224 protein-coding genes, 2 tRNA genes and 2 pseudogenes (1 of these 228 cut by a window edge) are annotated in these 230,686 nt (G+C 44.6%); 161 read left to right on the top strand and 67 right to left on the bottom strand.

What is annotated here, in order from left to right:
* The 6 genes from ONT19_RS01135 to ONT19_RS01110 all read right to left on the bottom strand — a co-directional run.
* Positions 1-1,505: the 5' portion of a hybrid sensor histidine kinase/response regulator transcription factor gene (locus ONT19_RS01135; protein ID WP_264952484.1), read on the bottom strand. 2,632 nt of this gene lie to the left of the window's left edge; only the first 1,505 of its 4,137 coding nucleotides appear in the window; its start codon is at positions 1,503-1,505; its stop codon lies off the left edge, out of view.
* A gap of 55 nt (positions 1,506-1,560) precedes the next feature.
* The gene (locus ONT19_RS01130; protein WP_264952485.1) at positions 1,561-2,583 is read right to left on the bottom strand and encodes a LacI family DNA-binding transcriptional regulator; all 1,023 of its coding nucleotides are present in this window, start codon (positions 2,581-2,583) and stop codon (positions 1,561-1,563) included.
* Positions 2,584-2,954: 371 nt separating this feature from the next.
* Entirely contained in the window at positions 2,955-3,368 is a 414-nt protein-coding gene (locus tag ONT19_RS01125) for a GtrA family protein (protein ID WP_117694486.1), read from the bottom strand.
* Complete coding sequence (locus ONT19_RS01120) at positions 3,341-4,177, bottom strand: phosphatase PAP2 family protein (RefSeq protein WP_118416355.1); 837 nt, start codon at positions 4,175-4,177, stop codon at positions 3,341-3,343. Before ONT19_RS01120 ends, ONT19_RS01125 begins: the two co-directional genes overlap by 28 nt.
* Positions 4,178-4,213: 36 nt before the next feature.
* A complete protein-coding gene (locus ONT19_RS01115; protein ID WP_118086133.1) occupies positions 4,214-4,882 on the bottom strand; it encodes a CDP-alcohol phosphatidyltransferase family protein in 669 nt (222 codons plus the stop codon).
* 72 nt (positions 4,883-4,954) lie between these two features.
* Positions 4,955-5,497 carry a phosphatidylglycerophosphatase A family protein gene (locus ONT19_RS01110; RefSeq protein ID WP_117694481.1) on the bottom strand — a complete coding sequence of 181 codons (543 nt, stop codon included), beginning with the start codon at positions 5,495-5,497 and terminating at the stop codon, positions 4,955-4,957.
* A gap of 363 nt (positions 5,498-5,860) precedes the next feature.
* On the opposite strand from ONT19_RS01110, the gene ONT19_RS01105 reads away from it, so the two are divergent.
* The 6 genes from ONT19_RS01105 (at position 5,861) to ONT19_RS01080 (ending at position 15,096) form a co-directional block, all read left to right on the top strand.
* On the top strand, positions 5,861-8,464 hold the full coding sequence (locus ONT19_RS01105; protein WP_228113377.1) for a DUF5686 and carboxypeptidase-like regulatory domain-containing protein: 2,604 nt from the start codon (positions 5,861-5,863) through the stop codon (positions 8,462-8,464).
* An 86-nt stretch (positions 8,465-8,550) separates the two neighbouring features.
* Entirely contained in the window at positions 8,551-9,189 is a 639-nt protein-coding gene (locus tag ONT19_RS01100) for a helix-turn-helix transcriptional regulator (protein WP_006847727.1), read from the top strand.
* Between the two features lie 819 nt (positions 9,190-10,008).
* Positions 10,009-11,241: a phage integrase SAM-like domain-containing protein gene (locus ONT19_RS01095; RefSeq protein ID WP_264964872.1), complete on the top strand. Its 1,233-nt coding sequence runs from the start codon at positions 10,009-10,011 to the stop codon at positions 11,239-11,241.
* Between the two features lie 63 nt (positions 11,242-11,304).
* On the top strand, positions 11,305-12,501 hold the full coding sequence (locus ONT19_RS01090; protein WP_264964871.1) for a site-specific integrase: 1,197 nt from the start codon (positions 11,305-11,307) through the stop codon (positions 12,499-12,501).
* 229 nt (positions 12,502-12,730) lie between these two features.
* The gene (locus ONT19_RS01085; RefSeq protein ID WP_203069454.1) at positions 12,731-13,783 is read left to right on the top strand and encodes a transposase; all 1,053 of its coding nucleotides are present in this window, start codon (positions 12,731-12,733) and stop codon (positions 13,781-13,783) included.
* A 266-nt stretch (positions 13,784-14,049) separates the two neighbouring features.
* Positions 14,050-15,096 carry an IS110 family transposase gene (locus ONT19_RS01080; protein ID WP_007896893.1) on the top strand — a complete coding sequence of 349 codons (1,047 nt, stop codon included), beginning with the start codon at positions 14,050-14,052 and terminating at the stop codon, positions 15,094-15,096.
* 396 nt (positions 15,097-15,492) lie between these two features.
* Here the strand turns inward: ONT19_RS01080 and ONT19_RS01075 are convergent, their stop codons facing one another.
* Positions 15,493-15,801 (bottom strand): helix-turn-helix domain-containing protein, encoded by a 309-nt coding sequence (locus tag ONT19_RS01075; protein WP_025066990.1) that lies wholly within the window; start codon positions 15,799-15,801, stop codon positions 15,493-15,495.
* An 82-nt stretch (positions 15,802-15,883) separates the two neighbouring features.
* The gene (locus ONT19_RS01070; protein WP_008656559.1) at positions 15,884-16,195 is read right to left on the bottom strand and encodes a helix-turn-helix domain-containing protein; all 312 of its coding nucleotides are present in this window, start codon (positions 16,193-16,195) and stop codon (positions 15,884-15,886) included.
* Positions 16,196-16,592: 397 nt separating this feature from the next.
* Between ONT19_RS01070 and ONT19_RS01065 the strand changes: the two genes are divergently transcribed.
* From ONT19_RS01065 to ONT19_RS01030, 8 genes are all read left to right on the top strand, one after another.
* The gene (locus tag ONT19_RS01065) at positions 16,593-17,072 is read left to right on the top strand and encodes a DUF3408 domain-containing protein (RefSeq protein WP_264952489.1); all 480 of its coding nucleotides are present in this window, start codon (positions 16,593-16,595) and stop codon (positions 17,070-17,072) included.
* A 184-nt stretch (positions 17,073-17,256) separates the two neighbouring features.
* A complete protein-coding gene (locus ONT19_RS01060) occupies positions 17,257-17,670 on the top strand; it encodes a plasmid mobilization protein (protein WP_106812871.1) in 414 nt (137 codons plus the stop codon).
* Positions 17,667-18,617, top strand: coding sequence for a relaxase/mobilization nuclease domain-containing protein (locus ONT19_RS01055; RefSeq protein WP_264964870.1), 951 nt, complete (start codon positions 17,667-17,669; stop codon positions 18,615-18,617). The genes ONT19_RS01060 and ONT19_RS01055 overlap by 4 nt, the downstream gene beginning before the upstream one ends.
* 32 nt (positions 18,618-18,649) lie before the next feature.
* Entirely contained in the window at positions 18,650-19,393 is a 744-nt protein-coding gene (locus ONT19_RS01050) for a hypothetical protein (RefSeq protein ID WP_264953411.1), read from the top strand.
* A gap of 480 nt (positions 19,394-19,873) precedes the next feature.
* Positions 19,874-21,199 (top strand): radical SAM/SPASM domain-containing protein, encoded by a 1,326-nt coding sequence (locus tag ONT19_RS01045; RefSeq protein ID WP_118201559.1) that lies wholly within the window; start codon positions 19,874-19,876, stop codon positions 21,197-21,199.
* A 6-nt stretch (positions 21,200-21,205) separates the two neighbouring features.
* Positions 21,206-23,527 (top strand): outer membrane beta-barrel family protein, encoded by a 2,322-nt coding sequence (locus ONT19_RS01040; RefSeq protein ID WP_264953410.1) that lies wholly within the window; start codon positions 21,206-21,208, stop codon positions 23,525-23,527.
* A 20-nt stretch (positions 23,528-23,547) separates the two neighbouring features.
* Positions 23,548-25,752: a peptidase domain-containing ABC transporter gene (locus tag ONT19_RS01035; protein ID WP_264953409.1), complete on the top strand. Its 2,205-nt coding sequence runs from the start codon at positions 23,548-23,550 to the stop codon at positions 25,750-25,752.
* Positions 25,753-25,764: 12 nt separating this feature from the next.
* Positions 25,765-26,241: a hypothetical protein gene (locus tag ONT19_RS01030; protein ID WP_264953408.1), complete on the top strand. Its 477-nt coding sequence runs from the start codon at positions 25,765-25,767 to the stop codon at positions 26,239-26,241.
* A 341-nt stretch (positions 26,242-26,582) separates the two neighbouring features.
* On the opposite strand, the gene ONT19_RS01025 is transcribed toward ONT19_RS01030, so the two are convergent.
* Entirely contained in the window at positions 26,583-27,734 is a 1,152-nt protein-coding gene (locus tag ONT19_RS01025; protein ID WP_264898732.1) for an N-acetyltransferase, read from the bottom strand.
* Positions 27,735-27,907: 173 nt separating this feature from the next.
* Here ONT19_RS01025 and ONT19_RS01020 point away from each other — a divergent pair, with 173 nt between their 5' ends.
* The 16 genes from ONT19_RS01020 (at position 27,908) to ONT19_RS16275 (ending at position 50,875) form a co-directional block, all read left to right on the top strand.
* Complete coding sequence (locus ONT19_RS01020) at positions 27,908-29,275, top strand: MATE family efflux transporter (protein WP_264953407.1); 1,368 nt, start codon at positions 27,908-27,910, stop codon at positions 29,273-29,275.
* Positions 29,276-29,324: 49 nt separating this feature from the next.
* Positions 29,325-33,788: an acyl-CoA dehydratase activase-related protein gene (locus tag ONT19_RS01015; RefSeq protein WP_264953406.1), complete on the top strand. Its 4,464-nt coding sequence runs from the start codon at positions 29,325-29,327 to the stop codon at positions 33,786-33,788.
* A gap of 162 nt (positions 33,789-33,950) precedes the next feature.
* Positions 33,951-34,892: a serine O-acetyltransferase gene (locus ONT19_RS01010; RefSeq protein WP_117694464.1), complete on the top strand. Its 942-nt coding sequence runs from the start codon at positions 33,951-33,953 to the stop codon at positions 34,890-34,892.
* Positions 34,876-36,456 carry a THUMP domain-containing protein gene (locus ONT19_RS01005; protein ID WP_153089037.1) on the top strand — a complete coding sequence of 527 codons (1,581 nt, stop codon included), beginning with the start codon at positions 34,876-34,878 and terminating at the stop codon, positions 36,454-36,456. Before ONT19_RS01010 ends, ONT19_RS01005 begins: the two co-directional genes overlap by 17 nt.
* A gap of 125 nt (positions 36,457-36,581) precedes the next feature.
* Entirely contained in the window at positions 36,582-38,825 is a 2,244-nt protein-coding gene (locus ONT19_RS01000; protein WP_264953430.1) for a S9 family peptidase, read from the top strand.
* Between the two features lie 75 nt (positions 38,826-38,900).
* Complete coding sequence (purD, locus tag ONT19_RS00995) at positions 38,901-40,169, top strand: phosphoribosylamine--glycine ligase (RefSeq protein ID WP_117587961.1); 1,269 nt, start codon at positions 38,901-38,903, stop codon at positions 40,167-40,169.
* 125 nt (positions 40,170-40,294) lie between these two features.
* Positions 40,295-41,242 (top strand): hypothetical protein, encoded by a 948-nt coding sequence (locus ONT19_RS00990; RefSeq protein ID WP_147330138.1) that lies wholly within the window; start codon positions 40,295-40,297, stop codon positions 41,240-41,242.
* Positions 41,239-41,691: a YqaA family protein gene (locus ONT19_RS00985; protein ID WP_264953405.1), complete on the top strand. Its 453-nt coding sequence runs from the start codon at positions 41,239-41,241 to the stop codon at positions 41,689-41,691. The genes ONT19_RS00990 and ONT19_RS00985 overlap by 4 nt, the downstream gene beginning before the upstream one ends.
* 53 nt (positions 41,692-41,744) lie before the next feature.
* Complete coding sequence (locus ONT19_RS00980; RefSeq protein ID WP_264953404.1) at positions 41,745-42,650, top strand: metal ABC transporter solute-binding protein, Zn/Mn family; 906 nt, start codon at positions 41,745-41,747, stop codon at positions 42,648-42,650.
* Between the two features lie 26 nt (positions 42,651-42,676).
* Positions 42,677-43,393 (top strand): metal ABC transporter ATP-binding protein, encoded by a 717-nt coding sequence (locus ONT19_RS00975; RefSeq protein ID WP_144152841.1) that lies wholly within the window; start codon positions 42,677-42,679, stop codon positions 43,391-43,393.
* A 167-nt stretch (positions 43,394-43,560) separates the two neighbouring features.
* Positions 43,561-46,995, top strand: a complete 3,435-nt coding sequence (locus ONT19_RS00970) for a glycosyltransferase family 117 protein (RefSeq protein ID WP_264953403.1) — start codon at positions 43,561-43,563, stop codon at positions 46,993-46,995.
* Positions 46,996-47,069: 74 nt separating this feature from the next.
* A complete protein-coding gene (locus ONT19_RS00965; protein ID WP_006847742.1) occupies positions 47,070-47,681 on the top strand; it encodes a polysaccharide deacetylase family protein in 612 nt (203 codons plus the stop codon).
* Between the two features lie 48 nt (positions 47,682-47,729).
* Positions 47,730-48,473, top strand: coding sequence for a hypothetical protein (locus ONT19_RS00960; protein WP_022120806.1), 744 nt, complete (start codon positions 47,730-47,732; stop codon positions 48,471-48,473).
* A gap of 476 nt (positions 48,474-48,949) precedes the next feature.
* Positions 48,950-49,234, top strand: a complete 285-nt coding sequence (locus ONT19_RS00955) for a hypothetical protein (RefSeq protein ID WP_118153728.1) — start codon at positions 48,950-48,952, stop codon at positions 49,232-49,234.
* Between the two features lie 628 nt (positions 49,235-49,862).
* On the top strand, positions 49,863-50,618 hold the full coding sequence (locus ONT19_RS00950) for an Abi family protein (RefSeq protein ID WP_264953429.1): 756 nt from the start codon (positions 49,863-49,865) through the stop codon (positions 50,616-50,618).
* Positions 50,619-50,707: 89 nt separating this feature from the next.
* The gene (locus tag ONT19_RS16275) at positions 50,708-50,875 is read left to right on the top strand and encodes a topoisomerase DNA-binding C4 zinc finger domain-containing protein (RefSeq protein ID WP_118153756.1); all 168 of its coding nucleotides are present in this window, start codon (positions 50,708-50,710) and stop codon (positions 50,873-50,875) included.
* 516 nt (positions 50,876-51,391) lie between these two features.
* Here ONT19_RS16275 and ONT19_RS00940 read toward each other — a convergent pair.
* From ONT19_RS00940 to ONT19_RS00890, 11 genes are all read right to left on the bottom strand, one after another.
* Positions 51,392-56,251, bottom strand: coding sequence for a hypothetical protein (locus ONT19_RS00940; RefSeq protein WP_264953402.1), 4,860 nt, complete (start codon positions 56,249-56,251; stop codon positions 51,392-51,394).
* A 51-nt stretch (positions 56,252-56,302) separates the two neighbouring features.
* On the bottom strand, positions 56,303-57,769 hold the full coding sequence (locus ONT19_RS00935) for a hypothetical protein (RefSeq protein ID WP_264953401.1): 1,467 nt from the start codon (positions 57,767-57,769) through the stop codon (positions 56,303-56,305).
* Positions 57,770-57,803: 34 nt separating this feature from the next.
* Positions 57,804-59,048, bottom strand: coding sequence for a hypothetical protein (locus tag ONT19_RS00930; RefSeq protein WP_264953400.1), 1,245 nt, complete (start codon positions 59,046-59,048; stop codon positions 57,804-57,806).
* Positions 59,049-59,287: 239 nt separating this feature from the next.
* On the bottom strand, positions 59,288-60,634 hold the full coding sequence (locus ONT19_RS00925; RefSeq protein WP_264953399.1) for a hypothetical protein: 1,347 nt from the start codon (positions 60,632-60,634) through the stop codon (positions 59,288-59,290).
* Between the two features lie 48 nt (positions 60,635-60,682).
* Complete coding sequence (locus ONT19_RS00920) at positions 60,683-61,588, bottom strand: hypothetical protein (RefSeq protein ID WP_264953398.1); 906 nt, start codon at positions 61,586-61,588, stop codon at positions 60,683-60,685.
* Positions 61,589-61,598: 10 nt separating this feature from the next.
* Positions 61,599-62,966 (bottom strand): hypothetical protein, encoded by a 1,368-nt coding sequence (locus ONT19_RS00915; RefSeq protein ID WP_264964869.1) that lies wholly within the window; start codon positions 62,964-62,966, stop codon positions 61,599-61,601.
* Between the two features lie 45 nt (positions 62,967-63,011).
* Complete coding sequence (locus ONT19_RS00910; RefSeq protein ID WP_254971182.1) at positions 63,012-63,545, bottom strand: DUF3575 domain-containing protein; 534 nt, start codon at positions 63,543-63,545, stop codon at positions 63,012-63,014.
* Positions 63,546-63,983: 438 nt separating this feature from the next.
* On the bottom strand, positions 63,984-64,469 hold the full coding sequence (locus ONT19_RS00905) for a hypothetical protein (protein WP_118153704.1): 486 nt from the start codon (positions 64,467-64,469) through the stop codon (positions 63,984-63,986).
* 1,100 nt (positions 64,470-65,569) lie between these two features.
* On the bottom strand, positions 65,570-65,764 hold the full coding sequence (gene xseB, locus ONT19_RS00900) for an exodeoxyribonuclease VII small subunit (RefSeq protein WP_006847759.1): 195 nt from the start codon (positions 65,762-65,764) through the stop codon (positions 65,570-65,572).
* Positions 65,765-65,794: 30 nt separating this feature from the next.
* Complete coding sequence (gene xseA / locus ONT19_RS00895) at positions 65,795-67,096, bottom strand: exodeoxyribonuclease VII large subunit (RefSeq protein WP_264953396.1); 1,302 nt, start codon at positions 67,094-67,096, stop codon at positions 65,795-65,797.
* Between the two features lie 93 nt (positions 67,097-67,189).
* Entirely contained in the window at positions 67,190-68,644 is a 1,455-nt protein-coding gene (locus ONT19_RS00890) for a S8 family peptidase (RefSeq protein WP_437183488.1), read from the bottom strand.
* 270 nt (positions 68,645-68,914) lie between these two features.
* On the opposite strand from ONT19_RS00890, the gene ONT19_RS00885 reads away from it, so the two are divergent.
* From ONT19_RS00885 to ONT19_RS00865, 5 genes are all read left to right on the top strand, one after another.
* Positions 68,915-70,288, top strand: a complete 1,374-nt coding sequence (locus ONT19_RS00885; protein ID WP_264953395.1) for an MATE family efflux transporter — start codon at positions 68,915-68,917, stop codon at positions 70,286-70,288.
* Positions 70,289-70,347: 59 nt separating this feature from the next.
* On the top strand, positions 70,348-70,971 hold the full coding sequence (locus ONT19_RS00880; RefSeq protein ID WP_118081260.1) for an AAA family ATPase: 624 nt from the start codon (positions 70,348-70,350) through the stop codon (positions 70,969-70,971).
* 68 nt (positions 70,972-71,039) lie between these two features.
* Positions 71,040-72,221 (top strand): formate-dependent phosphoribosylglycinamide formyltransferase, encoded by a 1,182-nt coding sequence (purT, locus tag ONT19_RS00875; RefSeq protein ID WP_006847765.1) that lies wholly within the window; start codon positions 71,040-71,042, stop codon positions 72,219-72,221.
* 3 nt (positions 72,222-72,224) lie between these two features.
* On the top strand, positions 72,225-72,635 hold the full coding sequence (locus ONT19_RS00870) for a sugar 3,4-ketoisomerase (RefSeq protein ID WP_118190040.1): 411 nt from the start codon (positions 72,225-72,227) through the stop codon (positions 72,633-72,635).
* Positions 72,598-73,566: a GNAT family N-acetyltransferase gene (locus ONT19_RS00865; protein ID WP_234564011.1), complete on the top strand. Its 969-nt coding sequence runs from the start codon at positions 72,598-72,600 to the stop codon at positions 73,564-73,566. Before ONT19_RS00870 ends, ONT19_RS00865 begins: the two co-directional genes overlap by 38 nt.
* Before the next feature lie 49 nt (positions 73,567-73,615).
* Here ONT19_RS00865 and ONT19_RS00860 read toward each other — a convergent pair whose 3' ends face one another.
* From ONT19_RS00860 to ONT19_RS00850, 3 genes are read right to left on the bottom strand one after another with little or no spacing between them, the layout of a single operon-like run.
* Complete coding sequence (locus ONT19_RS00860) at positions 73,616-74,194, bottom strand: LutC/YkgG family protein (RefSeq protein WP_118153621.1); 579 nt, start codon at positions 74,192-74,194, stop codon at positions 73,616-73,618.
* 40 nt (positions 74,195-74,234) lie between these two features.
* On the bottom strand, positions 74,235-75,608 hold the full coding sequence (locus tag ONT19_RS00855) for a lactate utilization protein B (RefSeq protein WP_118063586.1): 1,374 nt from the start codon (positions 75,606-75,608) through the stop codon (positions 74,235-74,237).
* Entirely contained in the window at positions 75,605-76,342 is a 738-nt protein-coding gene (locus tag ONT19_RS00850) for a (Fe-S)-binding protein (protein ID WP_118153616.1), read from the bottom strand. The genes ONT19_RS00855 and ONT19_RS00850 overlap by 4 nt, the downstream gene beginning before the upstream one ends.
* A 294-nt stretch (positions 76,343-76,636) precedes the next feature.
* Between ONT19_RS00850 and carB the strand changes: the two genes are divergently transcribed.
* From carB to ONT19_RS00835, 3 genes are all read left to right on the top strand, one after another.
* Positions 76,637-79,867 carry a carbamoyl-phosphate synthase (glutamine-hydrolyzing) large subunit gene (gene carB, locus ONT19_RS00845; RefSeq protein ID WP_264953427.1) on the top strand — a complete coding sequence of 1,077 codons (3,231 nt, stop codon included), beginning with the start codon at positions 76,637-76,639 and terminating at the stop codon, positions 79,865-79,867.
* 144 nt (positions 79,868-80,011) lie between these two features.
* Positions 80,012-82,171, top strand: coding sequence for a DNA topoisomerase 3 (locus tag ONT19_RS00840; protein WP_264953394.1), 2,160 nt, complete (start codon positions 80,012-80,014; stop codon positions 82,169-82,171).
* A gap of 6 nt (positions 82,172-82,177) precedes the next feature.
* Positions 82,178-84,160 (top strand): OmpA family protein, encoded by a 1,983-nt coding sequence (locus tag ONT19_RS00835; RefSeq protein WP_264953393.1) that lies wholly within the window; start codon positions 82,178-82,180, stop codon positions 84,158-84,160.
* A 286-nt stretch (positions 84,161-84,446) separates the two neighbouring features.
* Here the strand turns inward: ONT19_RS00835 and ONT19_RS00830 are convergent, their stop codons facing one another.
* From ONT19_RS00830 to ONT19_RS00820, 3 genes are all read right to left on the bottom strand, one after another.
* Positions 84,447-84,899: a DUF5056 domain-containing protein gene (locus tag ONT19_RS00830; protein ID WP_264953392.1), complete on the bottom strand. Its 453-nt coding sequence runs from the start codon at positions 84,897-84,899 to the stop codon at positions 84,447-84,449.
* Entirely contained in the window at positions 84,889-85,428 is a 540-nt protein-coding gene (locus ONT19_RS00825) for an RNA polymerase sigma factor (RefSeq protein WP_264953391.1), read from the bottom strand. Before ONT19_RS00825 ends, ONT19_RS00830 begins: the two co-directional genes overlap by 11 nt.
* A gap of 86 nt (positions 85,429-85,514) precedes the next feature.
* Positions 85,515-86,249 (bottom strand): DUF6249 domain-containing protein, encoded by a 735-nt coding sequence (locus ONT19_RS00820; protein ID WP_264953390.1) that lies wholly within the window; start codon positions 86,247-86,249, stop codon positions 85,515-85,517.
* A 134-nt stretch (positions 86,250-86,383) separates the two neighbouring features.
* Here ONT19_RS00820 and ONT19_RS00815 point away from each other — a divergent pair, with 134 nt between their 5' ends.
* Both ONT19_RS00815 and ONT19_RS00810 read left to right on the top strand, forming a co-directional pair.
* Complete coding sequence (locus ONT19_RS00815) at positions 86,384-87,799, top strand: RsmB/NOP family class I SAM-dependent RNA methyltransferase (protein ID WP_264953389.1); 1,416 nt, start codon at positions 86,384-86,386, stop codon at positions 87,797-87,799.
* Positions 87,800-87,866: 67 nt separating this feature from the next.
* Entirely contained in the window at positions 87,867-88,406 is a 540-nt protein-coding gene (locus ONT19_RS00810; RefSeq protein WP_264953388.1) for a dihydrofolate reductase, read from the top strand.
* 37 nt (positions 88,407-88,443) lie between these two features.
* Here the strand turns inward: ONT19_RS00810 and ONT19_RS00805 are convergent, their stop codons facing one another.
* From ONT19_RS00805 to ONT19_RS00785, 5 genes are all read right to left on the bottom strand, one after another.
* Positions 88,444-88,962, bottom strand: a complete 519-nt coding sequence (locus ONT19_RS00805; RefSeq protein ID WP_006847783.1) for an Lrp/AsnC family transcriptional regulator — start codon at positions 88,960-88,962, stop codon at positions 88,444-88,446.
* 81 nt (positions 88,963-89,043) lie between these two features.
* Positions 89,044-89,508: an ExbD/TolR family protein gene (locus tag ONT19_RS00800; protein ID WP_006847784.1), complete on the bottom strand. Its 465-nt coding sequence runs from the start codon at positions 89,506-89,508 to the stop codon at positions 89,044-89,046.
* The gene (locus tag ONT19_RS00795; protein WP_264953387.1) at positions 89,505-90,122 is read right to left on the bottom strand and encodes an ExbD/TolR family protein; all 618 of its coding nucleotides are present in this window, start codon (positions 90,120-90,122) and stop codon (positions 89,505-89,507) included. The genes ONT19_RS00800 and ONT19_RS00795 overlap by 4 nt, the downstream gene beginning before the upstream one ends.
* 43 nt (positions 90,123-90,165) lie before the next feature.
* The gene (locus ONT19_RS00790; RefSeq protein WP_264953386.1) at positions 90,166-90,678 is read right to left on the bottom strand and encodes a hypothetical protein; all 513 of its coding nucleotides are present in this window, start codon (positions 90,676-90,678) and stop codon (positions 90,166-90,168) included.
* Positions 90,679-90,690: 12 nt separating this feature from the next.
* On the bottom strand, positions 90,691-91,353 hold the full coding sequence (locus ONT19_RS00785) for a MotA/TolQ/ExbB proton channel family protein (protein WP_264953426.1): 663 nt from the start codon (positions 91,351-91,353) through the stop codon (positions 90,691-90,693).
* 382 nt (positions 91,354-91,735) lie between these two features.
* Between ONT19_RS00785 and ONT19_RS16270 the strand changes: the two genes are divergently transcribed.
* Positions 91,736-91,930, top strand: coding sequence for a helix-turn-helix domain-containing protein (locus tag ONT19_RS16270; protein ID WP_153080302.1), 195 nt, complete (start codon positions 91,736-91,738; stop codon positions 91,928-91,930).
* Positions 91,931-92,179: 249 nt separating this feature from the next.
* Here ONT19_RS16270 and ONT19_RS00780 read toward each other — a convergent pair whose 3' ends face one another.
* Positions 92,180-92,557: a helix-turn-helix domain-containing protein gene (locus ONT19_RS00780; protein WP_153119583.1), complete on the bottom strand. Its 378-nt coding sequence runs from the start codon at positions 92,555-92,557 to the stop codon at positions 92,180-92,182.
* Positions 92,558-92,662: 105 nt separating this feature from the next.
* Between ONT19_RS00780 and ONT19_RS00775 the strand changes: the two genes are divergently transcribed.
* The 47 genes from ONT19_RS00775 (at position 92,663) to ONT19_RS00545 (ending at position 122,907) form a co-directional block, all read left to right on the top strand.
* A complete protein-coding gene (locus ONT19_RS00775) occupies positions 92,663-92,917 on the top strand; it encodes a helix-turn-helix domain-containing protein (protein WP_264953385.1) in 255 nt (84 codons plus the stop codon).
* A complete protein-coding gene (locus ONT19_RS00770; RefSeq protein WP_264953384.1) occupies positions 92,905-93,468 on the top strand; it encodes a helix-turn-helix transcriptional regulator in 564 nt (187 codons plus the stop codon). The genes ONT19_RS00775 and ONT19_RS00770 overlap by 13 nt, the downstream gene beginning before the upstream one ends.
* Before the next feature lie 10 nt (positions 93,469-93,478).
* Positions 93,479-94,429, top strand: a complete 951-nt coding sequence (locus tag ONT19_RS00765) for an ATP-binding protein (protein ID WP_264953383.1) — start codon at positions 93,479-93,481, stop codon at positions 94,427-94,429.
* Positions 94,426-95,163 carry a hypothetical protein gene (locus ONT19_RS00760; RefSeq protein WP_264953382.1) on the top strand — a complete coding sequence of 246 codons (738 nt, stop codon included), beginning with the start codon at positions 94,426-94,428 and terminating at the stop codon, positions 95,161-95,163. Before ONT19_RS00765 ends, ONT19_RS00760 begins: the two co-directional genes overlap by 4 nt.
* Entirely contained in the window at positions 95,156-95,569 is a 414-nt protein-coding gene (locus ONT19_RS00755) for a DUF3127 domain-containing protein (RefSeq protein ID WP_153080297.1), read from the top strand. The genes ONT19_RS00760 and ONT19_RS00755 overlap by 8 nt, the downstream gene beginning before the upstream one ends.
* Before the next feature lie 2 nt (positions 95,570-95,571).
* Positions 95,572-96,027: a recombination protein NinB gene (locus ONT19_RS00750; RefSeq protein WP_153080296.1), complete on the top strand. Its 456-nt coding sequence runs from the start codon at positions 95,572-95,574 to the stop codon at positions 96,025-96,027.
* A 2-nt stretch (positions 96,028-96,029) separates the two neighbouring features.
* A complete protein-coding gene (locus ONT19_RS00745; RefSeq protein ID WP_264953381.1) occupies positions 96,030-96,713 on the top strand; it encodes a hypothetical protein in 684 nt (227 codons plus the stop codon).
* Positions 96,713-97,888 (top strand): DEAD/DEAH box helicase, encoded by a 1,176-nt coding sequence (locus tag ONT19_RS00740; protein ID WP_218458612.1) that lies wholly within the window; start codon positions 96,713-96,715, stop codon positions 97,886-97,888. The genes ONT19_RS00745 and ONT19_RS00740 overlap by 1 nt, the downstream gene beginning before the upstream one ends.
* A gap of 192 nt (positions 97,889-98,080) precedes the next feature.
* Complete coding sequence (locus ONT19_RS00735) at positions 98,081-98,548, top strand: recombination protein NinG (RefSeq protein WP_153119589.1); 468 nt, start codon at positions 98,081-98,083, stop codon at positions 98,546-98,548.
* Positions 98,549-98,914: 366 nt separating this feature from the next.
* Positions 98,915-99,178, top strand: a complete 264-nt coding sequence (locus ONT19_RS00730) for a hypothetical protein (protein ID WP_264953380.1) — start codon at positions 98,915-98,917, stop codon at positions 99,176-99,178.
* A 4-nt stretch (positions 99,179-99,182) separates the two neighbouring features.
* Positions 99,183-100,187: a Lin1244/Lin1753 domain-containing protein gene (locus ONT19_RS00725; RefSeq protein WP_264953379.1), complete on the top strand. Its 1,005-nt coding sequence runs from the start codon at positions 99,183-99,185 to the stop codon at positions 100,185-100,187.
* Positions 100,096-100,758, top strand: a complete 663-nt coding sequence (locus ONT19_RS00720; protein WP_264953378.1) for a DnaA ATPase domain-containing protein — start codon at positions 100,096-100,098, stop codon at positions 100,756-100,758. The genes ONT19_RS00725 and ONT19_RS00720 overlap by 92 nt, the downstream gene beginning before the upstream one ends.
* Positions 100,755-102,158, top strand: a complete 1,404-nt coding sequence (locus ONT19_RS00715; RefSeq protein ID WP_264953377.1) for a replicative DNA helicase — start codon at positions 100,755-100,757, stop codon at positions 102,156-102,158. Before ONT19_RS00720 ends, ONT19_RS00715 begins: the two co-directional genes overlap by 4 nt.
* Before the next feature lie 169 nt (positions 102,159-102,327).
* Entirely contained in the window at positions 102,328-102,759 is a 432-nt protein-coding gene (locus tag ONT19_RS00710) for a hypothetical protein (RefSeq protein ID WP_264953376.1), read from the top strand.
* Between the two features lie 254 nt (positions 102,760-103,013).
* Positions 103,014-103,319, top strand: a complete 306-nt coding sequence (locus tag ONT19_RS00705; RefSeq protein WP_264953375.1) for a hypothetical protein — start codon at positions 103,014-103,016, stop codon at positions 103,317-103,319.
* A gap of 20 nt (positions 103,320-103,339) precedes the next feature.
* Positions 103,340-103,765 carry a DUF7659 family protein gene (locus ONT19_RS00700; RefSeq protein WP_264953374.1) on the top strand — a complete coding sequence of 142 codons (426 nt, stop codon included), beginning with the start codon at positions 103,340-103,342 and terminating at the stop codon, positions 103,763-103,765.
* 1 nt (position 103,766) lies between these two features.
* A complete protein-coding gene (locus ONT19_RS00695; protein WP_264953373.1) occupies positions 103,767-104,414 on the top strand; it encodes a hypothetical protein in 648 nt (215 codons plus the stop codon).
* A 2-nt stretch (positions 104,415-104,416) separates the two neighbouring features.
* The gene (locus ONT19_RS00690) at positions 104,417-104,725 is read left to right on the top strand and encodes a hypothetical protein (protein ID WP_153091818.1); all 309 of its coding nucleotides are present in this window, start codon (positions 104,417-104,419) and stop codon (positions 104,723-104,725) included.
* A gap of 2 nt (positions 104,726-104,727) precedes the next feature.
* Entirely contained in the window at positions 104,728-105,066 is a 339-nt protein-coding gene (locus ONT19_RS00685) for a hypothetical protein (RefSeq protein ID WP_264953372.1), read from the top strand.
* A 103-nt stretch (positions 105,067-105,169) separates the two neighbouring features.
* Positions 105,170-105,571 (top strand): hypothetical protein, encoded by a 402-nt coding sequence (locus ONT19_RS00680; protein WP_153091814.1) that lies wholly within the window; start codon positions 105,170-105,172, stop codon positions 105,569-105,571.
* A gap of 506 nt (positions 105,572-106,077) precedes the next feature.
* The gene (locus ONT19_RS00675; protein ID WP_264953371.1) at positions 106,078-106,290 is read left to right on the top strand and encodes a hypothetical protein; all 213 of its coding nucleotides are present in this window, start codon (positions 106,078-106,080) and stop codon (positions 106,288-106,290) included.
* A gap of 1 nt (position 106,291) precedes the next feature.
* Positions 106,292-106,486, top strand: a complete 195-nt coding sequence (locus tag ONT19_RS00670) for a DpnD/PcfM family protein (RefSeq protein ID WP_264953370.1) — start codon at positions 106,292-106,294, stop codon at positions 106,484-106,486.
* On the top strand, positions 106,461-106,649 hold the full coding sequence (locus tag ONT19_RS00665; RefSeq protein WP_264953431.1) for a hypothetical protein: 189 nt from the start codon (positions 106,461-106,463) through the stop codon (positions 106,647-106,649). The genes ONT19_RS00670 and ONT19_RS00665 overlap by 26 nt, the downstream gene beginning before the upstream one ends.
* Before the next feature lie 161 nt (positions 106,650-106,810).
* Positions 106,811-107,245 (top strand): PcfK-like family protein, encoded by a 435-nt coding sequence (locus ONT19_RS00660; protein WP_153131672.1) that lies wholly within the window; start codon positions 106,811-106,813, stop codon positions 107,243-107,245.
* Positions 107,246-107,255: 10 nt separating this feature from the next.
* Positions 107,256-108,527: a PcfJ domain-containing protein gene (locus ONT19_RS00655; RefSeq protein ID WP_264953369.1), complete on the top strand. Its 1,272-nt coding sequence runs from the start codon at positions 107,256-107,258 to the stop codon at positions 108,525-108,527.
* 200 nt (positions 108,528-108,727) lie between these two features.
* On the top strand, positions 108,728-109,573 hold the full coding sequence (locus ONT19_RS00650; protein WP_153079934.1) for a hypothetical protein: 846 nt from the start codon (positions 108,728-108,730) through the stop codon (positions 109,571-109,573).
* Positions 109,554-110,096 (top strand): class I SAM-dependent methyltransferase, encoded by a 543-nt coding sequence (locus ONT19_RS00645; protein WP_254963285.1) that lies wholly within the window; start codon positions 109,554-109,556, stop codon positions 110,094-110,096. Before ONT19_RS00650 ends, ONT19_RS00645 begins: the two co-directional genes overlap by 20 nt.
* Complete coding sequence (locus tag ONT19_RS00640) at positions 110,093-110,752, top strand: hypothetical protein (protein ID WP_153091800.1); 660 nt, start codon at positions 110,093-110,095, stop codon at positions 110,750-110,752. Before ONT19_RS00645 ends, ONT19_RS00640 begins: the two co-directional genes overlap by 4 nt.
* Positions 110,753-110,760: 8 nt before the next feature.
* Positions 110,761-111,495 carry a hypothetical protein gene (locus ONT19_RS00635; protein WP_254963287.1) on the top strand — a complete coding sequence of 245 codons (735 nt, stop codon included), beginning with the start codon at positions 110,761-110,763 and terminating at the stop codon, positions 111,493-111,495.
* Entirely contained in the window at positions 111,476-111,931 is a 456-nt protein-coding gene (locus tag ONT19_RS00630) for a ParB/RepB/Spo0J family partition protein (RefSeq protein ID WP_153079938.1), read from the top strand. Before ONT19_RS00635 ends, ONT19_RS00630 begins: the two co-directional genes overlap by 20 nt.
* A complete protein-coding gene (locus tag ONT19_RS00625) occupies positions 111,928-113,121 on the top strand; it encodes a phosphoadenosine phosphosulfate reductase domain-containing protein (protein ID WP_264953367.1) in 1,194 nt (397 codons plus the stop codon). Before ONT19_RS00630 ends, ONT19_RS00625 begins: the two co-directional genes overlap by 4 nt.
* The gene (locus ONT19_RS00620; protein WP_264953366.1) at positions 113,087-113,746 is read left to right on the top strand and encodes an IbrB-like domain-containing protein; all 660 of its coding nucleotides are present in this window, start codon (positions 113,087-113,089) and stop codon (positions 113,744-113,746) included. Before ONT19_RS00625 ends, ONT19_RS00620 begins: the two co-directional genes overlap by 35 nt.
* Complete coding sequence (locus ONT19_RS00615; protein WP_264953365.1) at positions 113,743-114,375, top strand: ParB N-terminal domain-containing protein; 633 nt, start codon at positions 113,743-113,745, stop codon at positions 114,373-114,375. The genes ONT19_RS00620 and ONT19_RS00615 overlap by 4 nt, the downstream gene beginning before the upstream one ends.
* Before the next feature lie 5 nt (positions 114,376-114,380).
* Positions 114,381-114,998, top strand: a complete 618-nt coding sequence (locus ONT19_RS00610) for a ParB N-terminal domain-containing protein (protein WP_153079942.1) — start codon at positions 114,381-114,383, stop codon at positions 114,996-114,998.
* Positions 114,995-115,531, top strand: coding sequence for a terminase small subunit (locus ONT19_RS00605; RefSeq protein WP_153079943.1), 537 nt, complete (start codon positions 114,995-114,997; stop codon positions 115,529-115,531). The genes ONT19_RS00610 and ONT19_RS00605 overlap by 4 nt, the downstream gene beginning before the upstream one ends.
* The gene (terL, locus tag ONT19_RS00600; RefSeq protein ID WP_264953364.1) at positions 115,521-116,999 is read left to right on the top strand and encodes a phage terminase large subunit; all 1,479 of its coding nucleotides are present in this window, start codon (positions 115,521-115,523) and stop codon (positions 116,997-116,999) included. Before ONT19_RS00605 ends, terL begins: the two co-directional genes overlap by 11 nt.
* 223 nt (positions 117,000-117,222) lie before the next feature.
* The gene (locus ONT19_RS00595) at positions 117,223-117,474 is read left to right on the top strand and encodes a hypothetical protein (RefSeq protein WP_254963325.1); all 252 of its coding nucleotides are present in this window, start codon (positions 117,223-117,225) and stop codon (positions 117,472-117,474) included.
* A 19-nt stretch (positions 117,475-117,493) separates the two neighbouring features.
* Positions 117,494-117,655 carry a hypothetical protein gene (locus ONT19_RS00590; RefSeq protein WP_218458628.1) on the top strand — a complete coding sequence of 54 codons (162 nt, stop codon included), beginning with the start codon at positions 117,494-117,496 and terminating at the stop codon, positions 117,653-117,655.
* On the top strand, positions 117,640-117,912 hold the full coding sequence (locus ONT19_RS00585; RefSeq protein ID WP_228115041.1) for a DUF3846 domain-containing protein: 273 nt from the start codon (positions 117,640-117,642) through the stop codon (positions 117,910-117,912). The genes ONT19_RS00590 and ONT19_RS00585 overlap by 16 nt, the downstream gene beginning before the upstream one ends.
* Position 117,913: 1 nt before the next feature.
* Positions 117,914-118,096: a hypothetical protein gene (locus ONT19_RS00580; RefSeq protein WP_264953363.1), complete on the top strand. Its 183-nt coding sequence runs from the start codon at positions 117,914-117,916 to the stop codon at positions 118,094-118,096.
* A 2-nt stretch (positions 118,097-118,098) separates the two neighbouring features.
* A complete protein-coding gene (locus ONT19_RS00575) occupies positions 118,099-118,317 on the top strand; it encodes a hypothetical protein (RefSeq protein WP_254963334.1) in 219 nt (72 codons plus the stop codon).
* Complete coding sequence (locus ONT19_RS00570) at positions 118,314-119,108, top strand: ATP-dependent DNA ligase (RefSeq protein WP_264953362.1); 795 nt, start codon at positions 118,314-118,316, stop codon at positions 119,106-119,108. Before ONT19_RS00575 ends, ONT19_RS00570 begins: the two co-directional genes overlap by 4 nt.
* The gene (locus tag ONT19_RS00565; protein WP_153079949.1) at positions 119,108-119,263 is read left to right on the top strand and encodes a hypothetical protein; all 156 of its coding nucleotides are present in this window, start codon (positions 119,108-119,110) and stop codon (positions 119,261-119,263) included. The genes ONT19_RS00570 and ONT19_RS00565 overlap by 1 nt, the downstream gene beginning before the upstream one ends.
* Before the next feature lie 2 nt (positions 119,264-119,265).
* Positions 119,266-119,832, top strand: a complete 567-nt coding sequence (locus tag ONT19_RS00560; protein ID WP_264953361.1) for a hypothetical protein — start codon at positions 119,266-119,268, stop codon at positions 119,830-119,832.
* Between the two features lie 101 nt (positions 119,833-119,933).
* Positions 119,934-120,230 (top strand): hypothetical protein, encoded by a 297-nt coding sequence (locus ONT19_RS00555; protein WP_264953360.1) that lies wholly within the window; start codon positions 119,934-119,936, stop codon positions 120,228-120,230.
* Positions 120,231-120,242: 12 nt separating this feature from the next.
* Positions 120,243-121,991 carry a DUF262 domain-containing protein gene (locus ONT19_RS00550; protein WP_264953359.1) on the top strand — a complete coding sequence of 583 codons (1,749 nt, stop codon included), beginning with the start codon at positions 120,243-120,245 and terminating at the stop codon, positions 121,989-121,991.
* Positions 121,992-122,202: 211 nt separating this feature from the next.
* Positions 122,203-122,907, top strand: a complete 705-nt coding sequence (locus tag ONT19_RS00545; RefSeq protein WP_264953358.1) for a phage antirepressor KilAC domain-containing protein — start codon at positions 122,203-122,205, stop codon at positions 122,905-122,907.
* A gap of 151 nt (positions 122,908-123,058) precedes the next feature.
* Here ONT19_RS00545 and ONT19_RS00540 read toward each other — a convergent pair whose 3' ends face one another.
* Genes ONT19_RS00540 through ONT19_RS00530 form a run of 3 tightly spaced genes read right to left on the bottom strand, consistent with a single transcriptional unit; the run spans position 123,059 to position 126,031 of the window.
* Positions 123,059-124,441 (bottom strand): hypothetical protein, encoded by a 1,383-nt coding sequence (locus tag ONT19_RS00540; protein ID WP_264953357.1) that lies wholly within the window; start codon positions 124,439-124,441, stop codon positions 123,059-123,061.
* The gene (locus tag ONT19_RS00535) at positions 124,419-124,613 is read right to left on the bottom strand and encodes a hypothetical protein (RefSeq protein ID WP_218458637.1); all 195 of its coding nucleotides are present in this window, start codon (positions 124,611-124,613) and stop codon (positions 124,419-124,421) included. Before ONT19_RS00535 ends, ONT19_RS00540 begins: the two co-directional genes overlap by 23 nt.
* 2 nt (positions 124,614-124,615) lie before the next feature.
* Positions 124,616-126,031: a phage portal protein gene (locus tag ONT19_RS00530; protein WP_264953356.1), complete on the bottom strand. Its 1,416-nt coding sequence runs from the start codon at positions 126,029-126,031 to the stop codon at positions 124,616-124,618.
* 199 nt (positions 126,032-126,230) lie between these two features.
* Here ONT19_RS00530 and ONT19_RS00525 point away from each other — a divergent pair, with 199 nt between their 5' ends.
* The 62 genes from ONT19_RS00525 to ONT19_RS00220 all read left to right on the top strand — a co-directional run bounded on the left by ONT19_RS00525 (position 126,231) and on the right by ONT19_RS00220 (position 167,988).
* On the top strand, positions 126,231-126,647 hold the full coding sequence (locus ONT19_RS00525) for a hypothetical protein (RefSeq protein WP_264953355.1): 417 nt from the start codon (positions 126,231-126,233) through the stop codon (positions 126,645-126,647).
* A 17-nt stretch (positions 126,648-126,664) separates the two neighbouring features.
* Complete coding sequence (locus ONT19_RS00520; protein WP_264953354.1) at positions 126,665-127,045, top strand: hypothetical protein; 381 nt, start codon at positions 126,665-126,667, stop codon at positions 127,043-127,045.
* A 132-nt stretch (positions 127,046-127,177) separates the two neighbouring features.
* The gene (locus ONT19_RS00515) at positions 127,178-127,618 is read left to right on the top strand and encodes a hypothetical protein (protein ID WP_264953353.1); all 441 of its coding nucleotides are present in this window, start codon (positions 127,178-127,180) and stop codon (positions 127,616-127,618) included.
* A gap of 4 nt (positions 127,619-127,622) precedes the next feature.
* Entirely contained in the window at positions 127,623-127,877 is a 255-nt protein-coding gene (locus ONT19_RS00510) for a hypothetical protein (protein ID WP_264953352.1), read from the top strand.
* Positions 127,864-128,064: a hypothetical protein gene (locus tag ONT19_RS00505; RefSeq protein ID WP_218414176.1), complete on the top strand. Its 201-nt coding sequence runs from the start codon at positions 127,864-127,866 to the stop codon at positions 128,062-128,064. The genes ONT19_RS00510 and ONT19_RS00505 overlap by 14 nt, the downstream gene beginning before the upstream one ends.
* A gap of 12 nt (positions 128,065-128,076) precedes the next feature.
* Positions 128,077-128,232, top strand: a complete 156-nt coding sequence (locus tag ONT19_RS00500; RefSeq protein ID WP_254963363.1) for a hypothetical protein — start codon at positions 128,077-128,079, stop codon at positions 128,230-128,232.
* Positions 128,233-128,257: 25 nt separating this feature from the next.
* A complete protein-coding gene (locus ONT19_RS00495) occupies positions 128,258-128,509 on the top strand; it encodes a hypothetical protein (RefSeq protein WP_254963365.1) in 252 nt (83 codons plus the stop codon).
* Positions 128,510-128,515: 6 nt separating this feature from the next.
* Complete coding sequence (locus ONT19_RS00490; RefSeq protein WP_264953351.1) at positions 128,516-129,040, top strand: 3'-5' exoribonuclease; 525 nt, start codon at positions 128,516-128,518, stop codon at positions 129,038-129,040.
* Positions 129,041-129,042: 2 nt separating this feature from the next.
* Positions 129,043-129,534 (top strand): hypothetical protein, encoded by a 492-nt coding sequence (locus tag ONT19_RS00485; RefSeq protein WP_264953350.1) that lies wholly within the window; start codon positions 129,043-129,045, stop codon positions 129,532-129,534.
* Positions 129,535-129,573: 39 nt separating this feature from the next.
* Positions 129,574-130,029, top strand: a complete 456-nt coding sequence (locus ONT19_RS00480; RefSeq protein ID WP_264953349.1) for a hypothetical protein — start codon at positions 129,574-129,576, stop codon at positions 130,027-130,029.
* A gap of 2 nt (positions 130,030-130,031) precedes the next feature.
* Positions 130,032-130,355 carry a beta barrel domain-containing protein gene (locus ONT19_RS00475; RefSeq protein WP_264953348.1) on the top strand — a complete coding sequence of 108 codons (324 nt, stop codon included), beginning with the start codon at positions 130,032-130,034 and terminating at the stop codon, positions 130,353-130,355.
* A gap of 359 nt (positions 130,356-130,714) precedes the next feature.
* Entirely contained in the window at positions 130,715-131,212 is a 498-nt protein-coding gene (locus ONT19_RS00470) for a hypothetical protein (protein WP_264953347.1), read from the top strand.
* 28 nt (positions 131,213-131,240) lie between these two features.
* On the top strand, positions 131,241-131,396 hold the full coding sequence (locus tag ONT19_RS00465; RefSeq protein ID WP_264953346.1) for a hypothetical protein: 156 nt from the start codon (positions 131,241-131,243) through the stop codon (positions 131,394-131,396).
* 27 nt (positions 131,397-131,423) lie between these two features.
* Positions 131,424-131,600, top strand: a complete 177-nt coding sequence (locus ONT19_RS00460) for a hypothetical protein (RefSeq protein WP_264953345.1) — start codon at positions 131,424-131,426, stop codon at positions 131,598-131,600.
* A gap of 25 nt (positions 131,601-131,625) precedes the next feature.
* Positions 131,626-131,931, top strand: coding sequence for a hypothetical protein (locus ONT19_RS00455; RefSeq protein ID WP_264953344.1), 306 nt, complete (start codon positions 131,626-131,628; stop codon positions 131,929-131,931).
* 32 nt (positions 131,932-131,963) lie between these two features.
* Positions 131,964-132,179 carry a hypothetical protein gene (locus tag ONT19_RS00450; protein ID WP_264953343.1) on the top strand — a complete coding sequence of 72 codons (216 nt, stop codon included), beginning with the start codon at positions 131,964-131,966 and terminating at the stop codon, positions 132,177-132,179.
* Between the two features lie 37 nt (positions 132,180-132,216).
* Positions 132,217-132,705 (top strand): hypothetical protein, encoded by a 489-nt coding sequence (locus ONT19_RS00445; protein WP_264953342.1) that lies wholly within the window; start codon positions 132,217-132,219, stop codon positions 132,703-132,705.
* 45 nt (positions 132,706-132,750) lie between these two features.
* Positions 132,751-132,882: a hypothetical protein gene (locus tag ONT19_RS00440; RefSeq protein WP_264953341.1), complete on the top strand. Its 132-nt coding sequence runs from the start codon at positions 132,751-132,753 to the stop codon at positions 132,880-132,882.
* A 48-nt stretch (positions 132,883-132,930) separates the two neighbouring features.
* Positions 132,931-133,362, top strand: a complete 432-nt coding sequence (locus ONT19_RS00435; RefSeq protein ID WP_264953340.1) for a hypothetical protein — start codon at positions 132,931-132,933, stop codon at positions 133,360-133,362.
* 272 nt (positions 133,363-133,634) lie between these two features.
* Positions 133,635-134,036: a hypothetical protein gene (locus tag ONT19_RS00430; protein ID WP_264953339.1), complete on the top strand. Its 402-nt coding sequence runs from the start codon at positions 133,635-133,637 to the stop codon at positions 134,034-134,036.
* Between the two features lie 191 nt (positions 134,037-134,227).
* A complete protein-coding gene (locus ONT19_RS00425) occupies positions 134,228-134,506 on the top strand; it encodes a hypothetical protein (RefSeq protein ID WP_264953338.1) in 279 nt (92 codons plus the stop codon).
* Between the two features lie 107 nt (positions 134,507-134,613).
* Positions 134,614-134,973, top strand: coding sequence for a YopX family protein (locus ONT19_RS00420; RefSeq protein ID WP_264953337.1), 360 nt, complete (start codon positions 134,614-134,616; stop codon positions 134,971-134,973).
* A 3-nt stretch (positions 134,974-134,976) separates the two neighbouring features.
* A complete protein-coding gene (locus tag ONT19_RS00415) occupies positions 134,977-135,210 on the top strand; it encodes a hypothetical protein (RefSeq protein ID WP_264953336.1) in 234 nt (77 codons plus the stop codon).
* A gap of 3 nt (positions 135,211-135,213) precedes the next feature.
* Positions 135,214-135,609 carry a hypothetical protein gene (locus ONT19_RS00410; protein WP_147379967.1) on the top strand — a complete coding sequence of 132 codons (396 nt, stop codon included), beginning with the start codon at positions 135,214-135,216 and terminating at the stop codon, positions 135,607-135,609.
* A 4-nt stretch (positions 135,610-135,613) separates the two neighbouring features.
* Positions 135,614-135,835 carry a hypothetical protein gene (locus tag ONT19_RS00405; protein ID WP_264953335.1) on the top strand — a complete coding sequence of 74 codons (222 nt, stop codon included), beginning with the start codon at positions 135,614-135,616 and terminating at the stop codon, positions 135,833-135,835.
* A gap of 8 nt (positions 135,836-135,843) precedes the next feature.
* Positions 135,844-136,284, top strand: a complete 441-nt coding sequence (locus ONT19_RS00400) for a hypothetical protein (protein WP_153119635.1) — start codon at positions 135,844-135,846, stop codon at positions 136,282-136,284.
* Positions 136,285-136,514: 230 nt separating this feature from the next.
* Positions 136,515-136,700, top strand: coding sequence for a hypothetical protein (locus ONT19_RS00395; RefSeq protein ID WP_264953334.1), 186 nt, complete (start codon positions 136,515-136,517; stop codon positions 136,698-136,700).
* Positions 136,700-136,999 carry a hypothetical protein gene (locus ONT19_RS00390; protein ID WP_153079980.1) on the top strand — a complete coding sequence of 100 codons (300 nt, stop codon included), beginning with the start codon at positions 136,700-136,702 and terminating at the stop codon, positions 136,997-136,999. Before ONT19_RS00395 ends, ONT19_RS00390 begins: the two co-directional genes overlap by 1 nt.
* Positions 136,996-137,655 carry a 5'-methylthioadenosine/S-adenosylhomocysteine nucleosidase gene (gene mtnN, locus ONT19_RS00385; protein WP_264953333.1) on the top strand — a complete coding sequence of 220 codons (660 nt, stop codon included), beginning with the start codon at positions 136,996-136,998 and terminating at the stop codon, positions 137,653-137,655. The genes ONT19_RS00390 and mtnN overlap by 4 nt, the downstream gene beginning before the upstream one ends.
* The gene (locus ONT19_RS00380; protein WP_264953332.1) at positions 137,639-138,103 is read left to right on the top strand and encodes an S-ribosylhomocysteine lyase; all 465 of its coding nucleotides are present in this window, start codon (positions 137,639-137,641) and stop codon (positions 138,101-138,103) included. The genes mtnN and ONT19_RS00380 overlap by 17 nt, the downstream gene beginning before the upstream one ends.
* 161 nt (positions 138,104-138,264) lie before the next feature.
* Positions 138,265-138,960 carry a hypothetical protein gene (locus tag ONT19_RS00375; RefSeq protein ID WP_254989243.1) on the top strand — a complete coding sequence of 232 codons (696 nt, stop codon included), beginning with the start codon at positions 138,265-138,267 and terminating at the stop codon, positions 138,958-138,960.
* A gap of 19 nt (positions 138,961-138,979) precedes the next feature.
* The gene (locus ONT19_RS00370; RefSeq protein ID WP_264953331.1) at positions 138,980-139,372 is read left to right on the top strand and encodes a hypothetical protein; all 393 of its coding nucleotides are present in this window, start codon (positions 138,980-138,982) and stop codon (positions 139,370-139,372) included.
* Between the two features lie 11 nt (positions 139,373-139,383).
* Positions 139,384-140,691 (top strand): major capsid protein, encoded by a 1,308-nt coding sequence (locus tag ONT19_RS00365; protein ID WP_264953330.1) that lies wholly within the window; start codon positions 139,384-139,386, stop codon positions 140,689-140,691.
* A gap of 2 nt (positions 140,692-140,693) precedes the next feature.
* A complete protein-coding gene (locus ONT19_RS00360) occupies positions 140,694-141,023 on the top strand; it encodes a hypothetical protein (RefSeq protein ID WP_153079986.1) in 330 nt (109 codons plus the stop codon).
* Positions 141,023-141,352 (top strand): hypothetical protein, encoded by a 330-nt coding sequence (locus tag ONT19_RS00355; RefSeq protein WP_264953329.1) that lies wholly within the window; start codon positions 141,023-141,025, stop codon positions 141,350-141,352. The genes ONT19_RS00360 and ONT19_RS00355 overlap by 1 nt, the downstream gene beginning before the upstream one ends.
* A complete protein-coding gene (locus ONT19_RS00350) occupies positions 141,343-141,825 on the top strand; it encodes a hypothetical protein (protein ID WP_254963420.1) in 483 nt (160 codons plus the stop codon). Before ONT19_RS00355 ends, ONT19_RS00350 begins: the two co-directional genes overlap by 10 nt.
* A complete protein-coding gene (locus ONT19_RS00345) occupies positions 141,822-142,214 on the top strand; it encodes a hypothetical protein (protein ID WP_264953327.1) in 393 nt (130 codons plus the stop codon). The genes ONT19_RS00350 and ONT19_RS00345 overlap by 4 nt, the downstream gene beginning before the upstream one ends.
* Positions 142,215-142,217: 3 nt before the next feature.
* Positions 142,218-142,799: a hypothetical protein gene (locus ONT19_RS00340; RefSeq protein WP_264953326.1), complete on the top strand. Its 582-nt coding sequence runs from the start codon at positions 142,218-142,220 to the stop codon at positions 142,797-142,799.
* Positions 142,800-142,849: 50 nt separating this feature from the next.
* Positions 142,850-142,958, top strand: a tRNA-OTHER gene (locus ONT19_RS00335).
* Complete coding sequence (locus tag ONT19_RS00330) at positions 142,922-143,689, top strand: hypothetical protein (RefSeq protein WP_264953325.1); 768 nt, start codon at positions 142,922-142,924, stop codon at positions 143,687-143,689. The genes ONT19_RS00335 and ONT19_RS00330 overlap by 37 nt, the downstream gene beginning before the upstream one ends.
* Before the next feature lie 111 nt (positions 143,690-143,800).
* On the top strand, positions 143,801-148,549 hold the full coding sequence (locus ONT19_RS00325; RefSeq protein WP_264953324.1) for a tape measure protein: 4,749 nt from the start codon (positions 143,801-143,803) through the stop codon (positions 148,547-148,549).
* Positions 148,550-148,650: 101 nt separating this feature from the next.
* Positions 148,651-149,112, top strand: a complete 462-nt coding sequence (locus ONT19_RS00320) for a hypothetical protein (RefSeq protein ID WP_264953323.1) — start codon at positions 148,651-148,653, stop codon at positions 149,110-149,112.
* Positions 149,090-156,547: a hypothetical protein gene (locus ONT19_RS00315; RefSeq protein WP_264953322.1), complete on the top strand. Its 7,458-nt coding sequence runs from the start codon at positions 149,090-149,092 to the stop codon at positions 156,545-156,547. Before ONT19_RS00320 ends, ONT19_RS00315 begins: the two co-directional genes overlap by 23 nt.
* Positions 156,548-156,555: 8 nt before the next feature.
* Positions 156,556-156,861 carry a hypothetical protein gene (locus ONT19_RS00310; RefSeq protein ID WP_264953321.1) on the top strand — a complete coding sequence of 102 codons (306 nt, stop codon included), beginning with the start codon at positions 156,556-156,558 and terminating at the stop codon, positions 156,859-156,861.
* A gap of 185 nt (positions 156,862-157,046) precedes the next feature.
* A complete protein-coding gene (locus ONT19_RS00305) occupies positions 157,047-158,480 on the top strand; it encodes a hypothetical protein (protein WP_264953320.1) in 1,434 nt (477 codons plus the stop codon).
* Between the two features lie 66 nt (positions 158,481-158,546).
* The gene (locus ONT19_RS00300) at positions 158,547-159,011 is read left to right on the top strand and encodes a hypothetical protein (RefSeq protein WP_264953319.1); all 465 of its coding nucleotides are present in this window, start codon (positions 158,547-158,549) and stop codon (positions 159,009-159,011) included.
* A 181-nt stretch (positions 159,012-159,192) separates the two neighbouring features.
* Positions 159,193-159,744 carry a hypothetical protein gene (locus ONT19_RS00295; protein WP_118063060.1) on the top strand — a complete coding sequence of 184 codons (552 nt, stop codon included), beginning with the start codon at positions 159,193-159,195 and terminating at the stop codon, positions 159,742-159,744.
* A 3-nt stretch (positions 159,745-159,747) separates the two neighbouring features.
* Entirely contained in the window at positions 159,748-160,089 is a 342-nt protein-coding gene (locus ONT19_RS00290; RefSeq protein ID WP_264953318.1) for a helix-turn-helix domain-containing protein, read from the top strand.
* Positions 160,090-160,637: 548 nt separating this feature from the next.
* The gene (locus tag ONT19_RS00285) at positions 160,638-161,108 is read left to right on the top strand and encodes a hypothetical protein (RefSeq protein ID WP_118201356.1); all 471 of its coding nucleotides are present in this window, start codon (positions 160,638-160,640) and stop codon (positions 161,106-161,108) included.
* Between the two features lie 97 nt (positions 161,109-161,205).
* Positions 161,206-161,742, top strand: a complete 537-nt coding sequence (locus ONT19_RS00280) for a glycoside hydrolase family 108 protein (protein WP_264953317.1) — start codon at positions 161,206-161,208, stop codon at positions 161,740-161,742.
* Positions 161,739-162,338 carry a hypothetical protein gene (locus ONT19_RS00275; RefSeq protein WP_153079306.1) on the top strand — a complete coding sequence of 200 codons (600 nt, stop codon included), beginning with the start codon at positions 161,739-161,741 and terminating at the stop codon, positions 162,336-162,338. Before ONT19_RS00280 ends, ONT19_RS00275 begins: the two co-directional genes overlap by 4 nt.
* 275 nt (positions 162,339-162,613) lie before the next feature.
* Entirely contained in the window at positions 162,614-163,597 is a 984-nt protein-coding gene (locus tag ONT19_RS00270) for a hypothetical protein (RefSeq protein WP_153079307.1), read from the top strand.
* 14 nt (positions 163,598-163,611) lie between these two features.
* Positions 163,612-164,058, top strand: coding sequence for a hypothetical protein (locus tag ONT19_RS00265; RefSeq protein WP_153079308.1), 447 nt, complete (start codon positions 163,612-163,614; stop codon positions 164,056-164,058).
* Positions 164,059-164,114: 56 nt separating this feature from the next.
* On the top strand, positions 164,115-164,636 hold the full coding sequence (locus ONT19_RS00260; protein WP_264953315.1) for a hypothetical protein: 522 nt from the start codon (positions 164,115-164,117) through the stop codon (positions 164,634-164,636).
* A 5-nt stretch (positions 164,637-164,641) separates the two neighbouring features.
* Positions 164,642-164,881: a hypothetical protein gene (locus ONT19_RS00255; RefSeq protein WP_118201362.1), complete on the top strand. Its 240-nt coding sequence runs from the start codon at positions 164,642-164,644 to the stop codon at positions 164,879-164,881.
* Between the two features lie 53 nt (positions 164,882-164,934).
* Complete coding sequence (locus ONT19_RS00250; RefSeq protein ID WP_218483458.1) at positions 164,935-165,363, top strand: DUF7841 family protein; 429 nt, start codon at positions 164,935-164,937, stop codon at positions 165,361-165,363.
* Between the two features lie 155 nt (positions 165,364-165,518).
* Positions 165,519-165,740, top strand: a complete 222-nt coding sequence (locus tag ONT19_RS00245; RefSeq protein ID WP_153119658.1) for a hypothetical protein — start codon at positions 165,519-165,521, stop codon at positions 165,738-165,740.
* An 11-nt stretch (positions 165,741-165,751) separates the two neighbouring features.
* The gene (locus ONT19_RS00240) at positions 165,752-165,958 is read left to right on the top strand and encodes a hypothetical protein (RefSeq protein ID WP_215651857.1); all 207 of its coding nucleotides are present in this window, start codon (positions 165,752-165,754) and stop codon (positions 165,956-165,958) included.
* Between the two features lie 156 nt (positions 165,959-166,114).
* Positions 166,115-166,342, top strand: a complete 228-nt coding sequence (locus tag ONT19_RS00235) for a hypothetical protein (protein ID WP_153079313.1) — start codon at positions 166,115-166,117, stop codon at positions 166,340-166,342.
* 117 nt (positions 166,343-166,459) lie between these two features.
* Positions 166,460-166,774: a hypothetical protein gene (locus ONT19_RS00230; RefSeq protein WP_264953314.1), complete on the top strand. Its 315-nt coding sequence runs from the start codon at positions 166,460-166,462 to the stop codon at positions 166,772-166,774.
* On the top strand, positions 166,764-167,012 hold the full coding sequence (locus ONT19_RS00225) for a hypothetical protein (protein WP_264953313.1): 249 nt from the start codon (positions 166,764-166,766) through the stop codon (positions 167,010-167,012). Before ONT19_RS00230 ends, ONT19_RS00225 begins: the two co-directional genes overlap by 11 nt.
* Before the next feature lie 28 nt (positions 167,013-167,040).
* Positions 167,041-167,988, top strand: a complete 948-nt coding sequence (locus ONT19_RS00220) for a DUF932 domain-containing protein (protein WP_228115042.1) — start codon at positions 167,041-167,043, stop codon at positions 167,986-167,988.
* Positions 167,989-168,013: 25 nt separating this feature from the next.
* Here the strand turns inward: ONT19_RS00220 and ONT19_RS00215 are convergent, their stop codons facing one another.
* From ONT19_RS00215 to ONT19_RS00195, 5 genes are all read right to left on the bottom strand, one after another.
* Positions 168,014-169,273: a site-specific integrase gene (locus ONT19_RS00215; protein WP_264953312.1), complete on the bottom strand. Its 1,260-nt coding sequence runs from the start codon at positions 169,271-169,273 to the stop codon at positions 168,014-168,016.
* A gap of 122 nt (positions 169,274-169,395) precedes the next feature.
* Positions 169,396-169,483: transfer RNA gene (locus ONT19_RS00210), tRNA-Ser, on the bottom strand.
* Positions 169,484-169,623: 140 nt separating this feature from the next.
* Positions 169,624-170,463, bottom strand: coding sequence for a TatD family hydrolase (locus ONT19_RS00205; protein ID WP_264953311.1), 840 nt, complete (start codon positions 170,461-170,463; stop codon positions 169,624-169,626).
* A 39-nt stretch (positions 170,464-170,502) separates the two neighbouring features.
* Positions 170,503-171,477, bottom strand: coding sequence for a polyprenyl synthetase family protein (locus tag ONT19_RS00200; protein ID WP_118416478.1), 975 nt, complete (start codon positions 171,475-171,477; stop codon positions 170,503-170,505).
* Between the two features lie 41 nt (positions 171,478-171,518).
* Complete coding sequence (locus ONT19_RS00195; protein ID WP_264953310.1) at positions 171,519-172,244, bottom strand: energy transducer TonB; 726 nt, start codon at positions 172,242-172,244, stop codon at positions 171,519-171,521.
* A 102-nt stretch (positions 172,245-172,346) separates the two neighbouring features.
* Between ONT19_RS00195 and porQ the strand changes: the two genes are divergently transcribed.
* Both porQ and cmk read left to right on the top strand, forming a co-directional pair.
* Positions 172,347-173,294: a type IX secretion system protein PorQ gene (porQ, locus tag ONT19_RS00190; protein ID WP_264953309.1), complete on the top strand. Its 948-nt coding sequence runs from the start codon at positions 172,347-172,349 to the stop codon at positions 173,292-173,294.
* 69 nt (positions 173,295-173,363) lie between these two features.
* A complete protein-coding gene (gene cmk, locus ONT19_RS00185; RefSeq protein WP_117727261.1) occupies positions 173,364-174,056 on the top strand; it encodes a (d)CMP kinase in 693 nt (230 codons plus the stop codon).
* Between the two features lie 409 nt (positions 174,057-174,465).
* Here cmk and ONT19_RS00180 read toward each other — a convergent pair whose 3' ends face one another.
* From ONT19_RS00180 to ONT19_RS00170, 3 genes are read right to left on the bottom strand one after another with little or no spacing between them, the layout of a single operon-like run.
* Positions 174,466-175,356: a 4-hydroxy-3-methylbut-2-enyl diphosphate reductase gene (locus ONT19_RS00180; protein WP_117727328.1), complete on the bottom strand. Its 891-nt coding sequence runs from the start codon at positions 175,354-175,356 to the stop codon at positions 174,466-174,468.
* 13 nt (positions 175,357-175,369) lie between these two features.
* Entirely contained in the window at positions 175,370-176,434 is a 1,065-nt protein-coding gene (locus ONT19_RS00175) for a DUF1573 domain-containing protein (RefSeq protein ID WP_118153581.1), read from the bottom strand.
* A gap of 41 nt (positions 176,435-176,475) precedes the next feature.
* A complete protein-coding gene (locus ONT19_RS00170; protein WP_264953308.1) occupies positions 176,476-181,956 on the bottom strand; it encodes an alpha-2-macroglobulin family protein in 5,481 nt (1,826 codons plus the stop codon).
* 159 nt (positions 181,957-182,115) lie between these two features.
* Here ONT19_RS00170 and ONT19_RS00165 point away from each other — a divergent pair, with 159 nt between their 5' ends.
* Complete coding sequence (locus ONT19_RS00165; RefSeq protein ID WP_264953307.1) at positions 182,116-184,611, top strand: GH36-type glycosyl hydrolase domain-containing protein; 2,496 nt, start codon at positions 182,116-182,118, stop codon at positions 184,609-184,611.
* A 441-nt stretch (positions 184,612-185,052) separates the two neighbouring features.
* Positions 185,053-186,021: pseudogene (locus ONT19_RS00160) on the top strand (IS4 family transposase); the annotation flags it as partial.
* A gap of 32 nt (positions 186,022-186,053) precedes the next feature.
* Here the strand turns inward: ONT19_RS00160 and ONT19_RS00155 are convergent.
* The 3 genes from ONT19_RS00155 to ONT19_RS00145 are packed head-to-tail and all read right to left on the bottom strand — an operon-like array spanning position 186,054 to position 189,274.
* A complete protein-coding gene (locus tag ONT19_RS00155) occupies positions 186,054-187,085 on the bottom strand; it encodes a site-specific integrase (RefSeq protein ID WP_264952112.1) in 1,032 nt (343 codons plus the stop codon).
* A complete protein-coding gene (locus tag ONT19_RS00150) occupies positions 187,069-188,073 on the bottom strand; it encodes a tyrosine-type recombinase/integrase (protein ID WP_264952113.1) in 1,005 nt (334 codons plus the stop codon). The genes ONT19_RS00155 and ONT19_RS00150 overlap by 17 nt, the downstream gene beginning before the upstream one ends.
* Positions 188,066-189,274: a site-specific integrase gene (locus ONT19_RS00145; RefSeq protein ID WP_264952114.1), complete on the bottom strand. Its 1,209-nt coding sequence runs from the start codon at positions 189,272-189,274 to the stop codon at positions 188,066-188,068. The genes ONT19_RS00150 and ONT19_RS00145 overlap by 8 nt, the downstream gene beginning before the upstream one ends.
* A 209-nt stretch (positions 189,275-189,483) precedes the next feature.
* On the opposite strand from ONT19_RS00145, the pseudogene ONT19_RS16380 reads away from it, so the two are divergent.
* From ONT19_RS16380 to ONT19_RS00130, 3 genes and pseudogenes are all read left to right on the top strand, one after another.
* A pseudogene (locus tag ONT19_RS16380) lies at positions 189,484-189,577 on the top strand (IS4 family transposase); the annotation flags it as partial.
* A 569-nt stretch (positions 189,578-190,146) separates the two neighbouring features.
* Entirely contained in the window at positions 190,147-191,310 is a 1,164-nt protein-coding gene (locus ONT19_RS00135) for an IS4 family transposase (protein ID WP_203042184.1), read from the top strand.
* A gap of 346 nt (positions 191,311-191,656) precedes the next feature.
* The gene (locus ONT19_RS00130) at positions 191,657-192,076 is read left to right on the top strand and encodes a hypothetical protein (protein ID WP_200757158.1); all 420 of its coding nucleotides are present in this window, start codon (positions 191,657-191,659) and stop codon (positions 192,074-192,076) included.
* Here the strand turns inward: ONT19_RS00130 and ONT19_RS00125 are convergent.
* The 10 genes from ONT19_RS00125 to ONT19_RS00080 form a co-directional block, all read right to left on the bottom strand.
* Positions 192,060-193,490 (bottom strand): AAA family ATPase, encoded by a 1,431-nt coding sequence (locus ONT19_RS00125; protein WP_264953306.1) that lies wholly within the window; start codon positions 193,488-193,490, stop codon positions 192,060-192,062. The genes ONT19_RS00130 and ONT19_RS00125 overlap by 17 nt on opposite strands.
* A 284-nt stretch (positions 193,491-193,774) precedes the next feature.
* Positions 193,775-195,046, bottom strand: a complete 1,272-nt coding sequence (gene uxuA, locus ONT19_RS00120; protein WP_022121373.1) for a mannonate dehydratase — start codon at positions 195,044-195,046, stop codon at positions 193,775-193,777.
* Between the two features lie 33 nt (positions 195,047-195,079).
* Positions 195,080-196,669 (bottom strand): mannitol dehydrogenase family protein, encoded by a 1,590-nt coding sequence (locus ONT19_RS00115; protein WP_264953305.1) that lies wholly within the window; start codon positions 196,667-196,669, stop codon positions 195,080-195,082.
* Between the two features lie 168 nt (positions 196,670-196,837).
* Positions 196,838-198,154, bottom strand: a complete 1,317-nt coding sequence (locus tag ONT19_RS00110; protein WP_264953304.1) for a DNA recombination protein RmuC — start codon at positions 198,152-198,154, stop codon at positions 196,838-196,840.
* Between the two features lie 192 nt (positions 198,155-198,346).
* The gene (locus ONT19_RS00105) at positions 198,347-200,665 is read right to left on the bottom strand and encodes a glycoside hydrolase family 3 N-terminal domain-containing protein (protein WP_264953303.1); all 2,319 of its coding nucleotides are present in this window, start codon (positions 200,663-200,665) and stop codon (positions 198,347-198,349) included.
* A gap of 52 nt (positions 200,666-200,717) precedes the next feature.
* A complete protein-coding gene (locus ONT19_RS00100) occupies positions 200,718-201,719 on the bottom strand; it encodes a COG1470 family protein (protein ID WP_264953302.1) in 1,002 nt (333 codons plus the stop codon).
* A gap of 74 nt (positions 201,720-201,793) precedes the next feature.
* Positions 201,794-203,572, bottom strand: a complete 1,779-nt coding sequence (locus ONT19_RS00095) for a SusD/RagB family nutrient-binding outer membrane lipoprotein (RefSeq protein WP_264953301.1) — start codon at positions 203,570-203,572, stop codon at positions 201,794-201,796.
* Positions 203,573-203,630: 58 nt separating this feature from the next.
* Entirely contained in the window at positions 203,631-206,807 is a 3,177-nt protein-coding gene (locus ONT19_RS00090) for a SusC/RagA family TonB-linked outer membrane protein (RefSeq protein ID WP_119238243.1), read from the bottom strand.
* Between the two features lie 27 nt (positions 206,808-206,834).
* Entirely contained in the window at positions 206,835-208,055 is a 1,221-nt protein-coding gene (locus ONT19_RS00085; RefSeq protein WP_153085827.1) for a glycoside hydrolase family 5 protein, read from the bottom strand.
* A gap of 179 nt (positions 208,056-208,234) precedes the next feature.
* Positions 208,235-212,368, bottom strand: a complete 4,134-nt coding sequence (locus tag ONT19_RS00080; RefSeq protein WP_264953300.1) for a hybrid sensor histidine kinase/response regulator transcription factor — start codon at positions 212,366-212,368, stop codon at positions 208,235-208,237.
* Between the two features lie 124 nt (positions 212,369-212,492).
* On the opposite strand from ONT19_RS00080, the gene ONT19_RS00075 reads away from it, so the two are divergent.
* Positions 212,493-213,779: a M18 family aminopeptidase gene (locus tag ONT19_RS00075; protein ID WP_264953299.1), complete on the top strand. Its 1,287-nt coding sequence runs from the start codon at positions 212,493-212,495 to the stop codon at positions 213,777-213,779.
* 227 nt (positions 213,780-214,006) lie between these two features.
* Positions 214,007-215,581, top strand: a complete 1,575-nt coding sequence (locus ONT19_RS00070; RefSeq protein ID WP_264953298.1) for an ATP-binding protein — start codon at positions 214,007-214,009, stop codon at positions 215,579-215,581.
* A gap of 160 nt (positions 215,582-215,741) precedes the next feature.
* Here the strand turns inward: ONT19_RS00070 and ONT19_RS00065 are convergent, their stop codons facing one another.
* The 10 genes from ONT19_RS00065 to ONT19_RS00020 all read right to left on the bottom strand — a co-directional run bounded on the left by ONT19_RS00065 (position 215,742) and on the right by ONT19_RS00020 (position 225,859).
* Positions 215,742-216,239, bottom strand: a complete 498-nt coding sequence (locus ONT19_RS00065; RefSeq protein WP_022121359.1) for a DUF6169 family protein — start codon at positions 216,237-216,239, stop codon at positions 215,742-215,744.
* Positions 216,226-216,369 (bottom strand): hypothetical protein, encoded by a 144-nt coding sequence (locus tag ONT19_RS00060; protein WP_022121358.1) that lies wholly within the window; start codon positions 216,367-216,369, stop codon positions 216,226-216,228. Before ONT19_RS00060 ends, ONT19_RS00065 begins: the two co-directional genes overlap by 14 nt.
* A 405-nt stretch (positions 216,370-216,774) precedes the next feature.
* On the bottom strand, positions 216,775-217,023 hold the full coding sequence (locus ONT19_RS00055) for a DUF2442 domain-containing protein (protein WP_153136888.1): 249 nt from the start codon (positions 217,021-217,023) through the stop codon (positions 216,775-216,777).
* Complete coding sequence (locus ONT19_RS00050) at positions 217,020-217,322, bottom strand: DUF4160 domain-containing protein (RefSeq protein ID WP_119238464.1); 303 nt, start codon at positions 217,320-217,322, stop codon at positions 217,020-217,022. The genes ONT19_RS00055 and ONT19_RS00050 overlap by 4 nt, the downstream gene beginning before the upstream one ends.
* 232 nt (positions 217,323-217,554) lie before the next feature.
* Positions 217,555-217,716 carry a hypothetical protein gene (locus ONT19_RS00045; protein WP_233338630.1) on the bottom strand — a complete coding sequence of 54 codons (162 nt, stop codon included), beginning with the start codon at positions 217,714-217,716 and terminating at the stop codon, positions 217,555-217,557.
* Between the two features lie 24 nt (positions 217,717-217,740).
* Positions 217,741-220,449, bottom strand: a complete 2,709-nt coding sequence (locus ONT19_RS00040) for a BspA family leucine-rich repeat surface protein (RefSeq protein WP_264953297.1) — start codon at positions 220,447-220,449, stop codon at positions 217,741-217,743.
* 36 nt (positions 220,450-220,485) lie between these two features.
* Positions 220,486-220,746: a hypothetical protein gene (locus ONT19_RS00035; protein WP_264953296.1), complete on the bottom strand. Its 261-nt coding sequence runs from the start codon at positions 220,744-220,746 to the stop codon at positions 220,486-220,488.
* A gap of 116 nt (positions 220,747-220,862) precedes the next feature.
* On the bottom strand, positions 220,863-222,014 hold the full coding sequence (locus ONT19_RS00030) for an AraC family transcriptional regulator (RefSeq protein WP_264953295.1): 1,152 nt from the start codon (positions 222,012-222,014) through the stop codon (positions 220,863-220,865).
* A gap of 569 nt (positions 222,015-222,583) precedes the next feature.
* Positions 222,584-224,041, bottom strand: a complete 1,458-nt coding sequence (locus tag ONT19_RS00025) for an IS1182 family transposase (protein ID WP_264952067.1) — start codon at positions 224,039-224,041, stop codon at positions 222,584-222,586.
* Between the two features lie 495 nt (positions 224,042-224,536).
* Positions 224,537-225,859 (bottom strand): RagB/SusD family nutrient uptake outer membrane protein, encoded by a 1,323-nt coding sequence (locus ONT19_RS00020; RefSeq protein ID WP_264953293.1) that lies wholly within the window; start codon positions 225,857-225,859, stop codon positions 224,537-224,539.
* A gap of 306 nt (positions 225,860-226,165) precedes the next feature.
* Between ONT19_RS00020 and ONT19_RS00015 the strand changes: the two genes are divergently transcribed.
* Positions 226,166-228,526, top strand: coding sequence for a TonB-dependent receptor (locus ONT19_RS00015; protein WP_264953292.1), 2,361 nt, complete (start codon positions 226,166-226,168; stop codon positions 228,524-228,526).
* 12 nt (positions 228,527-228,538) lie between these two features.
* Positions 228,539-229,132 (top strand): nicotinamide riboside transporter PnuC, encoded by a 594-nt coding sequence (gene pnuC / locus ONT19_RS00010; RefSeq protein WP_217744267.1) that lies wholly within the window; start codon positions 228,539-228,541, stop codon positions 229,130-229,132.
* Positions 229,133-229,270: 138 nt separating this feature from the next.
* On the opposite strand, the gene dnaA is transcribed toward pnuC, so the two are convergent.
* Positions 229,271-230,686, bottom strand: a complete 1,416-nt coding sequence (dnaA, locus tag ONT19_RS00005; RefSeq protein ID WP_264953291.1) for a chromosomal replication initiator protein DnaA — start codon at positions 230,684-230,686, stop codon at positions 229,271-229,273.

The raw sequence follows: 230,686 nt of genomic DNA, 5'->3' as shown, positions 1-230,686 counted from the left end.
CTGGTAATACCCGAATTCTGAACATTGTAGGTTGTGAATTTACCACTTTCAGGATTATAAATCTGGAAGCCTGAGCCCAAGGTTCCGATAATCAGGCGATGATACGGATCTTCGGCAAGACACCAGACGCTGTTATTGGCAAGTCCGCCAGGAGCTGCCTGAAAGCTCTTCCATCTGCCATTTTTATATTGGGCAAGTCCACCATTGAAGGTTCCGAAATACATCGTACCATCAGCCATGGTTACGCTGCTGACCACAATATCCGAAGTCAGACCGGTTTCAGCCTGTGAGAATCGCCAGCTCTGTCCGGTAAGTGGACTGTAGCAAACAATACCGCTATCATTGGTTCCACACCAGAGATTACCATTCAGATCCTGCGTGATTGTACACACATCACCAAGCGGAATAGTTGTGAATTTCTGAGCGGCAGGCGAATAATAGGCCACGCCGTTCTTGTAACTACCTACCCAGATAGCTCCCTCATCATCCACATAAACCTTCTGCAGGGAATTGTCAACGATACTTCCCTTTGCTTCGGAATGAACATACTGACGGCAGATTTTGCGTTTGAAATCAACGAAGAAGAGACCGTTATGGTCGGAAGCCACCCAGAGATTGCCAGCCTTATCGCGGGCAATATCACGCATCAGAATACGGGTTGGGCAAGGAATAGCAATGCCCATGTTTGTAAGATAAGAACGGGCATCGGTCCATTTCCCGGTCTTTGACTGATACACATAATTGGCATTGCTTACTGAAACCCAGAAACCTCCTATACCATCATAGAAAGTATAGGCACCATTATCACCGGCTACTCTATGGGTGGCAAGGAAGGAATTGTACCAGAGAACCTTCTGTTTCTGTCCGTTGACACGGCAGATTGTACCATCAGCATAGGTAATGAGCGCATCGCCGTCAACCTCGGTTATTTTACTGATATTTCCCTCTTTCAGACAGCCCGGCTGAGCCTTTTTGGTAAATTTAAAAAGGTAGGTATTTCTGGTTTTGGCATTATGATAGTAGAGTCCCTGTCCGTAGACAGCTATCCACATGTTCTTATCCTTATCTATCAGGAGTTTGTAAGGAGGTCCCTGCACGTGGATGTTTTTGAGCCATTCTTCCGGTTTGCGGTCAAACTGCTCTTCATCATATTTGTAGATGCTGTAACCCACAGAGGTATGCACCCAGATATTTCCATCATAGTCTTGCTGAAGTTCATCTACCGAATTGTTAGGCAGCGACTTATCATCAGTGTTGCTATAATAGAAAGTTTTCATACGGAAGCCGTCAAAGCGGCACAGTCCCGACTGGGTACCGAACCAGATGTAGCCTCTGGTGTCCTTGAGGATGGCACCCACCTGACTGTTCGTAAGTCCATCATGATTGGTGAGGCTGCTGAATTCTACGTTTTCATAGGCAGCCCATGCCCTCTCCGGCTGCATGAGCAGCAAGAGCAGAAACAGCACGATGGCATGTTTCAAGTAGTTTTGTTTTTTTATCATCATAATCGTAGGTTTATATATATTTATCTGAAAAGATTTTTTATTTCTATAATAGGTTTTATTTCACGTCGTTTTTTTCAGAACTTTCGCGTATTTTCAGAATCATCGGTACCACTTTCTTGTAGATTTTTTCATCACCATTGATACTTCTCATGAGTAGATCACAGGCTGTGGTTCCCTGTTCGTGCGCCTTGTCCATGATAGCCGAGAGTTTAGGCGTAACGAAGGCAGCAGTATCACCATCGGTAAAACCGATGATAGCAACATCCTCTGGTATGCGGAGCCCTTTTTCCTTGATAGCATCGAAGGCGGCATAAGTGATAATATCGTTAAAGGCGAGGATGGCATCAGGTCTGTCCTCCTTTTCGAGGAGACGGAGGGTAGCGTTTCGTGCCACATCGAAATCGATTTTGTCGCAAACCACGAGGTCACGGTCGATAGGGATGCGGTTCTCTCTCAGAGCCTCCAGATAACCGTGTTTTCTGCGGCGCACCATATCAAGATGGTTTGGACCGCCGATAAAGGCGATGCGGCGCGAACCGGTATCTATCATATGCTGGGTAGCCTCTTGGGCGGCAACATCACCATTGCCTACTACCTGGGAGAACTTATCTTCTAAGCAACAACGGGCAAAGAACACCAGTGGAACGCCCATCTTATGCAACTGCTCGAAGTGAGAATAGTCGACCGTATCCTGTGCCAGACAGGCGATGATGCCTTCCACATGCATATTCAGGAAGTTTTCTACCGCTCTCTTCTCGTGTTCTGTATTCTCGTGGCTATTGGCGCTGATCACCGAATAACCATTCTTTACGGCATAATCTTCTATACCATCCAGCACGGCAGCATAATAATGAGTCACCAGGTTTGGCACAATTACACCAATCACCCTAGGTGCTTCTTTTCTGAGGCTCTGTGCAAAGGGGTTTGGTCGATAATTGAGCTCCTTGGCAAGGCTTTTCACCTTTTGAGTCATCTCCTCACCCACTTCATGGCTGTTTCGCAGGGCTCTAGATACAGTTGCTATGCTGACGCCAAGTTGATCGGCGAGGTCTTTCAAAGATGTTCTTCGTTGTTTCATTTGTTAGTTTACGCTTATTATTGACATACATTTTTGTATCCACAAATTCTGCATATTTTGTCTTTCCGACTGCAAAATTAGTGAATTCTTTGCAAAGATAACAATTTCTTCCGAAAACGCAAACGTTTACGTTATTATTTTTTTGAAAAAATATATTTTATAAGAAAAAACTCGTAATTTTGCAACCTGAAAAGTAATGAATAGTTGATAATAAGTTAGTTAGAAACAAGCGTGGGTTTGGAATGTCGGGAGACAATCCAAACTCTTTTTTTATGTCCCGATGTCAACAGATTACCTGATAGGATACAAAAAACAGGATACAAAAAAAGATGAGGGCACATACTGAATACTGCCCCCATCTGATATGGTTATTACTGCTTAAAAACAAATTTCTTCTGTCCGGGATAGTTAACGAATATCGCTACCAGCAGAGACACAATACTCTTCGGAATCATATAATGCAGCTGAATATGTTCGTGCGCATTCAGAAATTCGGTCAGGGCGATAGTGCCGCCCGAATTGAGCAACCAACTGATGCCCCAGATGATAAAATAGCGCCAGGCTACACTCTTTTTCTTGCTCTTGGAATCACCGAACACATAACGGTAATTCAGTATGCAGTTGGTAATGCCGCCACTTATCACTCCCAGTGCATTGGCAAGTCCGTAATAAATGCCGATGATATCTGAGAGGAAGAATGCCAGTCCGAAGTCTATCACAGAGGCGCAGGAGGCAGTCAGTTCCGCCTTGCCGAAGGTTACGAGTTCTTCTTTAATCTTGCCCATAATCTCTTGGATTCCATAAGCAGTACGCCTACTATCGTAGTAAGAATACCCAACATGACATCAATGATATAATGATGACCGGAATAAACTGCCGTCCACCAGATGCCCAGACAGATGCAGGCGAAGAGCACCACCGTATACCAGCGTTTACGGCTCATCACAGCATAAATCGTGGTGAGGAACATATAGGCAGCATGCAGACTAGGCACGGCAGCAAAGACATTGGCATTCTTGCCGTAGAGTCCGTGGAACACGTGAAGTCCGGTCATTGCGTCCCATCTGCCCAGACCAGCCACATTGCCCGGTGTATTGAGCACAGCCTTGAAGCCATAGTTCATCGCATACCAGGGCGGAGCAGCCGGATAGATGTAGTAGCCGATGAAGCCGATGACATTCACCAGCAGGAAAGCCCAGGAGAAACGCTTGAACCAGTTAAGCTGTTTCGTAAGATACAGATAAAGGGCAAAGGCGATAGGCACCGGAACCCAGCAGAGATAGAAGATGCCTGCCCAGAAATCGGCAAAACCGCAATGGTGAACCTTGAAGTATTCGCCCGGAATCATCAGCTGGCTATGGTCGGCTACAGCCTGCAGTTCTGCGCTGGATGAAGCAGCAATGCCGAAGAGCGACTTTTCTGCATGATAGAGATTCGCCACATCAATATCGTTCACCATATAGTTAGGATAAAGGCGCATCGAATCGTAGATGATTCCAAAGAGGAACCAAGGCAGAAAATAGAAGGCAAAACGGCGTGTCTTCTTCCAGGCTGCGAGTACCGCCAGAAGGATAATCAGATAGATACTAAACACTTTTTTCTACTTTTTTACTGATAGAACTTGAGTTTATTATTTATGAGCGTTCATCACAACATAACAATGCCAGATGCGCCAGAAAGCGGTGATGTTTGCCAGAACGGCAATCAGAATCATGCCGCCAGCCAGCCACCAGATATTGCCCGTAAAGCCGGTAATCATCGCAGTAACGGCGGTAACCACAACGCGCTCAGGACGCTGCATGAAACCTACCTTGCACTCTATATCCAAACCCTCGGCACGGGCACGGACATAACTTACCATCACTGAACCGATCATCGCTGCAAAGGTGACTACGCCCATCCAGAACCAGGTCATATCACCCTGCATACGTACGAAGATGAGGCAGATGCCAAAGAGACTTACCAGTTCGCTGTAGCGGTCGAGTGTAGAATCCCAGAGTGCACCGAAGAGACTGCTCTTGCCGCTCATACGTGCCAATCGGCCATCCATCATATCGAAGAGACCGGCTGCGAGGATGATGAATCCACCCCATCCTACAGTAACCATGCAAGATGCATAGTCAGCCTGCTCTGTTCCGAGCATCCATGCAGCATCGAGGAAGAAACCGGCTGCCACGATATTGCCCAGGAATCCTACGAAGGTGACAATGTTAGGAGTAATACCTACTGCTATCATCCCCTTGATAAGTGGATTGATGATGGCATAGATAACTTTTTGTAAGAAATCTCTATAATTCATATTTTTATCTATTTTTTATTGTCTGTTCAAGAAATGTCTGTTTAAGAATTTGTTTCTTTAAGAAATGCCAGACTAGATGATTCCTGCCGAAACCAGTATGATCTTGATGATGATTAAAGAAACGGCTGCATAGAGGCCGCCCAGCAGATCATCAGCCATCACATAGAAGGCACCCTGCCTGTTATCCAGTTTCTTGATGCCCAGCGGTTTCACCATATCAAAGAAGCGGAAGAGAACAAGTGCCACCAATGCCCACCACCAGGCATCTTTCACTTCGCCCTGAGCGGTAAGCGGAGTCAGCAACGACAGGGGAATCCATACGCCAGCCATCTCGTCGATGACCACACGGCTGGGATCCTCGCCCCAGTAAGGCTGCAACTGCGCTGTTGCCCAAGTGCCCAGAATGGTGGAAACAATGACGAGAAAGAAGGTGATGCTCTGCAAGCTCTCACCCGTAATACCGAGCCCGTAAGCCAGGGCTGCCCAGATGAGGGTTGCCAATACAGAGCCCGCCGTTCCCGGTCCCCAAGGCCAGAAGCCACTGCCGAAACCGGTGCCTATGATGACGGGCAGCAAAGGGGGCCGCTCGTCGGTAAGATTTCCCTTGTTATTCATTCTCTTAATGTTTAATAAGCCCGCAGAAGGGCGTTTCTTCTTTAAATTTCAGTGTGCAAAATTACGCTAAAAAATTAAATTAACCAAATAGTTTTCTGTTATTTTTCTGAATTTCATCATATATTGACAGATAAACAGGTGAAATAGAGCAATATGAAGGGGTTTTATACCACTCAGACTCGCACGGCGAAGAGCAAGAACAGGCAGCAGAAGGAACTGCATGGAAGCCTTTTTCTGAAAATCTCATAAAAAACTGAAATAATGAATAGGTTTTTGCGTCTATTTACGAATAATGTTATAACTTTGCATCCTGAAAGATTAAATCATGGGCGGAGAGCCCCTATATATAATAAGGTATAAAAAATGAAAGGTATTAAAAAGTTGTATTTTACAGTCATCCTTCTGATGATTTCTACACTTCAGATGATGGCTCAGCAGAAGATAACAGGCCGTGTCATCGATGACGACGGTTTTGCCGTTCCGTATGCAAGCGTGCAATACAAAGGACATAAAATCGCGGTTTCAAGCAACGGAGAAGGTAAGTTTACCATTGATAAGAAGCCGGGACTCATGCTCACCGTAAGCGCACTGAGCTACAAGAGCACATCGGTGAAGGTTGACGAAAAGACCAACTTCCTGGAAATCAAACTGAAAGACGATACGCACAAACTTACCGAAGTGGTGGTGAAATCGAAAAAAGGCCGCTACAAACGTAAGGATAATCCTGCCGTAGAACTGATGCGGCGCGTGATTGCTGCCAAGAAAAAGAGCGATCTGAGCAACCACGACTATGTGCAATATGATAAGTATCAGAAGATTACGCTCGCGCTCAACGACCTGAAGAAAGAACAGCTCGAAAGCAAGTTCTTCCAGCGCCGCCAGTATCTCCTCGACCAGGTAGAGACCTCTCCATACAACGGAAAGCTCACCCTGCCTGTCAGCATCGACGAGACGGTTTCACAGCATATTTACCGCAAAGATCCGAAGACCGAAAAGGACATCATCAAGGGTCAGCAGAGCAATGGAATCGGACAGGTAATCCAGACCGGAGAGATTCTCAACACCGCCCTGAAAGAGGTGTTCACCGATGTGGACATCTACGATGATTACGTGCGCCTGCTGCAGTATCCCTTCCCATCTCCTATCGGCAGAACTGCCATCAGCTTCTACCATTATTACATCGAAGATACGGTGTATGTGGAAAGAGACCTGTGCTACCATCTGCAGTTTATCCCAGCCAACAGCCAGGATTTCGGATTCCGAGGCGAACTCTATGTGCTTGCCGACAGCAGCCTGCACGTGAAGAAATGTAACCTCTACATGCCTCACAACAGCGATGTAAACTGGGTTACTGACATGAAGATTGAACAGGAGTACACCAAGCTTGACAACGGCGAGTGGGTGCTCTCTAAAGATGATATGATAGCCGAACTGCACGTCAACAAGCTCCTTCAGGACCTGCTGGTGGTGCGAAACACGCGAATCACCGATTATGCCTTCGATGCCTTGCCGAAGCAGCTCTTCAAGGGCAAGGCGAAGATCAGGCACGATATGGATGCGATGAACCGCGATGAGGCTTACTGGAACAAATACCGACAGGTGGACCTCACGAAGAGTGAATCGTCGATGGACAGTTTTATCCACCGCATGGAGAACTCCAAGGGATTCAAATACATCATCTTCGGTGTGAGAGCCCTGATGGAGAACTATGTGGAAGTGGCTCATACCAAGGGCAAGAAGGTAACGGTGAAAGACAGTCTGGGTGTTGAAAGAGACAGCATCATCAACGACCGCCGCAGCCTCTTCGACCTGGGACCTATCAACACGTTCCTCTCCAACAACTACGTAGACGGCGTGCGCCTGCGTCTGGCGGGCAGAACGATGGCAGCCCTCAACCCTCACTTCTTCTGGGATGGTTACGGCGCCTATGGTCTGAAGAGCAACAAGTGGTATTACGGCCATGTGCTCACCTATTCGTTCAACAAGAAGAAGAACAGTCCGTTCGAATTCCCGATGCGCAAGCTTACCTTCGAGCTGGGGCATGATATTACATCTCCATCCGATGATAACCTGCTGCACAACAAGGACAACTTCTTCATGACCCTCCGTGCCACCACGCAGGACCAGATGTATCAGTATCACCGCCAGAAGGTGACCTTCACCTACGAAACCGACTGGGGTTTCCGCTTCGACACCAGCCTCCGCTGGCAGAGCAACCGCACCGTGGGCAATCTCCACTACTACAGAGTGAGCGACGGCGAGGAAATACGCAAGATACGCACTACAGAGGCGAGTGTAGGCTTAGATTACAACCCGGGTGTCACCTATGTCAACACCAAGCAGCAGCGCCTGCCTATCAACCTCGACAGTCCTGAAATCTCGCTTCGCCACACCATGGGCTTAGACGGATTCATGGGCGGCCAGTATCAGAGCAACCTCACCACGCTGGGCATTTACAAGCGCCAGTGGCTGGGAAGCTTCGGCTATATGGATTTCAACATCGTGGGCAAGGCGCAGTGGAGCAAAGTGCCTTTCACCATGCTCATCCAGCCACCGGTCAACCTCTCTCTCTTCGAGCAGGAGGCAACCATCAGCATGATGAAGGACTGGGAGTTCCTGAGCGACCGCCAGCTGTTCTGGTCAGTAGCCTGGGATATGAACGGCAAGCTGCTCAACCGCATTCCGCTCATCAAGAAGCTGAAGTGGCGTGAATATGTAGCCATCAAGGGTGTTTGGGGCGATTTGACCAGCAAGAACGACCCGAGCAAGAACATCAATGATGAGAAGCTCTTCAAGTTCCCTACCAACTCCTATACCTTTGGCAAGACGCCATACTGGGAGTTTGTAGCCGGCGTGCACAACATCTTCAAGTTCTTCGGAATCGATTATGTTCGCCGCCTCAACTATTATGACCATGCAAACATTTCAAAATGGGGCATCCGTATGGGTTTCCTCATGTCATTCTAATAAGAAAAAAGATGCCTTGATGCAGTTTTTTACTGCATCAAGGCATCTGCGTACATATATAAACAACATATAAGAGAGTAAACACAATGAAGATTCTATTAGCAGACAAACAGGACATCACAAGAGCCGGATTGAGCTATGTGATCAGTAAGATAGAGGGTTTGGAAACCCGGACCATCGAAGACAAGGCAGACCTGATGCTTGCCTTAAAGGAGAATGAGGATACGGTTGTAATACTCGATTACACCCTTTTCGACATCAATGATGCTGCCGAGTTACTTATTTTAAACCAGCGTTTCCCATACACGCGCTGGCTACTGTTCAGTGAGGATCTGAGTGCCGATTTCGTGAAGATTCTCATCGCCAGCAGTACGCAGTTCAGCGTGTTGCTGAAGGAGTGTTCGCTAATGGAAATCAAGGAGGCGATACGTTTTTGTGTGGCAAGCAACCGTTTTGTCTGCCAGCGCATGATGGAGGTACTTCTGGCTCCGAAACAGGAGGAGCAGGAGAAGATTAACCTCACCAAGACCGAGACAGAGATTCTGAAGGACATTGCGCTGGGAATGACGACGAAAGAAATAGCCGAGAAGCGCTTTTCCAGCTTCCATACGGTCAATACCCACCGCAAGAACATCTTCCGCAAGTTGGGCGTAAACAACGTTCACGAGGCTACGAAATATGCGCTGAGAGCCGGTTTGGTAGATTCGGCAGAATACTATATTTAACTATCAACTTTTCATTGGGGGGTTAACAGGGTTAACAGTTAACAGCTGTTTTTTGCATGGTCCCCCTCGCGTACCTTATTATATAATAATATATATATACTTATTTTTATATAAGAGTGTGGATGGAAGTATGCATTTTTGGGGTGTTAACTGTTAACCTGTTAACCCCCATCTTAATTTTCTCTTTCCAGAGCGCATCTTTTTTTCTTGGCAAGCGTCTTATATTAAGACGGAGAAGAGGCTTATATTAAGACGGATAAGAGGCTTATATTAAGACGGATAAGAGGCTTAAATGATGACCAGCGTGAGGCTTCAATGACGCCTCACGAGGGGGCAATTAATGCGTCGCGACGGAAGAATTGGTGCGTCGCGACGGAAAGAATTGTGCATCGCGATGGAAAAAACAGCCATTTTACAGCCATTTTTCATCCTATCGCGATGCATTCTTAATTATCTCTACCGAAAAGCTATGAGTTGAGAACCGGAAAGCTATGAGTTGAGAACCACAAAACTATGAGTTAGTTTTTTTAACATAAAACTCTAAAGCAGCCAAAGGAGAATAAGAGAGGTTGGAACGTAAACCGTTGGGAATGAGTAGATTTGCACAAAGTTGCCAAATCGACATAAAGCAAGCGAGTGAGGAATATTGAAGTAGTTCAGTTACTAAATCGTGAGCCACAGTTACCTATGCAAAGCAGGTAACAATACGGAAAGGCAACTTTGTGCATCAACGGATTTTATTGCGCTGATTCTCAATGTTTTGCGTATCAAGGGACGCTTACAAAATGATTATATTTGCACACTCAAAATGTAAGCGTTATGAAAATCGAAAAATTCAAGGTGTTGCTCTACCTAAAAAAGAGCGGATTGGACAAGAATGGAAAAGCTCCCATCATGGGACGCATCACGGTGAACAGGACTATGGCGCAGTTCTCCTGCAAGTTGTCTTGCACTCCATCGCTTTGGAATCCTCGTGCCAGCCGATTGGAGGGCAAGAGCAAGGAAGCCGTGGAGACCAACAAGGACATCGAGCAGTTGTTGCTTTCCATCCAAAAGGCATTCGATGTGCTTGTGGAAAAGAGAACGGACTTCGAGGCTAAGGATGTCAAGGAGGCTCTGCAGGGCAGCGTCAAGACACAGACCACCCTTCTCTCCTTCGTGGACGAGCATATCAGTGAACTCAGCACCCATGAGGGCATCGATATGTCGAAGAGCAGTGTCTGGACTTACAGAAAGATTCGCAAGAATCTCGCTGAGTTCATCGGGGAGAAGTATAGGTTGACTGATTTGGCTTTCGGACAGCTGACCGAGCCTTTCATCAGTGACTTTCACCATTACTTGCTTGACGAGAAAGGCTTTTCATCAGGAACCATCACCATCTATGTGTCGCTCTTCAAGAAGATGTGCCGCATCGCCTTTGAGCGAGGCTTGTGCAAGAACCTGCTGTTCGCCCATTATCGGGTTGGCACTCCAAGGGTTACGACACCCAAGTCTCTCAGCATGTCTGATTTCATAAAAATCCGTGATGCGGAACTGCCCGAAGACAAGCCGAGACTATCCGTTAGCCGTGACCTGTTTCTTTTCGCCTGCTATGCAGGAACAGCCTTCATAGACACCGTTTCCATCACGAAAGCCAATGTCAAGGTGTTGGAGGATGGTGACAAATGGCTCGTCTATAACCGCAAGAAGACCGGAACACTTGCCAGGGTGAAACTCCTGCCCGAGGCGTTGGAGCTGATGGCGAAATACGAGGACGGGGCAAGAGATACCCTTTTCCCATTGCTGAGCACGAATCGTGTTCGTATCGATCTCATCACCATCTGCAAGTTGGCGGAAACGAGCAAGACCTATTCCTACCATTCGGGACGACACTCGTTCGCCAGCCTCATTACGCTGGAGGCTGGTGTGCCGATGGAGACCATCTGCAAGATGCTCGGTCACAAGGATGTGAAGATGACGCAGCGGTATGCGAGAGTAACCCAAAAGAAGCTGTTTGAGGACATGGACAAGTTCATCGCTGCAACCGAGAAGGACTTTATTCTCGCATTATGAACAGGGCTTTCAACTTTTCTTTTTACAGTTCAACTACATTATTATATTATAAGGACAACAACTATGAGCAGAAGTACATTTTCAATTTTGCCTTACATCAACAGACAGAAGGTGAAGGCAGACGGAACAGCCAACATACTTTGCCGCATCACCGTTGACGGCAAAAGTGCAGCCATTTCCACAGGCATATCCTGTACCCCACAGGAGTGGAACGCCAAGAAGGGAGAGGTACGGAATGCAAGGGACAACGGACGATTGGCAAGTTTCCTTGCTGAGGTCAAGGATAAATACAACTCACTTCTTACCGCCAATGGCATCATCACCGTGGAAATGCTGAAGGCTGTGTTGAAGGACAAGGACACGACAGGAAGGTTCTTGCTGAACTTTGGTGATACCATCGTGGAATGGTATCGAACCTCAAAAGCCAGACAGACCTTTCTGCACAAGCGGACATGGCAGAAGAACCTGAGAGCCTTTGTCCATTCGTTGGAGAAGGACGACATCGCCTTTGAGGACATAGACGAGAATTTCGGGGAGGAATACAAGCTATTCCTGAAACGAGACCAGGGACGTATCGACAGCTACGTGAACCATTGCCTTCTCTGGCTGAACATGTTGATGTACAAGGCAGTGGACAGGAGCATTATCCGCTTCAATCCCATAGCCAAGATAGGGTATGAGAAGAAGGCAGCCCCGAAGATGACCCATATCAGCAAGGCAGACTTCATCAAGATGCTCTCTACCCCGATGGCTGACGAGCGAACGGAGCTTGCACGCAGATGTTTCATTTTTGCCTCGCTCACCTCCTTATCCTATATAGATGTAAAGAAACTGTACCCTCGCCATATCAGTGAGAACTCCGAGGGTAGGAAGTTCATCCGCAAGGAAAGAGAGAAGACAGGCGTGGAGTTCTTCGTGCCAATCCATCCGATAGCCGAGAAGATTCTTTCGCTCTACAATACCACGGACGACAGCAAGCCTGTTTTTCCACTGGGTGAGAAGAAAGACATCTATCTTGATGTGCATACCCTTGGAATGGTGCTTGGCATAAGCAATAAGTTGGGATTCCACGCCAGCCGCCATACATTCGGAGTCTTGATGCTCAACGAGGACATTCCCATCGGCAGCATAGCCAAGATGATGGGACACGCAGACATTACAAGCACACAGGTCTATGCGCAGGTGACGGAGCAGAAGATTTCAAATGACATGGATAAGCTTATTGCCAAGCGAGAAAGGAACAAAAATCCAATGGCATAGACCTGCCATAAAGCAACGTTCCTTGGAGGCTTTGCGCCTCCAGCCACTTGGGCGAGCCACCGCAGTGTTTTAGCTTTTACCTTTGCACCCAGGAATCAAGTTAGGATATTTGGTTAATGGGTGTTAAGGTGAACTATCTTTCTTTCAAGGTATGCCCTTTCTCATGTCATAGTCCTTATATAATCCAGCCAACTTTCTTGATTCCATTTAACTATTAAATGTCAAAATTATGGATAAAGAACTTTACATAGGCGTGGATGTCTCAAAGCAGACTCTCGACCTTGCTTATTATGACGGAGAAAGCATTGATTGGAAGAAAGCCCATATAAAGGTGAGCAACAACAATGCAGGTTTCAAGAAAATTGGTTCATGGGTGGCAAAGGTAAGCAAGGGGTTTGATATAGTCTTGTTCTGTATGGAATATACAGGACTTTACACCCAAAACTTTAGACTGTGGTTGGAAGAGAAACATTATATTTATAGGATGGTGGAACCTCGCAAGATGCATCGCTTTGAGCCAGACTTGGATGATGGACTGCGTTCGCTCGACCGCATCAAGACTGACGAGCTTGATTCTTTCCGCATAGCCATTTACTGTGAGCAGAACCACAGAAAGATTCTTCGCAACCCATCAAAACTTCCTCCTCCTGTATATTTTAAGTTGAAGAGGCTTTTGGCGGAACGCAAGCAGACAGTCAAGCAGTCAGTCCTTTACAAGCAGCAGCTTCATGATATATGTGCGTATGACACAGATTTGTCTGTGGAACGTAAGAATGGGCAACTTAAAACGCTCAATGATGCACTTAAAGGCATAGACAATGAAATTGACATGTACATAAAAGAAGATGCGGACATCAGCAAGAACTTTTCCCTGCTGACATCAATACCTGGTATTGGGCGTGTTGTCGCACTTGAAACCATTGTCTTGACCGAAAACTTCATGGCAATAGATAACCCACGTAAATACGCTTGCTATATTGGTGTCGCTCCTTTCAAGAAAGAATCTGGTACATCTGTGAGAAAAGGCTCGTCAGTCTCTAAGAAAGGTTTTAAACAGGCAAAGGCAGATTTGTCCATTGCCTGTTTGGTTTGCATGCAGCACATTCCGAACATCAGAGATTACTGGGAACGCAAGAGAAAGGAGAAATGCAGTGGAATAGTGTTTAATGCAATCAAGTTTAAGATGATACTCCGTATGTTTGCCGTTATAAAACGAGGTACTCCGTATGTGGAGACGGACAATTATCGAAATGGGAAAAACAAGCAACCAGGAGTGAACTAACAGTGTTTTAAGACCATCACTATACCATGATAGAGTCTCTTGGTTGCTTTTGGCACTACCTTTGCGAGGAATCCTCAAAAGGAAGGAACTCCAGACAGAGGTAGTGAACTTTTTAATCTTAGGCAAAGCCCTTTCCCTTGATATAGTCTCCTCTGCCCGAAATGTCAGACTCAGTGCCTTTTAGGGAATTAGCTGTCCGTCCCAGCTTTTAAAAGATTTGGCTTATCCTGACATAGAGAGTTCCTTTCGTAAAGCGGTGCAAAGATATGAAAAATAAATCATTTGTAGGCATTGACATCTCTAAAAATGTCATAGATGTATCTATATTTCGTGAGGATACCAACATCAAAATGTTCCCTCATGAGGTGTTCAACAACACTCGCAAGGGATTTGGCGATATGTGCTCATGGCTCAAAAAGAGCCGTGTGGTACTTTCCCAAGCCCTGTTTGGCATGGAATTTACAGGTTGCTACTCCTTGGACTTGGAAAAATTCCTCACGTCCAAGAATTACTCTTTCTGTATGCTTAGTACACGTATAGTAAAACATCATCCTATGGGGACAATAGATAAGCGAGACAAGAATGACTCTGCAAAGATAGCTGACTTCCTCTATCGTTATGATGGCACGGAATGTGCCAAGCCATACAAGTTGCCAAGCAAGGCTATGCAACAATTGAAGCAACTTGTCAATGAGCGTAAGTTCCTTGTGGAGCAACGGACAAACTTTATGAACCGAATGCAGATGTTTGAAACGAAAGAGGATTCTGCCATGTATGAGAGCTACATTAAAAAACTCAATCATGACATTGAGAAGATAGATCAGGAAGAGTGTGAATTAATGTCCAAGGAGGAAGATGTCTTTGACACTTTTCAGAATCTGTTGACGATACCAGGAATTGGTTTTGTCAATGCAACAAACATAATTGCCATCACACGAAACTTTACCGCTTTTGACACAGCTCGGCAATATGCGAGATATGTTGGCGTAGCTCCATGCAGTCACACTTCTGGTACCAGTGTGAAATGGCGTGCCCGACCTTCCGCACACTGTAACGGTCAAGTGAAAGCTGACCTGTCTATGGCGGCATTGAGAGCTGTTGAGTACGATGTGGAAATGCAAATGTTTTATAATCGAAAGTTAGGAGGCAGAAAAGATTCTGATACTAAGCGTAAGGCATTGAATGCCGTCAAGTTTAAGCTCATTTGCAGAATGTTTGCCATAGGCAAGCAAAAGAGAAAATGGGAAGTGTTGAACACCTCTGACGACAGAAAGAACTTACATATTGAAAAGTCCAAAGCAAGTGAACTATGACAATGTACCATTGTCTCTTATAGTCTTGTGAGGACAGATACGGATAACTAATTAGGAATCGAGCAAAAAGCTATTAAAAGAAAGAGTTCCGTATCGTTTTTTTTTTGTAACAGAAAAGTCAAAAAATGTCTTCTTCTGCTACAGGGGTAGGTATGACTATATGCTTTCTGGGGGCTATTTTGCTTATTTTAACACAAAAAAGCTCTCAAAAATTTGGTGATGTCTTAGGAATCATGGTATTAGATTTTATACAGACCATACGGAGAACACCCGGCAAACACGACCAACTCGGTATAGCCAATAAAACGAAGCGACAACCTATAACATCCACGCTCGGTAAGTTATACGTTGTCGCCTTGTTCATTTCACCCCACTCATCAAGGACATGTATTTCTCCTACAAGCCCTTCATTCTGTACGCCTCACGATAGTTAGCCATCAGAATCTTCTGAATGTCGGACTCGCGGTAGAGTATCTTTCCGCCAAGCTGGATATACGGGATGACACCGTTGTTTCGGTAGTCCTGCAGGGTTCTTCGGCTCAGTTGCAGCCTGGCACAAAGCTCCTTGTCCGTCATGAAGCGCTCACCATCAAGCATGGGACGGTAGTTCATCACGGCACGTTCAAAATTGTCAACCATTCGGTTGAGGTGGTTCACGATGTGGTTCATCCACTCGCTGTTTCTTGTCATTACTTCATTGCTCATAGTTGTCTCGTTTTATTGTTGATACTTACGTTACTCGTTTTACTTGCTGCATTGGATTAAGTGGCTGTTGTATATTGACAGCCTAACCTGTGCGCTTGCGAAAGCGCATGTCCTTTTTCTTGTCCTCCACTACTGCTACGATAGCCATCACGTCCTCCGGCTTGTAGTAGGTCTTGTGGCTGATTTGCGTATAAGCCAAAGTTCCGTTGTCCCGAAGCGTCTGCACTGTCCGTGGGCAGATGTTGAGCGTCTGACACACGTCCTGCGTGTCGAGCCACTTGTTCATGGTCTTGTCCTCACTGCGCTCACGGATTCTGTCCATGCGCTTCACGAAGTTCTCCAACTGGGCATCAAGATAGTTGAATGCCTCTTCCTCGAATACGATGAATCCCATACTTTTCTTTTTTCTAAGTTAATACTATGTTATATGTCGCAAAGCTCCACGCATATGCTGTGCTCCACGTTTGTGAGTGCAAAGATAAGGCACGGCAATCTAAAAACAAGCGTTTTCAATTTCTGTGGCAGTATGTTGCCGGGGTTTGCCGACTTCAACGCCAAAAACAACAAGAAAAACTTGCACGACTGCAACGAATACATGAACAATGATGAGTTGAGAAATACGTTGAAGTTCTCACAACTATCTCGGTATGCAAATAAGCAAGCCACAACTAAATTGCCACGTTACACCCAATCAGTTGCATGGCTGCACTCAGTACACTTACTTTGCACCCGACAATCGGTCAATGGTGCAAACTGTGACCACTATACTAACAAATAAAACAGCATAAGCTATGGCAAGAACAAAAGAAACGAAAATGTCTCCTGAACAGCAGGAGAAAATGACACAGGAGGTGGTGGCTTCGCTTCAATCATCCACTTATGGTAAAGACTATGCCCAAGAACATAGCTCTTTCTTTGAAGAGGTGGAGAACTCCGATTTAGAAGTTGTGACAGAGAATGTGGCTGCAACAACCTCCTGTATGGAGGACGAGCTAACGAACGAAGCTCTATCGCCATCGAATCCGCAGAAGCGCATCAGTGGCAAGCAGCGCAAGGCGACATTAGAGGAGTATCAGCAGACCTTCCTCCAAGTTCCAAGGATTGACGACCGCAAGCCAGTCTTCGTCAGTTCCGATGTACGAGACCGTCTTGATCGTGTCGTCCGCATCCTCGGAGGAAGGCGCATGAGCGTATCGGGCATCATCGAGAACATCGTGCGCCACCACCTAAGCCTTTATGAAGAGGACTTCGAGGCTTGGCGCAAATTGTGAAAATTAAGGTCTGCGACCTTGGACGTGGATAGCTGAAAGGCAGTAGTTCCAACTAACGTGTTCTGAGAGGGAGCGAGGTTATGTTTTGGGAACCCCAAAACGCCTCGCTCCACCATGAGGGCGGAGGAATTTTGCTCCCGACGGTCGCAGAAAGTAAGTGTACCAACTGTAAACAGTATATCGAATGACAAGCATACATGAACAGGACAAGAAAAAGGGCGGAAGACCGCCCACAGGCAGGGTTCGCAAGTTGTCGAAGTCTGTCACGGTGAAGTTCTCGAAGCCAAGCTACGAGGCATTGAGACTGAGGGCGAGAAAAGCCAACCGCAAGTTGGCGGAGTACATCCGTGAGTCCGCCTTGAACGGCGAGGTGGTCAGCGGACACAACGCAGAGACGATAGCCATCGCTAAGAATCTCATAGGCATGGCGAACAACCTCAACCAACTTACCAAACTGTCGCATCAGAGAGGTTTCCACGAAACCCATGTGTATGTGGTGGACTTGTTGAGAAGATTGAAAGCCATCCTTGGCGAGTATCGCCAAGCAAGTTATAAACCGAAGCCAAGCAGTATGGGCAGAAAGGAGGATGCCACATGATAGGCAAGCTAAAGAAGGGCAGCTCATTTGCTGGTTGCATCCGCTATGTTACAGGCAAGGACGAGGCGAAAATCCTTGCATCCGATGGAGTGTTACTCGGCACGAATGCCGAGATAGTACAAAGTTTTGAGCTGCAAAGACAGCTAAATCCAAGGATTAAGAAGCCTGTGGGACACATTGCACTAAGTTTCAAACCCGAGGACAAGCCACGTTTGACGGATGAATTCATGGCTAAGATAGCCCTTGAATACATGCAGATGATGGGCATCACCAAAACCCAGTTCATCATCGTAAGGCATCACAACACGGACAATCCACATTGTCATATCGTGTATAACCGCATCAACAATGAGAGCAAACTCTTATCAGACAGGAATGATTACAGGCGTAATGAGCAGGTGACCAAGGCTCTTAAATCCAAATATGGACTTACTTACGGAACGGACAAGAGCAATACTAATACTCGCAAGTTACGCAATGCTGAGCGTGCCAAATACGAGATTCACAATGCCGTCAAGGATGCCTTGAAAGGCGCTGATAGTTGGCAGAAGTTCAAGAATGAACTTGCAAAGCGAGGTGTTTATCTGGAGCTTGTCTATAAGGACAAGGAGAGAACCAAGGTACAAGGCATCCGTTCCTGCAAGGATGGATATAGCTTCAAGGGTACGCAGATTAGCCGAGAATACAGCTTTGTCAAGTTGGATGCAAGACTTGGCACAGAGTATAATCGTGTATCGCCAAGAGCCGAATCTATGCAGGGAGGACAACCAAGTTGTCACCAAGTAGGACAGACTCAACCAACGGCAGAACATACCCAAGACCCTTGGAGTGGTATTTCTTCCATCGGCTTGTTCGCTCCGTCTAATGCCCAAACTTATGAGCCATTCCCAGAGGATGAATCCGCCAAGAAGAAAAAGAGGAAACGCAGAAAGGGCTTCAGCCTTTGATGCAAGTTACAAACTTAAAATTAGAATCGAACATGAAAGAAGAACTATTGGAAGCCATCTACGGCACAGTTGAGAGATTGGAGCAGAAAGTCGATGAACTTTCTGTCTCCACAAAGAACGCAGGAGCGGAAACCGTTCCTGCAAGTAATGACATAACCAAGTTGGATAAGTCAATCAATGCGATGTTTATCAAAGAAGAGGAAATCAGAGGTAAAATATCCAAATTAAGAGATGCCATTATCGTTTTTGCTGACCTTATTAAGGTTGAACTTGGCAAAAATGAGCAGCGAAGCAAGTTCTTGGTTGATGCAGTCAAGCAGATGAGACAAGGGAATGAAGTTTCCTCGAAGGCATTGCAGGACAAACTTGAAGTGTTGAACAATTCACCTCAAAAGAAGGTTGTAACCCATCGCTTCGAGCCAACCTCAAAGAAAGTTCTTCTTTTCATTGGTAGCTTGGCTCTGTCTCTTGTCCTCTCCATTTGGGGCAATCTCACGCAATGGCGAGAGCATCAAGATTGGGAGGAGGCAGACTTGAAGTATAGGGCATTGAAGATGGTTCTGTCAGTAGATGACCCGAACATTCGCTACATCGAAAAATATTTCAATGTGCAACGAGATGAAAATATTATAGACAACGTAAGAAATCGTGTTATTGCTTATGAGGATTCTGTCCGCCACCATTATGAAATGATAGAAATGGCAGCATACAAAGATAGTCTTGCAAAACAATTGAACAAAGAAGCTAATGATATAAAAGAAAGGCTTAAAAAGTAAGAGAGAACCTATACCAGTTGTCACATTTTTACAATGTAACGAATTCTTAATATTGATGTAATGAAGCTGCAATTAAAAAGCAGTACTTTTGCAGTCGTCAATTTGAATGACTAGTCTTATTCAGCAAAAAGAATAATAAAGTCGACATTATTATATATAGACCAAACTATAACAAGGAGCGAAAGCCGATGCGCTAAAATGTAGGCAACAAAATATCAAAATTATGGACATAAAAGTTATCAAAAACAAAGATGTTATGACCACAGAAGACTTGGTTAACATCAAAGGTGGCTTGAACGAATCACTTGATTCCATTGCTACAACGTGTACATGCGATTGTTGGATCAGCAATAGTAATACAACACCAGCTAAGCCATCCACATCTGTAAAAAAATAATTAGTGAAGTTGTGCATAACAACTAAGAAAAAAGTGCGCATCTGTAGTCGCGAATATAGGTGCGCACATTAAAACTATGAAATATGAAGAATTTATATGTTTCAAGATATTGTTACTTTTTTCGTAGTACGACAGGGGTACCATTAGCATATTCGTCAAAGGCAAATTCTTTTATAGAATTGTCTGACTACGTATTTGAATTGTTGAAGGTACACCAAACAGAAGAAAAACCGATTAACGAGATTGTACCAAGTGAAGTTTTAGAAACTCTTTGCAAAGAGGGCTTTGTTGGATTTAAGGAATCTGATGATAATTTTGTCTTGGAAAGCCAATTCGTCACTCAAACAGTTCAACATGATACAACAAAATTAAATCTCGTCTTAGTTCCAACTTTGAATTGTAACTTTGATTGCCCTTACTGTTTTGAAAATGGGAAAAGAGGTGGCATTATGAGTGAAGATACTATCAAGGATTTGTTAGAGTTCATAAAAGGGAATAAAGGCAAGGACAACATGAGTTTGACGTGGTACGGAGGCGAGCCACTTTTGGGATTGAAGGTAATAGACAAAATTTTAAAAGGATTAGACAAGATAGGATGTACTTTAAAGCACCATTCAATTATAAGCAATGGCTATTACTTTGATGAGAAAGCCATGGAAATTTTTGAATCACATCCGTTAGATAGTATTCAAATAACTTTAGATGGACAAGAAGACAGGCATAATAAGCTGAGAGCTATGAAAAGTACAAAAGCTCCTTCTTTTAATACAATCCTACAGCATATAAAATTAATTGCTGAAAATATGCCACAGACAGAGTTGCATGTTAGAGTCAATATCGACAAAAACAATGTTGAAGATTATTTTTCTCTTCGAGAAGACATTAACAACATGGTCAACTCAAATAATGTTATTGTGTACCCAGGCATTATAAGATTAGAAAATAAAGAAATGACTAATACTGTAGAGCCTGCATTTGGACGTTGGGAAACTGCAAATTTTCTTTATGATATATATTCAAAGGGAATATTAAAGGGAGAAGTTTACCCTTCATTAGGCATATCCAAGACCTGTTGCGCTTCTTGTATCAATTCTTTCATAATAGGTCCACAAGGAGAAATTTATAAATGTTGGAATGATGTTTCAGACAAGACTAAAGTTGTTGGATATATCAATAGAAAAGGTATAGTTAACAAGGAACTTTACTACAGATACCACATTGGCTGCGAATGGTATAATGACACTGAATGTAGGAAGTGTTTTTTCTTACCTATCTGCAATGGTAAGTGTGCTTGGTACAATGAACGCAATATATACCATAATGGCAATTTTAACTTATGCCAATGTATGCAGAAAGCTCCAGGGCTATTAGATAAATGTCTTGAAAATTATTACAATTCTTTAAAGTAGCATACAATGAAATGTTTTAGAATAATAGTATTTATGTTCATTCAGTTCTTGCCCCTCTATGTTTTTTGCCAGAACGTAGAGGGACAAGTTATTGATTCTTTGGGACTTCCATTAGAGTTTGTCAATGTGGTGTTTTTATCAAGAAAAGACACGACCTTTATCAATGGTGCAGGAACTGATTCCGATGGAAAATTTTCAATTGACTCAAAGGGAAAGCAAGGTTTTCTCCGTTTCTCACGAATTGGCTATTCTACATTAGTAATGAATGTTGATGGACAACAGGTGATAAAAGCGGTACTTAACGAAGATAGGAATACTTTAAGTGAAGTGGTGATTAAAAGTAATTTACCTAAGACTATATTGAAAGACGAAGGAATGTTAACCAATATTGCTGGAAGTTTTCTGGAAAAGGCAGGAACTTTAGAGCATGTGTTGAGCTATATTCCAAACATTATAATTATTGAAGGAAAAGTGCAAGTCTTAGGCAGAGGCGTTCCCGATTTTTACCTTAATGGTCATAAAGTTATTGACCGAATGGAACTCAAAAACTTGCGAGGTGACAATATAAAAAACATAGAGGTTATCAACAATCCTGGAGCACGTTATGGCGCAGCCACAAAAAGTGTAATTCGTATTACAACCAAGACTCGCAAGGAAGACAGTTGGGGTGTTGATATGAGTTCATCTTATGGTATAAATGAAGAAAAACGTTTTAGTACCACAAATGTTGCCACATTAAATTTCCATTATAAAAAGATGGACATTTCTAGTTCTTTGTATTGTGATTATTCCAATACGGAAGATGACAAACTGGTCCAACAGTTTACATATTTAGATAACGTTTGGGAGAAAAATAACAACATCATTCAAGAATATACGAATGTCAACCCATATGCCAAGTTGGCTATTAGTTATCAGCTTAATGACAGTACTTCGTTAGGAGTAAGAGCAAGCTATGATAGGTTTGCTAAAAATTACGGTTCTGGAACCATGGATGCAGTAGTTACAAAAGATTCTAACATATCAGAATCTTCTCATAGCTATTATGAGTCTCCTGCAAATTCTACAGCAGTAACTACAAATGCGTACTATGTAGGAAAGGTTGGCAAATTGACAGTTGACTTCAATATTGACTATTATTGGTACAATAAAAAGGAGCACATGTATAATAATGAGTGGATAGATGCGAACATGGACGCTACTTCTGAAAAAGTTGAAACGTCACGCAACTCTTTTAGTTACCAACTTGCGTCAAAAATCAATTTGACGATACCGCTTTTTGGTGGGCATTTCTCTTGGGGAGGAGAGTTTTCTGACAACAAACGAAAAAGCAAATATGATGTACTTCCCATAAATCTCCTCAACAATGAAAGAAGCACTGTTGAGGAAAAGGCATACTCTTCTTTTTGTGATTATAATAGACGTATTGGAAACGCTGTTATTCTTATGGGGGTACGTTATGAGAACACGAATTTTAAGTATTATAGTCATGAAGAATATGTCCCATCTCAAAGTAAAAGATTTAGTGACCTATTTCCATCATTGTCTATTTCGTTTCCTATAGGAGATTCACAAATACAAGTTAATTATGCTTCCGATATAAATCGCCCATCATACTATCAATTAAGAAATGGTATTCAATATGACAATCGCTATACTTATGAGTCTGGAAATCCTTATCTGCTTCCTTCGAAAAGTCGTAACTTAGGATTTTACTTCACTTGGAGTAGCATTGCTTTTTCCGCTATCTATTCCCATATTTCTGATGAAATTTGTAGTATTGTAAAACCTTATGGTGAAAATATGCAAATATCAATAATGCGACCAGAAAATATGGAAAGTTATAACAAAATTCAAACGAATTTAAGCCTTAGCCCTTCGATTGGTTTTTGGCATCCACAACTTAAGGCAGCTATATCCAAACAATGGTTTTACATGTCAAACCCAAATTCGAAATCATTGAGTAATCCCATTGGAACATTTCATATCAATAATACTTTTGATACCAAATGGTTTATGGCTTCACTTTTAATGACAGTTCAAACTGAAGGAAATATGGGCAATTGCTTTACATATAGTTACTGGAATACAGACATTTCGTTATATAAAACATTACTTAAAGATAGATTAACTATACAGCTTTATGCCAATGATATCTTTGGTACTGCCAATTTGCGACGTGTCATATATTCTGGTAAACAGAGTTGTTCAAATATCAAATCTTATTCGTCAAGTTCTGTTATGTTGACTGTTCGATATGCTTTAAATGCAAAAAAAGACAAATACAAAGGAACAGGTGCGGGAATACAACAAAGAAAACGCTTGTAAAAAAACGATTAATATTCAAGATGAAAAATAATTTTACATTCACCCACCAACATGATTCTATGCAATGTGGGGTAGCATGCTTGCAAATGATATGTAAATGTTTCGGCAGAGAGTACACAATGGATTCACTGTCGAAACTTTGCTTTGCAACAACGGAAGGGGTGTCCATGCTAGGCATCAATGAGGGAGCTAATATCCTAGGATTACACACAATAAGTACAAAAACTACCATTTCTATGTTAGGTGAAGCCTCTCTACCTTGTATTCTTCATTGGAATCAGAATCACTTTGTTGTCTTGTATAAGGTAAAGAAAGGCAAGAAATTCTATGTCGCTGACCCAGGGAAGGGATTGGTTACTTATGGCTTAGAAGAATTTAAGCAGCATTGGATAAGCACAAAATCCAATGATGAGGACAAGGGCATTGCCATGTTCTTGGAAACCACTCCAGCCTTCTATACTTACAAGATGGAGGGCGAAGAACACATCAAAGAGAAGAGGTCTTTCCGCTTTCTCCTTGGATATGTGAGGAAATATCGCAAGTATTTCGGACAAATTATCTTGGGTTTGGTAGTCGGAAGCCTCTTGCAGCTTGTCTTGCCATTCCTTACCCAGTCCATTGTAGATGTCGGCATCAAGAACCAAGACATCGGCTTTGTTTGGCTTATCCTGTTGGGACAGTTGATGCTCACTATCAGCCGAACGGCAATCGACTTTATCCGCAGATGGCTATTGCTTCATATATCCTTGCGCATCAATATTTCATTGGTGAGCGACTTCTTCATCAAGCTCTTGAAGTTGCCGATGTCTTTCTTTGACACGAAGCTCATGGGCGACTTGATGCAGAGAATGAACGACCATAGCCGTGTGAACAACTTCCTCACTCAGCAAACGCTCAATATTACCTTTGCCATGCTCACCTTCGTGGTCTTCTCGGTGGTGTTGTTCTTCTATAACAAGTTTGTGTTTGCCATCTTCTTGTTGGGAAGCATCCTCTATGGCGCATGGATGACCTTGTTCTTGAAACGGAGAAAGGTGCTCGACTATGAATTGTTTGAGCAGCAAGCTATTAACAACAATAAGACCTACGAGTTTATCACCTCCATGCAGGAAATCAAGTTGCAGGATTGTGAGCAACGCAGAAGATGGGAATGGGAGGACACGCAAGCAGACTTGTTCGGGGTGCAGATGAAATCACTCAAACTCCAACAGACACAGGAGGCTGGAAGTATCTTCATCAACGAGGTGAAGAACATCATCATCACGGTAGTTGCAGCCACCGCCGTAATCCATGGTCAAATGACACTCGGTATGATGCTTGCCGTGCAATACATCATCGGACAGCTCAACTCGCCTGTGGAGCAACTGATGAACTTCTTCTATTCTCTGCAAGATGTGAAGATTAGCTTGGAACGAATCAACGAGATTCACCAGATGGATGATGAGAACGGAAAGGAAGGCTTGCTAACTTCTATTGAGGACAAGGACGAGGGCATCGACATCAAGAACATCATGTTCAAATATGATCCACATGCTTTGCGCAAGACCATAGACAATGTGAACATTCACATTCCGCAAGGTAAGGTAACAGCCATCGTTGGCGCATCTGGCAGTGGAAAGACCACCCTCATCCGTTTGATGCTTGGTTATTATCCCGTCTTGGAGGGACAAATCAACATAGGCAATACTGACATCAACAAGCTCAACAAGAAATGGTGGCGCAGACAATGTGGCGTTGTGATGCAGGAAGGTGTCATCTTCTCGGAGAGTATCGCACGAAACATTGCTGTTGATGATGGTGACATAGACAAGGAACGGTTGCTAAAAGCAGCCGAGATAGCTTGTATCAAGGATTATGTGATGGCTTTGCCTCTGAAGTTCAACACCAAGATTGGACGTGATGGCGTGGGACTGAGCCAGGGACAGAAACAACGCATCTTGATAGCAAGGGCGGTGTATAAGAATCCAGACTATATCTTCCTTGACGAGGCAACCAACTCGCTAGATGCTAACAACGAGAGAAGCATCGTGGAGAACTTGGATAAGTTCTACAAGGGCAAGACTGTTGTGATTGTGGCTCATCGACTGAGTACGGTGAAGAATGCCGACCAAATCGTAGTCATAGACCATGGTAAGGTCGTTGAGGTTGGCAACCATGAGTCTTTGACCGCCAAGCGAGGGGCATACTATAATCTTGTGAAGAATCAATTGGAATTGGGAAACTAAAATGTTTTTGACATGGAACAGAAAGAAAGAGAATCAGATAATATCGAGTTGAGAAGTGAGAAGGTGAGGAACGTGATAGGCAAGGTTCCTCCTCGCCTCGTCAGCTTGGGGACTATAATCATTACCATCATAGTCCTCGCCCTCGCAGTCGCTTTCTATAAGATACCTTATCCTATATCCATAGAGGCTAATGGTGAGGTTCTCAATCAAAGAACAGTGCAAGTGTTTGTACCATATAAGTATTTGCATCTTTTCGATGAGCCAAGGACAGCTCATGTTTCTTTCGAGGGCAACGACAATGCATCTTATAACTGCAACATCATAAGCCATAATGCCAAACTCATACATAGAGAAGATGGCAACTATTTTATGGCTATAGCCACAGTGAGCACACAGGGACAAAATACTCCTATACTGCAAAAGTATATGAAAGCTGATGTCAGAATCATTGTCAGCAATAAAACGTTATGGCAGCAGGTGTTCGGATAGTCTATGTCCGAACACCTGCTGTTTATTTTAGGATGTATATTGTGTTGCTAAGCATCAGATTTTATGCAAAAGTTCTAATTTCCATAAAATTCCTCTTGTAAATCATTGGATATTTAGAAAAATATCGTATCTTTGTCCCCGAATTAAGGCGTTCTTTGCATATTGCAAAATACAGAAACGAGCAGAAGTCCGCTCGTTTCCATATTGTTACCTATATAATATAGGCAAACGACCAACTTCTTGATTTTCAATCAAAGTCCAATTTAGAGCGAGTTACATTTATTAACTTTTTAGCCCATTTTCTATCTTTTTTACCGCTAAACGGCTCAAAACAGAGACTTTTAAATCTTCTTCTTATAGCAGCGATGACGGCGATGCTGTTCGCTCTCCAGATACTGCCACTGGCTCTGAACACCGGTATTGGTCTCCATCTGCGGCATTGCTTCAGCCCATTTAAAGCCATAACGGCGATACTGCTCTATCAGATCGGCAAAAATAAGCGCGTTGGCTCCCTTCTTGCGATATTCCGGAAGAACACCAATCAAGAGCAAATCTACCGTATCCGTCTTGTGCCACTTCAGAACCTTCAGCACCTTCAGCCAACCCGTAGGGAAAAGCTTGCCATCGCCTATCTCACGCAGCGCATCGGTAAACGAAGGGAAGGAAACACCGAAGGCTACCAGCTTGTTGCCAACGTTGCCATCTACCACACCCGTTACCAGGTTCAAGTCAGCCTTCTTGATATAAGTATTTACATATTCATCTATCTGCTTCTCCGTAAGCTGCTGGAAATCATAGAGATTCTTATAAGTTTCGTTCACTATTTCGAACACCTTCCTACCCATTCCTCCCGAGGTCAGTTCCCGGCGGGTGAACTTATGAACATGCAGATTATATCGGCTCTCTATCATCTGGGCTGTCTTGGCAAACTTAGCCGGCGTCACTTCCGGAATTCTGATGCGGTACTCCAGCCAGTCGTTATCCTTCTCATAGAGCGGATAACTCTCCAGATGCGTCTTATAATAAGGATAATTGTAATTGATATACATCGTAGACTTCCGGTCGAAACCCTCGATGAGCAAGCCTTCACGGTCCATATCCGTAAATCCGAGCGGACCTACGCATTCGTTCATTCCCCTGCTCTTGCCCCAGCTTTCTACTGCGCGCAACAAGGCACAGGAAACCGCAACATTATCCACGAAATCAAACCAGCCGAAGCGAACCTGCTTCTTGTTCCACTGTTCGTTGGCACGATGGTTGATAATGGCAGCAATTCTACCTACGATACGAGCCTCGCTGTCAACCGCCAGAAAGTATTGTGCCTCGCAGAATTCGAAGGCAGGATTCTTCTTTGGGTCCAGCGTATTCATCTCGTCGAAACGCAAAAAGGGAATGGCAAACTTATGGTCTCTGTAGAGATCATAATGAAACTGAATGAAGGTTTTCAGCCCTTTTTTAGTCGTTATCGGTATGATTCTTATCTCATCATTCATTAGTATATTGTTTTATGTATATATATTCAATTGCGGCACAAAAATACAATAAATTTATGAATAATGCAACTCTTTTCTTATAAATTTATAAAAGTTGGTTCATAATTGTCCAACTTTGTGGATATTTATGTACCTTTGCAGGTCGAAATGCCCCAAAAGAGCATCATAAAGTTATGAAGAAAGAGAAAAGAGACAACTATACGTTCCTCACTCATGCCCCTGTGCATCATGTGATTTTTACGATGGCCATACCAACGATTATCAGTATGCTGTCGACGAGCATGTACAACCTCGCCGACACCTATTTCGTGGGCAGCATCAACACGCAGAGTGTGGCAGCGGTAGGCGTTGCCTTTGCAGCAATGGCTGTGATTCAGGCGATTGGTTTTTTCTTCGGTCACGGAGCAGGCAATTATGTTTCGCGACAGTTGGGCGCCAAGCATACGGAAGAGGCACAGAAGATGGCAACAACGGGCTTTGTGCTGAGTTTTCTTACCGGTCTCCTCATCGCCATTCTAGGTCATCTTTTCCTCACTCCGCTCTGCCTTCTGATGGGTTCTACGCCCACCATTCTTCCTTATACAGAGCGTTATCTGGGCATTATCCTGCTGGGTGCTCCCTTTATGACCACCTCGCTTACGCTGAATAACCTGATGCGCTTCCAGGGCAATGCGATGTATGCGATGAAGGGCATCATGTCGGGGGTGCTGCTCAATCTGATTCTGGCTCCTCTGCTCATTCTCTACTTCCAGCTGGGCATTACCGGAGCCGCCGTAGCCACCCTCATCAGCCAGTGTTTCGGCTGCGCCATGCTCTTCTGGATGACGCATAAAGGCGAGAACATCCGCATCCGTCTCAGCAATTTCACCCCTACCCGCGCCTTTGCCAAGGAGATTATCTTCGGCGGAACCCCTTCGCTGTCAAGACAGGGACTGGGAAGTATTGCTACGCTGATGCTCAATGTGGCAGCAGGTGCGTTTGGCGATGCAGCCATTGCGGGCATGAGCATCGTTACCCGCATCTCCTTCTTCACCTATGCGATGGTCATCGGTCTGGGTCAGGGATTCCAGCCGCTCTGCGGATTCTGCTACGGAGCCAAACTCTATGGGCGCGTAAAGGAAGCCTTCTTTTTCTGCATCAAATGCGGCACGGTTTTCCTCAGCGTCTGTGCCCTTCTCGGCTTCATCTTCTCAACATCCATCATCAGCATCTTCCGCGATGATGCAGCGGTTGTAGCCGTAGGTTCGGTGGCTTTGCGATGGCAGGTGCTCAGTTTTCCGCTCGTAGCCAGTATCGTGCTCACCAACATGCTGATGCAGACCATCCGTAAACCGGTGAGAGCCAACATCGTAGCGGCAGCACGCAGCGGACTTTTCTTCATTCCGCTCATCTTCATCCTCCCCTATTTCTTCGGACTGCTGGGCGTTGAGATGTGTCAGATGTGGGCAGATTGCTGCTCGTTTGCCGTTGCGGTTCCGATAGCCTGGAGCGCTTTCAGGGATATGAGAAGAGAGCAGATGGAACTTGGGAAAAGCCACTAGAAGATAAGAAGATACTAGAAGATAAAAGAAAACACTTGAGATAAGAGAAATGGAGAAGACTTATTACATAGGACTGGACGTTGGCTCTACGACAGCCAAAATAGCCGTTATCGACAGCGATAATCGGGTAATTTACTCAAAATACGAACGCCACAACGCTCGTGTCAACGAACTTGTGTCACAATATTTCGATGAGATTTTAGCCCTCACGGGCGATGCAGAGGCAAGAATCTGCGTAACGGGAAGCGTAGGAATGGCTACTGCCGAACAGCTCCAGGCGGAGTTTGTACAGGAGGTGGTGGCTGCATCGGTCTATGCCCGTACGGCTCATCCTGAGGCGAAGGCGCTCATCGATATTGGTGGCGAGGACGCGAAGGTTATCTTCTTCAAGGAAAACGGAAATATGGAACTGCGCATGAACGGCAACTGCGCCGGCGGAACGGGCGCTTTCATCGACCAGATGAGTGTGCTGATGGGCGTAGAGAACCAGAAGATGAGCGAGTTGGCGATGAAGGCAGAGCACGTTTATCCGATGGCTGCCCGCTGCGGCGTGTTTGCCAAGACCGACATCCAGAACCTGATGGCGCGCAATCTGCCCGAAGCCGATATTGCAGCCAGCATCTTCCATTCCATCGCCGTACAGACGGTGGTTACGCTTTCTCACGGCATCAGTTTCGAGGCTCCTATCCTGCTCTGCGGCGGTCCGCTTACCTTTCTTCCGGCTCTCCGCAAGGCTTTCTGCGATTATCTCCATCTCTCTCCAAACGACTTCATCGTATCAGGAAACAGCAATCTCATTCCGGCTCTGGGCTGTGCTTATCGGGCTAAATCGGCAGATTCTGCTGCCTCAGTATCTGTTCTCAGAAGCCGGATGAAAAAAGAAATACAAACGGAATGGACCAGCAGTCTGCTGCCTCTGTTCAAGAATGAGAAAGAGCACCAGGAATGGCTCAAATCTAAGGCGAAATTCGCTACGGAAACCAAACCGCTGAATAAAGGAAAACAGCAGGTTGTGATTGGTATTGACTCGGGCTCTACTACGACGAAGATTGTTGCGGTAAGGGTGAATGCGGAGACGCCTACGGGAGATATTGTCTTTACCAATTACCGCCTGAATCTGGGAAATCCGATCAAGGCTGTAGCGGATGGACTGAACGCCCTGAAGCAGGAAGCTGCATTGCGAGGCGCTGAACTGGAAATCGTAGGCTCCTGCTCTACAGGTTACGGCGAAGAACTTATCAAGGCGGCTTTCGGCCTCGATAGCGGCATTATCGAAACAATGGCGCACGAAAGAGCGGCTGCCTCACTCATGCCTGACGTGAGTTTTATCCTGGACATCGGCGGACAGGACATGAAGGCTATCTTCGTGGAGAAAGGGGCTGTGGTGCGCATGGAACTCAACGAGGCGTGCAGTTCGGGCTGCGGAACATTCATCCAGACCTTTGCCAACAATATGGGTTATTCTGTAGGCGATTTTGCTCAACTCGCCTGCCAGTCGAAGGCTCCCTGCGACCTGGGAACCCGCTGCACCGTCTTCATGAACTCGAAGGTAAAACAGGTGCTCAGAGAGGGCGCTTCTGTAGCTGATATTTCTGCCGGAATCTCTTATTCGGTCATCAAGAACTGTCTTTATAAGGTATTGAAACTCCATGGTAATGAGAACCTTGGAGGCAAAATCGTTGTGCAGGGTGGTACAATGAGAAACGATGCGGTGGTAAGAGCATTTGAGTTGCTCACCCATACCGAAGTGGCACGAAGCAACATGCCTGAACTGATGGGCGCCTACGGCTGTGCCCTTCATGCAGCGGCAGATTACAAGCATCGCACATCTGGAGAAGACGAGCACCCTGCCTCATCAAGATCCATCGATGATCTCCAGAATCTGGCTCATTATGAAACCAAACAGCTGCAATGCAAAGGCTGCGAAAACCATTGTTATGTTTCCCGCTACACCTTTGCCGGCGGTAACCGATTCTACTCCGGAAACAAGTGCGAGCGTGTGTTCAACAACAAGGGAGTAAACGGGATAAAAGGCAAAAATATCTACGAATACAAATACAGTTTACTATTTGATAGAGAGGTAGTTAACCCACCTGCTACGGCGTTTCGCGGTACATGGGTAGGCATTCCTCGCATCCTCAACATGTACGAGGAATATCCGTTCTGGAATGCGCTGCTCCGGGCAGCCGGATTGGGCGTGATTCTCTCTTCCGATTCCACTTTCAGCCAGTATGAAGGAGCCTTGAATACGGTGATGAGCGACAATATCTGCTTCCCGGCTAAACTGGCTCACAGTCATCTGAAGGAACTCAACGAGAACCCGAAGGTTGACCGCATCCTCATGCCATACGTGGTTTATGAGCATAATGACGACCCGAAGAATACGCTGAACAGCTTCAACTGTCCGGTCGTTTCGGGCTACAGCGATGTCATCAAGTCGGTCATCAATCTGAAGAAACCGATCGATACGCCCGTCATCAACTTTGCCCAGCCTAAGGCGCTGGAAAAGCAGATTACCGATTATCTCAAGCAACTGGGAGTAAGCAAGAAGACTGCCCATAAAGCGCTGAGAGAGGCCCTCTATGCTCAGGCAGTATATGCTGCCGAAATCAAGAAACAGGGCTGGGAGATTCTGAAAAATGAAGAAACAGTGGCTCTTAAGCCAAACAAGGGACTTACGATTCTGCTGGCAGGCCGTCCTTATCATACTGACCCGCTGATTCAGCACAAGCTGAGCGAGATGATAGCCAATCTGGGAGTCAACGTCATCAGCGAAGACATCGCCCGGGGTAATCTCTTTGCAGATTTCAAAGACTTCAATCTGGAGGACCTGGCGACAGAAAGAAATGAGGCAGCTTTAGCCAGCCAAGACAACAACGAAGCATACAACTGTCAGCCAGAGACTTATCTCGTGAAGCAATGGGCGTATATGAACCGTATTCTGAAGGCAGCACAATGGGTAGCCGAACAGGGCGATGAGGTTCATTTCGTCCAGATGACCAGTTTCGGCTGCGGTCCTGACAGTTTTATCCAGGACGAGATTCGCGACATCATGAAGCGCCACAACAAGCCTTTCACGCTGCTGAAGATAGATGACGTGAGCAATATCGGCTCCCTGAAGCTCCGTGTCCGCTCGCTGATAGAAAGCCTGAAGGGAGTAAAGGAAGTGAAGAGTGAAGAACGAAGAGTGAAAAATTCAACAGCTGAAGAAATTCAACATTCAACACTCAACATTCAACATTTACAGCAGACCAAGGTATTCACCAGGCAGGATATTCATCGCAAGATTCTCGCTCCTTTCATGACCGAATACCTCACCCCTATCATTCCACCTATCCTGAAACTGATAGGCTATGATGTAAAGGTACTTCCGATGAGCAATGAGGTAAGCGCCGAACTCGGCTTGAAGTTTGCCAACAACGAAGTCTGTTATCCGGCAACACTCATCGTCGGCGACATCATCAAAGCCTTGAAATCAGGCAGATACGACCTGAATAATACGGCAGTAGTGATGAGTCAGACGGGCGGCCAATGTCGCGCAACCAACTACGCCGGCCTCATCAAACGTGCGATGATTTCCAATGGATTCCAGGACATTCCGCTGCTCACGCTCGGTGTAACAGCCTCAACAGGCGAAGCATCAGGCTCAACAGACGACAAGCAAGACTACAACGAGCAGGACGGCTTCAATGTGCCTTGGCTGAAATACAGTCAGATTATCGTTACCGCCATTTTCTATGGCGATGCAATCAACGAAATGTACAACGCCTGCATCGTAAGAGAGCGTAAACCGGGCATTGCCAGAGAGTTGCGCGATAAATACATGCAGCTGATAGACGGACCTATCGCCCAGAATTCAGCCAAAGGACTCATCCGACTCCTGGAACAGGCAGCCGAAGAATTCAACCAGATGACCCTCGACAGAACGTTGCCGAAGGTAGGAATCGTAGGCGAAATCTTCCTGAAGTTCAATCCTTTCGCCCACCAGTTCCTGGAGCAGAACATCATTTCGCGCGGCATTGAGGTGGTTCCGCCTCTGCTTGCCCCTTTCTTCCTGCAGGAATTTGTGAATGTAGAGATACAGAAACACATGCGGCTGAGTTGCACCAAAGTGCCCGATTTCATCATCAAGGGCGCTTATCAGGCGCTGATAGGCAGAAGATTGCGCCAGGTAAACAAGGCAGCCGGCAAGTTCCGCTACTTCCGTCCGTTCACCAATATCTATGATGATGCGAAGGACGTACAGGGACTGGTTTCGCTCGCAGCCCAGTTTGGAGAAGGCTGGCTTCTGCCTGCCGACATCGTAGGTTACATCCGTGATGGCGTGAACAACATCATCTCGCTCCAGCCTTTCGGCTGCATCGCCAACCACGTGATTTCCAAGGGCATCGAGAAACGTCTCCACGACCGGTTCCCTACACTCAACCTCGTATCGCTCGACTTCGATTCCGGTGTTTCAGAGGTAAACGTCACCAACCGACTGCTCCTCTTCCTGGACAGCATCGCAAAATAAGACAAGCCAGACCCATGTACGGTAAAACGCCGTATATGGGTCTTTCCATTTTTCATCCCCCAAAAAATCACTCTAAAAAATACAAAAAACCATAGCTATTTCTTTGTCATTCAAGAAAATAATCGTATCTTTGCACTCAAATTTTATTGAGACATTAAGAAAATGAGTAAAGATACATTAACTCATCAGCTGACAGAGACCATCGAGGAGCTTTCGAGCGCCGAATCTTTGAAGGGTCTCTTCCATCAGCATCGAGACGGGAATCCACTTCCTTCGGGCAAGGCGCTCGAAGAAATCATCAGTTTGTCCCGTTCTATCCTCTTTCCGGGATATTTCGGCAATTCTTCGGTAAATATCTCAACCATCAAATATCACATTGGAGTAAGAGTAGAGAAACTCTATGAGATGCTGTCAGAGCAGATCCTCGCCGGTCTCTGCTTCGCCAACGACTGCGAAACGGAAACCCAGGCTGAACTGCAGCACCAGCGTGCCAAGGCAGGCGTGATTGCAGCCAAGGCAATCATGGAATTCCCGAGACTTCGCAAGATTCTGGCTACCGATGTAGAGGCTGCCTACGAGGGCGACCCGGCTGCCATGAGCCACGGAGAAATCATCTCCTGCTACCCGGTCATCAAAGCGATTACCAACTACCGCATAGCCCACGTACTGCACGAACTGGGAGTGCCGCTCATTCCGAGAATGATGACTGAACTGGCTCATTCGGAAACCGGTATTGATATTAACCCAGAGGCTACCATCGGCAAGCACTTCACCATCGACCACGGTACGGGTGTGGTGATTGGAGCTACCTGCATCATCGGCGACAATGTGAAACTCTACCAGGGTGTAACCCTCGGAGCCAAGAGTTTCCCTCTCGATAAGGACGGCAACCCTATCAAGGGAATCCCCCGCCACCCTATCCTCGAAAATGATGTCATCGTCTACGCCAATGCCACCATCCTCGGTCGCATCACCATCGGAGAAGGCTGCGTAGTGGGAGCCAACGTATGGGTTACCAAGGATATGAAACCGAAAACAAAGAAATATAAAAAAGAAAAACAAAGTTTATTAGATATAGAATTCAATAATGGAACAGGAATTTGAACTCATTGCCAAGACCTTCATGGGCCTCGAGCCTGTCTTGGCTGAAGAGCTCACCCAGTTGGGTGCCAATAATGTACAGATTGGTCGCCGCATGGTGTCTTTCACAGGCGACAAGGAAATGATGTATCGTGCTAACTTCCAGTTGCACACAGCCATCCGTATCTTAAAGCCTATCAAGCACTTCAAGGCTAGAAGCGCTGAAGAGGTGTATGATCAGATTCAGAAGATCAAGTGGGATGACATCTTAGACGTGAAGAAGACTTTCTCTGTTGACTCAGTAGTCTACTCAGAGGAGTTCCGCAACTCACGCTTCGTAACCTACAAGGTAAAGGATGCGATTGTTGACTGGTTCCGCGAGAAGCAGGGTACACGTCCAAATATCAGCGTATCTAACCCGGATATCCGTCTCAACATCCACATTGCAGAAGACAATGCCACCTTGAGTCTCGATTCGAGTGGTGAGAGTCTGCACCGCCGTGGCTACCGCCAGGAGCAGGTAGAGGCTCCTCTGAACGAGGTTCTCGCTGCAGGTATGATTCTGATGACCGGCTGGAAGGGCGAATGCGATTTCATCGACCCGATGTGTGGTTCAGGTACCATCGCCATCGAAGCTGCCCTCATCGCCCGCAACATCTCTCCAGGTGTATTCCGCAAGGAGTTTGCCTTCGAGAAGTGGAACGATTTCGACCAGGATCTCTTCGATACGATTTATAACGACGACTCTCAGGAGCGCGAGTTTGAGCACCATATCTATGGCTACGATGTTGACATGAAGGCTGTAAACACAGCTAATCTCAACGTTCGTGCTGCCGGTCTTAGCAAGGACATCACCATCTCACAGGCTGATTTCAAGGACTTCACCCAGCCAGCAGAGAAGAGCATCATCGTGATGAACCCTCCATACGGCGAGCGCATCTCTACCCCTAACCTCCTGAACACCTACAAGATGATCGGTGAGCGTTTCAAGAAGGCTTTTGCCGGCAACGAGGCTTGGGTATTGAGTTACCGCGAGGAGTGCTTCGAGCAGATTGGTCTGAAACCATCTATCAAGATTCCTGTATTCAACGGAAGCTTGGAGTGCGAATTCCGCAAGTATGTGATGTTCGACGGCAAGATGAAGGACTTCCGTTCTGAAGGCGGTATTGTGAAGACAGAGCGCGAGAAGAGCGAGATGGCTCAGAAGCACCGTTTCAAGAAGGAGCGTGAATTCAAGAAGCGTGTTAGCGAGGAGACTGAAAACGAGGAGGACGATATCCGTTCTTTCAAGTTCCATACTCACCGTCTGGAAGACTTCGAGAAGAAGCGTGCTGAGTTCCATAAGGGCGGCCGTTCACGTATCGGTGGCGGTCGACGCAATGATGACGACGATGACAAGCGTGGAAGCCGTAGCTTCAAGGGCGACCGCAAAGGTGGTCGTGACTTCGGTGGCAAGCGCGACGGAAAGCGTTTCGAGAAAGGCGACAAGCGTGGTGGCTTCAAAGGCGACAAACGTGGTGGCCGTGATTTCGGAGGCAAGCGCGGAGGCAAGAAGAACTTCAGCGTTGACTTCGACGACGAGGATTAAAGAGACATACTACCCATACGTCGTGTTTCACGACGCATGGGTGGTAAACCCGATAAAGTAAAGTAAAGAATATAATGAATCTGAAGAATTCAATTTATAAATTATCTTTTGCTGCTATGATTATGATGGCTATGAATGCAACCGACTTACAGGCTCAGGGCGTGGTTCCTGCTCAGAAAGGCGAGAAAACCTTTACATTGGAAGACCTGAACTTCGGCGGCAACAACTATCGTAACATGGTGGCTAAGAACCGCTGGTGCACCTGGTGGGGCAATGAACTCGTTCGCCAGGATGTGGATGCCTGCTATCTCGTCAACAAGACGACAGGCAAGGAGACCAGACTCTTCGGCATCAATGACATCAACCAGTGGATTGCTCCTACCAAGGACATCAAGGTAAGAGCCCTCTACAATGCTCTCTTCCCTTTTGCAGGCAAGAGCATCGTGATGGTAAGCAACGGCAGCAAGACTTATACCATAGACTTCAAGAAGCATAAGCTGCTGAGCGAGATGGAGTTTGCTGACGGCGAGAACCTCCTGGAGGCCAACGCCCAGCAGAACGCCTTTGCCTATCTGAAGGGCAGCAACCTCTATGTGCGTACCTTCGATGTAACCAGCAACGCCCTGACAAAAGAAAAGAAATCTCACGATTTCCAGCTCTCAAAGGACGGAAGCCGCGAAATTGTTTATGGACAGAGTGTTCACCGCGATGAGTTCGGTATCAGCAAGGGAACCTTCTGGAGTCCGAACGGCGAACTGCTCGCCTTCTATCGCATGGACCAGAGTATGGTAACCGACTATCCGCAGGTCGACATCCCGGAAATCGGTTTCAATCATCCTGAAACACAGAGTTGCATTGCTACTCCTGCCCCAGACAAGTATCCGATGACTGGCGAGACTTCACACAAGGTAACCGTAGGCGTGTTCGACTGCATGACCGGCAAGACCATCTATCTGAAGGCTGGCGATCCAACCGACCGCTACTTCACCAACATCGCATGGAGTCCGAACAGCAAGACCATCTATATGTTCGAACTGAACCGCGACCAGAACGACTGCCGTCTGACTGCCTACAATGCAGAAACCGGCGAGAAGACAGGCGAACTCTATCGCGAGACCGATGAGAAATATGTAGAACCATGTCATCCTATCCAGTTCCTGCCTTGGGACAGCAGCAGTTTCATCATGCAGACCCGCAAGGATGGTTACAACCATCTCTACATCTGCACCCTGGGCAAGCACGGAAGCCGTATGGCAAGCAATACAGAATCACTTGAAATCAAGCAGTTGACTTCCGGCAAATGGGAAGTGATGGAAGTGCTCGGTTTCAACAGCAAGCGCAAGAGTATCATCATCGCATCCAACGAGAAATCGCCTATCCAGAGAAACATCTTTGCCGTAGATACAAAAACCGGCAAGCGTACGCTGGTAGATGATTGCGGCAAGGGATGGCACAGCGCCACTTTGAGCGAGAACGGACAGTATGTCTTCGACAACTACTCTACTCCTACCGTTCCTCGCAAGATTGCCCTCGTGAATACCGAGAACGGCAAGCGCACCGCTTACTTCACTGCCGAGAACCCTTGGAAGGGCTACAATGTGCCTGAGTACAGCTGCGGTACTATCAAGGCTGCCGATGGCGAAACAGACCTCTACTGGAGAATGGTGAAGCCGGTAAACTTCGATCCAAACAAGAAGTATCCTACCATTATATATGTATATGGTGGACCTCATGCCCACAACGTAGATGCCCGCTGGAACTACTCTAGCCGTGGTTGGGAAACCTACATGGCAGAAAAGGGCTATCTGCTCTTCATCCTCGACAACCGTGGAAGCGAGAACCGTGGCAAGGCTTTCGAGCAGGCTACCTTCCGCCAACTCGGACAGATTGAGATGCAAGACCAGATGAAGGGTGTGGAATATCTGAAGACGCTTCCTTACATAGATGCTGACAAGATTGGCGTTCACGGCTGGAGCTTCGGCGGATTCATGACTATCTCGCTGATGACCAACCACCCTGATGTGTTCAAGGTAGGCGTAGCAGGCGGTCCGGTAATCGACTGGCACTGGTACGAGGTGATGTATGGCGAGCGCTATATGGACACCCCACAGACCAACCCAGAGGGTTACAGGAAGACCTCTCTGCTCTATCAGGCAAAGAACCTGAAGGGCAAGCTGCAGATTATCCAGGGCTTGAACGATGTGACCGTAGTGCCACAGCACTGCCTCACCTTCCTCAAGGCTTGCATCGCAGCAGGCACCCAGCCAGACTTCTTCGTCTATCCTGGCGAGCCTCACAACATGAGAGGTCATCAGAGCACTCATCTGCATGAGCGCATCAGCAATTATTTCTTCGATTATCTCAAGTAAATATCTAGGAGTAAACATCCCCCCGAAAAGGGGAGTTTACTTCTACATCAAATAACAAACAATAACTTACAGCAAATGAAAATTTTATTGTTAGGAGGCGGTGGCCGCGAGCACGCCTTAGCATGGAAAATCGCTCAGAGCGAGAAGTGTGAGAAACTCTTCATCGCTCCAGGTAATGCCGGTACTCAGAATGTCGGCGAGAACGTAGATATCAAGGCAGACGACTTTGAGGCGCTCAAGAACTTCACAGTAGAGAATGGCGTTGATATGGTGGTAGTTGGTCCGGAAGACCCATTGGTAAAGGGTGTTTACGATGACTTCAAGAACGATCCTCGCACCCAGAACATCCCTGTCATCGGTCCATCAAAGGCTGGCGCCGTATTGGAAGGCAGCAAGGACTTCGCCAAGAAGTTCATGAAGCGCCACAACATCCCTACTGCCCAGTATGAGACTTTCGACGGCGAGCACGTAGAGGAAGGCTTGAAATTCCTGGAGACGCTGAAGGCTCCTTATGTATTGAAGGCTGACGGTTTGTGCGCCGGTAAGGGCGTTCTCATCCTCCCTACCCTGGAAGAGGCTAAGAAGGAGTTCAAGGAGATGCTCGGCGGTATGTTCGGCAACGCTTCTGCACGCGTAGTCATCGAGGAATTCCTCAGTGGCATTGAGTGCTCTGTATTCGTATTGACCGATGGCAAGAACTACAAGATTCTGCCTGAGGCTAAGGATTACAAACGCATCGGCGAGCACGATACCGGTCTGAACACTGGTGGTATGGGTAGCGTTACCCCTGTACCATTCGCTACCAAGGAGTGGATGCAGAAGGTTGACGAGCGCATCATCCGTCCTACTGTAGAAGGACTTGCTGAGGAGAACATCGACTATAAGGGATTCATCTTCTTCGGTCTGATCAACGTTGAAGGCGAGCCTATGGTCATCGAGTACAACTGCCGTATGGGTGACCCTGAGACAGAGAGCGTGATGCTCCGCCTGAAGAGCGACATCGTGGATCTCTTCGAAGGTGTAGCAGCAGGCGACTTGGACAAGCGCAGCATCGAGTTTGATGAGCGTGCAGCAGTCTGCGTGATGCTCGTAAGCGGCGGTTATCCAGAGGCTTACAAGAAGGGTTATCCTATCCAGGGCATCGACGATGTAGAAGGTTCGGTAGTATTCCACTCCGGTACAGCCATGAAGGATGGTCAGGTAGTAACCAACGGTGGTCGTGTCATCTGCGTAAGCAGCTACGGCAAGGACAAGGAAGAAGCCTTGAAGAAGAGCTTTGCCGAGGCACAGAAGATCCAGTTCACCGACAAGTACTTCCGTTCTGATATCGGACAGGACCTTTAGTTTTTTAATGTTGAATGTTGAATGTTGAATGTTGAATTGCCTAACGGACTCAAGGGCGCTAGCCTAATTCAACATTCAACACTTAACATTCAACATTCAACATTCAACATTCAACATTGAATTAGATGTTAAGAAAGAAAACTTTTCAAAATAAAGTAGCGGCTAGCCGCTACTCTTTACCTATTACTGCAACCCTTGCCACGCTGGTTTGGGTTGCAGTAGGTTTATTGGTATCCAATATCTGGGTAGAATTTGCTTTCACAGCCATGTCTACCCTGCTGATGGTGGAACTGAACAACCGTAATGCCCTGATGCGTACCTACAGCCGAATGGTATCTTGCAGTTTTCTGGCATTAATGACGATGGCAGGACTCCCTCAACTCTCTTTAAAAAGCAGTATTGTGACGATGTGTTTCATCGCCTTTTATCTCATTATCTGGAATTGCTATCAGGATAAACGCTCTACAGGCTGGACTTTCTACGCCTTTGCCTGCATCGGTCTGGCATCGATGGTTTTCGTGCAGATAGGCTATTTCATGCCTATCCTATGGATCATGATGATGGTGTTTACCCTCTCGTTTAGCGTAAAGACATTCTTTGCATCCCTGGTAGGTCTCATCGTGCCCTATTGGTTTGCAGCCGGTTATTTCTTCTATACCGACAACATACAGGGGCTGGCTGACCACTTCTGCGAATTCATCAACTACAGCGAACTCTTTGATTATTCGCAGGTTACCGACCATCAGGTACTGAACCTGAGTTTCGTTACCCTGCTCACCATCATCGGTTCCATCCACTTCATACGCACCAGCTACGGCGACAAGATACGCACCCGCATGATCTACGAAACGTTTATCATGATATCGGTTGCCTGCATCATCTTCATCGTCCTCCAGCCTCGACATATACAGGAACTGGGCGGCATCCTGATTGTGAATACAGCACCGCTTATCGCCCATTTCATCACATTCACCAGAGGTAAGTTTACCAACATCTCCTTCATCCTGCTGCTCATCATGCTGGTACTTATCATGGCTTACAACATACTCGTACCAGAGAGCATATTACTATGAGTTGGATAATAGATTTCTTAATGAGCTGGGGCTACTGGGGCATGCTGGTATCAGCCTTCCTTGCCGGCAGTTTCGTTCCCTTCAGCAGCGAGGTGGTGATGTCGGGCTTACAGGCTGCCGGACTGGAACCTATCCAGCTCGTACTGTATGGAAGCATCGGCAATGTGCTCGGTTCTATGTTCAACTATGGCGTAGGACGGATGGGCAAGTTGGAATGGATAGAGAAATATCTGCATGTAAAGAAAGAGAGTCTTGACAAGGCTCAGCATTTCATGGCCGACAGAGGAGCCTGGATGGGATTCTTCGCCTTCCTGCCCCTGTTGGGAAGTGCCATCACCATCGTTTTGGGACTGACGAGAGCCAACATCGTGATTTCTGTCATCAGCATCACCATCGGAAAGATGTTGAGATATGTTCTGCTGGTTTACGGACTGAGTTTCATCTTTTAAGTCAGCATCATAAGAAAGAAAACAAAGAATTGATTCATATAGATTGACTGCTTATGAGAAAGTATTTATACCTTATTATATTATGTGTGGTTTTCACGGGCTGTAAAGGCAGCCAGCAGAAAGGTAACACAGCAGAAAGTAACGGAAAGGAATCTGTCGCCAACAGCGATGGCAAACCTGCTGTTACCGTAACTATCCCTCCCTACAAGTTTTTCGTTAATAAGATTGCCGGAGATAAGGTGGATGTCAACGTGATGGTATCCAACGGCAACAATCCAGAAACTTACGAGCCTTATGCCCAGCAGATGATGGAACTCTCCAGGAGTGCCCTCTATCTGAAAGTGGGCTGCATCGGTTTCGAACAGACCTGGATGAAGAAGCTGCAGGACAACGCTCCTGACATGAAGGTGATAGATACCTCCACAGGCATCACGCCCGCCAAGACACCAGGCGGCAATACCGACCCGCATGTATGGATGAGTTGCAAAAACGCCCGCATCATCTCCGGCAACATCTTCAAGGCACTCTGCCAATTGGAACCGGAAAACAAGACTTTCTTCCAGAAAAACTATCAGCTGCTGCTCAGCAGCATCGACAGGCAGGACAGCATCATCAGAAAGAGTTTCAAGGATAATCCGGAGATGGTTCGCAAGTTCGTCATCTATCACCCTATCCTCACCTACTTCGCCCGTGATTACCAGTTGGAGCAGCTTGCCATCGAGGAAGAAGGCAGGGAGCCAAGCGCCGCCCAGCTCAAGAGTCTCATCGAAAGAGCCAGAAAGGAAAAAATCAGATACTGTCTCATACAGGCTGAATTTGCCAACCGCAACACCACGACATTCATCAAGGAAAGCCAAACAAAGGCGATGGATATCAACCCATTGCAGGCAGATTGGGCCAATGCGATGAAAGAAGTATCTCTGGCGGTACAGGGCAAGAAAATTGTGGTAGGAAAATAAAGAACAACAACTAATCATAAAGTTCTATGTTCAAAGTTCAAAGTTCAAAGTTAATAGAGATAGAGCATCTTTCGGCTGGTTACGAAGGCAAGGAGGTGCTCCACGACATCAACCTCACCGTCTACAAAGACGATTATCTTGGCATCATTGGTCCCAATGGTGGTGGCAAGACAACCCTCATGCGCCTCATCCTGGGACTGATGAAACCCACAGACGGCAGCATCCGCTTTTATAAAGACGGGGAGGAAGTAAGGGAAATCAGCATGGGATATCTGCCCCAATACAATCATCTCGACAAACAGTTCCCTATCTCCGTTTATGAAGTGGTACTCTCAGGACTCAGCAAGACCAAAAGTCTCTTTTCGAGATACACACAGGCACAGCACCAGCAGGTTCTCGACTGTCTGGAACAGATGCAGCTCACAGAGTTGAAAGACCGCCATATCGCAGCCTTGAGCGGCGGGCAACTTCAGCGAGTACTCCTCGCCCGCGCCATTGTTTCCAAACCCGATGTAGTAATACTGGATGAGCCCAACACCTATATCGACCGCCGCTCCCAGAAGCAGATGTACGAGATGCTGGAACAGATCAACCGGGAGTGCGCCATTATCATCGTAAGTCATGATGTAGCCGAAGTGCTCAATAACGTAAAGCACATCGCCTGCGTAAATCATCATCTCCACTACCACGATACGGCAGATATGCCGAGAGAGAAACTGGAAGAGCATTTCTTAAATGTATAGGCTTATTATATAATAATGCCTAAAAAACAGGTGCAAAAATCCATATTATCTCATCTTTTTATTATCTTTGCAACTGAAATGTGCCTTCCTAGAAAGGCACAGAGAAAGCACTCAGAAACAGAGAAAGCATTCAGAAAGAAATATAATACATTAAAGTTTAAACAATAATGAAACAGTACAGATTAGTGGACAATATCTTCGGATGGGTCGCATTCATCATTGCGGCGTTCACTTATTGTTCCACAATTGAACCGACAGCCAGTTTCTGGGACTGTCCTGAGTTTATTACGACTGCTTACAAGCAGGAGATCGGTCACCCACCAGGGGCACCATTCTTCACGCTTTTAGGCAATTTCTTCACACATTTCGCCAGCGACACTACCCAGGTAGCCAAGATGGTAAATACGATGAGCGCCCTGCTGAGCGCCGTCTGTATCATGTTCCTCTTCTGGACCATCACCCACCTGGCTCGCCGACTCGTCATCAGCGACTGGAAAGAACTGACCACCAGTAAGCTGATTGCCATCGAGGCATCCGGTATGGTAGGCGCACTCATCTACACCTTCAGCGATACCTTCTGGTTCTCAGCTGTCGAGGGTGAGGTTTATGCGTTCTCTTCTGCCTTTACCGCTGTGGTATTCTGGCTCATTCTGAAGTGGGAAGACCATGCTGACGAGCCTCATAGCGACCGTTGGCTTGTGCTCATCGCCTATATGACCGGTTTGAGTATCGGTGTCCACCTGCTCAACCTGCTCTGTATTCCAGCCATCGTATTGGTTTATTACTACAAGAAGGTGCCACATGCCAACCTCAAGGGCTCGATTCTGGCGCTGTTCCTTTCATTCCTCGTAGTGGTAGCCGTACTGTATGGTGTGGTTCCAGGTATCATCACCGTAGGCGGCTGGTTCGAGCTGTTCTTTGTCAACACCCTCGGCTGTCCGTTCAATACCGGTGAAATCGTATACATCATCTGTCTCGTAGCCTCAGTTATCTGGGGTATCTACGAGACCTGTAACGCATCAGAGAAGAACGAGAAGAAGCAGAATATCGCCTTCGTTCTCGGCTTCGGCATGCTCGGCATCCCATTCTACGGATATGGCTGGACAGCTGCCATCACCGGCATCATCGTGCTGGTTATCCTCTGGTTCGTACTCGGCTACAAGCGCAAGCAGGAAGTAGTAACAGGCGTTGATGAATCTACAGGCATCGCCAAGAAGAAGATGCAGCTTCTGCCGCTCATCTCTGCACGCGTCAAGAATACAGCCTTGCTCTGCATGCTGATGCTGATGATTGGTTATTCCAGCTACGCACTTATCGTGATCCGTTCTTCTGCTAACCCTCCTATGGACCAGAACTCTCCTGAGGACATCTTTACCCTGGGAAGTTATCTGAGCCGCGACCAGTATGGTGACCGTCCTCTGTTCTATGGACAGGCTTATACATCACAGGTAGCCCTCGAAGTAGACGGCAACATGTGCAAGCCTGTCATGAAGGAAGGCGCACCGGTTTACCAGCGCAAGGAGAAGGCTTCGGCTGATGAGAAGGACTCTTACTTCGTAGTAAGTCACAAGAATCAGTATATCTATGCCCAGAACATGCTCTTCCCTCGTATGTACAGTTCGGCTCATGCCCAGGCATACGAAGACTGGATGGGCGGTGTAGAAGGCACAGAGATTCCTTACGACCGCTGCGGAGAGAGTATGATGGTAAAGATGCCGTCACAGTTTGACAACATCCGCTTCTTCCTTTCCTATCAGTGCAACTTCATGTACTGGCGCTACTTCATGTGGAACTTTGCCGGCCGTCAGAACGACATCCAGGGCAATGGTGAGCCAGAGCACGGAAACTGGATTACCGGTTTCTCATTCATCGATGATTCACTCTATGGCGACCAGAGCAAATTGCCAGACGACCTGAAGGAGAACAAGGGACACAATGTATTCTATTGCATGCCGCTGATTCTCGGTCTCGTCGGACTTTTCTGGCAGGCTTGGTATACCCGCAAGAAGAAGGTAATGAAGAACGGCAAGGAAGAGGAAGTACTCCTCCCTATCGGAATCCAGCAGTTCTGGATTGTATTCTTCCTGTTCTTCATGACAGGTCTTGCCATCGTCATCTACCTGAATCAGACACCGATGCAGCCACGTGAGCGTGACTATGCTTATGCCGGCTCATTCTATGCATACGCTATCTGGTGCGGTCTCGGCGTACTCGCCATCATCGACATTCTGAAGCGCAAGATGAAGCTCAGCGGTACTGCCGTAACAGCCATTGTAGCAGTCATCACACTTCTCGTACCTATCCAGATGGCATCACAGACCTGGGATGATCACGACCGCTCAAACCGTTACACCTGCCGTGACTTCGGTCAGAACTACCTGATGTCGCTCCAGGAGAAGGGCAACCCTATCATCTTTACCAATGGTGATAACGATACCTTCCCACTCTGGTACAACCAGGAGGTAGAAGGCGTAGGAACTGATGCCCGTGTATGTAACCTGAGCTACCTGCAGACCGACTGGTATATCGACCAGATGAGGCGTCCTGCATACAACTCACCATCTGTGCCAATCACCTGGCCACGTCTCGACTACTGTTCAGGTACCAACGAATATGTATCTGTTGAGCCTGAGGCAAAGAAGCAGATTCTCGACTTCTACAAGCAGGATCCAGAGAATGCCAAGAAGCAGTTTGGTGCCGAACCGTTCGAGCTCAAGAACATCCTGAAGAACTGGGTACGCAGCAAGAACCCTGACATGCACTTCATCCCTACGGATACCCTCTATGTCACCATCGACAAGGAAGCTGTAAAGAAGAGCGGCATGATGATGGCATCAGATTCTATTCCAGACAAGATGGTCATCTCGCTTGCCGGCAAGAGCGCACTCTACAAGAACGACCTCATGATGCTCGAAATGCTGGCACAGTGCAACTGGACCCGTCCGCTCTACGTAGCACTCACCGTAGGCGAAGAGAACTATATGAACCTCGGTGACAACTTCGTACAGGAGGGACTTGTGAACCGTATCACTCCGTTCACCACCAACAAGCCAGGTGCCAAGAACTTCGATACAGAGAAGGCTTATCACAACATCATGACCCGATTCAAGTTCGGCAACCTGAAGCAGAAGGGACTCTACATCGACGAGACAACCATGCGTATGTGTTATACCCACCGTCGCCTGCTCGCCCAGACAGCCCTCCAGCTCATCGCCGAAGGCAAGAAACAGAAGGCTATTAACATTCTGAAGAAGGCTGATACCGAGATTCCTGCCTACAATGTTACGCTCGACTACATGAGCGGTGGCTTGGATATGGCTCGCGGCTGGCTGATGACCGGTCAGAAAACCAAGGGCAAGGAATATATAGAAGCGGTATGGAAGAATGCTTCACAATACCTCAACTACTATCTCTCGCTGCCAAACGACCGTTTCCTCCAGGCAGAGCACGACTGCATCCGTCAGATCATGATCATGCAGAGCATCTGCGAGGCTGCCGGAATGGTGAGTCCACAGTTGGAGCAGAAGTATGAGAAGCAGCTCAACAACCTCTACCGTCTCTATCATGGCAGAGGTGGCAGAATGCCGGAAGGCAATCAGTAAAAAAATAGAAAAAAGTTTGGTGTCGCGAAACGCGACACCAAACTTTTCATTATTCATATAAACCTGTTTTATCCATGTTCATAGAGCAACCAGCCAAATGGCTCAGATGGTTATACCCAAAAGCCATCTGGAGAATGGACAAGAAAGACCATTCTGTCTATCTTACATTTGATGACGGTCCGATTCCAGAATCAACTCCATTCATCTTAGAGACCCTGAGAAAGTACAATATCAAGGCTACTTTCTTTATGGTAGGCGAGAATGTATTGCGCCATCATGACCTCTACAACCAGATTGTGGCAGAGGGTCATCAGGTAGGCAATCATACATTCAATCATATCGGTGCCTTCAAGCACCGCGTCATCTCCTACGTGCTCAACACCAATAAGGCGAACGATATCATCCATGCCCATCTCTTCCGTCCACCTCACGGCTGGATGCGACCAAGTGAGTATTGGTGGCTGCACCGCACTTACAAGGTCATCATGTGGGACGTGGTGACGCGCGACTATTCCAAATGGATGACGGCAGAAGATGTGGTGAACAATGTGAAGCGATATGCCCGCAATGGCAGCATCATCACCTTCCACGACTCGCTGAAGAGCATTGAAAAGCTGAAGACGGCGCTCCCTCAGGCCATAGAATGGCTCATGGAACAGGGGTATGAATTTAAGACTTTTGAATAAGAAGCTGTTATTCCCAAACAGGAACAGCCCAATAAACACAGACAAGAAATGAGCAAAAGAATCAACAGTTATCAGGCAGTAGCTGCATTTGTAAGAGGTTTTTTCGAAGCTTACGCACGTGGCATCATCGATGCTACCATCGAAGGCAATGACTTCAGCAAGAAGAACGACCCGAAACAGATTAAGCAGATGATGCTGGAGCACTATGGCGAGGTAAACCAATACTTCTTCGACATCATGTTCTCTACCCTCGTACGCCTCAACTACAAGACTGCCGAGGAAGCCAACGAGCGCATGAAGAAGAACTTCGACAGCATGAAACAGGCTGACCCGACCTTTGAGCCAACCATGCTCGACTACCTGCGCATAGCCTGCAAATCGAACCAGCTTTACAAGGCGATGGAGTCTGAATACAAGCGTAACTTCACCTGGCTTCTGCAAGGCAAGTTTACCACTCTTGAAGAGCATGTACGCGATTACACCCACGGCATTCTGATCAGTCTTGCCGACGAGCCGATGGCCATCCATCTCCTGGTCCGCATCATCGTAAAGGCATACGCAGCCGGACTGAAATGTGGTAGCAAGGAGGGCGAACAGCACCAGCTCCACATGCCTACCCTTCACGGCATGTTGCTGAACAATGTCAACATCCTGCTCAACGAGACTCCGCTCAAGAGCAGCACCGAAGATCCTGTTGCCCTCTTCAAGGAGGCATGCAAGAATGAAGAAGAAAACATCAACGTTCTTTTCAACACATTAAACGATGCGATGAAAGAACTGGCAGAAGAATAAGAGAAAAGCATCATTGATGACGAGCACAGCACCAGATTCGAGAACCTTATCTATCGTGCCCTGCCAAGTGGCTTGATTACAGAATCCAAGGCTCATGAAAAGGGTTTGATAGAAGGCCGTGCACTACACTATACTACATCGCTAAAAGTTGCCAAAATGACTAAGCAGACAGGACACTATACAAAAGAAAATGGTCTTGCAGAAAATAGTATCCAAAAGTTATTGTTGCAATTGGCTCATAATGCAGGAAGTACGGGATTCAAACGTTAAGACGTTTATGAGGGACTACAACATGTTTTTCCATCAAGTTTAACTCTGGACGAAAAGAATCCGAATAATCGGATACCATTTCATCTTTCTTATATTTTTCGCGCACTTATAAACATTTTCTCAATTTTTATCAGAAAACTCTTGCAGGTATGAAAATAAAATTGTAACTTTGCTGATGCAATAGAAATATTAATAACATTGGGATTATGAAGCAGGTAGAAGAAAGATATATCAGTTTTGAAGCCAGCAAGATGGCATATCGTGATATCAAGAATTCGATTGATACCGCCAAGCGAGAAGGTAAAGAAGAGGGCCTGGCTGAAGGCATGGAGAAGGGGCTGGCTGAAGGCATGAAAAAAGGCATGGAGAAGGGCATGAACAAGCGAAGCCTTGAGATTGCCAGAAAGATGCTGGCAAATGGTATGGATGCTGCCACGGTGATGGAAATAACAGGATTGTCGGAGAGTCAGTTACAGCAGCTGAAAGGATAAGCTATTCAAAAGTGTACGAGTTCGTACACAATTTGAATTGGACACATATTAGGTGACTGTTGTCTGTGGTTTTTAATATTGATATCAATGTTCTGAGCCCATAGCTCATGTAGACGGTACCGCTTCCTGCGCTGTATCAGAAACCATGGTCATCGCAAAATTCGGTGATAATGCCATCAAGGTTGCCGTAAAATAAACTTCGTAGATTCTAAAATATAAAGAGTTTGGTGCCCAGGAATTGGTGCGTCAAACTCTTTTTTGAATGGTAATTCCCATTTCTTCTTTCTTGTTTTGTAAGCAGAACATGGTTTTACAGCTCGTTTTTATACTATTAAACATAAATATTCACTTTTGCGAGATTTTTCTTGCGGAAAATTTTGTGATTTCAATAATTATTCGTATCTTTGCAGCGTCAGTCCTCGCCAAGCCTCTTAACAATGCTCAAATCGTGCGAGGCGTTTTTATTTATACACATTTGAATATGGCAAATCTTGTACCTTTTACAAAACGATTTGAATCTTCAGAAAATCTCGTTAATTTGCTTGAATCACGAGGTTTACAGATTTATGATAGGAACAAAGCCATACAGTACATTGACAATATTGGTTATTACAGATTGTCTGCTTATATGTATCCTTTGTTGAAGATGCCCAAGACAGCACATTTATACAAGGAAGGTTCATCCTTCAAGAAAGTGATGATGCTTTATCGTTTTGATAAGAAACTGAGACTACTCATGTTCAATGAGATAGAAAAGATTGAAATTGCTATCAGACGGGCAGTAATGCAAATAACAGCAGATATGACGGGCAATCCTTTTTGGCTTACTGACTCTTCTTATTTCTTGGATAGTTCCAGATTTAATGAAACAATGCGGGCTATATCCAAGGAATACAGCAAATCCAAGGAGGAGTTTGTTCTTCATTTCAAGCGAACCTATTCTGAGCCATATCCACCATCGTGGATTTTAGGCGAGTTGCTTACTATTGGAAATGTCAATGCTATTTATCGTAACATCAAACAAAATCGCATACGCAAACGCATAGCTAAACGTTTTGGTTTGCCTATCAATGTGTTTGAGTCATGGCTTACAGTTATTGCTGTTACTCGAAATGCCTGTGGTCATCATTCAAGAGTATGGAACAAACAGAATGCTATTCAGCCAGCGATTCCAAATAGTCCTGAAAGAGAATGGATAACGCTACCAACAGATTCCATGCGTGCTTACTTCGATCTGTGCATCATCAAGTACTTTCTTAATGTTATATCCCCCAATAATGATATGCAATCTAAAATAACATGGTTGTTCATTCGGTTTCCCGAAATTGACTTAAAAGCTCTCGGCTTTCCGCAGGGATGGCAAATGGAACCATTATGGAGGTAATTTCAAGTAAAATAGTCTTTTTGCCCCGATATATAAAACTATAGGCTTATGGTACATGTCGGTATTACACATTAGCAGATAAGGAAGAAATTAGACAGCACAAGCAGAATGTTAAAGATAGGCAATATAGAGCAAAGAGTTTAATAAGGCAAGGTGTTTGCCCACAATGTGGTGGTCAGTTAGTTTTACGCAATGGAAGATATGGCTCTTTTTATGGGTGTTCGAACTTTCCTAAATGCAAGTTTACACTAAATTAATGAGTGGGTAGTATATTAAGTTACACCCTCTTATGCTGTTTCCGAGTCTTTGGTTATCGCCAAGGTGGGTAAGGATTCTATCAAGATGGCGATGAAATAAGGATTGTGCATCGCTCTGCACCTACCGTAAATTTATAAAAGTAAGGGGAAGAAGGCGAGTAACGTAAATTGCTCACTTTTTCCCCTATTTTGTATACTTTTCTGAGAATCATTAAAAAAATCGTATACATTGTGAAAATTAAGTATTTTCACGACTCTTGCATATGTCGAAAATAAAGAGTAATTTAGCACTCAAAATTAAATGTACTGAGTCCACTTGAAAAAGTCCTGAATCATATTTTTGTCTTTGTAACTTATTGACAATCAATGACACGTTTCGTAAAAATGACTTTTTCAAGTGGACTCAATATATGATTCTTTGAATCTTTTGATTTTCAAATAAAAATCCCTGCCAGCTTTCACAAGCTGGCAGGGATAATTATAAGTAAAAGATGTAATTCGCTATTCTGATTTCACTTAGAAAATCATCTTATAGTCCTTGCTGCTACCATCTGTCAATTCTATGTGTATGATTTGAATGCCTGTGGCTATGCTCGCCTTTAAACACCTTGAACCATTTCCCTGTACCCTGCTGATGATTCTGCCATTCAGGTCTATGACCTTGACACTCTTGAGCAGACCGCAGGCAGATTGCACGAGGACAGAAGAACCTTCCTGAACAATACTGATGCGCTGATCAGTATCGACAGATGTCACATCTGTACTTCCATAACGGCTTCTGATAACAAATCTGCCTAACGAGGTCTCGGCATCCGCAATAATGAGAGGAGAATCAAGTGAATAATCGGCACCCGAAAGCATATCATGGAGAACATATCCGCTCATATCAACACCCTGAATAGGTTTTACCTCGATACGGATGCTATCCTTTTGCGACAGATAGATTCCTAAAGATGTAGCGCCAGTCATCGGAAGGATATCGTAAGCCTGACTCTGCTGAATACCAAATACCTTCAAAGGTGACTTCACTTCACTATCCAGAAGAGTTGGAACCCATACAGAGTTCTTGAAAGAAGAACCGGCAGAAACATCATAAGCAGTTTCTGAATTCTCCATCACCAGCATAGCTGCTGATTTGCTTCGCGTCTTCAGGCTTTCCACACACACTTTCAGTCCCTTGGCTTCAGCAGGTTTACTTTCCTCAGTAGCCTTCTTGCTTCCACCAATCATTTCTGGGGTGAGCAGCAGGGTGATTTCCGTACTCGGCTTATCATTTGTGGTAACATAGAATGCCTGCATTGGGGCGATGGTGGTGGCATTGCCCGTAGAAGCGACCTTGCTTACTGTCTGCTCTTCCATATCTCCTAATTCATTCTCTACTTCCACCTTCACACTGCTCACGTTCTCATTCACCTCCAGGAACTTCTTGATATTCAGGCGGCTCATGAATGGGTTGCCCAGCACGAAGGTCTGCGTAGGAATATCCGATTTCAGCGTAATATAATACTCGCTCTGCCCCACGAACACCGTGCGGTTCTCCGTCACTTCCTTGCCTTCCGACAGATACTTATATTCCATCGTCAAGTCGCCCTCCTGCGGAGAATCCGGTTCGTAGATGAAACGGTTTATCTTATCTGCATCTTTCGTCACTGTTTCACTAGCCACTTTCTCCTGATCGTAATCCACGAAGTAACTATATTCTTTATGCGCCTTAGGCAGGCGGATACAGAACTTATTGGTAGCCGGCAGATTGCCGTTGTCTATCCACATAGAGAAGCCTTCACCCATGCCGTAAGGCTTAGCCACGGCATTGAAGTTGTGCGACCAGGTGGCCTCTTTCACGGCGAGCGTTTTATCATCCGTCAAAACCGGATTTCCCTTGCTGTCTAGCGAATAAATCTTACCCGGATGCGCAGCCGCCCAGAGGCGCTGGTAGATGCTCGGGTTGAAGCGCTGTTCCTTCCAGTTTCCTTCGTTCAGATCCTCGAAGTATTTCGCCTTCGTGGTGTCGGCAGGCATGAACATATCGCCCGTGTACATCTGCTTGAGTGGTGCACTCAGCAGATAGTAATGGTTCGGCTTCTGCTCCAGTTCTACCCATGCCTTGCGATAGTTGAGCGATGGCACGTTATCCACCGCCGAACGGGGTTCGAAGAAGATGTCCTTGCAGCAGTAGTCGGCTGGCTTCACTGGCGTGCCCAGCATTGGGAAGTTATCGGCATCCGACGAAATGATGGCGTTGGTGCAGCAGTAAGGCGAACCGTCGCTCCAGTTGTCCCACTTGTTCCATTCATTGGTAGATGCACTCGGAAGCCATCGGGTCTGTAATGGATGAACCTGATATACTACTGAAGAGAGTGGCCTCCCGCTGCCGTCGAAGAAACTGAGCTGATATTCGCCCGGCTTCTTGGTGATATAAGAATATTTTATATTGTTCTTGGTGTCTGATGTAGAATGCAGAGACACGATGCCATTATCTCCCGCATTCTTATCACCGAAGTAAAGATGATAATCTACTCCGGTCAATCCGGTAGCAGTTACGACAATCGTATCTCCTACGCATACATTGTTGACAACGATATCGTCTACACCATCTACGCACGAGTTGTTGTCCTTACAGTCAGGAATACCATCATTATCAATATCACCACGTGTCACGAGTCCGTAGAATTTCTGCACATCCAATGCGCCTACAATTTTGCCTAAAGTAAATCGCACCTCGTCATACGCTTTCTTTGGCTGAAGGAAGAGGATATTCTTATCGCCATAACCCGCTACTTTAGCGGAAATCACGTCCCAGTCGGTAAATTTATCTCCCGTAGAATTACCTTCTTTGAAGGTTTCTACCGTTAGCCAGTCTCCTACGTTTACGGCTGCCAGGAAAGTCTTGTTGTCAATGACAATTCCCAACTGATGATGATAGTCGAGTGTTCTACCCATCTTTACGGCGAATGTTTGACCAACTCCCAGACTTACCGTATTGGCAACCGCCATATAGGTATTCAAGTCATCATCCACCAGATAACCTAAGTTATCATCTACAGTAGCCACACTCACCGCTCCGCCAAATTTGGTTTCATTAGCATTGATGGTAGTATGTGAATGATTATGCGACATCACCATACTGCTACATGCAAGTGGCGAAGAACAGTAGTCGGAAGCCTCCTCGATAAAGGCATAGTAGATACGGAGTTTAGAAACGCCCAGATTGACTGCACCCGAATACCAGAGTTGGAACTCGTCCATCTGGGTTGGCTTTCCATTCTTGTCAATGGAAGGCACCTCGATGGAATATCTCACTTTCTGCACTTTCTCAGAACCTATCAGGTCGGCACTGATGGCATTGTTCTCGTCTATCAGATGGCGATATATTTCCTCGCCGTTATGATAGCATCTTATATGCAAGAACTCCAGTGCATGCAGGTTCAGCACCGTTCCCGTGGCTTCTACCACGAATCCGATGCGCTTAGGTTGAGCTCTCTTGACGGCTTCCGGCTCTGATTCACCTTCGTGTCGGCCGGTAGCATCATATATCAGACTATTCTCCTCTATTCTTTTGATACCGATGATGCCCAGGTTGTTGCCCAGGTTGAGACCGCTGATGTATTCTGCATACGAAGTATCATCCTTGTTGAGAATATTCAGAGGATTTTGGAGGTCGGAAATGGAAATCAGCGAACCTGAGGTAGCGTGCTTGTCGGTGGAGAGAGCATAGACGGCTTTTTCAGTATCGTTGATAAGCGGTTTGCCGCACAGCGTTACACCCTTTCCGAATCCGCCCACGGTGATGGTGGTCTCGTCGCTGCATCCGTCCTTAGCCGTAGCCTTGAAGGTATATTTGCCCGGCAGCATGCCGGTTACATGGCCATCGGCAGTCACCTTCACGGGAGTGGTGTTCAGGATGACGTTGCCATTCAAATCCCAGGCACCCGTCAGCTTCCATGTTACGCTTACTTTCGGATTAGAACGGAGAGTAAACGAAGTCTGCGATGGGCAGACATTGCTGTTGATGGTAGGATTGATGGGGCACCGGTGGGATACATCTGGAGCCATTCTTACGAATCCATAGTGGATGCCGATGACGCCTGCATCTACTCCGAGAACCGTAAGGAATCTGATTTCGCATCCTGAAAACGGCACCTTTGCCTTGATGCTCACCGTTCCGTCGCCAATCTGCACCAGCGAGAGGTTGAGCACCTGGGCAGAAATCGTTTCTTCCTGCACCTTGTTTCCCTTGTGGTCGAAGAGCAGCACGTTGACCCATGTTCCTGCATTGAGGCTCAGCAGGGCATCCATCTTGTATTTGAAGCCAGCCTCCATGCCAGCCTCGAATGCTTCGCCTTGCGGGTTCTTGTCGTTCTGCATCATAAACTTGGCTCCGCCCTGGTAACCTATGTTAAGAAGAGGGACGATGGTGGCGAAATTGTCCAGATTATCATCTGTCATCTTCTTTATATCGTCGTCCAGGAAAGGCAGGGGGATGCCGAGGATAATAGGGCGCCAGCCTTTCATCTCTTTGAGCGCCACCTGCTTGTCGTCTTTGAAATATTCGTTGTATTTTTTGATGCCTCCATCGGTAATGGTAAACTCCGTAGATTCGCCCACGAAGGCATATTTGATTTTCAGAATATTCGCCACTTCTGCCTGAATGCCGCCCGAGCAGTCGAGAGTGATTTCATCGAAGAGCCAGTCGCTTTCTGCCGTCAGCATGGCGCAGATGTTGTCGGAACCCGGTATCTGGAGCAGCTTCAGCGTTACTCCCGAACCATCCTGTCCTTCTCTCACCGCCTTTACGCCCTGCAGCTTGCCGTCGCGATAGAATCCGATGGAGAAAGCCTTGATTACATCGAGGCTGAGCACGCTGCTGCCCGAACCTGCTACGATGGTATAGCCTGCCACCGTGCCCTTGGAGTAGTAATTGTCCATATCTCTTACGCTCACAATCGGGTCAACGGTTACACCTGCTCTTACCACTGAGTTTACCTGTGCATAGTTGTCGAGTGAATCGTCGGTAAGGGCGCCCATATCCTTTGCCCAGCTGCCTACGCCTACCACACCAATCAATTTGTTAATGGTGCACGATTCGCCTGTAAGGGCACGGCGGTTGCGCAGCTCACGGAATGTCATGTTGTAATATTTGGGGTGATTGTTGAACTCCACAAAATGGTCTTGGTGCTTGTCGTCTGGCAGATCATCCCAGTTGTTGGTCCAGATGGGTTTCTTGCAGTTCTTGAACGAGTCTCTAACGGCAGCACTCTCGAAATAGGGACTGGTGTTGTCATCCTTGGGTTGTGCCGCCTGGATAGAGGCGGGCACAACCATCAGGAATGCCAACAAAAATGATATGAAAGTTTTGTATATAAAATGCTGTTTCATTGTCTGTTTGATTTTAAAACATAGCATAACGTCTTGATAATTCTCTTGATCTTATTCGAGCAAATGTCTGGAGTCTGTAAGTTTTCCTTGATCAGTGTATGTGAAGACATATTTATGGTTTCGTCTCAGATAGAAGAGGTTGCTGACTCCATCTACCACGATAACGCCCGTGGCTGCTTCAGAAGACATCATATCCTTTGCCTTTATCTGATAGTTGTGGGCGTGAGGATAGGCATCGAAGCCTATTCTCACGGCAAGATGGGTCTTGCCTGGCAGCACAAATGCCTTGAGCACCACTTCTTTGCCTACATCTGGGAAGGGGGCATAGGCAATGGCGGTATAGGAGCCTCCCTTTTCTGAATACTTTTTGATAGGTTCCCCACCCTGCTTAAAACCGTCGTAGCTGGTAAGAGGCATCTGGGTAAGTACGTTGTCGGCAAGTAGGCAATACCATTGCGTCTGCGCTGTAATGCTGTGATGGGCGGCATGAGTGATATGAACCTCCACTTCTGCCATGCCTCTATAGAGTGTTCCTACAAGCGGCGTAGGGGTGTTGTTCCCCAGATTTTCCTTCTGGTAATCAGCAGAAGAGATGATTGGATTTTGGGTGGCATCTCCCTTCTGGTAGAGGGTGCCATAGAAGAGCTGCGGCACCGTGATGAGCTGGCGGCTCAAGCTATCTACATGATGCAGTAAGAGAGTTTTATTTTTCAGATAGCCAAGCCAGTTGTTGGGGGTGTCGGTTTTGCCATCATCCTTGACCAGGTAACTCGTAAACGTGGCATTGAACTCCTGAAATGTAGTACCTTTTTTTAAATTGAGCATTTTCGTGGTAACCACATTGTTTTCCTCATACTGGGGATAGGGCGATTTCTCCTGGCTATCGTAAGCGAGGGCAATGATGCGGTATTCGTAGCCCCTGCTGATGCCGAAGGTGCCCTTTACCACATAGTGCTTGTGGGGCTTTCCCGAAAGATAATCGTCTTTCTTGCCGTCTTCTAACGTGGGCTTTCCATTAATCACCCTGTCGTTGGTAGGGTCGTACTCGAAGCCCTGGATATCGTTGACTGCGGCATCATAGGTTGCAGTATTTTCTCCATTGTTCTGAACTCTTCGGCGAAAAGCTATCAGCCTTACGGCATTGACGTTGTCGGTCTCAGTATATCCGTTGTCCTCGTCTATTGTGCCCGACGAGGAAGAGGATCCTGCACCAGGAGGAGCTACACGGGTGTTTCTGCCATCTTGCTTGGCATTGCCATCGCTGCCGCTTAATCCGCCCAGAGTGATGGTGAAGGGAACTGTCGTAATCTCATCTTCGTTTTCCGAAGGCTGATTCATGCCTGCATCTCCATTGCTGCCATCTGGATAGGGTGGCAGATCGGCATCGCTGCTGCATCCCGCAGCTAGTGCGAGGAGGAAGCAAACCCCTACCGCCATGCCTATCCTGATGGTGTTCATCCTGATGGCGTTCATCTTGATGGAGCTTATCTTATAGATGCTAAATCTTGATTTCTGCATATTCTATTTCCGTTTTTATGCTGTTTTGTAACGTTTATTCTGTTTCAAATTCATGTTTTTTTTCGAAGGCTGGTTCTATCTCAACCTTCACGTCGGTCATCACCGGCTCGTAATACTCCTTCAGGTCGTATGGCTGGTTCACGGTCTTGCTCTTGGCTCCCAGGCAATACAGGTGGTTTGCCTCGATAGGGAATTTGAACTTGTCGCCAGTGGTTGTAGACTTCCTGATGTTGTCGTACCGGTGGTGCGTGCCATCCGTGTAATGCAGATAGAAGGTGGTTTCGTTCTCTGCCGAGTTCTTGCTTTTCTGCATTTTTCCCTCTGGTGTAGGCATCATGAAGTTGCTTATCATGTAGCTGTTTGCCTTCCATCCTTTTTGGGAGTCTTCAGCTCGCTTGAATATGTTCTCTTTAGCATCTACGGTCCATCCGTTTGAGGGGGTGAGGTCGATGGTGCCCAACGTCTGATAAGTCAACGGTTCAGCATCTGCCGGTGCCTGCTTCTGCCTTATCAGCGTTTCGGTGGTAATGCCGGTGGCTACAACGGATAGAGAGGTGGGCGTGAAGGGAACGGTGCTCACGTCTCCTGCTGCATTCGACTCCACCTGTGCCGGGATGTTTTCTACGTAAATCATCAAACCAGCCACGTTACGGCTGGCGGTCAGCGTGCGCTGGAAGTATTTCGTCTCTTCCGTTACGAGAACGGGGGCTTCCTCTTGGGTATTCTCGTCTTGCAGAATGCCGCTAAACAGCTCTGTGGTATTGAGGATACCGAGTTTGACGCTGTTTTTTGCCTCCTCGGTGAGGGCGATTCTTGCGTCCTCCAGTTTCGTTTCTTTTTCAGTGAATTTGGGTTCTGTAAGTACTTTGTTCGTTGCGTATTTGTCATCTCTTCCTATGGCTAGAAACTGGTAGTAGTAGCCGTTCTGCAGATAGGGTACGAAGGTGTATAGATGCTGCTCGGGCATGTTCTGGTGATCGGCAGAATAGTAGGGTTCTCTATTGTTGAATGCGTCAACGGAATAGTAACCATTCTTGGCTGCTTCCGTTCCAATAGGGGTGCAATAGGTATATGCTTCTTCTGAGGTGCCCTTTTTGGCTTCGGGGCATCTGAAGACGTAGATTCTCATATCATTCACCTGCTGTGCTCCATCCCATGTATCAAGTTCTCGTGAGCCGGTAACAACACCTGCGCTTACACCCACTCTCATGCTCAACTTCACGGCATGCGAGCCGTCGGCAAGGGTATCAGGCGCATCATTGCTTGCGCTGCAGCTCATTAGGAGACTGGCTGCGAGGATTATATTTAAACTGTTTTTTATAGATTTTCTCATCATATTCGTCTATTCGATTTGAATGTTCGCCTATTCGATTTGAATGGGAATTGAGTATAAAATGAATAATAAATTAAATATTGTGATGTTGGGATAACAAGGGATGCGAGTGCCTATTGCGGGCACTGTGCATCCCTTGGATATATTTTTCTTAATACTGCCTATATTATGAGCACGTAGTAAGATTATTCATCACCCAGCTCCATCTTGTGGATAACCTCCCAATTGTCGTTCACCTTCAAGATGAGGTTCTGAGATTTGGTCAAGTCTTCTGGCTCGTCCTTACCTGGATCTGGAGTTGGTTTTGGATCTGGTTTTGGATCTGGAGTTGGATTACTTGGATCTGGAGTTGTTGTTGTACCAGTTGAAGTCTTCACACCCAAGTTGTACATGTGGTTACGAACCACGTTGAAGATAGAAGCATCTGCGTCTGTAACTCCATTTGCTGCAACCTTATTTAAATCTGATTCTGGGATAGAAACGGTCCAGTGCTTGATGATGTTGCCATCAGCATCCAAGAGCTGAAGCTCCATGGTGCTCTTACCCTCTGTGTATTTAAATGGAATGACGAAGTTGCTTCCGAATACAGAACCCTTCACAACCTGAGTCTTTACATTATCAGGGCGCTTCCAGCTGGCATCTTGAGCATTCAGCACACCATCACCGTTTTCATCAAGTTGAGGGAACCATGTCTTCAAATCGATAGAGTAGAGCACATAACCATTGTCGCCGTTAGAGAACTTATCTGTTGTAGCAAGTGCTTCACCTGTTGATCTAGAACCATTAACATAATACTTGATAGTGCTGCCAGTTGCTCCATTAGCAGTGAATGAGCTGTTGAACTTGTTGAAAGTCAACACATCATTCTTATCTCTTACTACGAGACGAAGGGTTGCGGCCGCTTTGCCATTCACACTTGCAGGAATGTTCTGGAAATAACCGAAGCTACCAGCTACCTGACGATGCAAGGTTACTGCTACGCCATTCTCCTCACCAGAAGTAAGGTTGGTGATCTTCTTGTCATCTCCGATTTTAAGATCTGCATCACCAGCGAATACTTCCTCTGCTTCTTTTTTGCCTGCCTTCAAGGTTGCAGTAATATCACTGTAAGTAAGGCCAACTGCACTTGTTGCACCCAAAGAATAGTCGTAGTCACTTTCATTGCTGTAACCTACAGCCATAACCTTGTAGTTACCTTTCTCCAGTCTATCATTACCCTTGAAAGTAAGAGTAAACTGGCGTCCATGTCCATGATTGTTATAAGTAGTACTCTTTGTCCAGTCCTGCGTTGCGTCTTTGACAATCTCCTTCGTATCTGCGTTGTAAATTACGACGCGAACATTCTGGATAGTCTGCAAAGCCTGTGAAGAATACAATGGGCGGCCTGCACGTGTTGTCAAGCCATCACCACTACTTGCTACCTGCAATACAATCTGCTGTACTGCCTCATTCTGACCCTCTGTGCTAACCACAGCGTCGTCACTGCTACATGCGCTGAACAGCAAGCAGCTTGCTGCAAGCGCAAAAAACATACTTTTTTTCATAAATTATAAATTTAAAAATTAAGTATAAATTAATTATCAATCCAATATCATGCCGTGAATTTCCTCCCAGTTGTCATTCACCTTCATATAGATGGTGAAGCGATTGCGTTTGGAATCGTACACATACCTCAGCACCGTAATCTTATTGCGCTCCATGCTTACCTTCACGTCATCAGGCGTCAACACAGATGAATTGCCGCCTTCGCCACTATTCTTATAGAAATTGACATCCACCACTGACTCATCCTTCTGGAAAGAAGGAGCCAGGAAAATAGAGGTCTTGGTCTTGGCGCCAGCTTTAATTTCCGATTCATGAAAGACGCTGGTCTCTTCAGAATATTGGAAACTTGGATTTACTATTCCATAGAGATCGCTTACTTCAGTATTCATCAGGTGATACCCCGCAGGAAGATTCTCTGTCCATATAACCAGTTTTCCCTTGGTGCGCTCCATCTCGCTGGTATAGCAATAATGGTTTTCATCATAGACGAGGGTATCGCAAACCTGATAAACATCATCGCCCTGACTGTGCTCCGGATGCAGTAACAGCTCGTTTTTATCCAGATTGAGTTCGCCTTGCGTCTTCATACCTCCCCATACCGTAAAGACGTATTTTCCGAAAGGCATATCGGGGTCAAAGCTTACGGGATAAGTTAATCCATCACCCTCTACTCCGAAACCTTTTTCTTCTACGATAACCTGCTGAGTGCCATCGTCGTTGAGTCGGCTCAGACGATAGGAAAGAGACGGAACAAATGATCTAAACGACTGATTCTCATCCCGTTTCTCGTCAGGAACAGTCTGATCAACATTGAAATAATTCTTGTCTTTCACCTCGATGTTGATACGCAGAGGAGGACATTGGTCCAGATCTTCACGAACGCACGAGGTGAATGACATAGCCAGTGCCATACCATATATGATAACTTTTAATCTTGTCATACGCTGTAATTTATTCTGTGAGTGCCTTCTGGCTGACCAGAGTCTCTTCTACCTTCTGGCGGTTCAATATCTCTTCAGCCACATTCACCTTGCCTTCTTTCTCGAGTAGGATGGCAAGATTGTTGGCTGCAATCTTCGACATAGGGTAATATTTCAAAGTCGTCTCATATACCTGCTTCTGCTTTTCTGCGCTCTCTGCAATCTGTGCCACATGCAGGAACTCATCTTCGCTGAAGGCATCTGGGCGGAGCTCGTACATCTGCAGCATTTCTTCATCGGTGGTGAAGTTCTTGATGATGTAGGTGTAGGTGTATTCCACGCTACGGCTCTTCTGCAGATACTTCTTCTTGATGTTGTTCCAGATAGGCAGGCGGCGGATATAGCGCTCCTGCACATCATCGTTGAAGTTGGCATATCGGGTCAGGATGTTCTTCACCATCGTGCTGTCGGCATCGCCGGCGGCCACCATCGCATCCAATACTGGCTGCCATCCTTCAGGGCGTGAACCGATACGGGCTATCTTCTTCACCTTGTCGCCATTCTCTATGTGCGCAAGCAGCCACTTCAGGGCTGAGTTGGCACGGTTGCGGGAAAGTGGGGTGTTAAACTTCAGCGGGCCGTCGGCTGACGCCAGACCATAAATGCTCACAGAAGTGAGGGTAGCGAGGCTGTCGCTGAGCACTGGAGCTATATCGCTCAGCATGTGGTCGAGCTCAGCCTGGTTGTTGCTCATCTTGAGATTGATATCATATTTATTGATAACAAACTCAAGTCGTGCCACGCCCTTTCCTTCTCTTATCTTCGGCTTGATCTCGAAGGTATGCTTCATCCAGTTGAGGTGCAGTTGCTTCTTGATTTCCGGACGGAACACATCGGCTATCTTGGTATGGCTGATGGCACGGCATTCGCCGCATCCGTCGGCAGAAGCCACTGCCACGAGGCTTCCCTTATGGAAGTTGGCAGGCAGGGTGATGGTGTCGTTATATAACACGGATAAATCTACTTTCGTGTTCGTAACTCTCTGTGCAATAGAATCGTATGGGTCAGCAATGCTGTCGAGTACCCATTTACGTTCCATCTTCCTGCTGTAGATTGGCGCATCCAGCACTATAGGCTTGTATTTAGCCACGATGCTGTCGCTGTCTGTCAATACGGGTATTACGAAGAGACGGCTTCTCTTCGAGAAATAATGCTTCGGGATATGAACCTGAAGGTTGAGTGCAGCCTGATTGCTGCTATCTGGCAGGAGCATAAAGGAATCGGGAGTACATGTAATCTTTTTGTCGCTTGCCATGCTCTGGTTGCTGCATGAAGACATAGCCGTCAGAAGAGCCAAGCCTACACCAGCTATAGCCAGATATGCTATTTTGAGTTTCATTCTATCATCCATAATGTTCTTTGTGATTAAATGATGCACTTTTTTTTAAAAGATATAGACTAATGATAGTGCAGCCTTGGTAGGACCGATATAGTTCTCGTTCTTCTTTTCCTGGCACTTGATGCAGGGCAAGTTAGGGCTTTGCTTGTACCAGAGGTGGGCGTATCCCACACCGATGGCTGCCTCAAGGTTCCAGTGAGGGGATAAAATCCAGTCGTAACCGTATGTTACGCCTCCGCCAGCCAAGTAGCCATCGTAGAGCTTGCTGCCAAAACCTCCGTAGAATTGAGCACCATGCAGGTGGATACCAACAAAATGTCCTTCGTACTTTTCGCACAGCCAGTATTTCATTTCTGGCTGCACCAAGAGAAGGTGCATCTTCTTGTCTTCCCTGAATGTCCAGGGGTTGTATGCAACATCTGCTTCCAGGGTTACCTGGTTGCTGATTGCCTTTTCTACGCCCATATTGAGTGTGGTTGTCGCCCAGTAGAGTCCGTTCGTCTTCAGGGCGAAATCTTGTGAGTAACCTACTGTCTTAATTCCCAAAATAAAAAACAGCAAAACTGCTATCCTTTTCATTTATCACTTACTATTTAACTATTTGTCCTGAATATTACTGTTGCTTTGTTGTTAACCAATATAAACCTATTATGACTTATTAAATGGTCCTCAACATTATGTCAACTAATCCCCTTGTATATTACTTGGAGACTGATTTCTGGTTGCAAAAGTATATAATTCATGTAGATTCTGCAAATCACCCCCCCATTTAAACATGTTTTAACATAAATAAATGTATTTTTAGCTAAATGACAGTTAAATTGAGGTGACGAGTGGATAAGGGACGGATGTTATCACAGAAGCAGTAGGTAGTGAACCTACTTATCAGATGGCGGTAGAGGAAGTGGCTTTTAATTATTAATAAGTTACAAAGGAAAAAAGCACCCCCTTCCAGCCAGTTTTCACCAGCAGGAAGGCGGCGCCTTAATGGTTCTGATTCAATCTAAAAAAGTGAAATCAGTATTTTCCTATCTCATCCTGGGCTTTCTTCAAAGCGCGGATTCTTTCCTCCTTCTCTACTCGCTTCTTCACTTCCTTCTCTATCATGTCCTCTAAGATCTGGTCGAGAGGACGGGAGAAAGGATGCCAACCGTAATCGGCGTTCTCCTTCGTGTGACAGAACAACACCGTGCCAATACCCATCCATACCTTCAGGCGAACCTCCTCGCTAGCATAATGGGTGAAAATCCAATTGGTAAAACGAACAAACTCGGAGAGCAACATATGCTCGCCCTTGTTCAAATGAGTAAAGAAACTGCGAGTCAGATGAAACGCTTTCTTGATGTCACTCTTCTTCAACACCCAGGCACGCATGCCTTCGGTCAACTCATGATAAGTCGCCTTCTCTGAATAAATGTGCTTGGCAGACTTCACTAACCGGTTTGACAACTTGTCGAAACGCTGCTCAGCAGTCTTCGACGAAATCTCAGCCGCGAGCTTCAACTTCTCATCGGCAGAAAGAAGGAATTTCTTTTTTCCATTCCTAAAACTTTTAAATTAAATTAACAATTAAATTATTTATTTTTACCACAATGTGGTAATTTTCGATTTCTCTATCGCCCTTTTGTCGTATCTTTGCTGACAGTTACCGATTGGTGAACAGCGGGGTGAACACTTGCCCCAAGCATTCACCTTTTCGGCTCAGGGGTGAACCCTAGTAAAAAGAACTTTGTATATACAGCGCATGCTAGAAATATAAGAGTTTCTATTATAATGGGTTATATAGTGTTTTTAACACATTATTAACGCTAAAGGTTGGCATTGGGGTTCACCCTTCACCGACTTCATCGCTAAGTGTTCACCCACACTCTTTCTTAGAGAACGTTGGAAACGACTGAATAGTATATAACAACAACAATTTTAAAACGAAATGGAAAAAGATCCTAACAACAACATGTATGAGGCTGCCACGATGCTCTCGTACTTACCTTGTATCAAATCGATACCGCCCCCGACCTGCCCTTCTAGGGGTGGGTAGGGTAAGTAAGGGGAGGGTACTTTCTAAGAGTTTCCTTATGTAAAGGTTCGTTTACTATAGGAAAGATATAGCATATATAGACTCCCAGAAAAATCGATTTCCTACTCACCCTAGTTACCCCTGGCGTAAACAAGATAGTTACGACCGCTAAGTATCATGGTTACGATGGCTAAGTATCATGGTTACGGATAGTATTTAAGTCGCACACGGATCTCACGGATTTATTTTTTCGTTGCAAGCAACGGGTATTCTCATTTGGTCTTAATGGAAAAACTCCAAAGGAGTCGAAATCGGTGAGCATCGGTGAGCAACAGTGAGCATCGGTGAGTTGGGAAAATGAAATGTTGTATCTTTGCAATGTGATTCAGAAAGAGAAGTCTCACACGGATCTCACAGATCTCACGGATCTTCTTCGTTGCAAGCAACGGTACTCACTAAGACTCACAGCCAAAACTCCGAAGGAGCCGAAATCCGTGAGATCCGTGTGCAAAACTAAACATTAACCCTTTAAAATCCATAGAATCCAATGAAGAATCAAAGAAAAATCGGCCCGCCACTCAGAAAATCAATCCTCGCTGAGGAGTTTCTTGATTTCCTCATCGGTCTTGGTGAGTTTGTCTTTACAGAGTTTCACCAAGGTTTTGGCACGTTTCAACTGCTCGGAGAGCTGATCAATATCGAGTTCATCATTCTCCATTCTTTCTACGATTTCTTCAAGCTCTCTTACGGCTTGTTCGTATTTCATTTCTTCTTTTTCCATATTTTTATTTTGTTTTGGGGTAACAGAGTTTTATTCAACTTTTGCCTTCACGCTGCCCTCAGCCAACCTCGTTTCGATGATGTCGCCAGACTTCAGTTCTGAGGCAGAGCGGATGCTTTTGCCATCTTTCAGCGTGATGCTGTAGCCACGTTTCAGCAACAATTCGGGGTCTTGTGCCTGGATGCGCTGGGAAAGAAGCTGCAGACGATGACTCTCGTTGAGCATCTTCCTTTCCAATATCGGCTGAATATTCTGAGAAAGAATCTCGAAATGGCGCTGGGCTTCCGATAGTTTCGACTGGACATTTGTGCTTAAACGGCTCATCAAGCGGTCGAGATAGGCTCCCTGCTTCGTCTTCACCAGCGAAAACTGAACAGGAATCGAGTTGCTCAATCTGTCGAGCCTCATCTTCTCCACCTGCAGACGGTGCTTCACATTCTGCACGATAGCCTCTTGCGCATTCACCACACGGGCATAAACCTCAGTAAGATGATTAACGAGGAAGGCGGCAGCGGCTGTCGGTGTCTTTACACGTTGGAAAGAAATCATATCCAGCACACTCTCGTCCCTTTCATGTCCTATTCCCGTGATGATAGGCAGCGGGAAGTTTGCCACATTCTCGGCAAGCGCCAGGGTGTCGAAACCCGAGAGATCGCTCGTAGCGCCACCGCCTCGGATGATGACTACGCAATCAAACTGTTCCCATTCGGCATTGATACTGTCGAGGGCAGCAATCACGCTCTGCTCTACCCCCTCGCCCTGCATCGTAGCCGGAAAGAGGCGGGTTTGAAACTGCAGACCATAATCGTTATCGGCAAGCTGGTTGCAGAAATCACCATAACCTGCTGCCGTTGCACTGGAAATGACGGCGATGCGCTGGCAGAACATCGGGAGCGCCAACTCCTTCTGCAGTTCGAATACGCCCTCAGCTTTCAGCGTATTGATGATTTCCAGCCGCTTGCGCGCCATATCGCCCATCGTATAGTTAGGGTCAATATCATCTACTATCCAGGAAAAGCCATAGTTCTCATGAAACTGCGCGTGTACCTTGAGCAGCACTTTCATTCCGGCATGAATGCGCTGTCCGGTGATGCGCTCGAAATTCGGTTTGATGAACATCCATCGGTTTCGCCAGCAGGAGGCATGCGCCTTGGCAATGGGCGTATTAGACCGTTCATCCTTCTCGATGAGTTCCAGATAGCAGTGCCCGCCGTAGCCCTCGCGAGCCTCGGAGAGTTCCGCTTCCACCCAATAGCTGTCGGGCAAGGACATCGAAATGACCTCACGGACCATCGAGTTCAATTCAAAAAGGGACAATCGAAGTCGTTCCATGCTGTTTACTGTTTAAAATTTACAGTTTATAGTTGAAAGTTTATAGCTAGCAGAGCAAGTTTGCCCTATTAACTATAAACTATCAACTATTAACTACTTAATCGCTTTCCCCGTCTGATAAGCCTTCCAGAAATCAGGCACACCATATCCGAATACATTATCGGGATGATGCTGATTATTACCAGCCAATCTCACGAGTTTCATAATCTGCTTAGCCGTCTTCTGAGGCAAAGCCTGCCAGAGACACGCTACCATTCCGGCGATGAGCGGAGAAGAGAAAGACGTTCCGTTATCATTGATGATATTTCCACGGCCCGTAATCACACAGGTAGGACTTCCGTAAGCCATCACATCAGGCTTGATTCTGCCGTCAGCAGTAGGTCCCACGGCACTGAAAGCCGCATTCTCGCCCATTTCGTTTACGCTGCCCACGGTAAGGATATTGCGTGCATCGGCAGGGAAATTGATTTTCTTCCAACTTCCCATTCCGTCGTTTCCTGCAGAATTGACACAGATGATTCCCTTGTCAGCACACATCGAAGCGGTGCGGGAGATGAGGGTAGAATTACCGTCCTGCTCATAATAATGATGGTTGGTAGACGCATCATCGAAGCCATGATAGCCTAACGAAGAGTTGATGACATCCACGCCACAACTGTCAGCATATTCAGCGGCAAAAGCCCAGTAATCCTCTTCTGCCAGACTCTCTGTGCGCTCATCTTCACAGCGCACCAGCAGATATTGAGCCTCAGGCGCCACTCCCACGAATCTTTCGGGTTCATTGGCAGCCATCGTAGAAAGCACCATCGTTCCATGCTCCATCTCGGCGAAAACATTCTTGGATTGAGGAAGCACAAAGTCCTTAACGCCCGCCAATCTGATATTATGCAGCGCCGGAATCTTATCCACATTCATGAATCCGCCGTCGAAGACAGCAATCATCATTCCTTTGCCCAAATGTCCGGTTTCATGCAGCCGCTTGCCGTTGAGCGACTGGATCTGCGCATCGGCAGCACCATATTCGCCTATTCCACCAGTCCAATCGTTCAATCCCCTGCGAACGCTACTTCTGATGCGCTGACTGACAGAATCGGGAGCAGAGAAGACCTTCATTTTCCGTGTGATGAAATCCAGATCATCCAGTTTCCGTAGTTCCTTCTCCTTATGAATGCGGACCAGCAGGGTATTGTTCCACTTGCTCTTGCCCACAATCTCGATGCCTGCCTCGCTTACAGCCTGCTCATAAGCAGGAGCCACAGGCAAATCGGTAACGTCGATGGGCAGATTCTGTCTCTTTCTGCGCTCTATGGAACGGGGAGAGAGAAAATCTGCAGGGCGACTTACCGAGAAGGGAGTGTGACTGAGGTCTTTGTCTCTGAGATAAAGACGATACATCATACACTTGCCTCCCGGATACGACACCATATCGGTTTCGGCGATGCGGGGCAACCGCATCAGTTGCTCAAAATTGCTAACCCTGTCTTCGCGAGCAAACAAAGAGAGAGCAGTCATTAAGAATGCATAAAGCATCAAAAATTTTTTCATCATTATATCGGTAGTCCGGTTTGTTATTGTTGTTGCTGCAATATTTCTGTATTGCATTTATTAATCAGTTGAATTGTTTATTCTGAAGTGCAAAAGTACAGAAATTGTACGAAAACACCAAAGGAAAAGGGAAGTTTTTATCATGAAATGCAAGTTTTTCTCATATATATAATAAGGTATCAGATATTTTTTGTACTTTTGCAGACAAGTAGCCGCTGCAATTGCATTCTGAAAGAAGCTGGGCGAGCGGCTATGAGGAAAAAACAGATATAAATGGAAAATAAACAAGCGACATTAGAATTAGGTACGAAGCCGGTGGGCAAGCTGCTCGTTCAGTATGCCCTGCCAGCGATGATTGCGATGACCGCCGCCTCACTCTACAACATCGTTGACCGAGTATTCATCGGTCAGGGTGTGGGAGCCATGGCCATCTCAGGTCTCGCCATCACCTTCCCCTTCATGAACCTCACCGCTGCCTTCGGAGCCGGTGTGGGCGTAGGAGCGTCTACTGCCATCAGCGTGAAGTTGGGACAAAAAGACTATGCCACAGCGCAAAACATTCTGGGTAACACGATTTCTCTGAATCTCATCATCGGTATCGGATTGAGCATCATCTGTCTGCTCTTCCTCGACCCTATCCTGAGATTCTTCGGAGCCAGCGACCAGACGCTCATCTATGCCCATGAGTATATGGTCATCATCCTGCTGGGCAATGTGGTGAGCCACATGTATTTCGGTATGAATGCCCTGCTCCGAGTAGCGAGCAAGCCTAAGCAGGCGATGTACGCCACCATCTTCACGGTGGTGATGAACGTGATACTGGATGCCCTCTTCATCCTCGTTTTCAAATGGGGAATACAGGGTGCCGCCATCGCCACCATCCTTTCGCAACTGATGGCGCTGATGTGGCAAATCAAGCTCTTCAGCAACAAGAATGAGCTGCTCCACTTCAAGAAAGGCATCTACAGACTGAAGAGGAAACTCGTGGATAATATCCTTGCCATCGGCATTTCGCCTTTCCTGATGAACGTGTGCGCTTGCATCATCGTCATCTTCATCAACAACCAGCTGGTGCGTTTCGGAGGCGACCTCTCCGTGGGTGCCTACGGAATAGCCAATGGTATTGCAATGGTGTTCGTGATGTTCGTATTCGGCGTAAACCAGGGAATGCAGCCTATCGCCGGCTACAATTACGGAGCACAGAAACTGGACCGACTGATTCGCGTACTGAACCTGAGCATCATTGCCGCCACCGCCATCATGGTAACGGGCTGGCTGATAGCGATGTTCCTGCCTTACTACTGCGCACGACTGTTTACAACCGATATGCAACTGATAGACTTGGGTATTAAGGCGATCAGAGTGGTGATGTTCTGCTTCCCGGTCATCGGATTCCAGATGGTTATCACCAACTTCTTCCAGTGCATCGGAAAGGTGAAGATCAGTATCTTCCTCTCCTTGTCGAGACAGTTGCTCATCCTCCTGCCGCTCCTGGCTTTCCTGCCGATGATATGGGACATTGATGGTGTATGGTACAGTATGCCTATCTCTGATTTCTCTGCAGCAGTCATCGCCGGAGTCGTCATGGTATGGTACATGAACAAACTGAAAAGACAACACCAAGAACAGCTAAAAGTTAATAGTTAATAGCAGCTTCGCCGTTTAGCAAGATTGCCCTATAAACTATAAATTATAAACTATAAATTATGAATAAGATTATCATAAACGTGGGTCGCCAGATAGGTAGCGGCGGCCATATCATCGCCGAGAAGCTGGCGGAGGATTTCGGTTGCAAATGTTACGACCGTGAGCTGCTGAATCTTGCCGCCAAGGAGAGCGGATTCTCGGAGAAATTCTTCGAGCAGAACGATGAGCAGAAGGGATTCTTCAAGTCTCTCTTCCATACCCATCTGCCCTTCCTGAGCGATAACAATTTCTATCACAACGACTTCTCGCAGGAAGGTCTGTACAAGTTCCAGAGCGACGCCATCAGAAAGGCTGCCGATGAGGGCAACTGCGTGTTTGTGGGCAGAACCGCCGACTATGTGCTGCGTGATTACAAGAACGTGATCAACATCTTCATCACCGCCAACATCGACGACCGCATCAAGGCAGTATGCAAGCGAAAGAACATCGACAGAGCCTCCGCCCGCAAGTTCATCGAAAGCCATGAGGAGCAGCGCGCCTCTTACTACGATTACTATACAGGCAAGAAGTGGGGACACAGCGAGAGCTACGACCTCTGCATCAACAGCAGCCATCTGGGAATCGAAGAAACAGAGAAGTTTATCGCAGAATTTATCAGAAAGAAGTTCGGACTTAGTGATTAATTATTAGTGATTAATTAGTAGTGATTAGTGATTAATTTTAGGGACATAAAACATTAAACATCATATAAATGAAGAAGATTATGCTTTTGGGCTCAGGCGAACTGGGCAAAGAATTTACCATCGCCGCAAAGCGAGCAGGACAGTACGTCATCGCTTGCGACAAGTATGACAATGCACCAGCCATGCAGGTAGCCGACGAGCGAGAAGTGTTCTCGATGCTCGATGGCGACGCATTGACCGCAGTGGTAGAGAAACATCACCCAGACATCATCGTGCCTGAGATTGAAGCTATCCGCACCGAGCGACTCTTCGACTTCGAGAAGGAGGGCATCCAGGTTGTGCCTTCTGCCCGTGCCGTGAACTACACCATGAACCGCCGTGCCATCCGCGACTTGGCTGCCAAGGAACTGGGTCTGCGCACAGCCAAGTATTTCTATGCCAAGACCTTCGAGGAGTTTAAGAACGCTGCCGATGAAATCGGATTCCCATGCGTAGTGAAACCTCTGATGAGTTCAAGCGGACATGGTCAGAGCTATGTTCACAACGATGATGAACTGAAGGAGGCTTACAAGGAGGCAATGGAAGAAGGTCGTGGCGACGTGAAGGAAGTAATCATCGAGGAATTTATCGACTTCGATTCTGAGTTCACCCTGCTCACCGTCACCCAGAAAGACGGTCCTACCCTCTTCTGTCCACCTATCGGCCACGTACAGAAGGGCGGCGACTACCGCGAGAGTTGGCAGCCATTCCAGATTCCAGAGGAGGCTTTGAAGAAGGCTGAGCACATTGCCGGCGAAGTAACCAAGGCATTGACTGGTGCCGGTCTCTGGGGCGTAGAGTTCTTCCTGAGCAAGCAGGGCGAAGTCATCTTCTCAGAGTTGAGTCCTCGTCCACACGATACAGGTATGGTAACCCTCGGTCACACCACCAACCTGAGCGAGTTTGAGCTCCACTTCCGTGCCGTGATGGGCTTACCTATCGCCGGAATCCATCTGGAGCACATCGGCTGTTCTGCCGTCATCCTCTCGCCAGAGGAAAGCACCGAGCCATTAAACTACAATATGCTCGATGCCCTGAAGGAAGACCACACCCGCATCCGTATCTTCGGCAAGCCAGAGGCTCACGTGGGCCGCCGCATGGGCGTCGTACTCTGCTACGGCGAAAAGGGCGATGACCTCAACCAGCTTCGCGACAAGGCAAAGCGTCTGGCAAAGACTGTATTGGGAACCGACCCATACATGAAGAAATAAGACATGAAAGAATTAGGAAGAATTATCACATTACCCAAGATATTCGACCCAAGAGGCAACCTGACAGTGGCAGAGGGAGAAACGCATATTCCCTTTGCCATTGCCCGTACCTACTGGACCTATGATGTTCCGGGCGGAGAAAGTCGCGGTGGCCATGCTCACAAGGAATGCCAGGAATTCATCATAGCAGCCAGCGGTTCCTTTTCGGTAACACTGGATAATGGAGAACAGAAGAAGACCTATCATCTCAACCACCCTTGGGAGGGACTGTTCGTGGATGTCAATATCTGGCGAACACTGGATGATTTCTCTTCCGGCTCATTGTGTCTGGTTCTGGCTTCCCAAAAGTTTAAGGAAGAAGACTACATACGCGAATATGACGAATACCTCAGATATGCAAGACATCATGTTTGAAATCATCAAATACACCCCCGAATATCGCCAGCAATGGGATGAGTATGTGGCAAAAGCCCGAAACGCTACGTTTCTCTTTTACCGCAACTATATGGATTACCATTCCGATAGGTTCAAGGACTATTCTCTCCTATTCTTCAAGAAGGGAAAGCTTCATTCCATCCTGCCAGCCCATCAGGTAGGCAAGACCCTCTGCTCACATTTCGGACTCACCTATGGCGGACTGATCATGAACATCCACGTCACGATTTCAGATGTCTGCCAACTCTTTGAGGAATTGAATGTCTATCTGCGCCTTCAGGGTTTCGAGAAGGTACAGTATCGTCCTATTCCCTGGATCTATCATCTCCATCCTTCAGAAGAAGATCTCTACGCCATCTTCTGGAAATGCAAGGCCTATCTTTCGCTCCGCAATATCGGCACAACCATCTTCATGCAGCAGAAATTGCGCTGGCGGAAAGACCACTTGCGCCGTCTGAAGAAGGCTCATCAGAATGGAGTGACCGTAGTGAGAGATGCAAGCCTGTCGGAATTCTGGGAGGTATTGAATGAGAACCTGGAAAAGCGATTTGGTGCCAAACCGGTACACACGCTTCAGGAAATGGAACTTCTGAAAAGCCGATTCCCCGAGAATATCATCCAATACAATGCTTATCGCAACGGGCACATTATAGGAGGCCTCACCTTTTATATTACCCAGCAAGTGGTACACGGACAATATAGTTCTACCAACGATGAGGGAAAGGAATTCGGAGCCATGGAGGCTATCTACGAACAGATTATGTATCATGATTACCCCGATTATCCCTATCTGGACTTCGGCAGTTCTACGGAACAGCAGGGAGCCTGGATCAACGAAGGCCTCATCGCCCACAAGGAAGGTTATGGAGGAAGAGGCGTGGTTTACGACACCTATGAATGGACAGTATAAAGAGAAATCCCGAAGTTCACAAGATAGTGAACTTCGGGATTTCTGCCTTTTACAAGAGTATAACTGTCACACCACGAGCAGCTTGCGCACCCATAACCAGAGCCTGCTCAATATCGGCAGTCTTGGAAGGACCACTGATGAAAATACCGAAATTGTACTTCGGATCCATCTCAATACGGGCATAAGCCTCATGCATATTGTTCACAATCTTCTCTTTTTCGAGGAATATCACAAGGTATTCCGAGATGAAAAGCACCGCTTTCTCCTTCATGGTCTGAGGAATCCAGATGCAGCCATTCTCGGCAACACCCACTTCACCACGAACAATACCCACATCAGTACCATTCAGATCATTAGCCTCAGCCACCGTATCAGGATTCTTCTGGGCAATCGTGATTTCTGGCAGATGAGAAGCAAAGACCTTGGCTTCCGGATAAGCCTTCTTCACCAGTTCATCCAGACTCTCACCCTCCTTAGCTTCTATCACATGGCCACCTACCGATTCCGTCATCTCAATAAATTGCTTCAAGGTATCCTCATACTGAATACCCTTCACATCTACGGCAGGCATATCGAATTGAACATGCGTATTCTTACGCAACTTGTTCAGGAAATCTTCTTTCTTCATTGAACTTTGAAATTTGAACTTTGAACTTTATGATGACCCACTACTTCACCTTTCCTTCTTTCCAAAGCTGATGGAAACTCTTCTTTGCAAACTCAGGCATGGCGTGACCGATGCCCCAGGCATTCCAATTGCTGAAGTGCGTACAGCATTCAGGAACCAGATTGACAAGCGGAGCAAACTTCAGGGCAGTGGTGTAGAGCGCAGGACGATCGAAGAGATACTTCATACCATTCGACATCGCCTTCTTCACAGGATCAGCCTTACCCAACTTCTCCAGACTCTGGCGCCAGACATAAATCTGAGAACCCGGTCCTACCTTGGAAGGACAGACATTATCGCATGACAAGCACAAAGTACATGCCGAAACATTATCGCTGTACTTCTGAGGATTCTTCAGCATACCCAGATTCACACCGATAGGACCCGGAATAAAATAGGTGTAACTGTAACCGCCTGAACGACGATAAACCGGACAGGTATTCATGCAGGCTCCGCAACGCATGCATTTCAAAGTCTGCCAGTGGTCCTTATCGGCGAGAATATCGCTTCTGCCGTTATCCACCAATACCACATGCATCTCGGCACCCGGACGAGCCTGGCGGAAATGAGAAGTGAAGGCGGTGGTAGGCTGACCGGTTCCGCAGCGGCAAAGCAGGCGCTGGAACACAGCCAATGACTTATAATCAGGAACCAGTTTCTCAATACCCATCGCTACGATGTGGAGCTTAGGCATGGAAGTGGTCATATCCGCATTACCCTCGTTGGTGCAAACCACGCAATCGCCGGTAGCAGCCACACCGAAGTTACAGCCAGTCATACCTGCTCCTGCTTCCATAAACTGGTCGCGGAGATGATGACGGGCACAGCGGGTCAGGTAAGTAGGATCATAGTTGCCGATTTCCTTGGAGATACCCTTCTCCTCGAACATCTTACCTACCTCCTCACGCTTCAGGTGGATGGCAGGCATCACGATATGACTAGGCTTCTGATGCAAGAGCTGGATGATGCGCTCACCCAGGTCGGTCTCCACCACGTCAATGCCGTGCTGCTCCAGATAAGGATTCATCTCGCACTCCTCGGTGAGCATCGACTTCGACTTCACCATCTTCTTCACGTTATGATCTTTCAGAATACCGAGCACAATCTCATTGAATTCCTGTGCATCCTTTGCCCAGTGAACCTTTACCCCGCGGCTCTCCAGATTCTTGGAAAACATATCGAGGTAATCGGCGAGATGGGTAATCGTATGCATCTTGATTTCAGACGCATGCTCGCGGAGGTCTTCCCACTCAGGAAGTTCCTGCGCCATCTTATCTCTCTTCTGACGAACAGACCAGAAGGTAGCGTCGTGCCAGGTGGTCTTCTCTACGTTCTGCGTAAACTTCGCAGCTCTCTTGGAATGTTCTGTACTCATAGTCCTGCAGCTAATATTTGAACAACATGAATAAACTTGATCGGCATATTCTCTTTCTTGGCGATTCCAGCCATGTGCATCAGACAGGAAGAATCCGGTCCGGTAACAAACTCAGCGCCTGTAGCCATGTGGCGCTTGATCTTATCTTCGCCCATACGGGTAGAAACGGCAGGTTCCTCAATAGAGAACATACCGCCAAATCCGCAACACTCATCCTTGCGCTCCGGTTCGTGGATGGTAATGCCTTCCACCATATTTAATAAGTCAATGATTTTGTTGAAAGGCTTGATGTGGCGCTCAGAAGGAGATGACAATCCCAGTTCGCGCACACCGTGACAACTGTTGTGTACACTCACCACATGCGGGAACTTGCCCGGCACATGATCCACCTTCAGCACATCGTGAAGGAACTCCACAACATCCATGATTTTCTTTGAGGAAATACACTCGTGCTTACCCTCAAGGATTTTAGGATAATACACCTTTACGTAAGCGGCACATGAGGCAGAAGGAGCTACGATATAATCGTAATCCTTGAACAGTTCATCAAACGTCTCTATGACCTTCTCCGACTTGTACTGAAAACCGGCATTAGCCATTGGCTGGCCGCAGCAAGTCTGTTTTTCGGGATAACCCACGTCTAGTCCGTAATGCTTAAGCAACTTGTATGTAGCCACACCCGCTTCAGGGTAAAGGGCATCCACATAACAAGGGACGAATAATCCGACTTTCATTGTTGTTATATTTATCTTGTTTGCTATTTTTTATTCTTTTTCTACATGACTAAAAGCCGCTGCAAAAGTAACAAAATAATTGCAAAAATACGACATTCTAGAGAAGAAATAATAATAATTGATGTTATTTAACTGTAAAGATTTGCAGAAAATTTGGAATAATCAAATAAATAGCGTAACTTTGCATCTAGAAATAGTGTGTCTACCATTTGTGAACTAACACAAATACAGTTTAGTTGCTAAAAACATAAATAACAAGACATATAAAGAACAAACTTATAGTTATATTTAATGATGAAGAAACAGCTTAAGAAAGTCCTCGTTCTGGGTTCCGGTGCTTTGAAGATCGGCCAGGCAGGCGAGTTTGACTATTCCGGTTCGCAGGCTCTCAAGGCTTTGCGCGAGGAGGGTATTAGTTCCGTCCTCATTAATCCAAACGTTGCTACAATTCAGACAAGTGAAGGTATTGCTGACAAGGTTTATTTCTTGCCGGTGACACCTTTTTTTGTAACTGAAATTATCAAGAAGGAGCGCCCAGACGGCATCATGCTGGCTTGGGGTGGACAGACGGGTTTGAACGTAGGTACAGAACTTTACCTCAACGGTGTGCTCAAGGAGTATGGTGTGGATGTGTTGGGTACCTCGGTAGAGGCAATCATGAACACAGAAGACCGCGACCTCTTCGTAAAGGAGCTCAACAAGGTTGACCTCAAGGTTCCTGTAAGCCACGCTTGCGAGAACATGGAGGAGGCTGTGGCTGCGGCACGCAACATCGGCTACCCTATCATGATCCGTTCTGCCTACGCGCTGGGTGGTCTCGGTTCTGGTGTCTGCAAGACCGAAGAGGAGTTCAAGGAGATTGCTGAATCTGCCTTCACTTTCGCACCTCAGGTACTCGTTGAGGAGAGCCTGAAGGGATGGAAGGAGATTGAGTTCGAGTGCATCCGTGATGCGAACGACCGTTGCTTCACCGTTGCCTCTATGGAAAACTTCGACCCACTCGGAATCCATACAGGTGAGTCTATCGTTGTGGCTCCAACCTGTTCTCTTACCGACGAGCAGGTGAAGATGTTGCAGGACATCGCCGTGAAGTGCGTCCGTCACCTCAACATCGTGGGTGAGTGCAACATCCAGTATGCTTTCAACGCTGAGACCAACGACTACCGTATCATCGAGATCAACGCTCGCTTGAGCCGTTCTTCAGCCCTCGCATCTAAGGCTACCGGTTATCCTTTGGCTTTCGTTGCAGCCAAGATTGCCCTCGGTTATACGCTCGACCAGATTGGCGAGATGGGTACTCCTAACTCAGCTTATGTGGCTCCATCACTCGACTATATGATCTGTAAGATTCCTCGTTGGGACCTTACCAAGTTTGCCGGTGTAAGCCGCAAGATTGGTTCTTCCATGAAGTCTGTAGGCGAAATCATGTCTATCGGCCGCTCATTCGAGGAGATGCTCCAGAAGGGTCTCCGTATGATTGGTCAGGGAATGCACGGTTTCGTTGGCAACGACCACACCAAGTTTGATAACCTGGATGAGGAACTTTCTAACCCTACCGACCTCCGTATCTTCGCCATCGCCCAGGCTTTGGAGGAAGGCTACACCATCGAGCGCATCGAGGAGTTGACCAAGATTGACCCTTGGTTTATCGAGCGCATGAAGAATATCGTAGATTACAAGCACAAGCTTTCTACATACAATACATTGGAGGAGATTCCTGCAGAGGTATTGCGCGAGGCTAAGGTATTGGGCTTCTCTGACTTCCAGATTGCCCGCTTCGTATTGAAGACCAAGGATACCAACATGGAGAAGGAGGTTCTCGCAGTTCGTGCCCAGCGCAAGAAGCTGAACATTCTTCCTGCCGTAAAGCGCATCCCTACTGTGGCAAGCGAGCATCCTGACCTTACCAACTATCTCTACATGACATACGCTGTAGAGGGTTACGACATCAACTACTACAAGAACGAGAAGTCTGTCATCGTTCTCGGTTCTGGTGCTTACCGCATCGGTTCTTCTGTAGAGTTCGACTGGTGTTCTGTAAACGCCATCAACACAGCCCGCAAGTTGGGTTACAAGTCAATCATGATCAACTACAACCCAGAGACCGTATCTACCGACTACGATATGTGCGACCGTCTCTACTTCGATGAGCTTTCATTCGAGCGTGTACTCGATGTCATCGACCTGGAGTCACCACGTGGTGTGATTGTTTCTGTGGGTGGTCAGATTCCAAACAACCTGGCTATGAAGCTCCATCGTCAGTCTGTGCCAATTCTGGGTACATCTCCTGTCAACATCGACCGTGCCGAGAACCGTGGTAAGTTCTCTGCCATGCTCGATAAGCTGGGCATCGACCAGCCTAAGTGGAGCGCCCTCACCTCTATGGAGGATGTTCAGAAGTTCATCGACGAGGTAGGCTATCCTGTTCTCGTCCGTCCATCCTACGTTCTTTCTGGTGCAGCCATGAACGTTTGCCACAATGACGACGAGTTGCGTCGCTTCCTGGAGGCAGCTTCTGAGGTTTCTAAGGAGTACCCGGTAGTTATCTCCCAGTTTATGACCGAGACCAACGAGATTGAGTTCGACGGTGTTGCCCAGAACGGTGAGATTGTAGAGTATGGCATTTCAGAGCACGTAGAGTATGCAGGTGTTCACTCCGGTGATGCCACCATGACCTTCCCTGCCCAGCAGATTTCCTTCGCTACAGCCCGTCAGATCAAGAAGATTTCACGTGCCATCGCCAAGGAGCTCAACATCTCTGGTCCTTTCAATATCCAGTACTTGGCTAAGGGTCGCGATGTGAAGGTTATCGAGTGTAACCTCCGTGCATCCCGTTCGTTCCCATTCGTGAGCAAGGTATTGAAGCGCAACTTCATCGAGACTGCTACCCGCATCATGCTCGATGCTCCATATCAGAAACCGGATAAGTCTGCTTTCGATATCGACCGTATGGGTGTGAAGGCATCACAGTTCTCATTCGCCCGCTTGCAGAACGCTGACCCAGTTTTGGGTGTGGATATGAGTTCTACCGGTGAGGTAGGTTGTATGGGTGATACTTTCGAGGAGGCATTGCTCAACTCATTGATTGCTACCGGCTACAAGATTCCTTCAAAGGACAAGGGCATTATGCTTTCAAGCGGTGGTACGAAGGAGAAGGCTTCTCTGCTCGATGCTGCCCAGGCGCTGGTGAAGAACGGTTACACCATCTACGCTACAGCCGGTACAGCGAAGTTCCTGAACGAGAACAACGTGAAGGCTACAGCCGTAGGATGGCCTGATGAGGACCACAAGGATCTTCCTAATGTGATGCAGATGATTGCCGACCACAAGTTCGACCTCATCGTCAACATCCCTAAGAATCACACCAAGCGTGAGCTGACCAATGGTTACAGAATCCGTCGTGGCGCCATCGACCACAACATTCCTCTGATCACCAATGCCCGTCTGGCTTCCGCCTTCATCGAGGCATTCTGCACATTGAGCCAGGATCAGCTTCAGATTAAGAGCTGGCAGGAGTACGAGTAATCGCACGCGGATTTATATGAAATACGCCCTGTAAGGCCCAAGCCTTACAGGGCTTTTTTATTCCCCGCCATGAGAAAAAGGAGGCGAAATGATGGCTATCTCATTATTTTATTGTACCTTTGCAAACAGAAATAAGAATAAAACATGATAGTTTGTATAGCAGAGAAACCGAGTGTGGCTAAGGATATCGCCCGAATCATCGGGGCTACCACGGCACGCGACGGTTATATGGAAGGTAATGGTTACCAAGTAACATGGACCTTCGGCCACCTTTGTGAGCTGAAGGAACCGGATGATTATACTCCGATGTGGAAACATTGGAGCCTTGCGGCGTTGCCGATGATTCCACAGCGTTTCGGTATCAAGCTCATCAACGATGAAGGCATCAAGAAGCAGTTTGCTACCATCGAGAAACTGATGCAGGCTGCCGACAGCATCATCAACTGCGGTGACGCCGGACAGGAAGGAGAGCTTATCCAGAGATGGGTGATGCAGAAGGCGCAGGCAAAATGCCCGGTCAAGAGACTGTGGATTTCGTCCATGACCGATGAGGCCATCAAGCAGGGATTCCAGGAACTGAAAGACCAGGGGGAATATCAGTCACTCTATCTTGCCGGACTTTCCCGTGCCATCGGCGACTGGATTCTCGGTATGAACGCCACCCGACTTTATACATTGAAATACGGGCAGAACCGACAGGTGCTCAGCATCGGCCGGGTGCAGACCCCTACCCTTGCCCTGATCGTAAACCGCCAGAAGGAAATCGACAACTTCGTTTCCGAACCTTACTGGGTACTCGCCACCATCTACCGCGACACCCAGTTTACCGCCACCAGCGGCAAGTTTACCAGCAAGGAGGAAGGCGAGAAGGCTTTCAGCACCATCGCTGGCAAACCCTTCACGGTTACAGATGTAAGCAAGAAGAAGGGAAACGAGGCGCCACCTCATCTCTACGACCTCACCTCGCTGCAGGTGGATTGCAACAAGAAGTTTGCTTACTCTGCCGATATTACGCTGAAGCTCATCCAGAGTCTCTACGAAAAGAAATACACCACTTATCCTCGTGTAGATACCCAGTTCCTGACCGACGATATCTATCCGAAATGTCCGCAGATTCTGAACGGAGTGAGTCAGGCAAAGATCATGAGTCAGCAGAAATACCTCCCGCTCATTCAGCAGCTCGCAACAATCAGCAAGAAATTGCCGAAGAGCAAGAAGGTTTTCGATAATAGCAAGGTAACCGACCACCACGCCATCATCCCAACCGGTGTTCCGCCAACCGGACTCACCGATATGGAGGCAAACGTGTATGATCTCATCGCCAAGCGCTTTATCAGCGTGTTCTATCCGGACTGTAAATTCTCTACCACCACCGTTTTGGGCGAAGTCATCAACGAAGACGGACCGAAAACGGAAAAGATAGAGTTCAAGGTAAGCGGTAAGGAAATTCTCGAACCAGGCTGGCGAGTAGTCTATGCCAAGGATGTAAAGAATACAGATGACGATGATGCTTCAGATAACGCCAACGGAAATGCAGACTCAGGAAACGGTGCCAAGAAGGAAGTAGTAGAAGAAAGAACCCTCCCATCCTTCACAAAAGGCGAATCGGGAGAACATCAGCCTACCCTGACGGAGAAATGGACCACGCCACCTAAGTATTATACCGAGGCAACCCTGCTGCGTGCGATGGAGACAGCCGGTAAATTCGTAGAAGACGAAGAACTTCGTGCTGCATTGAAGGAGAACGGAATCGGCCGACCATCCTCCCGTGCCGGCATCATCGAGACCCTCTTCAAGCGCCACTACATCCGTCGCCAGCGCAAGAATCTGATGGCAACCCCGACAGGCATCGAACTCATTGACACCATCCATGAGGAACTGCTGAAGAGTTGCGAGCTGACCGGTATCTGGGAGAAGAAGCTCCGCGACATCGAGCACAAGACTTACGATCCTGCCGACTTCATCAACGGACTGAAAGAACAGATCAACAAGATTGTCATCGATGTATTGTCAGACAACAGCAACCGGAGAGTGACCATCATGACAGAGGAAGACCTCAAGAAGAAACCGGCTGCCAAGAAACCGGCTGCCCGAAAGGCTCCTGCCAAGAAAGCCGATAAGGCAGCAGCAAAGAATACTGATTCTCAGAATGCTCCTGCTCAGCCGGCTCCAGCTGCCGACCCAATGGTTGGCAAACCATGTCCGCTTTGCGGCAAGGGCGTCATCATCAAGGGCAAGACAGCTTATGGCTGCAGCAACTGGAAGGCAGGCTGCCAATATCGCCAGCCATTCTCACAGATGTAATTCAATATGAAACAAATAAGATTTTATCAAATCATAACAGCAATCAGCTGCCTCTTTCTGATAAGTTGCGGCATTGAACAGAACCTGAAGAAAGCAGACAAGCATCTTTCTTTAGGCGAATACTACGATGCGGCAACCCAATATAAAAAGGTGTACACCAAAACACCTACCAAAGAGCGGGCTGCCCGGGGCAAGGTGGCTCTGAAGATGGCACGCTGCTATGATAAAATCAACAGTACGCCGAAGGCACTGGCAGCCTACAGCAATGCCATCCGATACAAGCAGGCAGACCTCAACGACCGCCTGGCTTACGCCCGGCTGCTCCTGAAGAACGGAAGTTACAGGCAGGCTGCCAAGGAATTCGAATTCCTGCTCGATTCCATGCCCGACAACGTGCTGGTAAAGAACGGACTCGAATCGGCACGAAAAGCCCCAGTCTGGAAGAAGGAAGGAAGCCGGTACAAGGTAAAGCGGATGGATGTTTTCAACTCCCGAAGAGACGACTATTCGCCGATGTTCCTCAGCGATGACTACAGTCAGCTCTATTTCACCTCAACCCGCAACGAAGCCCAGGGCAGCGACCTGAACGGAGTGACGGGAACGAAATCTGCCGACATCTTCTTCTCTGAAAAGAACGACAAAGGCAAATGGAGCAAGCCGGAAGCCATCGGAACCGGTCTCAACACCGACTACGAAGAGGGCGCATGCTGCTTTACCCCAGACGGCAAGCAGATGTACCTCACCCAGTGTGCTACCGATCCCACTTCGCCCCGCTTAGCCCAGATAGTAACCTCCAACCGCTCGGATGCAGCCTGGAGCAAGCCGTCGAATCTGGAAATCAGCAAAGATACACTCAGTTGTTTTGCCCATCCAGCCATCTCCCCTGATGGCGAATGGCTCTATTTCGTATCAGATATGCCTGGCGGTAAGGGCGGTCTCGACATCTGGCGAGTGCGCATCACTTCTGCCGGACTGGGCGGCGTAGAGAACCTGGGCGAACCTATCAACACCCCAGGCGATGAGATGTTCCCTACCTTCCGTCCTAACGGCGACTTCTACTTCAGCAGCAACGGTCATGTGGGAATGGGCGGACTCGACATCTATATCGCCAAAGTAAATTCCATCACCCGGAAATATGAACTCACCCACCCCGGCTATCCGCTGAATACAGAAGCCGATGACTTCGGAATGACTTTCGAGGGTCTCCACAACCAGGGTTTCTTCTGCTCTAACAGAAAAGACGGAAGAGGCTACGATCATATCTACTCCTTCGAGAATCCGGAGATTGTTACCACAATGAAGGGATGGGTTTACGAGAAAGACGGTTATGAACTGCCTGCCGCAGAGGTGAGAATCGTAGGCAACGACGGAACGAACAGGAAACTATCCGTCAAGGGCGACGGTTCGTTTGTCCTCCCTATCAATCCGCATGTCGACTACCTGGTGATGGCATCCTGCAAAGGCTACCTCAACCACAAGGAAGAACTTCGGGTTGATTCGGCTAAAGAGAGCAAGGAATACGTGCTCCAGTTCCCGCTGGCTTCCATCACAGCCCCTGTACTCATCGACAACATCTTCTACGATTTCGACAAGGCAACCCTTACCGAAGCCAGTACAACAGCCCTTGACCAGCTGGTAACGCTGCTGAAAGAGAACCCGCACGTTACCATCGAACTCAGCGCCCATTGCGACTACAAGGGAAACAGCGAATATAACAAGCATCTGTCTCAGCGCCGCGCCCAATCGGTAGTAGACTACCTGATAAAACACGGCATAGAGAAAGAGCGCCTCACCCCTGTGGGCTACGGCAAGGAGAAGCCGAAGAATGTGCGCAAGAAACTCACCGAGAAGTATCCTTGGCTCAAGGAAGGCGATGTGCTCAACGAAGAATTTATCCTGAAGCAGAGCAAGGAGCATCAGGAAATCTGCAACCAGCTGAACCGCCGAACCGAGTTCAAAGTGCTACGCACTACCTATAAATTGTTTTAGAAACCGATATCATAAGCATAGGTGCTCTACTGAAAAAGTAGCAGCACCTATTTGTTTTTCTATATTCAGCAATATAAAATCTTCGTTCAAAGACATTGAATGTCCGTTCAAAGTCATTGAATGTCCGTTCAAAGACACTGAACGGACATTCAAAAGCTTTGAACGGAGATTTCAAGAGCATAAAGATGATATTTATAGTAATAAAAAACTCTTTCTATTAGCACTAAAAACTATTCTGCTAATAGAAAGAGCTGATCATTCATACAATTGATATCAGGGAAGAAGCCTACTGACGTGCATCAGCCAGTTCATTATATCCCCAAACCATGATGAGGACAACGATGCCAGCCAGCACCATCAGGAGATTCTGAGAGTGGGCGATGGAATCTGCCACATGCGTAAGAGCACGCGAACCGGAAAGGAGGAAATCTATCTTCATAGAGAAAAGCCATCCCTGAATCTGCTCCCATCCCTGACAGACCACCGCTATGATGATGCCTGCTGCCACACAGGCAGCCGTCCATAAATGTTCCAGGCGCTGGCGCTTAACCAGCGACATCGCAGTATCAGTTTCGGGTAAAGCCGGCAATGCCTGCATCACCCTGTCGGAGAATCCGTCATCAGGAATCTCAGACATCTGGCAATCGGAAAAGAACATCTGCAAGAGTTCTTCATCCTGAGGGTTCAATGGTTCCCCTTTTATGCTCTCCAACTTCTTATCATTTATCTTATCGGTCATAACCATTCTGTTTTAAGTAACTTGCAAGTTTCTGTTTTCCTCGAGAGAGATGCGACTTAATGGTGCCTTGCGCCATTCCCGTCACCTCTGCAATCTTATCTATAGAGAGTCCATCCATCAGCTGCAGCGTGATGCATGTACGTTCATTTTCATTCAATATCTGTAATGCCTTGAGCAAATCCATCTTCAATCCGGCATTGGCAACCTGTGCATTCTTACCGGAAACGGCAGGCGTATCGATGTCCTGCGTCTCCTTATGGCTGCGGGTATAATCATACCATACATTATAGGCGATGCGGTAGAGCCAGGTGGAGAAAGAGGCTGTACCCCTGAAACCGGACAGATGGGTATATGCCTTGACAAAGGTATCCTGAGCCAAGTCGTCACTCAGCTGCGCATCCCCCAGCGTCTGCCGCAGGAAGAACCCACGAATGGGTGACTGATACTTCCTGACCAGCAGGTCGAACGACTTGCTGTCATGAAGCATCACCACCTTCGTGACGAGAGAGATATCGGATAACTTTTCCACCTTATATATATTAACTAATAATTGTTGTTCTTTTCCTTGTGACTTCCCCTCCTATTGAGAAGCCATTATATATTGAATGTCGGCTGCTAGACCGGAGTTCCATTATATCCCGTGCCCTGATCGCCATGACGGTTCTTCCACCAGTCTTTGATGGCAGGAAGCGAGCCGATAACGGTCTGACCGATGCCATAGAAGAAGACCAAAGCTCCGATGCCAGCCAGGAAATCAGCATCCCACCAGGCAAACATGGCACACAAGCCGGCTCCCAGAAAGGCATTTCTCAATCCCCGTTTCACGAGATACTCATCGCTCTGCTTGTCTATCGGCCGGTCGCTTTCCGGAACATTGATGCCCTTCTCCATCGCCATCTCAGCCAGTTTCATCCGGTCGTTGTGGCGGTGAATCAGATATCTGATAACCAGAAATACGATGATCAGCGGAGCAAAGACAAACAGCAGACCGAAGATGATACAGAAAATGATCATAACAGCCAGCGCTCCGCCACCAAATACCGAACCGATGAAATCGAACGGATCATCATAGTTGTCTAAACTGTATCTAGAATGAACAGACCTATTATCATTCTCATCATAATCATCATAGTTAGCCGAATCTGTACTGGTTGTATCAGAATAAGCCTCCAACGCCTCGTCGTCTTTATCCTTCGAAGCAGATGACTGTGCGGCAGATGCAGGAGCAGCCTTTGAATCTACCTGTTGGGTAGTTGGATGATAACGATGTTTTGGAGCAGAAGACGCCAAAGACACTTGGGTGGCTCCGATGCTCATAACGAGCGCTAATGCCAATATTGCTTTCTTCATATCATTATTTTTTTATTGTTTTTACCTTGTTATTTCATAAATTTCTGCTTCTTAGACGCATCTCTTCGCAATTTAGTTGCAAAGAAACGAAATTTTTCTTATTTTTGCAAATAAATTAAAGAAAAAGAGACAGAATGAAGACATTACCTGAAGATTTCAGAACATATACGCAGGCACTGATGGGCGAAAAGCTGTATCAGCGTCTGGAGCATGCTATCCTCGAAGAGGAGGCACCAACCAGTATCCGCATCAATCCTTTTAAATGCAAGGATGCTGATGGCGAACCGGTTCCCTGGTGTCCGGAAACCGGACGTTATCTCTCTACGCGTCCCGGATTCACCTTCGATCCGCTGCTGCATGCCGGCTTATATTATGTACAGGAAGCCTCATCCATGTTTGTTGATATGGCTATCCGACAGTACGTAAAAGAACCGGTGATGATGCTGGATCTCTGTGCTGCCCCTGGCGGAAAGTCGACTGCCGTAAGAGCTGCCTTGCCGGAAGGAAGTCTGCTCTTCAGCAACGAACCGATGCGCACCCGCTCGCAGATTCTTGCCGAAAACGTACAGAAGTTCGGTCATCCGGATATGATTGTTACCAACAACTATCCCCGCGATTACAAGAAATCGAAATTGCAGTTTGATGTGATTCTTACCGATGTTCCCTGCTCCGGCGAAGGAATGTTCCGCAAAGATGAAGGGGCTATCGGCGAATGGAGTACCCAGAATGTGAACAACTGCTGGCAGCTGCAGCGCGAAATCGTATCGGATATCTGGAACTGTCTGAAGCCAGGCGGTATCCTGATTTACTCTACCTGCACCTTCAATGCGCACGAAGATGAGGAGAACGTGGACTGGATATGCGAAGAACTTGGCGCTGAAGTGATGGCACTGGAGGGTGTAGAAGATGCATGGAACATCACCCGCAACCTCACGGGCAGCGACTTCCCGGTTTACCGGTTCATTCCTGGTGTTTCGCGAGGCGAAGGTCTGTTTATGGCGATTCTGAAGAAAGAGGGCGAATGGGAAGCAGGTTCTTCAGCCAAGGAGAACAGGAAGGATAAGAAAAAGAAAGACAAGAAGGTGGCTAAAGGAAAGGGACCGGAGATTCCGGACGGCTGGCTGAAGGCTGATACGGAATGGATGCCTGCAGAAAGCAACGAGACGGTTTACGCCATTCCGGGCAGATGGAAAGACATCTACGACCAGGCTAAAAAGAACCTGAAGGTGCTGCATGCAGGTGTGAAACTGGGAACAGACAAGGGAAAGGGTCTCATTCCCGACCAGGCTCTCGCTCTCTCTACGATGCTCAACAAAGATCACTTCCCACAGGTGGAGTTATCCTACGAAGATGCCATCCGCTACCTTCGCAAGGAGGCTGTTAATCTACCCGCCGATACGCCTAAGGGTTATGTACTGGTAACCTACAGACAGGTTCCGATAGGCTGGGAAAAGAACATCGGCAACCGTGCCAACAACCTCTATCCGCAGGAGTGGAAGATCAAGAGCAGCCATGGGACGGGAGAGCTGTTTATAGTTAATAGTTTATAGTTAACAGATTACAGCAAGAATGAATAATTCAACATTCAACACTCAACATTCAACATTAAAATAAAAAATGCTCAGCATCATCGCCTGTATATCAAAAGTGCATAGAGCTATCGGGTACAAGAACCGGTTGCTCTATGCCATCCCATCAGACATGTCCCGATTTCGTATGCTCACAACTGGACATACGATCATCATGGGCAGGAAGACATTTGAGTCGCTGCCTAACGGAGCCTTGCCCAACCGCCGTAATATTGTTATCTCGAAGACAAAAGAGCAGATAACAGGGTGCGAAGTATACACCTCTCTGGAAGAAGCGCTGGCAGCAAGGAAAGAAGAGGTTGGAAACAAAGAATCTGTTGGAAACAAAAAAACGGTTGGAAACAAAGAAGCATCAGATGAATGTTTCATCATAGGAGGAGCCAGCATATATGAACAGGCTTTGCCTTTTGCAGACAAGCTTTATCTCACAATCGTAGAAAAGGAGCCTGAACATGCCGATACCTTCTTTCCGGAAATCAATCCGGCAGAATGGGAAGTGACAGAAAAAGAAATGAGGAATGAAAACGGCTTACCGTTCACATTCCTCACCCTTTATAGAAAGCAGTAATCCCGCAGGGAGCTACTGCTTTTTTTCTTTTTATATCTTATTTCTCTGCTGCAGCCTCCTCATCAGTTTCCTCTTCATCATCGTTGAAACTCTTGAGATCCTGCATAGAAAGCTGACGATTGATAGATGCATTGAAAGAGATGATGGTCTCGCTGCGAGACAATCCCAGTGGCTGCAACTTATCATGGATGATTTCCAGGAGATGGTGGTTGTTCAGCGCATAAATCTTGATAAACATATCAAAACCACCTGTAGTATAGTGACACTCTACAACCTCAGGAATCTTCTTCAACTCCTCTACAACCTGGTCAAACTTCTCAGGCTCCTTCAGATAGAGTCCCATATAAGCACAAGTTTCGTAACCTATCTTTTCTGGGTCAATGATGAATTGTGAACCCTTGATGATACCAAGATTTGTAAGTTTAGCAACACGCTGATGAATGGCAGCACCGCTCACATTGCAAGCGCGTGCCACTTCCAAAAATGGAATACGGGCATCCTGAGAAATCAGCTTCAGAATCTGCCTATCTAATGAATCTAAAATTTGTTTTGACATAATACTAATAATTTGGTTGCAAAGATAATACAAAAAATTAATAAAAGCAACTTTTTAAGAGAAAAACATGATAAATTAATATTATTTTCCTTTTTCTGTGGCAGAATAACTGATTTTTAGTGCTTTTGCCTGGCGCAAAGCCTGCTTTACGTCGGTTATCACACCCATCTTGGTTTCCTGATCTGCTTTGATTGATACGGTCATCAGCTTCTGGTCTTCCGGCGACATACGCTTCTTTTCTGCCGAAATGTAATCCATCACTTCGGGAGCCGAAGCAAACTTGTCATTCAACTGGATCTGGGTACCGGTACCATACTTTGCCTGCATCTCTTTGGTTGGCTTACCTATATAGATATGGCTCACCGCCGATTTCTTGGTCAGGCGGGTGAGTTCCTTGCCTTGTGGCAAACGACAGTCTACCTTCAAGGTAACCTGGCGCATGTGGGTAACAATCATAAAGAAGAACAGTACGGAGAAAATCAGGTCTGGCAGAGAAGATGTATTCAACCCTGGCACTTCATGCGATTTCTTATGAAAATTCATCATTGTTTACCTCCTTTCTGCTGTTCTGTAGCTGTTTCTGTCGAATTTTCTTCCCCTTGCTTTTCTTCAGCATTGGCATCAACACGCTGGTCGGTTTGAGTCATTGCGTTGGCATACGACTCTGTGATGCGCTGCGGACAGATGTTGCGCACCTGTTCTTTCTGGTCATTGTTCAAGAGGGCATAATCCCTGTGATATTTCTTCTGGGCTGTTTCGTTGCGTAGCTGGCTATATGCTTCCATCAGCTGATTCTGCATCTGGAAATAGAGATTATAGTCGGCATCGCGCTCACTCTCAATAGAGATGAGATGTTTCTTGCCCAGGCGGTGTACAAAGCGGATGGTTTCTTCCTTGAGCAGGCTCACCTGCATCGGCTTGTCATTAACCAAAAGCGTATCGCCAGCTGTCAAGCGCAGCGCCATCAGGTTAGCCTTGTCTACCACCGTCTGCTGCTGCTCCTTCTTCTGCGGTTCAGGTGAAGGGAGTTGGCGCAACAGTCCCTTATCCACATCCATTGATGTGGTGACAAGGAAGAATATCAACAGCATGAACGAGATGTCGGCTGTAGATGTGGTATTCAGTCCCGGGGTTTCGTGTTGCTTCCTTCTAATCAGCATATTTAATCCTTATTTATAGAATAGAGAGCCCAAAGCACTCTCTTTAGTTTTTCTTCCGAATATAACGTGTGGCACCGAAACAGACGGCACCGATTCCTGCCAGCAGCATCAGGAGCGATGTGATGACAAACATATCTGAAAGCTTGAGCCAGAGCCAGTCGGCATAATTCTCGCCATTGATGAGCATCGGAGCAGAACCGCCCAAAAGGAAGGTAAGCAGCAAAACTGCCAAAGTTCCGATCCATGTGATGCGGAAGATGCGACGCACGGGAATGCCATTCACTACAGCCTCCGACTTGCTGCTGCGATAATCTCTGATCATCGAAAAGACTGCCAGACCCACACCTCCTATCAGGAAGAGCCACATCAGCAGGATGAGCACATCGGTAAAGAGAGGCGCATTAAAGTCGGGGTTCTCTTCGAAAGGCAAATCGTAGCCTACCAAAAAGAACAGACCGAAAACCAGCACCGCCAGTCCTATCATGATATAGAACACCTGCTGCGATATCTTTTCGGCCGACTTCGTCTTCTGCTTTGAAAATTGAAATTTAACCATTTCTCTCTTCATTTATTTATTCTTGGCAATAATATCCATTAAAGTAACCGCCGACTCCTCCATCTGGCTTGTCAGGTGCTCCACCTTAGAAAGGATGTAGTTATAGAAAACCTGAAGGATGAGGGCTACGATGATACCGAAGATGGTAGTGATGAGCGCCACTTTCATACCCGAAGCAACGATAGTAGGACTGATATCGCCCGCCTGCTGAATCTGGTCGAACGACATGACCATACCGATCACGGTTCCGAGGAATCCGAGCGATGGCGCCATAGCGATAAAGAGTTTAATCCAGGAGCATCCCTTCTCCAGGTTAGCCTCCTGAACGGTACCATATCCGCCCACCGAGCGCTCGATGTCATCAAGACTCTCGCCGATATGCATCAATCCCTGGTAGCAGATAGAAGCCACCGGTCCGCGTGTATTCCGGCAGAGCGTCTTAGCCCCTTCCACATCTCCCGCCGACACCTTCTGGTCGATATCCTGCATCAACTTCTTGGCGTTGATTTCAGAGAGACTCAGATAGATAATGCGCTCGATACAGAAAGCCATACCCACGATGAGGGCGATGGCAACGAGAGACATAAATCCCGCATTACCCTCTATAAACTTTGTCTTAAGAGCTTGATGAAATCCCATGTTCTCTTCTTGAGCCATCATAGGCAGAGAACACATCCATGTGAAAACCAATATTGCAAAACGTGCAATAGCTGTATTTTTCTTCATATACCTTATTATATATATAAAAGCGGAAAGAGGGGGATTCGAACCCCCGAACCGGTTTTGCCGGTTACACGCTTTCCAGATGTGAAGCTTTTCGATATAACTATCTTAGCCTCAATTAATTACAGAGACCCGATTTTTAATTTGCAAGCTATTTGCAAGCATGCCATTTTTTTTCGAGTTACACAATATGCGGAAATATTAATTATATTTAAATATATCCACATATATTTTGATATATCATTTTTTTCATTTATCTTTGCATTTGAATTTATAACTTAGTGCAAAGATATAAAGAAATCCTTTATTCTAGCACGCATTTAAACTATTTAACATGGTAACATCAGTTCAGCCAAACATAAGTCCAACTTCGCGATATACCATATCGGAAACCTGCAAACTGTTGGGTATACATCGCAACACCCTGCGCTCCTATGTGAACGCAGGATATATAAAGTCTATGCAAAAAGTTCACGGACAGCGTTTCAAAGGTTCTGAGATTCTTCGCTTTTGGAACACGTTTGTGTAAACATGGGACCGGTTCCAAGCAGTAGCCACTCGCATGATACACCATACCCTTCAGCGAGGTAAGCAAGATACTCTATACGAAAAGTACGCTTATCTCTGTTATGCTTTAGAGTATTCATGTTACCATAGTTCAAACCAAACTCTTTTGTAAAAGTCTGTAAGCCTTTAATTTTTCTCTGTTCTTTGAGAACATCAAGTGCTTTGAAGAACCTGTCGCTAATATCCAGGGCACAATCGGGAATATTCAGTTTCATTTCAAAGTTAATTTTTCAAGAAGATTCATGAGACGTACATTTATATCATCTTGTTTTTCGATATGCTTTGCTATCATCTCAGTCTGCCTCTTTATAATTTCTACTAAATCAGCATTACTTTGGATTCCGTTGTTCTGATTTCCAGAGCCACTGTTTACATTATTCTCTGCATTAACGAGTTGAGAAGGTTCTACCTCGAAAGCCTTGACGTTTTCTTCTCCATACTCATCGTATAGTTTCTGAAACTGCGCAGGTGTAGGATCAATACCCTCTGTTTCGTATCTCGAAATGTTAGATTGGGAAATTCCCATAATTTCTGCAAGCTTAGACTGAAATAGTCCGTGAGCTCTTCTAAATTCTTTATATTTGAACATATCTGTATAAATTTGTTAATTTTGACTAAATCTTTTCGATATATTTGCATATATCAGAATATATTTGTATCTTTGCATAAAGATATAAAACATAGTGCAAAGATAATGGAAAATATTCAAACATCAAACACTTTTGAGGAAAAATCTCAAAAAATGACCTTAAAAGGTTTTTATCAGGGGTTACCGATGAGAAGTGCCCCGCGATACGACTTCATCACGGAAGTCGCTAGACGCTGCAAGGTTACCGAGCAGACAGTTAGGAATTGGGTTCTATATGGTATGAAGCCACAGCAGCACATCCATGTAGAAGTATTGTGTGAGCTAACAGGCATTAGCGAGGAGGACTTATGGAAGGATTAGAGTTCTATATGTTCGAGGATGAGCTATGGTGTAAGACGTCAGACGGAAAGAACTTCATGGTCGATGAGACACATACAGAGCTGGTGAAATACATCCTGGAAAAGGTTCGCGCTTGCTATCCGGAAGCATACAAGGCGTTGGAGAAGATTTACTCTAAGAGCGCACCTAACGAGAGTTATTATCAGTATCTCATGATGCGTCGATTTTGCAAATGCAACTTTTGTCGACTCGACACTACGGCTTTTGATGTCGTCGATGTTGACAAGGATGGAAGGTTCAACTTCGAGAAGGTCGAATGCCCAATGCGTGGTGAATGTCCTTATGAAGGTATCGTATGTATGCTAAGGTTTAATGCTAATCTTTCTACTGCGGAGTTGCGCGTGATGAAACTGCTTTATGAGGGACGAAGCGAGCAGGAGGCGGCAGCCGAGCTATTCAACTCCCCGAACACGATACATCAGCACGTAAAGTCTGTGTATGTGAAACTAGGAATACATAAGCTCTCTGAGTTTATCACCTATGCAAATAAGAACAATTTGTTTAACAATTAAATATTAGTTTATGCCAATTATTAGAAAGAATGACGTTGTTACAGAGCGTCCAGTGATTATCGTACTTTATGGTACTCCAGGTACCGGTAAGACATCTTTGGCTACTACAGCCAACAGTCCTTTACTCATCGACACCGACCGAGGCTTTGACCGTGCCGTTCAGCGTCCAGACATTGTTGTCACGGCTTCACGCTGGGAAGACATCTACAATGCTGAGGTTATCGGTTCCTATGTTGTTGAGGATGGCAAGCAGGTTTGGAAGCCAGGATTGATCAGTGAGTGTAAGACCATCGTAGTAGACACAGCCAAGGCTATGCTCGATGACTATCTCAACGCTTTTGCTATTCAGCAAGACCATAAGCTGGGAACTAACTCATTGAAGCGATATGGCGTGATGGGAGAATTGTTCAAGCAGTTTGTCGGCATTCTCCGTTCAAACAACTCCGATATCATCTTCATCTGTCACGACAAGGAGACACAGGAAGGAGATTACATCAAGCATTCTCCAGACTGTACAGGACAGAGCAAGGACTTGCTCATCCGTATTGCGGACCAGGTAGGTTACATCTGCAAGGAGAACGGCAATCGCGTCATCAAGTTCGAGCCACAGGACAATCGTGTTGGTAAGAATGTTGCAGACCTGCAGGACACTTGGATTCCAGCTTACGGAACAGAGGAGTTTGACACTTGCATGGCAGACATCATCAAGAAGGTGAAGAAAGCCATCGTGAATAAGTCAGATGCTCAGGCTAAGGCGCAGGAAGCCGTTGATGATGCCCGAAAGAAGCTTGCAGCCGTGGAGACTGTAGATGATGCAAATGCTCTCATCGAGGTTGCCCACGGATTGAACAAGATTCATCAGAAGGCATTCATGAATCAGATGATCAAGGAACTTGCTGTCAAAGGCATTGACTTTGACAAGAAGGGCAAGAAGTTCGTCAAGCACGAGGATGCAGCATGATGAAGCCTTTGATTAGAGTTACCCAGCTAGAGAGCTTCAGACGGTATATGTCTGGCGAATATGCTTATGTTACAGAGCAGGACGTTATAGACAATATCACTAAGAAGTTTGAGGGCAACGATTACACAAGAATAGGAACTGCCTTTCACTCCATCGTGGAGACTGGCAGTCCCCATTGCTTCAAGGAGCCGGAAGGTGTTCGTCATTTCACCTATTATAAGAAAGATAAGACAGAACCCGTTCCGAAAGGAAGAAGGTTCGTCTTTGATGAAGGTGAAGCGATTCTCGACATTCCACAATGTAAGGTTGCTTTGAAATACAGGAATGAGCATCCTGGCGCCTTTCATGAGGTTCGTGAATACAAGGATTTCGGCGATGCCGTTATCACGGGATGTGCCGATATGATTGACGGACTAGAGATAAGAGACATCAAGACTAAGTACGGACCGGTATCAGACAAAGACTATATAGATAGCTGCCAATGGCAGCTTTACCTAGAATTGTTTGAAGCTGACGTGTTCCATTTTGACTTGTTTGTCTTTGAGGGCTACAATAAGGATAAGCACAAGGGAGACGTGAGAGGTCTCAAGCTTACTCCTTATGAGCCAGCAATCACTTGTTACAGATACCCGGGGATGGAAGACAAAAACCATACATTATTGCGTAACTTCCTCAAATGGGTAGAAATGAGAGAATTATTACCATATTTACCATTAACAGAATCAGATGGCTAATACAATGACAGGAAGGGTATTACTTATCGGCAATGTCGAGGAAATACCAAGCAAGAGCGGCGGAGAGCCGTTCAAAAAGAGAGTTGTGGTTCTTAACTGTACACACTCGAACTTCGGAGAGGTGTACGAGAACTACCCAAGTTTTGAGTTCAGCGGAAAGCACGTGGATGATCCTGCTGATTTTGCAGTTGGCGAGATTGTTACTATATCTTTTGCTCTTCAAGGTACCAAGTATCAGAAGAGTGCAAATGACCCGGTAAAGTATTTCAATACCATTTCGGGTTATAAGATAGAAAAGTATCAGAGAGGTGGCCAGACGCAGCAGCAAGCTCCTCCACCACCGCAGCCACAAGGAGTTCAGTCACCGGCACCGCAGCCGGGCAAAGATGATGATTTGCCATTCTAGTTATGATTTTCAATCTCAACAATGACAAGGACAGGGCAGACTACAAGGACTATTGCAATGGCCTTTACATGGATGCCCTGAAAAGCGGAAAGGGTTTTATCGTGGAGGTGAAGAAAAAGCACCGTCCACGTTCCCTCGCCCAAAACAGCTATCTGCATGTGTGCCTTCAGTATTTCGCATCAGAGTTCGGCTACGATGAAGAATATGTGAAGTATAACATTTTCAAGCAGATAGTGAACAGAGAAATCTTTGCGAAGCAGAGAACAAACAGAAGAGGACAGCCTGTAACTTATTGGAGAAGCACGGCTGACCTTGACACAAAAGAATTAACAGACGCTATTGAGAAGTTTCGGAACTATTCAAGTATGGTTGCAGGGTTGTATATACCCGAACCTAATGAAGAAGCAGCCTTGCTTGAAGCTCAGAAACAGATAGCATTATATGAAAAGTATTTATAATTATGAAATCAGATTTGAAAAATTATGTTCCTGAGAACATTGAGTTTGTATTGGAGGAAGGTGTAAAAGACATGTTCCCAATGGAGTTGGACTTCCTTGCTTTGACCGAGGAGAACCTTTGCGGAGAGAAGCCTTTGAAGAATAAGGCAGACATCCTTAAGTTTGTCGGAAAGCACTTCACGGCGACCTTCCCTGACAATGAGTTGGTTACACGTTTCCTCGATGAGTTCGAGAAGAAGAACATCAGAGAGGAGTATTGCACACTCGAAGAGAACGTTGTGCCAGCTCGCAAGCTGGAGTTGGAGGAGGCTTTGGAAAAAGCCAAGAAGATGAAGAAGGATGCAGAAGAGGCTTATGCTTCTGTTCTTATGGAAGTAGCCAAGTACGCCGCTGAAGTGCGCCAGGGAACTGTTGATATGCGTCTTAAGTCGAAGAACGTGTTCTGTATTGCATTGGCAGGTTACTATCTCGTATATAATTGGGATGCAAATACCGAGAAGTTCTTACTTGCAAAGGCTTATGCTATCCCGGACCGTTCTGAGATTTGGGCAAATGAGGTCAAGAATCGTGAGAGCATGAAAGATGTCTTCGGATTGGAGTTCCCAGAAGAGGAGCAGCCAAAAGAAGAAGCTCAGCCAGAGCAGTCTTCAGATGATGACGATGATGAATTACCATTCGGCGAGTAATGAAGTACACTCTTAGAAATTATCAAAAGCAAGCTAGTGATGCAGCCGTAAGGCTGTTCACTAGCAAGGCTGACAAGAACGGATTGGTTATCCTGCCTACGGGTGCAGGAAAGAGCTTGGTGATAGCAGATATCGCCTCTCGTCTGGAAGGGCCGCTGTTAGTATTTCAACCTAGTAAGGAAATTCTTCAGCAGAACTTTGCCAAACTGCAAAGCTATGGTATCTTCGATTGCGGTTGCTATAGTGCCTCTGTAGGATGTAAGGACATAAACAGAATAACCTTTGCCACCATCGGAAGCGTAATGAACCATATGTCAGACTTCGATTGTTTCAAGAACATCATAATTGACGAATGTCATTACGTAAACTCTAAAGCTGGGCAGTACAAGGAGTTCATAGAAGCGAAGAACAGACAGGTTGTTGGATTAACAGCCACGCCATACCGTCTTGATCGTGCCGAAGGAGGTTCCATCTTGAAGTTCCTCACGAGAGTAAGACCTAGAATATTTTCAAAGGTCATCTATTGTTGTCAGATTGGAGAACTACTTTCTAAAGGTTATCTCGCAGACTTGCATTATTACGATTTGACGACATTGGATTTAAGAAGAGTCAGAAGCAACTCCACCGGTGCAGATTATGATGAAAGAAGTCTCCTCGCAGAGTATGAGCGTAGCGGATTCTACGATAAGTTATCAAACACAGTAGTCAAGGTTCTGCAGCCTAAAAGCGGCATTCCTAGAAAGGGAGTACTTGTATTTACCGCTTTCACAAGGGAGGCCAGGCAGCTGGTTGATAAACTCCAATCACTCGGAGTCAATGCCGCCATCGTGACAGGAGAGACACCCAAAAAGGAGCGTGAAGCCATTCTCGAAGGATTCAAGAGGAGAGAAATAAAGGTTGTTGCCAACGTTGGTGTACTGACTACGGGATTCGATTATCCAGCCTTAGACACCGTTGTCTTGGCACGCCCGACGAAATCTCTCGGGCTCTACTACCAGATGGTAGGTCGCGCTATCAGACCTTTTGAAGGCAAGGATGGGTGGATAGTTGACTTGTCGGGAAACTATAGCCGGTTCGGAAATGTCGCAGACCTCTTTATTAGCAGACCTCCAGGAACCACGAAATGGGCGGTGTATTCCAGAGGAACACAATTAACTAATGTCGTACTAAGATGAGCGTTCTAAATGAGCTTATTGAATATAAGCAAAGAGATTCCGCATTAGGAACTGAGTATTTAACTCTCTGTCCGCATTGCAGAAAGGGAGTATTTACACAAGAACCAATTTATGTAGGAAGTTTAGCTTGCCGTTTATGTGTTGATTTTGCGAACATGACGGACAAATATGTTACATGTAAATTCAAAAGAAATGTTTCCAATTTATAAGAAAAAGAAGAAATCTCCTTCTGCTCCCAAAAAGAGAAAGAAGAGTAAGCCTGATTTGGTCAAGAGACTAGACAAGGTGTTTGCATTGTATATACGTCTGAGAGACTGCATGCCAAGCGGCATGGGACAATGTATCAGCTGCGGAAAGATAAAGCCGTACAGAGAGCTTGATTGCGGTCATTTCTTCGGACGTTCCAACATGGCCACCCGATTTGATGAAGATAACTGCAATGCAGAATGTATCGGGTGCAACAGAGTGAAGTCAGACCATCTTATATACTACCAGGAGAATCTGATAAAGAAGATTGGTGTTTCCCGATTTTCCACCCTGCGAGAGCGTGCTCACTCCATCAAGAAATGGGATGACGATGAGTTGGAGAAAATGATTAAGTATTATACTAATGAAGTAAAGAGACTGAGTTATGAGAAAGGTATCACCGTTAATCTGTAAAAAATATAAGTCCCCAGTGTTTCACAACACCGAGGACTTGAACCAATTAAAATCCTATAAAGATTATACTTTAAAGGGATTTGTTTGCAAAGGTAATGAATTATTTTCAAATTGCCAAATAAATCCCAATAAAAAAAGCCTGCTCGCCAGCAGGCTAAAGAGAAACCCATACAATATTCTTTTACAGAATATAATGGAAAAAACATACTGCAAAAGTACTAAAAAAAAATGAGATAGCCAAATATATATCTAAATATATTTTGGTATTTTTGAATATTTAAGTTAATTCTTTTACATATATCGAATAAAATTCGTAATTTTGCATTAAGGAGAAACAATATAGTTATAAATAAAATATTATACAATATGGAAGAGACAGAATTTCTAAGAGATTTTGAAGGAATCAAGGACTACAGAACGTTCTTGGTAGGCTTGGACAAACAGTTCAAGTCGGCAGGTGTGTTGTATCGTGAGTTTAAGATTTTGGAGGGGATGGCTTCTATCCACAATTTTATCTCTAAGCAGCAAAGTGCTGTTTACAGTAAGTTACAGACAGAAGTTGACTCCCTGGCAAATAGTATAAAGCGAGGTAAGATATGCTTCATTAAGAACGAGGACTTGAACCAATAAGATTATGAAATATAATTGCATCAGAAATAGTGATTCTCCAGAAGTAATGAGAGCAAGGGTGAAGCACGGCATAGCTGCCTACGGCATCTACGTTGCTCTTATGCAACTATTGGAGGAAGACGAGGATCATAAGCTGTCAAAGGATTATTCTATGATAGCTTATGAGATGCGTGTTGATGTTTCCGTGGTGCAATCTGTAGTTGAGGATTTTGATTTATTCGAGGTTGAGGAAGAATATTTCTATTCTAAGGAACTTTCAGACACCATCGAGCAGGCAAGAAAAGTCAGCGAAGCTAGAGCTAGAGCCGGTCGTGCAGGTGGTGCAGCAAAGGCTAGAAATTTCGTAGCAAATGCTAAGGAATCTTCTAGCAAATGCCAAGCAAATGCTAGCGAATCTCTAGCAAATGCTACAAATTCTCTGGCAAATGCTACAGATATTCTAGCAAATGCTAGCGAATCTCTAGCAAATGCTAAGCAAATGCCAGAGTCCAAAGAAAGTTCCCCAAACCCTTCAAAGAATATATATTCCGTTCCTACGGAACGGGAAGATAATATAAAATTATCTTCTCCTTCTAGCGCGCGCACGAGGAAATCGAAACCGAAAGAGTTTACCATCTGCCACAAGGGACGGCAAATATTCGAGAAGTATTACCAAGAACTCTATGACTCTGCCTATTATTGGCAACCCAAGGATGCAAAGGCTATGAACTCTATCCTAAAGAAGATTTCTTTTGCTAGAAGTCACAAAACAGTGCCGCTTCCGATAGATGACGAGAGCTTGCTTAAGGCATTGGAAGAGTTTCTACGTCGTATCGACAAGACTTGGATAATGAACAATTTTTCGGTTAACAAAATTGATTCTCAATACAACGAGATAGTATCAGAAATGAAAAATCATAGACAAAACGTAACAGACAATGGAAACAATACAAAGACAGGATGGAAAGCTCCAGACCACAAAGACACATCAGCGTATAGGTCGGGGTTTGGAGTTGCCGTTGGAAAATAGAGAAGTCAAGAACTTTCTTTACTATGCCTACAAACGAGAGGTAGAGAAAAGAAAAAGAACGTTCGTCTTCACTGACGAGCTAAAGGAAGCAATATCGAAAGTCGGGGATTTTCTTACTATAGAGACAAACTTTTACGGGCTGTTTATGCCCGGCAGTATTGGAAACGGCAAGACTACAATGCTAAAGGCTATTCGAAATTTGCTAGTTCATCTTGTGGACTCAAACAAGATTAGCTATTGCGAGGGTGACAAATATCCGCGATTCGTCAAGGCTAGAGATATGGCTTACATGATTCACGAAGACATAAACGAGTTCAGAGCAATCATGAACACTAAGTTTCTCTTGATTGACGATTTGGGTGCTGAGCCAACGGAGATAGTCACTTACGGAATGCACTACAAGCCATTTGACGAGTTGTTGGACTATCGCTATGAGCAGATGCTGCCCACGATTATAAGCTCAAACCTAACGGCCATTGACATCGGACAGAAGTACGATGACCCAAGAATTGTAGATAGAATGCACGAAATGTTTGATATTTTAAGTTTTGAGGAGGTATCGTTCAGATGAGTTTAGCACAATCACCATATCAGAATCAGCCATTAGTGAATGACACAAAGGCTGAGCAGTATGTTATCGGAAGTCTTCTTGTTGATCCTACCGCATACACTCTAGTAAGCCAGTATCTAGATGAAGACTGTTTTTACGACCCCATGTGTAGGGATATATGGAAGGCTGTTGATAATATGGGAAAGCAAGGTATGCCGATAGATGTCATATCTGTTTCTGCCGAGCTCAGTAAGCAGAAGTCGAATGTAACAGCATTGGACTTGATGAACATTTCGGCACAGATTGCATCATCTGCGCATGTAGAATATCATGCCATCAGATTGCAGGACCTTGGTAGAAGAAGAAAACTCTGGGTTGTCGGGCAGCAGCTTTCCAAGGTTGGATTATCGGAAGAGATTCTGACCGCAGATGCCCACCAAGAGGCTATAGAAAGTATCGGAGGAGTATTTGAGAAAGCAGATGGAGTGTTCACGCTCGATGATGCAATGAATAGTCTAAATGAGATAATGGTTAAGAATGCCACCGTTGGAGGTGTCACAACAGGAACCAAGACCGGTATGGAGAGATTCGATGAAAAGGGAGGTCTGCAGAAGTCTGACTTGATTATCGTAGCCGGTGAAACTTCTCAGGGAAAGACGAGCCTCGCACTTTGCATGACAAGACACGCCATCGAGAACGGAGCAAAGGTTGCTTTCTATTCTATGGAAATGACGAAGGAGCAGCTTACGGCACGTCTGCTTTCTGCCAAGACGAACATCCCGGCCAACAATATCCTCTATTCGGGCAGTCTGGCGCCAAGCGAGATAAGGATGATTGATGATGCTAGAGGCAAGTTACCCGGAGAGAATTTATTCTTTGATGACAAGAGCACGTCAAATATAGATTCTATCCTTCTTTCCATCCGAATGCTTAAGATGCAGAAGGACATAGACGGAGCCGTAGTTGATTACTTGCAGATTCTTAACGTAAACTCTAGGAGTACGAGTTTCAGCAGGGAGCAGGCTATGGGTGATGCCGCACGAAGATTCAAGAACCTCGCAAAGGAACTGAACATATGGATCATCGCCCTAAGTCAGTTGTCTAGAGATAGTAACTGTCCGGAGCCGAATCTGAATCGACTGCGCGATAGTGGACAGATAGGAGAAGCTGCCGATGTTGTCATCCTAGTCTATCGAGCAGAGTATTACAACAGAGCGTACCCTGCCCCATTTGATAATAAGGACGATTATCCTACTGACGGAACGGCTATGATAGACGTTGCCAAGGGACGTAATATCGGAACATTCAAATTCTTTATGGGATTCAATAAAAATACGACAAATTTTTTCAAGACGAATTTAATCAACGAAGATGTACAGGTGCCTTTCGAAAAGCCAGAAGAAGCAGATGCACCATTCTGATAATCAGATAGTTATAAAGTACTACGATTTAGTATTTTTAACTAAAATAATCGTTAGTATATTTGCATATATCAGAAAATTTTCGTACCTTTGCATATAGATAAAAGGTAGTAGTTTTGACTATTCAGAGCCTACCTTATAAGTTGAACCAATTAAAATTATAAAGATTATGAATACTTCTAACGAGTTAAGAAAGAACGAAATTGAAAATGAGGTTAAGAACTTGTTTAAGCAATTTGGTGAACATGCAGAAAGTATTATTTCCGTATGCCCAGGTTGGAAGTTTGTGAACGTTCAAGATTCTCGCAATCAGATAAAAGTCAAGTTTGCCTTAACTTGCGATGAGAACAGAGAGTTGACTGTCGTGTATAATGAATGCAAATGCGGATTTCAGGGAAACGTTGAGTTCACAACAGAAATAGACGCAGCATCCAGTATTGATATAGACAGCGCAAACTGCAAAGCTATGTATTATATTGCTCTAGGCTCATTCCTGTCTAATAAAGACCTTCAAGACAAGCTGCAGTCTGAAATGAAAAGTTTCTTGCATAATATAGAAACTAAATATAACGAGTACAATAAATTAGACCAGGAGGATTAATTATTGAGACGCTTTCTGAGTACATGCTTCGCAGATTTTGTTCTGCTTATCTAACGGTTCCAATTTCGCTTTCAAAAGTCAAGGCTTATCTTGATACAGTTGATGATTGGAGAGAGTTAGACGATAGCCATTTGGCACTATTATACAATTTTAATCTTAAAAAATAGAAAGGGAATAATTATGAGAAATTCAAATTTCAATCTTATCAAGGCATTAGGCTACATTGTAGTTCTTATGTAAAGGAGGAGACGAGTATGAGTTTAATCGATGAAATCAGAGCAGCTAGAGTTTCTCAACTCACTGAGGAACACAAGGAAAAGCTTCTTGCTTATATCAAGAAGAACCTGATGCAAAATGATTACGCTTTAATCGGTGGCGCAGCACACTTTTCGTATGATTGGAAAATTCCAGACCCAGATAGTAAGGATTGGTGGAGAGACTGTTATGCTCCATACAAATTCCATCCGGCTATTACGGATTGGCTGACTAGCCTTGGCTTTACGTGCAGCCGCTATTATAACAGAGGTGGTGTTGACCAGGGAATATGTGTAAGAATATAAGCGTATAAATCAAATGAGTTATGAAATATGTAGATTATAAAGCCAAGCAACAAAAGGAGTTTAATAAGCTCCCGATGAAAGCAGCCTTTGGCGATAAGCAGTTTGAGGAAATGATGGCTGAATGGGGTCTTACCACAAGTAAGAAAGACCTGGAAAAGATATGTTCCATCGGTGCCGGTGCTTATTGCCTCAAAAAGGATTACCACTTATTTCTGGAATTCGGTGAGCGTTCCGTTAAGGAATCAGAGGAGTTTCTGAGCAGCGATGAGAATTTGGTGGATGCCTTGAAATATGAATTTGGCAATCATGAGTGTGGCCTTACCTTTGAGTTTGAAAATGGTATCATCGCTTTGGGATATACCGTTAAGGAGTTTCTTTCAGATGACAGAAAGAAGAAGCTTTTTGTAAAGGCACGTAAGGAATACATTAATAGTCTGGAGGGTTAATATGAATACAAAGAATTTCGGAAATGGATATGTAGGTATCAAGATCAACAGTATTTCAGAAATAATGAAATACAATGCTCTAAAAGAGCAATTTTCTATTTGGAACGAGAATGAAGGCACTTTTGATGACGATGTCGAGGTTACGGATGACGATGGAAACGTCACTGAACGAGAGCCGACAGAAAACGAGAAGATAGAGCGTTACCTGGAAGCTTTCAATAATGGAACCGTTTTATATGCAGTTTTCCAGCTGGATTGTGGACGAGTCTTTTCCGATTTAGCTACTACATATCAGAGCAAGTATGCTATCGGACAGCAGGTCTTCATTATGAGGGACAACAAAATTGTTTCGGGTAGAATTGTCCTTATATCTCTTTCAGACTATGAAGATGACAAAAAGCTTTATGTTGATTATCATTCTAGAGATATCGGAGAGAGAATATACAATATAGTGAGTACAAATTTGTGCCCTACAAGCTATCGAAATTATTATTCTTTCAGTGAGCGCGACCGTATAGAAAGATGTCTCAAAGCAGCACTAAATAATAATTATGTTATCCTAGATATAGACAGAAACTATGTAAGTAAAAGGCTTGGAGATATATTCTCTTCAAAAGAAGAACTTGTCAAACATTTAATGGAACAATAATTATGAACGTTATAAGAGTGACAGGAAATACAAAGAACAGAATAGATGCCATCTTTACGGGCAGCAAGTATCTGTTCTTCAGCCCAGATTTCGGATTGGTTGCTATCGCAACAAGGGTATCAATGGACGATAACTATTCGTATTTCGACGTGGAGTTGACCGAACAGATTTCTCCAAAACTGATTAACAAGGTAATCGAAAAGGAAGAGGCTTCCATGAAACGTATCTGTAGAGTCAACTGCATCAATTTAGGAGAAATGCCACAGCATACTCTTCCATACGTGATAGACTTAACATTGGAAAGGAGATAGCTATGGTTGTAAAGGAAATGGTTCAGTACAAGAGAACTGCTGATATGGAAGAACTCTATCTGATGCTCAATAATGATTCAGTCGCCTACGACCTTTGGCACGATGCTGCAGAAAAGTACGCCCTGAAGATGGTAAATGGCGAGGCGGTAATGATGGAGAATGTCGCCCATGTGATGATTGCAAGAATCATCCAGTCATGTGACAGACTGATAAACTGGCGCAGAAAGATGATTACTGATGCCCTGGATATTACCAAAGAGCAGAAGGAGATTGTCGCATGGCAGTGGTTCTATAATAGTATGATGGATTTATATACTTATTATAAAGGTAGGCAAAAGTAAGGTTTAACATAACGGGTAGTAAGGACACCCACTAGTTAGATACCTTATTCTTATCTGGCAGCCGGAAAGACGGCAGCCTACCTTCTAATAAAAATATACAATTATGAAGAATATTTATCATATACATCAGTCTTCCAATTCCTATTGGGATAGCCGTTGGACTGACACAGACTATTATCTTTGCGATAGCGAGGAAGAGTACCAGCAGAAGCTGGCAGAATATACCGAGAAGCGTAAGCAAATCGAGAAGGAGTTCAAGGAGAACCCAACGGAACTTAGCAAGAGTCGCGCACTATTCTTGCAGCTCAGCAAGGAACAGAAGGTGCATGCCAGCGAATACTACTACGGTCATGAATGGTGCGGTAAGGAGTTCGATGCTTTCGGTTTCTGCTGGAGTGAGAGGTTGGAGAGAAGCACGCATTACAAGTACTTCTTGAAGCCTGGGTCTGTAACAAATGAAAGCGTAAGTTCTGCCGTTGGCAGATTTACAGGATATGGAAGTTAAACTTAATAAGATTGGAGGTGAAACATGTAGAATTAAGTAAAAATCATCGTTAATCAATGGTCGGGGTTAAATAACAAAACAATATTTGATATTCTTTATTTTGCGACAGCTCGGAAAGACGGCACCCGACCTTTAATTTTACATCATTATGAAAAGAAGCGAATTATTTATGGCTTGCGCCAACGAGTACAGTTATAGATGCAATTCCGATTGTGACAACTGTCAGTTATACCTTCGTTACTTAAAAGAAAAGGAGGATTGACTATGAAAGGGAAAGATATTATCGTAGTTAGCGGTTTGGGTGTACAAGCGTACTATCCTATTGGGCAGAAGCTTAGTATAAATGGGAGAACTTGCGTAGTAGCGAAAAGTGGAGATTGCGTTAATTGCGCTGTTTGTGTACCTAACGTTCCGCTCCGCGACCAAGAAGTGACATGTGCGAACTTAGCTTGTACGGCTGGCGACAGAAAGGATAGAACTAGTGTTCATTTTAAAGAGATTTTATTATGACGGTATATTTAATTTATAAAGATGATGCCTGGCATTCTAAAGGAAGCGGCGAATTACTTAGAGTAGCTGATGACCTTCAGAAATGCTACGCAACAGCCGAGGCTAACGGAGCTTCGGAAGAGCAACTTAAAGATTTGCGCAATATTGGACAAAGTCAATGTAGTGGTAAAAGCTACGAGTTTTACATTGAAACATGGGAGGTAACATAATATGAAATATGATGTTTGCATTCAAGAAACTTTGAGTAAGACAATAACCGTAGAGGCAGATACAAACACGGATGCTTGCTCTATGATTAGAGAAAAGGTTAATAATGGTGAGATTGTCCTTTCTGCAGACGATTACACCGGTTGTAGAATTATAACGGCACAGGAAGCGTATGGAAGTGAAGACAACGAAGACTGAGTTCAGAGAATTGCTTAGTGTTTTGGAGAAAGCAGCTGCTTTTATTAATGAAAAAGCCACAAGGTCTAGAGACTTAGATTTGGCTAGAAGATTAACAAGGGCAAAGGGCTTGCTGGCGAAAAGGAATGGCAGTCTTCAAGGAGAAAGCGGCGATAGTCATTAACGGCATCGTGTACGTAGCGGAACCAATGGATGATTGCGAGGATTGTGCGTTTTGTACGGGCTTGGCACAATGCAGCGTAGATTTCATTTGCATCTCTATGAGAGAAGCATTCCGTAAGGGTTTTAGAGACAAGCCTATAGGTTTCAAAAAATGGAAAGGTTATGAAAGGATCAGAAACATTCAAGAAGGTAATCAAGGCATATCTTGACAAGCGTGCAGCAGAGGATGAGTTGTTCGCAAAGGATTACGCCAAGCCTGGCAAGAATATCGATGATTGCTGCGACTTTATTATCTCAGAGGTCAAGAAATCCGGAAGACAGGGGTTTGACGATGATGAGATTTATGGAATTGCAATTCACTATTATAATGAAGAAGAAGTTTCATTCACCAAGAATCAGAATTGCACCATTGTTACAAATCTCTCAGACCAGACCAAGGAGAATCTGGAGAAGAAGGCTGAGGAGGAGTTCAAGCAAGCCAAAATCATCGAACTCCAGAAGAAGGAGTCCGCTGAGAAGGAGCGCTTGAAGAAGAAAGCCGAGGCTCAGAGAAAGAAAGATGCTGAGATTGGTCAGTTGAGTTTGTTTGATTTTTAATATGTGAGTTATGAAGCCAAGAAACAAGACAGAACGTGAAGTTGTAAAACTCTCGGACAGAATTCCGGAGTTATCAGACAAGCAACGTGAGTGGGCCATCAAGACTTGCATCTCTGAAGATGATGCTTACAAGTATGGTGACAGATTTTCAAGAGGGTGTTTCTATCTAGTATGCACATTCAAGGGATGGCAGGTCCTCAGATACTTTCAGGTAAGAGCGAAGTTCCGGTTCCACAAGATGATTAAGGAGAAGATTTACTTCAAGGAGTGTATGCAGCAATGGTTGAAAGATGGGGAATATGTTTTCCTTGCCAGGCAGCGAACCAGCGGATATATAGAAGATGCTTTTTCTGCTTTCGGAAAGTTGGAAGTAAGAACGCATACTGTATGGAGTTTCTTGGGTGATCCTCGTGATATTGGATTCGATGGAGTATATTACGCTTCAGTCCAAGGCAAGTATAAATATGCTCTCAGAGACTTCGGGGAAAAGATTCTGTGTGACGAAATCTTCCGTTCCGTCAATGCTAACCCATACAATGAAACTCTCATGAGACGTGATATTGATATGTGGAAGGTGTGTAAGTACCATGAAGCTGTCTTCGACAGAGAAAAAATGTCTGCCGTCAAGATTGTTGTCAGACACGGAAAGGCTTCTTATATTTACGATAGCTTGTGGTGGGATATGCTCGACAGTATTATGTATCTTAAGAAAGATGTACGTAACCCTTCTATAGTTTGCCCGGAGAATCTTCGTGAGGCGCACGACAAGTGGCTAAAGGCAGCAGACAACAAGAAAAAGAAAATGGAGGACAGAATGACTAAGCTGCGTCTGATTGCGGAAGAGAAAATGCAACTCAGATATCTGGAGCAAGCTGCTAAAGCCGAAGAGGAGAATAAGAAAAAGGCAGAAGCAATGGCTAATGTATATGTTGACAGAAGAAAGCAGTTCTTTGACATTGACATAAAGGATGGCGCCATAGACATACAGGTTCTTAAGTCCGTCCAGGAGTTCTTTGAAGAGGGCAAGGAAATGGGGCACTGTGTATTTAGGAATGGTTATTACGATGTGAACAGAAAGCCGAACTGCCTCATACTTTCTGCCAAGGTAAACGGGCAGCGTATGGAGACAATCGAGGTAAACTTAGCCGATGTTACCGTTGTTCAATGCCAGGGCCACGGAAACATCAATTCCGCTTTTCACGATACCATTCTGAAGCTTATCAAAGATAATCTGTGGCAGATAGAATCCAGGCTCCCAAACAGGGCTAGTAGAACGGCGTAATTTTTAGTATTTTTGGCTAAAATTTCCGTTTGATATATTTGCATATATCGGGATTTTTTCGTACCTTTGCGTATGAGAAGAGCCTATTTTGCGGTGTTTTTGACTATCCAAGCCGCATATATACACAATTTTATGTTAAAATATAGTTAATTTTAGATTTTAGGTATTTAATCATTAAATATTTTATTAAATTTGCAGCGATGGAATACGATTACAGTAAGCTCAGAGAGTTCATCAAGCGTTGTAAGTGGCAATGGGCCACTTCAATGATAGACGTTCCTCATGAGTACATTCACAGAGACAAGTGCGCATTGACAAACGACGAGTTCTATTACTTCGTCAGCGCACAGCGAGACAATGGAGTCCATGAAAGATGGGGGAAGTATAATTTCCCTTACCTTTACATTGATGGTTACAAGTATTGGACGATGGGTGACCCATTCGAGACTACTTGGATTTTGAACAGACAGAAGGTTTTCAACGAGTTCGACTTCCTGGAGTGGCCGGTACCGCGAATCTATTCGAATCAGGAAATGGACGTGATGGCAAAATCTATCATGTTCACGTTCAAGGACAGAAGATTTTTCGAGGCAGGCATCGGAAACGGAGACTTCGTCGCTTTCACCAAGATAAAGCCGGAAATGTATTATGGAGTTGATCCTAGCAAGAAAGCAATCAAGCAGTTCAGGGAGAAGACCTCTGGTTTTTTCCGAAGATGTTCTACTATTTCTTTTGAGGAGGCGATAAAGAAATGGATGTCGGCAGACAGCGTTGTGGTTGCTCTTTTCGGTACCGCTTCCTACTTCATGCCTCAGTATCTCCGCAAACTGGGCGAGAGTGGTTTGGATTATTGCCTTATGTTCTACAAGGATGACTACACCCCTGCAGAGTTCGAGGAAATGCACCATTTCACCTATGACAGAATGCAGTTGAAATCGATGTTCCCGAATTGTAACATATACAATCACAAGAATTTCGTAACCATTTCAAGTAAAAAAATCACCTGGCAACAGGCAACAGTAGAAAATGAATTATTCCCAGTATGATAAAATAGCAAGTAAGTACGACACTTTGTTTCGTGATGAAATGAGTCTCGTTGAGAACCGTGAGGTGGGGCAAATGCTCCCACCTCTCAGCGGTTCAATCCTAGACATCGGATGTGGTACCGGCTTGCTGACAGAGATTGCAGAAATCGACCCAAAGGAATATCTAGGAATTGATCCTAGTAAAGGAATGTTGGAGCAGTTCACTAACAAATACCCAGCCTATAAGGATAGGGTTGTATGTGAGCCTTTCGACGGAAAGAGTTTAGATTGCAGGAATTTCAACAATATCGTAGCATTGTTCGGTTCCCCATCTTATCTTTCCCGGTACGCTGTTCTTGCTATATCACAGTGTAAGGCTCGTAAGTTTTTGATGTTCTACAAGGAGAAGTATCATCCGGTCACTTACGAGAAATGCGATGTAGAGTTCAGACATTTCTATTATTCTAAGAAGGTTCTGTGCAGTCTTTTTGGTGAAGAAAACGTATCAGAGTATCACAATTATTTAATAGTAAATTGCGTATGACATCACAGAAAGGTTTGCGTTATGATGGCAGTATTGACAAATACCCCATCACAGAAGGCGAGATTTACAGTTTAGGCAATGGTAGCAAGATTACCATTGCCGATATTACTTTGGGGCTTCCGGAGTTTTCAAAGAATGCCGATTGTGTATTCATCGACCCGGCAGGAAGTAAAGGTGTCCTCAAAGCGTATTATACCAAGGCGGAGAAGCAATGCCCGGTTGATAATTTTGACGAGTTCGTTGCCCACATCAAGAGGTGCATCGAGCAGATTAATCCGGACAGACTATTCGTCGAGTGCTTCTACAGAAATAAGAAACAGTTGGTTCCTATGGTAGAATCGCTGTTCCCTCATGTAAAAATCTACGAGAACACCTATTATCATAAGCCAGATTGCAAGTGCTGGATTATCCAAGGCACCAAGCAGGCAGAAGACTGGGGACTCCAGGGAATGGATGAATGGGATGCGGTGTTCAAGATTTGTAAGGATGTTCCGTTCTGCTCTATCACAGACTTCTTCATGGGTCAAGGACTTGTTGCCCAAGCAGCCTATGCCGCAGGTAAGGTTTTCTATGGTAGCGATATGAACAGAAACCGTTTGGCTGTAGCCATAAGCAAGGTAGCCAAGCGAGGTGGAGAATGGACAGTTACTAAATAATTACGCATATGATTAAACTCTCTCAGATTATCATCCTCAACGTTCCGAAGCGAGAACGTGAGGGCAAATACCTTAAGAAGTTGATAGAGACCAGCACGAAGCCTTATGGTATTCCTGTCAGTATCTCTATGGACCGAGGTAAGGGTCTTTGGGACAATTATTCCCAAGCGTTGACGCAAGAGGTAGCGGAAGGAACCCATCGCATGATTATCCACGATGACATTACCTTTGACCGCAACATTCTTGCCAAGATTTTACATATTCTCTCTTTTGCTCCCGAAAACAATGTTATCAGTTTCTACAATCCTACAAATGGTGACTATACTGATTGTTACGCAAAGGGCAAGCACGTTATTTCTACAAAGACTAATTTCTGGCTGCAGGCTAGCGTATATCCAAATGACCTAGCCAAGGACTTTGTTGAAACTTCAAACAAGATGACGGATGATCAGACACGTTATGATGATTCGCGCCTTAAGGCATACCTTCAGGCAAAGGGTATCGACCTTTACGCTATCGTTCCCGGTCTGGTTCAGCATTTCGGTGCATACAGAAGCACGTTCAACAATCCAGGCGCCGTAGGTGGCATTCCTCGAAACAGCAAGACCTACGACAACCAGTTTGATGTAGAGTCTGTAGATTGGGAGAGTGAGTTCAAAAATCCTTATTTGGCTAAGTCAAGCAAGGATTGGGTTAAGGAAATCGTAAACAAGGAATTTTTCGATGAATACAAAAAACTCTAAGGAAAATCTAGCCTTGAAATTGGCAAAGGACAATATCGAGGTTGAGCAGGTGAAGCCGCTGCATATTGAATACGTTAAGGTTGATGACATTTATCCGAATGACTATAACCCTAACACGCATGATGCAGACAGCTTCGACCTTCTCATCAAATCGTTGCTATATTTCGGATTTACTCAGCCTATCGTTGTCAACCGCTCGACGATGCAGATTGTGGACGGAGAGAACAGATACCGCGCCGCCTGCGTCATCGGATATGAGATGGTTCCTGTATGCTTCGTTGACTTCGACGAAGAGAAGTTGAGATATGCAACAATCATGCACAATGCCGCTCGCGGCCACAACAATAATGAAATGATGGGTAGGCTTAAGAATTACCTTGACACCCATTTCAGTAATTCCAGCGACAAGGTATTATTAAACAATAGAAAGAAATGATATTTTACAGTGACAAAAACGTTTATGAGGCAGCTCTTGAAAGATTCAGATACATCTTTCGGGAGTTTTATGGTAAGCGTAAGATTGTCGTGACGATGTCGGGAGGAAAGGACTCTACCGTGGTTCTCAACCTTGCGCACGAGGTTATGAAGGAGATGGGAATTGAAAAGATTCCCGTCCTCTTCCTAGACCAAGAGGCAGAGACTCCAATGACTATCGAGTACATACGATACATCATGCACTTGCCGTGGGTTGAGCCGTATTGGATTCAGTCATACTTCCAGGAATGGAATGCCTCAAAGGGAGAATGGTTCAATGTATGGGGGCCGGGAGAAAAATGGATTCGTGAGAAGGAACCAGATTCTTACGGTGATTTGGAGATTCCGCACAATCAGTATTTCTCCAAGACCCTCGACCAGGTACACAGAATGCTCTTCGGCAAAGACTACCTAACTTTGGGCGGTGTCCGTATCGAGGAGTCGCCGGCACGTTTGTCTGGTCTTACTAGAGGTGAGTGCCTTCCAGGTATCACGTGGGGAGGTGGTGGCGGATATTATAAAGACGGCACACCGAGAAGTCTGGTGCTCTACCCTATTTGGGATTGGAAGGTTTATGATGTATGGTATTACATCTTCAGCAACAAGCTTCCGTACTGTAAACTCTACAACTATCAGTTCACGCAGAAGCCACTCAGAGCGTGCCGAGTTAGTTCCCTCATCCATGAGCAGGCTATCCACGACTTAGGTTTCATCAAGGAGGTTGATCCATGGTTCTACGACAAGCTGGTACGAAGAGTGGCAAACGTCAATACGTCTGTGCACGTCTTCAATGAAGTAGCAACATATTGCTATAATTTGCCACCTTATTTCAAGGATTGGGATGAATACGTTGACTATCTTGCAGATAATCTTTGTGAGGATAAGAAAAATGCAGAGACTATCAAGAAGGGTTACCGTGCTGCCAAGAAGAGAAATGCAGCTAAAGCCGGTCATTGCCAGGAGTGCATTGATTACGTAATACATCAGATTGGCTACACAAGTGCCGTCTGCGTAATTGCGGAGGATTTCGGAATGAAGCGCATTCAGAGTGTAGAGCGTTCTTTGCGTCAGTATTTGAGCGACAATTATGTTAAAATAGAAAAAGCTAATAAGGAATATGAATCTTCAAGAGAACATCAAGAAGGAGTTTGATGCTGCCAAGGATAAGGTGCAGTTTTTGAACGACCTCAGAAAGTATATCAGTTCCTTATCTCCGGAGAAAGTCAACCCTGTAGATTGCGTGCTTTGGGTTGACAAGGATATGGTTGTAGCAAACAACTACAACCCTAACCATGTGGCAGATAAGGAAATGCGTCTTCTCTATACATCCGTGAGGGAAGACGGTTACACAATGCCTATCGTTACCATTTGGGACGAGAAGTTGCAGAAGTATGTAATCATCGACGGTTTCCACAGAAACCTCGTTATCCGCAAGTTTGCGGACATCAATGAGCGATGTGGTGGAAAGCTGCCGATTGTAGTCCTAGACAAGGACATCGACCAGCGTATGGCATCAACAGTAAGACACAACCGTGCCCGTGGAAGCCATTCTGTTGACGGAATGGTTAATATCGTTTTCAATATGCTCAGAGATGGTGTATCTGAGCGTGAGATTTGCGAAAAGGTAGGTCTGGAGCAGAAAGAGCTTGTAAAGCTTAAGTATGTAACTGGCTTTGCCAAGATTTTCAAGAACTATAAGTATAATGCGGCTATCGAAAAGGTTGTCGACGAGAGACGCGTAGCAAGAGAGACAGCCAAGAAGGAGGATAAGAAATGAAAGTAAAGTCAGTTAAGCTCAGTGAAATCTTTCCTTACTATGACAACCCTCGTGACAACACGAATGCGGTTGAGCCTACGAAGGAGAGTATCAAGCGTTTTGGATTCGTTAAGCCTATCCTCGTTGATAAGGCAGGCGTAATCATTGCCGGTCACACAAGATACGTGGCTGCTTACCAGTTGGGTATGGAGTTCGTTCCTGTCGTTTACTCGGATATGGACGACGAAATGGCAAAGAAGTACCGCATTCTCGATAACAAGCTGGCAGAGAAGTCTTCTTTTGATGAAGACCAGCTTTTGGAGGAATTGCGCAATATGGAGGTTCCTACCGATATGCAGGCATTCTTCTTTGAGGATATCAACCAGATGCTCAACTTCTCCCTCGACAGCATCAACCAGCAGGCAGAAGAGTATGGTGGCTTCCAGGATGACTATTCTCAGGTGGAAGAGGAGAACTTCGAGGCTCCATCAAATGAAGAGGCTGGTGAAAGCGAGGAAGCTCCTTCGGATGAGGAGGAAGACCCTGCCAAGGATTTGTTCGTTCTCAAAGAGCGCGAGGACGGTTCACATTATATGAAGGTCGTTTGCCCATATTGCGGAAATATGGAAACAATAGAAATTGAGGATTAACAGGTATGGAAGAGATTAAGATTAATGACAAGGTAATTGAGTTACCTATTGACAGTATCGTGCCTCATGACGGTTCGCACAAGACCGACGAGACGGCAGTACAGGCAATCATGCAGTCCATCAAGGATTTCGGCATCACTCAGCCTATTTCCGTTGACAAGAACAACGTGATTGTAACCGGTAACGGTGTGTATAAGGCTGCTAAGGCTTTGGGAATGGATAAGGTTCCCTGCATCCGTGTTGACTATCTGACTGATGAGCAGATTAAGCAGTATAGAATCGCTGATGACAAGACGTCCGAGTTTGCCACTTGGAACGAGAAGAAGCTTCGCAAGGAGCTCTCCTATCTCGGTGATCCTAACAGCATTCAGTTTGCTTTCGATGAGAGCATTGCCGGTATGCTTGGACTCAACGCTAAGCCAAAGGAACAGAAACCTGCAGCCGCACCTTCAAAGGCTGAGACTAACCATACGGCTAAGAAGGTCGTAACGGAAGCCCAGAAGGACCAGAAGTTCAAGGAGGAAATGAAGGGCGTTGAGGAGAATATCCAGGTCAAACCTTCAGAGTATTATGAGTATAATTGTTCCGCTTGCGGTAAACTAGTAAAAGTTAAGAAGCCATGACAGATGAATCATCACAGCCGAAAGTAAAGTCTTTCGTACATAGAATCCCCAATCCTGTTGGAAGACCATACAAGATTAAGTCTTCTCAGGAATTATGGGATAAGTTTGTAGCTTACTGTGATGATGTTGAAAATGACCCTTGGCAGCAAAAGACTGGTAGCAATTCCATTGCAGGCGGCAGCGGCAAATCCACAAATTCCATGAGACAAGAGGTAAGGGTTTTCAGAAGAGCCTATACTCTTGTCGGATTTTGTGCTTTCTGTGGCATCGTTCAGAAATGGGCGGATTTCAAGAGAGGTAATCTTAAGAGACCAGGCTTTGAGCAGGTGATAACACAGATTGAGAATGTCGTGATGGCCCAGCAGATTGATGGTGCCATGCTTCATCAGTTTGATTCCAGTATTGTTGCAAGGCTCAACGGATTGGCAGATAAGCATATTCAAGAAGTAACCGGCAAGGATGGCGAGGACTTCAAGTTCCCTAAGCTGTCCTTGGATGATATTAAAGAATTACAGAAAATAAATGGACTTTGAGAAACAACGTTTTCTTCATAAGCAGTTAGTGGCATCGTCCCTGCTGCAATTCACTACTAAGATGTTCGCCTATACTGCTCGACGTGAGTATGTAGTAGGCGAACATCACAGGATTATATGTGATGCGCTCATGGATGTGATAAGGGGAAAGACTAACAAGCTGATTATCAACATCAGCCCTCGTTATGGAAAGACACTCTTGTGTTCACAGATGTTTATCGCATATGGTCTTGCGCTGAACCCTGCTTCAAAGTTTCTTCATATATCTTATTCCGGAAGTCTCGTCCAGGACAATTCTATGGCAGTCAAGGACACGATAACTTCCACATATTTTCAAACACTATTTCCGAATGTCAAAATCAGAAAGAACGATAACACCAGATCAAAATGGAGCACAACGGCAGGTGGTGGTGAGTATGCTACATCTACCTTGGGTCAGATCACAGGTTTTGGTGCAGGTCAGCCAGACTGGACCGAAGAAGACATAAAGAACATGGATAAGTTTATGGCTACGTTCAACCCCGGTCACTTTTCGGGAGCCATAGTTATCGATGACCCTTTACGACCGGACGATGCTTTGTCCGATAACGTCAGAGAGTCTATCAACAGACGTTTCGAGACAACCATCCGTAACCGTGTAAACTCACGTCATACGCCAATTATCATCGTCATGCAGAGGTTGCACGAGCACGACTTGTGCGGTTACCTTCAAGAGATTGAGCCGAATGAGTGGAAGGTTGTTTCCCTCCCGGTAATACAGACAGGCGAGGACGGAAAGGAGCGAGCCTTGTGGCCGTGGAAGCATACGCTGGAGGAGCTGTATAAAATCAAGCATGCCAGCGAGTTCGTATTTGAGACACAGTACATGCAGAACCCTACCCCTATGGAAGGTCTTATGTACCATGCCTTCAGAACATACGATGAGCTGCCGGACAGAAGGTATGCAAGAATGATTGGCAACTACACAGACTCGGCAGATACCGGTTTCGACTTCCTTTGCTCTATATGCTTCGATGCACACGATGACGGCTACTATGTTACCGATGTTCTATACACTAAGCGACCGATGGAATACACGGAACCAGCGCAAGCCAATATGGTTAAGCGCAATCAGACAGACGTGTGTTTCGTTGAAAGTAACAATGGTGGACGCTCTTACGCCCGCAATGTCGAGCGCATAACAAGGGAACACGGAAACAGAATTACCCAGTTCGTAACGTTCACGCAATCGAAGAACAAACAGATTAGAATATTCACTCGCTCCAGCGAGGTAAACAATAAACTAGTCTTCCCTTCTAATTGGGAACAGTTGTGGCCGGAGTTCGCCCACGATATGAAATCCTACAGAAAGGAAGGATATAACGCCCACGATGATGCGCCGGACGCTTGTACGGGCATCATAGAGAAGTGCGAGGAGTGGCTTAACAATGCTACCGATGCACAGCTCCGACGTGGCGGTTTCTTGTAATTTCTTTTTAAAACCATGTTAGCTAGGCGTTTGCTCGTGAGAGTAGGCGCCTTAACTATTTGATTACCAGCGCATTATAATTTAGTATTTTTAACTAAAATAACCCTTAGTATATTTGCATATATCAGAAAATTTTCGTACCTTTGCATATAGATAAAAGATAGTACTTTTGGTTTACCAGGTCGCTATCTTACAAGTTGAACCAATTAAAATTATAAAGATTATGAAGAATTTAGTTTATGCTCGCTTTGATGAAATGACAGTTAATGAGGTTTCAGAGCTTATGAGAATAGCATCTGGCAAGATGGCAATCAATGTAGTTTCAGTTGCACCTACATTGTTCCGAGTTTCAGCATATGGTATATTTGACGGAGACGCAGAGGACTGGGGCTTCGAGAGTGCAGACTGCGGAATGTTCCAGGGAGAAGAGGTGTTCGAGGCAACCAAGAAGTTGTACGAGACCACCATCGCTTAATATAGGAGGAGGAACTGCTATGAGTGGTCTTTTTGAAACAAAGCTTCTCAAATACAAGAAGCACATTATCCAGGTTTTTGAGGATATGTTCGGTCAGAGATACGTCTATATCGACGGCAAGACGCAGACTTATTCTATTAACAATGCAAAGAGAATGATTAGCCTATGTTGTCAACAGTAATATTCACGGATGGCGCCCAGAAGAATGTGGAGCCATCCAACGGAACGGATTTCTCATTGGAGGAGTTGAGAGGATTTGTTGGTGGGCACATTGAGTTGGTCCGACTCAGCAAGTCGCAGGTAATGGTAGTTAATGAGGAAGGCAAGGTTTACGACCTTCCTCAGAATGAGAACGCCACGATGCTTGTGAATATTGCAGGTATCAGAGACGTTATAGTAGGTAATGTATTAGTTTGTGACATTAATAAAATCAAGTAATATGGATAAGAATGATTTGATGAAGTACCTCGTAGAAGAGGCAGAGTATAGTGAGAGTGAAGTAGCCGAAATGACTAACACAGAGTTGCTGGATCATTGGCTGAAGTACAACGGAATTTGCGGTTACACAGAGGACATCAAGGATGTTATTGAAGCTGCTTTTGATGTAGATTTGGAGGACTAGCCATGTACAAAGAGAATATAGGAACAGACAGATATGGACGCACGATGCGCCTATATCACTCCTGCAACACGGTCTATTGCGACCACGTCAAGAACGATAAGGTTGTCAGGACAAATCAGATTAAGGTAGATAACGACATCATCTTAATGTTCAGTGCTTCGCATACGAGCGGAGCCTACATTTACGATGAGATTCACAGAAGATACGGGAAATGGCTATGAAACCAATGTTAGCAACAAGATATTATCCGTCACAGACGAAGTTTCCTTGCTTCGTCCAACCTAAGTATGACGGAGTTCGCTGCATCCTTCATGAAGGAGAAGGTGGCGAGGTTCACCTCACATCGAGAGGCGGTAAGGAATATGATGTCCCTCAGATTAAGGCTTGGGGAGAGAAACACCGCGGTATGCTTCCTTTGGATGGGGAGATATACAACCACCAGGAATTGACCTTCCAGCAGATATGTTCTGCCGTCAAGTGCCGTTCTGCTATGACTGACAAGCTACGTATGGTTATCTACGATGCACAGATTCCGGGAAGCTTTTCTGCCAGATGGAAAGTTCTGCAGGAGGAGTTTGCTTCCATTGATCCAAATGGACCGGTGTACCTTACGCAGACTTTCGTTGCCCATTCAGAGAAGGACATCAAGCGATGGCACAAGATATTCGTTTCCACCGGTTACGAGGGTGCCATTATCAAAAATGCAGATGGAACCTATACCGAGGGCGGAAGCAATGACCTTATGAAGCTGAAATCGTTCGACACGACAGAGTTCAAGGTGGTCGATGTTTTGGAAGCGGAGGGCAATGATGCAGGTACCGCTATATTCAAACTGAAGTGTGGAGAGTACGAGTTCTGTGCCCGCCCGGTAGGTTCAAGGTCACTCAGAGCTCAATACTTAGCCGATAAGGACGAGTTGATAGGTATGGCGGCGACTGTTCAGCATCAAGGGTATTCTGACGCTGGAGTACCGAGATTTCCAGTATTGTTGAACATTAGGGATTACGAATAATGGCAGCATTAAATATTAACGAGTATTACGGCTGCTTCTCTTGCGAGGCTGCTGACGAGCACGGAAATGGTTGCAGGCACGGTCTGCTGTTCCCGGTACTGCTTGCGATGGGAAACAAGAGAAGCTGCCCAAACTATAAATTCAAGAAGAAATAACTATGGAGTTAGAGGTTAAGCTAAAAAGAAAGTATGAGTCTAAGACAGAAACTTTCGTCCTGATTAATTACAAAAGAGACTTGCGAAGATGTGTCAACATAACTTATCCAAGAGATTGGGATTGTGAAAAGCTTGATGTGTTCATTCAGAACTTTCACGACGTGAACGTTAGAAAGCCTTTATATGTGTCGGAATGGAGTTCTTTGCTTATGAAAAACAGACTGGAGGAAATTAAGAAACTAGGCTATCGTGTTATTGCTATAAATCAGTTACATGGCTACATAGTAAGAAAGGATGGAAAGTTTCTATCCTATCAGCTTGCAAAATATACATCTGAGGGAGGAATAAGTCTCACATATCAATACGTGCCATCTCGAACACATGGAAGTGGTGCTATACAAGGTGGTGAGAGTGGCTATAATTTTGGATTCACCGAGTTTAGTAAAGAAATGCTGAACGATATGATGGACCACCCGAAGCTTTATGGTAAGGTCGAGCACTACAAAGACTTCTATGAGTACCGCCAGCTGAATGCAGGGCGAGAAAAGGCACTCAAAAAAATAATCTGATTTTTTTTGGTTCAACACAATAAAGTACCATATGATGCGTTATTAATCTGACAGACGGATTATTAACTAAAGCTTAGCTACCGGCATGACGGGCGCATCATATGGGAAATAGAAAATTTGTTCCACAGGTAGGAAACCATCTTGGAACTATCTCGAACATTTTAGCTGTTGTTTCATTTATAGCCATAATAGGTTCAATTATAACTTGGATAAACGCCTTGAATACTTCTGGCGGTTATGGATATGAAAGTTCAAGTATTAGTGGCGTACAGGCATTTGGCTACGTTATTGACTCATTGCTTTGCCTGGTAGGTTCTTTTGTACTCAGAGGATTCTCGTTTATCGTGAAAGCAGCTGTACGCTATCTTGATGAGAAAGGTGAGTTTGATGAAAAGTAGAATGTAATTGCTATGTCATCAAAGCTTATAGTAGATCAAAAGAACGTAAAGTATCTTTTTCAAGATAAAAAAGCTACGTTCTTGATTCCTGATTATCAGCGTCCGTATGCTTGGGGAGAAGACGAATGTAAGGTCTTATGGGAAGACTTATTTTCCTTTTCATTCCCGAATAACAACTGCGACAGCTTCGATTCTTCAGAGAGTTACTTTCTCGGTCCTATAGTAACATTCCGTAATGACGAAGGGAAACTTGAAATCATTGACGGTCAGCAGCGTCTTACGACCTTGCTTCTCTTACTGCGAGCTTTCTACAATCGCCTGGAGCACATGAAAGACAATCGTTCAATCAAGATGCGAGAGGATATAGAAAAGTGCATTTGGAGAGCAAACGAGTTCGGAGAATATGATCCAAACGACTTGAAGATAAATTCGGAGGTTGCAACTGATAACGACAAGGAAGAGTTTATGGATATTCTCAGAAAAGGAACATCAGAAGGGAAAAGCCGGTATGCTACCAACTTCAGATACTTTCAAGACAAGATAGGAAAATTCATTGAAGAATACCCTTCTTTCTTTGCATTATATCCAGCTCGCATTCTCAATAACTGTGTGCTACTTCCGATAGAGGCAGAATCTCAAGATACTGCTCTTAGGATATTCTCGACGCTTAATGATAGAGGTAAGCCATTGTCTGACTCAGACATCTTCAAGGCACAGCTCTATAAGTTCTACTCATCCATCGGAAAGAAAGAAGAGTTTATCACTACATGGAAAGAGCTTGACGAACTCGTTACTAAAATATTCCATCCATATCGTGGAACACCTTTAGATGAGTTGTTTACACGCTATATGTACTACGAGAGGGCTTTGCTGACGAATCGTAGTTCTATGACAGAAGGACTTAGAAAGTTCTATGAGAAAGATGGATATGTCCTACTTCGACGAGAGCAGACTTTAGAGAATCTTGTCTTGCTAGCCGACTTCTGGAAAGATGTATATTCTCAGAATGAAGACCGTTTTTCCGTGGATGTACTAAAGCGCTTGTTTATATTGAATTATGCGCCTAACAGTTTATGGACTTATATCGTATCGGTATATTTCATGCACTATAAGAATGCTGAGAATATGCTAGACAACGAGAAGTTCTATCTGTTCTTGAATCGTTTGATAGGCTTTATCTGGGCATACGCTATCAGCAACCCAGGAATAACAGCCTTGCGAGCACCGGTCTTTAACGAAATGGTGAATATCATAGAGAACAAAGAGATAGCTTTCGAGAACTATCTATTCCAAGAGGAATTGTTCCGTTCGCAATTTAACAACTTCAGTTTTTCAAACACTCGTGCGATTACGAAGTCGATGATTGTGTGGTGGGCTTTCTCTTTCGATAACCAGGAATTGCTTCCTCTTGACGCGGTATATGATATTGAGCATATCTTCCCAAGGAACAGACAAGTCAAGGAAGGTGGATTGTCGAGTGACGAGGTTCTTGAAATGCTGGGAAACAAATCGGTATTGGAGCGAAGAGTTAATATCCGGGCATCCGATTACAGATTTGCTGACAAGATTAAGTATTATAATGGTGAGTTCAAATCCACAGGCGAGAGGATTGGAACTAAGATACACGAATTACGAATGCTGTCACAGACGTTGACAGATTTTACAGAAACGGATATTAGAGAGCGAACGTCAAGAATGCTTGATAAGTTTATCGCTTACCTCAAATCTAACTCTCTGATTTCCAATAAATTAAATTCGTAATTTAGGTTAAAAGATTTGGTAATCTGACAAAATTTTCGTACCTTTGCATATAGGATAAAGGTAGTAATTTTGTCTAAGAGCCTACTAAATAGGGCAACTGCAATGTTACGACCTGCCGAAGCTGGGACGCTAGCAGAGGTGAATCTGAGGGCGTAATGAGCGGCTGCCCTTCTTTATTAAATGAGCTCGATGGTTGCTTAAACAGATTCTTATGGCAACAAACGCAGACATGAGCTTGAAAGAGTTCGCAAAGGAAATGCTGGTCGAAGTTAAAAAGGACCAGGAGTGGTTAACAAGACAGAAGGAAATCACTGGTGATCTCCAGGAGAGAATCGATGAATGCTTCAAGAGAGTGCAGAAGTGCGACATGACAAAGGGTGTCTATTCCACTACGCAGATGGCGAAGGAGTTGGGCATGAGCAGCGCACAGAAGTTGTACGAAGAGCTGAAGGAGGTTGGCCTTGCGTTCAACCAGGGTTATGAGTGGATGCTGACAAGTCCCTACTCCACCTATCAGCTAACTGAGGTGACTACACACGTCATCAAGGGCAAGTACACAAGACGACCTCTTTGGACGGAGCGAGGCAGACGCTGGCTTCTCGCATTGAAGGAGAAGAACATCATCTGCAACCTCCCGAAGCCGAGAGTGCCGAAGGCTGTTGAGAAGTGTATTGCTTCTCAGTCTGGTGAGAAGAAGGAAGAGGTCAAGGTCGAGCCGCCAACACCGCTGATAAAGAAAGCCGAGACGCTTAAGGATGAAATCAACTGCCTTTTGAGTCTCATCACAGAGGTCGGAAAGGGAGAGACGATGCTCCTTATGGGAGACATTATGACAATCTCCACCACCATCAGTGAGCACGTGAGCACATTGGCTTTCGAGGCTTACAAGACATTAAATGCACCAGCGAGGGCTTGAACCAATTAAAATTCGAAAAAAGATTTGGATTTTCCAAAATAAAATATTACCTTTGCAGCGGTAAAGGAGAAAGATAAATAGGGATTGGATAGACCTCTCACACGTCGGTCTTCGGATGCAGACTTCGGGAGGGTTTCCAATCCCTTGCTTTTTAGTTTAGTAATCTCATAGTATAAAGGATATTTTCACTTGTAAGTTTAGCCTTACATTCTATTCGTTTTCCTTGATAAGTAGCATGGAATACTTTGAACTGAAAATCATGATGGTTACCTTCCTCAATCCTGTCAAATGTTGCTGTAGGAAACCATTCGTTTACATCGGCTGCAATTTGTATTGTTTCGCTAAGTCTTCTATTTCTAATATTCTTTGCCATCGTTTCAGAAAAGAAATTTCGTCCTACCACAAATTCCTCATTATTATTATTGAGATAAAGTCTTCTAGCCGTTTGACCGTCTGGTAGCTCTACCTCTCTAAATTTTGTTTGCATTGTCTCATTAATGAATTCTCGAAGTCTTGCCCTTACCTCTGGTGAGTTCTGTGCAGCTATTCGAACTTGCCTTTGTGACCTTTCAGAGCGAGCGTATTGGGTGATATAGGATGATTGCTTCACCTTGTCTTTATTATCATTTACCCAATTTGTGAAGTTCTTAGGCATAGCATTGCTTGGCTGTTTACCGCTCCAATACTCCTTTTCGCTCATAATTACCGGGATGGCATAGCACATACAATTCACGTGCCAACCAACCCAAGGAAAATAACTCGGATAGACACCTGCAAGCAAATCACACATATCGTGCTTATGGCTAGGATTGTTGGTTGTCTTTATCTCCTTGCCTTTAATATAGTCCATCCTAGCCCATCTTTCCTGCTCGGCAGAACGGTAGGCCATGTTTATCTCGTTACGTGCCAGACGCACGCTTCTGTACTCGCAGTTCTGAATGGTTATGGCTTTGCCGTATTTCTTCTTATAGGCTTTGGCAAGTGATGGATAATCATTAAGGTATTTGCTGATCTTCTTGCTGAGTTTAACAGCACTCATACCCTTCTCTATGCCGACAGACAGAGATTTCTCCAGAGCCTCCTTTACATCAGCTCTCTGGTTCCATATTCTTTCTGAAAGACCTAGACCTTTAATCTTTCTCTCTATGAAAGCCTTCTTTGCCGCGTTGTTGTGCTCAAAGTAAGCTTTCTGCTTTGCGTCCGCTATCTTCCTAGTAAAGGTGCCGATTACCCTTTTGGCAAGTAGGTCCTGCAGGGTGTTACTATTCTTCCATTCGTCCGATATGCCATTATAGACCAATGCCTGCATATTGTTTGAATAGTAATCCAACAAGGCGTTCACCTTCCTTTCTGTTCTAGGGTAATCATCAAAAGAGAACTCGCCATCCCCATCGAAGTCGGTGGAGGTGGCGATTTTAGCGGACTCCTTGGCAAGAGTCTCATATATGGAAATGATTTTCCGGGTATAAGCGTTCAGTCTCTTGCCAAGGTCTTTATATGCCTTTTTCTGATTAGGCAGTTTTGGCTTTTTCATACAATTTCATTTTAAAGTGTTGGCAGCAATCCCAGTTGAGAAGAACGCTCCATTCTTGATATGGGCATTTGGCTAGGATAGGCTGACCTTTAAGGCTCATACTATGAAAGTCAGTAGCATGAGCACATTCACGGCAAAAGTGCAGTTTCTCTTCTTCCTTCTTCTTTCTCATGGCTATTCCTCCGAGAATAAGTTAGGCATAGAAGCTGCTGTTCTTGTGGCCTCTACTTCCTCTTCTCCTTGAATCTCGTTGAAAGTCTTGTCAGGATCATCGGAAAGACCGGCACGCTGAATAGATTCCTTCTGGCTGACGAGAGGCTTGTTGCCGTTAGCCTTAAGCCATTTGTCAATCTGGGTATTCTCATCCTCCTGGATGAATGGAGTGATGATGTGCTCTATAGTAATCTCATCCATTCTAGCTGCCCACTTCGTGTTCATCTTGGAAAGGAACGCCTTTATGACGTTGGCCTCTCTCTCAAAGCCTTCAATCCAGGCACCAGTCTCCTCTCCTATCTTAAGATGAGCATCCATGAGGAGTGTCTTTCTTGAATCATAGCCGATATTGCCAAGGCTCTTCATATTCTCGAAACTGATGTCCGGCATCTGAGACTGCATGAAGAAAAGCTTGACGAGAGTGTCAACGTGATACTTAAGAGCCTCGATAGCCTGCTGCCAAGACACGTAGCTAACATCGCCGTCTTCGCTGACTCTATACACCCTCTTGCTCTCTCCCTTTCGCTCCATTCCAACGATGGCACCGGCAATCTTCAAGACAGGAGCGGAATTGTATGCCACAACATCGCTGTTTCGGGAAATGGTGTACTCGATATTCTCACGTATAGGTTTCAATCCTTCCCAGCATGGCTTGTGACGGTACCAGAAAACGGCTGGAATCTTGTCGATAGAAATCTCATTATCATCCACCAAATTCCATCCGGACTCTTCATCGTCTGAAGACAGGTCCCATTTGTAATGATGGTCTGCAGTATATGTCTCGAAGAAGGTGTGTTCCGTGTCAGTAACCTTACGCTTATACTCGAATGACAGAGCAAGCAAGTCGTCATACTCATCAAAGTAAGGATAGATGTCAACTCCGTCCATTGGAGAGAATGTCTTGCATTTCAGTTTGTACTGACTGTCGAACCCGTAGAGCTTGTTAGGCTTCTTCTGCGTGTACCAAAGTGTGAACATCTGACAAGAGGCGTAATAGCACTTTGCTCTGTGCATGTTCACGGCATCAATGTGTGCACAGGTGTAGATTTTCTCGATGGCACGAACAATCGTCTTCAGTTCCTCGTCAGCCTGATCATACGTATATACACGCTTGACCGGTATAGCCATTGTAAATTCAGAGATTCTTCGTGTAAGAAGCTTCTCCAATCCGACAGGCAATCTAGCTGCCTTTTCTACAATTCCGTCATCAAGAGTTCTGTCCTGTCTGCCAACGTGGTCGTTTACGATTTCATGGAGCATAGGCTCATACTCAGATAACAGGGTAATCCAAAGTGGAATATCCAACACGCGTTGTTTCAGCTCTCCTATGATGCTGCCAACGTCATTTCTTTTAAAAAGTTCATTAAAATCTATCATAATCTTCGAAGTTTTGATTTGGCAAAATTACGGATATATCCGCATATATTTAATGATTTTAGTATTTTTAACTAAAATCATCGTTAGTATATTTGCATATATCAGAAAATTTTCGTACCTTTGCATATAGATAAGAGGTAGTAGTTTTGACTATTCAGAGCCTACCTTGTAAGTTGAACCAATTAAAATTATAAAGATTATGAACAATTCAGTTGAAACAAAGAAGGAAGAGGTTAGAAAGAACATCAAGAATACACTTGAGTCAGCCAAGATTAAGATTATTAATGTAATTTCAGTTTGTCCTGATTGGGAGGTAGAATATATCGATTTTGGTTTTAAGTCACTTAACGTTTGTTTGAATTTAAAAGGAGTCGAAAGAAACAGAAGCCTGGTGATTCGTTACCAGAAAAAAAATGGCTTCTTCCAGGAAGAGTCTTTCAACACCAATGTGGCAAGCTGTGGAGAATTTGACCTTATTGAGGCGAACGATAATCTTAAGTACTACACAGCGGTTGGCGACATACTCAATCACAAAGACATGGTTTCACTTTTGAAAGAAACTATGGTTTATTTCACAAACAAACTTATTGAGTTGCGTGAAGAATTTGATAAATAAAGAAAGGAGGATTAGTTATGACAAAGCAAGAAGAAATCGATATTCTACAGTCCTTGAAGGGCGATACCTATTTCGCTCAGTTCTTCGGTAGCAAGGACATTGACCAGATGTGTCAGAACATCAATAACGACTTCGCCATTGAGGGCGGATGCGGATTTAGTCAGAAAGCAGAAGCTTTAGAGCGAATTAACGCAGACCTCAAAAAGGAGTTTCAGCAGAAAATCCATGATTTGGGAATGGAGCTTATCAAGATTCTAGACAAGGGATTTGATGAGGATGCCATCTACCAGTTGGTTGAAGGCGAGGTCGGAATTGATGCTATCATCAAGTTCAAGCGTAAGAACAATCTGGATATTACAGATAAGGAGTTAGATTATATGATATCAAAACTTCCATGATTATGAAGCATATATGTAGTAATTGTATAGCTTCCGAGATATGCTATAGTGAAGGCAAGAAGCCCAATGACACTTGCCTTCATTGGGAATGGAGATATGCAGGTTTATGGTTTGACAATTAAAAGTAAGACAATGGGAAAAGAGAAAGTTACAGTAAACGATTTGAAGGTTACACTCTCAGAGATTGGTGTAACATCTGGCTTGAAGCAGGAAAAGATTATTCAACGCCTGCAGGTCAATGGCTGCTTGATTGCAATGGTAACAGATGTATTGGATCAGCTCATCAAAGAAGAACAGGGCATGTTTAGGCTGTTAAGCGTTCAGTACAAGCAAGAGCAGAAGATGCACTACACTCAGATGCAGGATGCAGCCAAAAAGTACTACTTCCATTTGAAACCCTTTAATAAGAGTTTCTTCGGTGATGAGAATATTTGCGCCAACCTGGAGGATAACGCAAATGACATCTATGAAATCATCAAGCTTCTTGCGGACCACACTAACGACCACAAGGATATGGAAGTGATTAAGAGAAACCTCAGAAAGAGAAAGTTGAACCATCATATTTTCGATTAAGATTATGGCAGATTATAAAGTTGAAGTAGATTTATCGGATTTATTCGATAATATGACCATCAGTGAACAGGAGAACTTTTTAGTTGATAAGTTCTGCTCATTACCAATAGGCTTGATGGAAGAAGTGGTTGGAGAAATGTTGGAGAACCTTAATGGCGATCAGACAGCCAAAGTTATAGAAGACGCTTTTGATAACTTGCATGAGCAAGCTCAAGAGCATGTTATCAACTATGTGAACGAAGGCTATGATGTCGGATAAACAATATAGAGTTGCTCGCAAGGGTGTTGTCGAGCAACTTAAATTAGCTCAGAGACTTCATTGCAAGCACATGGAGCAGAAGTATAAAGAGGCTTTGGAGAAGTTAGAGAAACGCTTCTTAAAGCCGGATGCCGTGGGCTGCTTCGATTTGGGCGCAAGGGTATCAAATAGTTATTATCATCTTTAAATGGTTTAGATTATGGAAAAGAAAGAATATTCTGTTGTTGAATTTATTCAATATCTTAAAGATAAGCTATATATTAAGCTTTATAAAGCTGATCGTTTAGCTGAGATTAATATAAGAAGAGAAATGAGAATATTGCGATATTCCCCGTTTTATTTAGATAGAGAATAAATGTATAAAGTATAAAATAAAGGTTATGGCTACAGCAAATTTTGAAATTGGAAATAAAGAGTTTGAGGTACGTTTCATACGAGAATCAGGTTATCCTCCAACAAAGAATGAACGTGGTTCTTCATTGGTTGAGTATGATGTAACGACATACAAAGATAATCAGCCAGTGATAAAGAAATTCAATCAAAAGCAACGAGTTTATTTCGACCTTGAAGGTAATGTTTATAAGGATAAGCAGAGCAACAAGGTGTGGTTCAATTTTTATAAAGCAAGTTGATAGATTATGAAAACAGCAAGACATATTGTAATAGACATAGAAACATTAGGTAGAAGAAATGATGCTGCTATTACTCAAATCGGCATAGTACCAGCAGATGAAAATTTCGATGTATTAGATCGTTATCTGATACAAGCAGAACCTAAAACTTGGAATACTTGTGAAAGGACATTCACTGGAGAAACTTTACTCTGGTGGATTCAGCAAAAGAACAGTCCAGAAAGTAATAAGCCTACTCATATTGTCCATAGCTACAAATTTTTAGTAGATAAGCTATATCAAATCTTTAATAGATACAATACAGAAGACACTATAGTGTGGACTAAAGGGGCAATGGACCTGTTTTGCATTAAAGACATATGTGAGTATCTTAATATGGAAGCCCCCTGGAAGTTTTGGCAACCTAGAGACATCAGAACCGCAAAGGAGTTCATTAAAGAGTGGAAGACCTTTGAGAATAATAATCATAACGCTCTCGATGATGCTTTGAACCAGTTGAGAGAGTTAAAAGCTAACTTAATTGAAAGATAGATATGGAAGAAAAGATTAATGTAGTGGAAATCCTAAAGGATAAGCCAGTAAATACGAAGTTGTGGTCTCCCTTATTTGGAGATGTATATACTTCAAGCATATGCAGCGAAGATACTATAATAATAGTAAATCACCATGCTGAATCATCTTCTTTCTATAATAATGGCAAGTACTTTAATCTTGCAGAAGCAGAACCTCTATTGTTCCCATCTAAAGAAATGCGGGACTGGTCTAAGTTCGCATGGAAGAAAGGAGACATTCTAGTTAGCAATGATAGCGACAGCCATATAATCTTTAATGGTTTCTCAAAAAATGATTATACTACATTTGAAGGTAAACACTGGATTAGTGCAAGTAAAAAGAGACATGTATCTTGTTTGGGAATGCAGAATGTACAAGACTATCATATTGAAGATAACAAAGAATTTGCTCAGACCTACATCAACACCATCGAGGAACGCTTGGGTGGTAAACTCAATCGTGAGACCTTGTAGATTGAAAAACAGCCTGAGTTCAAGGATGGAGATATAGTAATGTCTGATTCGGGTACAATAGTTCTTGTCAGAGGAATTAGTTTAACTAGAAAGATATATTATCATGCTTATATGCGTAATGAGTATATATATATCAACCAAGTAGAAGGCGAATTTTTTAGTCGTGTAAGTCGTATTAAAAGATTTGCCACGGACTCGGAAAAGCAGCAACTCTTTGATGCTCTCGCAAAGGAAGGCAAACGCTGGGATAGTGAGCATAAAATGATTGTGGACTTGAAGCCAAAGGTTGAGTTCAAGCCTTTCGATAAGGTGCTTGTTAGAAATACCGATACAGAAGAATGGTTCCCAGGGTTCTTTGAGAAGTTTGATAGTACTTGGAATAATCCATATCATATAATGAACCGCCGTAGTATGACAGATTTTGCTTTTAAGCAGTGCATTCCTTACATCGGCAACGAATCATTGTTAGGTACAACAAATAACGTGGAGGGCTAGGTATGAAAGAACTTAAAGATTTGAAAGCTGGCGATGATGTGCTAGTTACAGGTGGGTCTTACAGACGTATTACCAAAATTGATAAAGTGACAAAGACTCAAATTGTTGTTAATAACGCTAGATTTAGAAGAGATTCGGGCTGGCAATGCGGTAGTGACAGATGGAATGTTAGAAGAATATCTGTTCCTACAGAAAAGGAAATATCAGATATTGAAGAAGAGGATCTTTGTAAGGCTCTCATCTACGTTATCAGTTCTTCTGATTTTGAACGTTTATCAACAGATGAGTTAAAACAAGTGTACAATATTGTAAAAGGCAAAGAATGAACGAGATTAAAGTTGGAGAAAAGATAACTCTTGAAGTTATTGAGACAGATAAAGAATCTTGCAAAGGGTGCTTCTTTGATAGTAAGATGTTTAATTGCGAAGTATGGCGTAAATACCCTTGTAGCATCAAAATACGTTCAGACCATAAAAGTGTAATCTTTAAAGAAGTTAAGGAGTAATCGTATGAATGAGATAGAGAAAATATGTAAGGAAATCCAATGCCCACACTTTATTGTGTGGAATTTCGGATATGGTGATTGTATATCTTGTAAGCTGCAAGGGGAAAGCTACGATATAGAGTCTGTAGCCGATGATTGTCCTTACAAGGATAAGTTTAATCATCGTAAAAAGTAAAGCGTATGGATACAAACTATTTACGAATAGAAAATGGATATGATATATCTAAGATAACTGGGGCTATTCCTCAGAATATTGGAGAAGGATTTCAGTTTAATCTCTCTGGTAAAACATATACAACTATGGGTAGCTATACTAAAGACAAAAAGAGACTAATGAATATAGAAATTAGTTCTTTTTGTGGTCTTTGTGGTGGCGCAATACATTATTATGCCACATTGTATATTAAAGTAAGCAATGTGTGTGATAACAGCTCGGTAAGTGGATATTTGGGTGGAATTGAAATTCCAAATGAATATCAAACCATCAAAGGGGAGTTTGTTAGACCACTCACTCAAAAGGAGATAGATAAGCAACCAGACAGATGGGGCTATTGGTATCAAGTAGGGGATTTAGTTAATGCCTTTGAATCTCTTCAAGAGATCGAGAGTTTAATTAAAAACCTCAAAAAGAAGTTCTCTTCTAAGGAGTGGAAAGTTGAGATAATACGCAATTATTAATTGCCTTCGGGCATAAAAATATGATAGTATGCTTATAAGTGAATTTATTCAACAGCTTCAAGATGTTTACGATGAAGAGGGTGATATGGAAATTGCCATCAAGATAGATGATAACGACTTAGGTTCTGAACCTATTGTAGTGAAATCTACTGTTTATGAACAACTTTATATAGTTAAATCCTAACCGCCTTCAGGCATAAATAATAGCAGTATGGATAAAAATGTTATATTATCAAACGAAGAGTTAGAATTACTCATAACAGGCTTACATTGTGTAGATGAACGTAGTTATAATTTTTATACCACAACATATACACCTTGGAGTGAAGCTAAAGAGTTAAAAGAGAATTTGCGAATAAAGCTCAAAAGAGTATTGTTAAATGTTTAACGTCTTCGGACATAATTTTAAAGATATGACAAAAGAAGAATTAAAAGTAAAGGTTGACAAACAACTAAGCATTATCAATGATGCTAACGATGAGATTTGTTCTTACGTAAATGATTACATCGAAAGTCTTCCATACAAGGTTGGCGACAAAGTTAGCTGTTCCAGATGCGATGTTTGTTGGATTAAAAGTATTGTTCCGGAAACAAGTTGTAGTGGCTATACTGGCAAGATTGAGGTAAGAATCAACCCTGCTAAGAAAGATGGCACTCGCTCCAATAGAGAGTTTGTACTATGGAGTACGGAAATTGATAGTATCAAAAAGATTAGTTAATCATCCTGCAAAGGATATAAATAGATAGGAATATGAATACAGAAAAATTAGAAAGAGCAAATATCTTAGCAAAGAGTTTAATTCCTAAAGTAAATGAACTCTTAAATATATCTCCAAAATCAATGCGTAGTAGTCTTGCTGATGCTATTTGTGGGCTTTCAGAGTGTGATGAAGAGTTTAAAACAAAATTCAAGCAGCTTCTGAATGAAACAAAACAGAGATTTCAGAAAGAGTTTGATGAGATTTAGTAACTAAACATCCTTATAGGATTAAATATAAAGTAATATGGAACAAATTTCATTAGAAGACAAAGTTAGTAATACTTTGAAATGGCTCGCAAATCAAATTGCGTGTATCCAAGTATATAAAAAGTGGGACGAAGAATTTAAAAAGGAAAGTCTCAATGATGCTTGGCAAAAAGTTCAAGAACAGTTTAAGAAAGATATTGATTGGAATGCTCTCACAGAAAACCAATGTAAGGCTTTGCATTTTGGGGGTTGGCAATCCGAAGAAGATATTGAGAAAGAAATTTCTTGTTTACAATCTGAATTAGACAAGGGACACCTTACAAAGAAGGAATTTGATAAGAAGGTTTCCAAAGAGAAAAATACTCTTGGACTTCGTTTGATTCCGCTATATCTCTACCCTTCATTGCCTATAGGTATCACCCTAACGTCTATTGGAGGAGAAGAGAGAGTTTTTGATGGCTCAAACATTAGTACTGATGTTAGATTTGGATGCCTTGCATGGGGTATTAAGCCGAAAAAAGATTAACTAACCGCCTATCCTTTTACAGGAGAGGGTAAAAAGAATAGAATTATGATCAAGACAGTTCCAGGCCCTACTTTGATGTGTGAGGGATGTGTGTATGATGGTAAGTTTGAGTGTATTCAGCACGCATGTTGTGCAGACCCGAACAATCCCGTTAAGTACATTGAAGTAACAGAGTAACTAATAGCCCTCTCCTTGGTAACAGGGAGAGGGTAAAAAGAAGAGAATATGGCAGAGATTATTTATTTTGGAACAAATGGGTGTTCCGGCCATTATCCTATTGGCATTGACAAAACGCTGACAGGGGCAGAGTATGAGATATGGCTAGAATGCGATAATGAAACTTGGATAAATAATATCCGAAAGAATCCTGGTCGCCACGTTATCAAACATCACGGAGAGGTTTATACAAATTATGGTGTTCCGTTCTCTGTAGATGACGATAGAGGAGGCTCACATACCGAACTATTTTGGAAAGGCATTCATACGAAAGAAGAAATCGTCAACTTGATAAAGAATAATCAGTTTTTGGCAAGGCAATTCAAAATGGATGAGGCAATTAAAAAAGTGGCAACAGTTTGTGGTGTCAGGTACAGAGATATTAAATCTGCGATAAACATGGTACAAGTATTCGCAGGTGGTAAAAAGAAGAGAATATGAATGCAGATAAAATAACATTAGCTAGCTATATTGCATATCTCCAAGGTATGTATAAACGATATGGCAACATAAGTATTGCGCAATTAAAGCATATAGAAAGAAACAGAAAAAAAGGAGGATAAGCGATGAGCACAACAACAGCAATAAACGAAATCATTCATATTCGAAGAGAAGTGTATGATAGAAAAAGGAATCTCTTTGATCCATCTGTGCCTATTGACATGGTATTGGAATGGTTAGATAACATTCAAATAAAGTTGGAGGACTAAGTTATGGACAGAAATCAAGCTAAAGAATTTTATCCTTTCTTGCAAGCTTTTGCAGAAGGAAAGGCAATTGAGTGTAGGACAAAACCAAGTGCCGTAGAAGGCACAGATGTTCCGAATGATTGGACGAAAATAAAAGATATTGAGTTTTGGAATAATACAGAGTACCGTGTTAAGCCAGAACCAAAGTGCCGTCCATTCAAGGATGAAAAAGAATGCTGGGCTGAAATGCAAAAACATCAGCCTTTCGGGTGGACGTATGATTATACAAATAATATCTGGGATAGTATTACAAGAGTAACTAGTAGCGGAATTATATACGAAGAAGATATGATGTGTTTTGAAGACGTTTTTAATAGAGTAAAATTTGCCGATGGAACTCCATTCGGTATTAAAGTGGAGGAATAGTTATGGAAATTAATGAAAAAATAGATGAAATAATTCAACAAGCAAAAAGAAGAAGGAGCTTATACGGAAGATTTTGACGCATTTGAACAAGAGATATATGACCAAGGTTTTCGTAATGCAATTTCTTTTATGCTGTGGAATCCGAGCGAGCGAAGTTGTTCTAATTGTCAGTATAAGAACAGTAGAGAGCTATGTGGGGAAGATTACTGTGGAACAAAATATTGGAGCCCAAAATTGGAGGAATAGTTATGGATAAAAACGTTTGTGATAATACATTAGTCTTTGGCAGTTGCCATGCTAGAAGCTGTATTGAAGTACCTTCTTTGAACGCAGGAAAGGCTAAATGGAAGGCTTTCTATGATAAGTTCCCTTGGCTTAAAGGTCAACCTTTCTATCTTAGACGTTCATGCTTCTGGGATGGAGGTGAAAGAAATCTGAAGGCAATAAAAATAAAACTTAAAAAGATATAGTTATGTTTGGATTTTATGTTATATTTACCATAGCTGTTCTATTTATAGCTTTTATGGGTGGAGTTATCGGTTATTTAATTGGTAAATATTGGAAAAAGAAGTAGCTTATGAAAACAGAAAATATAAAGTTTAAGGCTAAAGAACTTGGAACAGGAAAATGGAAAGAAGGTTTTCTTCAAAGAGACATGGATTACAACCTATGTATTCTTATTGCCAAAAAAGAAGAACATTCTTGGTATTGGACTCAAATTGACCCTTCAACAGTCTGTATGTTCACAGGACTGAAAGACAAGAATGGAACACCTATCTATGAGGGGGATATAGTTATGCACAAAGATAACAATGCGGAAAGAAGAGGTGATATTAATTGGGATAGTAAAGCTGCTGCTTTCTGCTTTGGTCAAGATTTCTTAGTTCACTACCATTCTGAAGATATGGTAGTTGTCGGCAACAAATTCGATAAGTAGCGTATGAAGAATAAGATATTAGATTTAATCAAATCAGCCGTTTTGCTCATTTTGATTTTCTTAATAGGTGTAATTGGTTTTAGAGTTTCTTTCAGCTTAGGAACTCCACACGAAAAAGAAGAGTTTAATATAAAAATATTCACCAAGAAAGGGCATGACTACTTGTTTGTGGGCAGGGAACATGGAGCTTATGTTATTATCCACGCCAAGAGCTGCCCTTGTCATAAAAAGAAGTAGTATATGAAAGTTAGGTTGGCAAAGAAAATTATGAAGTATCACTCTGGCAGTTTTTTATATGACTTGATGCGCTTGAAAGGCTTGGACATTTCTAAAGAGCTGTCAAAGATAAAGCAATACTGGGAGCCTAGATGGGCTTTGTATTATGCCACTAAAGGTGGTTGTCATGGCAGAGTTGACCATCGTATCGTAAAGGCAGAAAAGATTACTGCAAGATATTCTCGTAAGCTAATGAATTGCCTTGCTAGGTTGGCTGGTAAAAATCCTTTCGATATTAGAGATATATTAGGTAGTTCAAATAAACTAAAAAAATATGATCATGAAACAAGAAATGCAAAAATCAATCTTAAAGATTCAAACAGCAGTCGAAACTCTGACAAGACAGAAAGTTATCGATAAAAATGTGTATGACTTTATCCATGGAGAAATCAAATCTCTTTCGGAAAGTGTGGAGAATATAGAGGAAGTAAGTAACCTAGATGAAACACTCCTTACCTTCACAGATAAGGAGGAGTATGTAAACCAGCATATCAACCTTGCTGATACATCTGTACTTTGCAAAGAGTTGAATAGAAGAAAATACATTGGTGACGATTTCTTTGTAGTAGCAACAGAGAGAAAATAAGTTAGCTTATGGAAAGATTAACTAAAGTAATGGATAAGTATTTATCAGAAGCAAAGAAGAAGGTTCTTACCCTTGCAGTCAGCAAGGAATGGTTCGATATGATAGTGTCGGGCGAAAAGAATGAAGAGTATCGGGTAATTAAAGACTTTTGGATGAGTCGCCTTCTCCTTATCAAGGATGAGGAATTCAAAGATTTCGATAAGTACGATAAGCTTCATATCGGTAAGACATTTGAGATGCTTATAGACACCAATACTATCAAGGAGAAACTGAATAATGGTACAATGAAGTTCGTACCATTCACTCACGTTCTCTTCAAGAACGGCTACTATGACGATAGCCCAAAGGTAGAAAAGGAGATTGAAAGTATCACCATCGGAAAGCCTAAGAAAGGTCTTTGCCCAGGCAAGTGGTTGGACCATGAGTTTTTCATTATTAAGTTCAAGTGATATGATTGCAATTAAAGTATCTTCCGAGAACATCCAAGAATTATGGAAATGCCCGGACGTTTCAGAGTTAGTAAAGACTGTCAGCGGAGACCGCACGAAGCAGACGTTGATAGTTAGGTTGAAAAATCGAGAGTTCTATGTCCCTGATGGATTCTATCTCGTGAAAGACGAGAATGATCAATGGAGCGCACTCAGCCCATCACTGTACGAACTTATAAAAGACAAGGTTCATGGCGAGAAGTGAGGAAGATATCCGTGAATACCATAGAAGGTACTACCAGGAGCATAAGGAACATTTATTGGCAAGAATGGAAGTCTATCGTAAAGAGAACGCTGAAAGGATTGCTGCAAACAGAAGATACAACAGAAAGAGAAAGAAAGCCTTGGGCGGCTTAATGAACCCAAATATTAAATAATGAGTAGAGGAAAACATTTTAGTGCAGAAGAGATTGAGTTCATCAAGGTTAACGCTTTGGTGATGACGACAACGGAGATTGCAAAGCAGCTCAATCGTAATTATTGGGCCATCCATCGAAAGATGAAGGAAATGGGTATCAGCAAGAGCCACGTGTTTACTGCTGACGAGGATTTCATCATTCGCAGAATGTATGGTAAGTACCCGGTAAAAGCCATTGCTACCAAGATTGGCGTGGACGAGAACGCTATTTACAACCGTTGCAAGAAGCTTAAGCTAACGAAAGGAGGTGCGCAATGATTGTCATAGTTACCGCTATGGATAAGGAATACGACCTTATCAGCGAATGGATTGCAAAGAATTGGCTTGACTACAAAAATGTTCAAAACATAGCTTTAATCAAGTCTGGTATTGGCAAGGTTAATGCGGCATCTTGCTTGACAGAATTTCTTTCGTCGAATACGTCCAGCAAAGTTACAAGAGTTATCTCGGTAGGATGTGCCGGTGCTGCCGTTGCGGGATTGAAACCTGGTAATGTCGTGATTGGCAATTCGTACTGCTACCACGATGTATATTGCGGAGAGCCGAATGCCAATGGTCAAGTTCAAGGTATGCCGGCAGTCTTTCCTTCTGATTTCTCTTGGATTGATATGGATGAAAGATTCAGATTAGGAACCATAGCTACGGGAGATAAGTTTGTCACTACGAGGGAGCAGGTATTGGCAATTAAGGAGTTTCTTCCTAATTCTTATAACGTATGTGCTATTGACATGGAGTCTGCTGCCCTCGCGCAGGTATGCTACAAGAAGGGTATTGGTTTTACGTCCATCCGAGTTATTAGCGATAATCCCCTGGAGCCGAACCAGACCGAGCAGTATGCAGGTTTTTGGGATAGTCTTGCCGAAAAGGCATTTAGTGTTGTTTGTAAATTATTAGAGAATGATACCAAGTTTTAAAGTTGATCATACGAAACTGAAGCCAGGTCTTTATGTTTCGAGAGTAGATAAATGGGGCATGGAGACTGCTACCACATTCGATATTCGCGTGTGCAAGCCAAACAAAGATATGATGTCACCTGCTGTCGCGCACACAATAGAGCATTTGATGGCGGACTACCTACGCAATGATAGTCCTTTTAGCAATTCCGTTCTGTATTTTGGTCCGATGGGATGTCTTACAGGTTTTTATCTTATCCTTAAAGGTACATGGACTTCAAAGCTAATAAAGGAAATGATAGTGGAAGCTTTTAAAGCGTGTTCGCTATCAAAGACGATTCCAGGTGCATCGGAAGTGGAATGCGGAAATTATAGGCTCAACGACTTAAAAGGAGCAAAAGAGCTATGTGATATGTTCTCCGTATATCTATCCACAGCTGGACCGGATAAGCTTAATTATCCAGACTAATATTTATATGTAACTATAAAGTATTTAATCATTAAGTATATTTCTTGTAATATATTTGGTGATTAAATACTTTTTTTATAATTTTGCAGCATTACTTATTGCTATCGCTTCGTACTGGGATATTTCTTGAATTTTATTGTTCAATTAAATATTTAGTTAGAATGAAAAAAAGAACGAAGCAAGTTTTAGTTATTCTGAAACCCAAATCAAAGGCGTTGGGGTTCAGTAGAGAGGAGTTAGAGGGTATTGCTGCCGATGTTGCCAATAACTTAGAACTCGATGAAGAAGCCTCAGACGAGGATGTAAACGCAGAGATTGAAAAGCAGGTTAATGCGGTTCTTCCTTATCTTAAGATTGCGCAAAAGACCGCGCAGCGTACTATCCAGAGTTTTAAGGATAGTCAAGACTTGGATGACGACGAGGTCGATGACGATGATGATGACCCTGCCGGCAACAAGAAACCAATCCGCAAACAGAAGAGAGAGAAAGATGAGCAGGTCCCAGCATGGGCGCAGGCACTCATTACTCAGAACAAAGCCTTGCAGACCGAAATCCTCGGTTTGAAATCAGAGCGTGAGAATGATGGCCGCCGTTCTAAGCTGAAGGCACTCCTTAAGGACAAAGGTACGTTCGGAAAGACTGTCTTGAAGAATTTCGACAAGATGAAGTTCGAGAACGAATCTGAGTTCGATGATTTCTACGACAGTGTTGTGGAGGACTTGGCAGCTATCGATCAAGAGCGTGCTAACGAAGGTCTCGGAAAACTTGGTGCTCCTGCGGCTCAGAGAAAGCCTAAGAAGGATGAGGTTGAGGTTATCAAGGACAATGAGATTGATGAGCTTGCCGAAACAATGTAATCTTTAAATTTTAAAAGTTATGTATGGCGTAAGCAAGACAGAAACGTATGATTCAGGCAAGGAGTCTGTAATCATCAGAAATTACGTGAATGGCATCATGGGTGGTGTCATTCTTGACATGACAGGTTTCTCTGGAGAGTTCATCCAGTGTGGACACATTATCATTCGTGATACCAAGTCTGGCGAGTACAAGCCTATGCCGGTAACAGGTGAGGCTTATGCTTCATTGCCGGAAAATCACGAGTATGTAGGTATCTGCATGACAACTGCTCCTGCAGATACCCCTCATGTAGGTGTTATGACGGCAGGTGAGGCTAATGATAAGGCTGTCCCTTATCCTGTCGATACGATCAAGGCAGCTTTGAAAACAGCCGTTCCTACTCTTCAGTGGGGACACGATGCAATCGGTTAAGGAGGTGATTTATGCAACAGAGTTCTTTATTTCTTAAGTATATCTTGAGTTTCTTCCCAATCCTGAAGACATTGATTGAGAAGATTAATGGTAAGCGCAAGAACGAGATGACGTATCTCCACAAAGATACATCCATTCTCCGCCGCGTTTATTCTACCGACAACAAATGGGAAGCCGATACAGTTGATACCTCTTACGTAGCTGCTGACTACGTAGCAGTGGATTCTCCGGTTCCTTTGAAGTCTCGTGACAAGATTTCAACCGCCAACGGCAAACTGCCAAAGGTTGGTATGAAGAAATTCTTGAAGGAGTCAGATATCCTCGCTCTCAGACTCATGGAAGCACAGGGCGGTCAGACAGCAGAGATTCGCCGTAAGTTGGCGCAGGACCCGGTAGCTTGTAATGTCGGTGTTGATGAGCGTAATGAGTACGCCCTTCTGTATGGTCTTTCTAACGGCTACGTAGCTGTTCGTGACGACGATAATCCAAAGGAGTTGCTCCGTATCAAGTATCAGTACTTGCCGAAAAATCAGCTCGGCATCAACAATGTTGATACTGGTATTACCGTTGCAGACTTGAAGGAATGTATCGCGAGAGCTTCGAATGATGGCAACACCATCTTGATCTTCTGGATTGGAAAGGCTAAGTTTGACGAATTGAAGAAGGCACAGGACGCTCGCGAGCTTGTTGCCAACTATAAGGGTCAGACTTATGACTCCAACACAAAGCTGCCGGTTCCTACTTCCAGCGTATTCAAGGAAGCATTCTTGGACGAGACCGGTGTATCATTCCGCATTATCAACCGTACCGTCCGCTTAGAGCATGATGGCGTGAAGAAGAGTGTTAAGCCTTGGAACAACAATATGATTATCGGTGTCTGCTCACAGATGATTGGTGCCCTCGTTTACGGTCAGGTAGCAGAGGCAACCAACAGAGTGGCAGGTGTAACCTATCAGCAGATTGATTACAAGCTTATCTCTCAGTATTCAACAACTGATCCGTTGCGTGAGACAACTGCGGTGCAGGCATACTGCTTGCCTGTCATCGAGGACGTTGACACAATCTATCAGATTAATACTAAGCTGGCAGACCCAGACGTTTCGGTTGATACCGAAAAGGAGAAAGCAGATACAGATGACGCTAAGGTAACAATCTCTGATGTGACCTACAAGAAGCCGGAGGCTATCACAACTCTCAACGCTCTTGGTGCTACACTTCCTAGTGACGCCAGCGACAAGGAGGTTATTGATGCCTATAACGAGCTTCCTCCTGTGAAGAAGAAGGAGTTCAAGGAAAAGGCAGCTAAAGCTGAGGAGTAATCATGAAGACGGTCGGACAAGCTTTGGTGGATGAGGTACACATACCTATCCCCTATGGTTTCGTGGAAAACGCCTGCATCAAGCGTGACCTCGATATCGAATCAGAGTTCACTGGTGACGTTGCCAGAAGTGACGCCTACAAAGGAACGCTTGCCGACTGTCTGCTTTCTCTCATACAAGCCGTTAGCTTCTCCGAAGCGGACAAATCAATAGGTTCTCTCTCGGAAGACCAGCGAAAGGCTATATTAGTTCAAGTCAATCGTTTATATAACTCTATCGGCGAGGAGGAGGTTTCACTTACTCCGAAGCCGACAGTTTACATTAATTGCTGATGAGTCTATTGAGTTTTCATGCCTCAAAGCTATACCGGCAGCAGAAGGTAGCTGGCTATACAGATGATGATGGAAATTATCACCAGGGCAAGACCGAGTGGAAGTTCTGCTGCACTTGTGATGTAGTTCCTGCTGGCGAGGCCAACAAGTTAGTTACATCTGACGGTTCTATTGATTACTACTCCTACGAAGTGCATAACTTGCCCGTAGGGATTGAAAAGTTCTCTTATGGGGATTTTATCAAGCTAGATATTTTAGGGGCTGAGGAGGTAATTATCAAGGTCAAGGGATTTCATCGTTATCAACTTCAGTGTAAGATATGGGCATAAGAATGACAACCAGCGCTTCCGCTCTCGATGCCTTCCTACAAAGAGCCGCAAGGAAGATACAGGAGAATGTGCTTAAAGCATTGAGCAAGCTAGGAGATGAATCTGTGGTTAGAATCCGTAACAGGTCTGCCAAGGAAAGCTGGATAGACCATACGGGCAACCTAAGAAGTTCCATAGGCTTCGCAGTGTACGAGCAGGGAAGTAAATATATGGAATCAGCCTTTTCGCAGGTTCTCAGTGGCACAGACGGCTCTGCAAAGGGCAAGAAGATGATCAATGACCTTGCAAAGGAATATTCCAGGGTTTATGCTTTGGTTGTCGTTGCCGGAATGGAATACGCAGGAGAGGTGGAAGCCTTGGAAAGCAAGGATGTCCTCGCTTCAACGAAGATATGGGCCACATCCATTGTAGAGCAGCGTGTGAAGACAGCAATAGACTCAGCAGTTAATGAAATAAACAAGTGGAAGATATGAAATCAGACGGAGCAATTAAGACAGATGTTTACCGGTACATCAACGAAAGCGGTTTCATGAACAACGTCAATGGCAAGCTGTCAAAGACGATGAGACCGCATAATTCTCATAAGGAAGATGTCGTTATCTCCATCTTGGCTAATGAGGGAACGCAGCTTCAAACGGCGATTATAAATGTAAATATATATATACAAGACCAGGATGTAGATGGGCAGTTCGAGGAGAACACTATCAGAGTTGACGAAATCTGCAAACTGGCTTGGAATCTCTTGGAAATGTTCAGAACGAGCGAATATGTTGCCCACGCTATTGAGCAGAGGGTATATGCAGCAAGCACGGGAGAACATGTAATAAATAATCAAGTTGAATATAAACTCATAAACGATTAAATTATGTCAGTAACATCATGGGGCAAATGCACTATCTACGTTCAAGAGGTAGGTAGCAAAAAGAATGAGTGGACTAAGCTCCCAACTCCAAAGGATGGCACTACTACTGTTACTCCAACGAAAGGCGATACTATGACCCAGGTTGAGGAAGGTGGCGGAATTGTTGACCGCAAGACAAAGAAGTCTACCTACGAGGCTGTATATCAGCTCTTCATCAAGAAGAACCAGTCGCAGCCATTCAAGACTATTGATGGTATCATTGATGGTAACTACCGTTTGGCTATCCAGCCAGAAGACGCCGAGCTTCCTGGCGTTTACATGGGTAATACCACCATCGGTGCCGAGGAGGGCTATACAACAGAAGAAGGTGCTTCCATCACTTATACCCACGCAGCTCTCATCCCGGAGGGTGACGTGGTGGCTAAGACTGTAAACGCAAAGGGTGAGGAAGTCTATTGTGCTTACCGCTGGCGTGTCATTACTGCCACAAAGGGAACAGGTGGAAAGTATTCCTTAACTTTCAAGAAGCCGCAGGACGGTGATACCCCTCCTGCTGAAATCACGGAAACATACGCAGAGACATAGGCATATCCTAATATCCCTTCTGCCGACTGAGGGTTATCAGCCGGCAACCTACCCAAGTAGCTCAGGGGCAGAGCGAGACCAAATAGTCCGTCGCATGAAAATCCAGGGTCTTCAAAAGCTGGTTGAAAGTCGCAGGTTCGAGTCCTGCCTTGGGTGCCAACAATTTAAATTCGAGTGATATGGAAGAGTTAGGAATCATTATATCGAATACGCTCACAGATATGCCGATAGGCTTTGATACTGAGCACGCTCACGTTAACATCTACCCTACTACACTGGGCATGATGTACCTAACGTCGCAGTTGGTAGATAGCTTGGAGCTAGACAAAGAGTTACTTCAAGCTGATCCATTCTTGGAAGCATTGCGAGTTGCAAACACCAAAAGGGAGACATGCTGCAGATTGATTGCATATCACTCACTCAATACAAAGAACGAAATACTAGACTCCAGATGTGTAAGCAAGCAGACGGAGCTAATCTTCAAAGAATGTTCCAACGAGGATATAGCCACTCTCCTCATCATCATCCTTAAGGCTAACTCATACCAGACAATAGCCAAAGAGACAGGAATGGAAGAAGAAGCGAAGCGTATGGCAAAGGTCAACGCAGCAAAGAAGTCGGAGAATAGCTTTATCTTCGGAGGCAAGACAATATGGGGAACACTCATAGACGCTGCTTGCGAAAGATACGGATGGACTTTCGATTACGTGGTATGGGGAATATCGTATAACAACCTGACTCTCATGCTCAAAGACAAGATTACTTCAATCTATCTGTCTGACGAGGAGAGGAAGAAAGCCCATATACCGGCAGCAGGGGAAGAGGTCATCGATGGCAACAACAAGGAGGCAGTCATGAAGGCGGTGATAGAGTCAGAGACCGAGATTTAACCGAAGTCTTCCTGCGCGCGCATGTAAAGTTCCCATATCGAACACTCATATTTGGTGTATCCCCGGCGATTCTTTATAACAGAGTATAAATTCAAGGAAAAATAGAACATTATGCCAAGCATTAAATTCGATACAATAGTCGAGACAGCCAAGGTCGTTTCCGGTTTTCGAGACATTCAGAACGCAGTTCATCAGACTGCTGAGAGGGTTGAGAAGGACGGAAAGTCTATTGACGATGTAATCTCGAATATACAGAACAGTATGAACATTGCCATTGGCGGTTGGAGCATTGGCAAGTTCGTCAATCAGATGATGCAGGTCCGCGGTCAGTTCCAGCAGACAGAAATGGCATTCAAGACAATGTTGCAGTCTGAGGAGAAAGCTGATGCTCTCATGAAGCAGTTGATCCGCACGGCAGCCGTCACACCTTTCGGGGTTGAAGACGTTACAGAGGGAGCCAAGCAGTTGCTTGCTTTCAACGTAGCAGCCGAGGATGTCAACAAGACGCTTATCGGATTGGGAGACGTGGCAGCAGGTATGGGTCTAAACCTTAAAGACCTCGTGATGCTCTACGGCACCACCATCGCCAAGGGCAAGATGGATACTATGGACTTGTATCAGTTCCTCAACCGAGGTATTCCTATCGCAGATGAGATAGCTAAGGTTATGGGGCTTGACGTTACCAACGCCATCAAGGAGGTACAGAAGCAAATCAAGGCTGGCAAGGTTACCAGTGACATCTTCATCCAGGCAATGCAGAGTATGACCGCCGAGGGTAGCAAGTTCGGTGGCTTGATGGAGGCTCAGTCCAAGACTATTACAGGTCAGATAAGCAACATTGAGGATGCCATCGAGCAGATGTTCAATGACCTCGGCAAATCCCAGGAGGGTGTTATCAATACCGGATTGGGAGTCGTTTCCACCCTCGTTGAGAATTGGGATACAGTAGGCAAGGCTGTAATGGTCGCTGTTACAGCATACGGAGCCTACAAGGCTGTCGTGATAACTCTTGCTGCTATAGAAAAGGCTCGCATTGCGCTTAATACAGCAGTTAGGTTCATTGAGCTTGCTAAAGCAGTAAGCAATGCAACACAAGCAATGAGAGTGTTCAATTTAGCTTGCAAGACAAATATTTTAGGGTTTGTCGTAGGAACAGTATTATCCGCCATTGTCGCATTCAAGCTGTTTGGCAATAGCGCTGAAGATGCAGAAACCAAGACTTCCAAGTTTACCGAGAGTGCAAATGAAGCATCAAGCAAGGTCGAGTCGCTAATCTCCATTCTGAAGACTGCAAAGGAAGGCTCCAAGGTTTACAAGGACACCATCAAGGAGCTGTCAAACATCTATGACAACTACGGGATTGCTATTGACAAGATCAAGGAAGACGAGAGCAACCTTGTGGATGTTAAGCAGCAGGAGATAGATAAATCCAATGAACTCATCGAGCAAATTAAGCTGGAGACCACAGAGCGCAACAGAGCTAATGCAATCTCCAAGGCTAACGAAGACTACAACAACCGTTTGGATAGCGCTCAGCAAGCCCTTTTGGGTAAGTTGAAGGATTATGGAACCTCTAGCAGCGGTATAGCCGTCGGCATACAGAACATCGTATCTGACTCGGTTATCAAGCAGTTTGATGACCTAACACAGAAGATGGCTGGCTTGAATGAGCACTCCAAGGAGTATCAGACCTATCTGAAGCAATACAATCAGTTAGAGGCTTCTTTGATATCCGAATCTGAAAAGCTTGCTAATGCTTTCGGTTTTACAGGAGACAAGACAAGCGATGCCAGGAAGGCATTGATTGGTTATCTATACGAACTTCGAGCTGCAAAGAAGCTGCATACCGAGGAGGCAGATAATATCAACAAGGCGGCAGATGCAACAGAGGATTTCGGTAATAAGGCTACCTCAACCAAGAACAGGATAAATGCTTTGCAGAAGCAACTCCAGGGTGCCGGCGAGGATGTACACGTTCTCTACAACCGTGTCAAGGAGTTCATGCAGAACTATTCCGAGAACAACATCAACTTCCACGTCAACTTCGATGCCAAGATACCATCGTGGATGCAGAATATGAATATTCCGGAGCTAGGACGCTTAGGTAAATACTTCTCTGCTTTGGCACGCGACCTTGCAAACAACAAGAAGTCTGGTGCGCTGGTCAATGGTAAATGGATGTCAACAAACGATATCGCCCAGCGAGGATGGGATTATACCAATGCTGCGAACACCAAGCAGACCAAGGCAGATGACGATGCTAAGAAGAAGCGGCGTGAGAAGGAAGAGGCAGAAGCCAATGCCAAGAAGAACGCTGCCAAAGCCAAGAAAGCAGCCTCCGATGCCAAGAAGCTAGCAGAAGACCGCAAGAAGGCCCAGGAAGAACTGAATGAGGACTTGAAGCAGCTGCAGCAGGAAAATATCGACACCGATATATCTCAGATGCAGGAAGGCACGGAGAAGAAGCTTGCTCAAATCAAGAACGACTATGCCAAGCGCAATGCCGAGATTGACAAGCAGGAAGCCGAGTTCAAGAAGAAGAACAAGGAAGCTGGCAAAAAAGTAACCCTCACCTCTGCCCAGTCCAATGCCCTCAATAAGGCTAGAGACCTCGCTACCCAAGAGTATAACAAGAAGCTTGATGAGGTCAACAGGGAAGCCCTTACCTCTATGCGCGACTACTTGAAGGAGTATGGTTCTCTCTATCAGCAGAAGCAAGCCATTGCCGAGGAATATGAGGAGAAGATTGCTAAGGCTCAGACACAGGGTGAAAAGCTCTCTCTTCAGCAGCAGAGAAAGAAGGACCTCCAAACCATCGAGATAAATGCCATCAGACAGAACATCGATTGGGGAAGCGTCTTCGGAGACTTCGGCGCTATGTTCAAGGACCAACTGGAGCCTACCATTGAGAAGCTGCAAGAGCTCTCCAAGAGCACAACAGATGTCAATGAGCAGAAGACCATACAGGAACTTATCTCCAAGCTACAAGGCTCTGCCACCATCTGGAATAGTGACATCTTTAAGAAGGTTTCGGACGATATCAACTCCTATCAGTCAGCCATGCAGGGCTATATTGATGCACAGGAGCGAGAGATTGAGGCTACGGAAGCCGTTACCAAGGCACAGGAAGACCTCGCTAAGGCTAAGAAGAGCGGTGACAAGACAAGTATCAACAAGGCTGAAGCCAACCTATCTAGAGCGCAGGGCGTACTTGTTACCGCATCTAACAACGTTTTGGAGTTCGGTTCATCAGTTCAGAAGGCATCATCAGACTTGCAGACATCTGCACAGAAGGCAGTTTCTCAGTTTCAGCAGCTTGAAAATGGTTTGCAGGGTCTCACATCTGGGTCACTCAAAGGCATAGGAAACTCTATTCTAGGGCTTGACAAGCTTTTCGGTGGCACTATGCAGAAGGACGTCGCTAACACTCTAGCAAAGGGCATCCAAGGGTTGCTCGGTAAAGATAGTGACGCAGCCAAATCTCTGACGAAAGCTTTAGGGGATAGCGGTATGGCAGGTGAAATAATCTCCGCAATACTCGGCATCCTCGATATTCTGAAAGATGGTTTCGGAACACTCATCAGCAACCTCATGGACACGGTCTTTGGCGCAGTAACGGGCATCCTCGATGATGCTTTATCGGGTGACATCGTTATGAAGCCATTGAAGAGTATCGGGAACAACGTTTCTCATATCCTCAACACGCTTTCATTCGGTGGCTTTAATAGTCTGTTCGGTGGAGACGGAAATGCAAAGAAGGTCAATGATACCATCGAAAGACTGACGGATAGAAATACCCTCTTGCAGCAATCCATCGAGGATTTGACTGACGCAATGGAAAACTCCTTTGGCTCCAAGGCAACCTCATACTACGAGCAAGCCTATAAGAATCAGCAGGAGACCAATCAGAACTACCTCGACATCGCAAAGGCGCAGGCAAGCTATCACGGTTCGCACCACTCATGGAACGCTTATTGGAGCGGTTTCGGTAGTGATGAGATGGATTGGATCAAGAAGAACGTCAAATCAGACTTCAATGGCGACCTCTTCTCCCTTAGTCCAGAAGAGATGAAGCTCCTCCGTGGCAACGTTGCCATTTGGGAGCATATTGAGAACACTGGAAAGGGTAACTATGGTGGTCGTCTGACAGAGAAGTTGAATGACTACATAGACCAAGCAGGCAAGCTGGAAGAGTTGTCAGAGCAGTTCAAGGAGAACCTTACTCAGATTTCCTTCAGTGGAATGAGAGATAGCTTTTTGACGGACCTTATGGACATGAAGAAGGATGGTAGCGACTTTGCTAGCGAAATGGCAGATGATTTCGCAGAAAAGATGCAGAAGTCCCTTCTCTCTTTCAGTATGGAAGACCTTATCAATGGAGACTTGAAGAAACTCTACGATGATTGGGCAAAGGCTATGAAGGATAAAAACGGAAAGCTAACCAAGGATGATGTAGATGCATTCTACAAGCGTTACGATGATATAGTCCAGGAAGGGTTGAAGAGACGTGATGAGTGGGCAAAGGTGACAGGCTACACTGGTTCCTCATCCTCATCACAGACCGCAACAAGCGGAGGATGGGCATCTATGGGGCAAGATACCGCGGACGAGCTGAATGGTCGCTTCACCGCCCTGCAGATTGCAGGAGAGTCAATTGCTCAGAACATGACTACCACCATATCACAGATGGAGAGCATCGTTACACTCGGAATCTCAACCAATGGCGCAGTATTGGAGATTAGAAACATGATGATCATGACAAACAGCTACCTCGAAGACATCGTGAAGTATTCAAAGCTCACATATAATGACTTCGGAGCCAAGCTGGATGACATGAACAGAAGATTAAAGGATATTTGACCTCTATAGGCTTTTCGCTTGTCAACCCTTACAACTATACTCAACAATAGCAAAAGCGGCTCACAGCGAAGCCTACGAGGTTATTTAATGATTAAATAGTTATGCTTAAAGGACAACTTTACATAAATGGCAAGGATGCCTACCTTACGTGGGGCATCTTCTTAGACGAAACTGCCCTCAGCACGCTCATGACCCCTGCACCAAACAAGGAGTTCATCAGCAACAAGTATCGTTCAAAGGACGGAAAGTCAGTTATCAAGCACAATCCTAGGTTGGACGAAAGGGAGATAACGCTGCCATTCAATATGACCGCCAAGGACTCAGATACGTTCATGACGAACTATGCTAGGTTCTGCGAGGAGGTTCTTGCCAAGGGAGAGTTGGTTATCCGCACCCGATTTCAGCCTAATGTGTGGTATCGGTGCATCTATCTCTCCTGCACTCAATTCAGTCAGTTCATTCAGGAAATGGCAAAGTTCAGCCTAAAGCTCAACGAGCCAGACCCTAGTGACAGAGGTGAAACAAGTAAATACACAAGCTATGATTCAGATAAAGAGAAATAACAAGGTATTCTTCACACTAGAGGACTTCGGTGAGGGCTCTAAGCTGTCATATCAGCTTATGGACCACCACTACATCATCTTGAAGTTCACTACGGCTACTCCTATCTATTTCGAGATTGGGGACTCCGTGGAGATTCCCGACTTCGGCTACTTTGAGCTTACATCATCATACTTCCCTAAGCACAATGATAGTGATGGCTATGACTACGAAATGCAGATGGATGCCTACTATATGTCTTGGAAGAATAAGCTTTGCAAGTATCGCCCTCAGCACGGAGTAAACGAAACTTCATTCAAGCTCACCACTACGGTAGGCGTGCACATGAACGTTATACTCGGCAACCTCAAGGCGCTAGGTCTTACGTACAATGGCAAGGAGTTCTCTGTTGACTACACTACTTACAACAACAAGGCTTTCGATGTTCAGAAGAGATTCTTGATCGAGTACGGCTCCATCAGTATTCTTGATGCTCTCAACGCCATCTGTTCCGAAGACGCACTCAACTGCGAGTGGTGGATAGATGGCTCCATTATATACCTTGGATATTGCGAAATGGAAGGACAGACAACATTCGAGCAGGATGTTAATGTTCTGTCTATGTCCTATTCGGAATCCAAGTCAACTTATATCACGAGACTGTACGCATTCGGCTCAGATAGGAATATTCCGAAAGGATATTTCACTGGTGCCGATGCGGACGTCACCACCGATGGTGTTGCTACTGATTACCTCATGCTCCCTAACAAGGAAGTGGATAGTGATGGTTTCTACGCCAAGGATGGCTATCTGGAGAACGTGAATGTCGTGAAGAATGACAAGCAGGCTATCGAAGGTGTCGTTATGTTCGATGAAGAATATCCGAAGGTTGAATGCAGGGTCAGCAGTATCAAGACCTATGATAGCACCGTTGATAACGAAGACGGAACGAAGACTACACAGACATTTTGGCAGGTCACTTCTACAGACTCTTTCACTAATAACTTCAAGGAGAGTTGGATAAAGAGTAACCTCACCTTAGGCATCAAGTTCACTAGCGGTGCTCTCATGGGTATGGAGTTCGATGTCAGCTTCAAGGTTATCGACAAGGTTAACTACTTTGAGATTGTGGCAAACGATACCTACGGAAGAACTCTTCCCGATGGCGTTATGTGCCCAAAGGTTGGTGATAAGTACTTTCTGTTCAACTGGGACGCAACCAAAATTACAGATACGGACCTCATCCCTACTGCTCAGTTGTCTCTGTTCGATAGATCGAAGCAGTACTATCAGAAAACCATGATCAGCAACTCAAACTTCACCTGCACGATGGATGGCGATAAGTTCTACAATGATGGAACATACGATTACCATCCTCTCGGTGAGCAGGTAAAGCTGATTAATGATATGTTTGCGCAGGTGGACGCGGATGGCAAGCACTACCGAAACTCTCGTATCATCGGAATGGAGATACCTTTGGATATCCCTTACGACCACCCTCAGTACACTGTAGGAGAAAAGGCTGCAACAAGCCGGTTGGGTAAGTTGGAAGACAAGGTTGATTCCATCAAGGTGAATGGAATGCAGATAGGCGGCACGGGAAGCGGTAATGGTGGAGGTGTCTATGTAATTGGCATGAACGATACCACTCCTGCATCCGATAGTAACGTTTATTCTGCTAGACGCTCTAGGATGGAGTTTGTATCTAGGCTGCAGGATAACATCGCAAAGGGCACAATCACTTGGGAGAAGGTGCAGAAGTTCCTTGGTGGTTTGCTTGTCGGTAACTCCAACAATGAGAACGGAGGCTCGTGGACTCCAGACGCAGAAGGTCGTTCACACCTCAACACAGATTACTTGGAGGTAAGAATGAAGGCTATCTTCGAGGAGCTGGTCATCAATAAAACATCCACCATCGGTGGTAAGGAGATAATCTCTCCTGCTGGCGGTGTGGTGGCTCATAAGGTAGAAGAGGTTACTGTGACATATAATAATGTGTCACAGAAGGCTTATCGTTGCTATTTCTTAGCAGAGCAGGAAGGCAATGCCGTGGATAATGATTTCGCTGTTGGCGACCAGGTGCGCTCGGAATCATTCAACGTTCGCAAGGGCACTTATCACAAGGCTGGCAATCACTTTTACTGGCGATTTGTAATCGGTCGTGATGAAGACCCTGTGGAACTGGAAGGTAAGAAATATCATTATATCGACCTCTCTGATACCGATTGCGCTACGGCAAGCGATGTTCCTGCTAAAGGTGATGTGCTCAACCAGTGCGGTAATAGAACCGATGTGGAACGTCAGAACTGCCTTATCTTCTCGGCGGTAGATACCTATTCGCCATCCATCAGCCTCTATCACGGCATCAACAGCTATTCCTTTGCCAATAGGGAGTATGTGGAATATGGTGTGAATAAGCAGAATAACAAGGCATTCTTCCACGTCTACGGAGATATGTACTTCGGAGACCGACCTACTAGTGCCAATAACTACGAGGGTGAATCCTATGTCAAGTTTGATAGCGAGACGAAGAAAGTTACCATCAAGGGAGAATTGGATATAAAGTCCACCTACGATGGAAAGACCTTGGATAAGTACATCGCAGACAAGAGTTTGGATAAGGATGCCGTTGAGACCATTATCAAGAAATCGCATACGATTATCGACCTTCAAAACCAGATAGACGGAGCTATTGAGACTTGGTTCTATGACGGCGTTCCTACTTTGAAGAATGCTCCAGCCATCAGTTGGAAGACCGATGAGGATAAAGAAACCCATCTTGGCGACCTTTACTACGACAACAAGACGGGCAAGGCATACCGCTTTGCCAAGGATGGCTCTACCTATGAGTGGATTATCATCACAGATACGGAGCTGACCAAGGCACTCAAAGATTCAAGCCAAGCACTCAAAGATGCAGCCGCTGCGGATAAGAAGGCTAATGGAGCGCAAGCTACCGCCAACACCAAGAGACGCATCTTCGGCTCTCAGCCAGTTCCACCATACGATGTGAACGATATGTGGGTGAACGCAACCTATCCGAACGATGGTAGCACTTACAAGAACGAAATCTTGAAGTGTTCCACCGCCAAGGCAGAAGGCGAAAAGTTCGATATTGCCGATTGGAAATTGGCTAGCAAGTATACCGATGACACGAAGGCAGAGGAAGCCAAGAAAGCTGCTGAGAAGGCGCAAGAAGAGATTAAGACGACACAGAGCAACTTGAACGCCCTCGGAACGACTGTTACCGAAAACAAAAAGACGTTCGACAGCTACGTCAAAGATGGCTACCTAGAGCCTTCTGAGATTGCTGCAATGGCGCAGGATTCCAAGCGACTTGAAGATGCTTTCGCAGCTGCCGAGAAGTCGTACAATGAAGTGAAGGGAGCAGAGGTGTTAAAGAGTACAAAAGAACTCACCGACCTTAATACTGCTTTCACTACTCTCTCTACTGCCAAGACGGAACTCGTTACGTATCTCTCAGATATATCTACAAATTACAATAAGGCTGATACTAACGGCAAGGCTGCTATCGTCTCTGCCGTGGGAACGAAGTTCACCAACTTTCAGTCCGCATACAGCGCATTCTATGACAAACTTGGTTTGGCTAATGCCTATATCACTAGCAAGATATATGGTGACTTGAAGCAGAATATCACAGACCTCGCAGGTTACAAGTATCTCAAGGATGCGCTCGGTCAGACTACATATGTTGACGGTGGTCTTGTAATGACAACGCTCCTTGCGCTGAGAGACGGAGACGGAAACGTTCAGAGCGGTATCAACGGAGCAATAGACCCGAATAGAGGAAAGAAGAGTATCGCAACATGGTGGGGCGGTCAGATGGTGGATAAGGACTATAATAGCGGAAATCTTACCCCTGCAACCTCCCTCATCCGCTTCGATGGCTCGGGTTATCTTGCCAATGGTGCTATCTGGTGGGATGTGAGCGGAAAGGTTCACGCAGACCCTACATCGTTTATCATCAGCGAAAAGAATCTTGGCGCATACCTCACCTTCTTCGAGCCGACTTGGAAGGAAGGAAGTGCAGGAACGAGCGTTGCTGACCTTGTGTCTTTGAAGCCAAACGCTCCATTCTCTAAACTTGGCGTATCGGGCGATGCTACATTCGAAGGCGCAATCTCCTTCCATGGCATTAAGATAACGTATGATGCAACCAATAAGGCTATCAAGATTGATGGTAATCTCTATGCCACAGGTGGTATCACGGCATACGGAGCAGGAGCATCTACCACGGGCGGTGGTGGCGGATTGAACGGCAGTGTGAAGAGTTATTCAAATGCCTTGAAGCTTACATCAGAATCGCTGAGTGAGATTGCCTCTGCCTACTCCATCAAGGCTCTTGATTCTCGTATCTCTAGCCTAGAAGGAGGCTCGGCTATGGACGTTAGTGTTAGCGGTAGTGGAAACGCAGTGACAGCCATCAGTAAGAGCGGAACGACTATCATCGTGACAAAGGGAACAACGTTCTTGACTTCACATCAGAGCCTTGCGAGCTACCTTACTAAGACTGACGCTGCCAGCTTGTATCAACCGAAGGGAAACTACCTTACCGCACACCAATCGCTCGATGGTTACGTGAATGCGATAGCAGTTAGCGGAAGTGGAAATGCTATCACGTCTGTATCTAAAAGCGGAAAGGGTATTACATTTACTAAAGGTGCAACGTTCTTAATTAGTCATCAAAGTCTTGCTAACTATTATACCAAAAGTAGTGTAGATTCACTTCTTAGTGGTAAGTCGGCAACTAGTCATACTCATAGTGTAAAGATTAACGGTGTTACTAAAACCATTGCTGCTAGTGGTGGAACTGCTGTAGATTTAGGAACTTATCTTACTTCTCATCAAAGTTTAGCAGATTATGCTAAGAAGAGTGAAATACCTACAAAAGTAAGTCAACTTACTAATGATAGTGGTTATATTACTTCTAGTGGAAGTTGTGCTTATGCTACAAATGCTGACAAGGTTGATGGTGTTCACGTTACTTGGGCAGGCGTATTAACTTCTACCAATCACCTTGTGGCTTGGGAAGCTGATGGTTCAGCTCTTAGAGATATAAACCCTGCTAATGTTTCTGTAGGTAACTCTGATAAATTAGATGGTATTCATGCTAACGGACTTCTTACTGCTCTATCTAATTCTGATAAGGGAATTAGTATAACAGTTGGTGGAACAACAAAAAGTGTTAGTAATATTAGTGTTAATTATGCTAGTAGTGCAGGAAATGCAGACACTGTAGATGGTTATCATGAAAGTTCATTTCTTAGATATAGAGGTGAGTATGGAGATGCATCTGTAACTAAGGATGGAGTTGGAGTTTATGGTTGGGCTCATACTAATGAGGGACATAATAATTTTCATGAAAGCTATGGTGATATAATTAATATACAAGGTTATTCTACTTGGAGAACTAGATTTGATATAGGAACTAGTGGAAGAATTAGAATAATGCATGGTATAAATACTACTACTGCAACTCAGGTTGGTTATCTTGCTTATTTACATGATAATGTAGCTTCTGCAACTAAACTCAGAACTCCTAGAACTATTTGGGGTCAAAGTTTTGATGGAACTGGGAATGTTGATGGAACATTAACTATAACTAATAGTGGTTCAGATGATCCTCATATTATATCTACAGTAAGTAAATGGTTTCATATTGTATCTAAATATAAACTTGTTTTATATGCTGGAGAATATAATAGTAGTCAAAAAGATGCTATAAATATATTATCAAATCATAATGTAGGTATTGGAGTAGACCCTTCTTATAAACTACATGTTAAAGGTGATATATATTCATCTGCTACTATTAGAACTGCTGCTCAAAATCAAGCTATAATGTTAACTAACGATGCCAGTCCTGCTTGGATTAGTGCTCTTGAAGGTCAAGTAATATTCAATACTGGTAAGGCTATTCGTTTTGGTGAAACTGCTTGGGATTGGAATCAATGGGCTGGTCTTAAATATAATCATTCTGATAAAACTATTTATCTTGGTATAGCTGATGGTTCTGCATTTAATGCTAATACTCCTCAACTTGATGGTACACTTAGACTTGCAGGTATTAAGACTATAATTCCTAATGCTGGAGCTAGAATTGGAGGTAGTGGTGGTAATTTATATTTAGGTAATGCTAATAATACTAATTGGGTGAAAGTTCAAGACATGTGTAGTCAAGTAAGTAGTAGATATTGGAGCATAATGCAAACTGGTAGTGCTACGTTTACAAGTCTTACTGTTAATGATGTTATTAGTTGTGATAGTATTAGTGTTAGTAAAAATGCTGTTATTGCTGGTAATTTATCAGTTAACGGATTAATAAATAATAAAGGTATATTACCTACAGATTATGACGTTAATAAAAAAGGAGCGGGTTGTTATGTTTCAGCTGATGCTTTATGCTCTGGAATTACTGCTATTACTGATAGTATACCAGTCGATAATCTTTCTATAGTTTATACTAATGATAACGGTAACAGTTGGACTAATTATAATATATCAAATGATACTAAATTTAAGGCGTATGCGAATGTTGCAGGTGTTAATAGTTTATACTTAGGTAGCAATGTTATTACTGGTAATACTGATGCTGAAAAGTTAGCTCAAATAAAAAAGAACGAATTAATGTTTTCGTTTGAAATTCCTAATTCTTGTTATTCTCAAGTATATTTTGCTTGTGTTGATATAGGACAAGGTGTTGGTGTTACTTGTACTGTAGAATATTTAAATAGTAAAGGTGTTATAGTCAATACTTATATTAAATATATGACCGGATGGAACCAATTTAATTATATAAATTTATCTAATGGTAATACGGCTGTTGGTGTAGGAAATGATGATAGAAGATATATTCGTTTTAGATTTAAACATGACCAAAATACTACTGCATTACGAAATGCTTCAATAAATAAAATACGAATATTTGCTTTTACTAAGTATTCATTTCCTACTGATAGATTTATGGGTCATACAGGTCATATATATAATTATGATTATAATATGAATACTTACTTCCCTAATAGCATTCTTGCTAAAGGTGGAGTTACAGCTTATCAATCTTCTGACATCCGCTTGAAGCAGGATTTGCGGAAGCTGGACTACTTGGGTATCATCAAGGCGATGGGTGGCACTTATGGCTTCGCTTGGAAGAAGGACAACACAAGGTCTATCGGTTGGATTGCCCAACACGTCTTGCACAACCCTCAGTTAAAGGACATCGTGGAGACTGACGAGAAGGGCTACTACAAGATTAACTACTGGTCTCCGAAGCTGATTGCAACGGCATTCGGTGCTATTGAGCAGGTGGGCGATGAGGTCAGCAGGTTGAAGGCTCGGGTGATCTTCCTTGAATCAGAGGTTCAGCGATTGAGTGGAGATAAGGAAGACTGCAACAAGAAGAGATTAGATAACAAGAATATTAATTTATTAAATTAGTTAAGAAAATGGAGAATTTAAAGATTAACAAGAAGAGTGAACAGACAACCGCCACTTATACCAAGGGCGGCTATCGAGTAGAAATCACCTACAATGTTGACAAGACGGGTGGCAACATCGAGAGCATCAATATGAGTATCTATGGTGACACAAATGGTAATTATCTCGGCAATGCGAACGCAAGCTTCAACGGCAGCGAGCTGACCTACAATATCAGCGGTGTTCCGCAGAGCAAGCTCAGTGAAGTATCAGCATTGATTAAGGAGGTCAATTCCGCTATCGCTGCTAATATGGCAAGCGAGGCAGCAGAGTAAGTATTAACGCAGGGTGGCTCTTATAGAGCTGCCTTGCCTAGTGTTTTAGGTTCTAAAGATTAAGCGTATGGAACGATTTATATTATAGCTTGCGAAAGTGTTCAATGTAACAGTAGAGCGAGTTGTTACTAAAGAAGTTGTAACAGAATTAGAAACCAAAGTTGAATATTTTAAAAATAAATATTATGTCTTACAATAGTGAAACTGGAATTATTAGTGCTCCTGTTAGCATTGATGATGTTAAACGAGCTCTTGGAGAGAGTAGCAATGACCTTGCTACTCTTTGTAAGAGTGTGAATTTAAATCCTTATTCTAAATATAAACCTGTCAATCTTTATAATAAACCTTTTGTTACAGATACTTTAAATTCAGATAAACAAAGTTGGAGTTCTTCAAGTAGAGGTTGGTGGTTAGGTAATAGTAGTTTAAATGACCAAGTATACACTATTAATATAGTAAGTTCGTTTGAAGAATTAAGTATTAAAGGTGTATGGAATTATAATATGCCTTTTGGAACCAATCAATCTCCATATAGACTTAGTGATTTTATTGGTTATAATACTGAAGATTATAGTTATCAAGACCCTATACGTTTTTCTACTGGTATACGAGATACTATATATTTAGACCAAACTTATTATTTAAGATTTTATTTTGGATATGAACCTATAAATTCAAAGAATACTATATCTTTTGAAGATATACTAGCTTTATTATCTGCTTTTAATGAAGAATGGTATCCTGCTGTATGTATATATAATAAATCCAAAAAACGTATGAAATATCTTTCAGGTACTGTTCCTATAAATAATGCTTCTGTTAGTTATAATGATGAAATACCTGATAGTGAGTTTATTGTTAATTTTAAAAATCAATCCATTAGTAGTAATAATGGTAGTAGTAGTTTAGGTTTTAAAAGTGAAGTTAATGATGAAATTTATATAGCAGGACTATTATGTCCTGTTGGTGGAGTTGATGATGATTATTTTTATACATCTGTAACACCTTGCTATATAAATAATGATGTTACTGGACAAACTATAGATATTTCTGGTTTTCTATTTAATAAAGTTGTTATAAGTACTAAAGAAAAACCTACATACTATACTACAGTAGAAGTAAAAGTTACTAATTTTACTGTTAATACATATTATGGAGGACATTATTATATAGATGATAATAATGGATATATTTTATCAGCAGATAAATATATAGAATTTAGTTTTACGTTAGATTTTGGTACTACTTCATTAGTAAGTTTACGAGCTAATATAGGTTCATTTGGTCAAACTGAACTAGATAATTTGTCAGTACCTGTAGCAACTAATATAAATACTTATGCTCCAAAACGTTATTTAAAAGTAAGTACAGAAAATGTAATATTAACTGCTTATGCTACAAAAGAAGATGCAGAAAAAGAATATGGTGGGTTTACTACAACACAGATACCTATTATAAATAAGATAGAAGACTATCCTCAATATAAAATTAATAATTGGAATATAGTTTTAAATTTACATTCTGATAGAAGAGAACATGATAGTTATTATGAAGAATTTGATTTTAAATTTGTTGGAGAAGTTAGTGGAATACATAGCTTACCAATATATCAATCTTAATTATAATAATATCAAGAATGGTAATCTAACGAAGAATATTGTATAACATAAAAAAAAGAAACAATTATGAAAAAGATTAAGACAATCGAGGCTGTTGCAGCCTACAGAACATTGAAGGCATTGAAGACATCATCAATGAGCGATGATGCCGCTATGCGAGTTTGGAAGAATATGAAGGCACTGCGCCAAGTAGCCGACACTTACGACAAGGATGTGAAGGAAGCGCAGGAGAGCTTGAAGGACGATAAGTTCGAGGAGATGCAGCACAAGCTTCAGGAGTGCCAGCAGTTGGAGCAGAAGCACGCCGATGAGGGCTACGAATACACCAAGGACGATTCAGCCAAGTTCGCTGAGGTCAATGAGTACTTCTTCAATCAGAAGCAGAAGACCGAGAAGTACTTCTCAGACCTTGCCAATGCCGAGGTAGAGGTGTCCATTGAGGAAGTTGACGAGAAGGAGCTCTTCAAAGCTGCTAAGGATTGCGGCTTGAAGTTCGCTGATATGGAGACCCTTGATGTTGTGATAGGATAAATACTGATAAGTAGATATAGAAATAGCGTTAGAATTTGGCAAGAAAGCCGTTCTAACGCTATTTTTGTAGCCATCTACTTTCAGATTGTTACTTTTTATAAAGTTTAACACAGAAATATTCTCATTTCCGCTGGTTTTGTGCAAAAGAGTGTAACTTTGCAACATCATTTAATTTAAATCAATGAATTATGAACAATTAGCTATAGACAAAAGGAGGTTTATTAATATGACACTAGAACAAGAAGCCGAAGTCCAACGGTTGATAAAGGACATTGATGTGACGGAGCTGATGGATATGCTTAAGAAGCATGGTAATCGGTATAGCAGGAGAATATTAAAGTTCTTCCGCTGGTTCTGCAAGTATGTGCCTATCATTATTATGTTCTTCCACGCATACGGCATTTGGGAGTTCTCTCAGCATCCACGTGAGATGTTTATCCCATATAATGAAAATATGCCTTGCTATATCTTTATTTATTTCATGGTTTACGTCCTGCCGATGGTGACGATACTGGCAAGTAGATTTTTCTTCTTGTGCCAGTGGTATCGCATTCCATTTATGTATTACTTAGGCATCAATGCGGCTCATATTGTAGAGTGGAGTTGGTATACAACTAAAGATATGGTGGATTCCTGCTTTACGGTCATGGTCGTGACAACTATATTCTATTTGTATAGCTTTGCTAGAATGTTTGTTAATGATACGAAACTAGGACGTAAAATTTGTGCATAAGATATGGGAAAGATATTAAGTTATAAATTGCTAGGTACAGCTTTGAAGTCATTGAGCGATGCTTGCTTTAAGGCTGATGAGCAGCAGAAGAACGGCGAGAAGGTCACCGCATGCGGAATGAGCGATGATGATTTGGATAGATTGTGTGACATCATTCCAGATATGCTCAATCCTATGTTGAGCACAGAGGAAGTCAAGGAGAAACTTCACGTTTCTGATGCCACACTCAATCGAATGGTTGCTAGGGGCGATATTCCCAATGGCGAGTGCAAGAAGCGTGGGCATACCCGATATTGGAAGAAGTGGGATATTCTGCACTTTATTAAGAGCAAGAGAAAATCATAACGTATAAGCCCTATCGCAACACGGATAAGCGAGCATATATGAGTATGGATTATATGTTTTGTACTTTGATTATAGTAGCGATACTGGTAATTATCAACTGCACGTTCATAGCATACCTGTATCTTTCCTATAAGTATAAAACGATAGATAAGTTCTTCATGGCTTGGGTAACAATGTCAACTATGACATTAATAATGTGGTTCGGGGAAGGATTGTATCTGTATCTAACAAATTAATGATGAAAAATTTGGTGGTTTCGGAATTATTGTCTATCTTTGCAATACTTTATCAAGCTTCACTTTTCCGAGCGAAAATGTGATATTTCCCCTATACTACGCCAATAGTATAGGGGAATTTTGTTTCTACTTCTATCCTAATAGTTGAACATGTAAGTGTTCCTTACAAGTTGAGTAAGAGAGGTAAGTGATTGCCTCTCTTTTTTTATATGTTAGAATAAAGTTTTGCACTTTTTCGTAAAATCTATTTGATGATTAAATATTTTGTTGTATATTTGCAGCATTATTGTTTAATCATCAAATAGTTATAGTATGGCAGATAGAATTAAAGATATTGTTGTAGGCGTAGTTCTTGCACTCCTCGCCTATCTTAAACCGATTGAAGGCGAGTTGTCTTCGCTTATGATCGTCTTCACCCTCAACTTTATTTTCGGTTATCTTAGTGGCATGATTGCAAAAGGAGAGAACTTCGAGTTAAAGAAAGCAGTTGTGTGCATCGGTCACGCTACCGTGTTCTTCGTCCTTTGTGCAGCAGTATATGCAATCGGGCGATTCAAAGGACAAATGGAAGGTTCCGTTCAATGTGTTTCTTTTATCTCGTATCTAGTATTGTGGTTCTACGGATGCAATATTCTGAAGAACTTGAAACAGATATTCAAGAAGGGTACCCCTCCTTGGTATGTAGTGAGTTTCCTCTATTATCTCATGCGCTTCAAATTTATCGAGAAGATTCCATATTTGTCAGACTATCTAAATTACACGGAAAAGGAGGAAAAGATATGATGTTAGCGATTATTATGGTGGCAGCTATTATAGTAAGCATTATTGTATTTGGCTGCATTATTCAAAGAAATGATTATAGCGAGGAGGAGAAGTAAACATGGCTGATTCTAGTAAACTCGTTCCGTTTATCCTCAGTTGGGAAACGGACAAATATACAAATAACAAGAAAGATAAGGGCGGTCCAACAAAATATGGCATTACCCTTGCTACCTGGAGAAGAGTCGGGTACGACAAGAATGGTGATGGTGTTCTTAACGAAGAAGACGTGAAACGCCTTACTGAGGAAGACTTTCATCGAGTTTTTAAGCAGAACTATTGGAACGCTTGCAAAGCGGACCAAATCCAAGATCAGAGCGTAGCCAATATGCTGGTAGACTTTGCTTATAACAGCGGAGTTAGTAAAGCTGTAAAACATCTACAACTTGTATTAGGTATCACAGCAGATGGTATTATCGGTAATAAGACGCTGTATGCCATTAATAAATCCAATGGAGAAAGACTATTCGAAGCCTTCAAGAAGGATAGAAAAGCTTATCTAAAGAGAATCGCAGTCGGTGACCAGAAAGGTTTTCTTAAAGGGTGGCTTCGCAGACTTAGCTACATTACGTATGGTAATCTAAAATTGAATAAATGATGAAATGGTATGATATAAGATTTTGGAAATGGGCAACCATTACCCTAGTGGTAGGTCTTGCGCTTGTTTCTGTCTTAGGGTGCAGTACTCCTAGAGCAGTAACTACACAAACCTTCATCACAGACAAGCAGAGTGAAAAAAAGTTCGATTCCCTCTTCACTACCCGATTGTCTTATGCCTTCGAGCAATGGCAACATATCCAAAAGCGAGAAACAGAAAAGGCTACCAAAGATAGCAGCTATGTAAAAGATAGCACAGCAACCCGATATGATGCGCAAGGGAATAAGATTGGTGAAGATCGTTTTCATTACGAGAGTCACTATTTATTTGAAAAGGAACGAAGAATGCTCCTCGATACCATCAGTACATATAAAGCATACAAAGATAGCTTTATATATTACAGAGGAAGATGTGACTCCTTATCAAAGATTGGTACCTCTCAGTTCTATAAGATTGACGCTCCTTCTATAAAAGAGAAATCTCTGTCAAGTATGCAGAAGATATTCTTAAAAACGGGGCAGATGTTTTGGTTCTGCTTTATACTCATAGTTATGTACTTACTATATATATCAAGGAAGAAAAAGAAAGAATCTTAGAAAAGTTGTTTAATTAAGGTTTTGAGATTTATTTTGGATAACTAGGGCGACTACTCGTGATGAGCGGTCGCCCTTTTTGTTTGCAAAGTAAATTCTTCCGTTCTAAGAGGATTAAAAATGAGTCTACCTACTATCACCATAAACCACTGATTTAGAGCCACTAACGAAAACTATGATAGCCTTATAGCTTATTTCAAAACAATTTTCTAACTTTGCACACGTAACGTTACAAATAGTGTTAGTTAAATATTAAGGTTAAATTAAAAATTCGGGATATGGAAAGTAAAACTTACGTGTTCAATCCAGAGAGCGGCACAAGCGGCACAGGCTCTAATGGAATCTTGGCTATGCTTCCTGCACTCATGCAGAGACAGGGTGTTGACCCAGGTCTTATTGCACTCTTGAACAACCGTGGAAACGGAAATGGTTGGGGTGAAGACATCTTTGCAATCCTCCTCTTGTTCATCCTTATGGGCAATAATGGTATGGGGTTCTTCGGAGGTAATCGCTGCATGGGTTCTAACGGACAGGGCGGTGTTGTGCCAATGCTTAACAATGATGCCAATACAGCCGTTATCATGCAGGCTGTTCAGCGCAATGGTTTCGACGTTCAGAGCTTGGCTACAGCCCTCAACACATCAAGTGACGCAGTCATGGCTGCAATCAATGGCTTAGGTCATCAGATTTGCAACCTCGGCAATCAGATGGGCATGAATGCTAATCAGATTTTGACTGCTATCATGCAGGGTAACAATGCCATCGCTACTCAGTTGGCAGAATGCTGCTGCAAGACCAATAACGCCATAACTGCAATGGATGGCAACCTCAAGTTGTCTATCTGTCAGCAGACCCACGCCATCAATGATACGGCAAATGCCAATGCTTTGATGCTCCGTGACAAGGCTGATGCTAACAATCAGTCTGTCTTGGCTAAGTTGGATCAGATGCAGACACAGGCAATGCAGGATAAGCTCGATGCTTTGAGAGAGAAGAATAGTGCCCTGCTTGCTCAGATTTCAAACGAGCATCAGACACAGGCTTTGCAGGCTTATCAGGCACAGGTTATCACACCAGTAAATGCAGCTTTGGCTGCACTGCAGGCAGAGGTGGCTGGCATCAAGTGCAAGTTGCCTAATACCATCAGTGTTCAGTACCCTCAGTACGGAGTATTCAACAAGGACGTTTATACTGCTGCCGCCATGGGAGCTTATGCAGGTGATGTAGCGGCTTCTCGTTCAACTGTAGGATGCGGTTGTTAGGAAAGGAGGTAACTATGTTCCCTTTATATCCATTCAATCCATTTATTCCAATCGGTCAGAGAAACCAAATCAAACTTATTGATGTAGGCGGTATCTATGAGCTGAAGACAAATGCTCAGCAGGTCACAGATGCTAGTGTAGATTATGGTATCAATCCTTGCTACTACAATGCTTTGCCTTGCGAGTGCATTGTACTCTTGAAGATACATCAAGGAGTTGCCGCTGCAAGTGCGACACTTCCTGTTACAATCGTAACTCCAAATAGTGGTTCGACCACTGTTAACGGAACTGCTAACACTAGCGGAACTACTTCCGGCACAACAAAGGTGCCAGTTGTTGATCATGTGGGAAAGGCAGTGACGGGAGCTAACGTTTCTGAAACTACGGAGGCTTTGGCATACATCAATAAGAAGAGCGGTATTATCCGACTGCTTGGGTTTCAGCAGCCTACAGGCGGCTAACAGAGTATTAACTATGGGACAGACTGAAAAGTCTGCCCCTTTAAAAGAGAAAGAAAATGTTTCAAGGACTAAGACAGTCTTCTCTCTTCTACATCTTAGACAAGGGAGGAGAAAAGCCGACTCTAAAAATCGGTCAAGTAATATCGGTCAGCAATCCTCAGCAGAAATATCCTAGCTATATGCCAGGACAGACTCCGACATTGGAGACGACCGTTGATGTTAAGGTGCAAGTAGAGGACCAGCAGGTCAATTTCGAAAAGCTGCCATCTACGGCACAGATAGTGAACTTCGGCAATGAAGGTGTTGTTGTCAGTGACAGCAGAGAAGCTATGTGCGCAGAGATTGATGCTATGTTGCGACATTCAAAGGGAGTCGTGGAAAGTGTAGATTACCACAATGGAGTCATAAGCTCCTGCGAGGAAATGCTCACTAGAATCAACCCACAGATTGCTAAGGAAAAGCAGCAGGAAAAAGACATCAGTAACCTCAAATCAGAGGTCAGCGGCATGAAGGGAACGCTATCCAATATTGAATCCATGCTGTCTAAGGCTTTGAGCGGTAACAATTTTAAAAAGTAATTGCTATGGGATATATGGTAGAAATTACGGAAAACAAGTTCGATGAGCTTGTTGACAACTGCGAGGAAATGGTTCGAGCAGGTGGCAAGGTTATGAAGTGCTTGGATAGTTTGAAGCGGGAGCGTATGGGTAATCGTATGCCAATGCCAGACTATCGTGACAAGTGGGACGATGAAGATTGGCGTGACGAAGACCGCTATGGAGAGCGACGCTACTATGGTCGTCGTGGCGGTGGACGTTACTAATGTTTAATTCGGTGGTGGGGGATTTTTCCCTGCCACCCTTAAAAGAAAGAGCTATGGGAAAATGTAGAATGCCTTTGGATGCTTACGATATGAAGCCAGAAGGAATGATAGCATATCTGAGATATAATGGCTGGCACTTCAACAAGAAGGCTTGCGAATGGGCAGTCAGTCAGATGAGAAAATACAACCCAGTCACCAAAAAGGATGAGGAGGTTGACTATATGGATAAGGAGAAGGTTGAATCCATCCTTACCAAGCAGGGAGTGACACTTGAAAATAATGTAGGCTATGATCATGTCTATGTGGCAAACATGGTTAAGGCTGATTTCTATAAGTCTTCCATCGAGGACGAAGCTCACATGGCTTTGTTCGTGAAAGATATGGTTGATGATACCGATCAGAAGGATGGCTTCATCTTTAACAGATTCTATGCCGATTGCAACCATAATGGCATCGGCATTCCATGGGATGATATTTTATGATAAGTCAAGAGATATATCTAGAAAAGTACGATTGGAAAGTTCTTGTGTTTTACGGTTTGGAATCATCAGATACCGATGAGGTATGCAACTCCCTTGTGCAGATAGGCTGCACAGAAAAGGCAGTCGAAAGCGCAAGGGAGCATTGCTTACGAGGAATGCCGAACACAGGTCTAACCTACTCCAATCTTGCAGGTAGAAAGAGTGTGGTTGCTATTAGCAGGACCACATCAGAATATGAGTTCGTGAATACTGCCACACACGAAATGTTTCATGTTGTCACTCATATCTGCGAATCACTAGGTATTGACTTGAAAGACGAAGAGCCTTGCTATATGATGGGATGGCTCTGCCAGGCAGTTAGTAGGATATTCATTTAAAATTTAGAAATATGACGGACATTAAATTAATGGTGGATGCTGCAAGGCAGCTAAACCAAACTTGGAAAATGAGTAGTAATGATTTGGAGACAGGAAATATCCCAAACGATGTGTATAATGCTTTGTGCGAAGTGGATGAAGCCGTAACCAATCTGATTGACAAAGTCGGCGAAGCTACAAAAATCATTACATTAAGCAGTATCTACAAAAGCGTATAACTCTTTGATACTCAGTGAGTTAAATTTGGTATTTTTAACTAAAATAAAGTGTGGTATATTTGCATATATCACATTTTTTTTGTATCTTTGCATATAGAAAGAGTGGTTATTTTGACTAACCACAGATTATGTTGAACCAATTAAAATCTTAAAAAGATGGAAGAAATTAAGGAAATCAAAAAGAATTATGAAATGGGATTCATTTCGTCCCATGAATTTCTTTGTGAATATGCAGGCGTTCTTTCTAAACTTGGAGCGCAGGGAGAACTGATTGATGCTATGAATACAGTATTAGCTCCGCTTGCAGATTTCATAGTGAAGGACATCTTGAATGCCAGCGATGACGAGAAGAAACAGATTAAGGACTTCTTTAATTTTAAGTAGATATGGGTACCATTCTTTTAATAAACGGATTAATTTTTCTATTTATCGTAGCGATAGTAGATTTAGCAATGAAACATTAATAAAATAAGCCCTCGACAACACGGTCAAGTCACTTATATGAAAGCTATTAAAGTAGCATTATTCTTTGAAATGATGAAGAATATGATGATTCAGTACTCATGCGACGAGTTGCAGGGCACTACTTTCAGAAGTCATTTTGGTGCAGTTGGGTTAGGTGATGCACAGGAACGAAACGGTTTCTTCCTGGCAGCCTATATCACAGACAACTCAGTATCACAGGATATTTTTATGGATTGGGTAAGAATGTATCTTGATGACGCAGTTGTATATAAGTATGATTCTCCTTATCAAGAGAAGGATGTTCCAGAGAAAGAATTAATGTACATAATTGAGATTAAAAATGAAGACTAGTAGCTTATATGTTACCCGCGATGATTCAATGTATGACACAAAGAGCGGGTTTGAGACTTACGAGGAGGCCAATGCCTATCGTGAGGAGTGTCAGAGTGGCTGGATCAATCATGCCGACTATGTTTTTCTTATAACAAGAGACTCTGCCGGGAATTTTGTCAAAGAGACAAACTTGACAAAAGCAACAAAGGAAGAGAGAATCAAGCTTCTTGAAGAAGCAGGCATTCCATTGAAATAATTTGTAACCAATTAAAATATTAAAGATTATGACAACAGCAACAAATTTGAGTAAGGCTGCCGAAGATATGGTAGCAGTTCCTTCTTCAGTTAATGAAGACAAGTTCTTTGATTTCGAGAAAGCCAAGACTCAGGCAATCACTCTCGAACAGTTGAGTCGCACACACCGAGAGGATGATGTTTACGGAAATCCGCTCCGTGGCATCTATCACTTTGACCTTTTCAATAAGGTCATTGATGAGTGTACAGAGCTCGGCTACAATGTGGAGGTTTATGATATGTTTGCAGCACAGAACAGAGACCGTCAGTCGCCTGGAGTGGTTCGCCTCCCACAAGTGGAAGCGGTCAAAGGTCAGCATGCGGTAGAGGCGCATATTCTCCGCCGAGTTTATGCCAATATTCGTATCACTGATTTTGATAATGATGAGACTACTACTAATGTGGCCGTAGCCTTCCATCAGAAAGGTATTCAGATTGGATTCGGTCCGAATGTGATGATTTGCCACAATCAGTGTATGCTCTCTCCAGAACTGTATATGTCCAGCTATTCCGAAAAGGGCAAGAAGGGTTCCGGTATGGAAGTGGCAGCAATGCTTGATACATTAAAGTCATGGCTGGTAGATGCCCGGCACATCATCGAGACTGATCGTGAGCGTATTGCCAAGATGAAGGAGACACGCATTACTGCAGAACAGATGTTCTTGCTCATTGGACTGATGACTGCTACAAGAGTAAAGGCAGATACATCACGAAAGTCTATTCGTGAGAATATCACCTACCCTCTCAATCAGTCACAGATTACACTCTTCACAGAGGATATGCTGGAGGCCTATCACGATAAGGAGTTTGTAACTGCCTGGGATATGTATAATTCTGCTACCAACTTGTATAAGGCTAACAGAATGGATATCCCTGCCCTTTTGCCACAGAACAGGGCAATGGTGAACTTCATGAAGGCCAATGGTCTGATAATTTAATTGGTTCGAAAGGAGCTTCCAAGGGTTAGTCCTTTGGTTGCTCCTTATATAGAACGTAATCCAATACTTTTCTATTTGCATCGTCTATATTGGCAACACTCTTGTCAATATAGATAGCTGTTGTCCTGTTTCCATGGGAATGTCCCAATGCTTCGGCAATGATTTCTTCGGGTATTCCTATGGAGAAGGCTATTGTTGCCCACGTATGCCTAGCCCAATACAGAGAGATATGATCAAACAGAGGATTATGCTTTGTATGATATTCCTTCTGAAAATCATGAGCTTTCTTTTTCTCGTTCCTTTCTTTAGTGACAGGGCCTATTGCCTTTAGTCCCTTGTTTGCCTTGCACACAAATTGCTTGTAGTTTCTCATGTTCTCTGAGAAATTGACTAGCTTTGTCTTTCCTCTATACCTATTTATTATCTGTATAGCTTCCGGTTCCAGTCTGATGCTATACAGTCTTCCGGTCTTCTTTCGTCTATACAGCAATCTTCCATCTACAATATTCTCATCCGTACAATCAAGAATATCGGCAGGGTTTATCCCGATCAAGAAGAATGTAAGCTTGAAATAATCCAGGTACTTCTGCTGCCATGGCTGCACATTATAATTAAATAAGGTACGTAGTTCATCTACAGAAAGAGAACGTTTTTCTGTCTGTTCCGGATTTATATCGAATGTTCTCATCGGATAATGGCTGGTTATCTCATTATCGATAGCATCGTTGAAAACGGCACGTATGTTTCTGAAATGTATATTCCTGGAGTTCTTCTTTAACCCTTGTCTTACCAACTCGGCATCCAACCTTTTCAGCCAATCCTTTGAGATATCTTCAAAAGCGTAGGTATCTACCTTGCTATCGAAATCGCGCATCTTCTTCAAAGTGGTTGCATATATTTCCCTGGTCCTTTGTGCTGAACGACTATTCATATATTCTATATACCTATTTATAAATAAGTCTTTCTTCTTAACATCAGGGTCTAGATAGGCCACAACCTTATTCTTTATCTGCGTTGAAGTCTGTTTAGTAAGTTCTCCCTTCATCTGCAGTTCCAATATAGCATTTTCAATCTCTACCAATTTGTTCTTGACAAATATTTCCAATCTCTGCTTGTTTGGCGCATCAACTATTCTTTGTTTCTTGACATCCCATTGTTCCTTTTTCAATTTGACACCAAGAGGAATATAAGCTGCCTGTCGCTTCTTCGTAATGGCAACTTTGAGCGGTGCAGGCTCTCCGTCCTTGACCGCTCTTGTATCTAAGTATAGTTTCGTTGTTATCATTTGCAAGCTATTTGCAAGCAGAATTGTGCAAAAATGTGCAAAAATGTGCAAGAATGTGCAGGATTCTACTTAGTTGGATAAAATACGATGTTTTGGAAACACCTAATTTTCAGTGATTTCTGCGGAAAGAGGGGGATTCGAACCCCCGATTCCCTTTAGGGGAATACACGCTTTCCAGGCGTGCCTCTTCAGCCACTCGAGCACCTTTCCATATTCCGAAGAACTCTTCTTAATCGCCGCAACATGCTGCTGCAACAATTTCGAAGTGCAAAATTATTGCTTTTCCTCCGAAATACCATAACTTTCATTGTTTTTTTATGTTTATTTAAGGAGTTTTGAACGCTTGCGTCCTATACTTGCGATACGGATAGCGGAAAAACCCGCTCTGCATTGAGGTTAGTCTGTCGGGCAAACTCCTCTTCGCTTATGCCATAAGCCTTGGCGAGCGTCTTCATCACTTCTACCACGAAAGCGCTTTCGTTGCGTTTTCCGCGATAAGGAACAGGCGCCATATACGGACTGTCGGTCTCCAGAACGATGCGATCCAGAGGAACTACAGCAGGCAGGTCTTCTCTGAGATGGCTGCTCTTGAAAGTAGATACGCCACCGATGCCCAATACAAACTTATCGAAGGAGAGCAGTTCTTCGGCTTCCTTCTGATTGCCCGTAAAGCAATGGAAGACGCCACCCGGCAGTTCTTTCTCATACTTTCTGAGCAGATGTACCATCTCGTTCTGCGCCTTGCGGCAATGAATCATCAGCGGGAGCTGGGTTTCTACCGACCATTTTACCTGTTCCTCGAAAGCCTCCAACTGCTCATGCTCGAACTCACGGCTCCAGTAATAATCAAGTCCTACCTCTCCGATAGCAATCAAGTCTGAAAACTGAGGAGAACCACCCACCTGACAGGCATTACCGGTCATGCGATGCTCCTCCAGTATCTTCCGGAGTTCAGCCAGCTGTTCCTTCCAGTCAGCCTTCACCTCTTCAGGATGCAGACCAATCATCGGATAAGCATAGCCCGGATATTCCTTAGCCAATGCCAGTACCGCGTGTGTGGTCTTCACGTCGATGGCAGGCAAGAACACCTTGCCTACCCCCGCTTCCTTGGCACGGGCGAAAGCCTCCGCCCTATCCTCATCAAACTCCTCCGCATCAAAATGCGTATGTGTATCTATTACTTTGAACATTGCCCTATCAACTGTCAACTATAAACTATTAACTATCAACTAGTACTGTCGCTTCATCATTTTCTGAGCATACTTTGCCAATTCCTCCTTACGCTCAGCAGGCACATTCACGGCATCCAGATACTTCTTGCTCTGCTCGAAATAATAAGCAATCTTATCCTGCGCCATTTTGTCGATACCTATCTCGTTGTAAAGACGGGTAACGGCAGCCACCTTCTCCTTGCGGTCGAAATCCTTGGCATCAACCCACTTCTGCAGTTCTGCACGCTGAGCGTCGTTGGCATGGTTGAAGGCATTGATGAGCATGTAAGTCTTCTTGTTGGATGTGATATCACCACCAATCTCCTTACCGAACACCTTGGTATCGCCGTAAACATCGAGGTAATCATCCTGCAACTGGAACGCCAATCCAATCTGCTCGCCAAACTTATACAGGTTCTCTGCATCCTCATCAGAAGCATCGGCAAGGATAGCACCCATCTTCAGGGCACAAGCCAGGAGAACGCTGGTCTTGAGGCGGATCATCTCGATATATTCCTCCTCCTTCACATCGTTACGGTTTTCAAACTCCATATCAAACTGCTGACCTTCACCAATTTCCAGGGCAGTGGTCGTAAAGAGTTTCAACACCTTGGCAAGATGCTTTTCATCACATTGAGCCATACGCTCATAAGCCAGAACGAGCATGCTGTCGCCCGAAAGGATTGCCGTATTGGCATCCCATTTCTTATGAACCGTTTCATGACCGCGACGCAAATCAGCATTGTCCATCAGGTCATCATGCAGCAAAGTATAGTTATGATAAGTTTCCAGGGCAACGGCATTCATCAGAATCTTCTCAGGATTGTCCTTGAAAAGATTGTAGCCCAGAAGCATGAGCGTAGGACGAATACGCTTGCCACCCATAGAAAGAACGTATCTGATAGGCTCATAAAGAGACTTTGGCTTTCTTTCGTAAGGCAAATTAGCCAGAAACTCATTTACCATGCTTAAAATTTCATCTGCTGTCTTCATAATAATGTATAATTTATAATGTATAATTTACAATGAATAATTTATAGCTGGAACACTACCGGGATGGCAATCATCGTGCGACAGACCTTGCCTTTATCGATGCCCGGCTTCCACTTCGGCATCATCTTCATCACCCTCAAAGCCTCGTTGTCGAGCAATGGATCTACCGAAGTGCTTACCTTAATATTGGCAACACTACCATCCTTGTTTACGATAAAGGATACCACTACGGTTCCCTGAATCCTACTCTTCTGGGCAGCTACAGGGTACTTCAGGTTCTTGGTAAGCCACTGCATGAAGGCAGACCAGCCACCAGGAAACTGCGGTATCTTCTGCACGACGGTCAGTTTGATAGGAGCCTCAACTCCTGGATTCTCAATGGGAGTTTCAGGAACCGCTTCCTTCACCTCAGATCCATCCACTACACCCGAGCCGTCGCCGATAACCAGTTCGCTGGTTGTAGAACTGATTTTCTGCGGTGCCTTCTGAGTCTGTTGCTCGGCAGCCTTCACTTCCTGGGTAATTGACTTAGAAGCAGGAGCCGAAACAGCCTCTGCACTCACCATATCTTTCTGGTCGGGTCGAGCCGACATTTCCAGATCCTGTGCAAGATCTTCCATCGATTCAGACAAGTCATCATCTCCCTGCGGACCTCTCTGATATTGGAGTCCTACGAAGATGAAAGTAAAAGCCAGCAGCAACCCCAGCAGGAAAAATGTAACCCGCTTATCTTCCAGTTGTGCGCTATTTGATTTCTTAATTTCCACAATAAAAACCGTTTAAAATCGTTATTTCCTACGAAAACATTGCAAATTTACTTCTTATTATTGAAAAAAGCAGTATCTTTGCCAAAGAATTAGAAAATTTAAATGAAAAAATATGTAATTTCCGCAATATTGACGCTTTTTGCGACAATTATTGATGCTCAAGAGAGCCAAACGGGGTATAATTTCCTTCGCTTGCCGGTGAGTGCTCACGCAGCAGCTCTGGGTGGCGACAACATCACCTTGATAGAAGATGATGAGGCACTCATATTCCATAATCCGGCTCTCCTGGCTTCGGTAAGCGACAAGACGGTCAATCTCAATTATATGAACTATATGTCGGGGGTGAATACTGCCTCGGCTAGTTTCAACCGTATTGTCAACGACAAGGCTTCGTGGGCTGTTTCGGCTCAGCTTGTTGACTACGGAAAGATGAAAGAGACGGACGAGAACAACATCCAGATGGGTGAGTTCTCGGCAAAGGATATTGCCGTTGCGGGTTACTTCTCTTATATGCTCGGTGAGAAATTCGCAGGTGGTATTGCCGCCAAATTCATCACTTCGTATATTGGCGATTACAATTCTATCGCTGTGGGAGTGGATCTGGGTATCAACTATTACGACCCGGAAACGGAATGGTCGGTTTCATGTGCGGCAAAGAATCTGGGTGGACAGCTGAAAGCCTACGATAATGAATACGAGAAGATGCCTATCGACCTGCAGTTGGGTGTGACGAAACGCTTCGCCAACGCACCGTTCAGGGTATCAGCCACACTGGTCAACCTGAACCATTGGGACAGCAGTCTTCGTGATCATGCCGTAGTAGGTGCCGACATTCTGCTTTCGGAGAGCCTGTGGATAGGTGCCGGCTACAACTTCCGGAGAGCCAACGAGATGAAAATCAGCACCTCAGAAGATGAGGAAAGCAGTCATGGAGCCGGTTTCTCTGTGGGTGGCGGTATCAACCTGGAGCGCTTCCATCTGAACGTTGCCTACGGCAAATATCACGTCAGTAGCAGCAGTCTCATGCTGAACGTAAGTTACAGATTATAAATTGTACATGATAAATTGTACATGATAAATTGTACATGATAAATTATACATTAAAATTAGTTCGAAATTATGAAGAAAATAACAATAGCAATAGACGGATACTCTTCTTGCGGTAAGAGTACGATGGCAAAGGATCTTGCCAAGGAAATAGGTTATGTTTATGTAGATACGGGCGCAATGTACCGCTCGGTAACTCTCTATGCGCTGCGTCATCAGCTCTTCGAAGCAGATGGAGCCGTAAAGACAGAAGAACTGCAGAAGGAGATGAAGAACATCAGCATCTCATTCAAGTTTAATGCAACAACCGGTCGCCCAGACTGCTATCTGAACGGCGAACTGGTAGAAAAGGAAATCCGTTCGTTAGAGGTTTCCAACCACGTTAGTCCGATTGCCGCCGTTCCTTTCGTCAGAGAGGCGCTGGTAGAACAGCAGCAGAAGATGGGCGAAGACAAGGGCATCGTGATGGATGGTCGCGATATAGGTACCACCGTGTTCCCTAATGCCGAACTGAAGATTTTCGTTACAGCCAGCTCACAGGTGAGAGCACAGCGCCGTTTCGATGAACTGAAGGAGAAAGGAATGCCAGCCGACTTCGATGCGATTCTGAAGAATGTAGAGGAGCGCGACTATATCGATACCCACCGCGAGACTTCCCCACTCAGAAAGGCTGATGATGCCATTACGCTCGACAACAGCAACATGACCATTCCTGAACAGAAGGCATGGCTGATGGAACAATATCAAAAGGCAATAGCAGAATAAGCTACAGAAAAGAGACTGCCGGGTTATTTATGCAAAAATACGTTAAAGATACTACTTTTACCGATAAATTTATTTTATTCGATGAAAAAGATTTGGGAAAAAAACTTCAATGTAGTATCTTTGCAACCATATTAACAAGGTAGTAATGATATAGATTATAAATTTTGAGTTAATTACTGTTTTTTGAAGGTGATAGGTCTTCGGGAGAAGATTTATCACCTGTTTTATTTTCAGACAGTTTATAAAAAATGAACCCACTTGACGTCGTAAAACACGACACCAAATGGGTTAACTAATTAACAACCAACATATTAAGTTTTTCAATCAACGATAGAACTATCCTATACCCTTGTTACCGCAAAACGCGGTAGCAAGGTGGTTAACTAACTAACAATCAACGCATTAAATCTTACAGTAAGAGAGCAGAACTATCGTTGATAATCTTCTCCTTGCACTCTTCCATCAGCCACTTCGGCGTACTGGTAGCGCCACAGATACCTACCGTTTCCACATCCTTGAACCAGTTCATATCTATCTCGTCGGCACTTTCTATCTGGTAGCTGTTGGCATTCACACTCTTGCATTCCTTGAAAAGCACCTTACCGTTCGAACTCTTTCTGCCACTCACAAAGAGGATGACATCATGCTTGCTGGCAAAGGCAGCGATGTTAGGCATGCGGTTAGCCACCTGACGGCAGATGGTATCGAAACTCTTGAAGACAGCACCCTCAACAATATGCTCCTGGCAGTATTCGATGATGCGGTGGAACTCATCGAGACTCTTGGTAGTCTGGGAGTAAAGATAGATATCTTTAGAGAAATCCAGCTGACCGCTTTCCTTCAACTGCTTCACATCCTCAAACTTCTCTACCACGATGGCATGACTCTCCGTCTGCCCCACCAGTCCGAGCACCTCAGCATGCCCGTTCTTGCCGAAAATCACGATCTGTGCCTCCGGATTGTTGACATATTGCTTCTTGATGCGGCGCTGCAACTGGAGCACCACAGGACAGGTAGCATCGATGATTTCAATGTTGTTTCGCTCGGCAAGGGCATAAGTTTCAGGCGGTTCACCATGAGCACGGAGCAAGACCTTTACGCCCTGCAGTTCCTCCATCTGCTCATGGTCTATCGTGATGAGTCCCGCTTCATGCAGGCGCTCCACCTCCATACCGTTATGCACAATATCGCCCAGGCAGTAAAGTTTACCGCCCTTAGCCAACTCCTCTTCAGCTTTCTTGATGGCAGTGGTTACGCCAAAGCAGAACCCACTGCCGTTATCTATTTCTATCTGCACGATATTCGTTTTTAATTCATTGTACATTAATCTTCACCACCACCTTAGCATGGTCAGGATCATTCGTAATCATGAGGATACGAGGGTGTCTGACACGCGATTTCTTCAAGTCGGCAGCCACAGCCGTCACCTTCATCTTAACGGTCTCTCCTGGCTGAATCTTACTCTTCTTCAGGTTCACCTGCAAGCCCATCGTAAACATCTGCATGCTGCGGATATCCAGTTCCGACTTACCCTTATTGGTAATCAGAATCTCACCCTTCAGTTTCTTCTTTCCATTGAAACTACCCAGATTGAGATCGGTGGCAGACATCTCTAGCTTCGGAGCCAGTGCCTTCCTGGCTGGAGTCATGTTCTCGAAACCAGGAAGAAGAACGGCTGAAACCACGATTTCCTTCTCAGGCGCAATCTTATCGCCAGGACGCTCACCGAGATAAACCGAAGTCTGGTTCAATCCCAGGTCACGCAGTTTCTTGGAATCCAGCACGAAACTGATTTCGGCAGAATGACGCGGAGCCACCTTGGAAGGCGATACGAAAGCATGAAGATAGGATGGCAGATGCATCACTACCGGCTCCAGTAATTCGTCGGTAGGATTGAAGATATGGATGCGCTGAACCGGACGGTCGCCACGGTTCACGTCATCAAACTCCACCTCCTGGGCATCACTCTTGATGACACCCAGCATCTCATCGTAAGAACCAGCGAAATCTACTACGCTGCCCACTACCTTTCCCCTCATAGAGAGGATGAACGGCTCTTCATCCGCATTGGTATAGAGGCAAACCTGCTTGGTGAAAGTACCCATCTGCTTGGCATCGTATACCGCCTTGATGACGAAACTTTCGCCGGCAGCTATGCCCGTCTTCGGATAATCTACCTCCGTACAGCCGCAGCTTTTCAACACATTGTTGATAACCAAAGGCTTGTGCCCGTCATTCTTCAGCACGAATTCGGCAGTTACAGGCTTGCGGAACACCACCTGTCCGCAGTCTACCACCTCGTGCTGGGTTGTAATCTTCTGTGCTGATGCAGGCAGCGCCAACAGCGCTGAGAGCATCCATATATTCATCCGTTTCATACTATTCTATTTTAAATTATCAATCTATAAACTATAAACTATTAATTGTTAACTCTCAACTCATACGTCTCTGTGCGGCCACCAAATTCCGGACTGTAGGTACACTCAGCGGTGCAAGTTCCGCTCTGATAGTCGCCCTTTCTATCCACGTAATACTCCATTTCTACGATGTGCTTACCTTTAGATAAACGATCGAAATAGAAATTTGTTGCATGATCTCTTGGAGAAACATAGCAGCCTATGCCCCACTGATAACCGCTCTTCTGGTTAACCGGTTCCAGACATGCCGCACGCTTATCCGTAATCTGCACAAAGTCGTAGTCGCGGTCGGCGGTAATGATGAGCGTTACCTTCACCTTCTCACCTACCTTCGCCTGCGCCTTGCCCTTGCTCTCAGATTCGGCAGGAACGATGACACGGCGCACCTTGATGCCCGACTCCATAGAACCGATTTCGCTGATAGGCTGCTTAAACTCTGCATAGACAGCACCCCAGCTGGTATAATCGCTCTTTTTGTCGATGCTCAGCTTAGATGCCTTGCCCGTCTTTTCGGTCTTCACATAGCCCAAAGTAGTGGAATCCTGCGGCATCGGCAGCAGCTTGCCATCCAGTTTCAGAACGGCATTCTCAGCCTTCCTGCTCCAGTTGCTCTCATTGCCCTTCATAAAGGCGTAAACAGCATCCACGGTGTTCACCGGCGTATCCCAAACCTGGGTGCGCTTCGACATCAGGAGCCAGCGCTGCAGTTCCTCTATGGTCTGCTTGTCGTTCGGCTTCAGCATCTGCATCGCCTCTATCACGGATACCTGGGTAGGAATCTTGTAGTTTCTCCAGCTGTAGAGTGCCTTGCGGGTATCGTAGTAGCGGCCCATCTCCTCGCGGTAAACGGCATATTCGTTCACGCTCTGCAGATATTCGCCAGCCTTCTCGCGGTAAGCAGCATTCTGCTGGCTGTTTCTGGCGAGAACCACGGCAGCACGCGCCTTGCCATAGATGGAGAAATCACCGGTCATCTTCGACATCTTATCCAGGAGATAAGCCTTATCCTGCTCCAGATTCTGTTTCATCTTTCTGCCATCCATCGAAAGGATGTAGAGATAATGCAGCGCCTGTTCGCTAGGACTCACCTTCTGCTTTTTCTCCTCCTGCTTCTTCATTTCTCTTACTTCCTGTGCTGTCTGCCAGGAGAGATAATCAATGGCGGAAGTCAGCATCTTGGCGGTTGATTTCTGCACACCTGCGATGGCATTCAATCGAACCATCATTTCGGCTACCGACGTTGTCATATACCGGCTGCCCTTCATGCCCTTCCACCAGGAGAAGGAACCGTTAGGGTTCTGCAACTTCTTCAGCTTCTCCACCTGATTCTGCAGACGGATGCTCTCCTGAGAGAGATTCTTCTGAGAATGATTATCCAAAGAGAGAGTCTTCTGGATATGGGTGGTGATGGTATTGGCATAGATGGCAGACATCAGCGAGATGGCGTTCTCCTCATCCGGATTGCTGATAGCTGGCAGCGCCTTCACCATCAGCCAACTAGGATTGTTGGTATACTCGATGGTTACCTTTGCCTCTTCAGCGCCCTTCGCCTGCTTGCCCTCCTTGTTCAGGAAGAGTTTGCTCAGGTCGAAGTTCTGCTCACCCTTCTGATGCAGGGTGATAGGCAGGGTGTTCACCACGAGTTCACGGTTGCTCAAAACCGGCAGATAGTGCTGCTCACCATCGCTGTAGCCATTACCGGCAGCCACCACCTTATTAATATATACGCCTTCTTTCAGTCCCTGGACATCAAAGGAGATGGTAGCAGAGCCCTCGGCATCGATGCTGTAGTTCTGCGTCTTCTGCCAAACCACCTTGTTGGTCTCTGGGTCGAGAATCTGCATACGGGCGTTGCCGCTCACCTTCTTGTCGGAAGTATTGAAGAGTTTCACCACGATGGTGCTCTTATCGCCCTCACGCAGGAAGCGAGGCATGTTAGGCTGCACCATCACGGTTTTCTGAGCCACAGCCTCATCCACCAGCAAACCGTTGCGCATCTCCTTGTCATGAGCCAAGCCCATGAACTTCCAGGTAGTCACGCTCTCCGGCAGGGTAAATCTGATGGCTACGTTGCCATTGTTGTCGCTCTCCAAGGCAGGATAGAAGAAGGCGGTCTCGTTCAGGTTCTCGCGCACCTGCACCTGGTCGAGGAACAGTCCTGCGTCTGAGCCTGAACCGCCAGCAAACTGCGGCATCTCCTCTACTGCATCAAAAACCTTGTTGGCAGATGGAGCAGCCGCTGCAACACGAATCATATTACTCCCACGAGTTTTCATGACTCTCCCTTCTTCCTGAACCAGCTCGTCTTTCTGTATACGAACAGCCTCAACGGTTCTGCCAGAAGAACGTTCCAACTTGCTCAGTTCCACCGCTTGCATATAAGCATAATAGCTAAAGAATTTGCCATCAAACTTATCTACATCCAGTCCCCTCTCGTCATAATACTTGGTAGGATAAACGCCATTCAAGTATAATGAACGGAAAGTGAGGTTGTCCTCCCAGTAGCAGTCTGGCAAACTCTGATAGAAGCCCAGGGAGAAATTCCAGGAATGCGGGGCTATCTGGTCGAGCGACTTGTCATAGAGTACGCTCATCAGCTGCGCCTTGGCTGGCTTGCCGTCAGGGGTGGTAATCTTCAGCGTCCACTCCTCCTTCTGTCCAGGGGTCAGACGGTTGCGGAAGGTCTTCCAGGCGATATTCAGTTTCTTCTCAGGCAAAGGACGGGCGATGCTCATCATTCGGGTATAGCACTTGCCTTGCTTCACGAAACTATAGTTCAGTACGATGCCCGACGCATATTCCTCCTTGTAGGTGAAAGGCAGGGTCACGATACTGTCGCCCAACTCCCAGGCACCCTTCTCCAGCAGTTTGTTGCCGGCGATGATGGAATATACGATGTGCGCTCCGTTCTCCGAAGAGCCCACCTGGATATAGACCGGCTTGCCATCACGAGGGAAGGTCTTCGCCGTCTGATAATACCATTCGGTAGTTGGCTCCACCGGATGGGTATCCTTCATGCTGAAAAGGGTGAACTTCTGCTGCAGGGTATCCTGTCCGCAGATTGCCTCCAGCTGATGTACGCCAGATTTCCAAACGAGGGAAGAAGAGGCAGAGGAAGAAGCATATTCCTTGATAGAAACCGGTGCATTCGCCTCGGCATCCTTCCATTCGCCTTCATCAATGCGATATTTCAACCTGCTCGAAATCGGCATTCCACTGGCATTGCGGTAAGCAAAGGTCACCGTCTTCAGACTGTCTGCCTCGATACGCTTAGGAAGATTCACCGTGAGGATGGTTGGTTTGGTGCCCAGAGGCAGACTCATTACACCCTCGTGGCTCTCACCGCTAATGTCGGTAACGATGGCTGAGACCTCGAAGTTGAAGAAACGGGCGATGCGCATGAAATCGCTCATATCAGCCTCGTCTTTTTCTGACAAGGAAGCCTCCAGCGGAATCTCTACGTCGAAGGTTCCGTCCTCACGAGTCACGCAACTGTCAGTCTTCACCAACTGTCCGGCAGAGCCTGCACCCCACCACCAGAGCTGATTTCTGCGGGTCACCTGATACTCCACCTTGGCACCCTGCACCGGCACTCCGGCATAGGTCTTGGCTGAAGCTTTCACCACCACGGTGTCGCCCCAGGTATATTTCTCGTTCACCTTCGGGAAGGTAATCTCGAAGGTTGGACGCTTGTATTCCTCAACTCTGAAATATTCGCTTGCTGTACCATTCACGGAGATGGAATACTGTCCTGTCTTTCCCTCCTTCGGGAGTTCGAAATCTACCGAAGCCGTACCATATTCATCGGTCGTAACCTTCTGTTCTGCCACCTGCTTCCAGTTGGCATCACTCAGGACAAACTTCAGTTCCATACTCTTTCCTGGCACGCTGGCATCCAACCCCTTCTTGACAGTATAGGAAATGGCTGAGGCATGTACCTTCTGCCCCGGGCGATAGATGGCACGATCGGTATAAACCTGATATTTAGTCTCGTTATCCTTCTTCTCATAATAGCGGGTACGGCTGAGATAGATGTACTTGGCTGGCGTAAACTTGTCATTGTTGGTAGAAACCAATACCTCTCCATCCACATTCTTGAAGTAAGCCTCTCCGTTCTCATCGGTTGTCAAGCGGGCATGTACCGTTCGTTTGTCCTTCTTCGTCTTGAAATCATAATCCTTTTCATAGAGTTCTATCTTCGCCCCAGCAATAGGCTGTCCGTCTGTAGCATTCACCACCACATAGCGATGTTTATCATCCGGCAACTGCTGGATCATCACCGCCAGATTGCTGACATAGAAGAGCTGTCGCTGCGGAGCGATGCCGGTATTATCCGAAGTAACCTCCATCAGATAGGCACCCAGCGGCAGATTGCCACCGATTTCGATGGAATCCTTCACCTCTTCGTAATTCGGACGACCATAGTAGTTCCTGCTGAAATCCTTCTGATGCAGCTTCGTAGTCTTTTTCAGAAGCATCTTATAGGTAGCCTCATTCTGAACATCATACTCATTATCTGCCGTGATGTTGAGGCGGGAAATGCTAACCTTCAGGTTCTGGAGATTGCGCACGTTCAGATGCACCCACTTCCTTTCTGAAGGACGAAGCACCAATGGCATATCCTTCACCCGGAACATCGGTTCGGTGAGTCGCTTCTGCGCATTTCTCAATTCGTTCATTCTCGACCATCCCCCCCAACGGCTCAGCGCATAGTTGATATAGTTGAGCTTATCCTGCGGTTTGGCATCGGTAGCCCCTTCCATGAAGCGAAAATGCTCCACGGCAAGTTCGCCTGCCTCCGGAATATCCTGATAAACCTGGATGAGCGAGTCGATGGTCTGCAGATACTTCGATTTCTTCACCTCTCTCACGTCGTCCTGGCGGTATTTCTCGATGAGCTTATAGGCACAGAGACAAGCCGCACCCCTATTTCCCACCTTATTATAATAGGTGTACAGCAGATGGTACGCCTCCTTGCTGTCTGCCTCGAATCCGATGAGATGCAGCAGATCGTTGTTAAAGGAACTGCCATCCACGCCTTTCAGCGTCAATGGAACATACTCTGTAGATGTATGTCGAGCAAGGAGTTCAGGCTGTTCCAGGGCTTTCTTGAAGAATTCCTGGCTTTTCTTTTCGTTCATATCACGATACACATTGCCCAGCACAGCATATCTCACGGCCTTCAACGCCGGGCCCTTCACCTTCAGCACCTCGGCTTCCATCCGCTTCACATGGGGCGTCAGCGAGTCGGGCGAAATCTCTCTCCAGAGTATCGCCTGCCGCATCTCAGCCGCCAGCAGCTGCCCGTAATCTTTGGCAGCCGAAGCCTTGGCGATGATTTTCTTCATCACCGCGATTTCGCTCTTAGGCTGGTCCTTCTGAGCATTGATTTCAGCTTGCTTCCACAAGTTGTCGTATGTCTGAGCCGCTACCTGCAAGGTTGCAAAGAGGGCTACCAGAAGTGATAAAATGTTTCTTTTCATAAGCCAACAGTATAAAATGTTAATGGAATGATGATAATCATCAAACTTTTCATTGCAAAAATACAAAAAAAAACTGTTTTCTAACCCCGAAACTGAAACTTTTTACTATCTTTGCACGAAAATAATATATTTTACCTAGAAATAAACATTAAAAAAACAATGGCAGAAAAAAAGTATGGTCATTTTGATGACGCCAATCGCGAATACGTGATTACTGATCCAAAGACTCCATGGCCTTGGATCAATTATTTGGGTAACGAGGATTTCTTCTCGCTCATCTCAAACACTGCAGGTGGTTATTCCTTCTACAAGGATGCCAAGTTCCGTCGCATCACTCGTTATCGCTACAATGGTGTGCCGATGGATAACGGCGGTCGCTATTTCTATATCAAAGATGGCGATACCGTATGGAACCCGGGATGGAAACCTTGCAAGACACCGCTCGACAGCTACGAGTGCCGCCACGGCATGAACTATACCCGCATCACGGGCAGCAAGAACGGCGTAGAGGCTAGTGTGCTCTTCTTCGTTCCGCTCCATACATGGGCTGAGGTGCAGAAGATGACGCTGAAGAACCAGACTAAGGAGGTGAAGACCCTCAAGGTGTTCTCCTTTGCTGAATGGTGCCTCTGGAATGCTGCTACCGACATGGAGAACTTCCAGCGCAACTTCTCAACGGGCGAGGTGGAGGTAGAAGGCTCTACCCTCTATCACAAGACCGAATATCGTGAGCGCCGCAACCACTATGCTTTCTACACAGTGAACACCGAGATTCAGGGCTACGATACCGACCGCGAGAGCTTCATCGGACTCTACAACGAGTTTTCCGAGCCTGAGGCTGTGATGGAAGGCAAGCCACGCAACAGCTTTGCCCACGGCTGGAGCCCTATCGCATCTCATTATATCGAGGTTACCCTGCAGCCAGGCGAGAGCCGCGACCTCATCTTCCTTTTGGGATATGTGGAGAACGAGCAGGACAAGAAGTTCAGCGCCAAGAAGGTAATCAACAAGGAGAAAGCTCATCAGCTTATCGCCAAGTTTGATACCACCGAAAAGGTGGATGCTGCCTTCGCAGAACTCAACCAATACTGGGATAACCTGCTGAACATCTTCACCGTGAAGAGCGGCAACGATAAGTTAGACCGTATGGTGAACATCTGGAACCAGTATCAGTGCATGATCACCTTCTGTATGTCGCGTTCGGCAAGTTTCTTCGAGAGCGGCATCGGTCGAGGCATGGGCTTCCGCGATTCCAACCAGGACCTCGTAGGTTTCGTTCATCAGATACCTACCCGTGCCCGCCAGCGCATCATCGACATCGCCAGCACCCAGTTCCCTGACGGTGGCTGCTACCACCAGTATCAGCCGCTCACCAAACGCGGCAACAACGATATCGGTGGCGGTTTCAACGACGACCCATGCTGGCTCATCTTCGGTACCGTAGCCTATATCAAGGAGACGGGCGACTTCTCTATCCTCGCTGAGCAGGTGCCTTTCGACAACCAGCCAGGCACAGAAGTAAGCCTCTTCGAGCACCTCAAGATTTCGATGAACCATGTTATCAACAACCTGGGTCCACATAAGTTGCCACTCATCGGAAGAGCCGACTGGAACGACTGTCTGAACCTGAACTGCTTCTCCTGGGACCCTAACGAGAGTTTCCAGACCACCGAAAACAAGGGCGAAGGAAGCAAGGCAGAGAGTCTGATGATAGCCGGTCTGTTCGTCGTTACCGGCAAGGATTATGTGGCTCTGTGCAAGCAGCTTGCCAAGGAAGCTATGGAAAGCAAGGAGGGCGAAATAGCCGGTCTTGCAGAGGAAGATTATTTGACAGAAGCCGAGCGCATGCAGCAGGCTGTAGATGAGATGAACGAGGCTGTGAAGCAGCATGGATGGGACGGTGAATGGTTCCTCCGCGCTTACGATTTCTTCGGCAACAAGATTGGTAGTGATGAGAACGAGGAAGGCAAAATCTTCATCGAAAGCCAGGGCTGGTGTACGATGGCTGGTATCGGTCTGGAAGAAGGACTCTGCGATAAAGCACTGGATAGCAGCAAGAAACGACTGGAATGCGAACACGGACTGGTGCTGAACAACCCAGCCTACACTACCTATCATGTAGAAATGGGTGAGATTTCTTCTTATCCTGAAGGCTACAAGGAGAACGCCGGTATCTTCTGCCACAACAATCCTTGGGTCATCATCGGAGAGACTGTAGCCGGCAGAGGCAACGATGCCTGGAGCCATTATACCAAGATTCTGCCTAGCTATGTAGAGGAAAAATATCAGACACTTCACAAGGTAGAACCTTACGTAAACTGCCAGATGGTAGCCGGTAAGGATGCAGCCAAACCGGGCGAAGGAAAGAACTCCTGGCTTACCGGTACAGCGGCATGGATGTGGTATACAGTATCAGAATTCATCCTCGGCATCAAGCCAGATTATGAAGGTTTGCTCATCGATCCTTGTCTCCCAAGCACCGCTAAGGAGTATGAGGTAACCCGCAAGTTCCGTGGTGGCGAATACCATATCACAGTAAAGAATCCTAACGGAAACCAGAAGGGCGTGAAGCAGATTACAGTGGATGGCACTCCTATCTCAGGCACCATCATTCCTTGCTCTGAAGGCAAGCATGAAGTAGTGGTTGAGATGTAAATCAGCCAGATCTCATCAAGTTACGATTTGAAAGTTCAATGTAACGAAACTCCTTTTCATACCCATACGTCGTGTTTCACGACGTATGGGTATCACAATAAACACTTGACCCCTTATTTCAGGGGGTCAAGTGTTTTTATTATCTGATAATCTGATACTTAACTTTTAACATAAGCACCTATTCAACAGTATCAAGAGTAAGATTCTAAGCTTGCTCAGTTCCTCAGTTCCTCAGTTCCTCAGTTCCTCAGTTTTTTCCTAGGGGGTATATAGCCCTTATAGTTCAAAGTTGTTTTAAATTGTTATATATTATATCACTAGTGTCCCGTTAAAACGAGACGGTTATTAAATAAGTTATTAATACTCAAAAGTTTACGGACTTTTTATAGTGTATTCGATTTGATTTTGTATCTTTGCACGCATATTTAAAATACGTGTGCGATGAACAAAGGCAAAACTATATTCTCTCAGATTATGTCACTTATACCAGAACGTGATTTCAAAACTTGTGTAGACCGTTATAAGGGAAACTACAGAGCAAGAAACTTCTCTTGCAAAGACCAATTCCTAGTAATGAGCTATGCTCAATTAACAGGTCGTGATAGTCTTCGAGATATAGAAAACTGCCTTACGGCACTCTCCAGCAAACTTTACCATTGTGGTATTAGTTATGCTGTACCACGTAATACTCTAGCAAAAGCTAACGAGAAGCGAGATTGGCATATCTATAAAGATTTTGCAGACGTTCTTTTGAAAAAAGTACGTCCTCTTTATGTCAAAGACAAGTTCAGATTAGACCTAGACAACATGGTATATGCTTTTGATAGCAGTACTATAAGTCTGTGTCTCAAATTATGTCCTTGGGCAAAGTATCGCAAAAACAAAGGTGGCATCAAAATGCACACATTAGTCGATTTGCGAGGAAATCTTCCAGTCTCAGTTTATTTGACTTCTGCATCGGTTAATGATGTAAAAGCTCTTGATGATCTCTACATAGAACCTTCTGCTATCTATTTGATGGACAGAGGATATGTAGATTTCAACAGACTCTTCAAGTTGATAACTAAGAAGAATGCATTCTTTGTTACTAGGGCAAAAGATAACATGCTTTTTGAAGTTGTATCAGAAGCCGAAGTTGACAAGAGTACTGGTATCATTTCTGATGAACGTATCAAATTAACAGGACTACATACTGCCAAATGGTATCCTGAAGAACTTAGAATGGTAACCTATGAGGACTATGCAACAAGTAAGGTGTATAGGTTTCTCACAAACAACATGGAATATGAAGCGCTTACCATATCTGAATTATATAGGGAAAGATGGAACGTGGAACTTTACTTTTATGACAAGAATAACATTATGAGAAGTGAATGGAAAAGTATTATTGAAGATCAGAACTTTAGGAGAATGCTTCTCCGTTCGACTTCTCATAATGATAACTATTTCTTCAGACCTCTGAGCCAATCTCTGAGATTTTTATTGTTTTCCCAAGATTTATCAGCCTCTCGGTTAGGTGTGAGATCTGTATACGCCTTTTCGAACGCCTCACGTTTTGCTTTAGAGTCTGCACGAGCATAAATGTCCGTTGTTTGAATAGAGACATGTCCTAGCAAATCTCTAATATAAATAAGGTTGACTCCAGCCTGTAGAAGATGCATAGCTCGACTATGACGTATAGAGTGACAACTAATCCTTTGCGGAATAAGTTCTGGAGACACCTTCCTTGCCATGTTTGCATAAGTACAAAGAATGTATGTGATACCCTCACGCGTTAGCTTTTCATTTCTGCCATTATAGAAAAGTGGAGACGCAGCTTTGTTGCAATCGTTAAGATGATTCTCTTCCATATATTCACATAGAATTGACACCTGTTCCTTTACAAGCGGTACTATTCGTGCTTTGCGTCCTTTTCCGAACAGACGTATGGTATATGGCTCATGGGTTATGCGCACACTATCCACAGTAAGATCTGCTATTTCAGAGACTCTTGCTCCCGTATCATACATTAGTGAGAGTAAAGCGAGATTTCTTCGGCCTCTCCAAGTTGATGTATCAGGCTGAGCCAGCAACAACTTGATACCTTCTATTGTCAGGTAGTTAAGTGTTGTCCCTGATGTTTTTATGGCTTTAATAGTTAGGATCTTTTGCCATTCTTCTATCATTTCTATGACGCTATATTGCAAGTAATGACAAAAAGAATGAATGGCAGCAAGCCGATAGTTACGTGTCGCTGCAGAGCATTTTCGCTTGTTAAGTAGCCATTCGAGATACTCGGTTACACTTACTCTCGTGAGATGTTTCAATTGCAATTTTTCAACTGTGATTCCTTTAATATCTTTCATGAAGTCAATAAATTGTACAAATGCATCTCTATAGGAGGATATGGTGTTAGGGCTTACATTACGCTCATGAGGCAGGTATTCTACCAGAAAGCGGCTTAAATGTTTGGCAAAGTCAGTCGTCGTAGTCATAGGCTTTACATATCTTTGGATAGACAAAAGCGTTGATTTCAGAACATTGCTCTTCCAATTCTGGATACATGTTGCATGTGAGGCGAACATACTGCTCTGTCGCTTTCAGCGAGTGATGTCCCAGGCATGTTGAGAGAATTGGCAAACTGGCATACAAGTCCATTCCTTTGTGCCCCATCTGTACAAGAGCATGTACTGCATTCGTATGTCGCAGGTCGTGAACGCGTGGTCCATGATGATTCCCCTTATGGGGAATTCCGCATGTGTCCAGCAATTTGCGCAGATGCTGATATACACTATTAGCCTTGATGCTAGTCCCGTCCGATTTTACAAACAAAAAACCATTTCCTGCAGCTATGTCTTTGATGGGCATATTGTTTCTATACTCCATATAAGATGTAAGTACCGTCTTCATCGACTCACATAAAGGTACGATCCTTTCACTTCCGTTCTTGGTTTTATCTAAGCGAATGTAACCTTCATCCAGATGAACATGTTTGTTGCGGATGGAAAGAGCCTCAGATATACGCATTCCTGTACTATATAGTAAACGAAGAAGAGCTGGCATGGCTATGAGAGCTGTACCCATGCGTATGTCATATAGTCTATATTCGTCCGCTGCAGAAAAGATTGCGCCAATCTGCTCCTTTGTGAATATATACGGAGTAAAATCAGACTTCGGTTGCTTGGGCATTCGTGGAATGAAGCATACACAGCCACACCTGCACATCAGTCTTGTCAATTGACACCATACGGAACATTTGGAATATAAAGTTCTGTCACAGTCCGCCACACGTGTAGCTCTCCACTTTTTGAAGAACACCTCTTTGATATGAGGATCCTTTAGGCACTCTGCATTGGCAAAGTCGTCAATCTCTTTCAATATCCATCTGGTACGCAACGCACTGATTCCTGCAGATATTTTAATGTCAAGAAGATGATTCATATATGAGGCTAACACGCTGGAATATTTAAATTGCTCAGCCATAGAACGCACCTCCTCTCTGTTTGTAAAAGGCATCTGGAACTGGCGGTACAGGAATGGCACACTCTATCAAAGACTTTATGTCAATCTTAAGATAAGTGAGAGTTGTTTCCGTACTGCGATGCCCTAGCGATTCGGATATGACAGGTAACGTCGTGCCTTTCTCAAGCATGACGCTTGCAAGAGAATGACGTAGAGAATGTGGACCATGATGCTTGGCCGATACATCTATTCCGGATTTACAGATGATGTTGTTTATTGCAGAGCATACCATACTTTTGGTTGCTGGCACATAAGGTGCCTTGCAAGAAAGAAATACATTCTGTGAAACTGTCTGAGGTCTTCCATGCTGCAAGTAATCTATGATGGCATTACCAACATCCGCAAGCAATGGCAACTCTATGACCTTTCCGGTCTTATGCATCACAAGGGTTAGTACATTGTTGTCCCAGTCTATATTAGAGAACTGTAGGTTGGCTATGTCCGAAGCTCGCAACCCCAAACGTGATGCAAGTAATAACATTGCATAGTTTCTCTTGCCAACGCCGCTGCTTCTATTCACGGAGTTCTCTACTATATTTACCTCTGCTGCTGTGTAAAACGAAGGAATACGCTCTTTCTTGCGCAGCTTATATGTGTCAAACAGACCATCAAACCTTCCATCTACAATATGCTCCGCTTTCCAGAAACGAAAGAGGACACGCAGGGCAGAAACTATGTTTACCTTGTTGGTCGGATGGGACGAGACAAACGACAAGATGTGTTTATCCGCAATCTCGGACACACTGTTGACACCACTGAGATTGAGATGAGTTAAGAACTCGCTTAGATACAAACGATAGTCATTTATAGTCACCAGACTTCTACGAAGAGAAGTAAGATGGATGATGAGTTTTTCCATCTCCATGCCAATCTTCCCATCGAGGGTATGGAAAACAGGAGTGAAACAACGCTTACGTATAAGCCCTAACGAAAGCATATCGTCAAGGACTTGAATACTGCGAATCATTTCACGCTCCTGGTGACGAATCTCACCATAATGATGACAGGTTGACAGGAACTCTTCACCAATAGAAGGGGAATAATTCTCAATGTCGTGAGCCGACATGTAGTGGACGATGCCTTTACGCCATAGACATTTATACACAGATATTCTATTCTCTGTGTAACAATGGTCTTCAAAGTACTTGATGCATCGATCCATTAGGACTTGAATCTTTACTTCTTGCATAATATATAATATTTAGTTTTGGGGCTTATGCCCTATACTGTAATATAACGTTATGAGAAGTATTTATGATAAGTTTTTGCTGTAAAATTCATATAATCAACAATTTTTCACAGGTCAAATCTGTCTAACTTGACATAATGATATTCTTGTCATAAAAGTAATTATGAGAAGCTTTACATAATTACTTTAAATGGATTAAGCAACACCTTCACATCAAATCCTTTTATGGAACTTCCGAGAATGCCATATATCTGCAAATCTGGATTGCCATATGCACATACTTGCTTTTAGCTTATGCAAAGAAAGTGATGCACATAGATCAATCGCTACACACTATTTCAAAGAACGTGGGTCTATTCCTTACGGACAAGACTCCTTTAAATGAATTGTTTAACAAAGCTGTTCCAACAGAAGAGACGGAGGATTGGCTATATCCTAGCCTTTTCAGGCCCGATGATTTCTAAACGGGACAGCAGTGATATTATATATTATTATATATATATATAATAAACTTCTAAATAAAGGAAAAAGTGAAGGGTCAGAGAAAAACTGAGGAACTGAGGAACTGAGTCATTGCAGTAAAAACATCACAACCATCATAAACACCTGATTTACTGCTTAACTCTATACTTTAAGAGAACAAAGCTATGAGTTGCTACCCGTAAAACTATGAGTTGTCACCCGCAAAACTATGAGTAAGGAAGTTTAACTACTTTCAATCACTACTGTCCAATAAAAAAGGGCAATTCGATCTTTGAAACAGTTGAATTATAGTCTTTTATGCAGTATTTTGCAATGAAACGGACTTGATTTTGTAACTTTGCAGCCAAAAAGAATTGGCTACTATGTTTCAAGACAAATATGTTTTCGCTCAACTTACTGCATTTCTGAATAGAACTCAGTTCAACAACTACGTACGCAAGTATGATGGCAACCGATACGTGAAACACTTCACTTGCTGGAACCAGCTTCTTGCAATGATGTTTGGGCAACTGAGCAATCGTGAGAGTTTACGTGACTTGATAGTTGCATTGGAAGCTCATCGAGCTAAGCAATATCATCTGGGACTTGGACGTAATACTATCGTAAAAGCAACTCTTGCTTATGCCAATCAGACTCGTGATTACAGGATTTTCGAAGACTTTGCATTCTATATGATGAAGGAAGCTTGCAAAAAGCGAGAAACCAACATTTTGAATATACCAGGAAAGAAGTATGCTTTTGATTCGACAACTATTCCGTTGTGTCTTGCAACTTTTCCATGGGCAAAGTTCAGAAGTAAGAAAGGAGGAGTTAAAGCACATGTCTTATATGACGTAGAAGCACAAGTTCCAGCTTTCTATACTGTGACCACAGCATCAAAGCATGATTCTACAGCAATGTCTTCAATTACGTATGAACCAAACAGTTACTACATTTTCGATAGGGCTTATGATACTTTCAAGGAACTTTATAAGATTCATCTTACAGGTTCCTACTATGTAGTCAGAGCCAAAACGAACTTGAAGTACAAAATGGTAAAATGGAAGCGAAGAATGCCAAAGAATGTACTAACTGATGCTGAAGTAAAACTAACAGGATATCTTTCCGAAAAGAAGTATCCTGAATCATTCAGATTCATTCGATACTACGATGAAGAAGATGATCGTGAGTTTACTTTTCTGACGAATGCAAAGCATCTTTCAGCGTTGGATGTCGCGAATCTATATAAAAAAAGATGGTTGGTTGAGCTATTTTTCAAATGGCTAAAGCAGCATCTTAAGATAAAGAGATTCTGGGGCACAACGAAGAATGCTGTACGCATACAGATTAGTGTTGCCATTATCACTTATTGTCTCGTGGCTATTGTGCACCATGATATGCAACTGAAACGCTCGACATATGAAGTTTTGCAGATTCTAAGCATTTCATTGACGGACAAAACCCACCTAAGAGATCTATTTGATAAGACTATTTTCAACGATGTCAAAGAACTCGATTATCCCCTTTTTAAGGGACTATTTGATTAATTAATTAACGTGTCCAATTTTTATTGGACACTAATGACTTTCAATCTGAAAGCATAGTTCAAACATTTCCTTATCACACCCCCAAATTTGGCAGTATCAGAGAAAAGTTGTATCTTTGCACGGAATTCCATCCATTCCATCCATCTCTACCATACCTTCCAACTCCTGCCATACCATCCCCATAACTCCTCCCGCCCAGCTTCAGCACGCGTCTCTCCATCCGAAGTATTAAAAGGAAAAAGATAAAAAAGGTATGGCTTTTCGAGTTATTTTTTGTACTTTTGCAGCCGATAACGCATTTTGCGAACAAAACAGGATTCTTTAAAAGAAAAGAAAGGAAATAACAATGAAGAAAATATTATACTTTGTGGCAGTCCTGGCTGCTGCATCCTTTATCACTACGACGGGTACCAGCTGCAAGTTTGCACCCGACCAGCATGACGGCGACACGGTAGCCGCCAGCGAGTTTTACCCGATAGATACCTCTGCGGCTCATGCCAAGAAGATGGCGAAGATTGCTGCTATCAAGAACGGAAAAGACAGTGTAGGCATCTATTATGTGGGCAGCAACTCTACCAAAGACCTCATCGAGCTCGTATCCTATCCTTCACGCCGCGACACGATGATGTACAGCAAGACCCGACACATCAAGGTGAAGGGCAATGCCGACATCAACCACGTGGTTCGTGTAGACTTCTATCTCCTCAATGGCAAGGATTCGCTGGTGAAATATGTGGAGGAAGTGGAGCTCAAAACAAATCATTGAGCACCACTTCATTCTGGGCTATGCCCGAATACATATTCCGCTGAAGACCATAACTGCTGATAAACGTCAGCTGTATCGACTTTCGGGTCTTTGTTTCCTCCCTAAAGCGGACAATCTTGTTTCTCAGAATCTTCTCGTAATCCTTATTGATGGCAAACTCACTTTCCGAAAACTTCATTTCACAAAGATTAATGGTATTGTCACCACGCTCTATCACCATGTCTATCTGGGCTGCCCGCTCCGCCGCCCCGGCATCACTCTTGCTTCGCCAGGAATACAACTGGGTAGACACACCAGAAATTCCCAACCGCTGCTTCACCTGGTCGATATGATTCATCGCCAATATCTCGAAAGAGACTCCAGCCCAGGCATAAAAACGGGGCGTGCGCTGCAACTTGCTCCAATACAGAAGATTACGGAATGAACTATCGCGCAGGAAACGGAAATAGAACAAGGTGAAAAAATCTACCAACTGATAGAGAGACTTTCGGGTAGAACAGCCATAGTTGACATACTTTCTGATGAAACCGCAAGATTCCAGATTGTCGAGAATCGTGGTCAACGATTTGCCCGACTTCATCCCTGTGGCATCGGCTATTTCCGAGCGCATCATGCCATAACCACGCTCGTTCAGACACTCTACCACCTTGACGTATGCCTCTGAATCCTTGAACAGAGAGCGATAGAGAATCGTAAACTCATTGTACAACTGCCCATTGGGATTGAACAGCAGACGGTCTATATTCTGAGCCAAACTTAACCGCTCGTCCAAAAGATTCAGGTAATATGGGATTCCTCCCAATATCATATAAAGTTCAGCCAGTTCATATCTGGACAACATCATCCCCTTGGTCTTCAGGAATGCTTCCGACTCCCCTAGAGAAAAAGGCTGCAGGAAAAGACGATGAGTAAGACGACCATAAAGTCCGCCATGGTTATTGATAAGTTTATCCATCATCCAGGAAGTGGCAGAGCCGCAGACAATGAGAACGATGTCGCGACGTGCAGAGGCCCATCCATTCCAAAAATGCTCCAGGGCAGAGATAAAATTAGAGCCTGCAGTATCCATCCAAGGCAGTTCATCAAGAAAAATCACCTTACGTTCTATCCCGTTCAAAGAGTCGAGATAAGAGATAAGCATCTCGAAAGCATCGAGCCAGTCGTGGGGAACAGAGGTTACATTCCTATCATAACGTCGAAGCGTATAAAAGAAGTTTTTCAACTGCTCCTGTGTGTTTCCGCCCGCCAATCCTGATGTCTGAAACACCATTTCCTGCTCAAAATATTCGCGCACAAGAAACGTTTTCCCCACTCTGCGGCGTCCGCATACTGCCACAAATTCCGACTGCCTTGACTCGTATATACGTGCCAAGGTATCCTGTTCACTCTTTCTGCCTATGATATTATTCTTCATTTCTTATTCTCCTGCTTTAATTTCTAACCATTTGCAAAAATAGCAAGAAAAAAGTAATTATTGGCTATTTCTTATATAATTTTCAGCCAATAATACCTATTTTTAAGCATTATTGGCTAAAATGAGCGGCATATTTAGCCAATAGCCAAACAATCAGCACAAAAAAGGCTAGCATGCAAAAACGCACACTAGCCTTTTCGTATTTTATCTAACCTGAATTTCAAATCACTTAATAGCCTAAGCCTATAACTATAAATTATAAACTATAAACTATAAGCTATCAACTAATCATAGAATCCCGGCTGCTTATACTCAATGCCCAGTTCATCATCTACTGTTGCGATGACACCCTGAATCTGACCCATGGCAAACATACGGCCGAGGAGAGTGTAACCGGCATTGTGACCATGATTGCTCTCATCGAATACGCCGCCTGGCTCATCAGTGAAGGTCATACCGTGGTCTACTCGCATAGGCAATCTGCGGCCCGAATTGCACTTACCTTCCTGCTCAGCCTTCTCGAAGATGCGGCAAAGTTCAATGAGATGGCCGCGACCACCCAAGTGAGAAGCCTCTGTAAAGTTGCCGTTAGGGAAGATGTAGCAGGAGCGCAGATGAACAAAATGAGTGCGGTCGGCAAACTGCTTCGCCATCGCCACACAGTCGTTGTGCTCGCCGGCAGAGAATGAACCTGCACAGAAAGTCAGACCATTGTGCTTATTTGGCACAGCATCGAGCATCCACTGGATATCCTCGGCACGACCGATGATTCTTGGCAAACCGAATACAGGATAAGGAGGATCGTCTGGGTGAACACACATGTTGATATCGTATTCATCGCAGATAGGCATGATAGCCTCCAGCCAGTACTTCATGTTCTCCTGCAACTTCTTCTTGTCGATGCCATCATAAAGCTTCAAGAGGTCGCGGAACTTCTGAACAGGAGCAGAATCGCCCTCGCTGAAGTTACCCGATACAAAGCCCTGGGTCTTGATGATGATGTTCTCAACCAAGGCATGATCCTGCTCTGGTGTAGAAGTCTTCTTGATTTCATCAGCCTCAGCCACAAGGTCTCTGCCCCACTTGTGCTCCTTAGAGAACTCAGCCCAATCCTCACGAGCGCCTTCACGCTGCAGGATATAGATATCGAAGTAGGCAAACTCGCCCCAGTTCATATAGAGGTTGTTGGCTCCGTTAGGATTCTCGTGTGCCAAATCGGTACGAGCCCAGTCTAAAACAGGCATGAAGTTGTAGCAGATGCACTTGATGCCTTCCTCGCCCAGGTTGCGAAGACTTTCCTTGTAAACCTCAATCTGATGATCACGGTCAGGACCGCCATATTTCAGGGTTTCAACCACAGGCAAAGACTCTACCACGCTCCATTTCATACCATAAGACTCGATGTACTCCTTGAGTTCATGAATCTTCTCGCGTGTCCAAACCTCGCCCAGAGGAACATCGTGCAATGCGGTAACAATGCCCTCAACACCAATCTGCTTCAACTGTGCAAGTGTAATCTTATCTTTCTTGCCAAACCAGCGCCATGTTCTTTCCATATATATATTATAATGTATAAGTTTAAAAATGAATTATCTTGCAGAAACATATTTATGCAATGTCTGTCTTACGGCACCCTTGCCGGCGAAAAGTTCCTTCACCATGCCCTCAATCTGCTCGCCGAAGCCAGCCTCGTAGAGATCGAGTCCGAACACATCCTTGCGGGAATAGAGATTCTTCAGGCAAGAGTAGTCCTGATCAGCCTTGCCTACCTCCAGAGGAGCTACGATGGCCTGTAGCTCTGCCAACAATGGGTCGGAAGATGGCTCGAATGGCTTCAGGTTATCATCCAATGCCTTGAGATAACGGGCATAACCAGCCAAAACCAAAGGAATCAACACGAGATTGCTCTTGTCGAGACCACGGTCGATATACTTCTTGATAGTCTCACCGAAACGGATAGAGAGTTTCTGGCTGGTATCGGTAGCGATACGCTGAGGAGCATCTGGCATGAATGGGTTAGGCAGACGCTTGTTGATAACGGTGCCGATAAATTCGTATGGGTTCAATACACCTGGATCTGTTACTACTGGCATTGCCTCGATATAACCAATCTTCTGGATGAAGGCACGAAGGTCCTCATCAGCCATCTCGGCAGAAATCAAGGTATAGTCGAGCATGCAACCATAGATTGACATCGCTGTATGGAGAGGGTTCAGACAGGTGGTTACCTTCATGGTCTCAACCTCATCTACAGTCTTGCGGGATGTATAGAGCGCACCGCCCAACTCCAATGGCGGACGACCGTTGGTATAAGTATCCTCGCAAACGAGATACTGCACTTCCTCGGCATTTACGAAAGGAGCGGTGAAAGTATGCTTCTCGGTAATAATCGTATTGTTATCCTCGAAACCATCCTCTGCGAGCATCGCCTGTACCTTCTCGTGTGGACGAGGAGTAATCTTATCAATCATAGACCAAGGATAGGTAATCTTGCTGCTGTCATTGATATAATCTACGAAACCAGCCTCTACGATACCATCCTGTGCCCAACGCTCAGCATAAGCCTTTACGCCAGCCTTAACATGGTCGCCATTGTGAGAACAGTTGTCGGTAGACTGAAGAGTAAGTGGCAACTTGCCTGCCTTATAACGCTCATAGAGAAGAGCGGTAAGCTTACCCATAGCAAATACTGCATCAAGACCACGTGCCAAATCGGCATCATTGAAAGAATATCCCTTCTCTGTGATGGTGAAAGTTACCATCTGCAGACTTGGTGCCTGGAAAATCTGGACCAATCGCGCCCAGTCCTCACCAAACTGCTTATCCGCCTTGAGGCTTTCTGTGATAGAAGCGATGACCTTCTTTTCGATGGTTCCGTTGCTCTGGAGGCTGACGAGAAGAGAGAGATTATTGTAAGGGCGATAAGCCTTGTCGATAATTTCGTAGTCGAAGCTTTCAGCAACAATAACACCACGATCGTACTTGCCGGTGTTAAGTGCATCGTTAAGAATAGCAGCAGGGAACGCACGGAAGATGTTACCTGCACCAAAGTGAACCCAAGTAGGCTCGTCGTGAGTCTTCTTAGCTACGGCTGCGATGTCATACTTAGGAAGCTCATAACCCTTAGCTTCCCATTCTGCAGCATTAAAGCTGCGAGAAAGAATTTCGTTCAGTTTCATGATTATACGTTTTTTTGATTGTTCCATGTATGTGCCTATCTTTCCGAATAGGCGTGGCAAAAGTACAAAGAAAAATCGAAAACCGCTCATTTTTAGAGAACTAATTTCAAAAATTGAACGATTAACAAATACTTTTGAACAATATGGTAAGACCAGGAAAAGAAAATGTTACGATTCCTCCAGCGATTTAATCTGCTTCTTCGGCGTTACGCCGAGACCTTTCAAGCTTTCCACCCTGCGCATCACGTTGCCACTTCCATCGTAAAGCTGCTTTCTTGCCTTGTCGAAGGTGCCGGAAAGGCGGGTTATCAGATCACCCACACTCATAAAGGTATCTTCGAAGCCAGCCACCTTATCATACAGGTCAGCAGCCGTCTTCACGATTTTCTCCACATTCTTGTTCTGCCGGTCATACTGCCAGAGATTATACGCCAGCTGGAGTGCCATGAGCAGATTGCTTGGTGAGATGATGATAATCTTCTTCTGATAAGCATAACGGCTGAGATCAGGCTGCTGCTTCATCGCTGCGATATAGCTGGTCTCGTTAGGGATGAACATCAGTACGAAGCCGATGGCATCATCCACCAGTTTGGAATAGTCTTTGGCTGCCAGTTCATCGATGTGCTTTCGTACGCTCAGCGCATGTGCCTTCATCAGGCGTTCCTGTTCAGCCTCATCTTCAGCTGCCAGAGCATCGGAATAGGCGGTAAGCGAAACCTTGGAATCGATGACCACACTTCTGCCTTCCGGGAATCTGACGATGACATCCGGACGATAGTTCTTTCCCTCTTCATCTTTCGTATTCTCCTGAATGAAGAATTCCTCATCTTTACGAAGTCCGCTGTTCTCCAGGATGGTTTCCAGCACCATCTCGCCCCAGTCGCCCTGCATCTTGCTGTCGCCCTTCAATGCCTTGGTCAGGTTAGCAGCATCGGAGCCAATCTTCTCGGTCTGCTCCTTCAGGTTCAGTACAGCCTGCTGCTGTTCCTGCTGGAAGAGTTTCATCGTTGCCTCGAAGGTGTTCTGCAGTTCCTTCTTGTTCACCTCGTTCTGGGTTTTGCTCTCCTCTACCGATTTCTTGAAATCAGCAAACTGTTCCTTGATAGGTTTCAGGAGTTCATCCATCTGCAGACGGTTGTTTTCCTGCAGAGCCGACTGCTTGGCAGCCAACTGCTCAGCCGCCACCTTCTGCTGTTCTATCGTCATTCGCTGCATTTCCTGCTTCAGGCTCTCGAGTTTCTGTGCCCACTGCTGGTCGCTTTCCGCCCTGAGTTTCGCCGCATACAGCCGCTCGTTCTCCATTTGAGATTTCATTGATTGAACCTCAGAAGCATGATGTAGTTTTATCTGTTCAATGTTAGCCGCCAGCACCTGAGCCTTCGCTACGAGCTGGGTTTTCTCCTCTACCGCACTTTTTGCTTCCATCAGTTTCCCCACGAAGAATCCAATGGCAAGCCCTATGATGATTCCAATTACTATTTCCATTTATCCTTGTTTTGAATGATTCTGTAAATCTGCAAAAATTATGATTTGCAAAAGTAATCATTTCAAGACATAACACCAAACATCATGGGGGATTCTTGTAGATATTTAACTCTTCTGCATTTTACTATGCAAACAAAAAGAGCGCACCACTCTTGGCACGCTCTTTTCTTTAAATCATCTTTTAAATATACATTATCGGTTGGCAGTAGGCCACTGATAAGTATCAGTGCAATGGATATCGGCACTCTGGTCGGCTATCATCAACTTGAAGTCGCCTTCCTCCAATCTCCATTTGCCATTCCAACCTACGAAGGCCAAATCGTCTGCCTTCAATTCAAATATCATGGTCTTGGTCTCACCAGGCTGAAGTTCCACCTTGTCGAAGGCACGGAGACGACGGCCATCAGGCACCATACTAGCGATGAGATCGCTACTGAACAGGAGGACACTCTCCTTGCCTGCCACCTTTCCCGTATTCTTCACATCCACGCTCACCTTGATGATGTCGCCGTGGCGGAAATCAGACTGAGAAACCTTCAGGTTGCTATATTTGTAAGAGGTATAACTCAAACCATATCCGAAGCCCCACTGCTGGGTAATCTTCGCATTGTAGTCGTAAGCACCTTCCATCGTACCCACCTCCTCACTCTTCTTGAAGTCATAGTTGGCGAGCGAATTGATTTCCTTAGGATAGGTGTAAGGCATCTTGCCACTAAAGTTTGACTTGCCCGATACCAGGTTTGCCAAGGCATCGCCGCCCATGTTGCCAGGGATAAGGATGTTGATGATGCCCTGTGCCAATGGTTCGATGTCGGCGATGAGACGAGGACGACCTTCATTCAGCACCAAGATGACAGGCTTGCCTGTCTGAGCCAAAGCCTTGACCAGATTGCGCTGGTTCTCTGAGAGCCAAAGGTCGGTCAGGTTGCCCGGAGTCTCTGTATAGGAGTTCTCGCCAATGCAAGCCACGATGACGTCGGCATCCTTCGCTGCAGCCACTGCGCCCTGAATCTGAGGTTCGTTCTCCTCCCAGTATTTTCCCTTCTCATTATAGGTAACACCCTGGTTCAAGATAACATTCTCCTTGCCATACTCATTACAGAATGCCTCATAGATGGTATTGTACTTGCCGGCAAACTCATCGGCACGATGTCCCTGCCAGGTATAGCTCCATCCACCGTCCAGACAACGCATCTGATTGGCATTAGGACCTGTAAGGAGAATCTTCTTGCCATGCTGCAAAGGAAGGATATTACCCTCGTTCTTCAGGAGCACCATACTCTCGGTAGCTCCCTCCAAGGCGAGCTTGGCAAACTCCTCGCCACCAAACTTAGGATAATTCTTCAGTTTCTGGGTTGGGTTCTTGAAGAGATCGAGACGGTACTTCATGCGAAGCACACGGCGACAGGCATCGTCGATGCGACTCATCGGAATTTTACCTTCCTTCACCAGTTCTACAAGATAGCCACAAGCATCGCAAGAATAAGGTTCCATAATCATGTCGATACCGGCATTGATGGCAATGCGGAGCGCATCCTTCTTGTCCTTTGCCACCATCTCACGAGTATAGAGATTGTTGATGTCTGCCCAGTCGGTGATGAGCACACCATCCCATCCTGTCTCTTCCTTCAGCCATCCTGTCAGGATGTCCTTGTTGGCATGCATCGGCATACCGTTAACGGAAGCGGAATTCACCATCACGGTCAAGGCTCCAGCCTGCAGACCCGCCAGGAAAGGAGCGAAGTGCTTCTCTCGCAAGTCGGCAGGAGAGATATAGGCTGGCGTACGGTCTTTACCGGTCCAAGGCACACCATAGCCCATGAAGTGCTTCATTGAAGTGGCGATGTGATACTGGTCGATGTTGTTTGGGTCCTCACCCTGGAAACCATAGACCATCGCCTTGCCCATCTCAGAACTGAGGTAGCAATCCTCGCCAAAGTTCTCCCAGATGCGAGGCCAACGGGCATCACGACCGAGGTCAACGGTAGGACTGTAAGTCCAAGGTATGCTCACCGCACGAGTCTCATAAGCGGTAGCCTCAGCCGAACGGCGAGCTATCTCACGATTGAAGGTGGCAGCCACATTGATGTTCTGCGGGAAGAGGGTTCCGCCCTGTGTATAGGTAGAGCCATGGTTCTGGTCGAGACCGAAGACACAAGGGATACCGATGCGCTTCATCGAGATCTTCTGGATTTGTGCGATGTACTTCTCCCACTGCTTGGCGGTTGGTGCGCAAGTATTTGGAGCGTTGAGGATAGAGCCAATCTTATAGCGGGAAAGGATAGAATCGGTCTTGTGCTCGTCGATATAGAACACGCCGTTCTTGTCGTTGCCCCCAAAGAGGTCGGTCACCAATTCCATCATCTGACCTATCTTTTCCTCCAAGGTGAGTTTCTTCAGGGTTTGTTCTACCTGAGCCTCTATCTTAGGGTCGCTCTTGATAACCGGAACATTGGCACTGGCTGTATAAGCCAATGCCAATAATGAAATAGATAATAAAATTTTCTTCATAAACAGTAAAGGTTTGACGCTTTATGATAAAAGCGGAAATCTTTCTAATATTTTATTCAATAGTTACTTTATCTACATAATAGCCATGTCCCACACAGATGAACCCATCCTGGGCAGCTATCTTGTCGAGTGCATCCTGGGTCAACACAAACTTCACGACATTGCCCTCACCAAACTCGTATGGAGAAGTCAAGTCTTTCCACCAGTTGGTGGCAAGCTTGATCTGATGGTATTTATCGTCATCCTTCATCGAGCAGTAAACTCGGAGGGTCTGCCCCTCCTTCCACTTAGCTACCTGGTCCTTGGTGATGAGGTTGAAGCTCTTGTTAGGGTCACCCTCTCCCAAGTCCCAAGATACATAGTGATGACCTTTCCAGAGGGTAGTCTCCATAGATGGACGTGGCTCTGTAGTTACCTTGATTTTACCGCAAGGGAACTCTACACCACTGCCATCTACCAATGTAATGTCGTAATCGCCATTGGCGAGGTCAGAAGGAGCTGTAACTTTCAATGCCTTACCCTCATCGAGAACTTCGAAGGCAGCCTCCTTACCAGCGATGAGTACTTTCTGAACGTGATCCACCAGGTTCTTGCAGTTGCGGATGGTTGTAGTTTCTCCCGGAGCTACCCAAAGCTCGCTGGCATTGGTACCCAAAGCTGGGTCATCGGCAGCAGGAATCACGGTAACGTTCAAGGTGCGGGATGTGCTCTTGCCCTTGGTGGTGGTTGCCACAATCTTCAAAGTATGATTGCCCACTGGCAAAGTCTGGTCGATGGTTGTACCCTCAGCAATCTGAGTATCATCCAAGAGCCATGTCACAGTGGTGTAGTGAACAGGAGTGACTTTAATTTCCAAGTTCAATTTGGTCTTGCGATCCAACTTCTGGTCAGCCAAGTCGGTGTTCAAGATACGAGGATTGTCATCTTCTGATACGGTGAAGAAAGGATCGTCGTCAGAGGAACAAGAAGACAGTGTAGCAGTGCCTGCGAACGCAAAGCTCATGGCGAAAAGCATCATCATTGCCTTCAAGACATTACCTTTATATTGATTCATTATCTTTTTCATCTTGATAATTATTAATAGTTATGGCGTTAGCCAATTCTTAATTGTTCATTCTAAATTCTTAATTACTTAATGTATCCTTTACCATTAACTGGAGTGAATTCTGGCTGAAGGTTGACGTTAGCCTTATCCCACCAAAGCTGCTTGTGCCAATCATCAGTACCACCCATACGCTCGATGGCAGCCTTATAGTTGACGCTGTTATACTGACCTTCCAACTCTGGATAACGCAAGCGAGTAGGCATAGCCATGTTAGAATCGGTATAAGTGAAACCATTGGTAAAGATGCCTAGTCGGCTTCTGTCCAGGATAGCAGGATAGTCGGAGCGACGCAAGTTAGCCCAACCCTCTGATGGGTTCATCATGTGGAGAATCCATGCCTGGGTGTTGATGGTCGCCTTAGGATTGTCACCCAACTTGTTGTTGGCAATGAACTCATTGATCTCATCCTCAGAAATCTTGTTGGACGTGAGATAATAGTTGTTGAGCATCTCCATAGAAGCACGAACACCTTCCTCATAGAGAGTCTCAGCGTCACCACTTACATTCCAACCCTTGGTCTTAGCCTCGGCCATGAGGAATTTCACCTCGGCAGAGGTAATCAGAATACCAGGGCAAGAAGGCATCTCAAAGTCGATGTTCAAGCATGGACGCATCATACGTGCACGAAAATCTGAGTTGTCATAATTGTTAGCATCCTGCTTAGCCAACTTAGCGAGAGTAGGAAATTCTGATACCTCAGGCACGTTCATCCAGTCGCTATACCAAGCAGCACCAGGATTACAAGGCTCCTCACCAATACCTTGACGCTGGAAGTAAGCCAACACCTCATCGGTCAAGTCGATGTTCTGCTCCTTGTCTGGCTTCACCTGACTACGCTTGATGTTGTAATAGTGGCGACAGATGCGATAGAGACGAGGGTCGTTGGTATTCTGCAACTGATAGAACAAGGTAGAGCATACCATGGTAGGCGATGTGGCATCCTGACCATAGAGTATCTCTCCCAAGGCATTGGCACGGAAATCGTAGTCGTTGGCTCCATCATAATAGGTAAATGGTGCATCAGCATACTTGATATAAGCATCATCGGCAGCACTGGCGATAGCACCGGCAGCTACAGCCTTCTCAAACTCCTCCTTTGCCTTCTGTGGATTAACATCGGAAATGCGCATGGCATAGCGCATACGGAGTGCATTGGCATACTTCTTCCACTTAGCTACATCACCACCCATGCTGGTGACATCACCAGAAATGTGGTCGGTACCTGTGCCAAGCTGCTTCTCGCAAGCGTCAAGTTCCTTGAAGAACCAGCTGTAGAGTTCCTCTACGGTATCATACTTAGGGTTGGAGATACCTGAGATATAACCCAGACCTGCCTCCGAACAAGGCACGTCACCGTAGATATCTGCCAAAACTGCCGTGAGATAGACACGATGGATACGAAGTACCGCATTCAAGTTTGCCTTGTCTGCAGAATTGTGGATGGCATCCACAAGGTTCTTGATACCGATTTCATAATAGCGGTCCCAAACTCGACGGGTCATATCATCTTCTCTGGAATTAGAACCAGCGTAATTGGTTACATTCCAACCACCAGCAAAATACTGTGGAAAACCAGTTATATAGTTACGGTAGGTATCCATCAGACTGAAGTCACCGTAAGTCTGCAACAAAGCTGTTGTCAACTGTGCGTTAGGGTCGAGCTCGTTCACCTTGGTCTTATCGGTATTGATGTTGCTCAAGGTATCATCAGAGCAAGAAGTCATCGCAGTGCCGGTTGCCATCAGGGCGAAAGCCATCATCAGGCTGCTCTTACCTATATATTTCTTGATTATATTGTTCATTTTCTTACCTTATTATATATTAGAACTCTTCTAAAGAAATTGATTCATTTTTTCGAGACTAGAACTTCACATTCACGTTCAAACCATAACTCTTGCGAGATGGCAGGGAACCATATTCCAGGCCGAGACCTGAGGTGTTGTAGCTGGAGTCTGGGTCGATGTTAGGAATGTTCTTCCAAACAATGAATGGGTTACGAGCCACGAAGGATACGGTCAAGCCCTTGACATACTTGCCCAGGATGCTCTCTGGGAAGGTATAGCCGAAAGTAATCTCACGACACTTCACGTAAGAGTTGTCATATACAAACTCGCTCTGTACGTTCTGAGCCATGTGCTTCCAGTAATCCTCTGGGCTCACAGCGATGTCGTTCTTACGATAAGTACCATCACCATTGTCGATAACACCATCCACTACGAGTCCCTTGCAGTTGCCAGACTCACGCCATGCCGAGATGTCCTTACCTGCTGCCTGACGAGCCTCCTCAGAAGCGTACCACTCCTCACGGCCTGCCAATGTTCCCTTTGCCTTACCAGTCTGGTATGCAGAGCGCATAGACATAGAGTAGATATCAGCACCCACCTTCACATCGAAAGATGCAGAGAGGCGGAAGTTCTTGTAAGAGAATGTGGTATAGAAACCACCAGTCCAATCCCAAGAAGAGTTGCCGATGGTCTTCACGTTCTGGTCAACCTTTGGAAGTCCTGTGGCTGCATCGATGACAACTTGTCCCTGCTCATTGCGAACAACATCGTGTCCACGGATAGCACCATAATTCTCGCCAACCTGAGCACCTACTGATACACCGCACCATGTGGCCTTGGCAAGCTCAAAATAGTCCATACCATCTACGAGCGACTTCACCTTGTTGGTATTCTTGGAGAAGTTGACACCCAAGTCCCAAGCGAAGTCCTTGATCTGCAAGGCACGGGCATTGAGGGCAATCTCGATACCCTGGTTCTGAATCTCACCGGCATTGATGAGGCGGTAAGCATAGCCAGAGGTGGTGGTTGAAGCCAAACTCAAAATCTGGTTCTTGGAGTTCTGGTTGTAATAGGTGGCATCCAAGCCCAAGCGTCCGTTGAGGAACTTCATCTCCAAACCTACCTCGTAAGAACCTGTCATTGTAGGCTTCAAATCCTTGTTTGGCTGTGTTGAGTTGGCTATCATACCGATGGTATAACCCGAGTAGCTATACTTGCCTGTGGAGTAGTTGAGTGCAAGCTGGTAAGGGTCGGTATCGCTACCTACCTTTGCCCAAGATGCGCGAATCTTACCATAATTGATGAACTTCTTGTTCTTGATAAACTCGGAGAAAACCAAACTACCCGATACAGATGGATATACGTATGTATTGTTATTTGTAGGGAGCGTAGACGACTTATCGCCACGGAGGGTTCCCTCCAAATAGTAAGTATGCTTGTAGCCGAGGCTCGCGCTGGCATAAAGAGAGCTGATCTGCTTCTTGTACATACTCTCACGAGTGTTCTGCTCCTGATAGTTCATGATGTTCTGGATGCCATTCATCTGCTGGTTAAGACCGGTATTGGTGATGGTCTTGTTGTTCACCTTGAAGATGTTGCCACCCGCTGTGGCATTGACATCGAAATCGCCCCATGAGTTGTTGTAGAGGGCAAGGAGCTCTGCGTTCAGTGTTCTGTTATTGAAGATTTGGTCGGTAAGCTTTCCTGCTGGTGTACCTGGAGTTGTCTTGGCGATGAAGTCCTCGAAGTTCATGCTGTTGATGTCGGTACCGATGGTACCCTGCAACTTCAAGTGCTTGTTGATGTTCCAGATTGCCTTACCTGTCAAGCGGAACACATCTTTCTTAGAAGTATTGCCATTCTTATAGAGATCCCAGTATGGGTTCTTGTTATACTGGTCGTTAGCATTCCAGTTGGAGTAGTTGCCGTCGGCATCCTCATAGTGCTTCAACCAAGCCTGGTTGTAGGTACCAGCCAAAGTCATGAGGTTCTTACCTACATTGCTCTGAGAATCACCAAGGGCAGGACGGTTCTTCACGTTCTCACGAGTATAGTTGGCGGTGAAGTCGAAGTCAACAGGACCAGCTGAGGTATTCACACGGAGGTTGAAGTTGTCACGACTCATGTTGGTGTTAGGCAAGATGTCCTTATTGCGCATATCGGTAACAGAGAAACGCATACCCGTCTTACCAGAATTAACTGAGAGGATGGCAGAGTTCTGGGCGGTGAAACCTGTGCGGAAGAAATCGGAGGCGTTGTTGGGATACATCATGAATGGACGCTCCTCGCCATCGAAATACTTGAAGACGAAATCATCAGCCTTAGGACCCCAACTGGAGTTGGTACCAGCTGTACTGGATGTAGGAAGGGCACCATTGTAGCCCATACCATAAGTTGTCTGCACATCATCCCACTTAGCCAACTGGGTATCGATGGTGAAAGAACCATTGTACTCTACACCAATCTTATCCTTCTCCGCCTTCTTGGTCGTAATCAAGATAACACCGTGGGAAGCACGGCTACCATAGAGGGCAGAGGCAGCAGGACCTTTCAATACGGTCATCGTCTCGATGTCGTCAGGATTGATGGCAGAGATACCATCACCGAGGTCATAACCACCAGCTTCACCAGCACTGCCAAAGTTGGTATTATCCAAAGGCACACCATCCACCACGTAGAGAGGCTGGTTATTGCCTGCCATTTCTGTATTACCACGAAGAAGCACGCGGGTAGAACCAGAAGCACCGCCAGCGGTGTTCTGCACAACGAGACCAGCCACCTTACCTGAAAGAGAGTTGATGACGTTGGTTTCCTTCGCCTTGGTAAGTTCCTCACCTTTAACCTCCTCCAAGCCATAGCCCAAAGCCTTGCGGTCGCGCTTGATACCAAGGGCGGTAACAACGACCTCATTCAAGGCCTTACCATCCTCTTGCATCGTGATTTTCATGCCATTAGCAGCTTTCACGGTCATCGTCTTGTAACCGATGTAGCTCACTTCGAGCGTTGCTCCAGGCTTGCAGTTCAACGTAAAGTTACCATCTATATCGGTAACGGCACCGTTGGTTGTACCAGCCACCTTCACGCTAGCGCCAATCAAGGTTTCGCCAGTGGCATCCACCACTGTACCCTTGATGCCTTGGTTCTGCTGAACGCTCATCGCTGCATTGTTCATCTGGGCAGCGAGAATGGCAGAAGCAGGCATCCACATCAAACCTGCACCGAGCAGGCCGAGAAACATAGTTTTCTTTCTCATAATTGATATATTGTTTTTAGTTTAACATTATTCTTTCCCAAAGATTCCTTCGAGAATCCAAGGAGCATTCACCTTCATACTCTTGAAACGGTCGAAGATGCCATACTTCTCAGAGCCGTTGCCGAAGTGGTTGTTGTCCCAAACGAAAGTAGAGAAGCCTCGTTTGCGAGCCTCCGTAGTCAAGAACTTACAGTAGTAGGTCATGTTTTCATGCACTTTCTCTGAGTTTGACTTATAGTGATCGGTTACTCCCCACTCTCCTATTACGATACCCAGTCCTTTGTTGCTCCAGGTATTCACCGCCTTGTCGAAGAAATCCGTCATCGTCTTCTCGTTGTCTGCAGGTATCTTGCCAGCATCCTTGTAGGCATCACCCCAGTAATCGTAGGTGCAATCGCCGGCGTAGCTCCATGGCTGATAGTAGTGAAATTCCACACTCATATAGTTGTTGCCATTGCCTTCGGCATCCTTCGGAATGATGAAATCTCCATTCTCGATGCCAAACCATGGGTTACAAACGTAAGTCTGTAAGATGAGGTGGCGCTTGGCATTGTTGCCGCCTGTGGCACGAACCACATCCACGAATATCTGATTGTAAGCATTCTGCACTTCGAGATTCTCGGCAGTAGGCTTGCCCCAATTATCTTTGATATGCACTTCGTTAGTTCCTGCGAAAGCAAGACGATAATCATAATTGGCAAACTCAGAAGCGATATTCATCCAGAGGAGCGCAAGCTTCTGGCAGTTTTCTTCCTTATATTGATAGGTAGGACGACTTTCGAGCCATTTTTCATGATGCACATTGATGATAACCTTGAGGTCATTATCCAGACACCAGCCCACCACTTCCTTGATACGGGCAATCCAAGCCTTGTCGATGCTCATCGCCTGAGCGTTGGTAATGTGGCACTGCCAACGGATTGGAATACGGATGGCATTGAAACCTGCCTTCTTCACGGCTTGTATCATCTTCTTGGTAACAACGGGATTGCCCCAGGCTGTCTCTGCATGGATAGAACCATCAGGGTTGCCAATCTGCATCGACTCACCATCCTGTCCAGGAGCTGAACACTCGAATTCATTGCCAAGATTCCACCCCACAACATCTTTATTCCATTGCTGGGCAGTAGGTATGGATTCGCCTACGCCATCAGAACTGCCGGATGAGGGCAACGTACTTGCTTCGCATGAGAAACATGTGAAGACGCCTATTAAAAAGAGGCTAATTTTCAAAAAGTTCCTTTTCATTTTTATGTTTATATTGTTATTGTTTCGTTTTTTAAATAACTGTTTGACTTACTTAACAGAATCTGGTTGCAAAGATAAAGAAAAGGAACTTTCAGAGGGTTAGATAACAAACAAAAAAAGGTTTCAATTCAGACATATCGTCTAAACAGAAACCTTTTCTTTGAATTTAAAACTCTAATTTACAGATACTTACTTGGAGAAACTCCAAAGTGCTTTTTAAATACAGTACTAAAGTACTTCACATTTACAAAACCGGCTTTCACAGATACATCCAGCACACTATCCCCCTGTTTCAGGAAGATTGCAGCCTGCTCCAGACGTATCAAACGCATAAAATCCTGCGGACTTTGACCCGTAAGAGTCTTCAGCCTACCATAGAAAAGCGTTCTACTCATCGCCATCTCTCTACAGAGTCGGTCGATATTAAAGTCTGTATCGCTCAGATGAGCCAACACCAAACGAGTAGCTTTATCTACAAAAGCCTGGTCTTGTGGATCCAGAACAGCTTCTGCCACATTTTCGAATGTCTGGCCTTGCTTATTCAAGACAGTATCATCCTTTTTCTCTTCAGAAGTTCCAGTAGGTTCCAAGTGTTCATCGGAAGAATCAGAACCCACAATCTGCTCGGAAGAAGCAGACCCAGAAGCAACCTCTCCTCTAACAAGAGCAAGGCTTCTGTCCATATAATACTGACTCAACCGGCGACGATTCTTCAAAATACTGGCAACCTTACTCGCAAGAATAGCAGTATCGAATGGCTTGGCTATATAGTCATCAGCACCCAATCCGAGTCCCTCTATCATAAAGTCACGACCAGCCTTAGCAGTCAGCAGGATAACAGGCAGCCATGATGTTTCCTTATTTTCCTTGATGCTGCGACAGAACTCATCTCCGTGCATTCCCGGCATCATGACATCAGAAACAACGATATCACATACCCCGCCCTCTTTCAAATATTTCAAGGCAGCCTCTGCACTCTCCACATCAACTACTTGATAAGAATCACCAAAAGTCATTCTGATATATTTGCGAAGATCTTCATTGTCATCGACAAAAAGAAGTGTATCCGTTGAAACATCAGCATCCTGCAGAACCGCAGAAGACACTGTCTGGCTAGTTTCATCATGCTTATCTTCAGCTAAAGAAGATTCAGTTGCAACATTTTTCTTTTCTCCAACAAGCCGGACTGAAGAATCTGTCACATTACCTAATGGCATCTTCACACAGAAAGTAGTACCCTTTCCTTCCTCACTTACGAAACTAAGCTTTCCTCCTAATTTCTCTACAAGCTTTCGTGTAAGCATCAGTCCTAATCCACTTCCCATTTCCTGAGAATTTATCGCATTAGAAGCCCTGAAGAAGGTCTTGAAGATACTCTTAATTTCGGCCTTTGGAATACCTATACCTGTATCACATACATGAATCATAGCCATCTTACCTTCAACAGAAGCCGACAACGTAACCTTTCCACCTTGAGGTGTATATTTGATAGCATTCGAGAGAAGATTTTCCAATATCAGATCCATCATTTTGACATCAGAATGAATCTGTTGCTGCGGACACGTTTCAATACACAGTTGAATATGCTTCTCCTGAGCTGCCAATACAAACTTTTCCAACTGCACACGTAAAAGCATCGGCAATTCTATATCTTGCAGGCGAACCTGTTCGGCAGACTGCTCTACCTTTTGGAAGTCAAGCAATTCTGTAACCATCTTCAATAGTTTGTTGCCGTTGCGATGCGCCATATCCAAGAATCCACGACTTTTCTCACTCAAGCTGGAATCATTAGCCAGATTATCAAGAGGAGCCAACACGAGACTCAAAGGAGTACGTATGTTATGGGCTGTATTAACGAAGAAATTGATTTTCTCATCATAATACTTTCGCTGTAAGCGCTCTTTGTAATACTGCCAGACAAAATATAAGATGGCAGCAAAAATACAGAGATAGATAATCCATGCCCACCAGGTATTCCACCAAGGTTGGGCTATATGAATTTCCAAAGTTGTTTCTCCCAATTCTCTACCATTACTTCTGCAGATAGCCTTTACATGAAGCACATAACTGCCCGAAGGCAAATTTACAAATCGTGCCAACTGATTAGAAGATGGTTTACTCCAATTACGGTCGTATCCTTCCAAATAATATTGATATTGAATATCATACTGGTATTGATAATTGATACTCTCAAAAGAAACAACCAGCGTATTCTCATTATGGCTAAGTTTCAATTTGCCTTCCTTCAACATTTCAAAGAGACATTCATTCCAGTAATCGGAACGTTCGACACCTTCAACCTCAACACTATGAATACGAAGTGGAGCAGCATAATTCAAACCTTTGGCAAACATAGGAGTCAAAGCGACAACTCCATCGTTGCTGCCAAAAAGCACCCTGCCATCTGAAGTACACGCAACAGACATTCGGTTATACTCACGTTCCATTCCCTTAAAGATGTTGAGGTTTACTATCTTACCCTGTTTCATGAACGCCAATCCTTTATCCGTACTGATCCACAAATTGCCATTAATACCTCTTATAAGTCCATAAACTGTATTAGAAGGCAAAGCGTCCTGATTGGTATAACGCTTAAACTTCTTTGTCAGTAAATCATAATCATAGAGTCCTCCTCCATCCGTTCCAATCCAGATATGACGGGAATCCTGAAAAGCCATACTGTTGACAAACAAATTAATGTCTTTTTCGGGATACTGTTCAGGATAAAAGAAACGATGAGGATGCAAAGGTTCACGCTTATCAATCAAATAGCCTCCATGCGAAGTTCCTACAGCAATAAAACGCTTATCCAGTGATTCCGTGATGCATTGCACTTCGTTGACAGGCAGATAGAATACCGACTTTCCCGTTCCATTCAAATTATATTTATCAGAAGGGAAACAAGCCATATCTCCATCCAAACATCCCACCCAAACATTACCATCGCTATCAGTAAAAAGACTGAATACGTAATCACTCTTCAACATTCCTGTTTCCACAGAATAAGCAGGCATACTAGTGCCATCAGCATGAACCTGATATACGCCATTACCATAGGTACCAACCAGAATTCTGCCGTCTACAGTCTGACAAATCGTAAGCGCCACTTTATTATATAATCCATGATGCCAAAGACGAGTCTGCGCATCATAAACACTTACTCCTTTATCTGTGGCATACCATATTTTCCCATCACGGCTTTGGAAAACATCGTTCACACAATTATCTATCAGTGATTGACTGTTGAGATATTCATGTGTGATATATTCCAATGTATGTTTCATCGGTATTGCCAAATCTACTCCTCCCGAGTAAGAGCCTGTCCATAAATCGCCAAAACGATCGCAGCACAAGGTATATAATCCATTACCATTCAGCACGTTACCCGGACGTCCATCTGTATCAAGCAAGAGCTTGGTTTGTTTATTCGAACTGTCATAAGCATATATTCCTGCTCCATCTACAGCCATCAGAAGAGTCTGCTTATCATATAAAATGATTGAACGTACGGGAATTTTAGGAATGTTTTGCAAAGATTGGAAATCAGCAGATTTTATCAGCTTCCAAGTACGATCATCCACCACTTTAACTCCTTCGTGAAAAGTACCCAGCCAGATACGATGTCCCACAATATCATGATAAGAGGATACTACAGAACTGCCACTAATCTTCTTTTCTAACTTCCGGGCAGACATCGAATAGCAATAAACATCTTTAAAAGTTCCTATCAAGAGTTTCTGACCTATAAATTGGATATGATTAATATAGGTATTTTTCAATACAAACCTACCCTTAGCTGTCTCCCGAACTATCTCCTTTCCATCAGTAGCTGCTGACAAGCAATAAATGCCTCTATCCATAGCTAACCAGAAATTACCCTTTTCGTCTACCAACAGTTCGTTCAACACGATACTTCCACCTAAAATTTTCTGAAGATTACATTTCAAGACAAATGTATCTTTCCTCTTATCATATATATACACCTTTCCCTTGTTGTCGTAGGCGTAAATCAGATGTTGCGCATCCTTAGTCAGTTTAATACATCTACCACTAGCATCACTATACGGCATCTCTGTGTATAAAGTATAATTGGTTACTTGTTGCCCATTATATCGGTCAACTCCACGCTTAGTACTTATCCACATGGCACCATCCTCTGCCTCGACAATAGAATAAACTCGAGGGCTGGAAAGACCATTGTCAGCATTGAGATTGGAAAGCATGAACATATTTCTGGAAACATGCGCATATGCCTGAAGAGCCGATGCCAACAGCAGCAATATAATGAGAGTACAGGATTTATATCGTTTCATAATTCTTTCATTGATCTTATTTGGGGACAAAGATAATACAAAAAAATGAAAAACAAATAGAATAATGAGATAAAATGAAAAAAATCTATTATCTTTGCAAGATATTAATATAAAGATATAGACTATGATCAAAAGATTATTATCCTTTCTAGACGCATCGCCAGTGAATTTCCTGGCAGTAAAGAATATCTCCGAGGAATTGGAGAAGAACGGGTTCCGCCGTATGAACCCACAGGAGCCTTTGGGTAAGATTGAAGCGGGTGAAAAGTTCTTCGTTACCAAGAACGACTCTTCCATCTACGCCTTCCAAATCGGAAAGAAGCCTTTGGCAGATGCCGGTTTCCACATGATCTGCGCCCACTGCGATTCGCCTACCTTCCGCATCAAGCCAAATGCTGAGATGCTTTGCGAGGGCGGTATCGTAAAACTGAATACCGAGGTTTATGGTGGTCCTATCATGTCAACCTGGTTCGACCGTCCGCTCACCCTGGCAGGTAGAGTTATCGTGAAGGGTGAGAATGCGATGAATCCCCAGACGCTCCTTCTTCATGTGAAGCGCCCATTGCTGCAGATCAGCAATCTCGCTATCCACTTCAACCGTCAGGTGAATGATGGTGTGAAGTTGAGCAAGCAGAAGGATGTACTTCCTATCCTCGGCATCATCAATGATGAACTGGAGAAGGGTAATCTCCTGATGAATGTGATAACCGGCGAACTGAATATCCAGAAAGAGGATGTTCTTGATTTCGATCTTTATCTGGCTGATGCCACTCCAGCCTGCACCTTCGGTGTACACGATGAGTTTATCTCTTCAGGCAGACTCGATGACCTGTCTATGTGCTGGGCTGGTGTAGAGGCGATGATTGCAGCAGATGCCAATGATACCACCCAGGTTCTCGCCATCTTCGATAATGAAGAAACGGGGTCTCAGACCAAGCAGGGTGCCGGAAGTCCATTCCTTTCATATATGCTCCAGCGTATCGCCCTGGCACAGAGCCATACAGAAGAGGCTTATTATCAGGCAGTAGAGCGTGCCTTCATGATATCAGCCGATAATGCGCATGCCTGGCATCCTAACTATAGCGAAAAGTTTGACCCTACGAATCATCCTAAACTGGGTGGTGGTCCGGTCATCAAGTTCAATGCAGCCCAGAAGTATGCGAGCGATGCTGTATCAGCAGCCATCTTCGCCAACATCTGCGATGCAGCCGGTGTACCATGCCAGCGTTTCGTAAACCACAGCGATGTAGCAGGTGGCAGCACATTGGGCAACATCCTCGCCTCTTCCATCCCATTGAAGGGTGTGGATATGGGCAATGCCATCCTCGCTATGCACAGTTGCCGCGAAACCGGTAGTGTTATCGACCACGAATATTGCGTGAAGGCTTTCACCAAGTTCTATCAGTTGTAATCAATCCCGATTTATCTCTTCACTCTTCACCTTCTTGCCCGTAACCCCTCTGTTTATCGGGTTTTCGGGAGGTGAAGAGTTTTCTTTATCTCTTCACCCACTCTTCACCCCTCTTCACCCATATAGAAATACACTATACGCAATATGGGAAGAAAAAAACGAGAAAAAGCATGGCGGTTTGGGAAAATAATCGTAAATTTGCAATTGGAAAACAAAGATTAGGAATTATGATAGAGACTAACGATAGAAAATTGCCGGTAGGCATCCAGTCTTTCGAGGAAATCAGAAAGGGTGGATATCTTTATGTTGACAAGACAGATATCATCTGGCAACTTGCCAACAGAGGGAAAAAGTATAATTACCTGAGCCGCCCACGCCGCTTTGGTAAATCCGTTCTTGTAGATACGCTCGAAGCCTACTTCATGGGTAAGAAGGAACTCTTTGAGGGGTTGAAGATCATGCAGATGGAGACGGAATGGGTGAAGCGACCTGTCATCAGACTGGATATGAGCCGTGCGGGCGCAGAGCCGGAAACATTGCGCTCTTATCTCAATAATATATTCAGACAATACGAAAAAGAATATTCATTGGTCCCTGACCCTGCAGATAGTCTTGCCGACCGCTTCAATGCAATAATCGTGGGGGCGTATGAGCAAACCGGACAGCAGGTTGCCATTCTCATCGATGAATACGACTCGCCATTACAGCATTCCTGGAAGACTCCTTATCACGAAGCATGTACCGCTATCTATAGGGAGGTGTTTGCCATTCTCAAAGCAGACGACAAATACGAGAAGTTTGTCTTCATCACCGGTATTACCAAGTTTACGCAGATATCTCTCTTCTCAGTGCTCAACAATCTGAGCAACATCAGTTTCGAGCCGGAATATGCGGCTCTCTGCGGTATCACCAAGGAAGAAGTTTTGCGTGATTTCAAGCCGGAAATCAACAAGTTGGCAACAAGCAAGGGATGGACTTTCGACGAAGCCGTTGCACAATTGACAGCCTATTATGATGGCTATCATTTCTGTTATGAAAATATGGTTGATGTCTTCAATCCATTCAGTCTTATCAATGCACTCGCTGATTCCAAACTGAAAAACTACTGGGCTTCATCGGGCGCAACCTCGCTACTCCCTAAATTTGTGGATAATATAGAAATGAGACTGAAAGATTTTGAGAATTGTCCGATAGACAGCGATACACTGGAGACTTCCGACGTAACAGGTGGCGGAGCGGAACTTTTCCTCTATCAGTCGGGGTATCTTACGATAAAGGGGTATATGGATGAGATTTATCTGCTAGGCATTCCAAACTATGAAGTTCGAAAGGCTCTATACAAGATTGTATTGCCAGCCTTGACACTACAATCGAATGCACTGGTAATATCAACCCAGAATATGTTGTTGTACTCCCTAAAGCTTGGCAATCTCCCCGAAGCCATGAAATGCCTGAAGGCGCTTATTGCGGATGTACCTTACAGCAACAAGAAGCTTGCCAGCATGGATATGGAAGAGCGCTACCGCCTGATTCTGAGCACCATCTTCAATGCCATCGGCTGCCGGGTGGAAGTAGAGAAGATGATTGCTACGGGCAGGATTGATATGGTGGTAGAAACTACCAACTTTATCTATGTGCTTGAATTGAAGCTGAGCAACAACGGTGGCGTGGATGCTGCCACGGAGCAGATAAAAGCCAAGCAGTATGCCGAGCCATTCAAGGCTGATAAGCGAAAAGTAATTGCCCTTGCCATAGAACTGGATGATAAGGGAAAAGGATTGGCAGATTGGAAGGAAGTATAAAAGAAGATTGGAAGGAAATATAAAGAAGAATAAAGAAGGAAACGGAAAAAAGCCCCCGGTGCCATACGCATCGGGAGCTTTTTTATGCACCAGGCAGCAAAGGTGCTGCCTGGTGGGGGTACGATAGAGATTCCGTTTGTCTGTATCTCACTTACCGCTTTTATTCGGGCTTTGTATCAAAGAAACCGATAAACTCATCAAAATCTCGAAGGATGTCAGTCAACTTAGGATTACTCTTTTGAACTATAATAGCTATGTAATTGTCAACTTCTTCATCTCTAAGAATAGAAACCTTGACACAAAACCGATCTCGTTTATCGAATTCGTTAAACCATCTGGTAAAAAGACGAGCTCGCATAGCCTGTCTGCTATCACCCGTTTCACATTGATATAAAAGAATGTCCGGATTCGTGAGAAAGAACTCTTCAATAATACTTTGTACAGTCTCTTTTACTTTAGAATCGTTAGGAGAATTCTTCTTGTTTTCATTGAGAATACCGAATTCATACGCTTTTTCATCCTCCCAGATATTATTATTTTCAACAAATTCTATTCGATACTGAACACCATAATCTGTCAAGAACTTATATGAGCCATTATCTATCCAGACCTTATAAGGAGAATGAAAATTGAGGCGCGTTAAGTTAAAGGCCTGCATAGCAGTTTGCAGCCTCCTTACGTGCTTTAGCAAAGTCTATTTGAGCCTTTGCCTCCATTTCTCTTTTACGTTTAACCATGTCTCGTAATACAGCAATTGCTTCTTCACGAGTTTTAATTTTTAAAGCCATATTTATCCATTTAAAAGTTCTACTTCTATTTGTCTGCAAAGATAAGCTTTTATTTTGAAAATGCAAAGAAAACAGGAGAAAAGTTTCGAAAAAATATGGTGGTAGTTCTTGAACCCACCTATCACAGTGACACATAGAAAACGGTAGCGTTATCGACCACGAATACTGCGTGAAGGCTTTCACCAAGTTCTATCAGTTGTAGGCAATCCCGATTTATCTCTTCACTCTTCACCTTCTCGCCCGTATCCCCTCTGTTTATCGGGGTTTCGGGAGGTGAAGAGTTTTCTTTATCTCTTCACCCACTCTTCACCCCTCTTCACCCATATAGAAATACACTATACGCAATATGGGAAGAAAAAAAGCGGAAAAAGCCCCCGAAGCGTAATAGCTCCGGGGGCTTTTTGTTCAGCAGCAAACGCCAGCATATAACTTATCTATAGGGAATATCAAATCCCAATTTTTTCCCCAAACGATATTTCCAAACTCTATCTTGAACTTTTTGAATTTGTTTTCATTCAAGTAAGAGTTATATTGCGGATGTGGGTGATTTCTAATAAAAGCCCCAACATCTATCGTCTTAACAGTGTCATCATTAAAGTGTAATTCAACTTTTAATGGTGCCACATATTTTGCAGAAACGATACTTAAATTCATAATTTCTTCGTTATTTTAGTTGAACGTATTCTTTTCTTATAAATAAAGAAGTTTACCCATTTATCAACTATATTCTTATAGTACTTCTTCACAAAGGCCTCTGCTGTAGCAGCATCCTTCTCACTTAAAGGTGGTATCTTGCTAGAAGTTCTTCTGTGAATTTCAACAAGTTCACCATTTTCTAATATTATCTCGAAAATAGCTTCATGTCCATCCTTCATTACATGAACGTGTATCGGTTCATGCTCATTCGAATAGAACAGAAAGATAAATCCGAAGTATTCAAATATCTTTGGCATCGCAACCTCCTTTTTTAACCTATCTTGATTGCAAAGTTACGACTTTATTTTGAAAGTGCAAAGAAAATAGGAGAAAAGTTTCGGAAAAAATGTTGTGGATGTTCATGAACTTACCTATCAACATGATACCTAGAAAGCGGAAAAAGCCCCCGAAGCGTAATAGCTCCGGGGGCTTTTTATTTTGCCCCAGGCATCAGAAGTGCTGTCGTGGAATACGAAAGAGAATCAGGGGCTAGTCTGCCCAAATTCCCTTATTTGTATCCCAGAAATCCTTCACATTTTCATCGCTGTAATCCTCATCTGACGCCTTCCGGATAACAGAGCCGGCGAGGATGGCTGTGGTTTCCATTTCCATGACGCTAACCACTGGCTTGATATATCTTTTCTTTTTCATATCTATTTTTATTACTATTTTTTATTACTTGATGATAACCTTCATGGTCTTGCCGCCACGCTTCACGATGTTTATGCCCTTCTGCAAATCCTGGAGGCGACGACCCTGGAGGTCGTAGTATTCTGCCTTGCTATCTGCTGTAGACTCCAACTGCTCGATGGCTGTGGTGCTACCGCCGACGCTGATGCTGAACATTCTGGCACCTGCTGCAGGAGCAGAAGAGTTATCTACCATGTAAGCACGGAAAGGCTTGCTGCCCACAGACTCTGTTGCTGTTTTATCCAACAGTTTGGCTGGGTTCATCAGCTTGGAGCCCTTCACGATGTAGCAGTTGTTGTCAGTATCCTTGCTGAACTCCTTTTTGGTGTAGATGCCCTGGAGCTGATAGTTGCCATTAGCTGTTTCAGCAGTCTGAACGTCTTTTGCAATCTCCTTGTTGGCTACAGTGAAGTCGAGCTTTGTTGCTCCATCCTTCATCTTGATGATAACAGGAGTACCAGCTGCGATGCTTCCCTCTATCTCTTCGAGTTCTACGGTTTCTGTAACATCATCAGCTGAAAGGAGTTTGAAGGCACGGAAGTTCTGATTTGCGAGCGATACCTCGAATGGCAGGCAGAGCGTTCCCCAGGTGGTGCCAGCATTCATTGTGCGGTTGTAAGATGCAGCCTTGGCTACGAATGGCTCGTAAGCCACGAAGTCCTTGCCATCGTCAAGAACGAGATTATCCGTAGCAAGAGGTTCTCCCGTTGCTCCTATCTTCTCATCGCCATTCTTGCCTACCAGCTTGGTGAAGTAGCCAGTCTTGTAGTTGGCGTTATCAATTCCCGTTTTATTTTTATCGAAAGCATTGGCTCCCTTGAGTTTTTTGCATTCCAGGAACATCGTGCCATCACCAGTACCGCGTGTTCCTACAGCAAACTTATCGCTCACGAAAATGGTAGTAAGTTCTTTACACGTATTAAACATGTCGTCCATAGCACAAGTTTTTTCCCGAGTATCAAAACCAGACAAGTCAAGTGTCTTTAGGGATATGCATTTTTCGAACATATGATCCATACTTCCTACATTCCTAGTATCCCAACCCGACAAATTAACAGACAAAAGGTTACTACATAATTGGAACATCGAAATCATAATAGACACTTTTGATGTATTAAAATGAGAGAGATCAAGTGACGTCAGCCCTATACAATGATAAAACATGTTTCTCATATTCGTCACTTCCGACGTATTGAAATTTGAAATATCCAGTGATTTCAAACTACCACAGTTGTAAAACATATTACTCATATCCTTTACTTTTCGAGTGTCGAAGCCAGAAAAATCTGTTGTTTGGAGATGATAACAATTATAGAACATATTATGCATATCAGTAACCTGTGATGTATTCAAATATTCGATACCCTCTATGCTCGTGAGGTTTACGTAGTTTTGGAACCATTCATTACATTTGGTTGGTCGGGCATTTGCAAAGGCGGGATCAAACACTACCTTGGTAACGTTGGTAACGTTAGGGTTTTGCCACACCCAGTCAGGTGTCGCCCACCCATCATAGATTCCATACTCATTTTCTCCCAAAGTCTCCTTGGATGCGAGAAAGAAGGTCAGCGTGCCATCAGCATATTTTACCCTAGGGATTGCACGACTAAAATATCCACCTTCTATTTTGGCAAAGGTCTTGTCGGTAGCCTTGTCTTTTGTCCATACTTCTTCACCTTTGAGTTTTTCACATTTATTGAACATGCCGCTACTCTTAGTTACCTGGGTTGTTACAAACTTACTGCTGGCGTAGATGGTGGTGAGAGCTTGGCAGCCAGAAAACATGTTTTCCATATTCGTCACCTTCTCTGTATTGAAGTTAGTGAGGTAGAGAGAGGTGAGAGATGAGCAGCTAGAGAACATGTAGCTCATAACCTTCACATTCGCTGTATTGAAATGAGCAACATCTAGCGAGGTGAGAGATGAGCAGTTATAGAACATGTATCCCATATTCGTTACATTCTCTGTGTTGAAATGAGTAACATCTAGCAAGGCGAGAGATGAGCAGCTATAGAACATACCGTACATATCCTCCACCTTCGCTGTATTGAAATGAGTAACATCTAGCGAGGTGAGAGATGAGCAGCTAGAGAACATATTGTGCATATTCTTCACCTTCGCAGTATTGAAATGAGTAACATCTAGCGAGGTGAGTTTTGAGCAGCCAGAGAAGATGTAACTCATATTCGTCACATTCGCGGTATTGAAATGAGTAACATCTAGCGAGGTAAGAGATGAGCAGTTATAGAACATACGTCCCATATTCGTTACATTCTCTGTATTCAGATATTCCAGGCCTGTAATTGTTTCCAGCTTTGTGAGACTTTCAAAGAAACGGTACAACGATGTAGGAGTGTATGTGCTAAAGCTCTTATCGAAAACAATGTGCACAATTGTGCCATTTCCTAATCTCTTATTGATACCATCCACCGTCATCTTATCTTCCACCCAAGCACTATTTTCAGGAAGGGTTTCACCCACATTTTTCTTGAAAGTCAAGGTTTGGGTGGAGGATTCATACGTTGCTATATACTTAGAACTGGAAGCTGCCTTCTGCGCCACCATGCCGGCTGGCAGAAGCAACAACATGAGCAACATCAATGGGAACAGAGCGAATCTACAAAACTTCGCCCCCCCATTGTACATACGGCCGGCTTGCGACCCATTGGATTGATTTGTAAATCTTTTCATCATAAATGTTATGCTTTGTTATTATTTTTTATCAAGAAATTACTGAATACTGATTGCCATCAGACTGACTACCAGACATACGAACGTGATAAACACTACGCCGAGAATGAGGCAGATATAGAAACGCCCTCTCCTGATGAAATCACCCAAGCTGAAATGATACATCGGGTAATCATCAAGATAGGCCCTATATTCCCTCACCATGACATTAATCATGATACCAACATAAATGAGGAGAAACAAAGCTACTATCAGGATAGCCTGTTCTTCTTTGGCTAATGATTCTATTATACTTTTCATGGTGCAAAGATAGTGTTTTTCTTTGAAACAAGGTGTCGCATTCCCCCACATAGGTGTCGCATTCCTACAAAAAAGGTGTCTCATTCGTGGGGAATGCGACACCTAATACATACTTTTTAACAGTTTTCCTCTCTCCAAGCCGTCGGAGAGCAGCCTTCTTTCTCTTTGAACATACGGTAGAGATGGGTACGGGAAGAGAAGCCACACTCGGCAGAAATGATGTCATTACCGAAGTCGGGGTTATCCAACATCATCTTCTTGGCAGCCTCAAAACGCACCTCGGCAAGCCAGGGGCGGAAGGTGGTATTGAGACAGGATGAGAGGTAGCGCGACAACTCGTATCTGCTGATATTCAACGAACGTGACAGGGTAATCATATTCAGCGACGTATCCCTATAACCATTGGCAGCACACCATTCATCCAACTTCTTACGGATGATCTTCTTCCGTCTTTCTGAACGCTGCGATTGTAAAGTTTCTTTCCTATCATCCAGTTCTTCATCCTGCAGTTCTAAACAGGTATTGTCTTCCACACATTCCATGGCAGCCTCCTCTTCTTCCTCCTTATCCAGAAGTTCTTCGGAAGGTACGTAATTATAGCCCAAAGCCATGAAACTGAGCGTGAAGAAAAAGACAGCAAGCAGTCCCAGAGGTCCGATTACATATAGAGATTTGGTGGAAAGAACTGCAAAAGGCAGGGCTACTGCAGGGAAAAAGACAATGAATACACTGGCTCGCGCATATCTCACGTAAGGCAGGATATCATAACCAGCCATCACCTCCAGCATTCTTCTGCGCTTTCTGATTTCCACTATTATCATATAGATGCAATAGGCTACGCTGAAGGCGAACAGGACTATCATCACATAAATCCAGCTGCCGATATGGAAGTTTCCGCTCTGGATAAAGCCGATGCAGAAGGCAGCCAATATGGCGGCATAAATGCTGGCGCAAACGATGCTCATCTTCCGGCGGTTGGCATGCGTTGCCTCGATATTGTAAATGCCAATAGAGATGAGCGAGAAGCAAGGGGGATAGACCAGAATGTTGAAAACGGCTCCCACAGCAGCGTCTTGAGCCCGGAAGCCCAGAAGCATCTGCATGAGAAATTGTATGGCTAATCCTACCATGGCTCCGATAATCAGCCATCGTGACACTTCATATCGCCGGTTCATCCACTTCATGTGCAGTCGGGTAATACCCAGGATGAGGATATTGACGAGCATAAATAGGAAACAGGCGAACTGCAATAAATATAATGTATCCATTTCGTTCTTATTTTTGTATTTGGCATCTGCCAAGATTATCGTTAACACGTTAATACGCATGCAAAAGTACAAATTTTATTTTTAAATGAGGATGGGAAAAGGAAAAAAGTGATTTTTAAAAAGGAAAAAAATGGTTTTATTTATCGGGGACAGCTGACGAGTGAAACAAGAACAGCAGACTGGAGAAACGGAAACAGGGGACAAGTGCAACAAGAACAGCGAACTAGCGAAACTAGAACAGCAGACTAGCGATAGGAAGAACAGTGGGCTGTCTGAGCCAAACAGCGAATGAAAACGCGTTTATCAGTTTTTTAAATAACCGACAGAACTTTCGCAAGTTTTGCCCCACACGCCCTGAAAGGGCAGAAGCTCCTAGCCCAGGGAGGGCACTGAAAAAGGTACCCAATTTTAAGTTGCATAGCTTGTTTTTGAACTTTAATTCTTGTCCAAGACGCATTTCATCTTTTAAAAGTGAAATACTTTTTTGGACAGGAATATAGTCTCAAACAGCTTTCTATAGCGTTTCTGGCGTTTAATTCGGCAATATATAGAGAAATCTACTTCCCCCCTTATGCATTTTGCATCAATTTGATGATTCTCTTCACATTTGCAGCGAAAATAGTCAAAGCTCCCTGCATTTCCATGCACGACAAACCGTATGACAGGGCTCTGTCATATCCTAAGACATTCTTAAGTTCGGAGTTTTTGGCTTCTATCTTGTATCGTTTCCTCTGAAGATTTATAAACTCTTCTGTTTTTTGATATTCGATTTGCTCCAACTGTTCATCCGATTTGATGGTAACCGCATATGTTTTTGTCTTGGCTCCTTCCTTGTAGCAACCTTCACGTAATGGACAGACCTTGCATTTGTCCACATCAAAATAATAGGTAATGCTGGAGTTTCTGTGACGCTTGTCATTTTTGCGATAATTCATCTCTTTCCATTTCGCCAGATGCCCTGCTGGGCAGACGTACAGATCTGCATCCTTGTTGTATTCAAAAGGGAGTTTGTTTGTTCGATTACCGTCAATTACAGAGCTTAAACGAGCAGAGAGGCGCATATTGTTTTCCTTTGCCATTTTGAGATTCTCCTTGCTGGAATATGCCTTATCTGCTACTATGGAATCAACTTCCATTCCTGCTTCCTCTGTCTTTTTTATCAATTCTGGCAATTGCTGTCCATCACCCTTCTCGCCGGAGGTGACGGTAGCTGCGGTGATAATTCTCTCATCGCTCATAGCTATATGCGTCTTATAGCCAAAGAATGAAGAATGCGCTGTTTTATGTCCTGTACGGGCATCTGCATCTTTTGATATTACGCCTCGGGTCTCTGCGTCTGAAATGGTTTCTTTCAGCATATTGAGACGCTCCTTGACTGCAGGCATATTGGCAGTTGCAGCATCAGCTTCCACCGTAGCAACTATCGTTTTGGCTGCAGTCATGATAGAAGAATACTTCTTTTCTTTTGGAAGCTCAGGCAATTCCATGCTGTCATCCACAGAATTAACGACCTTGATTACGGCCTTGCAATAATACTCCAAACTCTTTGCTGCACTGATAGGGTTGGAACGAGAATGCGTATGGGTTGCATCAACAATGATGGTTCTAGACTTGAGGACACCTGCTTCTATAGCAATAGAAACAGTCTTCTTGATAAGAAGATCCAACAGGTCCATATCCTTCAGACGAAGTCGACGGAATTTGGTCAAGGAACTAGGATTAATCAGATTAGTCTCCTCAGGAGTTAATCCCAAGAAGTACTTAAACGACATATCATAGCGAGTACGTTCAACAACATCAACATCCGATATGTCATAGATTACCTTTAAAAGAAGATACTTAAACATACGGATAGGACTCTCTGCTGTACGACCATTGTCATGACAATACTTGTCCTGCAATTCCTGGTATACGAAACGAAAGTCCACCAGGTCAGTAATCTGGCGGAGCAGGTTGTCTTTTGGGATAATCAAGTCATACAAACTTGAATAATCACTGAATGATATGGTCTGTTGTTGCTCTAGCATAATCCTTGTATTTTTCTACAAAGATACAAAAAATATTGCACATATGCAACTTTTGGGTACACTATTTCAAAGATCGAATGTTAAACTAACATAACCCATGAAGGGACTTTTTCAGTGCCCTCCCAGGGCATCGCCCTGGGTTATTATGGGCGCAAACCTGTCGCCCTGTAAGGGCAAAAGCTTTCAAATACCAGGCAATTAACAAAGCTTTTGCCCTTACAGGGCGCCTTGCTGACTGCTATTATACCCAGGGCGATGCCCTGGGCTAGGAGCTTCTGCCCTTTCAGGGCGTATTGGGTAATTAAACCGTACAGGTCGAATTGATTTTACTCTTCACTCTTCACCCAATCGCTGGGAATGCCTTTATATAAAGGGGATTCGAGAGGTGAAGAGTGGGTGAAGAGAGGTGAAGAGTTACAAAAAACTCTTCACCCTCCGCAGCGCCTTTATATAAAGGGGATTCGAGCTATCGGGTGAAGAGTGAAGAGTTTTTGGCTATTCCATTGCCTCATATCCTTTATTCTGTACCAACTTGCCATTGAAGGCAAGACTTCGCTGAGGTATCGGGAAGACGATGGAACAGAACGAGAGAGCGGACTGAACAGAACGGCGAAGATGCGAGGACTTGAGGAACTTGCCGAAACGGATAAGGTCCTGACGGTGACAGGTCTCGTCCGCCAGCACAACCTGACGGTCTTCCAGAATATTGGCAAGCGAAGACTTGCGCGCAGACAAACCGGCATGCGCACGAACCATATTATACTCTGCCCTGCCATCCCCATCGTTGCGCTCCATCGCCTCAGCCTTCATCAGCAAAACATCGGTATAGCGGAAACGGAACAGAGGTTTGGCTGGCCGGGAATGCTGAACAGAATCAGCCTCATCCATCACCAGCGCATCCTTCGGCATCAGATAACGCGCAGAACTGTTGAAGATTTCATCCTCCTCTAAACTGTAGCCTTCATCAGCCAGTCTGTTGCAATAGAAGATACAGGTTTCCCAAGCATTCAATATCTTGCTGCGGTTCTCACTCGCCTTGCCGCCCGTAATGAGCGAGGCACCATCGGCAGTACGCACCATAAATTCCAGGTCCCTACCCTTCGGACGCTTCCTGTAACCCTGCGCCCAATCGTTGTACATATAGATTTCAGCATTCAGCGCCAGCTTAGCCAGCAGGAAGTTGACCACAGGCTGCGTGATGCGCCCATAATGAGAGCCTTCCTCCAAACTGGACGTCTGAGGAAGATAAGGCAACACCTGCTGCAATTCGCTGAAGATGAAATGGAAGATTTCGCTCCGTTCGCTCTGAGCCGACAGCTTTTCATCGGTAACCGAAGAGCCCGAAGCCGGTTCATAGATGAGTGATTCTGCCGAAGACAGGAGTACCGGAATCCTGCCATACAAATCCATCGCCTCATAATACATCATGGCTCTGATGGCACGCACCTCAGCCTTGAACTGCGCCTTCTGGTTATCGGTAAGGCGTACTGACTGTAAATCAATCATATCCAGCGACTTGTTGCACATACCGATAGCCCGATAAAGATATTGCCAGGAAGAATAAAGCTGCTCATCATCAGGAGAAAGAGAAAGCAGACTGTCAAGACGCTGAATATCGCTGATGCCTTCCCCATCTATCGTTCCACCCATAAAATCATATAAAGGAGCTATGGTCGTATCGAATATTTCAGACGCAGAACCATTGCTGCCACCCCCATCGAGCTGATCCTTAGGATGCTCATTCAAGCACGATGAGAATGCCAACAGGGTCAGGAAAGAGATGACCCACGTGAACAAATGTGAAATATATCGTCTCATAATCCTATCACATGAAGTTTAGGTTTCAAACTGTCAAGACTGCGAATAACAGCAATCCGACTGCAAATATAAGAAAAAAGAATGATAAAAGGACACAAATATAGTAAAAATCTACGTAAATTTTGCGGTTATCAAATTTATTTGTACCTTTGCACCCGGTTAGCAGAGAGCTAACTAAGGGGTGCTACCGCCGGAAAAGAGAAAAAAGCGGATGCTGAGAATATACCCATCGACCTGAACCAGGTAATGCTGGCGTAGGAAAATAAGGCACATTCCCCCCTTATATGATGTTTTTAATTTAAATAAATGAAAAGATTCAACGGGATCGCACTCAGTGTAGCGTTTTGCTCTTTGGCAAGCCAGGCTGCACTGGCACAGACAAAAATCGACACCTTGAAGGTGCAGAATTTGAATGAAGTGATTGTAAAAGGCGTACGTGCCGCAAAGGAAGCTCCATACGCCGTGGCTAACATCAGGAAATCAGAACTCAAACAATTCTCTTGCTCAGGTCAGGAATTGCCATTTCTCCTTTCTCGTACACCGGGCATTCTCGCCTGGAGTGAGAACGGTATCGGCACCGGTACTACCTATATGCGCATTCGTGGCGCTGCCGGAAGCCGCATCAATGTAACACTCGACGGAGTGGCTCTCAACTCACCGGAAGACCAGACCGTTTTCTGGGCTAACATGAACAGTTATTCTTCGCTCCTGGGCAGCATCCAGGTACAGCGCGGCGTAGGCTCTTCTACCAATGGCGACGGTGCCTTCGGTGGAAGCATCTCTATGGCTACAGCTGCTCCTTCGCTCACCCCTACAGCAGAAGTTACCGGTTCTTTCGGTTCTTACAATACCTATCATACAGGCGCCAGCTTCTCTACAGGTCTGCTCGGCAAGCATCTGATTTTTGACGGTGCTTATCACGAGACAGCTACCGACGGTTATGTAGACGGCACAGCAGGCCGTTCAGGTTCTTACTATGGCGGACTGACCTGGCTGGGCGATAACTTCAAGATAAGCTACAAGAACATCGGCAACTTCGAGAAGACCGGTCAGGCTTGGAGCGGTGTGCTGGGCGGAGATTACAACTCTAACTTCACCCTCCTTGAGGATGGCATCCGCACTTATAAAGATATGTATAAGGCAGGTCTGGATAAGTTTAACGTGCTGACAGGTGATTTGGTTCGCAACGGCAAGGGCGATTATACCATCACTCCTTATACCCTGCGCGACGGAAGCAAATGGGACAAGACTACTGATAACTTCTATCAGAACCACAACATCCTTTCGGCTACCTGGACACCAAGCAGCCACTGGAGCCACAGCCTCTCACTGCATTACACCTATGGCTACGGCTACTACAAGGAGTTTAAGAACAACGCCAAGTTTGCCAAGTTCGGACTCGTTTACAAGGATGCAGAAGGCAACAAGGTTAAGAAGTCTGACTTCATCCGCAAGAAGGGACTCACCCAGCATACCTACGGCATGGTATACAATACCAACTACAAGGATGAGCACTGGGATGTTATCGGCGGATTGAACCTGCAGCAGTTCCGCGGCAACCACTGGGGATACCTTACTTATATCGCCAACCAGGATGCCGAGAAGAAATTCTTCGGCAGCAACGGAAAGTATAAGTACTATGACTCTGATGCCCACAAGTATGACTACAGCGCCTTCGCCAAGGCAAGCTATCGCTTTGCTGACTACTGGAATGCCTTCGCTGACCTGCAGTATCGCCGTGTAGAATACAAGACCGACGGTATCAACGATAAATTTATCGCCCAGGCAGATGGCAGCTACAAGAACCAGGAGCTGAACATCAACGAGAAGTACAACTTCTTCAACCCTAAGGCAGGTATCAGCTTCAACAAGGATGGCCACAAGGCATACGCATCTGTAGCCTACAGCAACCGCGAGCCAGAGCGCAACAACTTTACCGACAACTTCAACTATCCATTCCCTAAAGAGGAGAAGCTGCTCGATGTAGAGTTCGGCTATCAGTATCAGGGCGACAACTGGCATGCAGGCGCCAACTTCTACTATATGGATTATGACAACCAGCTGGCTCAGACCGGACAGTTGAGTGACATCGGCGAGGCGCTGACCACCAACATCAAGGATTCTTACCGTATGGGCGTAGAGCTGACAGCCGGCTGGGCACCATTGTCATGGTTGTCTGTAGAAGGAAATGCCGCTTTGAGCAAGAACAAGATTAAGGACTTTGATGAGTATGTAAGCAACTGGGAAGATGATACGAAGCCAGGCGTAGTACATTACGACAACTCAACCCTGTCTTATTCTCCATCAGCTATCCTGAACGGATTCATCGACATCCACTATGCCGGTTTCTCAGCTACCTGGCACACCAACTTTGTAAGTCGCCAGTATATTACCAACACAGAAGACCGCGACTTCTCGCTGCCATGCTATTCACAGAGCGACCTGAGCCTCAACTATAGCGCTAAGGTAACCAAGGCACTCGGCATCAAGGAGGTAAGCTTCGGTGTAGACATCAACAATATCTTCAACCGCCACTATGCAGCCAGCGCATTCACCTGGGGCAATGCTACCGGTTACGGATATACATTGGACAAACGATTCAAGCAGATAGCCTACATCCCAATGGCAGATACCACCTGGATGACGCATCTTACATTGAAGTTCTAATCAGAAATCATCATGATGGATTATATTGCATCACATGGTTTAGACATCTTTACCACGGTACTCGGACTGGTTTATATCCTGTTGGAGTACCGTGCCAGTATCTGGCTCTGGCTGGTAGGCATCATCATGCCCGCCCTGGACGTATGGCTCTATTGGAGTCATGGTCTTTACGGCGATGCGGGTATGGCGGTCTACTATACGATAGCCGGTATATATGGTTATGCCGTATGGAAATATGGCAAGAAGCACAACCAGAAGGAGAAAGAAGAACTTCCGATTACCTATATGAAGAAGTCGCTCTATCTCCCTACTCTTCTGTTCTTCCTGGCAGCCTGGGGCATCACCTATTATATACTGATAACTTTCACCAACTCTACAGTTCCTCTGCAAGACAGTTTCACCAATGCCCTGAGCTTTGTGGGTCTCTGGGCGCTGGCACGCAAATATATCGAGCAGTGGTTCTTCTGGATTATCGTAGATGCCGTTTGCTTCTATCTCTATATCGTCAAAGGCATCCCATTCAAGGCAGGACTTTACGGTCTCTACGTCATCATCGCCGTAGCCGGATACTTTAAATGGAAGAAGATGATGAAAGGCAGTTTATAGTTAATAGTTTATAGACGGAAAAAGGAAGCCAAGGCAAAAACAAACTTGCCAGGCTTCCTTTATTTCATTTATATAAACAAGAACCACTATACCAAGGTTCCGCGCTTAAACTTATCCTATCAGCGAAAAGCACATTCTTTATGCCCTTTTCACCTTTAATCCGTTTTCGATACTAACCAGTTCATCGCTGAATCCAGCATCAATCTTCAGTCTTTCTTCCACTTTTGAACAACTGTGGATAACTGTGCTATGATCACGATTACCAACGAGTTTGCCGATTCTCGAAGCAGGCATTTTGGTATATTTCTGTGCCAGATACATCGTTACCTGTCTTGCCACTACATAATCACGCTTACGGCTCTTGCTGTTCACGGCAGTAACCGTTACATTATAATGATGGCAAACCGTTTCAACAATATCATCGATGGTAAGCGGCTTATCATCCACCTTCACCGCACGCTTGATGACGCGCTCGGCAAGACGGATATCAATGCTGCTGTTATAAACGATGCTGTAAGCCAGAAGACCATTGATGGCTCCCTGCAAATCGCGCACACTTCCGTTACAGGTCTGGGCGATGAAAGAGATGACATCTACCGGAATCTTCAAACCGTCACGACGGATCTTATTGCTCAGGATATCCACACACAACTGGATGTTCGGCTTCTCCAACTCGCAGACAAGACCGCAAGAGAAACGGGTGAGCAGACGGTCTGGCATATCCTTCAACTCTACCGGAGGGCGGTCGCACGCCAGGATAATACGCTTTCCGTTGCGGAAGAGGTGGTTGAAGATATGGAAGAAGGTATTCAGCGTCTTCGCCTTACCAGCCCACTCCTGGATATCATCCACAATCAGCATATCGATAGACTGATAGAAGTTGATGAAATCATTGCTCGCATTATGGAGCACGGCATCAGTATACTGGGTCTGGAAAAGACGGGCACTCACATAGAGCACACGCTTCTGAAGATACATCTGCTTCGCTTTCAGGCCGATGGCATTCACCAGATGCGTCTTACCGCTACCCGAAGGTCCGTAAATGAACATTGGGTTAAACTGGGTGGTATTGGGATGCTCGGCAATAGACAATCCTACGGAACGAGGCAGCTTATTGCTGTCACCCTCCATATAATTGTTGAAAGTAAGCTTCGGGTCTAACTGTGTATCAATGTCTTCCTGCTGCTGGGGAGCGGCAGGCTGGGCAGCCGTCTGCTGGGCACGCTCACGAGTTTGCTTTGCCATATCAGCATCGTCTGGATCTGCCTCTATATCTTGAGAAAGCTTATGCTCCTTATCGGTTACAACACGATAAGTGAGACGGATTCCATCACCAAAATTACGATGCAGCACCTTACTTAACAAGTCAACGAAGTTCTGTTCCAAGTACTCGTATACGAATGGACTCGGAACCTGCACCAACAAAGTCTTTGTCGACGGCTTGTACGATTCAAAGACGATTGGCTTGAACCATGTGTTATATTGCTGCTCTGTTACACTGTCCTTTATGAGCAAAAGACTGTTGTCCCAGAGGGCTTTTGGACTTGCTAACAT

It is taken from the genome of Segatella copri (assembly GCF_026015625.1).
GTDB lineage: Bacteria > Bacteroidota > Bacteroidia > Bacteroidales > Bacteroidaceae > Prevotella > Prevotella copri_H.
This window is presented reverse-complemented; position numbering and strand designations above follow the sequence as displayed.

What these genes read in the sequence shown, in the direction of transcription:
- ONT19_RS00435 (WP_264953340.1), top strand. Translation starts at nt 132,931, where the DNA reads ATGGCAGAGATTATTTATTTTGGAACAAATGGGTGTTCCGGCCATTAT.
- ONT19_RS00530 (WP_264953356.1), bottom strand. Translation starts at nt 126,031, where the DNA reads ATGATAGATTTTAATGAACTTTTTAAAAGAAATGACGTTGGCAGCATC.
- ONT19_RS01080 (WP_007896893.1), top strand. Translation starts at nt 14,050, where the DNA reads ATGAAAAATAAATCATTTGTAGGCATTGACATCTCTAAAAATGTCATA.
- ONT19_RS00050 (WP_119238464.1), bottom strand. Translation starts at nt 217,322, where the DNA reads ATGCCAAAGATATTTGAATACTTCGGATTTATCTTTCTGTTCTATTCG.
- ONT19_RS00225 (WP_264953313.1), top strand. Translation starts at nt 166,764, where the DNA reads ATGAAGACTAGTAGCTTATATGTTACCCGCGATGATTCAATGTATGAC.
- carB (WP_264953427.1), top strand. Translation starts at nt 76,637, where the DNA reads ATGAAGAAACAGCTTAAGAAAGTCCTCGTTCTGGGTTCCGGTGCTTTG.
- ONT19_RS00420 (WP_264953337.1), top strand. Translation starts at nt 134,614, where the DNA reads ATGAAAACAGAAAATATAAAGTTTAAGGCTAAAGAACTTGGAACAGGA.
- ONT19_RS01010 (WP_117694464.1), top strand. Translation starts at nt 33,951, where the DNA reads ATGAGTAAAGATACATTAACTCATCAGCTGACAGAGACCATCGAGGAG.
- ONT19_RS00105 (WP_264953303.1), bottom strand. Translation starts at nt 200,665, where the DNA reads ATGAAGAAAATTTTATTATCTATTTCATTATTGGCATTGGCTTATACA.
- ONT19_RS00820 (WP_264953390.1), bottom strand. Translation starts at nt 86,249, where the DNA reads ATGAAGAAAGCAATATTGGCATTAGCGCTCGTTATGAGCATCGGAGCC.
- ONT19_RS16270 (WP_153080302.1), top strand. Translation starts at nt 91,736, where the DNA reads ATGGTAACATCAGTTCAGCCAAACATAAGTCCAACTTCGCGATATACC.
- ONT19_RS00045 (WP_233338630.1), bottom strand. Translation starts at nt 217,716, where the DNA reads ATGAAAAAGAAAAGATATATCAAGCCAGTGGTTAGCGTCATGGAAATG.
- ONT19_RS00040 (WP_264953297.1), bottom strand. Translation starts at nt 220,449, where the DNA reads ATGATGAAAAGATTTACAAATCAATCCAATGGGTCGCAAGCCGGCCGT.
- ONT19_RS00720 (WP_264953378.1), top strand. Translation starts at nt 100,096, where the DNA reads ATGGAAACAATACAAAGACAGGATGGAAAGCTCCAGACCACAAAGACA.
- ONT19_RS00955 (WP_118153728.1), top strand. Translation starts at nt 48,950, where the DNA reads ATGAAGCAGGTAGAAGAAAGATATATCAGTTTTGAAGCCAGCAAGATG.
- ONT19_RS00235 (WP_153079313.1), top strand. Translation starts at nt 166,115, where the DNA reads ATGGAAGAAATTAAGGAAATCAAAAAGAATTATGAAATGGGATTCATT.
- dnaA (WP_264953291.1), bottom strand. Translation starts at nt 230,686, where the DNA reads ATGTTAGCAAGTCCAAAAGCCCTCTGGGACAACAGTCTTTTGCTCATA.
- ONT19_RS00135 (WP_203042184.1), top strand. Translation starts at nt 190,147, where the DNA reads ATGTTTCAAGACAAATATGTTTTCGCTCAACTTACTGCATTTCTGAAT.
- ONT19_RS00495 (WP_254963365.1), top strand. Translation starts at nt 128,258, where the DNA reads ATGGCTACAGCAAATTTTGAAATTGGAAATAAAGAGTTTGAGGTACGT.
- ONT19_RS00590 (WP_218458628.1), top strand. Translation starts at nt 117,494, where the DNA reads ATGAGTGGTCTTTTTGAAACAAAGCTTCTCAAATACAAGAAGCACATT.
- ONT19_RS00485 (WP_264953350.1), top strand. Translation starts at nt 129,043, where the DNA reads ATGGAAGAAAAGATTAATGTAGTGGAAATCCTAAAGGATAAGCCAGTA.
- ONT19_RS00730 (WP_264953380.1), top strand. Translation starts at nt 98,915, where the DNA reads ATGGAAGAGACAGAATTTCTAAGAGATTTTGAAGGAATCAAGGACTAC.
- ONT19_RS01075 (WP_025066990.1), bottom strand. Translation starts at nt 15,801, where the DNA reads ATGAGCAATGAAGTAATGACAAGAAACAGCGAGTGGATGAACCACATC.
- ONT19_RS01070 (WP_008656559.1), bottom strand. Translation starts at nt 16,195, where the DNA reads ATGGGATTCATCGTATTCGAGGAAGAGGCATTCAACTATCTTGATGCC.
- ONT19_RS00350 (WP_254963420.1), top strand. Translation starts at nt 141,343, where the DNA reads ATGGGCATAAGAATGACAACCAGCGCTTCCGCTCTCGATGCCTTCCTA.
- ONT19_RS00555 (WP_264953360.1), top strand. Translation starts at nt 119,934, where the DNA reads ATGGGAAATAGAAAATTTGTTCCACAGGTAGGAAACCATCTTGGAACT.
- ONT19_RS00085 (WP_153085827.1), bottom strand. Translation starts at nt 208,055, where the DNA reads ATGAAAAGGAACTTTTTGAAAATTAGCCTCTTTTTAATAGGCGTCTTC.
- mtnN (WP_264953333.1), top strand. Translation starts at nt 136,996, where the DNA reads ATGATTGTCATAGTTACCGCTATGGATAAGGAATACGACCTTATCAGC.
- ONT19_RS00150 (WP_264952113.1), bottom strand. Translation starts at nt 188,073, where the DNA reads ATGGCTGAGCAATTTAAATATTCCAGCGTGTTAGCCTCATATATGAAT.
- ONT19_RS00885 (WP_264953395.1), top strand. Translation starts at nt 68,915, where the DNA reads ATGGAAAATAAACAAGCGACATTAGAATTAGGTACGAAGCCGGTGGGC.
- ONT19_RS00325 (WP_264953324.1), top strand. Translation starts at nt 143,801, where the DNA reads ATGCCAAGCATTAAATTCGATACAATAGTCGAGACAGCCAAGGTCGTT.
- ONT19_RS00355 (WP_264953329.1), top strand. Translation starts at nt 141,023, where the DNA reads ATGAGTCTATTGAGTTTTCATGCCTCAAAGCTATACCGGCAGCAGAAG.
- porQ (WP_264953309.1), top strand. Translation starts at nt 172,347, where the DNA reads ATGAAAAAATATGTAATTTCCGCAATATTGACGCTTTTTGCGACAATT.
- ONT19_RS00415 (WP_264953336.1), top strand. Translation starts at nt 134,977, where the DNA reads ATGAAGAATAAGATATTAGATTTAATCAAATCAGCCGTTTTGCTCATT.
- ONT19_RS00260 (WP_264953315.1), top strand. Translation starts at nt 164,115, where the DNA reads ATGTTTCAAGGACTAAGACAGTCTTCTCTCTTCTACATCTTAGACAAG.
- ONT19_RS00980 (WP_264953404.1), top strand. Translation starts at nt 41,745, where the DNA reads ATGAGAAAGTATTTATACCTTATTATATTATGTGTGGTTTTCACGGGC.
- ONT19_RS00725 (WP_264953379.1), top strand. Translation starts at nt 99,183, where the DNA reads ATGAAATATAATTGCATCAGAAATAGTGATTCTCCAGAAGTAATGAGA.
- ONT19_RS00890 (WP_437183488.1), bottom strand. Translation starts at nt 68,644, where the DNA reads ATGATGAAAAAATTTTTGATGCTTTATGCATTCTTAATGACTGCTCTC.
- ONT19_RS00155 (WP_264952112.1), bottom strand. Translation starts at nt 187,085, where the DNA reads ATGACTACGACGACTGACTTTGCCAAACATTTAAGCCGCTTTCTGGTA.
- ONT19_RS00500 (WP_254963363.1), top strand. Translation starts at nt 128,077, where the DNA reads ATGGAAAAGAAAGAATATTCTGTTGTTGAATTTATTCAATATCTTAAA.
- ONT19_RS00910 (WP_254971182.1), bottom strand. Translation starts at nt 63,545, where the DNA reads ATGAAAAGGATAGCAGTTTTGCTGTTTTTTATTTTGGGAATTAAGACA.
- ONT19_RS00925 (WP_264953399.1), bottom strand. Translation starts at nt 60,634, where the DNA reads ATGTTTTTTGCGCTTGCAGCAAGCTGCTTGCTGTTCAGCGCATGTAGC.
- ONT19_RS00625 (WP_264953367.1), top strand. Translation starts at nt 111,928, where the DNA reads ATGATATTTTACAGTGACAAAAACGTTTATGAGGCAGCTCTTGAAAGA.
- ONT19_RS00390 (WP_153079980.1), top strand. Translation starts at nt 136,700, where the DNA reads ATGAGTAGAGGAAAACATTTTAGTGCAGAAGAGATTGAGTTCATCAAG.
- ONT19_RS00370 (WP_264953331.1), top strand. Translation starts at nt 138,980, where the DNA reads ATGTATGGCGTAAGCAAGACAGAAACGTATGATTCAGGCAAGGAGTCT.
- ONT19_RS00940 (WP_264953402.1), bottom strand. Translation starts at nt 56,251, where the DNA reads ATGAAACAGCATTTTATATACAAAACTTTCATATCATTTTTGTTGGCA.
- xseA (WP_264953396.1), bottom strand. Translation starts at nt 67,096, where the DNA reads ATGGAACGACTTCGATTGTCCCTTTTTGAATTGAACTCGATGGTCCGT.
- ONT19_RS00685 (WP_264953372.1), top strand. Translation starts at nt 104,728, where the DNA reads ATGGTTGTAAAGGAAATGGTTCAGTACAAGAGAACTGCTGATATGGAA.
- ONT19_RS00080 (WP_264953300.1), bottom strand. Translation starts at nt 212,368, where the DNA reads ATGAAACGATATAAATCCTGTACTCTCATTATATTGCTGCTGTTGGCA.
- ONT19_RS01030 (WP_264953408.1), top strand. Translation starts at nt 25,765, where the DNA reads ATGGAACAGAAAGAAAGAGAATCAGATAATATCGAGTTGAGAAGTGAG.
- ONT19_RS00810 (WP_264953388.1), top strand. Translation starts at nt 87,867, where the DNA reads ATGCTCAGCATCATCGCCTGTATATCAAAAGTGCATAGAGCTATCGGG.
- ONT19_RS00320 (WP_264953323.1), top strand. Translation starts at nt 148,651, where the DNA reads ATGCTTAAAGGACAACTTTACATAAATGGCAAGGATGCCTACCTTACG.
- ONT19_RS00545 (WP_264953358.1), top strand. Translation starts at nt 122,203, where the DNA reads ATGGCAACAAACGCAGACATGAGCTTGAAAGAGTTCGCAAAGGAAATG.
- ONT19_RS00250 (WP_218483458.1), top strand. Translation starts at nt 164,935, where the DNA reads ATGGGAAAATGTAGAATGCCTTTGGATGCTTACGATATGAAGCCAGAA.
- ONT19_RS00430 (WP_264953339.1), top strand. Translation starts at nt 133,635, where the DNA reads ATGGACAGAAATCAAGCTAAAGAATTTTATCCTTTCTTGCAAGCTTTT.
- ONT19_RS00680 (WP_153091814.1), top strand. Translation starts at nt 105,170, where the DNA reads ATGAAGAATATTTATCATATACATCAGTCTTCCAATTCCTATTGGGAT.
- ONT19_RS01110 (WP_117694481.1), bottom strand. Translation starts at nt 5,497, where the DNA reads ATGAATAACAAGGGAAATCTTACCGACGAGCGGCCCCCTTTGCTGCCC.
- ONT19_RS00240 (WP_215651857.1), top strand. Translation starts at nt 165,752, where the DNA reads ATGACGGACATTAAATTAATGGTGGATGCTGCAAGGCAGCTAAACCAA.
- cmk (WP_117727261.1), top strand. Translation starts at nt 173,364, where the DNA reads ATGAAGAAAATAACAATAGCAATAGACGGATACTCTTCTTGCGGTAAG.
- ONT19_RS00830 (WP_264953392.1), bottom strand. Translation starts at nt 84,899, where the DNA reads ATGACCGATAAGATAAATGATAAGAAGTTGGAGAGCATAAAAGGGGAA.
- ONT19_RS00015 (WP_264953292.1), top strand. Translation starts at nt 226,166, where the DNA reads ATGAAAAGATTCAACGGGATCGCACTCAGTGTAGCGTTTTGCTCTTTG.
- ONT19_RS01035 (WP_264953409.1), top strand. Translation starts at nt 23,548, where the DNA reads ATGAAAAATAATTTTACATTCACCCACCAACATGATTCTATGCAATGT.
- ONT19_RS00030 (WP_264953295.1), bottom strand. Translation starts at nt 222,014, where the DNA reads ATGGATACATTATATTTATTGCAGTTCGCCTGTTTCCTATTTATGCTC.
- ONT19_RS01105 (WP_228113377.1), top strand. Translation starts at nt 5,861, where the DNA reads ATGAAAGGTATTAAAAAGTTGTATTTTACAGTCATCCTTCTGATGATT.
- purD (WP_117587961.1), top strand. Translation starts at nt 38,901, where the DNA reads ATGAAAATTTTATTGTTAGGAGGCGGTGGCCGCGAGCACGCCTTAGCA.
- xseB (WP_006847759.1), bottom strand. Translation starts at nt 65,764, where the DNA reads ATGGAAAAAGAAGAAATGAAATACGAACAAGCCGTAAGAGAGCTTGAA.
- ONT19_RS00985 (WP_264953405.1), top strand. Translation starts at nt 41,239, where the DNA reads ATGAGTTGGATAATAGATTTCTTAATGAGCTGGGGCTACTGGGGCATG.
- ONT19_RS00610 (WP_153079942.1), top strand. Translation starts at nt 114,381, where the DNA reads ATGGAAGAGATTAAGATTAATGACAAGGTAATTGAGTTACCTATTGAC.
- ONT19_RS01005 (WP_153089037.1), top strand. Translation starts at nt 34,876, where the DNA reads ATGGAACAGGAATTTGAACTCATTGCCAAGACCTTCATGGGCCTCGAG.
- ONT19_RS00635 (WP_254963287.1), top strand. Translation starts at nt 110,761, where the DNA reads ATGATTAAACTCTCTCAGATTATCATCCTCAACGTTCCGAAGCGAGAA.
- ONT19_RS00750 (WP_153080296.1), top strand. Translation starts at nt 95,572, where the DNA reads ATGATTTTCAATCTCAACAATGACAAGGACAGGGCAGACTACAAGGAC.
- ONT19_RS00315 (WP_264953322.1), top strand. Translation starts at nt 149,090, where the DNA reads ATGATTCAGATAAAGAGAAATAACAAGGTATTCTTCACACTAGAGGAC.
- ONT19_RS00075 (WP_264953299.1), top strand. Translation starts at nt 212,493, where the DNA reads ATGATCAAAAGATTATTATCCTTTCTAGACGCATCGCCAGTGAATTTC.
- ONT19_RS00670 (WP_264953370.1), top strand. Translation starts at nt 106,292, where the DNA reads ATGAAATATGATGTTTGCATTCAAGAAACTTTGAGTAAGACAATAACC.
- ONT19_RS00620 (WP_264953366.1), top strand. Translation starts at nt 113,087, where the DNA reads ATGAATCTTCAAGAGAACATCAAGAAGGAGTTTGATGCTGCCAAGGAT.
- ONT19_RS00660 (WP_153131672.1), top strand. Translation starts at nt 106,811, where the DNA reads ATGAAAGGATCAGAAACATTCAAGAAGGTAATCAAGGCATATCTTGAC.
- ONT19_RS00585 (WP_228115041.1), top strand. Translation starts at nt 117,640, where the DNA reads ATGTTGTCAACAGTAATATTCACGGATGGCGCCCAGAAGAATGTGGAG.
- ONT19_RS00795 (WP_264953387.1), bottom strand. Translation starts at nt 90,122, where the DNA reads ATGCTGATTAGAAGGAAGCAACACGAAACCCCGGGACTGAATACCACA.
- ONT19_RS00275 (WP_153079306.1), top strand. Translation starts at nt 161,739, where the DNA reads ATGATGAAATGGTATGATATAAGATTTTGGAAATGGGCAACCATTACC.
- ONT19_RS00070 (WP_264953298.1), top strand. Translation starts at nt 214,007, where the DNA reads ATGATAGAGACTAACGATAGAAAATTGCCGGTAGGCATCCAGTCTTTC.
- ONT19_RS00200 (WP_118416478.1), bottom strand. Translation starts at nt 171,477, where the DNA reads ATGAAGACAGCAGATGAAATTTTAAGCATGGTAAATGAGTTTCTGGCT.
- ONT19_RS00035 (WP_264953296.1), bottom strand. Translation starts at nt 220,746, where the DNA reads ATGAAAAGTATAATAGAATCATTAGCCAAAGAAGAACAGGCTATCCTG.
- ONT19_RS00295 (WP_118063060.1), top strand. Translation starts at nt 159,193, where the DNA reads ATGAATTATGAACAATTAGCTATAGACAAAAGGAGGTTTATTAATATG.
- ONT19_RS00880 (WP_118081260.1), top strand. Translation starts at nt 70,348, where the DNA reads ATGAATAAGATTATCATAAACGTGGGTCGCCAGATAGGTAGCGGCGGC.
- pnuC (WP_217744267.1), top strand. Translation starts at nt 228,539, where the DNA reads ATGATGGATTATATTGCATCACATGGTTTAGACATCTTTACCACGGTA.
- ONT19_RS00650 (WP_153079934.1), top strand. Translation starts at nt 108,728, where the DNA reads ATGGAATACGATTACAGTAAGCTCAGAGAGTTCATCAAGCGTTGTAAG.
- ONT19_RS00100 (WP_264953302.1), bottom strand. Translation starts at nt 201,719, where the DNA reads ATGAATCAATATAAAGGTAATGTCTTGAAGGCAATGATGATGCTTTTC.
- ONT19_RS00855 (WP_118063586.1), bottom strand. Translation starts at nt 75,608, where the DNA reads ATGAGTACAGAACATTCCAAGAGAGCTGCGAAGTTTACGCAGAACGTA.
- ONT19_RS00800 (WP_006847784.1), bottom strand. Translation starts at nt 89,508, where the DNA reads ATGATGAATTTTCATAAGAAATCGCATGAAGTGCCAGGGTTGAATACA.
- ONT19_RS00575 (WP_254963334.1), top strand. Translation starts at nt 118,099, where the DNA reads ATGTACAAAGAGAATATAGGAACAGACAGATATGGACGCACGATGCGC.
- ONT19_RS00400 (WP_153119635.1), top strand. Translation starts at nt 135,844, where the DNA reads ATGGAAAGATTAACTAAAGTAATGGATAAGTATTTATCAGAAGCAAAG.
- ONT19_RS00090 (WP_119238243.1), bottom strand. Translation starts at nt 206,807, where the DNA reads ATGAGAAAGAAAACTATGTTTCTCGGCCTGCTCGGTGCAGGTTTGATG.
- ONT19_RS00690 (WP_153091818.1), top strand. Translation starts at nt 104,417, where the DNA reads ATGAACGTTATAAGAGTGACAGGAAATACAAAGAACAGAATAGATGCC.
- ONT19_RS01065 (WP_264952489.1), top strand. Translation starts at nt 16,593, where the DNA reads ATGGCAAGAACAAAAGAAACGAAAATGTCTCCTGAACAGCAGGAGAAA.
- ONT19_RS01055 (WP_264964870.1), top strand. Translation starts at nt 17,667, where the DNA reads ATGATAGGCAAGCTAAAGAAGGGCAGCTCATTTGCTGGTTGCATCCGC.
- ONT19_RS00840 (WP_264953394.1), top strand. Translation starts at nt 80,012, where the DNA reads ATGATAGTTTGTATAGCAGAGAAACCGAGTGTGGCTAAGGATATCGCC.
- terL (WP_264953364.1), top strand. Translation starts at nt 115,521, where the DNA reads ATGGACTTTGAGAAACAACGTTTTCTTCATAAGCAGTTAGTGGCATCG.
- ONT19_RS00950 (WP_264953429.1), top strand. Translation starts at nt 49,863, where the DNA reads ATGTATCCTTTGTTGAAGATGCCCAAGACAGCACATTTATACAAGGAA.
- ONT19_RS01025 (WP_264898732.1), bottom strand. Translation starts at nt 27,734, where the DNA reads ATGAATGATGAGATAAGAATCATACCGATAACGACTAAAAAAGGGCTG.
- ONT19_RS00870 (WP_118190040.1), top strand. Translation starts at nt 72,225, where the DNA reads ATGAAAGAATTAGGAAGAATTATCACATTACCCAAGATATTCGACCCA.
- ONT19_RS00215 (WP_264953312.1), bottom strand. Translation starts at nt 169,273, where the DNA reads ATGATAACAACGAAACTATACTTAGATACAAGAGCGGTCAAGGACGGA.
- ONT19_RS00765 (WP_264953383.1), top strand. Translation starts at nt 93,479, where the DNA reads ATGCCAATTATTAGAAAGAATGACGTTGTTACAGAGCGTCCAGTGATT.
- ONT19_RS00780 (WP_153119583.1), bottom strand. Translation starts at nt 92,557, where the DNA reads ATGTTCAAATATAAAGAATTTAGAAGAGCTCACGGACTATTTCAGTCT.
- ONT19_RS00975 (WP_144152841.1), top strand. Translation starts at nt 42,677, where the DNA reads ATGTTCAAAGTTCAAAGTTCAAAGTTAATAGAGATAGAGCATCTTTCG.
- ONT19_RS01015 (WP_264953406.1), top strand. Translation starts at nt 29,325, where the DNA reads ATGGAGAAGACTTATTACATAGGACTGGACGTTGGCTCTACGACAGCC.
- ONT19_RS00805 (WP_006847783.1), bottom strand. Translation starts at nt 88,962, where the DNA reads ATGTCAAAACAAATTTTAGATTCATTAGATAGGCAGATTCTGAAGCTG.
- ONT19_RS00395 (WP_264953334.1), top strand. Translation starts at nt 136,515, where the DNA reads ATGGCGAGAAGTGAGGAAGATATCCGTGAATACCATAGAAGGTACTAC.
- ONT19_RS00170 (WP_264953308.1), bottom strand. Translation starts at nt 181,956, where the DNA reads ATGAAAAGAAACATTTTATCACTTCTGGTAGCCCTCTTTGCAACCTTG.
- ONT19_RS00760 (WP_264953382.1), top strand. Translation starts at nt 94,426, where the DNA reads ATGATGAAGCCTTTGATTAGAGTTACCCAGCTAGAGAGCTTCAGACGG.
- ONT19_RS00025 (WP_264952067.1), bottom strand. Translation starts at nt 224,041, where the DNA reads ATGCTAGAGCAACAACAGACCATATCATTCAGTGATTATTCAAGTTTG.
- ONT19_RS00230 (WP_264953314.1), top strand. Translation starts at nt 166,460, where the DNA reads ATGAAAGCTATTAAAGTAGCATTATTCTTTGAAATGATGAAGAATATG.
- ONT19_RS00310 (WP_264953321.1), top strand. Translation starts at nt 156,556, where the DNA reads ATGGAGAATTTAAAGATTAACAAGAAGAGTGAACAGACAACCGCCACT.
- ONT19_RS00455 (WP_264953344.1), top strand. Translation starts at nt 131,626, where the DNA reads ATGACAAAAGAAGAATTAAAAGTAAAGGTTGACAAACAACTAAGCATT.
- ONT19_RS01045 (WP_118201559.1), top strand. Translation starts at nt 19,874, where the DNA reads ATGAAGAATTTATATGTTTCAAGATATTGTTACTTTTTTCGTAGTACG.
- ONT19_RS00580 (WP_264953363.1), top strand. Translation starts at nt 117,914, where the DNA reads ATGGATAAGAATGATTTGATGAAGTACCTCGTAGAAGAGGCAGAGTAT.
- ONT19_RS00850 (WP_118153616.1), bottom strand. Translation starts at nt 76,342, where the DNA reads ATGAAAGTCGGATTATTCGTCCCTTGTTATGTGGATGCCCTTTACCCT.
- ONT19_RS00255 (WP_118201362.1), top strand. Translation starts at nt 164,642, where the DNA reads ATGGGATATATGGTAGAAATTACGGAAAACAAGTTCGATGAGCTTGTT.
- ONT19_RS00860 (WP_118153621.1), bottom strand. Translation starts at nt 74,194, where the DNA reads ATGAAGAAAGAAGATTTCCTGAACAAGTTGCGTAAGAATACGCATGTT.
- ONT19_RS00790 (WP_264953386.1), bottom strand. Translation starts at nt 90,678, where the DNA reads ATGGTTAAATTTCAATTTTCAAAGCAGAAGACGAAGTCGGCCGAAAAG.
- ONT19_RS00375 (WP_254989243.1), top strand. Translation starts at nt 138,265, where the DNA reads ATGAAAAAAAGAACGAAGCAAGTTTTAGTTATTCTGAAACCCAAATCA.
- ONT19_RS00445 (WP_264953342.1), top strand. Translation starts at nt 132,217, where the DNA reads ATGGAACAAATTTCATTAGAAGACAAAGTTAGTAATACTTTGAAATGG.
- ONT19_RS00145 (WP_264952114.1), bottom strand. Translation starts at nt 189,274, where the DNA reads ATGGATCGATGCATCAAGTACTTTGAAGACCATTGTTACACAGAGAAT.
- ONT19_RS00655 (WP_264953369.1), top strand. Translation starts at nt 107,256, where the DNA reads ATGAAGCCAAGAAACAAGACAGAACGTGAAGTTGTAAAACTCTCGGAC.
- ONT19_RS00965 (WP_006847742.1), top strand. Translation starts at nt 47,070, where the DNA reads ATGTTCATAGAGCAACCAGCCAAATGGCTCAGATGGTTATACCCAAAA.
- ONT19_RS00865 (WP_234564011.1), top strand. Translation starts at nt 72,598, where the DNA reads ATGACGAATACCTCAGATATGCAAGACATCATGTTTGAAATCATCAAA.
- ONT19_RS01060 (WP_106812871.1), top strand. Translation starts at nt 17,257, where the DNA reads ATGACAAGCATACATGAACAGGACAAGAAAAAGGGCGGAAGACCGCCC.
- ONT19_RS00175 (WP_118153581.1), bottom strand. Translation starts at nt 176,434, where the DNA reads ATGAAACGGATGAATATATGGATGCTCTCAGCGCTGTTGGCGCTGCCT.
- ONT19_RS00715 (WP_264953377.1), top strand. Translation starts at nt 100,755, where the DNA reads ATGAGTTTAGCACAATCACCATATCAGAATCAGCCATTAGTGAATGAC.
- ONT19_RS00735 (WP_153119589.1), top strand. Translation starts at nt 98,081, where the DNA reads ATGTTTCCAATTTATAAGAAAAAGAAGAAATCTCCTTCTGCTCCCAAA.
- ONT19_RS00020 (WP_264953293.1), bottom strand. Translation starts at nt 225,859, where the DNA reads ATGAGACGATATATTTCACATTTGTTCACGTGGGTCATCTCTTTCCTG.
- ONT19_RS00775 (WP_264953385.1), top strand. Translation starts at nt 92,663, where the DNA reads ATGGAAAATATTCAAACATCAAACACTTTTGAGGAAAAATCTCAAAAA.
- ONT19_RS00540 (WP_264953357.1), bottom strand. Translation starts at nt 124,441, where the DNA reads ATGAAAAAGCCAAAACTGCCTAATCAGAAAAAGGCATATAAAGACCTT.
- ONT19_RS00665 (WP_264953431.1), top strand. Translation starts at nt 106,461, where the DNA reads ATGGAAGTGAAGACAACGAAGACTGAGTTCAGAGAATTGCTTAGTGTT.
- ONT19_RS00125 (WP_264953306.1), bottom strand. Translation starts at nt 193,490, where the DNA reads ATGAAGAATAATATCATAGGCAGAAAGAGTGAACAGGATACCTTGGCA.
- ONT19_RS00360 (WP_153079986.1), top strand. Translation starts at nt 140,694, where the DNA reads ATGAAGACGGTCGGACAAGCTTTGGTGGATGAGGTACACATACCTATC.
- ONT19_RS00510 (WP_264953352.1), top strand. Translation starts at nt 127,623, where the DNA reads ATGGCAGATTATAAAGTTGAAGTAGATTTATCGGATTTATTCGATAAT.
- ONT19_RS01125 (WP_117694486.1), bottom strand. Translation starts at nt 3,368, where the DNA reads ATGGGCAAGATTAAAGAAGAACTCGTAACCTTCGGCAAGGCGGAACTG.
- ONT19_RS00525 (WP_264953355.1), top strand. Translation starts at nt 126,231, where the DNA reads ATGAACAATTCAGTTGAAACAAAGAAGGAAGAGGTTAGAAAGAACATC.
- ONT19_RS00380 (WP_264953332.1), top strand. Translation starts at nt 137,639, where the DNA reads ATGATACCAAGTTTTAAAGTTGATCATACGAAACTGAAGCCAGGTCTT.
- ONT19_RS00340 (WP_264953326.1), top strand. Translation starts at nt 142,218, where the DNA reads ATGTCAGTAACATCATGGGGCAAATGCACTATCTACGTTCAAGAGGTA.
- ONT19_RS00740 (WP_218458612.1), top strand. Translation starts at nt 96,713, where the DNA reads ATGAAGTACACTCTTAGAAATTATCAAAAGCAAGCTAGTGATGCAGCC.
- ONT19_RS01040 (WP_264953410.1), top strand. Translation starts at nt 21,206, where the DNA reads ATGAAATGTTTTAGAATAATAGTATTTATGTTCATTCAGTTCTTGCCC.
- ONT19_RS01130 (WP_264952485.1), bottom strand. Translation starts at nt 2,583, where the DNA reads ATGAAACAACGAAGAACATCTTTGAAAGACCTCGCCGATCAACTTGGC.
- ONT19_RS00935 (WP_264953401.1), bottom strand. Translation starts at nt 57,769, where the DNA reads ATGCAGAAATCAAGATTTAGCATCTATAAGATAAGCTCCATCAAGATG.
- ONT19_RS00675 (WP_264953371.1), top strand. Translation starts at nt 106,078, where the DNA reads ATGACGGTATATTTAATTTATAAAGATGATGCCTGGCATTCTAAAGGA.
- ONT19_RS00550 (WP_264953359.1), top strand. Translation starts at nt 120,243, where the DNA reads ATGTCATCAAAGCTTATAGTAGATCAAAAGAACGTAAAGTATCTTTTT.
- ONT19_RS00705 (WP_264953375.1), top strand. Translation starts at nt 103,014, where the DNA reads ATGAGTTTAATCGATGAAATCAGAGCAGCTAGAGTTTCTCAACTCACT.
- ONT19_RS00060 (WP_022121358.1), bottom strand. Translation starts at nt 216,369, where the DNA reads ATGGCTTTAAAAATTAAAACTCGTGAAGAAGCAATTGCTGTATTACGA.
- ONT19_RS00595 (WP_254963325.1), top strand. Translation starts at nt 117,223, where the DNA reads ATGAAGAATTTAGTTTATGCTCGCTTTGATGAAATGACAGTTAATGAG.
- ONT19_RS00815 (WP_264953389.1), top strand. Translation starts at nt 86,384, where the DNA reads ATGAAGACATTACCTGAAGATTTCAGAACATATACGCAGGCACTGATG.
- ONT19_RS00425 (WP_264953338.1), top strand. Translation starts at nt 134,228, where the DNA reads ATGTGGGGAAGATTACTGTGGAACAAAATATTGGAGCCCAAAATTGGA.
- ONT19_RS00465 (WP_264953346.1), top strand. Translation starts at nt 131,241, where the DNA reads ATGCTTATAAGTGAATTTATTCAACAGCTTCAAGATGTTTACGATGAA.
- ONT19_RS00535 (WP_218458637.1), bottom strand. Translation starts at nt 124,613, where the DNA reads ATGAGAAAGAAGAAGGAAGAAGAGAAACTGCACTTTTGCCGTGAATGT.
- ONT19_RS00745 (WP_264953381.1), top strand. Translation starts at nt 96,030, where the DNA reads ATGAAATCAGATTTGAAAAATTATGTTCCTGAGAACATTGAGTTTGTA.
- ONT19_RS00785 (WP_264953426.1), bottom strand. Translation starts at nt 91,353, where the DNA reads ATGTGTTCTCTGCCTATGATGGCTCAAGAAGAGAACATGGGATTTCAT.
- ONT19_RS00835 (WP_264953393.1), top strand. Translation starts at nt 82,178, where the DNA reads ATGAAACAAATAAGATTTTATCAAATCATAACAGCAATCAGCTGCCTC.
- ONT19_RS00305 (WP_264953320.1), top strand. Translation starts at nt 157,047, where the DNA reads ATGTCTTACAATAGTGAAACTGGAATTATTAGTGCTCCTGTTAGCATT.
- ONT19_RS00205 (WP_264953311.1), bottom strand. Translation starts at nt 170,463, where the DNA reads ATGTTCAAAGTAATAGATACACATACGCATTTTGATGCGGAGGAGTTT.
- ONT19_RS00605 (WP_153079943.1), top strand. Translation starts at nt 114,995, where the DNA reads ATGACAGATGAATCATCACAGCCGAAAGTAAAGTCTTTCGTACATAGA.
- ONT19_RS00475 (WP_264953348.1), top strand. Translation starts at nt 130,032, where the DNA reads ATGAAAGAACTTAAAGATTTGAAAGCTGGCGATGATGTGCTAGTTACA.
- ONT19_RS00565 (WP_153079949.1), top strand. Translation starts at nt 119,108, where the DNA reads ATGGCAGCATTAAATATTAACGAGTATTACGGCTGCTTCTCTTGCGAG.
- ONT19_RS00095 (WP_264953301.1), bottom strand. Translation starts at nt 203,572, where the DNA reads ATGAACAATATAATCAAGAAATATATAGGTAAGAGCAGCCTGATGATG.
- ONT19_RS00640 (WP_153091800.1), top strand. Translation starts at nt 110,093, where the DNA reads ATGACATCACAGAAAGGTTTGCGTTATGATGGCAGTATTGACAAATAC.
- ONT19_RS01115 (WP_118086133.1), bottom strand. Translation starts at nt 4,882, where the DNA reads ATGAATTATAGAGATTTCTTACAAAAAGTTATCTATGCCATCATCAAT.
- ONT19_RS00365 (WP_264953330.1), top strand. Translation starts at nt 139,384, where the DNA reads ATGCAACAGAGTTCTTTATTTCTTAAGTATATCTTGAGTTTCTTCCCA.
- ONT19_RS00920 (WP_264953398.1), bottom strand. Translation starts at nt 61,588, where the DNA reads ATGACAAGATTAAAAGTTATCATATATGGTATGGCACTGGCTATGTCA.
- ONT19_RS00285 (WP_118201356.1), top strand. Translation starts at nt 160,638, where the DNA reads ATGGCAGATAGAATTAAAGATATTGTTGTAGGCGTAGTTCTTGCACTC.
- ONT19_RS00960 (WP_022120806.1), top strand. Translation starts at nt 47,730, where the DNA reads ATGAGCAAAAGAATCAACAGTTATCAGGCAGTAGCTGCATTTGTAAGA.
- ONT19_RS00265 (WP_153079308.1), top strand. Translation starts at nt 163,612, where the DNA reads ATGTTCCCTTTATATCCATTCAATCCATTTATTCCAATCGGTCAGAGA.
- ONT19_RS00560 (WP_264953361.1), top strand. Translation starts at nt 119,266, where the DNA reads ATGGAGTTAGAGGTTAAGCTAAAAAGAAAGTATGAGTCTAAGACAGAA.
- ONT19_RS00450 (WP_264953343.1), top strand. Translation starts at nt 131,964, where the DNA reads ATGAATACAGAAAAATTAGAAAGAGCAAATATCTTAGCAAAGAGTTTA.
- ONT19_RS00505 (WP_218414176.1), top strand. Translation starts at nt 127,864, where the DNA reads ATGATGTCGGATAAACAATATAGAGTTGCTCGCAAGGGTGTTGTCGAG.
- ONT19_RS00245 (WP_153119658.1), top strand. Translation starts at nt 165,519, where the DNA reads ATGCCGAACACAGGTCTAACCTACTCCAATCTTGCAGGTAGAAAGAGT.
- ONT19_RS01090 (WP_264964871.1), top strand. Translation starts at nt 11,305, where the DNA reads ATGAGCAGAAGTACATTTTCAATTTTGCCTTACATCAACAGACAGAAG.
- purT (WP_006847765.1), top strand. Translation starts at nt 71,040, where the DNA reads ATGAAGAAGATTATGCTTTTGGGCTCAGGCGAACTGGGCAAAGAATTT.
- ONT19_RS00270 (WP_153079307.1), top strand. Translation starts at nt 162,614, where the DNA reads ATGGAAAGTAAAACTTACGTGTTCAATCCAGAGAGCGGCACAAGCGGC.
- ONT19_RS00115 (WP_264953305.1), bottom strand. Translation starts at nt 196,669, where the DNA reads ATGAAACTGAACGAAATTCTTTCTCGCAGCTTTAATGCTGCAGAATGG.
- uxuA (WP_022121373.1), bottom strand. Translation starts at nt 195,046, where the DNA reads ATGGAAAGAACATGGCGCTGGTTTGGCAAGAAAGATAAGATTACACTT.
- ONT19_RS00300 (WP_264953319.1), top strand. Translation starts at nt 158,547, where the DNA reads ATGAAAAAGATTAAGACAATCGAGGCTGTTGCAGCCTACAGAACATTG.
- ONT19_RS00695 (WP_264953373.1), top strand. Translation starts at nt 103,767, where the DNA reads ATGAATACAAAGAATTTCGGAAATGGATATGTAGGTATCAAGATCAAC.
- ONT19_RS00970 (WP_264953403.1), top strand. Translation starts at nt 43,561, where the DNA reads ATGAAACAGTACAGATTAGTGGACAATATCTTCGGATGGGTCGCATTC.
- ONT19_RS00490 (WP_264953351.1), top strand. Translation starts at nt 128,516, where the DNA reads ATGAAAACAGCAAGACATATTGTAATAGACATAGAAACATTAGGTAGA.
- ONT19_RS00570 (WP_264953362.1), top strand. Translation starts at nt 118,314, where the DNA reads ATGAAACCAATGTTAGCAACAAGATATTATCCGTCACAGACGAAGTTT.
- ONT19_RS00055 (WP_153136888.1), bottom strand. Translation starts at nt 217,023, where the DNA reads ATGAATTTAAGTATCGTTTCTGCAAAATATGTGGCACCATTAAAAGTT.
- ONT19_RS00515 (WP_264953353.1), top strand. Translation starts at nt 127,178, where the DNA reads ATGGGAAAAGAGAAAGTTACAGTAAACGATTTGAAGGTTACACTCTCA.
- ONT19_RS00130 (WP_200757158.1), top strand. Translation starts at nt 191,657, where the DNA reads ATGAAGAAAATATTATACTTTGTGGCAGTCCTGGCTGCTGCATCCTTT.
- ONT19_RS00520 (WP_264953354.1), top strand. Translation starts at nt 126,665, where the DNA reads ATGACAAAGCAAGAAGAAATCGATATTCTACAGTCCTTGAAGGGCGAT.
- ONT19_RS01085 (WP_203069454.1), top strand. Translation starts at nt 12,731, where the DNA reads ATGGATAAAGAACTTTACATAGGCGTGGATGTCTCAAAGCAGACTCTC.
- ONT19_RS00440 (WP_264953341.1), top strand. Translation starts at nt 132,751, where the DNA reads ATGATCAAGACAGTTCCAGGCCCTACTTTGATGTGTGAGGGATGTGTG.
- ONT19_RS00220 (WP_228115042.1), top strand. Translation starts at nt 167,041, where the DNA reads ATGACAACAGCAACAAATTTGAGTAAGGCTGCCGAAGATATGGTAGCA.
- ONT19_RS01020 (WP_264953407.1), top strand. Translation starts at nt 27,908, where the DNA reads ATGAAGAAAGAGAAAAGAGACAACTATACGTTCCTCACTCATGCCCCT.
- ONT19_RS00700 (WP_264953374.1), top strand. Translation starts at nt 103,340, where the DNA reads ATGAAATATGTAGATTATAAAGCCAAGCAACAAAAGGAGTTTAATAAG.
- ONT19_RS00460 (WP_264953345.1), top strand. Translation starts at nt 131,424, where the DNA reads ATGGATAAAAATGTTATATTATCAAACGAAGAGTTAGAATTACTCATA.
- ONT19_RS00290 (WP_264953318.1), top strand. Translation starts at nt 159,748, where the DNA reads ATGGGAAAGATATTAAGTTATAAATTGCTAGGTACAGCTTTGAAGTCA.
- ONT19_RS00645 (WP_254963285.1), top strand. Translation starts at nt 109,554, where the DNA reads ATGAATTATTCCCAGTATGATAAAATAGCAAGTAAGTACGACACTTTG.
- ONT19_RS00065 (WP_022121359.1), bottom strand. Translation starts at nt 216,239, where the DNA reads ATGCAGGCCTTTAACTTAACGCGCCTCAATTTTCATTCTCCTTATAAG.
- ONT19_RS00345 (WP_264953327.1), top strand. Translation starts at nt 141,822, where the DNA reads ATGAAATCAGACGGAGCAATTAAGACAGATGTTTACCGGTACATCAAC.
- ONT19_RS01100 (WP_006847727.1), top strand. Translation starts at nt 8,551, where the DNA reads ATGAAGATTCTATTAGCAGACAAACAGGACATCACAAGAGCCGGATTG.
- ONT19_RS01000 (WP_264953430.1), top strand. Translation starts at nt 36,582, where the DNA reads ATGGCTATGAATGCAACCGACTTACAGGCTCAGGGCGTGGTTCCTGCT.
- ONT19_RS00165 (WP_264953307.1), top strand. Translation starts at nt 182,116, where the DNA reads ATGGCAGAAAAAAAGTATGGTCATTTTGATGACGCCAATCGCGAATAC.
- ONT19_RS00480 (WP_264953349.1), top strand. Translation starts at nt 129,574, where the DNA reads ATGTCTGATTCGGGTACAATAGTTCTTGTCAGAGGAATTAGTTTAACT.
- ONT19_RS01095 (WP_264964872.1), top strand. Translation starts at nt 10,009, where the DNA reads ATGAAAATCGAAAAATTCAAGGTGTTGCTCTACCTAAAAAAGAGCGGA.
- ONT19_RS00630 (WP_153079938.1), top strand. Translation starts at nt 111,476, where the DNA reads ATGAATACAAAAAACTCTAAGGAAAATCTAGCCTTGAAATTGGCAAAG.
- ONT19_RS00770 (WP_264953384.1), top strand. Translation starts at nt 92,905, where the DNA reads ATGGAAGGATTAGAGTTCTATATGTTCGAGGATGAGCTATGGTGTAAG.
- ONT19_RS00930 (WP_264953400.1), bottom strand. Translation starts at nt 59,048, where the DNA reads ATGAGCTGCAGCGCAAGCAATGATGCGCCTGATACCCTTGCCGACGGC.
- ONT19_RS00110 (WP_264953304.1), bottom strand. Translation starts at nt 198,154, where the DNA reads ATGGAAATAGTAATTGGAATCATCATAGGGCTTGCCATTGGATTCTTC.
- ONT19_RS00470 (WP_264953347.1), top strand. Translation starts at nt 130,715, where the DNA reads ATGGATACAAACTATTTACGAATAGAAAATGGATATGATATATCTAAG.
- ONT19_RS00990 (WP_147330138.1), top strand. Translation starts at nt 40,295, where the DNA reads ATGTTAAGAAAGAAAACTTTTCAAAATAAAGTAGCGGCTAGCCGCTAC.
- ONT19_RS00615 (WP_264953365.1), top strand. Translation starts at nt 113,743, where the DNA reads ATGAAAGTAAAGTCAGTTAAGCTCAGTGAAATCTTTCCTTACTATGAC.
- ONT19_RS00280 (WP_264953317.1), top strand. Translation starts at nt 161,206, where the DNA reads ATGGCTGATTCTAGTAAACTCGTTCCGTTTATCCTCAGTTGGGAAACG.
- ONT19_RS00410 (WP_147379967.1), top strand. Translation starts at nt 135,214, where the DNA reads ATGAAAGTTAGGTTGGCAAAGAAAATTATGAAGTATCACTCTGGCAGT.
- ONT19_RS00710 (WP_264953376.1), top strand. Translation starts at nt 102,328, where the DNA reads ATGAATACTTCTAACGAGTTAAGAAAGAACGAAATTGAAAATGAGGTT.
- ONT19_RS01050 (WP_264953411.1), top strand. Translation starts at nt 18,650, where the DNA reads ATGAAAGAAGAACTATTGGAAGCCATCTACGGCACAGTTGAGAGATTG.
- ONT19_RS00755 (WP_153080297.1), top strand. Translation starts at nt 95,156, where the DNA reads ATGGCTAATACAATGACAGGAAGGGTATTACTTATCGGCAATGTCGAG.
- ONT19_RS00915 (WP_264964869.1), bottom strand. Translation starts at nt 62,966, where the DNA reads ATGAAACTCAAAATAGCATATCTGGCTATAGCTGGTGTAGGCTTGGCT.